General features: G+C 66.3%; 188 protein-coding genes, 17 tRNA genes, 3 rRNA genes, 6 pseudogenes, 1 riboswitch and 1 other annotated feature (2 of these 216 only partly in view). Of the genes and pseudogenes, 133 read left to right on the top strand and 81 right to left on the bottom strand.

Annotation, left to right across the window (positions count from 1 at the left end; genetic code table 11):
• A protein-coding gene (locus ACZ45O_RS13765; protein WP_464853761.1) for a PQQ-dependent sugar dehydrogenase crosses the window boundary here: on the top strand, window positions 1–1607 show its 3' portion. 175 nt of this gene lie to the left of the window's left edge; 1607 of the gene's 1782 nt are visible here — the last part of the coding sequence; its start codon lies beyond the left edge, outside the window; its stop codon occupies window positions 1605–1607.
• Between the two features lie 45 nt (window positions 1608–1652).
• Here ACZ45O_RS13765 and ACZ45O_RS13770 read toward each other — a convergent pair whose 3' ends face one another.
• Both ACZ45O_RS13770 and ACZ45O_RS13775 read right to left on the bottom strand, forming a co-directional pair.
• Window positions 1653–1922: a DUF3303 domain-containing protein gene (locus tag ACZ45O_RS13770; RefSeq protein ID WP_464853762.1), complete on the bottom strand. Its 270-nt coding sequence runs from the start codon at window positions 1920–1922 to the stop codon at window positions 1653–1655.
• 363 nt (window positions 1923–2285) lie between these two features.
• Complete coding sequence (locus ACZ45O_RS13775) at window positions 2286–3035, bottom strand: hypothetical protein (RefSeq protein ID WP_464853764.1); 750 nt, start codon at window positions 3033–3035, stop codon at window positions 2286–2288.
• Between the two features lie 77 nt (window positions 3036–3112).
• Here ACZ45O_RS13775 and ACZ45O_RS13780 point away from each other — a divergent pair, with 77 nt between their 5' ends.
• Window positions 3113–3808 (top strand): copper homeostasis protein CutC, encoded by a 696-nt coding sequence (locus ACZ45O_RS13780; RefSeq protein WP_464853766.1) that lies wholly within the window; start codon window positions 3113–3115, stop codon window positions 3806–3808.
• A gap of 63 nt (window positions 3809–3871) precedes the next feature.
• Here ACZ45O_RS13780 and ACZ45O_RS13785 read toward each other — a convergent pair.
• From ACZ45O_RS13785 to ACZ45O_RS13830, 10 genes and pseudogenes are all read right to left on the bottom strand, one after another.
• Window positions 3872–4940, bottom strand: a pseudogene (locus tag ACZ45O_RS13785) (group II intron reverse transcriptase/maturase); the annotation flags it as partial.
• A gap of 75 nt (window positions 4941–5015) precedes the next feature.
• Window positions 5016–5891, bottom strand: a complete 876-nt coding sequence (locus ACZ45O_RS13790) for a formate/nitrite transporter family protein (protein ID WP_464853768.1) — start codon at window positions 5889–5891, stop codon at window positions 5016–5018.
• 353 nt (window positions 5892–6244) lie between these two features.
• Window positions 6245–6844 (bottom strand): 4Fe-4S dicluster domain-containing protein, encoded by a 600-nt coding sequence (locus tag ACZ45O_RS13795; protein ID WP_464853770.1) that lies wholly within the window; start codon window positions 6842–6844, stop codon window positions 6245–6247.
• Window positions 6841–8211 (bottom strand): [FeFe] hydrogenase, group A, encoded by a 1371-nt coding sequence (locus ACZ45O_RS13800; RefSeq protein ID WP_464853772.1) that lies wholly within the window; start codon window positions 8209–8211, stop codon window positions 6841–6843. Before ACZ45O_RS13800 ends, ACZ45O_RS13795 begins: the two co-directional genes overlap by 4 nt.
• 11 nt (window positions 8212–8222) lie before the next feature.
• Window positions 8223–8807: a 4Fe-4S dicluster domain-containing protein gene (locus tag ACZ45O_RS13805; protein ID WP_464853773.1), complete on the bottom strand. Its 585-nt coding sequence runs from the start codon at window positions 8805–8807 to the stop codon at window positions 8223–8225.
• Between the two features lie 24 nt (window positions 8808–8831).
• Window positions 8832–10877, bottom strand: a complete 2046-nt coding sequence (fdhF, locus tag ACZ45O_RS13810; RefSeq protein ID WP_464857771.1) for a formate dehydrogenase subunit alpha — start codon at window positions 10875–10877, stop codon at window positions 8832–8834.
• Window positions 10878–10894: 17 nt separating this feature from the next.
• Window positions 10895–11761, bottom strand: coding sequence for a formate/nitrite transporter family protein (locus ACZ45O_RS13815; RefSeq protein WP_464853775.1), 867 nt, complete (start codon window positions 11759–11761; stop codon window positions 10895–10897).
• A 260-nt stretch (window positions 11762–12021) separates the two neighbouring features.
• Window positions 12022–13170 carry an aldehyde ferredoxin oxidoreductase N-terminal domain-containing protein gene (locus tag ACZ45O_RS13820; protein WP_464853777.1) on the bottom strand — a complete coding sequence of 383 codons (1149 nt, stop codon included), beginning with the start codon at window positions 13168–13170 and terminating at the stop codon, window positions 12022–12024.
• Window positions 13171–13308: 138 nt separating this feature from the next.
• Window positions 13309–14799, bottom strand: a complete 1491-nt coding sequence (locus ACZ45O_RS13825; protein ID WP_464853779.1) for a sigma-54-dependent transcriptional regulator — start codon at window positions 14797–14799, stop codon at window positions 13309–13311.
• 17 nt (window positions 14800–14816) lie between these two features.
• On the bottom strand, window positions 14817–17474 hold the full coding sequence (locus ACZ45O_RS13830) for a PAS domain-containing protein (protein WP_464853781.1): 2658 nt from the start codon (window positions 17472–17474) through the stop codon (window positions 14817–14819).
• Between the two features lie 277 nt (window positions 17475–17751).
• Between ACZ45O_RS13830 and ACZ45O_RS13835 the strand changes: the two genes are divergently transcribed.
• A complete protein-coding gene (locus ACZ45O_RS13835) occupies window positions 17752–18369 on the top strand; it encodes a histidine phosphatase family protein (protein ID WP_464853783.1) in 618 nt (205 codons plus the stop codon).
• Window positions 18370–18768: 399 nt separating this feature from the next.
• Entirely contained in the window at window positions 18769–18975 is a 207-nt protein-coding gene (gene argS / locus ACZ45O_RS13840; protein ID WP_464853785.1) for an arginine--tRNA ligase domain-containing protein, read from the top strand.
• A 483-nt stretch (window positions 18976–19458) separates the two neighbouring features.
• On the opposite strand, the gene ACZ45O_RS13845 is transcribed toward argS (ACZ45O_RS13840), so the two are convergent.
• The 29 genes from ACZ45O_RS13845 to ACZ45O_RS13985 all read right to left on the bottom strand — a co-directional run bounded on the left by ACZ45O_RS13845 (window position 19459) and on the right by ACZ45O_RS13985 (window position 44587).
• Window positions 19459–20286 (bottom strand): arsenite methyltransferase, encoded by an 828-nt coding sequence (locus ACZ45O_RS13845; protein ID WP_464857773.1) that lies wholly within the window; start codon window positions 20284–20286, stop codon window positions 19459–19461.
• A gap of 186 nt (window positions 20287–20472) precedes the next feature.
• Window positions 20473–21525, bottom strand: a complete 1053-nt coding sequence (gene arsB, locus ACZ45O_RS13850) for an ACR3 family arsenite efflux transporter (protein WP_464853787.1) — start codon at window positions 21523–21525, stop codon at window positions 20473–20475.
• Between the two features lie 28 nt (window positions 21526–21553).
• Window positions 21554–22006, bottom strand: coding sequence for an ArsA-related P-loop ATPase (locus tag ACZ45O_RS13855; RefSeq protein WP_464853789.1), 453 nt, complete (start codon window positions 22004–22006; stop codon window positions 21554–21556).
• Entirely contained in the window at window positions 21937–22359 is a 423-nt protein-coding gene (locus ACZ45O_RS13860) for an ArsA-related P-loop ATPase (protein WP_464857774.1), read from the bottom strand. The genes ACZ45O_RS13855 and ACZ45O_RS13860 overlap by 70 nt, the downstream gene beginning before the upstream one ends.
• A gap of 71 nt (window positions 22360–22430) precedes the next feature.
• Window positions 22431–23150 (bottom strand): metallophosphoesterase family protein, encoded by a 720-nt coding sequence (locus ACZ45O_RS13865; protein ID WP_464853790.1) that lies wholly within the window; start codon window positions 23148–23150, stop codon window positions 22431–22433.
• A 27-nt stretch (window positions 23151–23177) separates the two neighbouring features.
• On the bottom strand, window positions 23178–23495 hold the full coding sequence (locus tag ACZ45O_RS13870) for an ArsR/SmtB family transcription factor (RefSeq protein ID WP_464853792.1): 318 nt from the start codon (window positions 23493–23495) through the stop codon (window positions 23178–23180).
• Between the two features lie 267 nt (window positions 23496–23762).
• Window positions 23763–24248 carry a 23S rRNA (pseudouridine(1915)-N(3))-methyltransferase RlmH gene (rlmH, locus tag ACZ45O_RS13875; RefSeq protein WP_464853794.1) on the bottom strand — a complete coding sequence of 162 codons (486 nt, stop codon included), beginning with the start codon at window positions 24246–24248 and terminating at the stop codon, window positions 23763–23765.
• Between the two features lie 61 nt (window positions 24249–24309).
• Window positions 24310–25584 (bottom strand): UDP-N-acetylglucosamine 1-carboxyvinyltransferase, encoded by a 1275-nt coding sequence (murA, locus tag ACZ45O_RS13880; protein WP_464853796.1) that lies wholly within the window; start codon window positions 25582–25584, stop codon window positions 24310–24312.
• A 47-nt stretch (window positions 25585–25631) separates the two neighbouring features.
• Complete coding sequence (yycI, locus tag ACZ45O_RS13885; protein ID WP_464853797.1) at window positions 25632–26489, bottom strand: two-component system regulatory protein YycI; 858 nt, start codon at window positions 26487–26489, stop codon at window positions 25632–25634.
• Window positions 26490–26541: 52 nt separating this feature from the next.
• Window positions 26542–27906 carry a two-component system activity regulator YycH gene (gene yycH, locus ACZ45O_RS13890; RefSeq protein WP_464853799.1) on the bottom strand — a complete coding sequence of 455 codons (1365 nt, stop codon included), beginning with the start codon at window positions 27904–27906 and terminating at the stop codon, window positions 26542–26544.
• A complete protein-coding gene (gene pnpS / locus ACZ45O_RS13895) occupies window positions 27903–29681 on the bottom strand; it encodes a two-component system histidine kinase PnpS (protein WP_464853801.1) in 1779 nt (592 codons plus the stop codon). The genes yycH and pnpS overlap by 4 nt, the downstream gene beginning before the upstream one ends.
• Before the next feature lie 17 nt (window positions 29682–29698).
• Window positions 29699–30403 (bottom strand): response regulator, encoded by a 705-nt coding sequence (locus tag ACZ45O_RS13900; RefSeq protein WP_464853803.1) that lies wholly within the window; start codon window positions 30401–30403, stop codon window positions 29699–29701.
• 63 nt (window positions 30404–30466) lie between these two features.
• Window positions 30467–31327, bottom strand: coding sequence for a peptidase MA family metallohydrolase (locus ACZ45O_RS13905; protein WP_464853805.1), 861 nt, complete (start codon window positions 31325–31327; stop codon window positions 30467–30469).
• Between the two features lie 146 nt (window positions 31328–31473).
• Window positions 31474–31977 carry a YpiB family protein gene (locus ACZ45O_RS13910; protein WP_464853807.1) on the bottom strand — a complete coding sequence of 168 codons (504 nt, stop codon included), beginning with the start codon at window positions 31975–31977 and terminating at the stop codon, window positions 31474–31476.
• 215 nt (window positions 31978–32192) lie between these two features.
• Entirely contained in the window at window positions 32193–33503 is a 1311-nt protein-coding gene (locus ACZ45O_RS13915; RefSeq protein WP_464853808.1) for a peptidoglycan DD-metalloendopeptidase family protein, read from the bottom strand.
• A 132-nt stretch (window positions 33504–33635) separates the two neighbouring features.
• The gene (locus tag ACZ45O_RS13920) at window positions 33636–34355 is read right to left on the bottom strand and encodes a lytic transglycosylase domain-containing protein (RefSeq protein WP_464853809.1); all 720 of its coding nucleotides are present in this window, start codon (window positions 34353–34355) and stop codon (window positions 33636–33638) included.
• Window positions 34356–34462: 107 nt separating this feature from the next.
• Window positions 34463–34538, bottom strand: a tRNA-Thr gene (locus ACZ45O_RS13925).
• Between the two features lie 35 nt (window positions 34539–34573).
• Window positions 34574–34647 (bottom strand) — tRNA-Gly (locus tag ACZ45O_RS13930).
• Window positions 34648–34748: 101 nt separating this feature from the next.
• On the bottom strand, window positions 34749–36047 hold the full coding sequence (locus ACZ45O_RS13935; protein ID WP_464853811.1) for an adenylosuccinate synthase: 1299 nt from the start codon (window positions 36045–36047) through the stop codon (window positions 34749–34751).
• A gap of 221 nt (window positions 36048–36268) precedes the next feature.
• A complete protein-coding gene (gene dnaB, locus ACZ45O_RS13940) occupies window positions 36269–38302 on the bottom strand; it encodes a replicative DNA helicase (protein ID WP_464853812.1) in 2034 nt (677 codons plus the stop codon).
• Window positions 38299–40263 carry a Lon family ATP-dependent protease gene (gene lonC / locus ACZ45O_RS13945; protein ID WP_464853813.1) on the bottom strand — a complete coding sequence of 655 codons (1965 nt, stop codon included), beginning with the start codon at window positions 40261–40263 and terminating at the stop codon, window positions 38299–38301. Before lonC ends, dnaB begins: the two co-directional genes overlap by 4 nt.
• A 92-nt stretch (window positions 40264–40355) precedes the next feature.
• Window positions 40356–40802, bottom strand: coding sequence for a 50S ribosomal protein L9 (gene rplI / locus ACZ45O_RS13950; RefSeq protein WP_464853815.1), 447 nt, complete (start codon window positions 40800–40802; stop codon window positions 40356–40358).
• Window positions 40803–40816: 14 nt separating this feature from the next.
• Window positions 40817–41851 (bottom strand): DUF2232 domain-containing protein, encoded by a 1035-nt coding sequence (locus ACZ45O_RS13955; protein WP_464853816.1) that lies wholly within the window; start codon window positions 41849–41851, stop codon window positions 40817–40819.
• Between the two features lie 105 nt (window positions 41852–41956).
• Window positions 41957–42187, bottom strand: a complete 231-nt coding sequence (gene rpsR / locus ACZ45O_RS13960; protein ID WP_011197430.1) for a 30S ribosomal protein S18 — start codon at window positions 42185–42187, stop codon at window positions 41957–41959.
• Between the two features lie 21 nt (window positions 42188–42208).
• Window positions 42209–42628: a single-stranded DNA-binding protein gene (locus tag ACZ45O_RS13965; RefSeq protein ID WP_464853818.1), complete on the bottom strand. Its 420-nt coding sequence runs from the start codon at window positions 42626–42628 to the stop codon at window positions 42209–42211.
• A 22-nt stretch (window positions 42629–42650) separates the two neighbouring features.
• Complete coding sequence (gene rpsF / locus ACZ45O_RS13970) at window positions 42651–42938, bottom strand: 30S ribosomal protein S6 (RefSeq protein WP_464853820.1); 288 nt, start codon at window positions 42936–42938, stop codon at window positions 42651–42653.
• 158 nt (window positions 42939–43096) lie between these two features.
• A complete protein-coding gene (locus tag ACZ45O_RS13975; protein WP_464853822.1) occupies window positions 43097–43309 on the bottom strand; it encodes a DUF951 domain-containing protein in 213 nt (70 codons plus the stop codon).
• Window positions 43297–44001 carry a CvpA family protein gene (locus ACZ45O_RS13980; protein WP_464853823.1) on the bottom strand — a complete coding sequence of 235 codons (705 nt, stop codon included), beginning with the start codon at window positions 43999–44001 and terminating at the stop codon, window positions 43297–43299. The genes ACZ45O_RS13975 and ACZ45O_RS13980 overlap by 13 nt, the downstream gene beginning before the upstream one ends.
• 40 nt (window positions 44002–44041) lie before the next feature.
• A complete protein-coding gene (locus ACZ45O_RS13985) occupies window positions 44042–44587 on the bottom strand; it encodes a tetratricopeptide repeat protein (RefSeq protein ID WP_464853825.1) in 546 nt (181 codons plus the stop codon).
• 165 nt (window positions 44588–44752) lie between these two features.
• On the opposite strand from ACZ45O_RS13985, the gene yyaC reads away from it, so the two are divergent.
• Complete coding sequence (yyaC, locus tag ACZ45O_RS13990) at window positions 44753–45304, top strand: spore protease YyaC (protein ID WP_464853827.1); 552 nt, start codon at window positions 44753–44755, stop codon at window positions 45302–45304.
• A gap of 46 nt (window positions 45305–45350) precedes the next feature.
• Here yyaC and ACZ45O_RS13995 read toward each other — a convergent pair whose 3' ends face one another.
• The 13 genes and pseudogenes from ACZ45O_RS13995 to rpmH form a co-directional block, all read right to left on the bottom strand.
• Window positions 45351–45758, bottom strand: coding sequence for a bactofilin family protein (locus ACZ45O_RS13995; RefSeq protein WP_464853828.1), 408 nt, complete (start codon window positions 45756–45758; stop codon window positions 45351–45353).
• Between the two features lie 17 nt (window positions 45759–45775).
• A complete protein-coding gene (locus tag ACZ45O_RS14000; RefSeq protein WP_464853830.1) occupies window positions 45776–46795 on the bottom strand; it encodes a M23 family metallopeptidase in 1020 nt (339 codons plus the stop codon).
• A gap of 157 nt (window positions 46796–46952) precedes the next feature.
• Window positions 46953–47456, bottom strand: coding sequence for a DUF4446 family protein (locus ACZ45O_RS14005; protein WP_464853832.1), 504 nt, complete (start codon window positions 47454–47456; stop codon window positions 46953–46955).
• Window positions 47457–50572: 3116 nt separating this feature from the next.
• Window positions 50573–51472: a ParB/RepB/Spo0J family partition protein gene (locus ACZ45O_RS14010; RefSeq protein ID WP_464853834.1), complete on the bottom strand. Its 900-nt coding sequence runs from the start codon at window positions 51470–51472 to the stop codon at window positions 50573–50575.
• The gene (locus ACZ45O_RS14015; RefSeq protein ID WP_464853836.1) at window positions 51450–52226 is read right to left on the bottom strand and encodes a ParA family protein; all 777 of its coding nucleotides are present in this window, start codon (window positions 52224–52226) and stop codon (window positions 51450–51452) included. Before ACZ45O_RS14015 ends, ACZ45O_RS14010 begins: the two co-directional genes overlap by 23 nt.
• A 461-nt stretch (window positions 52227–52687) precedes the next feature.
• Window positions 52688–53428: a 16S rRNA (guanine(527)-N(7))-methyltransferase RsmG gene (rsmG, locus tag ACZ45O_RS14020; protein ID WP_464853838.1), complete on the bottom strand. Its 741-nt coding sequence runs from the start codon at window positions 53426–53428 to the stop codon at window positions 52688–52690.
• 7 nt (window positions 53429–53435) lie between these two features.
• A pseudogene (gene mnmG, locus ACZ45O_RS14025) lies at window positions 53436–55329 on the bottom strand (tRNA uridine-5-carboxymethylaminomethyl(34) synthesis enzyme MnmG).
• A gap of 5 nt (window positions 55330–55334) precedes the next feature.
• Entirely contained in the window at window positions 55335–56708 is a 1374-nt protein-coding gene (gene mnmE / locus ACZ45O_RS14030; RefSeq protein WP_464853840.1) for a tRNA uridine-5-carboxymethylaminomethyl(34) synthesis GTPase MnmE, read from the bottom strand.
• Window positions 56709–56771: 63 nt separating this feature from the next.
• A complete protein-coding gene (jag, locus tag ACZ45O_RS14035) occupies window positions 56772–57389 on the bottom strand; it encodes an RNA-binding cell elongation regulator Jag/EloR (protein ID WP_464857776.1) in 618 nt (205 codons plus the stop codon).
• A 5-nt stretch (window positions 57390–57394) separates the two neighbouring features.
• Entirely contained in the window at window positions 57395–58021 is a 627-nt protein-coding gene (locus ACZ45O_RS14040; protein WP_464853841.1) for a YidC/Oxa1 family membrane protein insertase, read from the bottom strand.
• Window positions 58022–58102: 81 nt separating this feature from the next.
• The gene (gene yidD / locus ACZ45O_RS14045) at window positions 58103–58315 is read right to left on the bottom strand and encodes a membrane protein insertion efficiency factor YidD (RefSeq protein WP_464853843.1); all 213 of its coding nucleotides are present in this window, start codon (window positions 58313–58315) and stop codon (window positions 58103–58105) included.
• Between the two features lie 6 nt (window positions 58316–58321).
• Entirely contained in the window at window positions 58322–58669 is a 348-nt protein-coding gene (gene rnpA / locus ACZ45O_RS14050; RefSeq protein ID WP_464853845.1) for a ribonuclease P protein component, read from the bottom strand.
• 93 nt (window positions 58670–58762) lie between these two features.
• The gene (rpmH, locus tag ACZ45O_RS14055) at window positions 58763–58897 is read right to left on the bottom strand and encodes a 50S ribosomal protein L34 (RefSeq protein WP_464853847.1); all 135 of its coding nucleotides are present in this window, start codon (window positions 58895–58897) and stop codon (window positions 58763–58765) included.
• 448 nt (window positions 58898–59345) lie between these two features.
• On the opposite strand from rpmH, the gene dnaA reads away from it, so the two are divergent.
• The 39 genes and pseudogenes from dnaA to argS (ACZ45O_RS14250) all read left to right on the top strand — a co-directional run bounded on the left by dnaA (window position 59346) and on the right by argS (ACZ45O_RS14250) (window position 94681).
• A complete protein-coding gene (gene dnaA / locus ACZ45O_RS14060) occupies window positions 59346–60722 on the top strand; it encodes a chromosomal replication initiator protein DnaA (protein ID WP_464853849.1) in 1377 nt (458 codons plus the stop codon).
• A gap of 213 nt (window positions 60723–60935) precedes the next feature.
• On the top strand, window positions 60936–62042 hold the full coding sequence (gene dnaN / locus ACZ45O_RS14065; RefSeq protein WP_464853851.1) for a DNA polymerase III subunit beta: 1107 nt from the start codon (window positions 60936–60938) through the stop codon (window positions 62040–62042).
• Between the two features lie 12 nt (window positions 62043–62054).
• Window positions 62055–62282 (top strand): S4 domain-containing protein YaaA, encoded by a 228-nt coding sequence (yaaA, locus tag ACZ45O_RS14070; RefSeq protein WP_464853853.1) that lies wholly within the window; start codon window positions 62055–62057, stop codon window positions 62280–62282.
• The gene (recF, locus tag ACZ45O_RS14075) at window positions 62279–63415 is read left to right on the top strand and encodes a DNA replication/repair protein RecF (protein ID WP_464853854.1); all 1137 of its coding nucleotides are present in this window, start codon (window positions 62279–62281) and stop codon (window positions 63413–63415) included. Before yaaA ends, recF begins: the two co-directional genes overlap by 4 nt.
• Entirely contained in the window at window positions 63415–63666 is a 252-nt protein-coding gene (remB, locus tag ACZ45O_RS14080; protein ID WP_464853856.1) for an extracellular matrix regulator RemB, read from the top strand. The genes recF and remB overlap by 1 nt, the downstream gene beginning before the upstream one ends.
• 130 nt (window positions 63667–63796) lie before the next feature.
• Complete coding sequence (gene gyrB, locus ACZ45O_RS14085) at window positions 63797–65722, top strand: DNA topoisomerase (ATP-hydrolyzing) subunit B (protein WP_464857778.1); 1926 nt, start codon at window positions 63797–63799, stop codon at window positions 65720–65722.
• A 36-nt stretch (window positions 65723–65758) separates the two neighbouring features.
• Entirely contained in the window at window positions 65759–68200 is a 2442-nt protein-coding gene (gyrA, locus tag ACZ45O_RS14090) for a DNA gyrase subunit A (protein ID WP_464853858.1), read from the top strand.
• Between the two features lie 481 nt (window positions 68201–68681).
• A complete protein-coding gene (locus ACZ45O_RS14095) occupies window positions 68682–69842 on the top strand; it encodes a pyridoxal-phosphate-dependent aminotransferase family protein (RefSeq protein ID WP_464853860.1) in 1161 nt (386 codons plus the stop codon).
• A gap of 25 nt (window positions 69843–69867) precedes the next feature.
• Entirely contained in the window at window positions 69868–71520 is a 1653-nt protein-coding gene (gene serA / locus ACZ45O_RS14100; protein ID WP_464853862.1) for a phosphoglycerate dehydrogenase, read from the top strand.
• A gap of 137 nt (window positions 71521–71657) precedes the next feature.
• On the top strand, window positions 71658–72923 hold the full coding sequence (gene serS, locus ACZ45O_RS14105) for a serine--tRNA ligase (protein ID WP_464853863.1): 1266 nt from the start codon (window positions 71658–71660) through the stop codon (window positions 72921–72923).
• A gap of 156 nt (window positions 72924–73079) precedes the next feature.
• Window positions 73080–73170: transfer RNA gene (locus ACZ45O_RS14110), tRNA-Ser, on the top strand.
• 80 nt (window positions 73171–73250) lie between these two features.
• Window positions 73251–73709: a tRNA adenosine(34) deaminase TadA gene (tadA, locus tag ACZ45O_RS14115; protein WP_464853864.1), complete on the top strand. Its 459-nt coding sequence runs from the start codon at window positions 73251–73253 to the stop codon at window positions 73707–73709.
• A gap of 78 nt (window positions 73710–73787) precedes the next feature.
• Window positions 73788–75518 (top strand): peptide ABC transporter substrate-binding protein, encoded by a 1731-nt coding sequence (locus tag ACZ45O_RS14120; RefSeq protein ID WP_464853866.1) that lies wholly within the window; start codon window positions 73788–73790, stop codon window positions 75516–75518.
• Window positions 75519–75590: 72 nt separating this feature from the next.
• On the top strand, window positions 75591–77303 hold the full coding sequence (dnaX, locus tag ACZ45O_RS14125; RefSeq protein ID WP_464853867.1) for a DNA polymerase III subunit gamma/tau: 1713 nt from the start codon (window positions 75591–75593) through the stop codon (window positions 77301–77303).
• Between the two features lie 20 nt (window positions 77304–77323).
• Window positions 77324–77632 carry a YbaB/EbfC family nucleoid-associated protein gene (locus tag ACZ45O_RS14130; RefSeq protein WP_464853869.1) on the top strand — a complete coding sequence of 103 codons (309 nt, stop codon included), beginning with the start codon at window positions 77324–77326 and terminating at the stop codon, window positions 77630–77632.
• 6 nt (window positions 77633–77638) lie between these two features.
• Window positions 77639–78235 (top strand): recombination mediator RecR, encoded by a 597-nt coding sequence (gene recR / locus ACZ45O_RS14135; RefSeq protein ID WP_464853871.1) that lies wholly within the window; start codon window positions 77639–77641, stop codon window positions 78233–78235.
• A 48-nt stretch (window positions 78236–78283) separates the two neighbouring features.
• Window positions 78284–78515, top strand: a binding site (T-box leader).
• Window positions 78516–78558: 43 nt separating this feature from the next.
• Window positions 78559–80007, top strand: a complete 1449-nt coding sequence (gltX, locus tag ACZ45O_RS14140) for a glutamate--tRNA ligase (protein ID WP_464853873.1) — start codon at window positions 78559–78561, stop codon at window positions 80005–80007.
• 538 nt (window positions 80008–80545) lie between these two features.
• Window positions 80546–81841, top strand: coding sequence for an IS110 family RNA-guided transposase (locus ACZ45O_RS14145; protein ID WP_464853875.1), 1296 nt, complete (start codon window positions 80546–80548; stop codon window positions 81839–81841).
• 585 nt (window positions 81842–82426) lie between these two features.
• Window positions 82427–83611, top strand: a pseudogene (locus ACZ45O_RS14150) (group II intron reverse transcriptase/maturase).
• Window positions 83612–84072: 461 nt separating this feature from the next.
• A 16S ribosomal RNA gene (locus ACZ45O_RS14155) occupies window positions 84073–85636 on the top strand.
• 183 nt (window positions 85637–85819) lie between these two features.
• Window positions 85820–89173 (top strand): 23S ribosomal RNA (locus ACZ45O_RS14160).
• A gap of 124 nt (window positions 89174–89297) precedes the next feature.
• A 5S ribosomal RNA gene (rrf, locus tag ACZ45O_RS14165) occupies window positions 89298–89405 on the top strand.
• Together the 16S, 23S and 5S rRNA genes with 14 tRNA genes alongside form the textbook arrangement of a ribosomal RNA operon.
• 59 nt (window positions 89406–89464) lie before the next feature.
• Window positions 89465–89538: transfer RNA gene (locus tag ACZ45O_RS14170), tRNA-Gln, on the top strand.
• Between the two features lie 18 nt (window positions 89539–89556).
• Window positions 89557–89631, top strand: a tRNA-Asn gene (locus ACZ45O_RS14175).
• A 4-nt stretch (window positions 89632–89635) separates the two neighbouring features.
• Window positions 89636–89711 (top strand) — tRNA-Gly (locus ACZ45O_RS14180).
• Between the two features lie 7 nt (window positions 89712–89718).
• A tRNA-Met gene (locus ACZ45O_RS14185) sits at window positions 89719–89795 on the top strand.
• Between the two features lie 182 nt (window positions 89796–89977).
• Window positions 89978–90053: transfer RNA gene (locus tag ACZ45O_RS14190), tRNA-Phe, on the top strand.
• A gap of 5 nt (window positions 90054–90058) precedes the next feature.
• Window positions 90059–90143: transfer RNA gene (locus ACZ45O_RS14195), tRNA-Tyr, on the top strand.
• Between the two features lie 6 nt (window positions 90144–90149).
• Window positions 90150–90225, top strand: a tRNA-Gly gene (locus tag ACZ45O_RS14200).
• 7 nt (window positions 90226–90232) lie between these two features.
• Window positions 90233–90308: transfer RNA gene (locus ACZ45O_RS14205), tRNA-Ala, on the top strand.
• Between the two features lie 32 nt (window positions 90309–90340).
• Window positions 90341–90416 (top strand) — tRNA-Val (locus ACZ45O_RS14210).
• A 65-nt stretch (window positions 90417–90481) separates the two neighbouring features.
• Window positions 90482–90558 (top strand) — tRNA-Asp (locus ACZ45O_RS14215).
• A gap of 5 nt (window positions 90559–90563) precedes the next feature.
• A tRNA-Leu gene (locus ACZ45O_RS14220) sits at window positions 90564–90654 on the top strand.
• A gap of 3 nt (window positions 90655–90657) precedes the next feature.
• Window positions 90658–90734: transfer RNA gene (locus ACZ45O_RS14225), tRNA-Ile, on the top strand.
• Window positions 90735–90744: 10 nt separating this feature from the next.
• Window positions 90745–90820: transfer RNA gene (locus ACZ45O_RS14230), tRNA-Thr, on the top strand.
• Between the two features lie 112 nt (window positions 90821–90932).
• Window positions 90933–91023: transfer RNA gene (locus ACZ45O_RS14235), tRNA-Ser, on the top strand.
• 122 nt (window positions 91024–91145) lie between these two features.
• A complete protein-coding gene (gene speE / locus ACZ45O_RS14240; protein ID WP_464853877.1) occupies window positions 91146–92039 on the top strand; it encodes a polyamine aminopropyltransferase in 894 nt (297 codons plus the stop codon).
• Window positions 92036–92917 carry an agmatinase gene (gene speB, locus ACZ45O_RS14245; RefSeq protein ID WP_464853879.1) on the top strand — a complete coding sequence of 294 codons (882 nt, stop codon included), beginning with the start codon at window positions 92036–92038 and terminating at the stop codon, window positions 92915–92917. The genes speE and speB overlap by 4 nt, the downstream gene beginning before the upstream one ends.
• An 87-nt stretch (window positions 92918–93004) precedes the next feature.
• Window positions 93005–94681 (top strand): arginine--tRNA ligase, encoded by a 1677-nt coding sequence (gene argS / locus ACZ45O_RS14250; protein ID WP_464853880.1) that lies wholly within the window; start codon window positions 93005–93007, stop codon window positions 94679–94681.
• Window positions 94682–94851: 170 nt separating this feature from the next.
• Here the strand turns inward: argS (ACZ45O_RS14250) and ACZ45O_RS14255 are convergent, their stop codons facing one another.
• A complete protein-coding gene (locus ACZ45O_RS14255; RefSeq protein WP_464853882.1) occupies window positions 94852–95280 on the bottom strand; it encodes an OsmC family protein in 429 nt (142 codons plus the stop codon).
• Between the two features lie 231 nt (window positions 95281–95511).
• Between ACZ45O_RS14255 and ACZ45O_RS14260 the strand changes: the two genes are divergently transcribed.
• The 4 genes from ACZ45O_RS14260 (at window position 95512) to ACZ45O_RS14275 (ending at window position 99319) form a co-directional block, all read left to right on the top strand.
• Window positions 95512–96027, top strand: coding sequence for an RNA polymerase sigma factor (locus ACZ45O_RS14260; RefSeq protein ID WP_464857780.1), 516 nt, complete (start codon window positions 95512–95514; stop codon window positions 96025–96027).
• The gene (locus ACZ45O_RS14265; protein WP_464857782.1) at window positions 96017–96808 is read left to right on the top strand and encodes an anti-sigma factor family protein; all 792 of its coding nucleotides are present in this window, start codon (window positions 96017–96019) and stop codon (window positions 96806–96808) included. The genes ACZ45O_RS14260 and ACZ45O_RS14265 overlap by 11 nt, the downstream gene beginning before the upstream one ends.
• 125 nt (window positions 96809–96933) lie before the next feature.
• Entirely contained in the window at window positions 96934–97815 is an 882-nt protein-coding gene (locus ACZ45O_RS14270; RefSeq protein ID WP_464853884.1) for a patatin-like phospholipase family protein, read from the top strand.
• 28 nt (window positions 97816–97843) lie between these two features.
• Window positions 97844–99319: a sigma-54 interaction domain-containing protein gene (locus ACZ45O_RS14275; RefSeq protein WP_464853886.1), complete on the top strand. Its 1476-nt coding sequence runs from the start codon at window positions 97844–97846 to the stop codon at window positions 99317–99319.
• A 35-nt stretch (window positions 99320–99354) separates the two neighbouring features.
• Here the strand turns inward: ACZ45O_RS14275 and ACZ45O_RS14280 are convergent, their stop codons facing one another.
• Window positions 99355–100473 (bottom strand): class I SAM-dependent methyltransferase, encoded by a 1119-nt coding sequence (locus tag ACZ45O_RS14280; protein ID WP_464853888.1) that lies wholly within the window; start codon window positions 100471–100473, stop codon window positions 99355–99357.
• Window positions 100474–100794: 321 nt separating this feature from the next.
• Between ACZ45O_RS14280 and kdd the strand changes: the two genes are divergently transcribed.
• The 12 genes and pseudogenes from kdd to ACZ45O_RS14340 form a co-directional block, all read left to right on the top strand.
• The gene (kdd, locus tag ACZ45O_RS14285) at window positions 100795–101805 is read left to right on the top strand and encodes an L-erythro-3,5-diaminohexanoate dehydrogenase (RefSeq protein WP_464853889.1); all 1011 of its coding nucleotides are present in this window, start codon (window positions 100795–100797) and stop codon (window positions 101803–101805) included.
• 111 nt (window positions 101806–101916) lie between these two features.
• Complete coding sequence (kamA, locus tag ACZ45O_RS14290) at window positions 101917–103257, top strand: lysine 2,3-aminomutase (RefSeq protein WP_464853891.1); 1341 nt, start codon at window positions 101917–101919, stop codon at window positions 103255–103257.
• Complete coding sequence (kamB, locus tag ACZ45O_RS14295) at window positions 103250–104497, top strand: lysine 5,6-aminomutase reactivase subunit KamB (protein ID WP_464853893.1); 1248 nt, start codon at window positions 103250–103252, stop codon at window positions 104495–104497. The genes kamA and kamB overlap by 8 nt, the downstream gene beginning before the upstream one ends.
• A 23-nt stretch (window positions 104498–104520) precedes the next feature.
• Window positions 104521–106083, top strand: a complete 1563-nt coding sequence (kamD, locus tag ACZ45O_RS14300; protein ID WP_464853895.1) for a lysine 5,6-aminomutase subunit alpha — start codon at window positions 104521–104523, stop codon at window positions 106081–106083.
• Window positions 106080–106817: a lysine 5,6-aminomutase subunit beta gene (gene kamE, locus ACZ45O_RS14305; protein ID WP_464853897.1), complete on the top strand. Its 738-nt coding sequence runs from the start codon at window positions 106080–106082 to the stop codon at window positions 106815–106817. The genes kamD and kamE overlap by 4 nt, the downstream gene beginning before the upstream one ends.
• A 220-nt stretch (window positions 106818–107037) precedes the next feature.
• Entirely contained in the window at window positions 107038–107466 is a 429-nt protein-coding gene (gene rpoE / locus ACZ45O_RS14310) for a DNA-directed RNA polymerase subunit delta (protein WP_464853899.1), read from the top strand.
• Between the two features lie 130 nt (window positions 107467–107596).
• Window positions 107597–109222, top strand: a complete 1626-nt coding sequence (locus ACZ45O_RS14315) for a CTP synthase (RefSeq protein WP_464853901.1) — start codon at window positions 107597–107599, stop codon at window positions 109220–109222.
• A gap of 179 nt (window positions 109223–109401) precedes the next feature.
• Entirely contained in the window at window positions 109402–110670 is a 1269-nt protein-coding gene (locus tag ACZ45O_RS14320; RefSeq protein WP_464853903.1) for an HD domain-containing protein, read from the top strand.
• A gap of 211 nt (window positions 110671–110881) precedes the next feature.
• On the top strand, window positions 110882–111676 hold the full coding sequence (locus ACZ45O_RS14325) for an NYN domain-containing protein (RefSeq protein ID WP_464853905.1): 795 nt from the start codon (window positions 110882–110884) through the stop codon (window positions 111674–111676).
• A 437-nt stretch (window positions 111677–112113) separates the two neighbouring features.
• Entirely contained in the window at window positions 112114–115623 is a 3510-nt protein-coding gene (locus tag ACZ45O_RS14330; protein ID WP_464853906.1) for a hypothetical protein, read from the top strand.
• 810 nt (window positions 115624–116433) lie between these two features.
• Complete coding sequence (locus ACZ45O_RS14335; RefSeq protein WP_464853907.1) at window positions 116434–119784, top strand: S-layer homology domain-containing protein; 3351 nt, start codon at window positions 116434–116436, stop codon at window positions 119782–119784.
• Between the two features lie 554 nt (window positions 119785–120338).
• Window positions 120339–120650 (top strand): annotated as a pseudogene (locus ACZ45O_RS14340) (helix-turn-helix domain-containing protein); the annotation flags it as partial.
• Window positions 120651–121452: 802 nt separating this feature from the next.
• On the opposite strand, the gene ACZ45O_RS14345 reads toward ACZ45O_RS14340, so the two are convergent.
• The gene (locus ACZ45O_RS14345; RefSeq protein ID WP_464853909.1) at window positions 121453–121752 is read right to left on the bottom strand and encodes an ATP-binding protein; all 300 of its coding nucleotides are present in this window, start codon (window positions 121750–121752) and stop codon (window positions 121453–121455) included.
• A gap of 337 nt (window positions 121753–122089) precedes the next feature.
• On the opposite strand from ACZ45O_RS14345, the gene istA (ACZ45O_RS14350) reads away from it, so the two are divergent.
• Window positions 122090–123616, top strand: a complete 1527-nt coding sequence (gene istA / locus ACZ45O_RS14350) for an IS21 family transposase (protein WP_464853911.1) — start codon at window positions 122090–122092, stop codon at window positions 123614–123616.
• Window positions 123617–123619: 3 nt separating this feature from the next.
• On the top strand, window positions 123620–124375 hold the full coding sequence (istB, locus tag ACZ45O_RS14355; protein ID WP_464853912.1) for an IS21-like element helper ATPase IstB: 756 nt from the start codon (window positions 123620–123622) through the stop codon (window positions 124373–124375).
• A 114-nt stretch (window positions 124376–124489) separates the two neighbouring features.
• On the opposite strand, the gene ACZ45O_RS14360 is transcribed toward istB, so the two are convergent.
• From ACZ45O_RS14360 to ACZ45O_RS14390, 7 genes are all read right to left on the bottom strand, one after another.
• The gene (locus ACZ45O_RS14360; protein WP_464853914.1) at window positions 124490–124900 is read right to left on the bottom strand and encodes an ATP-binding protein; all 411 of its coding nucleotides are present in this window, start codon (window positions 124898–124900) and stop codon (window positions 124490–124492) included.
• Window positions 124897–126390, bottom strand: a complete 1494-nt coding sequence (gene istA, locus ACZ45O_RS14365) for an IS21 family transposase (protein WP_464857784.1) — start codon at window positions 126388–126390, stop codon at window positions 124897–124899. The genes ACZ45O_RS14360 and istA (ACZ45O_RS14365) overlap by 4 nt, the downstream gene beginning before the upstream one ends.
• A gap of 127 nt (window positions 126391–126517) precedes the next feature.
• On the bottom strand, window positions 126518–127288 hold the full coding sequence (locus tag ACZ45O_RS14370; RefSeq protein ID WP_464853916.1) for an ExeA family protein: 771 nt from the start codon (window positions 127286–127288) through the stop codon (window positions 126518–126520).
• Window positions 127289–128677 carry a transposase gene (locus tag ACZ45O_RS14375; protein WP_464853918.1) on the bottom strand — a complete coding sequence of 463 codons (1389 nt, stop codon included), beginning with the start codon at window positions 128675–128677 and terminating at the stop codon, window positions 127289–127291.
• Between the two features lie 80 nt (window positions 128678–128757).
• The gene (locus ACZ45O_RS14380) at window positions 128758–129372 is read right to left on the bottom strand and encodes a DUF6431 domain-containing protein (RefSeq protein ID WP_083765873.1); all 615 of its coding nucleotides are present in this window, start codon (window positions 129370–129372) and stop codon (window positions 128758–128760) included.
• A 491-nt stretch (window positions 129373–129863) separates the two neighbouring features.
• The gene (locus tag ACZ45O_RS14385; protein WP_464853920.1) at window positions 129864–133694 is read right to left on the bottom strand and encodes an S-layer homology domain-containing protein; all 3831 of its coding nucleotides are present in this window, start codon (window positions 133692–133694) and stop codon (window positions 129864–129866) included.
• Between the two features lie 182 nt (window positions 133695–133876).
• Window positions 133877–137761: an S-layer homology domain-containing protein gene (locus ACZ45O_RS14390; RefSeq protein WP_464853922.1), complete on the bottom strand. Its 3885-nt coding sequence runs from the start codon at window positions 137759–137761 to the stop codon at window positions 133877–133879.
• Between the two features lie 273 nt (window positions 137762–138034).
• On the opposite strand from ACZ45O_RS14390, the gene ACZ45O_RS14395 reads away from it, so the two are divergent.
• From ACZ45O_RS14395 to ACZ45O_RS14440, 10 genes are all read left to right on the top strand, one after another.
• Window positions 138035–138565: a hypothetical protein gene (locus tag ACZ45O_RS14395; RefSeq protein ID WP_464853924.1), complete on the top strand. Its 531-nt coding sequence runs from the start codon at window positions 138035–138037 to the stop codon at window positions 138563–138565.
• A 20-nt stretch (window positions 138566–138585) separates the two neighbouring features.
• Window positions 138586–139983, top strand: coding sequence for a S41 family peptidase (locus tag ACZ45O_RS14400; protein WP_464853926.1), 1398 nt, complete (start codon window positions 138586–138588; stop codon window positions 139981–139983).
• A 170-nt stretch (window positions 139984–140153) separates the two neighbouring features.
• Window positions 140154–141428, top strand: coding sequence for an S-layer homology domain-containing protein (locus ACZ45O_RS14405; RefSeq protein WP_464853928.1), 1275 nt, complete (start codon window positions 140154–140156; stop codon window positions 141426–141428).
• Between the two features lie 4 nt (window positions 141429–141432).
• On the top strand, window positions 141433–144756 hold the full coding sequence (locus ACZ45O_RS14410) for a S8 family serine peptidase (protein ID WP_464853929.1): 3324 nt from the start codon (window positions 141433–141435) through the stop codon (window positions 144754–144756).
• An 18-nt stretch (window positions 144757–144774) separates the two neighbouring features.
• Complete coding sequence (kal, locus tag ACZ45O_RS14415) at window positions 144775–145158, top strand: 3-aminobutyryl-CoA ammonia lyase (protein ID WP_464853930.1); 384 nt, start codon at window positions 144775–144777, stop codon at window positions 145156–145158.
• 4 nt (window positions 145159–145162) lie between these two features.
• Window positions 145163–145990, top strand: a complete 828-nt coding sequence (kce, locus tag ACZ45O_RS14420) for a 3-keto-5-aminohexanoate cleavage enzyme (RefSeq protein ID WP_464853931.1) — start codon at window positions 145163–145165, stop codon at window positions 145988–145990.
• Window positions 145991–146055: 65 nt separating this feature from the next.
• The gene (locus tag ACZ45O_RS14425) at window positions 146056–146694 is read left to right on the top strand and encodes a hypothetical protein (RefSeq protein ID WP_464853933.1); all 639 of its coding nucleotides are present in this window, start codon (window positions 146056–146058) and stop codon (window positions 146692–146694) included.
• Window positions 146695–146807: 113 nt separating this feature from the next.
• Window positions 146808–147458 (top strand): fructose-6-phosphate aldolase, encoded by a 651-nt coding sequence (fsa, locus tag ACZ45O_RS14430; RefSeq protein WP_464853935.1) that lies wholly within the window; start codon window positions 146808–146810, stop codon window positions 147456–147458.
• Window positions 147459–147669: 211 nt separating this feature from the next.
• The gene (gene glpX, locus ACZ45O_RS14435; RefSeq protein WP_464853937.1) at window positions 147670–148650 is read left to right on the top strand and encodes a class II fructose-bisphosphatase; all 981 of its coding nucleotides are present in this window, start codon (window positions 147670–147672) and stop codon (window positions 148648–148650) included.
• A 61-nt stretch (window positions 148651–148711) separates the two neighbouring features.
• Window positions 148712–149518: a M23 family metallopeptidase gene (locus tag ACZ45O_RS14440; protein WP_464853939.1), complete on the top strand. Its 807-nt coding sequence runs from the start codon at window positions 148712–148714 to the stop codon at window positions 149516–149518.
• A 268-nt stretch (window positions 149519–149786) separates the two neighbouring features.
• On the opposite strand, the gene ACZ45O_RS14445 is transcribed toward ACZ45O_RS14440, so the two are convergent.
• From ACZ45O_RS14445 to ACZ45O_RS14455, 3 genes are all read right to left on the bottom strand, one after another.
• A complete protein-coding gene (locus tag ACZ45O_RS14445) occupies window positions 149787–152288 on the bottom strand; it encodes a penicillin acylase family protein (protein WP_464853941.1) in 2502 nt (833 codons plus the stop codon).
• Between the two features lie 449 nt (window positions 152289–152737).
• Entirely contained in the window at window positions 152738–154111 is a 1374-nt protein-coding gene (locus ACZ45O_RS14450) for an IS1/IS1595 family N-terminal zinc-binding domain-containing protein (RefSeq protein WP_464853943.1), read from the bottom strand.
• 574 nt (window positions 154112–154685) lie between these two features.
• Window positions 154686–156938 carry a penicillin acylase family protein gene (locus ACZ45O_RS14455; protein WP_464853945.1) on the bottom strand — a complete coding sequence of 751 codons (2253 nt, stop codon included), beginning with the start codon at window positions 156936–156938 and terminating at the stop codon, window positions 154686–154688.
• Between the two features lie 217 nt (window positions 156939–157155).
• On the opposite strand from ACZ45O_RS14455, the gene rpmE reads away from it, so the two are divergent.
• From rpmE to ACZ45O_RS14570, 23 genes and pseudogenes are all read left to right on the top strand, one after another.
• Window positions 157156–157359, top strand: a complete 204-nt coding sequence (gene rpmE, locus ACZ45O_RS14460) for a 50S ribosomal protein L31 (protein WP_464853947.1) — start codon at window positions 157156–157158, stop codon at window positions 157357–157359.
• Window positions 157360–157449: 90 nt separating this feature from the next.
• Window positions 157450–158322 carry a DUF1385 domain-containing protein gene (locus ACZ45O_RS14465; protein ID WP_464853949.1) on the top strand — a complete coding sequence of 291 codons (873 nt, stop codon included), beginning with the start codon at window positions 157450–157452 and terminating at the stop codon, window positions 158320–158322.
• A 90-nt stretch (window positions 158323–158412) separates the two neighbouring features.
• Window positions 158413–159483, top strand: a complete 1071-nt coding sequence (gene prfA / locus ACZ45O_RS14470) for a peptide chain release factor 1 (protein WP_464857786.1) — start codon at window positions 158413–158415, stop codon at window positions 159481–159483.
• A 5-nt stretch (window positions 159484–159488) separates the two neighbouring features.
• Window positions 159489–160523: a peptide chain release factor N(5)-glutamine methyltransferase gene (gene prmC, locus ACZ45O_RS14475; RefSeq protein ID WP_464853950.1), complete on the top strand. Its 1035-nt coding sequence runs from the start codon at window positions 159489–159491 to the stop codon at window positions 160521–160523.
• A gap of 250 nt (window positions 160524–160773) precedes the next feature.
• Complete coding sequence (locus ACZ45O_RS14480; protein WP_464853951.1) at window positions 160774–161829, top strand: L-threonylcarbamoyladenylate synthase; 1056 nt, start codon at window positions 160774–160776, stop codon at window positions 161827–161829.
• On the top strand, window positions 161826–162296 hold the full coding sequence (locus ACZ45O_RS14485) for a low molecular weight protein arginine phosphatase (RefSeq protein ID WP_464853953.1): 471 nt from the start codon (window positions 161826–161828) through the stop codon (window positions 162294–162296). Before ACZ45O_RS14480 ends, ACZ45O_RS14485 begins: the two co-directional genes overlap by 4 nt.
• A complete protein-coding gene (gene rpiB / locus ACZ45O_RS14490) occupies window positions 162293–162733 on the top strand; it encodes a ribose 5-phosphate isomerase B (RefSeq protein ID WP_464853955.1) in 441 nt (146 codons plus the stop codon). Before ACZ45O_RS14485 ends, rpiB begins: the two co-directional genes overlap by 4 nt.
• Window positions 162734–162948: 215 nt before the next feature.
• Entirely contained in the window at window positions 162949–163482 is a 534-nt protein-coding gene (locus ACZ45O_RS14495; protein ID WP_464857788.1) for a TIGR01440 family protein, read from the top strand.
• Between the two features lie 14 nt (window positions 163483–163496).
• A complete protein-coding gene (gene upp, locus ACZ45O_RS14500) occupies window positions 163497–164126 on the top strand; it encodes a uracil phosphoribosyltransferase (RefSeq protein WP_464853956.1) in 630 nt (209 codons plus the stop codon).
• Between the two features lie 36 nt (window positions 164127–164162).
• Window positions 164163–164597 (top strand): deoxycytidylate deaminase, encoded by a 435-nt coding sequence (locus ACZ45O_RS14505; protein ID WP_464853957.1) that lies wholly within the window; start codon window positions 164163–164165, stop codon window positions 164595–164597.
• 103 nt (window positions 164598–164700) lie between these two features.
• Window positions 164701–165756, top strand: a complete 1056-nt coding sequence (locus tag ACZ45O_RS14510; RefSeq protein WP_464853958.1) for an MraY family glycosyltransferase — start codon at window positions 164701–164703, stop codon at window positions 165754–165756.
• A gap of 116 nt (window positions 165757–165872) precedes the next feature.
• A complete protein-coding gene (gene wecB / locus ACZ45O_RS14515; RefSeq protein WP_464853960.1) occupies window positions 165873–167036 on the top strand; it encodes a non-hydrolyzing UDP-N-acetylglucosamine 2-epimerase in 1164 nt (387 codons plus the stop codon).
• Window positions 167037–167385: 349 nt separating this feature from the next.
• Window positions 167386–168783 (top strand): ISLre2-like element ISSyth3 family transposase, encoded by a 1398-nt coding sequence (locus ACZ45O_RS14520; protein WP_464852581.1) that lies wholly within the window; start codon window positions 167386–167388, stop codon window positions 168781–168783.
• Between the two features lie 185 nt (window positions 168784–168968).
• A complete protein-coding gene (locus tag ACZ45O_RS14525; RefSeq protein WP_464853962.1) occupies window positions 168969–169238 on the top strand; it encodes an AtpZ/AtpI family protein in 270 nt (89 codons plus the stop codon).
• A 25-nt stretch (window positions 169239–169263) separates the two neighbouring features.
• Window positions 169264–169551, top strand: a complete 288-nt coding sequence (locus tag ACZ45O_RS14530; RefSeq protein ID WP_464853963.1) for a hypothetical protein — start codon at window positions 169264–169266, stop codon at window positions 169549–169551.
• Window positions 169548–170321, top strand: coding sequence for a F0F1 ATP synthase subunit A (locus ACZ45O_RS14535; RefSeq protein WP_464853964.1), 774 nt, complete (start codon window positions 169548–169550; stop codon window positions 170319–170321). The genes ACZ45O_RS14530 and ACZ45O_RS14535 overlap by 4 nt, the downstream gene beginning before the upstream one ends.
• A 149-nt stretch (window positions 170322–170470) precedes the next feature.
• A complete protein-coding gene (gene atpE, locus ACZ45O_RS14540; RefSeq protein WP_464853966.1) occupies window positions 170471–170713 on the top strand; it encodes an ATP synthase F0 subunit C in 243 nt (80 codons plus the stop codon).
• 67 nt (window positions 170714–170780) lie between these two features.
• Window positions 170781–171302 carry a F0F1 ATP synthase subunit B gene (gene atpF / locus ACZ45O_RS14545; RefSeq protein ID WP_464853968.1) on the top strand — a complete coding sequence of 174 codons (522 nt, stop codon included), beginning with the start codon at window positions 170781–170783 and terminating at the stop codon, window positions 171300–171302.
• Window positions 171302–171862: a F0F1 ATP synthase subunit delta gene (locus ACZ45O_RS14550; protein ID WP_464853970.1), complete on the top strand. Its 561-nt coding sequence runs from the start codon at window positions 171302–171304 to the stop codon at window positions 171860–171862. Before atpF ends, ACZ45O_RS14550 begins: the two co-directional genes overlap by 1 nt.
• Before the next feature lie 7 nt (window positions 171863–171869).
• A complete protein-coding gene (gene atpA / locus ACZ45O_RS14555) occupies window positions 171870–173390 on the top strand; it encodes a F0F1 ATP synthase subunit alpha (RefSeq protein WP_464853972.1) in 1521 nt (506 codons plus the stop codon).
• 15 nt (window positions 173391–173405) lie between these two features.
• Complete coding sequence (atpG, locus tag ACZ45O_RS14560; protein WP_464853974.1) at window positions 173406–174272, top strand: ATP synthase F1 subunit gamma; 867 nt, start codon at window positions 173406–173408, stop codon at window positions 174270–174272.
• Window positions 174273–174338: 66 nt separating this feature from the next.
• Window positions 174339–175725: pseudogene (gene atpD / locus ACZ45O_RS14565) on the top strand (F0F1 ATP synthase subunit beta).
• 1 nt (window position 175726) lies between these two features.
• A complete protein-coding gene (locus tag ACZ45O_RS14570; RefSeq protein WP_464853976.1) occupies window positions 175727–176149 on the top strand; it encodes a F0F1 ATP synthase subunit epsilon in 423 nt (140 codons plus the stop codon).
• Window positions 176150–176285: 136 nt separating this feature from the next.
• Here ACZ45O_RS14570 and ACZ45O_RS14575 read toward each other — a convergent pair whose 3' ends face one another.
• From ACZ45O_RS14575 to ACZ45O_RS14605, 7 genes are all read right to left on the bottom strand, one after another.
• Window positions 176286–177071, bottom strand: coding sequence for a LutC/YkgG family protein (locus ACZ45O_RS14575; protein ID WP_464853977.1), 786 nt, complete (start codon window positions 177069–177071; stop codon window positions 176286–176288).
• Complete coding sequence (locus tag ACZ45O_RS14580) at window positions 177072–178532, bottom strand: LutB/LldF family L-lactate oxidation iron-sulfur protein (RefSeq protein ID WP_464853979.1); 1461 nt, start codon at window positions 178530–178532, stop codon at window positions 177072–177074.
• The gene (locus tag ACZ45O_RS14585; protein ID WP_464853980.1) at window positions 178522–179259 is read right to left on the bottom strand and encodes a (Fe-S)-binding protein; all 738 of its coding nucleotides are present in this window, start codon (window positions 179257–179259) and stop codon (window positions 178522–178524) included. The genes ACZ45O_RS14580 and ACZ45O_RS14585 overlap by 11 nt, the downstream gene beginning before the upstream one ends.
• Window positions 179260–179273: 14 nt before the next feature.
• Window positions 179274–181034, bottom strand: coding sequence for an L-lactate permease (locus ACZ45O_RS14590; RefSeq protein WP_464853981.1), 1761 nt, complete (start codon window positions 181032–181034; stop codon window positions 179274–179276).
• A 233-nt stretch (window positions 181035–181267) separates the two neighbouring features.
• The gene (locus tag ACZ45O_RS14595) at window positions 181268–181975 is read right to left on the bottom strand and encodes a FadR/GntR family transcriptional regulator (protein WP_464853982.1); all 708 of its coding nucleotides are present in this window, start codon (window positions 181973–181975) and stop codon (window positions 181268–181270) included.
• A complete protein-coding gene (locus tag ACZ45O_RS14600) occupies window positions 181962–183248 on the bottom strand; it encodes a VWA domain-containing protein (protein WP_464853984.1) in 1287 nt (428 codons plus the stop codon). The genes ACZ45O_RS14595 and ACZ45O_RS14600 overlap by 14 nt, the downstream gene beginning before the upstream one ends.
• Window positions 183218–184273 (bottom strand): AAA family ATPase, encoded by a 1056-nt coding sequence (locus ACZ45O_RS14605; RefSeq protein WP_464853986.1) that lies wholly within the window; start codon window positions 184271–184273, stop codon window positions 183218–183220. Before ACZ45O_RS14605 ends, ACZ45O_RS14600 begins: the two co-directional genes overlap by 31 nt.
• A gap of 188 nt (window positions 184274–184461) precedes the next feature.
• On the opposite strand from ACZ45O_RS14605, the gene ACZ45O_RS14610 reads away from it, so the two are divergent.
• The 6 genes from ACZ45O_RS14610 (at window position 184462) to ACZ45O_RS14635 (ending at window position 188934) form a co-directional block, all read left to right on the top strand.
• Window positions 184462–185100: a hypothetical protein gene (locus ACZ45O_RS14610; RefSeq protein ID WP_464853987.1), complete on the top strand. Its 639-nt coding sequence runs from the start codon at window positions 184462–184464 to the stop codon at window positions 185098–185100.
• Between the two features lie 83 nt (window positions 185101–185183).
• Window positions 185184–186242, top strand: a complete 1059-nt coding sequence (spoIID, locus tag ACZ45O_RS14615; RefSeq protein WP_464853988.1) for a stage II sporulation protein D — start codon at window positions 185184–185186, stop codon at window positions 186240–186242.
• Between the two features lie 71 nt (window positions 186243–186313).
• Window positions 186314–187096 carry a peptidoglycan DD-metalloendopeptidase family protein gene (locus ACZ45O_RS14620; RefSeq protein WP_464853989.1) on the top strand — a complete coding sequence of 261 codons (783 nt, stop codon included), beginning with the start codon at window positions 186314–186316 and terminating at the stop codon, window positions 187094–187096.
• Between the two features lie 146 nt (window positions 187097–187242).
• The gene (spoIIID, locus tag ACZ45O_RS14625; protein ID WP_464853990.1) at window positions 187243–187491 is read left to right on the top strand and encodes a sporulation transcriptional regulator SpoIIID; all 249 of its coding nucleotides are present in this window, start codon (window positions 187243–187245) and stop codon (window positions 187489–187491) included.
• Window positions 187492–187582: 91 nt separating this feature from the next.
• A complete protein-coding gene (mreB, locus tag ACZ45O_RS14630) occupies window positions 187583–188605 on the top strand; it encodes a rod shape-determining protein MreB (RefSeq protein ID WP_464853991.1) in 1023 nt (340 codons plus the stop codon).
• Window positions 188606–188709: 104 nt separating this feature from the next.
• Window positions 188710–188934, top strand: coding sequence for a sulfurtransferase TusA family protein (locus ACZ45O_RS14635; protein WP_464853993.1), 225 nt, complete (start codon window positions 188710–188712; stop codon window positions 188932–188934).
• 4 nt (window positions 188935–188938) lie between these two features.
• Here ACZ45O_RS14635 and ACZ45O_RS14640 read toward each other — a convergent pair whose 3' ends face one another.
• Window positions 188939–189850, bottom strand: a complete 912-nt coding sequence (locus ACZ45O_RS14640) for a LysR family transcriptional regulator (protein WP_464853994.1) — start codon at window positions 189848–189850, stop codon at window positions 188939–188941.
• Between the two features lie 38 nt (window positions 189851–189888).
• Between ACZ45O_RS14640 and ACZ45O_RS14645 the strand changes: the two genes are divergently transcribed.
• The 7 genes from ACZ45O_RS14645 to rpsD all read left to right on the top strand — a co-directional run bounded on the left by ACZ45O_RS14645 (window position 189889) and on the right by rpsD (window position 196302).
• Window positions 189889–190836, top strand: coding sequence for a YeeE/YedE family protein (locus ACZ45O_RS14645; RefSeq protein ID WP_464853996.1), 948 nt, complete (start codon window positions 189889–189891; stop codon window positions 190834–190836).
• A gap of 322 nt (window positions 190837–191158) precedes the next feature.
• Window positions 191159–191692, top strand: coding sequence for a rhodanese-like domain-containing protein (locus ACZ45O_RS14650; RefSeq protein ID WP_464853998.1), 534 nt, complete (start codon window positions 191159–191161; stop codon window positions 191690–191692).
• Between the two features lie 69 nt (window positions 191693–191761).
• Entirely contained in the window at window positions 191762–192907 is a 1146-nt protein-coding gene (locus ACZ45O_RS14655; protein WP_464853999.1) for a molybdopterin-dependent oxidoreductase, read from the top strand.
• 126 nt (window positions 192908–193033) lie between these two features.
• The gene (locus ACZ45O_RS14660) at window positions 193034–193975 is read left to right on the top strand and encodes a molybdopterin dinucleotide binding domain-containing protein (RefSeq protein ID WP_464854001.1); all 942 of its coding nucleotides are present in this window, start codon (window positions 193034–193036) and stop codon (window positions 193973–193975) included.
• Complete coding sequence (locus ACZ45O_RS14665; protein ID WP_464854003.1) at window positions 193972–194685, top strand: 4Fe-4S dicluster domain-containing protein; 714 nt, start codon at window positions 193972–193974, stop codon at window positions 194683–194685. Before ACZ45O_RS14660 ends, ACZ45O_RS14665 begins: the two co-directional genes overlap by 4 nt.
• Complete coding sequence (locus ACZ45O_RS14670; protein WP_464854005.1) at window positions 194672–195367, top strand: formate dehydrogenase subunit gamma; 696 nt, start codon at window positions 194672–194674, stop codon at window positions 195365–195367. The genes ACZ45O_RS14665 and ACZ45O_RS14670 overlap by 14 nt, the downstream gene beginning before the upstream one ends.
• A 329-nt stretch (window positions 195368–195696) precedes the next feature.
• Entirely contained in the window at window positions 195697–196302 is a 606-nt protein-coding gene (rpsD, locus tag ACZ45O_RS14675; RefSeq protein ID WP_464854007.1) for a 30S ribosomal protein S4, read from the top strand.
• A 211-nt stretch (window positions 196303–196513) separates the two neighbouring features.
• On the opposite strand, the gene pflA is transcribed toward rpsD, so the two are convergent.
• Complete coding sequence (gene pflA / locus ACZ45O_RS14680; RefSeq protein ID WP_464854008.1) at window positions 196514–197218, bottom strand: pyruvate formate-lyase-activating protein; 705 nt, start codon at window positions 197216–197218, stop codon at window positions 196514–196516.
• Between the two features lie 80 nt (window positions 197219–197298).
• On the bottom strand, window positions 197299–199527 hold the full coding sequence (gene pflB / locus ACZ45O_RS14685) for a formate C-acetyltransferase (RefSeq protein ID WP_464854009.1): 2229 nt from the start codon (window positions 199525–199527) through the stop codon (window positions 197299–197301).
• A 949-nt stretch (window positions 199528–200476) separates the two neighbouring features.
• Between pflB and fabZ the strand changes: the two genes are divergently transcribed.
• The 4 genes and pseudogenes from fabZ (at window position 200477) to ACZ45O_RS14705 (ending at window position 203704) form a co-directional block, all read left to right on the top strand.
• A complete protein-coding gene (fabZ, locus tag ACZ45O_RS14690; protein WP_464857790.1) occupies window positions 200477–200923 on the top strand; it encodes a 3-hydroxyacyl-ACP dehydratase FabZ in 447 nt (148 codons plus the stop codon).
• A gap of 50 nt (window positions 200924–200973) precedes the next feature.
• Window positions 200974–201082: riboswitch (SAM riboswitch) on the top strand.
• Between the two features lie 99 nt (window positions 201083–201181).
• A pseudogene (gene metK / locus ACZ45O_RS14695) lies at window positions 201182–202379 on the top strand (methionine adenosyltransferase).
• Window positions 202380–202513: 134 nt separating this feature from the next.
• Entirely contained in the window at window positions 202514–202909 is a 396-nt protein-coding gene (locus tag ACZ45O_RS14700) for a glycosyltransferase (protein ID WP_464854011.1), read from the top strand.
• Between the two features lie 39 nt (window positions 202910–202948).
• Entirely contained in the window at window positions 202949–203704 is a 756-nt protein-coding gene (locus tag ACZ45O_RS14705) for a ComF family protein (RefSeq protein ID WP_464854013.1), read from the top strand.
• A gap of 4 nt (window positions 203705–203708) precedes the next feature.
• Here the strand turns inward: ACZ45O_RS14705 and csrA are convergent, their stop codons facing one another.
• Complete coding sequence (csrA, locus tag ACZ45O_RS14710) at window positions 203709–203960, bottom strand: carbon storage regulator CsrA (RefSeq protein WP_464854015.1); 252 nt, start codon at window positions 203958–203960, stop codon at window positions 203709–203711.
• Window positions 203960–204379: a flagellar assembly protein FliW gene (locus ACZ45O_RS14715; RefSeq protein WP_464854017.1), complete on the bottom strand. Its 420-nt coding sequence runs from the start codon at window positions 204377–204379 to the stop codon at window positions 203960–203962. The genes csrA and ACZ45O_RS14715 overlap by 1 nt, the downstream gene beginning before the upstream one ends.
• Before the next feature lie 350 nt (window positions 204380–204729).
• Between ACZ45O_RS14715 and hpf the strand changes: the two genes are divergently transcribed.
• From hpf to ftsH, 4 genes are all read left to right on the top strand, one after another.
• A complete protein-coding gene (hpf, locus tag ACZ45O_RS14720) occupies window positions 204730–205263 on the top strand; it encodes a ribosome hibernation-promoting factor, HPF/YfiA family (RefSeq protein ID WP_464854018.1) in 534 nt (177 codons plus the stop codon).
• Between the two features lie 64 nt (window positions 205264–205327).
• On the top strand, window positions 205328–206443 hold the full coding sequence (locus ACZ45O_RS14725) for a hypothetical protein (RefSeq protein ID WP_464854019.1): 1116 nt from the start codon (window positions 205328–205330) through the stop codon (window positions 206441–206443).
• A gap of 184 nt (window positions 206444–206627) precedes the next feature.
• Window positions 206628–209339 carry a preprotein translocase subunit SecA gene (secA, locus tag ACZ45O_RS14730; protein WP_464854021.1) on the top strand — a complete coding sequence of 904 codons (2712 nt, stop codon included), beginning with the start codon at window positions 206628–206630 and terminating at the stop codon, window positions 209337–209339.
• A gap of 285 nt (window positions 209340–209624) precedes the next feature.
• Window positions 209625–211388 (top strand): ATP-dependent zinc metalloprotease FtsH, encoded by a 1764-nt coding sequence (gene ftsH / locus ACZ45O_RS14735; RefSeq protein WP_464854023.1) that lies wholly within the window; start codon window positions 209625–209627, stop codon window positions 211386–211388.
• A 240-nt stretch (window positions 211389–211628) separates the two neighbouring features.
• Here ftsH and ACZ45O_RS14740 read toward each other — a convergent pair whose 3' ends face one another.
• Window positions 211629–212015 (bottom strand): IclR family transcriptional regulator, encoded by a 387-nt coding sequence (locus ACZ45O_RS14740; RefSeq protein WP_464854025.1) that lies wholly within the window; start codon window positions 212013–212015, stop codon window positions 211629–211631.
• 26 nt (window positions 212016–212041) lie between these two features.
• Here ACZ45O_RS14740 and ACZ45O_RS14745 point away from each other — a divergent pair, with 26 nt between their 5' ends.
• The 7 genes from ACZ45O_RS14745 to ACZ45O_RS14775 all read left to right on the top strand — a co-directional run bounded on the left by ACZ45O_RS14745 (window position 212042) and on the right by ACZ45O_RS14775 (window position 220018).
• Window positions 212042–212302 (top strand): FAD-binding oxidoreductase, encoded by a 261-nt coding sequence (locus ACZ45O_RS14745; protein WP_464854027.1) that lies wholly within the window; start codon window positions 212042–212044, stop codon window positions 212300–212302.
• A 238-nt stretch (window positions 212303–212540) separates the two neighbouring features.
• A complete protein-coding gene (locus ACZ45O_RS14750) occupies window positions 212541–214040 on the top strand; it encodes an SLC13 family permease (protein WP_464854029.1) in 1500 nt (499 codons plus the stop codon).
• Between the two features lie 198 nt (window positions 214041–214238).
• Window positions 214239–215921: an ABC transporter substrate-binding protein gene (locus ACZ45O_RS14755; RefSeq protein WP_464854031.1), complete on the top strand. Its 1683-nt coding sequence runs from the start codon at window positions 214239–214241 to the stop codon at window positions 215919–215921.
• 69 nt (window positions 215922–215990) lie between these two features.
• A complete protein-coding gene (locus ACZ45O_RS14760) occupies window positions 215991–216911 on the top strand; it encodes an ABC transporter permease (protein WP_464854032.1) in 921 nt (306 codons plus the stop codon).
• Between the two features lie 16 nt (window positions 216912–216927).
• Window positions 216928–217836 carry an ABC transporter permease gene (locus ACZ45O_RS14765; RefSeq protein WP_464854034.1) on the top strand — a complete coding sequence of 303 codons (909 nt, stop codon included), beginning with the start codon at window positions 216928–216930 and terminating at the stop codon, window positions 217834–217836.
• Window positions 217837–217849: 13 nt separating this feature from the next.
• Window positions 217850–218803, top strand: a complete 954-nt coding sequence (locus ACZ45O_RS14770; RefSeq protein ID WP_464854036.1) for a peptidase C39 family protein — start codon at window positions 217850–217852, stop codon at window positions 218801–218803.
• A gap of 63 nt (window positions 218804–218866) precedes the next feature.
• Window positions 218867–220018 (top strand): aminotransferase class V-fold PLP-dependent enzyme, encoded by a 1152-nt coding sequence (locus tag ACZ45O_RS14775; protein ID WP_464854037.1) that lies wholly within the window; start codon window positions 218867–218869, stop codon window positions 220016–220018.
• A 174-nt stretch (window positions 220019–220192) separates the two neighbouring features.
• Here ACZ45O_RS14775 and ACZ45O_RS14780 read toward each other — a convergent pair whose 3' ends face one another.
• Window positions 220193–221005 carry a pyrroline-5-carboxylate reductase dimerization domain-containing protein gene (locus ACZ45O_RS14780; protein ID WP_464854039.1) on the bottom strand — a complete coding sequence of 271 codons (813 nt, stop codon included), beginning with the start codon at window positions 221003–221005 and terminating at the stop codon, window positions 220193–220195.
• A gap of 141 nt (window positions 221006–221146) precedes the next feature.
• Here ACZ45O_RS14780 and prfB point away from each other — a divergent pair.
• From prfB to ACZ45O_RS14830, 10 genes are all read left to right on the top strand, one after another.
• A protein-coding gene (gene prfB / locus ACZ45O_RS14785) for a peptide chain release factor 2 (RefSeq protein WP_464854041.1) occupies window positions 221147–222266 on the top strand; the annotation gives its coding sequence in 2 pieces (ribosomal slippage) (window positions 221147–221215 and window positions 221217–222266; 1119 coding nt in all).
• A 98-nt stretch (window positions 222267–222364) separates the two neighbouring features.
• On the top strand, window positions 222365–222778 hold the full coding sequence (locus tag ACZ45O_RS14790; RefSeq protein WP_464854043.1) for a hypothetical protein: 414 nt from the start codon (window positions 222365–222367) through the stop codon (window positions 222776–222778).
• Window positions 222779–222820: 42 nt separating this feature from the next.
• Window positions 222821–223558, top strand: a complete 738-nt coding sequence (locus tag ACZ45O_RS14795; RefSeq protein ID WP_464854045.1) for a WecB/TagA/CpsF family glycosyltransferase — start codon at window positions 222821–222823, stop codon at window positions 223556–223558.
• A gap of 214 nt (window positions 223559–223772) precedes the next feature.
• Window positions 223773–224462 carry a cell division ATP-binding protein FtsE gene (ftsE, locus tag ACZ45O_RS14800; RefSeq protein WP_464854046.1) on the top strand — a complete coding sequence of 230 codons (690 nt, stop codon included), beginning with the start codon at window positions 223773–223775 and terminating at the stop codon, window positions 224460–224462.
• Entirely contained in the window at window positions 224452–225375 is a 924-nt protein-coding gene (ftsX, locus tag ACZ45O_RS14805) for a permease-like cell division protein FtsX (protein ID WP_464854048.1), read from the top strand. The genes ftsE and ftsX overlap by 11 nt, the downstream gene beginning before the upstream one ends.
• A 17-nt stretch (window positions 225376–225392) precedes the next feature.
• Entirely contained in the window at window positions 225393–226553 is a 1161-nt protein-coding gene (locus ACZ45O_RS14810; RefSeq protein WP_464854050.1) for a murein hydrolase activator EnvC family protein, read from the top strand.
• Between the two features lie 149 nt (window positions 226554–226702).
• Window positions 226703–227947 (top strand): S41 family peptidase, encoded by a 1245-nt coding sequence (locus ACZ45O_RS14815; protein ID WP_464854052.1) that lies wholly within the window; start codon window positions 226703–226705, stop codon window positions 227945–227947.
• A gap of 90 nt (window positions 227948–228037) precedes the next feature.
• On the top strand, window positions 228038–228721 hold the full coding sequence (locus ACZ45O_RS14820) for a hypothetical protein (RefSeq protein ID WP_464854053.1): 684 nt from the start codon (window positions 228038–228040) through the stop codon (window positions 228719–228721).
• Between the two features lie 120 nt (window positions 228722–228841).
• Window positions 228842–229396 carry a hypothetical protein gene (locus tag ACZ45O_RS14825; protein ID WP_464854055.1) on the top strand — a complete coding sequence of 185 codons (555 nt, stop codon included), beginning with the start codon at window positions 228842–228844 and terminating at the stop codon, window positions 229394–229396.
• A 259-nt stretch (window positions 229397–229655) separates the two neighbouring features.
• On the top strand, window positions 229656–230686 hold the 5' portion of the coding sequence (locus tag ACZ45O_RS14830; protein WP_464854056.1) for an ABC transporter substrate-binding protein. 670 nt of this gene lie beyond the right edge of the window; only the first 1031 of its 1701 coding nucleotides appear in the window; the start codon lies at window positions 229656–229658; its stop codon lies beyond the right edge, outside the window.

Raw genomic sequence — 230686 nt, forward strand, 5'->3', positions numbered from 1 at the left:
AGATCGACCTCCTGCGGCCGTCCGCGCAGGGCCCAGTGGCGGGCGGCCAGGTCTCGGATCGGGCGGCGGGTGGCCCGGAATCTTTCTCAGACCGGGCGGCGACAGGTGGCCCCGAAGCCATCGCCGATCCGGCGCTCCTGGCGGCAGAACTCGCCGAGCTGGCAGAGCAGGCCGCCCTCGAGTACTTGCTGAACGAGGGCGATGGCCAGGCGGCCCTTGCGCCGCTGTCAGAGATTGCGGCGGAAAAGGCCGCTGTGCTTCAGGCCGTCGCCGCGCAGATGGATGGCCCGTCCGGCCGGGACGACTATGCGCTCGAGCAGGGGTACGTACTGGAGCCGGTCGTCTCCGGCCTCACCTACCCCACCGGCGTGTTCTTCGATGACGAGGGCGGCGTCTACGTCGTAGAGGGCGGCTTCACCTACGGCCCGGCCAGGGGCCCCGCCCGGGTGCTGAAGGTCGACGGTCAGCGGCTTTCGGTGGTGGCGGAAGGGCTGCAGGGTCCGGTCACCGGGGCCCTCTGGCATCAGGGAGCGCTCTACACCGTGGAGGGAGGACCCTCCGGGCGGCTCGCGCGGACGGTGCCCGGTCAGGGCACGAGCGGCCTGGTGACCGGGCTGCGCACGTTCGGCGACCACTACGGCAGCGCGCTGGCACTGGGGCCCGACGGCTTCCTCTATTTCGGCGTCGGCGCCGCCACCAACAGCGGCGTGGTGGGCTGGGACAACTACGTCTTCGGCTGGCTTCCCCAGGTGCCCGACGGACACGACGTTCCGGCGCGGGACCTCCGACTGGTGGGCGAGAACTACTGGGACCTCAACTGGCTGGCCCCGGACCCACGCCGGGCCCAGGCATGGACCGGCGCCTTCAAGCCCTTTGGCACCCCTGCGCGCCCCGGCGAGCTCATCCGGGGTCGCCGGATGGCCAACGGCGTCCTCTACCGCGTGCGGCCCGACGGCTCGGGGCTGGAGGTCTTCGCCGACGGGCTGCGCAACGTCTTCGGACTCCGGTTCAGCCCCGACGGCCGGCTGCTCGCCCTGAACCAGGGCTTCGACGGCCGCGGCAACCGCCCCATTGACGCCGACTGGGACAGCCTCTGGGAGGTGCGCCGCGGCGGCTGGTACGGCTGGCCCGACTTTGCCAGCGGCCTGCCCGTCACCGCGCCCCGCTTCCGCCCACCGGGGCAGCCGCAGCCCCGCTTCGCGCTGCTCGAACACCCGCCGCTTGCGGGCCAGCCCCTGTTGCGGCTGCCGCCTCACAGCGCGAGCATGAAGTTCGACTTCGCCCCGCGGGAGTTCGGCTTCGCCGGGCAGGTCTTCATCGCCCAGTTCGGTGCCGGCGCGCCGCTCACGGCAGACCCGCGCGCGGTGCGTATGATCCCCGGCTTCCGGGTGGTCCGCGCCAACCTGGCCAGCGGACAGGTGCGCGACTTCTACGTGAACCTGCGGCCGGGGGCCGGCGGTCCGTGGCCGGAGCGGCCCATCGACGCCAAGTTCTGCCCCCGCGACCGCTGCCTCTATGTGGTGGATTTCGGCGTGCTGGAGGCCATCCCCGGCCACTTCATCCCCCACGCCGGCACCGGGGCGCTCTGGCGAATTCGCAGGGCATAATGGGAAAACCGCCCCGATCGGTCGGGGCGGTTTCGTCTGCAGGGCCTAATCCATGCTCATGACCGGCCGGATCTCCGCGGTGGTGTAGGCGAAGAGGCCGCTCTCCATCAGCGCCTCCTGAATCACGTGACCGTCGGGCGCCTCGAGCACGAGGTAGTTCACGTGGGCGGGAGGGTCCGCCCACCGCCCAATGGTCTTCACGCCCGCGTTGTCCAGGAACTCCTGCATGGCGTTGGCGCACGGATGGATCGCCTCGTTCCCGGGCCGGCCGGGGCACGACTCCGGGCTGTGCCGGAGGATCACCATGTGCAGCATGTGTGCTCCCCTTTCTGCAGCGGAGGTGCGCGTTGCTGCGCTTAGCTTTGCCCAAACGCTGCGGGGTGCCGTTACTGCGCCGGTCCTGATGCTACCCATCCTCCCGGCCTGGCCAAGTCACGTCGTCGTCGCACCGGGCCTCGGATCCGGCGTTCTTGGCGCCGGCCCATGCCGCCGCCCGACTCGGGCGATTTTCGACTTCGCACGCCCGGCAAGTGGAAATCCGCCGCAGTTCGCACCCTGCGCCCCGCAGAGTTGCGCACCGTGGCGGCGGATCGGACTTCTATACCGAACCCAGTGGCCGAGGCCCCTGAACTGTCGCCGTCTGCGGGAATGCCGTAACACGCACAGATCCGCCCCGGCCTATCTGGGCGGATCTGTCTGTATCCAGCGATCCATAACCTGCTGCAACCGCCGGATGAGAAGCCGGAAGATCGGCGTAAGGAGAACCGACCAGGCAAGGGCGAACAGGGCGTAGACCGCCAATGCGAAGGCGACGCCCTGCGAGCGCAGGTCCGGCCCCAGGGCGGCGAAGCCGACGCCCCAGGTGAGCAGCGCCAGCCCGCCGAACAGAGTGAGCGCCGGCAGCAGCGGCGCCTTCCAGCCTGTGTGCCCCCGGCGGAACGCCAGGCCGAGCGCCGCGCCGAAGGGGCCGTTGGCGAGCCCGAACACCCAGCCCTCCTCCGGTTGGAACAGCGCGCAGAGCAGGGCCGCGACGGGCAGGGTCAGGGCCGTGGCACGGGGGTGGATGGCTGTGACCAGGGCCATGGGGAGGAACGCGAGTATGGCCAGGGCAAAGCCCGCGGGCTGCCCCAGCCAGATGGGCGCGGTCTGGAGCACAACCGCCATGCCGGCCATCATGCCGGAGAGGAGCAGGGCGCGCAGGCGCATGGGGAGCCTCCTCGCCGTTTTTCCCATCGTATGCGGGGCTCCCTGCGCTGCGCCGAGTCCTTCACCCTGCGCACCGCTCCACAGCCCCACCACCGCCTGACGGTGCGCGCCGCTCCGCCTGTCCGCCACCAGCGCTCGCACCGCGGGCAACAGGTCGATCTCCCCCTCCGCCACCTGCCCTCGGCCCCGCTGGCCGCCGCCACGGTACGGCAGCCTAGCCATCTCACCGGACCTCCGGCAGGTGAACGCCGCCCCGTAACGGAAAGAGTAGAGCAACGACCAGGGAAGCAGGAGGAGCCATGCGAGCAACACTGGAGGTTGTCGTCGTCACCGTGGAGGACGCCATCGCCGCAGAGGCAGGTGGCGCTGACCGGCTCGAACTCGTCGCGAATCTCCTCGAAGGGGGCGTCACGCCCAGCTACGGTGTGATCGCCGCCGTCCGGCGCGCCACGCGCCTGCCCATCTACGTCATGATCCGGCCCCGGGGAGGCTCCTTCCACTTCACGCCGGCTGAGATCGACGCCATGGTGGAGGACGCCCGCATCGCCCGCGAGCTGGGGGCAGACGGTCTGGTTGTCGGCGCGCTGACCCCGGAGGGGACCGTGGACCACGAGGCGATGCTGCGCGTGCTGAACGAGGCGCGCCTGCCCGCCACCTTCCACCGGGCCTTCGAGGCGATCACCCCGAAGGAGGACGCCCTGAAGCAGGTGGCGGAACTGCCCTACGTCGAGCGCATTCTCACCGGCGGGCGCTCGCCCCGGCCGGAGACGGCGTCCGATGCGCTCAGGGAGATGATCGCTCAATCGCCGCTGGAGATCATGGTGGGCGGGGGCGTCACGCACGCCAACGCGGCCCAGATTCTGCGGGAGACGGGAACGACGGCCCTGCACACGGCCACGGCCGTGCGCGCCCCCGCCCAGCCCACCGCGGGCGTGTCGGCCGGGCTCGTGGCCCGGATGCGGCGCATGATCGACGGATGTGTGGCCGCCGAGTGACCGAAGGCGCTCCGGCTGACGGAGCGACGATCGAGTAGGAGGGGGCGGCTAGCCCCCGTCCTCTCACACCACCGGACATGCGGGTCCGCATCCGGCGGTTCGCCAAGATTGACGAGTAGCTTCATAGCATTCGGTCAGGCTTATCAGCCCCTGGGCACGCCAGTAGGCGTTGCCCAGGGCGTTGTGTAGTGGGCCACCTGCCATCCGCCACGGGCCTTTACGGCTGTTGGCGAGTTGGCAGACTACCCATTCGGGCAAACCGAGGGCGCGCAACTCCCGAAAGCGCGTGCGTACACGCTTCCACTGCTTCCATACGCATGCTCGCAGCCGACGCTTCAGCCATCCTTCGAGTCTTTCAAAGGCTGACCTGGCATCGGAGAGCGCATAGTACCCAACCCAGCCCCGCAAGTAAGCGTTCAGGCGTCGGATTCGGTCCTCCATACTCTCGCTGCGGTTGCGGTCCGTCAGCGTGCGAAGCTTGTCCTTCACGCGCTTCAGGCTCTTCGGTGCCAGCCGGATGCGCACTCCCCGGCGCTTGTAGAAGCTAAACCCGAGGAACTGCCGCTTCCATGGCCGGTCCACTGCGCTCTTCTCCTCGTTGACCTTCAGCCGTAACCGCTCCTGCAGGAAGTGGCGCACGCTCCTGTAGACCCGTTCTCCCGCCCGCTTGCTGCGGACGTAGATGTTGCAGTCATCGGCGTACCGGACGAAGTGGTGCCCGCGGCGCTCCAGCTCCTCGTCGAGGTCATCCAGCAGGATGTTCGCCAGCAGCGGGCTCAGCGGACCGCCCTGTGGCGTCCCTTCCTCCGTCGCCGCGACTACCCCGTTCAGCATGACCCCGGCCTGTAAGTACCGCCGGATCAGCCGCAGCACTCGCTTGTCCGTGACGTGCCTTCCTGACCGCGTCATGACCCCGCCGCCCCGGCCGAAAGCCGTAGCTGGATTCGGAGAATGTCGGGTCAAAGATTGGCGTCAGTACTTGCAGGAGTGCCTGCTGGATCAGGCGGTCCATCACGGTGGGAATACCCAACATCCGCTTGCCGCCGCCCGGTTTCGGGATTTCGACCCGGCGGACTGGCTGCGGTCTGTAGGTCCCCCGGAGCAGTTCCTCACGGATGCGGCTCCACACCGCCAAGTCAGCGCCCATGCCGGGCGCACATGAAGGGGCCTCTCCGTGCGTGCGGAGAGGCCCCTCAAACTGCGCGCCTCAGGCCTGGTCAGCGGTCGCCCCCAGTTTCCGGGTCTGCACCCTGCCCGCGGCGTCGCTCTTTCGCACGTAGGCGAACCAGTAAAAGGTGGCCACGAAGAGCGCCGAACCGAGCACGTTGCCCAGCACGACCGGGATCCAGTTCTTGGTGATGATGTTGGCCCAGGTGAGCGCATCCACCGCGGGGCCCAGGTTGGCAGCCGCCACGACGGCGGCGTTCTGCTTGGCGAACCAGCCGGCCGGCAGGTAGTAGAAGTTGGCCACGCTGTGCTCGAAACCGCTCATGACGAACATCATGACCGGAATGTAGCAGGACGCGAATTTGGAGATGATGTCCTTCGAAGCAAACGACAGCCAGACGGCGCACCCGACCAGCCAGTTGCAGAGGACGCCCCGCATGAAGGCCTCCGTCCAGGTAAGGTCGATCTTGCTGACCGCAATGGAGAGCGTTGCGAGCCCAAGCCGCCCGTCGTTGAAGCTGAAGAGGCCGGTCTGCGCCATCATCCAGGCGTAGCCCACCGCGCCGGCGAGGTTGGCGAGCAGCACCCACCCCCAGCTCCGCAGCAGGGCCCCGAGGGTGATGCGCTTCTCCAGGTAAGACATCCACATGAGCACGTTTCCGGTGAAAAGCTCCGCGCCGCAGTTGATGACCAGCATCAGCCCCACGGAGAAGACAGAGCCCTTCAGGAACTGTTGAAAGCCAACGCCGAGGGCGGTCACATCGTGGGAGGCCATGGTGGACCCCTGCGCGCCGATGGAGATGAACGCGCCGGCCAGCAGGCCCAGAACGATCATCTTGGAGACCGACATCCTGGACCGGATCACATTTGCCTCGACCACGCTCTGTGCGACCTCTTGCGGCGTTGCAAATGCCATGATTTCATCCTCCTGTCGACGCAGATTCGGGCTGCAGGCCAGAGCCTTCCCGGCCCTGGGGCGCCGGACAAAAGACGACGGATGAGCCGCGGACTCAGGCTCATCCGTTGGATTCCGTGGGGAGCGCTGCCCGACACCTCCTCCTCATTCACCTTTTAAATTGTACATCTCCTCCCGACGGCTGCCCAATAGGTAGACGGGCCTGCTTTTGCGTGGGCAGAAGGTAGGTCGCCGACATGAGCCCCGAGCCACGGCGCCGGTCCCGCAGCCTTCGGGCCGCCGCCCCAGGCCCTGGCTGCCCGCACCCGGCGGACAGAAATAGAGAAGGGCGCGTCACGCGCCCTTCGTCCACTTTATCGATTCGCTCCGGCCGGCTGCACGCCCGATCGGGCGATCTGCATCGCGCTGGCCGCCCGCCTGCTCTTCACGCTCCGGGCCATGGTCCCCCGCTTCACCAGCACCAGGGCCCGGGCCAGGCAGACCTCCACGCAGGCCGGTCCGCCCGGACGGCCGATGCAGAGGTCGCACTTGTGAGCCACGTACCGCTCCTTCGGGGCCGCGCCCTCGTCCGTCTGCACCTTCAGGCCCGGCTGCCGCACCCGCTGCCCCTTGTCCAGCGCCGGCACCACGTCCATGGCGCCGAAGGGGCAGGCCAGCACGCAGGTCTTGCAGCCGATGCACTTCTCCTCCTTCACCAGCACCACGCCGTCCTGCCGCACGATGGCCCCGACCGGGCAGGCGTTGGCGCACGGGGCGTCCTCACAGTGGCGGCACTGGATCGGCATCGTCACCTGCGAGGTGCGCACCACCCGCAGCCGGGGCTGAAACGGCGCCTCCATCTCGCCGGCCGTGGTGATCGACGTGCCCAGGTGCGCCACCGCGCAGGCGATCTCACAGGACTGGCAGCCGATGCACTTGGTCGGATCGGCCAGCACAAAGGTGCTTGCCGTCATGCGTCACGCCTCCTCGGCGTGTAGGTGGTGTGAAGCAGGTGGTGCGACTGCTCGCCCAGCGGCTTGCCCAGGAACTCCTTGTAAATCTTCTTGATGTCGGGGTTCTCGTGGGACTTCCGGTGGCGCAGCTCGCCGTCATGCTTGTAGGTGGACGCCGTGCGGGCCGTGCGGGCGCAGATCCGGTCCTTCGGCAGGAGCGCCTTGGGCTGGCCGCCGCCCGAGACGCAGCCCACCGGGCAGGTCATGACCTCCATGAAGTGGAAGTCGGCCGTGCCCGCCTTCACCTGCTCCAGCACGGGGGCGACGTGCTTCAGCCCCGAGACCACGCAGACCTTCAGCTCCAGGTCGCCCACCTGCACCGTGGCGTAGCGCACGCCCTCTCCGCCCCGCACGTACTCCAGGTCCAGTTCGGGGATGGGCTTCTTGGTGATGACCTCGTAGGCGGTGCGCAGGGCCGCCTCCATCACGCCGCCGGTCGCCCCGAAGATGGTGCCCGCGCCCGTGTAGAGCCCCAGCGGCCGATCGTACTCTTCCTCCGTCAGCGAGGCAAAGTCGATGCCCGCATCCTTGATCAGGTGCGCCAGCTCGCGGGTGGTAATGACCACGTCCACGTCCTGGTGGCCGCTGGCCTTCATCTCCGGCCGGTTGGCCTCGAAGTCCTTGCAGGTGCAGGGCATCACGGAGACGCTGTAGACCTTCGCCGGGTCGACCTTGTCCACCTTGGCCCCGTAGGTCTTGAACAGCGCGCCCGCCATCTGCTGCGGCGACTTGCAGGAGGAGAGGTGCGGCAGCAGCTCGGGGTAGGTCTGCTCCAGGTACTTCACCCAGGCGGGGCAGCAGCTGGTGAACATGGGCAGGGTGCCGCCCTTGGTCACCCGCTCGATCAGCTCATGCCCCTCCTCCATGATGGTCAGGTCGGCGGTGAAGTCGGTGGAGTAGATCCGGTCGAAGCCCAGCCTCCGCAGGGCCGCGGCCATCTGGCCAGGGGCCAGGCTGCCCAGCGGCATGCCGAACTCCTCGGCGATCGCCACGCGCACCGCCGGCGCGACCTGGACCATGACGTACTTATCGGGGTCCGCCAGGGCCTCCTTCACCTTCAGGGCCTTGCCCTGGTTGTAGGCGGCGAAGAGCGGCTCCTTCACCGAAGGCAGCATCGCGCGTTCGGCCAGCTTCTGCTCGCGGGGAGCGATCCCCTCGTCCAGGATCGAGGCGTACGAGCTGCAGACCTGGACGCACTGGCCGCACATCACGCAGAGCTCCTGGTCAACCGACTGGGGCTGACCGAACTCGCCGACGATGGCGTCAACCGGGCAGACGTCGGCACAGCTCCGGCAACCGGTACAGAGTTCCTGATCGATGTAAATCACGGTGGTCCCTCCTACCCGATGACGTTCTTAACCGATTCGAGCACGGCCAGCGCCGCTTCCAGGTTCCGGGTCCGGCGCAGCTCATCGGGCCGGACGACGCGCAGGGCCTCCTTCGGGCAGTTGGCCACGCAGGCCGGGCCGCCCTCGACCCCGATGCAGCGGTCGCACTTGCTGGCGACGAAGGCATCCTGCAGCACCGGGCCCTCACCGGTCTCCTCCGTCAGCCGCAGCTGCTTGACCCGCTCGCCATTCCTGTAGTACGGCACCATCTCCATGGCGCCGAAGGGGCAGGCCAACATGCAGGTCTTGCAGCCCACGCAGGCCTCCTGATCCACGTAGATGATGCCGTCCCGCTGCGTGATCGCCCCGACCGGGCAGGCGTTCGCGCAGGGGGCATCCTCGCAGTGCCGGCACTGGACCGGCATGGTCACCTCGGCGGTCTTCACCAGGTAGAGCCGGGGGATGATGGGGGTGGTCATCTGGCCAACGGTCTTCACCGGGACGTCGGAGTGGACCACGGCACAGGCAACCTCACAGACCTTGCAGCCGATACACTTATTGGGATCCGCCACCACAAAGGCGTTGAGCGCGCACATCGTCGCAGGCCTCCTCTCGCAAAGTTAGGCACTGACCTTTTCCACCCGCACGGCGCAGACCTTGTACTCCGGGGTCTTGGAGACCGGGTCCAGAGCGCTGTTGGTCAGCAGGTTGCCGGCGGATTCGGTGTAGTGGAAGGTGATGAAGGTGACGCCCTTCGGCACCCGGTCCGTCACCTCGGCTCTGGCCACGACCGAGCCGCGGCGGGTGGTCAACCGGACATGGTCGCCGTGGGCGATGCCCAGGTCGGCGGCGTCCTCTGGGCTGATCTCCACCCACTCCTCCGGCGCCACGCCGTCCAGCCCCCAGCAGTTGCGGGTCATGGTGCCGGTGTGGTAGTGCGCCGTCCGCCGGCCCGTGGTCAGCACCAGCGGGTATTCGTCGTCGGGCAGCTCCGCCGGCGGCCGCCAGTCAACGGCGGAGAACCTGCCGAGCCCCCGGCTGAACTTGCCCACGTGCAGGATCGGCGTGCCCGGGTGCTCCTCGGTGGGGCAGGGCCAGTGGATGCCGCCCAGCTTCTCCAGCCGCTCGTAGGTCATGCCCGCGTAGGAGGGCGCTACGGTGCGGATCTCGTTGAAGATCTCCTCGGGCGAGCTGTAGTCCGCCGGGTAGCCCATGGCCCGGATGAGGTCCCGCAGGATCTGCCAGTCGGGCCGGGCGTTGCCCCGGGGCTCCACGGCCTGGCGGACCCGCTGCACCCTGCGCTCCGTGTTGGAGAAGGTCCCGTCCTTTTCGGCCCACGTCGTGCCCGGGAGCACCACGTCGGCCATGGCGGCGGACTCGGTGAGGAAAATGTCCTGCACCACGAGGAATTCCACCTTCTCCAGGCAGTGGCGCACATGGTTGACGTCGGGGTCGGAGCGCATGGGGTTCTCGCCGAAGACGTAGAGGAACCTGACCTTGCCCTCTTCGATGCCGCGGAGCACGTCGGAGATGGCCATGCCCACCTTGTCGCTCAGCTTGCGGCCCCAGGCCTTCTCGAACTTCTCCCGCACCTTGGGATCGGTCACCGGCTGGTAGGCCGGGTAGACGTTGGGCAGGGCCCCCATGTCGCAGGCCCCCTGCACGTTGTTCTGTCCGCGCAGCGGGTTGACGCCCGCCCTGGGCTTGCCCAGGTTGCCCGTCAGCATCGCCAGGTTGGCGACCGAGAGCACGTTGTCCACGCCCGAGGTGTGCTGCGTGATGCCCATGGTGTAGTAGGTGGCGCCGTTCTCGGCCGTGGCGAAGAGCCGGGCGGCCTGGCGGACCTTCTCCGCCGGCACGCCGGTGATCCCCTCCACCCGCTCAGGGCTGTACTTCAGCACCGTTTCGCGGCAGGCCTCGAAGTTCTCCGTGCGGCTCTTGATAAACGCCTCGTCCGCCAGCCCCTCCGTGAGGATGACGTACATCATGGCGTTGAGCAGCGCCACGTCAGAGCCGGGGTTGTGGCGCAGGTAGACGTCGGCATGCTTGGCCAGCTCGGTCTCGCGGGGGTCGGCGACGATCAGCCGCGCCCCCCGCCGATGGGCCTCCAACATCCGGATGCCGATGATCGGATGGCACTCCGTGGTGTTGGTGCCGATGGCGAAGATGGCGTCGTTCGGACCCATCTGCTGCAGTTCGTTGATGGTATTGGTCATCGCGCCGGAGCCAAACGCAGTGCCCAGACCGGACACAGTCGGCGCGTGTCAGAGACGGGCGCAGTGGTCGATGTTGTTGGTGCCGACCACTGCGCGCATCAGCTTCTGCATCAGGTAGTTCTCTTCGTTGGTGCAGCGTGCAGAGCTGAATGCAGCCAGGGCATCGGGGCCGTGCTGCTCGATCGTCTCCTTCATCTTGGAGGCGACGAGGTCAATGGCCTCATCCCACGAGGCCTCCACCAGCTCGCCGTTCTTGCGGATGAGCGGGTTGGTGAGCCGCTTCTTGTTGTCCACGAAGTCGAAGCCGAAGTGGCCCTTCAGGCAGAGGATGCCCTGGTTGACAGAATTGGCGTCGTTGGGGGTGACGCTCACGATCCGATCGTCTTCAACGTTGAGGTAGAAGGTGCAGCCCGTACCGCAGTAGGGGCAGGTTGTCAGGACTTGTTTCACATGCTTTCCTCCTATGCCTAGTCACCCCCGGCGTGTGCCCAGGAGTTGGCGGGCACGACGGCCGGAGCCTTCCGGACGTAGACGAACCAGTAGAGGCTGGCAACGAAGGTGGCCGCGCCGACGAAGTTGCCGAGCGCCGAGGGAATCCAGTTGTGGGTGATAATGTTGGCCCAGGTGACGGTGTCAGCCATGGCCCCGGGGCCCGCAGCCTCAACGACGGCGGGAACCTGCTTGGCGAACCAGCCGGCGGGCAGGTAGTAGAAGTTGGCCACGCTGTTTTCAAAGCCGCTCATCACGAAGACCATAACCCCGATGTAGAGCGAGGCGATCTTCGAGATCACGTCCTTCGCGGCGAACGACATCCAGACGCCCGCGCAGATCATCCAATTGCAGAGGATGCCGCGGACGAAGACCTGGCTCCAGGGCAGGTTGACCTTCGTCACCGCAGTGGCCAGCGCTTCCGCGCCGAGTTTGGCATCGTTGAACAGGAAGAGCCCGCTCTGAGCCATCAGCCAGGCCACCAGCACGGCGCCGGCGACGTTGGAGAACAGAACCACCAGCAGGGTGCTCAGCATCTCCTGGAAGGAGATGCGCCTGTCGATGAAAGGCAGCCACATGAGCGCATTTCCGGTGAAGAGTTCTCCGCCGCAGATGATGGTGAAGATGACGCCCACCGAGAAGATGGAACCCTTCACGAACTGCTGCAGGCCGGCGCCCAGGGCGGTGAGGTCGTGCGACGCCATTGTCGCCGCCTCCGCGCCGAAGCCAGTGAAGGCGCCTCCCAGGAATCCCAGGATGATCAGGTTGGCCAGGGTGTTCCTCGTCCGGTTTGCATTTGCCTCAGTGACAGCCAGTGCGACTTCCTTCGGCGTTGCAAATGCCACGCTTGCTTCCTCCTCTTCACTGCCGAATAGTGGGGGCCCCGGGCGGAGAAGAGAAGCAAGAGTCGTGCCATCCTGTTCGTGCGTTCACTAACTTGCCGCCGCAGGGCAGCCTGAGGCCGGCGCCGGCAGGGCGAGCGAGTTCGGCGGTTCAATCCGTGCCGATTTTGCACGTGCATGCAATCGCTGCATCCGGCGACCGTGCATGCAAATTCTGCATGCACGGTGCGATCGTTCAAGGTTTGTCGTTTCTGCACACCCCGCTACCCGGTGGCCCGGATCAGGCGGTTGAAGGCCTGGATGGCGCTTTCCGTGCGCTCTCCCGCCCGGACCAGCTCCTGCTGGGTCAGGCGCCACCCGGTGGCCGTGCGGACCACATCCAGGATGTTCTGCAGGGACAGGGGCCCACTGGGCGCCCCCAGCCACTTGCAGACGCCCAGGACCTCCACGGCCGGCTGCGCTGGTGCGCTGCCCGGTCCGCCCCGGGCTGCCGGTCGCACGGGAGCGGCCGCGGGCGGACAGGACAGCCTGCCCTCTCCGAGAAGCACAATCTGGCGAAGCACCTCCCGGGCCGCGCCCCGGCCCCCGTTCAGACGCCCCTGAAGCAGAGCCGCAACGGCCAGGGCATCAAGGCCGTACTCGTTGCAGAGCCGGTTGGCTTCTTCCACCGCACCGTCGTCCGCCAGCCCCAGCCCGGCGAAGGCCGACCGGGTCTTGCGCCCGGGCACGGCGCGCCTGCAATGCAGCGGGCAGCCATCGCACCCCCGCGGCCCCGCAGGCTCCCCCGCCGTCTCCGGGTCCCGCACGACCACGGCCTTCAGCCGCTTGCCGCCCATCACGGCCCCCAGCCCGGCGCTGCCGGCAGTGTTCCATTCGCCGTGCAGGATGCAGGCGAAGGGCGCCCGGTTCTCGCCCCCCTGACCGATGGAAACGACCTGCACGCGCTGAGTCGACAGTGACCTGCGAAGCGCCCGCTCCGTCTCGGAGGTGGTGAGCCCCCACAGGCAGGCCGCGTCCCGCAGCTTCGCCGTGCCCTGCCCAATCTCCAGGTAAACCGGAGCGGGCGCGCTGCCCTCAATCAGGCAGAGGTCAAAGCCGCTGTGCTTCAGGGCGGCTCCCCACCCCCCGCCCACCCCGGCCTCCCCGTAAAGTCCCGTCAGCGGGGAGAGGCCCGCCACCACGACGCGGGAGAAGCCCGGCAGCGGCAGCCCTGCGCAAACGCCCGCGGCAAAGGCCAGCTTGTTGGCGGGACCCTGCGGATCCGCCTGCGGGTCCAGCTCAGGCAGCAGGTACGCCGCCGCCAATCCCCTGGGGCCGATGGCCCGACGCGCGGTGAACGGATCCAGCGGCTCCGTCCGCACCCGGCCCGTCGTCAGGTCCACGCGCAGCAGCCGCCCACAGAATCCTCCCATGCCGATCCTCCCCTTTGCAGGCATCCCGGACCACCGCCAGGTGGCCGCCTGGCTTATTAAGCAAGAAGCATACCAGCCGGAGACGCCCGCCCTGAAGAGGAACAGATGAGCCAGCGCTGCGGCTCATCCGCGGAACGGCTATGATGGGTTTTCCATGCGCTCCAGGCGGTTGTACAGCGTCCGGAGCGAGATGCCCAGGGCCCTGGCCGCCTGGGTCTTGTTTCCCCCGTACTCCTGAAGTGCAGCCCTGATGAGCTGCTCCGTGTGGTACTCCAGATTGAAGCGCTCCGGCCCGGACGCGGGATCGGCCTCCTCTTCCCCAGCGGGTGGCGATGCGGCCTGCGCCTGATCGGGAGCCGGCTCCGGCGCCCGGGGCGCCGCCCCGCTCTCCTGGGCGATGTGCCGCAGGTGCTCGGGTTTCAGCTCCTCGTCGTCGAACATGAAGGAGACCCACTCCATCAGGTTGCGGAGCTCCCGGCAGTTCCCCGGCCAGTGGTAGGTGAGGAGCAGGTGCGCCGCCCCCTCGCTGATCCGGGCGAACCGGCGCCCCCGGGAGCGGGAGAAGTCCTGCAGGTACATCATCGCCATGGGCAGGATGTCCTCCGGCCGCTCCCGGAGCGGGGGAATCACAATGCGGCCGACGTTGAGCCGGAAGTACAGGTCCTTGCGGAAAAGGCCCTCCTCCACGCGCTGTTCAAGGTCGACGTTGGTGGCCGCGATAATGCGCACGTCGGTCTGGACCTTCTTCAGCCCGCCCACCCGGTAGAAGCTCTTCTCCTCCAGCACCCGCAGCAGTTTGGCCTGCAGTTCGACGGGGATCTCGCCGATCTCGTCCAGAAAAAGCGTGCCGCCTTTGGCCGCATCCAGCTTCCCCTTCTGCCCCCTGGTCGTCGCGCCGGTGAAGGCGCCCGCCTCGTAGCCGAACAGCTCGCTCTCGAACAGCGTGGGCGTGAGGGCCGCGCAGTTGATGTCCACGAAGGGACCGGCGTTCTCCAGGTCGCCGTAGTGAATGATGTTGGCGATCACCTCCTTGCCCACGCCGGTCTCGCCCTGGATCAGCACGGGCAGCGAGCGGTCCGTGTGGTACCGCCGGGCCTGCTCCACCACGCGGCGCGAGGCGGGCGAGTACGCGCAGAATTTCGTGATGCCGGCCTGCTCCGCGACCAGCTCCCGCAGGTGTTTGAGCTGGTACCGCACGTCGGCTGTGGCTTCCTGAACCCGCTCATTGAAGTGCTCCGTCAGCATCCGGTTCTCCCGCAGGAGCGCCTGGTGCTCCTCCACACGCTGAAGCACCGCGTGCAGTTCCTGAATGTTGATCGGCTTCGTCAGATAGTCGAACGCGCCGGCCCGTAGCGCGGCGATGGCCAGGGCCACGTCCACATCGCCCGTGTAGAGCACCACGTCGGCCGCGGGCTCCAGGTCCAGTTCCCGGACGGCGCTGACCAGGTCGATTCCCGTCATGCCGCCCATGCGTATGTCTGAGAGGACCAGCTCGAACTGGCCCTCCTGATAGCGCTGCAGCGCCTCCTCACCGGAACCGCATTCGATGACGGTATGGCCATGCAGCTCCAGGAAGCGCGCGAGGTAGGACCGGCCCTCGCCGTCGTCATCCACAAGCAAGATGCGCATGCCCTCACGCTCCCTCCTCAGGACGGTTTGGCAATCGGGAAAGACACCCTCACGACCGCTCCGCCCTCGGGGCCGTCGTCCAGTTCCAGGCGGCCGTTGCTCGCGGTCACAATCGACTCCACAATGGCCAGCCCCATCCCCATCGAGTTCCCGGACTTGGTCGTGAAGAACGGCTCAAAGATGCGCGCCCGCACGCCGGGGTCAAAGCCCGGGCCATTGTCCGCGACCTCCAGGTAGACCCGGCGGTCCGCCCAGGTGCGCACCACGATCTGCTTGTCGGGGCTCCTCGCGTCGTCCAGCGCCTGCATGGCGTTGTTCAGGAGGTTGATCAGCACCTCTTCGAGCGAGACGAAGGAGCCGTAGACCGGGGGAAGCTCCTCAGCCAGCGCCTTGCGCAGACGAATCCGGTGCGCCTGAATCCGCCGTTCCATCAGGATCAGCGAGGCCTCAACCACCTGGTTCAGGTCGCAGTACTCGTACTGCCGGTGCTGGTTGTTCTTCAGCACCGAGCGCAGCTGGTTGACGATCGCGTCGATGCGGTCGACCTGGCGCGAGATGTTGGTGAGGCATTCCGTCATCCCCTCAAGCGGCGGGGTTCCCTTCCGTTCGCAGAGGCAGAGCCCGGTCTCGGCCAGAATCCGGATGGCATTGAGGGGCTGGTTGATTTCGTGGGCGATGCCCCCGCCGATGATGGCCAGAGTCGTCAAGCGGGAGGCCCGGTTGGTCGCCTCGCGCGCCTCAGCAACGCGAATCTCGGCCTCCTTCTGCGCCGTGATATCGCGCCCCACCGACTGGACCTCCACCAGGTTCCCCGCCTCGTCAAAGATCCCCCGGTTGACATACTGAATCCACCCGATCTCGCCGCCCGGGCGCAGGATGCGGGGCTCCGTGATCACGCTGGGGTTGTCGGGGCAGATCGTCGCCATGCGCTGCAGGACCATCTCCCGGTCCTCCGGGTAGACCAGGTCGATGTAGTTCTGGCCCAGGAGCTCGGCCTCAGACTTGCCGTAGAAGCGGCAGAACGCCGGGTTGACGAACGTGAGCCTGCCGTCGGGCGTAAAGCGGCGGATCAGGTCGGTCTGGTCCTCGACCACGGCACGGTAGCGCGCCTCGCTCGCCCGCAGCTGCTGCTCCATCCGCCGCTGCTCCGTGATGTCGCGCCCCACGGACTGAAACTCCACCAGGTTCCCCGCCTCGTCGAAGATCGCCCGGTTGATCCAGTGCTGCCACCGCTCCTCGCCGTCAGGCCCGATGCAGCGGCGTTCCGCCACGCCCACGGGCTCGTCCGGGGTGAGCGAGAAGAGCGAACGCCGGATCTCCTCGTGGTCCTCCGGCGGGAAAAGCGTCAGGAAGTTCCGGCCGATCAGTTCTTCCTCCGAACGGCCGAAGTACCGGCAGAAGGCCGGGTTCACGAAGGTGAGCGCACCGTCCGGCCGGAAGCGGCGGATCAGGTCGATCTGATCCTCCACAATGGCCCGGTAGCGCGCCTCGCTCGCCCGCAGCTGCTGCTCGACCCGCCGCTGCTCCGTGATATCGCGCCCCACCGACTGGAACTCCACCAGGTTGCCCGCCTCGTCGAAGATCGCCCGGTTGATCCAGTGCTGCCACCGCTCCTCGCCGTCGGGCCCAATATAGCGGCGCTCCGCCACCCCCACCGGTTCGTCAGGGGTGAGCGAGAAGAGCGAGCGTCGGATCTCTTCGTGGTCCGCCAGCGGAAAGAGTGTGAGGAAGCTCTGGCCGAGCAGTTCTTCTTGTGTGCTGCCGAAATAGCGGCAGAAGGCCGGGTTGACGAACGTGAGCCTGCCATCAGGCGTGAAGCGGCGGATGAGCTCCATCTGGTCCTCCACCACGGCGCGATAGCGCGCCTCGCTCGCCCGCAGCTGCTGCTCGACCCGCCGCTGCTCCGTGATATCGCGCCCCACCGACTGGAACTCCACCAGGTTGCCCGCCTCGTCGAAGATCGCCCGGTTGATCCAGTGCTGCCACCGCTCCTCGCCGTCGGGCCCAATATAGCGGCGCTCTGCCACGCTCACGGGCTCGTCGGGGGTGAGCGAGAAGAGCGAACGCCGCACCGCGTCGTGATCCTCCGGCGGGACAAGCTCGAGGAAGCTCCTGCCCAGGAGCTCGTCCGGCGAACGGCCGAAGTACCGGCAGAAGGCCGGGTTGACGAACGTGAGCCTGCCATCAGGCGTGAAGCGGCGGATGAGCTCCATCTGGTCCTCCACGACGGCGCGGTAGCAGGCTTCCTGGTCGCAGTGCGGGCGCGCACGCTCCCGGACGATCAGCTGGATCAGCCCGTCCCTGCAGCGGTGCATGGTGACGAGGACGCACAGCGGAGCGCCATCCTTTCGGATGGCGCTCGTGTGCACGGCCCGCCGCTCTCCCCCGGCCAGCAGGGCCCGGCCGGCTTCCAGGAGGTCATCGACTGCGCGCCCGACCAGGGCCTCCACGGTATACCCGAAGAGCCTGCCTGCGCTGGGGTTGCAGTAGCGTATCACACCGTTCTCGTGAGTAAGCAACATCGCATCCGAAACGTGGTCCAGCAAGTCCTCAAACCAAAAAATGGCGGGCCTTTCGCCGCCTCGTTTCATGCTCAACTTACTCACCCTTTCATTACAATGATATCTTACCGTCCCTCCCCGCCGATTCCCATAGCCAGTGAGTCGTGCCTCCATCCCAGCCTTTGGTGACCACCGGCCGTACCCGTAGAACCAGCCGCCCCCTTCCGCATGCTCCGCATCCGGTAGGGCGGCGACCCGATCCGTGAGCTAGACCCTATCCTCCCAACGGGCAACTCGCCCGCCCGGGTTTTCGGGCCGGCAACCCAGCAGTGCCACAGTCCCTGGCGGGATGGAATGGGGATGAACCGCCCCCTGCGCGACAGGCAGGACCGGATGTTCACTCTCCCGTATTCTCCAGATGGGAACACCAGGGAAAGGGAGAGCGGGAGACATGGAGTTGCTCGTCATACGCCACGGACAATCGGAGGCCGACCTGACCGGCCGGCACGAAGGGCGTGCCGACTTCCCCCTGACGGACCTCGGCCGGGCGCAGGCGGGCCGGGTGGCCGACTGGGTGGCGCGGCACGCCGTACCCGACGTCATCTGGTCAAGCCCCCTGCTGCGGGCGGCCGAGACGGCCCGGACCATCGCCGCGCGAACCGGCGCGCCGCTCGTCTTCAAAGACGGCCTGATGGAGATGGACAACGGCGTGCTGGCCGGACTGCCCCGGGATGAGGCCAGGAAGAAGTACCCGCCACCCCCGGGCGGGCGGCGGTACCACGAGCGGATTCCCGGCGGGGAGTCGGAGTTGGAGTTCCGCGCCCGGGTGGAAGCGGTCTTCGCTGAACTGGTGCACACGGTGGATCCGGATCAGCGGGTGGCGATCGTGGCTCACGGCGGCACCATCACCATGCTCTTCCGCGCTTTCCTCGGGCTGCCCCTGCAGAGCAACGTCTGGCTGAGCACCGGCGATACGGGAGTGCACCTCTGGCGCATCACGCCTCAGCAGCGCGTGGTGCTGTTGGCCAACTCCACCGCGCACCTGGAGGAGAGGGCGGACAATTCTTGACAGGCCCCTGGGACGCGATGGGTCCGTCCAGTACAGCGGGCAGAGTGGCTCCCTTTCTCGGGGGCGCAATGAGAGTGGTACCGCGGGATCGGCCCGTCTCTCCGGGCATGACGGAGAGACGGGCGTTTCTGTTCTGGAGGGATGGTAAATGCAGGTGTTCCACCTGCAGGTGGCGGCAGCCTTGGCTGGGCCACCTATCCTGCGATACGGAATGGGTCGTCGCGCACCTGGCGTAGGCTCCGGCTTCGAAGATGGGCGACATCGCCTTCCCTTGCTACCCCGTGCCGAGGAGCATGCGCCGGTCGCCGGCCGCCATCGCGGCAGACCTGGCCGTGTCGCCCCGCACAGCTGGGCTGCGCCGGCTCATCGCCGACGGGCAGTGGCCGGGGGGGGGGGACGGTGGTCATCGACTTCTCATCACCGAATATCGCCAAACCCATGCACCTGGGCCTCCTGCGCTCCACAGTCATCGGAAACAGCCTGATCAGGATCTACCAGCACCAGGGCTGGCGCGCCGTGGGCATCAACCATCTTAGCGACTGGGGAACGCAGTTCGGTAAGCTGATGGTGGCCTGCTTTCGTTGGGGCGATCACCGCGCGGGGTAAAGCGGGATTTCTCGCTGGAGGCAGTTCTCGGCAGCCTCCTGGCCGAAACCGGGAGACCCACGCAACGGCAATCTCCCCCACATGCCGCCGTGCCGTGGATGAACTGCGGCGAATTTCGACTTCGCCTGCGCGCTAAGTGGAAATCCGCCGCACTTCTTGCCCTCCCGAAGCCTAACGTGTCAGTGTCCCGTCCCAGGGCTGCGTCGCCGGGGCATGGGGCCCGATGGGTTGCCGGCTCCACGCAACGACTACTTATGGTACTTCTCACCGTATCACTCGGGAAGGTAACAGCCGGCATATCCGATTCATCCTCTGACCAACAGCTCATCACTACATGCTAGGAACAGGGAAACAAGCAGTTTGCGACCGTGCGGGTCTCGGGATCAGGACCGGCAAGTCACGTCGGGCGATGCCAACACCCGATAGAGACACGAAACGGCAGGGATGCACACTACCGCGTGCGCCCTGCCGCTGCATGTTGTCCTACCCCAACGGCTTCCTGGCCTCGATCGAGGCAGAGAACACCTGATTCTCCAGGCCTTCAGATGCGCCCCAGGCCTGAAGCAACTGCTGGCTGTCCTGCGGTCGGATAACGATATCGACGAAACCTGCGTCGGCGAGCATCGCTTCCAGTTCATCAATCGTCGCCGCCCCGGCCACGCACCCTGCGTAGAGCGCCATGTCAGCTCTCACCTCAGGCGGAAGCGGCGCGCGACTCACCATGTCAGAAACGGCGATCCGCCCCCCGGGGCGCAGAACCCGGAATGCCTCCTTGAACACCTGCTCCTTCTCGGGCGATAGGTTGATCACGCAGTTCGAGATGATGACATCGACACTCTGGTCTGCCACAGGGAGGTGCTCAATCTCGCCGAGGCGGAACTCCACATTCGTGTACCCACCCGCCCGGGCGTTCTCACGGGCTCGCCTCAGCATCTCAGGGGTCATGTCGACACCAATCACCTTCCCGCCTTCCCCGACCTGGCGGGCGGCGAGGAAGCAATCGAACCCCGCCCCTGATCCCAGGTCGAGAACAGTCTCACCTGGCTTCAGGTTCGCGATGGCCTGCGGGTTTCCGCATCCCAGACCGAGGTTCGCTCCGGCAGGTACCGCAGAGAGTTCGTCGTCCGAGTACCCAATGACCCTCCCCAGGTCATTCACTCCGGCCGCGGAGCCACAGCATCCACCTGCGATCGGGAGTTCTTCGGTCTGCGGTTGAGAACCACAGCATCCTCCCATCTCGCCGTTGGCCGTATTTCGAGCACGTTCAGCATAGCGTTCCCTCACCGCATCACGCAGCGTGTGTGCGTCCATCTCCCCCATGCACCTCCATTTCGTCTCGGGCAACCCTTCAACCCCCGCGCTCGGCTTCACAGTGCAAAGCCTCCCCTAGACATGCCCCCACTCACAGGGGTCACCCATGACAGCAAGTGCTCGGCGGCAGCCGCTGTCACTGCCTGACACGTTGCGCGGCCACCGTCTGATGGCAGACGATCAGGCTTACGCCACCATCTCCGGCCAGTACCGGTGCTTGAGGGCGTACGCCACCTTCACCAGGCCGATCATCACCGGCACCTCAATCAGCGGACCCACCACGGCGGCGAAGGCCGCGCCGGAGTCGATGCCGAAAACAGCGACCGCCACGGCGATGGCCAACTCAAAGTTGTTGCCGGAAGCAGTAAAGGCGAGCGTGGTCGTCTTCGCATAGTTGGTGCCCATCCTCTGGCTCAACCAGAAGCTGATCAGAAACATCACCACGAAGTAGATGATCAACGGAATGGCAATACGGAGTACGTCCATGGGGATCTGAACGATCAGGTTCCCCTTCTGGCTGAACATGACCACGATGGTGAACAGCAAAGCGGTGAGGGTGACTGGGCTGATCTTCGGGATGAACTGCGTCTCATACCACCGCTTGCCCTTGACCCGCACGAGCCCGAGCCGGGTGAGGAAGCCGGCCGCGAAGGGAATGCCCAGGTAGATGGCCACGCTCTCCGCAATCTGGCCGATGGAGATGTTCACCGTCGAGCCAGCCAACCCGAAGAGCGGCGGGAGAACGGTGATGAAGATCCAGGCATACAAACTGTAAAATATCACCTGGAAGATACTGTTGAAGGCGACCAGCCCGGCGGCGTACTGTGCATCGCCCCTGGCCAGGTCGTTCCAGACGATGACCATAGCGATGCAGCGAGCGAGACCGATCATGACCACGCCGGCCATGTACTCCGGGTAGTTGTGCAGAAAGATGATGGCCAGCAGGAACATCAGGCTCGGACCCACGATCCAGTTCTGGAAGAGTGAGAGGCCAAGCACTTTCCAGTCCCGGAATACGTCGGGGAGCTCCTCGTACCGCACCTTCGCGAGCGGCGGGTACATCATGAGAATCAGACCAATGGCGAGCGGGATGTTTGTTGTGCCCACCTGAAAGCGGTTGATGAACCCCTCCACGCCGGGCACGAAGTAGCCAAGGCCCACCCCGAACGCCATGGCCAGGAATATCCAGAGGGTCAGAAAGCGGTCCAGGACTGAGAGGCGCGGGCTTGGTGCCGACATGTTCTGTCCCTCCTCGGTCTCACGCAAATCAGGCACGGAGCAGCGCAGCCAACCGCTCAGGGCCGACCGGCACCTCCGTGAGCCATGGGATCAGTGCCGTCCGTTCCGATAGGTCCTCCGCCACGCGGCGGACGAAGGGCAGCTGCGCCGCGGCACGATGCTGCAACTGCGCATCCCGGGTGCCGCTGGCCAGGAGGCTCTGATTGACCACCCACCCGAACGGCTCAATGCCAGCCCTGCGCAGGTCGGCCTGAAGCCGTTCAGCCTCGGCCACCGGTGTCGCCTCCGCGTGCGTGACCAACAGAATCTTGGTGAAGTTCGGGTCTCGTAGACGGGGCAGCAGGCGGCGCACAGGCTCCGGCGTATGCCCGGCGCTGCGCCGGATCTCCCGGTCATAGGACTCGGCCGCCTCTAGCAGGAGGACCGTGTGCCCGGTGGGGGCGGTGTCCAGAATGACGAACTGCTCGTCCCCGCCGTCCACGCTCTCCGCAAACGCACGGAAGCCTCCGAGAGTGCGGCTCGCTCCGGTCGGCTCACGAGCGCCAGCGTGGACTTCACTGGGTCGGCCAAAGACTGTGCGGTGGCAGCGTAAATCTCCCGCTCCGCCTCCAGCCCGGCCAGCGGCCCCAGGCAGGATGCCCCGTGGGTACTGGTGGCGATGAAGCCAGACCAGGCCTGGGGGAGCGAGAGCAAGCGCAGGGTGTGACCCGTGGGGGCCGTGTCGAAGATCACGTGGTCATAACCCTCGGTCGCACTCGGATCGCCGATGAGCTTGGCAAACTCGTCGAAGGCGGCGATCTCGGTGGTGCACGCCCCAGAGAGTTGCTCCTCCATAGAGGCAACCGCCACTTCGGGCAGGACCCCCCGGTAGGGGCCAACCACACGCCTTTTGTGTGGGACGCTTTCTAGCCCCGGCCCGTCCGGAGCATCGCCGCGAACTCATGCGGTAGGTCGGTCGCCTCAATGGCCCGGACTGCGGCCTCGTAGTCGTACGGGACCTCGACGATCTCGCTGGTGACGTCATTCGCACTGATGTCAAGGATCACGTACGTGGCGTTGGGATTCCCATGCTTCGGCTTGCCGGCACTCCCCGCGTTGATGACGTGGCTGGCTCCCACGCGCCGGTGGTACGGCTTGTGCGTATGGCAGCAAATCAGCACATGGGCGCCAGTCGCTGCCAGATGGCCGGCGAGAACCTGCTCAGGCACGTCTTCAAACAGATACTCGGTCAACGAAGCCGGGCTGCCGTGGACGAGTACCACCTCGCGTCCCTCGATCGTACGGTGCAACCGGTAGGGAAGGTTGCGCAGAAACGCCTTGTGCGCTTCGCTGGTGTGCTCCTTCGTCCAGGCGACGGACCGTAGTCCCCGGTTCATGGCGTCTTCGTCCGCGTAGTCGCAGCCGCAGGCCATGCGAAAGTAACCGATCGCGTTATCGTAATTGCCCATGATGGTGGGAATCCCCCGCTGCCGAATGGCCTCGATCACATCCCCAGGGTTCGCTCCGTAACCGACCAGGTCTCCCCCACACCAGACCAGATCGACCCCATGCGCTTCGATATCTGCGAGCACAGCTGTCAGGCCCTGGATGTTTCCGTGAACATCCGAAAACACCGCCAGCCTCACAGGCGATCTCCTCCCCCTTGCCGATCGTCAGCAGCAACCTTCGGACTTGATCCCGGCCAGTTCTGGAATGGTGTCAAGGTCCGCATCCAGAAACGCCTTGAACGCCTCCAACCCTTCCAGGAGTCGAGAGCGATTGGCCTGGTAGTGAACCCACATCCCTGCTCGGCGTTCCTTGACCAGCCCGGCCGCCTTCAGCTTGGCGATGTGCTGCGAGACCGCCGGTTGGCTGATTCCGAGAATCGGCTGCAGCTCACATACGCATCGCTCCTGGTCCCAGATCAGCTTCAGGAGTTTGAGGCGTGTCGTATCTGCGAGCGCCTTCATGAGGATCACGTGTTCTTCCATAGGACCCCCTCCCTACGCTATAAGCATATGGTTATGAGCTTGGCCGCGTCAATACGCGTCTTGCACAAGAGCGCCTCCGATCCCAGTAGGCAATCGGCGCCGTATCCTGTGGCCGTGTACACGGCGCCGATCTTGGAGAGGGGCGTGGTTCGGCGGCAATCGTTCCTATCGTCGTAACGAACGAGCGGGGCGTCGCCCAGGTTTTCCCCGGCCTTCGACCCGCTCAACGATGATCAAGCCACCTATGTTGTTTGCGAGATTCAGCAACTACTTGTGGTACTTCTCCCCCCGATTAATCTTGAACCCCCGATAAATCTGCTCCAGCAGGATCAGCGGCACCATCTGATGCAGAAACGTCATGCGCCCCAGCGAAAGCGTCGTATCCGCCCGGGCGAGCACCGCCTGGTCCAGCCCCAGCGAACCGCCGATGACGAAGGCCAGGTTGGAGTCCCCGCGCAGGGCCCGCTCCGCCAGGAAGGCCGCCAGCTCCTCAGACGACATGTTCCGGCCGCGGCCGTCCAGCACCACCACGTGCTCCTGGCCGCCCTGGTCGAGGGCGCGCAGGATCCGCTCGCCCTCCCGCTGCATCACCTGCGCCTCCTGCGCCGGCGATGCGCCGTCCGGAATCGGCTCGTCCGGCAGGGTCACCATCTCCACCCGGGCATAGGGGCGCAGCCGCTTCAGATACTCCTGCACCCCGTCCTGCAGGTACCGCTCCTTCACCTTGCCCACCGTCACCAGCCGAATCCGCAACGCGATACCCCCTCACACATACGTAAAGGCGGTGCCCCGGGGCACCGCCTTTAGTCTTCCGCTAAACTACCGCCGCCCCCTGCCGCTGCACCTTCGCATCGGCGCCCAGGGCCAGCAGCTTCTGCTCCAGCTTCTCATACCCGCGCTGCACGTGCTCCATCCCGTAGATCGTCGTCTCGCCCTCGGCGGCCAGCCCGGCGATCACCAGGGCCGCGCCGGCCCGGATGTCGGTCGCCTCCACCGGCGCACCGTAGAGCCGTTCCACGCCCTTCACGATGGCCGTGCGCCCCTCCACCCGGATCTCGGCGCCCATGCGCACCAGCTCCGGCACGAAGCGGAACCGGTCCTCGTACAGCGTCTCCGTGACATAGCTCGTCCCCTCGGCCAGCGAAAGCATCGCCGTCATCTGGCTCTGGGCGTCCGTCGGGAAGCCGGGGTACGGCAGGGTCTTCACATTGATCGCCTTCGGCCGGCCCCTGCCGATCACCCGCACGGCATCGCCGAGCTCGTGGATCTCCACCCCCGCCTCCCGGAGCTTGGCGATGATCGGCGTGATGTGGGTGGGAATCACATTCTGCAGCGTCACGTCCCCCTGCGTCATCGCCGCGGCCATCATCCAGGTGCCCGCCTCGATGTCGTCAGGGATGACCGTGTGGGTCGCGCCCACCAGCCGCTCCACGCCCCTGACCCGGATCGTGTCCGTCCCCGCGCCGGTCACCTTGCCGCCGCAGGCGTTGATGAAGTTCGCCACCGCCACCACGTGCGGTTCCCGGGCGCAGTTCTGGATGACGGTGGTGCCCTCCGCGAGCGAGGCCGCCAGCATCACCTGGATGGTCGCGCCGACGCTGATGATGTCCAGGTAGACGCTGGTCCCGCGCAGCCGCCTGGCCCGCGCCCGGATGATCCCCCGGTCCACCCAGACCTCCGCGCCCAGGGCCGTAAGCCCCTTGATGTGCTGGTCCACCGGGCGGTGGCCGATGTTGTCCCCGCCGGGCATGGGCACGCTGGCCTCGCCGTAGCGGGCGAGCATGACCCCGAGCAGGTAGTAGGATGCGCGAATCGACGACGCCAGGTGGTAGTCCGGCTCGCCGGGCCTGACCCCGTCGGTGTGTACAGTAAGATTGCCGTTCACAGGGTCCCAGTCCACCCGGGCGCCCAGCCCCGTGAGCAGATTCCGGTACACCTTCACGTCGTGAATCTGCGGCACGTTCTCCAGCCGGCTCGTCCCGTCGGCGAGCAGTGTTGCGGCAATCAACGGCAGCGTGGCGTTCTTCCGCCCACCAACCCGAATCGTCCCTTGAAGGGGGCGGCCGCCGCGAATCGTCAATGTCGTCAAAGCCTTTCCTCCTTGCCGGTCTGGCCATACTTCCCGGGGCACCCGAGTTATGACTCTAGTTCACCATTGAATGCATTTACATAATAGACCTGACCATTGTCCAGCGTGATGCGCCACACCGGAACCGTATCCCAGGCGCTGATCTCCTCTGCTTCCGGCACCGTCACCGAGGGGCCCGAGTAGTAGCCCAGCCTCACGTCCACGATGGTGCGGACGTGCTCGCCGCCCGCCTGCAGATGGCCGGCCAGCCGCAGCAGGGCCTCCGCCGCGGGGCGGACCGCTTTCGCGGCGCCATCCTTGAACCCCACCGGCTCCACCCAGTGCTGCACCACCCGCTCTATCCCCTGCGCCGAGAGGTAGACGCGCAGGTAGCCCGAGAAGACCGGCAGCCCCTCGAAGGCGGGCACGAACTCCACCATCGCCCCGTCTTCCCGCAGGAAGATGCCCGAGAGCTGCACCTCGGCGGGGAGAAGGCCGTGCTCCCGCAGGAAGTCCTCGGCCGCCTCGCGGAGCGCGACGCGGTCAGACAGGTCCACCGGCGTCTGCTCATCCCGGTTAACCGGCACCAGCACCGTTTCGCGCGTTCCCGCATCGTACCGGGCGCGCAGTCCGGCGCCGTCAGCCGCTCCCTCAGAGACTTCGCCGGACGACCCCGATTTGGTGGGGTCTTGCCGAAATTCCACACGTAAGAAACGCATGGGGGCTGGCGTGGTGGGCACGGTGACGCCGCTGGGCAGGAGGAGCCCCCGCTCATCCAGGCGTGCCCGCAGCTGGACCAGCTGAGACCGGGCGGTGGGCTCGCTGGGATCCATCTCGCCTTTCGGACCCCAGAGCGAGTACGCCAGGATCAGGTTGACCACGGCGAAAGCCGCCAGCAGGATGGCGCGCGCCCGCGTCCAGTCCAATGCCCCACCTCCTAAACGAAACAGGCGCAGAAAAGGTTACGGCTAGTCCGCGTTATTGAACGACCTTCGGCGGCAGCGGGTACTCCCTGGCCACGGCGTTCACGTACACTTCGGTCTGGCCCGCCTGAATGACCCATGTCGGTTCGGCCGTCCACGGCTCTCCGGCGTCGGCCGGCGGCTTCAGAAGGTACGTCAGGTACATCGCCCGGATGGGCTCCGTCCTCAGGGCCGGCGCCGCCGGGAGCGCATGGGCCAGCGCGGCCTCGGGCGGCATGAGGGGAAGCGGGTCGCCATCGAACGTGACATTCGCCACCGTGGGCGTGCGTTCGAAGTAGATGACCCGGTCTGTCGCAGAGACGTGCACCTGCATCACGCCGGGCAACGACTGAACCGGATACCTGGCTCCGGTATGAACTTCGAAGGCAAGCTGCCCAAAGCCTGCATCCCGTACGTAGCGATGCAGTACCACATCCTGGGGCCAGCCGCCCCGCGAGCCGACCCAGTTGCCCGCCGCCTCCAGGGCCCGCTCCAGGGTCGGCGCCGCGGTCTCGGCGGATGCCTCCGCCGTCCGGTACTGCAGCAGGCCCGATCCGGTGAGCCGGAGCAGCCGCCTGCCATCGGTCAGGCTTCGGGCGTCGTGCTCGTCGATCTGCCGGACGACGGAGAGGTCCGGGAAGTAGCGGACCTCCTCCTCCCTGAGGTCGGGCATCGAGGTGACGACCGCGGCTGCGGGCAGCTCAGCGACGTCCGGCACCACCAGCCCGGGCGAGACCGTCACGCCCAGCCCGTCCAGGACCAGCTCCCGGTACTGCCCGAAGAGGGCCGGATCCAAATGCTCGATATGGCCGGCCAGCGCCGACCGCTGCGCCTCCGGCAGGTCGGCCAGGAAGAGGTGGAAGCCGGGCGGCCCGGAGAGGTAGACGGCGGCGTGCTCGCCCAGCGTCACGATCACCCGGTCCACCAGAATCGACCCGTTGCGCAGAAACGGGGTCTCCCATTGCAGCAGATCGGCCCACTGGCTGACGAGCAGCGCGGTGGGCAGGTGCAGCTCCAGCGCGGGGGCCGCCTCCTCCCCCCAGGGCACCTGGTCGATGAGCGCCGCACCGCCCCGGACGTCCAGGCCGGTGAGGGCCTTGCGAATCCGCTGCCACGAGGTGCTGTAGGTGGATGAGCCCGCGTGCAGTTCCGCCCGGCTTCCCTCCGCATTCAGCACCACCACCCGCTCGGGCCGGAAGATCTCCGGCATCTCGCGCATGATGGGGACGGGCTGAAGCTGCAGGCTGGGCTCGGTGGTGTCCGGGCCGCTGAAGAGCGGTTCCGGATACCATATGCGCACCGAGAGCAGCAGGCTGGTGAGCACCAGAAGCACGAGCAGCAGGTCCAGAAGCGCCTCGCGCGCCCGGAACGTGAGCTTCATGCGCCGCTCACCTCCCGGGCTCCGGCAGCGGGCAGCGTGAAGGTGACCGTCGTGCCCCGGTCCACCTCTGATTCGATGGAAATGCTGCCGCCCGAGAGCTCGACGATCTGCTTGGCGATGGAGAGGCCGAGCCCGGTGCCGCCCATCGAGCGGGACCGGGCCTTGTCGACCCGGTAGAAGCGCTCGAAGATGCGGGGCAGGTCCTCAGCTGGAATGCCGATGCCCGTGTCCTGAATGGCCACCTGCACCTCGTCGCCGGCGGGCGCCACGGAGATCTGGATGCGCCCGCCATTCGGCGTGAACTCGATCGCGTTGGCCAGCAGGTTGATCACCACCTGCTGAATCTTGTCGTAGTCGCACAGGGCGGCGGGCGTTTCGGGATCCACCTCGCAGGCGACGGCGAGCCGCTTCCGCTCCGCCTGCACGCGGAGCCGGCCCGCGGCCTCGGCCACCAGTTCGCCCACATCCTGGGGCGCGATGGTCCAGCGGCTGGTCCCCTCGTCCATGTGGGTCAGGCGCAGGAGGTCGCGCACCAGCCGGGTCATCCGTTCTGTCTCGCCGTCCACCACCCGCAGGAAGCGGTCCCGCACCTCCGGGTCCTCCGCCGCGCCGTCCAGCAGGGTCTCAACGTAGCTCTTCACCGTCGTCAGCGGCGTCTTCAGCTCGTGCGAAACGTTCGCCACGAACTCCCGGCGCAGGCTCTCCAGCTTCTCCAGCTCCGTGATGTCGTGGAACACGATGACCGTGCCGGCGGGCTGGCGGCCGTCGCTCTTCAGCGGCGTGATGTACGCCTGCAGCACCCGGTCCTTCAGGCGGATCTGCCGAGTGAGCGCGCTGCTCTGATCCCAGGCCTCCGACAGGGCCTCCTCCAGCCCCGAGTCCTCCGCCAGCTCCCCGGGGCGGCGGCCGATGGCCTGCAGTTCCGCCACCTGAAACATCCGCTGCGCCGCCGGGTTGAGCCGGATGATGCGCCCGCTGGCATTCAGGGCCATGAGGCCGTCGGCCATGTGGGTCAGGATGGCCTCGGCCTGGCTCTTCTCGTCCTGAATCTCGCTCATGGTCTCCTTCAGCTGCCGGCTCATCCGGTTGAACATCTCGGCCAGCTGGCCGATCTCGTCGCTCGACCTCACCTGAATCTGCTGGTCGAAGTTGCCGCCGGCGATCTGCGCGGCGGTGCGGGTGAGCTCCCGAATCGGCCCGGTGATGGTGCGGGCCAGGGCAAAGCCCAGCACCACGGTCGAGGCCATGGCCACCAGCGTCGCGACCAGCAGGATGTCCCGCAGGTCCCGGAGCCGGGCGTAGGCCTCCTCAAGGGAGTCCTTCAGGTAGATCACCCCGATGACGTTGTCCGCCACGGTGATCGGCACCGCCTCGTAGGCCATCCGCTGCGCGCCTTCCATGCCCGTTCTCCGGTTGATGTTGCCGAAGAACGCGGGCGAGACGTCGTCGTGGTTGAACTTCAGGCCCAGCAGCTCGTCCCGGTTGGGCAGGCGCGCCGTCGCGCCGATGACGACGCCGTTGGCGTCCAGCACCAGCACCTCGCCCGGCCAGCGTTCCATATACTGGTCAACCGCCTCAGGGTCGAGGCGGTCGTTGCGGATGAAGTTGGAGAGCTGTCCGGCCAGAAGCTGCGCGCTCTGGTGCAGGTCGTCCTGGACCTTGCCGATGTAGCTGCGCTCCAGCTCCCGCAGAAGGTAGAGGCTCGCCAACTCCATCGCGACCACGATCAGGAGCAGGTAGACGACCACCAGCTTCCCCTGAATGCTGCGGAACACGCTCTGCACCCTTTCCGTTAATCAAACCGCTGGAAGTAGTAGCCCACCCCGCGCCGCGTCTTGATGTACTCGGGCCGCGCCGTGTTCTCCTCCAGCTTCTCCCGGAGCCGCCGCACCGTCACGTCCACGGTGCGCACGTCGCCGTAATAGTCGTAGCCCCAGACCTCCTCCAGCAGCGACTCGCGCGAGAAGACCTGGCCGGCGTGGGCCATCAGAAAGCGGAGGAGTTCGAACTCGCGGGGGGTCAGCTCCAGCGGCTGGTCGCCCTTGCGCACCTCGTAGCTCGTCAGGTTGATGGTGATGTCGCCCTCGCGCAGAATCTCGTCGTTCACGGCCCGGGGCCGGCCGGCCTCGGCCACCCGGGCGCGCCGCAGGATCGCCCGCACGCGGGCGATCAGCTCACGGGGGCTGAAGGGCTTCGTCACGTAATCATCGGCCCCGAGTTCCAGCCCGAGGACCTTGTCCACCTCGTCCTCCTTCGCCGTCAGCATCAGGATCGGCACCGTGGAGAAGCGGCGGATCTCCTTGCATACCGAGAAGCCGTCCAGCTTCGGCAGCATGATGTCGAGAATGACGAGGTCAAAGTGGGAAGCGCGGGCCTTGGCGACGGCCTCCTCGCCATCGAAGGCCATCTCCACCTCGAAGCCCTCGCGCTCAAAGCTGAACTTCAGAATCTCGGCGATCGGGCGCTCGTCGTCCACGACCAGGATGCGATCGGCCATAACGTCCTCTCCTTATCTCTCTTCCAGCAGGCCTTTTCGATCCGTGAGCCGCCCGTTCCTTCCCTAAGCCGCATGCCGCCGGGCCCAGTCCGCCCAATCCGCGTAGATCGCCTGCATGGAGCGCCCCAGGGCCGTTTCAACCGCCCGGTCAAACGGCGCCCCTTCGCCCAGGCGCGCGATGACCTCGGTCACCCCGTCCTCGCCGTACGTTTCAGCCATGTAGGCTACCAGAGAGTAGCTCTGTCGGTAGGCCAGGGGCTGGTTGGGCAGGGCGTCGAAGCGCTCCGTCAGCTCAGACAGGGCGTAGAGCGGCTGATCCAGCGATGCGCCCGCCTCCAGCCACAGATAGCCCGTCGCCATCTCCTCGACGTACTGGGCCAGCCCCTCGGTGAACCAGCGGGGGTAGTTGCCGTCGGTCCACTCGTCCAGCACGTAGTGGGTCAGCTCGTGGGCAATAGGGTTGCTGCGCCGGAACCGATCGGCCAGCTCATCGGCGTCGCGGGCCGCGATCCACACCTTCGGCGAGAGCAGCCCCACCGTCCCCCGCCAATAGACCCCGACTGCGCTCTGACCGCTCTCCCAGCCGTAGGCCGCACGCAGCTCGGTGCGGTCAGGGTACAGGATCAGGGGCACGCGGCCCACGGGCCGGTACCCCACGTGGCTGACCACCAGGTCGTAAACCGACTCCGCATGCGCGAGAATGAGCGGCGCCAGGTCGCCGTCGCCCGGTCGGTGGTACAGGACGAACCGCGCCGACCCCGCCTCCTGGTAGCCGGAGAGGCCAGCCAGGATGCGCACCCGCCCCTGCTGGCGGTAATAGCGATAGGCGGCTGCCCGCGCCTCGGGCCAGCCCAGCAGCGAGCAGAGGAGGAAGGCCCCGGCCGCCAGGGCGGTGAGCAGCCGCTGCGCGCGCTTTCTGTTCATCGCTATAAACTCCTAAAACGATAAGATAGTACATTAACATAGTCTAGTATAATTCACGGCCGGGCCTGCAGCCATCCGCAGACTTTGGCAGACAAGCAAACCGGGGCCGGTCCAGGCGGACGGCCCCGCGATGTCGGTATATGACTTCAGTTCAACCGGCGCAGCTCAGCTGAGAGCTGCTCAAACAGGCGCCGGTCTCCCCGGTCAAGGGCGTCGTCGATCTGCCGGAGCAGCTCCTGCCGCCGCGTCACCCGCTCCAGGTCTTCATTGAACACCTCGTCGTGCCAGCGGGCCAGCAGGTCGAGGAACTCCTGCCGCTCCTCGCTCCACTGCGGCGGAGCGGTGGAAAGGCAGAGGGCGATGCGCTCCGGCAGGGACTTCATCAGCTCCACCACCGCCTGCGAGGTCTTGGTGTAGACCTTGTCCCCCCGGCGGAACAGAAACGGCCACGTTCCCGAGCCCTTGGCCGAAACCAGGATGGCGCACTCGGCGCCCGTCAGGTCAGACACCAGGTCAGTGCGACGGAGGATCTCCTCCTTCGACAGCATGAACTGCAGAAATCCGCGAGCCTCCGAGAGCTTCGGCTGGTACTGCTCGAGGAAAGCCTTGATCTGATCAGCCTTACTCTTCGTCCCCCTGGGCCTTTCCATACCGCACCCTCCCTGGAGATGGACTCGAGACGGGGCTGCCTGTGGTCAATGACTTTCCTGAATGATTCGACCAACCCCACCCCGTCTCCTTCTGGCGGGATGCGCCTGGCTGCGCGAGATTTCCCTTTCCTGCTCTATCCTCTCCCCACGGCTGGCAGCACATGCAAGGCGACCGCCGGCAGACTCGCCGGCGGCCGGAAGGCGGCCTGTCCTCCTTACGGATAGTAGTTCAGCGGGTTGACCGGGCTGCCGTCGATGCGGATCTCGAAATGCAGGTGCGGCCCGGTGGAATACCCGGTGTTCCCCACGTAGCCGATCACGTCGCCCTTGCCCACCGTCTGACCGACCGACACGTTGTAGTCGGACAGGTGGGCGTACCACGTCACCATCTTCCCGCCGCCGTGGTCGATCTCCACCATCTTGCCGTAGTTGCCGTTCCAGCCCACGTAGGTGACCATCCCGCTGTCGGCCGCAACCACCGGCGCGCCCGTGGGCGCGGCGATGTCGATGCCGTTATGCCACGAGCCCCAGCGCGGGCCGTAATACGAGGTGATCTCGCCGACCAGCGGCAGGACCAGCGAGCCGCTGCCCAGGTCGGGCACCTGCTTGATGCCCACCCTGCGCACCTGCTTCTTCGGCTCCTCGGTGACCCGGCTGGCCAGCACCTCGGTGCTGACCACCACGCCCTCCTGCCGGCGCTCGCGGACGGTCTTCTCACGGGTCCCCCAGCTCCCGGGCGTTACCACGAACGACTCCCAGGGCCAGAGGCTGTCGTCCTCGATCCGCTCCTCCACAAACGGAATGCCCTCGTACACCACCCGCTGCGAAACCGACTGGGGGTGTACGTAGGGCTCCTTGTACGTGATGGTCAGCTCCTGGCCGATCTGCAGCCACTCGATGTCCACGCCCGGATTGGCCCTGGCCAGCTGGTCCGTGGTCAGGCCGTACTCCAGGGCAATATCCCAGGCGGTGTCGCCCGATTCGACCGTATACGTGGCCACCTTGTCGGTGCCCAGGAGCAGGACGTTGACGGCCTCCTCCACCGTCTTGATGCTCTCCGCCTCCACCTCGCCCGCCTCCCAGGTGACGACCTCGGCGAAGGAGAGGTCCTCTATGACGGTGGCGTCGCTCAGGTACGATTCCCGGTAAGACGCGAGGATGGTGTCGACGACCTCCTGGGCCGCCGCGGCGTCCGCGACAGCCACCACCGGCTCGCCGTCAACGGCGATCACGGTGGCCTCCTTCATGACCGGGGTCATCTGCCCCGCAGTGGGTTCCCCCTGGGGCTCACGGAGCGTCCGAGGCCCCTGCGCCTGGCGCGAGGCAATGTCCGTCCGCTCCCGGTCGGCGCCGTCCGCACTGACCAGCGGGCTGAGCGCATCAGTGGCCGAATCTGTTCCCGACTCCTGCTCATCCGCCGCCACTTCCGGCCGTGAGCTTTGCAGGTTTCGCCAGCCGAGGTCGGCTGCAAGTCCGAGACTGATTACCGCTGCGAGCACCACCAGCAACAGAGGGCGGCGTGGCAAGGCGGGTCCACCTCCTTAGTGTCACAGGGTATATAGTTTCGCCTAGTATACTCTGTTTCCTGCCAGGAGTCTGGAGATTGCGGAACCACTGCCTGACTCTCTTTCTATGATCTGTAAGGCCGTCCCATTCCCTCATTCGGCCCCGTACACCCGCATCACCCTGCCCACGTACGGGTGCGCCGCGCCCAGGTGCGCGTGGCGGGGCCCGCCGTTGTAGGCGGCCAGGGCCTTCTCCCACGAGCCGTACTCCTGGTGGAGCACGTGCAGGTACCAGATGCCCATGTGCAGGTTGGTCCACGGGTCGAACAGGTCGTACTCCGACCAGCCCAGGCGCCCGGCGATCCACTGCGCGGTGCCGGGCAGGATCTGCATCAGCCCGGTGTCGTTGTGGCTTCCCACCGTACGCGGGTTCCACCGGCTCTCCACGTGGCCCACCGCGGCCACCAGCCGCGGATCGACGCCGTACTGGGCGGAGAGGTCGAGCACCATCTGCCGGAACTCGGGCGGCACCAGGTCTGCGATGCGCGCGAGCTCCCGCCGCCGCTCGGCGTCCGCCTGCCGGACCAGCAGTTGCTGGGCCGCCGTCAGCTCGGCTGCAGCCTCCGCGGAATCACGGGCGAGCACGGATGCGCTGCGCCTGGCCGCCTGCGCCCGCCGCTCCGCGACCACCAGGTCGTGCTCCGGTATCGTGGGCTCAACGGGCGCCAGGTGGCGCACCTGCGGCACGTCTGCAGCTTCCAGCCGGCCCTGCAGCCCGTGCAGCGTGAAGACGAGCAGAAACACGAGAAGCGCCATCAGGTCTCGGCGCAGGCTGCGCGCCCGGAGCCTCCTGCGAGCCCGTTCGTTTTTCACGAATTACCACCTCAGGAATACTTTACCAGCCCTGCCGTGCGAAAGTTGTCGAAGCCTGTCGCCGGGCGCGAAAAAGCCCGAGGCCTCTGGGACCTCGGGGGGCCGTCTGGAGCCGATGAGGGGACTCGAACCCCTGACCTGCTGATTACGAATCAGCTGCTCTACCGGCTGAGCTACATCGGCATCGAAAACGGAGACGGCTGCCGTCTCCGCCTGCCTGGAGCGGGTGATGGGAATCGAACCCACGCTTTCAGCTTGGGAAGCTGACGTTCTACCATTGAACTACACCCGCGGCTGCTCGACAACGTCTATTATAGCGGCGGCAAACCCGCAATGCAAGGTAGGTGCGGCTTGAAAATCGCGGGACGGCTGCCAGCCGTCCCGCGCACATGTCTAGAAGATCTCGGAGCGGTAGATCGCCTGGGTCCGTTCGCTGCCCACGCCCAGAATGGAGACCGGAACGCCGGTCGCCTCCTCGATCAGCTTCACGTACCGCCGGGCCCCTTCCGGCAGATCCTCGAACCGCCGGGCGTTGCTGATCGCCTCCGACCACTCCCAGTTGGGGAGCTCCTCGTATACGGGCTCGACCTCGCTGAGGGCCTTCAGCCCCAGGGGAAACTCCCGGGTAACCGTGCCGTCGGGCAGGCGGTAGCCCACGCACACCTTCAGCGTGGACAGGCCGGTCTTGGCCAGGGTGTCCAGGTGCGGCACGGCCAGGTCGGTGATGCCGCTGACCCGGCAGGCGTAGCGAACCATCACCAGATCCAGCCAGCCGATGCGGCGCGGGCGGCCGGTGGTCGTGCCGTATTCGTGGCCCTCCTCGCGGATGCGGTCGCCCTCCTCGCCGTGCAGCTCGGTCGGGAAGGGCCCCTCGCCCACGCGCGAGGTGTAGGCCTTCACCACGCCCACCACCCGCGTGACCTTCGTCGGCCCCACGCCGGCCCCGATAATCGCCCCGGCGGCGATGGGATGCGAGGCGGTCACGTACGGGTAGGTCCCGAAATCGATGTCGAGCAGGTGGCCCTGCGCGCCCTCGAACAGCACGTTCTTGCCGGCGTCCACCGCGTCGTTGATCAGCTCCACGGTGTTGGCCACGTACGGGCGCAGCCGCTCGGCACACTCCAGGTAGGGCTCCGCGATCTCCTCGACGGTGAAGCCCGGAAGGCCGTACACCCGCTCCAGGAGATGGTTCTTCTCCTTCACCAGGGCCGTCAGCTTCGGCAGGAACTCTTCTCGGTCGAGCATGTCGATCAGCCTGATCCCGACCCGGGCGAACTTGTCCATGTACGCCGGGCCGATTCCCCGCCGGGTGGTGCCGATCTTGCGGTCGCCCTTCCGGTCCTCCTCGGCGTTGTCCAGCCGGATGTGGTAGGGGAACACGATGTGCGCGCCCCCGCTGATGCGCAGGTGGGAGAGATCAACGCCCTGGCCCGCCAGCCGGTCCATCTCCTCCAGCAGCTTGGGCGGATCCAGCACCACACCGTGCCCGATGACACAGAGCGTCCCGGGGTAGAGGATGCCCGAAGGAACCTGATGGAGTTTATACTGCTTACCGCCGGCCCACACGGTGTGGCCGGCGTTGGACCCGCCGGTTGACCGCACCACCACGTGCGCCTTCTCCGCAAGCAGGTCGACGAACTTGCCCTTGCCCTCGTCGCCCCACTGCGCGCCCATGACCACGACTACTGGCATGTCGGCACCTCCCGTACGAAACACGCCGGGGCCCCGCAGCGGGGGCCCCCGGTCCGCGCTTGCCGATTTCCCAGGCACAGTGTATCATCCGCCCACTCGCGGTGTCAATGCGAAAGCCGAACGTTGTCCACAGCTGTGGATACTAATGTTCGTAACTCGCGACGTCAAAGATTCGTGCGTCGTCGCGGAAACCTTCACCATCGCGCATCACTTTCGCGCCCCTACTGCCGCTTTTGCTCGCGGCCGTACATCCGCTGGATCTCCTTCGCGAAGTAGAGTTCCACCGTCCCGATCGGGCCGTTGCGGTGCTTGGCCAGGATGACTTCCACCATATCCTTCTTATCGGTGTTCTGGTCATAGTAGTCTTCCCGGTAGAGGAAGGCCACCATGTCGGCGTCCTGCTCGAGCGCGCCGGAGTTGTGCACGACGATTCCGTTGGCGACGAAGTTGTTCGTCCCCGGCACAGACATATCATACACATCCGCTTCGCCGTCTGGCTCGATGCTGACGACTTCGTCCCAGGACACGTCGGCCGCGGCCACTTCTTCCAGTACAGGGTCTTCCAACACTGCTGCATAGGAGGCGAGGACGGGGTGGTGTTTGTTAGCCCCTGCTGACAGAAGCAGGACGGCGCTGCCGGGTACCCGGCTCGGTTTCGCCCGGATGCCAAAACACTTTTCTGTGGCCTCAGCTACAGCCTTCAGATTCTCCTCTGAACTGCTGTAGTAGCGCAGGGGCTGGCGTGGAATGTAGCTTCCATCACCAATCAGGTGTGCCAGCAGAATCAGGTGCTCATCGTCCCAGTCAACCCCTGCTGTGTCCGGATAAGAACGAGGGATCGCGATTCTGTCTCCCGCTTTCAAGTCGCGCAGCGCCGTCCAGCCGTGCAACTGCCGGAAGGGGTGGTTCGCGGTGGCACGGATGACACGCCCGGTCCGGGTGGTCAGCCGGTAGACAGGCCGCGTGCCCACCTTCCACACGCGTGTTGCCCTCGCGACCGTCATGCGCCAGCCGTCGAGCGTCACGACGTCCGGCTGCTCACCGACCAGGTCGGCGATCGGCCGCACATCGCCCGAGGCCAGACTCACCAGGGTATCTCCGGTCAGGCATTCCCGCAGGTCCGAAAGCATCGGCCGCTTGTCCTGCCGCTGCTCCACCGAGCGGGAGAGCTGCGACAGGGCGATGACCGGCACCTTCAGCTCGCGGGCCAGCGCCTTCAGGGAGCGGGAGATCTCCGAGATCTCCTGCTGCCGGTTGGTCTGCTGGCCCGGCCGCTGCGGCAGCGACATCAGCTGCAGGTAGTCCACGATGATCAGGTCGAGCCCGTGCTCCTGCGCGATGCGGCGAGACTTGGCGCGCATCTCCTGCAGGGGGATGTTGGGCGTATCGTCGATGAAGATGTCGCTCTCCCCCAGCACCGAGAGCGCCGTGCCGAGCTTGTGCCAGTCCTGGTCCTGAAGCTGGCCGGTGCGCAGCTTGTGGCCGTCCACGGTCGCCTCAGACGCCAGCAGGCGCAGGGCGAGCTGCTCCGCCGACATCTCCAGCGAAAAGAAGATCACCTTTGCCTTGGCCTGCACCGCGGCGTTGCGCGCGATGTTCAGGGTGAAGGCGGTCTTGCCCACCGACGGGCGGGCAGCGACGATGATCAGGTCCGAGGGCTGAAATCCCGAGGTCATCGCGTCCAGGTCGCGGTAGCCCGACGGCACGCCGGTCGTCCGGCCCTTGGAGGTGTACAGGTGCTCCAGGTGGCCGTACGCCGTCACCAGCGCGTCGCGGATGTGCTGGTACCCCCGGGCCGACCGGCGCTGGGTGACGGCGAAGATGGACTTCTCCGCCTCCTGCAGCGTGGTCTCCACATCCTCGGAGGTGTAGCACTCATCCACGATGCGCCGCGCCGCCGTCTGCAGCCGGCGCAGGGTCGCCTTCGCCTCCACGATCTCGGCGTACTGCAGGACGTTGGCGGTGGTGGGCACAAGGTTGATCAGGCTGGTGAGGTAGGTGAGGCCCCCCACCTCCTCCAGCTTGCCCATCCGGTTCAGCTCGTCCTGCACGGTGATGGGATCCACCGGCTCGCCGCGGTTGTAGATCGCCATCATGGCGGCGTAGAGGTGCTGGTGCCGGTCCGAGTAGAAGTCCTCCGGCACCAGCTTGTTCGCGACCGCGATGACCGCCTCCCGGTCGATCAGCATCGCGCCGAGCACCGACTGCTCGGCCTCCAGGTTCTGCGGCGGAACCCGTTCACTGAAGACGTTCACGGCTGGCTTGCCCCCTCAACGCCGGGCTCGGCCATGACGAGACGCATCGCCTCCTCGATGGTGGCGGCGAAGCAGATCTCGATGCCCGGCACGCGCTGCGGTACGTCCTTGCGGTTCTCCTCGGGCAGGACCACGCGGACCATGCCCGCCTGCTTGGCGCCGTAGATCTTCTCGTACACCCCGCCCACGGCCCTCACCTGGCCGCGGATGGAGACCTCGCCGGTGATGGCGACGTCCTGCCGGATGGGCCGGCCCTGCATGGCCGAGATCATCGCCAGGTAGATGGCCGTGCCGGCGCTGGGCCCGTCGATCCGGCCGCCGCCCACCACGTTCACATGCACATCCCAGTTCGACAGGTCCTCGCCGGTAACCCTGCGTACCACCGCGGCCGCGTTGAACAGCGAGTCCTTGGTCATGGAGCCGGCCGTATCGTTGATGCGCAGCACGCCCTTCCCCTTCTCGCGGGCAGGGAACGCGACCGCCTCGATCTCCAGGACCGAGCCGACGAAGCCCAGCACGCCGAGCCCGAAGATGCGCCCCACCTCCGCGGTGGGCGACGCCTTCAGGGTCACGTTGGGCGCCAGGCGGCCGGCCTGAATCACCTCGTAGACCAAATCCTCGGTGATGGTCACCGGTTCCGCCGGCTCGCCGGCCTCCGCCGCCCGGTACAGGGCGAGGCCGTACGCGTCGGCCAGGATGCCCACCGCCTTGCGCCCCTCGATGGTGTAGTCCGCCAGAATCGCCTCCACGCCCGGGGCCAGACGCACGCCGATCCGCTCGGCGGCCTGCCGCACAATGCGGGCGATGTCCTCCGGCGTGAGCGGCTCGAAGAAGACCTCCGCGCAGCGGGAGCGCAGGGCCGGGTTGATCTCGCTGGGGTCGCGGGTGGTCGCGGCGATCAGCACGAAGTCGGCCGGCGCCCCCTCCTCGAACAGCTTCTTCACGTACTTTGGCACGTTGGGGTCGTTCGCGTCGTAGTACGAGGACTCGAAGAAGACCCGCCGGTCCTCCAGCACCTTCAGGAGCTTGTTCTGGAGCATGGGGTCCATCTCGCCGATCTCGTCGATGAACAGCACCCCGCCGTGCGCATCGGTCACCAGGCCCGTCCGCGGCTCGGGCACGCCGCTCTCCGCCAGGTCGCGCCGGGCCCCCTGGTAAATGGGGTCATGGACCGAGCCCAGGAGCGGGTTCGTCACCTCCCGGGGGTCCCAGCGTAGGGTGGTGCCGTCGACCTCGACGAAGGGCGCGTCCTGCGCGAACGGGGTCTGCGGCATCTGCTTGGCCTTCTCCAGCACCAGGCGGGCCACCGTGGTCTTTCCGACCCCGGGGGGGCCGTACAGAATGACGTGCTGCGGGAAGGGAGACGCCACCTTGGCCAGCAGAGCCTGGATCGCCCGGTCCTGCCCCACCACCTCTGCCAAAGAACGCGGGCGCAGCAGCTCCACCGCGGTGCGGTGCAGCGACTTCTGCTCCAGCGTCTGCAGCCACTCCAGGCGCTTCAGGGTTGAGCTGGTTTCGGGCCCTGCCTCCTCCTTCAGCACCTGCTGCTTGATCTCGCGGTAGTAGTCCTCCTGCCGCTCCTGCATGCGGGTCTGGATCTTCCGCTCAATCCGGTCTTCGACCGTGCGCCGGGCCGCGAGGTCGGCCACCGCGTCCTCCAGCTGCTCCAGGATCTCGGGCAGCTCCCGGGGCTCCGGCACGGTGTCGAGCGTCGGGTCCTCATAGACGAGCCGCTGCAGGGCCAGCACCTGCTCCTCCACCCGGTCCGACTTCATCAGCCCGAGGGCGTCCAGCTTGCCGGCCTTGACCACCAGCCGCTCCGGGCCCCAGATGGCCATGAGGAGGTTGAAGAGCGCGCCGACCTGCCGGCCGTGCCGCTCCTCCGGAGTGAGCCTCTGGTTGAGGGACTCCGTATCAGCCGGCTGGGCGCCGCGCATCAGCTTGTCCAGGATCTCCTTCATCATAGGCGGCCGAAGCCCACACCTCCTTCCAAGCGAGGACGGCCAAGTTGACGACGGCCCAGACCGGAAACCGCCGGCCGGGCCGCTGGCTGTCACTCGGGCACAATCTCAACGTTGACTTTGCCGGTAATGTTGTGGCCGAACCGCAGCGTGACCGAGTGGACGCCCAGGGTCTTGATCGGCGTGCTCAGGTCGACCATCTTGCGGTCAAAGGGCTTGCCGATGTGGCGGGAAATCGCCTCGGCCACGTCCTTGTTGGTGATCGATCCAAAGAGGCGGCCCGCCTCGCCGGACTTGGCCGGTAGCTGTATCGTCTGGCCCTCGAGCTGGTCCCGCAGGGCCGTGAGTTCGGCGATCTGCCGCTCCTTCTTCGCCTTCTGCGCTCTCCGCTCCGCTTCGATGGAGCGCAGGGCGCCTTCGGAGGCGGCCACGGCCAGGCCCCGGGGAATCAGGTAGTTCCGCGCGTAGCCGTCCGCGACCTCGACGGTCTCTCCCTTCTTCCCCGTACCCTTCACGTCGGCCTTCAGAATGACCTTCATTCTTATCCCTCCAGTTAACGGATCTCCTCCGATCGCTTCCACAAACCGTGCCCGAGGCCGCGCACATCGAACACCGTGTCCCACATGGCCAGCAGCACCAGGATGTGCATGCCGATCTGCCCAAGGAGCAGGACGCCGGCCGCCACGATCAGCACGGCCACGCCCTTCTCCAGCCCGCGCCTCCGCAGGTAGCCGTAGGCCACGGCCAGCCCCGCAAGCACCAGGATGAGCATGAGCGGCGTGAACACGTTGAGCAGGAGCTTGCCCCACCAGGGCAGCGCCGTCATGTCGCCGCCGGCGAACAACGGCGCCAGCAGGGCGATGATCGCATACGCCCAGATGAGCCACACCGGCAGCCGGAATTCGGCGAAGGGCGTCGACGGCGGCAACTGGTGGCCGAACCGAGGCAGGATGAGCTTGCACAGCATGTAGTTGAGCCAGCTGCTGAACGCTCCCATCAGGAACAGTGAGGAAGGCAGCATGGTCCAGAAGATGCCCACGGCGTCGCGGCGCAGAAGATCGGCCATCTCCCGGTATAGCTGCGCGCCCTGGGGCGGGGCGGTTCCGCGCTGCGCGGCCAGGGCCTCCGCGCTGTCGGCCACCTGTTCCATCATGACGGCGAAGGTTTCCACCTGGCTCTGGAACGCCGGGGTCTCCATCATGGCCACGAAGGGATCGCGCCCGTCGAACATAGCCACCCGGGTGACCACGTAGGTCAGCGCGAAGCCGAAAAAGAAGGTGAGCACGGCGGCGAGACCGATGGAGAGTGGCTTCCACTTCCGGCGGAAGCCCATTCCGAAGATCAGGCCGGGCAGGATGCCGGCCGGAATGGCCAGGATGCCGGAGACCACGCCGGTGAACGCCATGGTGAAGAGGGTGGCGGCGGTCGCCGTCATCACGGCGATGCGCCCGCCATACCGGACGTAGGCCAGCACCAGCGGGATCGGCATCAGGACGGAGAGCACCGGCACCAGGCTGAAAACCACGGTCATGGCCGCCATCAGCCCGCCAAAGACAAGTCCCTGCAAGCGGGTCGATCGGCTTTCCATGCGGTATGCTCCTTCGGGTGAGCGTTGATGGATGAGCGTTGATGGCTGAGCGAACAGGGGGGCCCGCCGAATGCGGTGCCCCCCTCTTTCCGTTGCGTTAGCCGCTTACTCGACGGTAAACGGCAGCAGGGCCATGATGCGGGCCCGCTTGATGGCTACGGTCAACTGCCGCTGATGGCGGGCGCAGTTGCCCGAGATGCGCCGGGGCAGAATCTTGCCCCGCTCGGTGATGTACCGCTTCAGGCGAGCGGCATCCTTATAATCTACGTGCTCGATCTTGTCGACGCAGAAGCTGCACACACGGCGCCTCGCGCGACGGCCACGTTCACGGCGCATGATGTCTGTCCTCCTTTGGTCCTAGAAGGGGACATCCTCGTCATCGTTGAAGGTCAGCTCGCTGCCCATGCCCTCATCGCGCCGGGGTGCGGGCGCAGTGCCCTCACCGCCTGCGTGGTCACGGGCGCTGTCCAGGAACCGGACCGTACTGGCGACGACCTCCGCCCGCTCCCGCCTCTGACCTTCCTGGTTGGTGTACTGCCGGATCTGCAGGCGGCCCTGCACGGCCACCAGCCGGCCCTTCCGAAGGTAGTTGGCGACGGTCTCGGCCTGGCGCTCCCACACGACGATGTCGATGAAGTCCGTCTCCCTCTCGCCCTGTTGATTGACGGCGCCGCGGTCCACGGCCAGCCGGAGGTTGGCGACAGCCTTGCCGGACGGCGTGTACCGCAGTTCAGGATCCTTGGTAAGGCGGCCAATCAAAACGACGGAATTGAGCACATCCTTACCTCCTCTTATCGGCTTACTCCTCAGGCCGGACGATCAGGAAGCGGACGACCTCGTCGGTGATCTTCAGGACGCGGTTCAGTTCATCCGCGGTCCGGGGCTCACCGGTGAAGTTGACGACCGAGTAGAAGCCCTCGCGCATGTCCTTGATCTCGTACGCGAGGCGCTGCTTCTTCCAGGCATCCTGGCTTTCGATCGCCCCGCCATTGCCGGTGATGAGCTCGGTGATCTTCTCGGACAGGGCCTGAAGACCCGCCTCATCCAGTTCCGGACGAGCGATCACCATCATCTCGTACTTCCGCATAACGGTAGCACCTCCTCCCTCTGGACTGATGGCTCCACTTCCGGTGGAGCAGGGAGGCAGCAGCCCGGGCGGGCTGCGCCCTGTGACGGCACGACCTGCGTGCACATCCAATTCAATATAACACGCGCGGACAGGCCGCGCAAGCCTTTCACCGCGCGTTACTCCGGCTGTTCCCCCAGCTGATCCTTCGGGTAGCGCTCCCGCACGCTCTTCTCAAACTTGGGCCGGGGAATCATCACCCGGTGTCCGCAGCCGAGACACTTCAGCCCGAAGTCGACGCCCGTCCGGTAGATCTCCCACCGGTATGATCCGCAGGGGTGCGGCTTCTTCAACCGCACATGGTCGCCGACCTCGTACCTCACTCGTTCCACAGCCGCATCCCTCCTCCGATGACCACCCGGCGAATCCACTCGAAGGCCTGAATCAGGTAGGGCGGCGTAACCGACTGGTTCGCCATCTCCCCCAGACCCTGAATGCCGAAAACAGACAGGGTCGGTATCACCCAGATCACCAGCAGCGTCAGGGCGAGCACCGCCGCCGTGCCCAGGGCCGCGGCCCCGAGCAGCCGGTCGGCGAGTCCGACGATGGGCAGGCTCTGCAGCACGTCGGCGAAGAGGCCTCCCAGCCACCGCAACGCCGTGGTGAGCAGGAGGACGAGTACGATGAAGCAAATTGCGGTGGTCGCGCCCAGGGCGATCTGCTGGGCGGCCAACTCCACCGCCGGCAGTTCGCCCATCTCGGTGGACACGCGGGCGACGTCCTGCAGCAGCGACTCCTTGTAGCGCAGCGGGATGGCCACCTGGTCCAGCGACGCCGCCAGCGTCTCGCCGGAGCGGGCCGAGCGCTGGATGATGCCGTCGGCCACCCGCGCCGGTATGTTCCACATCCGGTCCAGCCAGGCCACCAGGGGCCCGGTCAGCCGCCCGGCGATCATGACCGCGAGCAGGAAGGAAAGAAAGCCCAGCAGTACGCGCACGATGCCCCGTACCCAGCCCGCGGCCACCGCCACGAGCAGCACGCCGACGATGGCCCAGTCCAGTGCGGTGAAAGCACTCAGGTCCATATTATCCCTGCCTTTACAGCGCTGTTACATCCCGGCGCCCTCAGAGAAGAAGCGCACCCCCCACCGCGACCAGCGCGAGGAAAAGCCCGACCGGCAGGCAGCCGGCGCGCCGCTTCAGGCTGCCGCGCATGGCCGCCATGTCCTGCCTGGCCTCCTCCTGAAACTGAGTGCGCTTCAGGCGCTGGGCCTTCTTGATGGCCTCCACGGCCTCGTGCAGCCGCCCGAGTCGCTTATATGCCGCGTGGAGGTTTTCATAAAAAGTGGGGTTGTTGGGGTCCAGCGCAACGGCAGTCTTGTATTTCTCGAGAGCGGCCTCGTAGGCCCCGCGGGAGTAATCCAGGTTCCCGAGGTTGCTGTGCGCCTGGGGAAGGTTCGGATCAAGCTCGATGGCTCGCCGCAGGTGGGCCTCGGCCGCCTCCAAGTCGCCCAACTGGGCCAGGATGGCCCCGGTCCGGCTGTGGGCCCAGGCGATGGTCTCGTCCTCCGCCAGGACCTCGCGGTAGAGCTGAAGCGCCTCCTCCAGCCGGCCCCGGGCATACAGGTCATCCGCCTGCTTCAGTACCGGTGACCGCTCCTCCTGTTCCATAAGCGCCTCCTATGGCACTGGCTGCACATAGGCTGCCAGGGATTGCAGTATACTTCCCTGTACCACGGTCCCCGGGGACCGGAGTCGGAGGGAAGGGCCTTGGGTGATGGTGGCAACTTGTCCGCTCGGCGCACAGCCTCCCCGCGCGAGGAGACGCGCATTCATATGGACGACGCGGCGGCCCCCGCGGTGATTGCCGCTGCGCTGGAAAGCTGCGCAGCCGGGCTGATCCACCGGTGCGACGGGATGGTCGCCCTGTGCATCGGATCCGACCGCTCCATCGGCGACGCCCTGGGGCCGCTGGTGGGCAGCCGGCTGCAGGGAGCCCTGCCGGAGGGTATCACGGTGCTCGGCACCCTGGACAAGCCCGTTCACGCAGGCAACCTGACCGATGCGCTGGCCTGGGTGGAGCGGAGGTTTCGGCGCCCCCTGGTGCTGGCCGTCGACGCCTGCCTGGGCAGGGCCGAGTCGGTCGGCTACCTTTCCGTCGGAACGGGGAGCCTGCGCCCGGGCGCAGGCGTGGCCAAGTCGCTGCCGCCGGCGGGCGACGTCTACCTGACCGGCGTGGTCAACGTGGGGGGCTTCATGGAGTATTTTGTGCTCCAGAATACCCGGTTGAGCCTGGTCATGCGGATGGCCCAGGTGGCTGCCGCCGGCCTCGAGCAGGGCCTGCGCGCGCTACTGCTCAGGCAGAGCCAGGGCCACACGGGAAAGTGACGTGATCGCCCGTCCTGTTTGCACAGGGCGGGCGATGCGGCGGTGCTCATTCCTCCTGGGAGCGGACAGGCTGTTGGGGCGTGGACAAGTCAGCCTCAGACATCAGGCTCCTGCCGTGGAAGCGTGCCCCCTCGTGAATGACCAGGTGGCCGCAGCGCACATCCCCTTTCAGGTGTGCGCCGGGCAGAAGCTCAAGCTTTTCGGCCACCTCCACGTCGCCCTGGATTTCACCGGCCATGGCCAGGCTCCTGGCCTTGACAGTGGCCTGGATGCGGCCGGTGGGCCCGATGATCAGGTCGCCGTCATGCTCGATGGTACCCTCCAGGAATCCGTCCACCCGAACGACGCCGGACGACTGAAACGACCCCTTGATCTGCGTTCCTTCGCCGATCAGGGTCTCCACCTTGCCGTAGGACAGGCTGTCTGTTGTGGCTTTCTTGCGACTGCGGAACACGGTCATTCCTCCGGTCATTAATCTAGGTAGGGCTCGGGGTCGACGGCGACGCCGTTCAACAGCACCTCATAGTGCAGGTGCGGTCCCGTGCTCAGGCCGGTGCTGCCGACCCAGCCGATCACATCGCCGCGCGATACCTCCTGGCCCGCTGACACGTTCCAGTCCTGCAGATGGGCGTACAGCGTGCGAAAACCGTAGCCGTGATCGATGATCACGCACTTTCCGTATCCACCGGCCAGCCAGTCGGCGTAAACCACCGTTCCGGCGCCGGTGGCGTAGACCGGCTCGCCGTAATCCTGGCCCATGTCAATGCCGTCGTGAAACTGCCAGCCCCAGCCGAAGGGGCTCAGGCGGGGCCCGAAACCGTCGGTGATCTCGGCGCCGTGCACCGGCCAGCCGGACGGCTTGTGGGCCAGGTAGTGCAGCCTGGCCGCCAGTTGATCCCGCCCGTCCGCGAGAGACCTGGCCGAATCCCGCAGGCGGGCGAGCTGTCCCGCCAGCCTGGCCCGCAGATCCCGCGCGCTCTCCAGGGTGCTGTCCATCGGAGTGGTGAGCCGCCCCAGCTTCAGGTCCATCGCCAGGGTGTTGCGCTTGCCCAGCACATAGGGGCTCACGTCGTCCGGCAGGATGTTGGCCAGACTGAGGGCGGGAACCAGTTGCGCGCTCGTCTCCGGCCCGCCGCGCGCCGCGTCGGCCGCAGGCGCGCTCCTTGCGAAGGAGGAACGAGAGGGCAGCTGGACCTCCTCCCCCTCTGTCATGGTCTCGAGATCCTGTTCCAGCCGCCGGATCTGACTCAACTCCTGGTCAACCTGCTTCGCCGTTTCCTTCATCAGCTCCAGCTCTTCCTGCTGCAGCCTCGCCTGCTGCTTCAGCGCCTCCATCTCCGCCAGCTCGGCCCTGAGCCGAGCGGTCTCCGCCTGGTAGAACCTGAGGCCAAACACAAGCGCCGCGACGACCAAAACCACGAGCCCGAAGCCGGCTGCCAGGAGGGCCGGGTAGAAGTAGAAGCTGTAACTCTGTCGGTTGGTCGATGGCACGACGATGAGCTGTACTCGTCTGGGCCCACGCGGCACCGGGTCTCGCTCCCTTCAGGCTCTCTTTCAGGGCTCTGGCCTGCGGCTGGAAAGACGAAACAGGCAATGTGGGGATTCAACCCAACGTTGCCTGTTTCCTTCCTACTTGTGACTATTGTAGCTACACTTTTTCGTTGCCTATGCCGCGCGCCTGCATCAGCGCCTGCTTTTCCTCATCGGTGAGCACGTAACTGGAGGCGCCGGCCCGGATGGGTTTTGCGTAGGTGCGGCACTCCGTGCGGCCGTAAAGGGAGGTGACCACCACGCCGTTGTCCTGCCCGTCCAGGAGCGCACAGGAGAAGCTGAGGTCTGCGCCCACGTCGGGAAAGGCGTTAAACCTGACGATGCCGATGCGCTGCACGTACTTCTGCGAGGCGGCCTCCAGTTCTGTCAGGCGCCGGCGGAGCGCCTCCTGGGCGGCACGCAGTTCGGCCGTGGCTTCTTGCTGCTGGATGAGCAACTCTTCAATGTTGGCCTGCGTGTTGCCGCTGAGCAGGGTCTTGTACCGCCTGAGGAGGACCGACTGACGCACGAGAACGATGAGCAGGATGATGATCGCCAGAATGCAAAACGCAAGCGCGGTGAATGCCATGGCCAGGGGGTCTTCATAAAAGGGAACTGCCACCGGGTGGGCCTCCTTCTGTGCTGCCTCATTTCTTCATAAGCCGGGGGCTGACCAGCCCCCGGTTCGCTTGTATTCGTGACCGTGTTATTTAGAAGCCTGACAGGGCCCCGGTGTTCCACGTGGAACACTGGTGCTTCTTATTCCAGATGAACTACGCCGGGCTGCGCCGTGGATCCTCTTGCCGGTGTTTGGATGTTAAACTACGGGGGTCCCGCCGTCAACAGTTCTTCGAGCGGCGCACCCTGCCCTCCGGCGGGGTGCGGTGTGAACGGCGTTTCCCTTCGCGGCTGCCCAACCCAGTCCCACGACTTGGTGTGACGTATCTCAACAACTAGCTTCCCTACCTGATTCTGGTTCCCTAGCGGTGCCGTGTGCGGAACATCAGTTTGGTTTTCTTGATGAATGGTGTCACAGATGCCACCAGCCTCAAGGTCCTCAGCAGAGCCACATCTCTCACGGTGGGATGACTCGTGGCCCCAAACGCATTCGCCCGTGCGGTTGTGATGTTCCACGTGGAACACCTGATAGACGCCCCGACAGGGGCGCCGGTTGCTGCTCAGGCGGGTGTTCACTCACGAAAGGGCGTCGGCCTGGCGTCCGTATGGCTCGTCTGCTGCAACAAGCCCGCGTGATCGACAGGGGCCTGGACCTGGCGGGCGCGCCCGAGATTGGTCGGACGCACCCTCCAACACTGTTCCGCGTGGAACATCGACCTGGGATCTTACAGGGGGCAGCCCGGGGTGCCGGGCACGGCTTCAGCCCAGCTGGCGCCGACGCCTCCAGGAAATAGCAACCTCGGTTCAGGGCTGGATGACCAGGGGCGTCCTCTCAGTTCGCAGGCGACCGGGGTCCCTTCTCCCCGCCAGAGTGTTCCACGTGGAACATTAAGGCCCCGGTTCGAGGGCGCTCAACTTCGCTGGCACCACCCGCTCGCAGCCGCTATGTGCCACCGTCTTCCATTACCGGTGAAGCGTCAGTGTTCCACGTGGAACATCCTGCCCTGCGGCTGTCGGGGCTTCAGGGACATTGCCTTCGGCTTACGCTGGAAGCTTGTGTGTTCCAGCCGCTGGTAGCCAGGAGCTTCTCAACGAATTCCCGCCTGTTGCCGCCTCCGGTCAGAATCGTGGTCCGCTATGGCATTCGACTGTTCCACGTGGAACATCATCCCTCTCGCCTGCCTCCGTACGATCAGTTAAGTTCCGTCGGGTAGATCCTCTCATTAACACAGTGTTCCTCATGCAACAGCGGGCCCTCGCATAACCAGGCAGGGCCAACGGATTCCTTCTCCGGTACCGGGCAACTGGAGCCGCTGTTCCCCGTGGAACATCTTGTTGCTTTCGTATCAGGTCACGGCCGTGTGCCCCGGAGGCACTGATCCCCATCCGTGTCGGCTGTTCCTGGCCACATGTTCTCCTTGGCCCGACCGTGGCCTCAGCGGCGCTGAATCCTGCCATCTGCCCTTGCCTGAGCTGTGATCACTGTTCCACGTGGAACATCGCGGTTCGCCACCCTGCTTTCAGTACCTGAGTGGAAACCAGCCGCACCTGAGTCCATCCATCTCTCAGTGTTCCACGTGGAACATTCCTCCCGCAACACAGCCGAAGAATGCGGGACGCGGGTTTGGCGTCGCCCACCATACTCTTCACCAACCGAGCGAGAACCTGCGTTTCTGCCGTAACAGAGTAGTCCTGCAATCCTCCGCCCGGGTTGCAGTCGCTGTTCCACGTGGAACAATGCCGTCGTCAGTCCAAGCACTGGGCCTGAAATGGCCAGCGAGCAGTGAGATAGTCCGGACATCATGTCACCCATCGACCTAGACACTCGGCTCCCAGGTGGCATTCGTACCTGATGACGTTCCCTCGCGAGGAATCCAACACCTGTTGGCCAGCCACTGTTCCACGTGGAACATCATCCACCCGCCCGATTGTGCTGTGTAACCCTCAACTCGCCGCCACCACTTCAACAGACGACCCTCTGCCATATGCGATGCTCGATCGCCCTGGCAACGAGCCGACAACTCCACTGGTATCGGTCCACTGTTCCACGTGGAACATCACCACATCTGGTGCTACCTACCCCCCGTGGCTCCTTCACGAAGGCCGGCACACTGTCACAGTGTTCCACGTGGAACAACACGCCACTGCGCGCACTGGGAGAGGACGGCCAGACCGCCAAGGCCGAGAGCGCGTCTGCGCCACTGTTCCACGTGGAACACAACACAAACCACACGACCAAATTCCTGCTGCTAAGGGTACACGACCGCGGCCAGCTCCCTAGAAACTTCGGCATACATCCAGCCAGGCCCAAGAGAACACGTCGGCCACGACTCACGCAGCCGGCCGACAGGAGGACCGTTCTCCCTGTGTTCCACGTGGAACATCGCTCCACCTGGCCCCCACTGGCATGGCCTGCCGGACACCTAAGCACGAGGGCGTTATCGTTCCACGTAGAGCGCCAGACCTTCCTCCACCCTTGCGACAGGGACAACGCCCAGGGGCCAAGGCCGCGGTGAACCGCCACTTCCATCGCCCGGAGGTACACCCATGGCGACCATGAACCGGCCACCGTGTCGCCGCTCCGGGCCGGACCAGCACCACAAGTGTTCCACGTGGAACATCATCGCCTCCTGAGCGCCGCGACGCCCGCGTAAGGAGACTTCTGCCAGCTGAGGAGTGCAGACATCCCGCCAGCCCTACGTGAGTCGTGATAGCCAATTCCCGTACCCGGCCAACCGGACCGCGTCCTCGTGCCGCTACCCCATGAATGAGCACAGCCTGCCGCGTTGTTCCACGTGGAACATCGACCGCCATAGTGTCCACAACGAAGACCGGACCCGCAACTAAGCGGGCGTCCGTCACTGTTCCACGTGGAACACTGCACCTACATCGAGTGGTGGCCGCCCTTGCAGTCACCACCTGGCCTCGCCCCGCTCAACCCCGCAAGAAACGTTGCACCGTAATCACCCCGTTCCCCGGGGACTGCACGTAAAGCAACCCGCGAACGAAGGGAGCGCCAGCCACCCACGGCTCTGGGAAACCACACCCCCAAAAACACAAGTGTTCCACGTGGAACAGCGCAGACGGCATAGCAGCCACCTCAGTTCCACGTGGAACACACTACACACGGAACGGCTCACGCGGCGGCCTCGGGCCCGCGTCGCCCTGGCTCATGCCGAGCACGTCGAGCAGTCGGTTCAGCCCTTCCTCCCCGAAGAACGTGATCTCCACACGGCCCCGCTCCCCGGTCCAGTGCAGCTTCACCGGCGTTCCCAGCTGCTCCCGCAGGCGCTGCTCCACAGCCGCCAGGTCGGGCGGCAGCTTCGCCCTGGACTTCCCCCGGGGGGCCTTCTCGCGCTTCTCCCGGGGCCGAAGCTGCTCCTCCAACTCCCTTACCGAAAGCCCCTCTGCCACCACCTTGTGCGCCAGGGCGACCTGCCTCGCAGGATCCTCAACGCCCCCGAGCACCTTCGCGTGGCCCATCGACAGACGGCCGGCCCGCACCTCTTCCTGCACCGGGTCCGGCAGCTGCAACAGCCGCAGCGTGTTGGCCACCTGCGACCGGCTGCGGCCCAGTCGCTTCGCCAGGACCTCCTGCGTGAGACCGAAGCTCTCCATGAGCGTGCGATACGCCTCGGCCTCTTCGATCGGATTCAGGTCCTCCCGCTGCAGGTTCTCGATGAGCGCGATCTCCATGCGCTCGGCCTCGGTGAACTCCCGCACCAGGACCGGCACCTTGGTGAGGCCCGCCAGCTGCGCGGCCCGCCACCGCCGCTCACCAGCCACGATCTCGTAGCCCTTGCCCGCCTTCCGCACGAGAATCGGCTGCACGATCCCGTGCTCCTTGATCGAGAGCGCCAGCTCCTCCAGCCGGACCTCGTCAAACTCCTTGCGGGGCTGATTCGGATTCGGCTTGATCTGCCCGATCTCCAACTCCACCACGCCTTGCCGTTCCCGCTCGGCGGGGTCGATCTCCGGAATCAGGGCGCCCAGGCCCCTACCCAGCCCTTTCCTCGACACGCTCGATCACCTCTCTGGCCAGTTCCAAGTACGCTTCTGCACCCTTCGAACGGGGATCGTACAGCGTGATCGGCAGACCGTGGCTGGGTGCCTCGCTCAGCCGCACATTCCGGGGGATAATCGAGCGATAGACCTGCCCCGGGAAGTACCGCTTCACTTCCTCCACGACCTGGATGCTCAGGTTGGTCCGCCCATCAAACATCGTCAGGGCCACACCCTCCACCTCCAGTGAAGGATTGAGGGCCTCCCTGACAAGCCGGAAGGTATCCATGAGCTGTGTAAGCCCTTCCAGCGCATAGTACTCGCACTGAATGGGGATCAGAATCGAATCGGCTGCCGTCAGGGCATTGATCGTCAGCAAACCCAGCGACGGCGGACAGTCCATCAGCACGAAGTCAAACTGATCACGCACCGGATCCAGCGCCTGCTTCAACCGACTCTCCCGTGCGATCCGCGGCACCAGCTCGATCTCCGCACCGGCCAGGTCAATCGTCGCAGGCACCACCTGCACGCCCTTGACCTTGGTCTCCACCACGGCATCCAGCAGGGGAACTTCGTCCAGCAGCACGTCATACACCGAGGCCTTCAGGCGCCTCCGGTCAAGACCCAGACCCGACGTGGCATTCCCCTGGGGGTCAATGTCGATCAGGAGGACCCGCTTGCCCAGGTCTGCCAGGCAGGCGCTCAGATTCACGGCCGTGGTCGTCTTCCCGACCCCACCCTTCTGATTGGCGATAGCGATGACACGACTCACTGCTGACACTCCTTCCGTGACGGCACCGGTACGGCCGCGCTGGAGCACAGTGCCCTTCAACTCGTAATTGATTCGTCATCATACTACCCGTTCCTGCCCCCTCCATCCGATCCCACCTGGACCGGCGCCGTTCCGAGTTCCTTGTAGCCAAATGGAGGTGAGAGCACGGAGATTAACTCAACGGCGCGCGAAGAAACGGCCGGGGGCGACCAACAGAAGGCACGAACAGCGCGAATACCCCATCACGGACTCCTCGCCGCGGTCGGCCCACAGCGAATGCAAACAGCAAACAGCACGCGCGAAAATGGCGCCGCTCCCGGCGGCGCCAGCCAAACATATGTTTGTTTAGAACGAACCGCTCAGAGCCCCGCTGAGGCCCTTTCTTCACCCCCGGAATACCCTCGCATGCCTCTTTCGCCATTTCCCCGTTAAGGCCCCTGACGGCCTCCCAGTGCCGTTTTTCACAACGGGCTCTTCGCGGGCACGCCGGCCCTGCGGGGATAGCCCTTGGGCGTCGGCTTCACCTTGCGGATGAGCACCAGCGACCGGCGCCCACCCCCGCCGGGCAGTTCCAGCTGGCGCACTTCCTCCACCTTTCCGCCCAGCATCGCGACCGCCCTCTCCGCGGCGAGAATCTCCTCCCCCACCGACGGGCCCTTCATGGCGAGGAAGCGACCACCGACCTGCGCAAACGGCAGGCAGTACTCCGCCAGGACCCGCAGCTCCGCCACCGCGCGGGCGGTCACCACATCGTACCGCTCCCGGTGCTCGGTCTTCCGCCCCATGTCCTCCGCTCGCCCCGACACCACCTGGTAGCCCTCGCCGCCGGTCAGCGGCCGCACCACCGACTCGCCGACCTCCTCCAGGAAGCGGCACCGCTTCTGCAGGCTCTCCAGCAAGGTCAGCTCAATGCCGGGCACAAGGCACTTCCACACCACCCCGGGGAAGCCGGCCCCGGTGCCCACATCCAGCACCCGCTGCCCTGGCGCCAGGCCGAGGACGGCCAGGCCGGCCGCCGAATCCAGGGCGTGCTTGATCACCATCTCCCGGGGTTCGGTGATGGCCGTCAGATTCATGCGCTCGTTCCAGACCCGCACCAGATCCAGATGGCGCAGCACCGCTTCCAGCCCGGCCGGCTCCGCCGCAACACCCAGGGCGGACAGCCCCTCCTCCAGCAAACCCCGGTACTCTGCCGCTTCCATCGCTCCGTCACGCCTCCTCCGCGCCTTGCCGCGACCGCGCCATCCGATCCAGATAGACCATCAGCACCGCCACGTCCGCCGGGGAGACGCCCGAGATCCGGCTCGCCTGGCCCAGCGTCTCGGGGCGGATCTGCGACAGCTTCTCCCTGGCCTCCATGGAGAGCCCCTTCAGCGAAGCGTAGTCCAGCGAAGGCGGAATCCGCCGGGCCTCCATCCGGCGCATCCGCTCCACTTGCTGCTGCTCCTTCGCGATATAACCCTCGTACTTCACCTGGGTCTCCACTTCCCGCCGGACGGATTCATCCAACTCCGGCCGGCCCAGGCCCATCTCCACCAGGTGCTCGTACCGCACCTCCGGCCGGCGCAGGAGCTGCTCCAGCGTCACGCCGCTCTTCAGCGGCGCCGACCCCAGCCGCTCCAGCGCCCGCTGCACCTCCGGCGTCGGTCCGGCCACCGTCCGAACCAGCCGCTCCCGCTCGGCGGCGATGCCGTCCCGCAGCGCGACGAAGGCCTCCCACCGGGCGTCGTCCACCAGCCCATACGCCCGCCCCTTCTCGGTCAGCCTGAGGTGGGCGTTGTCCTGCCTCAGCATCATGCGGAACTCGGCCCGTGAGGTCATCATCCGGTACGGCTCCGGCGAACCCTTGGTCACAAGGTCGTCGATCAGCACGCCGATGTACCCCTCGGACCGGTCGATCACCAGCGGTTCCCTTCCTTCTACGAAGCAGGCGGCGTTGATGCCGGCGATCAGCCCCTGCGCGGCCGCCTCCTCGTAGCCCGACGTGCCGTTGATCTGCCCGCCGCAGAAGAGGCCGCGCACCAGCTTGGTCTCCAGCGAGGGCTTCAGCTGCGTGCTGATGATGTAGTCGTACTCAATCGCATAGCCCGCCCGCATCAACTCGGCCTCTTCCATCCCCGGCACCGTGCGGACCAGCTCAATCTGCACTTCCTCCGGCAGGCTGGTGGATAGGCCCAGCACGTACATCTCGTGCGACTCCCGCGACTCGGGCTCAAGGAAGACCTGGTGGCTGTCCTTGTCGGCAAAGCGCACCACCTTGTCCTCCACCGACGGGCAGTAGCGCGGCCCGCGCCCCTGAATGATGCCCGTGAACATGGGCGCCCGGTGAAGGTTCTGCCGAATCAGCTCGTGGCTGCGCGGCGTGGTCGCCGTCTGCCAGCAGGGCAAGCTGCTCCCGCTCATCCCGGGGGGACATGAAGCTGAACCGCAAGGGTTCCGGGTCGCCGTCCTGCCGCACCATGCGGCTGAAGTCCACGGTCCGCCCGTCCACCCGGGGAGGCGTGCCCGTCTTGAACCGCCCGACCTCGAAACCCAGGGCCTTCAGGCTGGCGGTGAGCCCCACCGCCGGCGCCAGCCCGCCCGGTCCCGACACGCGCTGCACCTCGCCGATGATCGTCTTGCCGTGCAGGTAGGTGCCGGTGCTCAGCACCACGGCCCTCGCGGCGAAGAACAGGCCCGTCGAGGTGATCACCCCGCGCACCCGCCCGTCCTCCACCACGATCTCCTGAATCATGCCCTGCTTCAGGTCCAGGTTCGGCGTCCGCTCCAGCACCAGCCGCATGGCCCACGCGTAGGCCCGCTTGTCGATCTGCGCCCGCAGGGCCTGCACGGCCGGCCCCTTCCCCCTGTTCAGCATGCGCATCTGCAGGAAGGCGGCGTCCGCGGTGAGCGCCATCTGCCCGCCCAACGCGTCGATCTCCCGCACCAGGTGGCCCTTGGCCGGCCCGCCGATGGACGGGTTGCAGTTCATCGCCCCGACGTTGTCCAGGTTGGTGGTGAAGCAGGCTGTGCGCATGCCCAGGCGGGCCGCCGCCAGCGCCGCCTCGATGCCCGCGTGCCCAGCGCCGACCACGATCACGTCATATTCCTTCGTGATGCCCATCCCACTCACTTCCCAATGCAGAACCGGCTGAAGATCTGGTCCAGCAGCTCCTCGCCGGCGGTTTCCCCGGTCACCTCTCCCAGAGCCATCCAGGCCGCCCGCAGGTCAATGGCCACAAGCTCCACACCGAGCCCCTGAGCCAGCGTCTCCTGCGCGTCGCGCAGGTGGTCCGCCGCGCGCCGGATCGCCTCCGCCTGCCGCGCGTTCACCAGCATCTCCTCGCTGGCGTCGAAGGCCCCGGCCACGCGGGCGATCTCCGCCTCCAGGGCCTGGAGCCCCGTGCCCCGCTCGGCCGAGACGCCCACCACCGGCGCGCCGCCCAGACCCTCTTGCAGCTCCGCCACGTCGAACGCCGGGTTCAGGTCGATCTTGTTGACCACCCCGATGCGGGCCGCTCCCTCGGGCAGTTCGGCGATCCACTCCCGGTCCTCCGGCCCCAGGCCCTCGGCGGCATCGATCACCACCAGCACCAGGTGCGCCTGCGACAGGGCCTCCCGGGTGCGCGCCACCCCGATTCTCTCCACCGGGTCGTCGGTCGCCCGCAGGCCTGCGGTGTCGTGGAGCTGCACCGGCACACCCCCGAGCTCGATCCACTCCGCGATCACATCGCGGGTCGTGCCGGGAATCTCCGTCACGATCGCGCGGTTCTCCCGCACCAGCCGGTTAAGCAGGCTCGACTTGCCGACGTTGGGCCGCCCGGCCAGCACCGCCCGCAGCCCCTCCCGCAGGATGCGGCCCGCGCGCGCCCCGCCCAGGAGCCGCTCCACCTCCGCCAGGCACTGGGCGCAGCCGGCAGCCACCTCCTCCCGGGTCTGCACCTCCAGCTCCAGCTCGGGGAAATCGATGTCGGCCTCCAAGTGGGCCATCATCTCCATGAGCCGCTCCCGCAGCGCGCCGATCGTCTGCCGCAGGCTGCCCCCCAGGTGGGAGACCGCCGCGGCCATCGCCCGGTCGGTCTTCGCCCGGATCAGATCGATGACTGCCTCCGCCTGCGAGAGATCCAGCCGCCCGTTGAGGAAGGCCCGCCGCGTGAACTCGCCCGGCTCCGCCAACCGGGCCCCGGCCTGCAGCGCCTGCTCCAGCACCCGCTGCACCGCCAGCTGCCCGCCGTGGCACTGCAGTTCCACCACGTCCTCGCCGGTGTATGAGCGCGGGCCCCGCATCACGACGGCCAGGGCCTCGTCGACCCGCTCGCCGCCCGGCGTCACCACCCAGCCGTAGGTCACCGTGTGGGAACGCCGCCCTCCAAGCGGCCGGCCCCGCTGCGGCCGGAAGATCCGTTCGGCGACCTTCAGGGCGTCGGCCCCGCTCATCCGCACGATGCCGATGCCGCCCTCCCCGGCGCCGGTCGCGATGGCGGCGATGGTCTCCTCCGCCACGGCTTGCCCTCCTTTCAAGAAAAGTGGCCGGGTAGCAATGCTACCTGGCCACCGGCACCCAGTCTAGTCTTTCTTATATATGACCACCCTGCGAAACGGGTCCTGCCCCTCGCTGGTCGTTGTCACGCCCGGGTGATCACTCAGGGCCAGGTGAATCACCCTGCGCTCCTGGGCGCTCATCGGTTCGAGCACCGCCCGCTCGCCCGTGCGCACGACCCGGTCCGCCAGCCGCCTGGCCAGGTTGGTCAGGGTCTCGGTGCGGCGTTTCCGGTACCCCTCAACGTCCAGCAGGATGCGCGGCCCCTGGCGTCCGCTGCGGGCGGCCACCAGGTTGGTCAGGTACTGCAGCGCATCCAGCGTCTGCCCGTGATGGCCGATGAGGATGCCGGCCTCCTGGCCGGTGATGTCAACATGAATATACTCCCCGTCCTCGCGGATCTCCATCCGTACGCCGACGCCCATCGCTTCAAAGACGTCGCCCAGGAAGGCCTCCACCCGCTCGGACCGGCTCTCCTTCAAAGTCACGCGAACGGTAGCCGGCCGCGCTCCGATGCCGAGGAAGCCCCCCTTCCCCTCGTCCAGCACCTCAACGGTAACCCGGTCTGACGGCACACCGAGGGCCTCCAGCGCCAGCGCCACCGCCTCGTCTACCGTGCGGCCGCTCCGTTCCACGCTCTTCATTTTGGTCACGCTTCCCCTTTCGAGCCGAGGCTGCCCTTAAACCGGGGGAACCCCGGGTAGATTGCTTGCTGGATCAACCCGAAGAAGGTGCTGACCACCCAGTAAAGCACAATCGCCGACGTCGGCATGGTGAAGGCGATCCAGCCGAACATGATGGGCATGATCCACATCATCGTCCGCTGGTTGGGATCGGTCGTCCCCATGCCGGTCAGGTACTGCTGCAGAATCATCGACACGACGGTCAGAATGGCCAGCGGGATATCCCGCTGACTCAGATCGGCCCACAGGAACTGATAGGTATAGTTGAACTTCGTCGGATCGAACGCGTTGAAGACCGCGAACAGCGCGTAGAGGATGGGCAGCTGGACGAGTAGCGGCAGGCAGCCCGAGAACGGGTTGACCTTCTCCCGCTGGTACAGCGCCATCAGTTCCTGATTCATCTTCTCAGGATTGTCCTTGTACTTCTCCTGGATCTCCTTCATGAGCGGCTGCACTTCCTGCATCCGCTTCATCGAGCGCATCTGATAGACCGTCAGCGGCAGGATGACCACGCGCACGACCACGGTCAGCAGGATGATCGCTAGGCCGTAGTTGCCCGTGAACTTCAAGAACACTTCCAGCAGTTTCGTCATGGGCTGAACCAGCCACTCGGGAACCAAGAACGAGGTGATCAATATACGGAAACCCCCCAAGTAAAATCGGGATGTAGCCTGCTAGGGAACGGGATCGTACCCTCCCGGATGGAAGGGATGGCATCGCAGCACGCGGCGCACGGCGAGCCACGTCCCTTTCAGGGCCCCGTGCTTGCCGAGCGCTTCGTACGCGTATTGGGAACAGGAAGGGTAAAAGCGGCACGTCGGTGCGCCCTTCAGCGGTGAGATGTACCGCTGATACGCGCGTATCAACGCCATCAGAATCCGCGCCATGGCCGTCTATCCTTCCCGCAAGAGCAGACCCGCTCGTTCAAACAGTTCCTCGACCTTCTGCCGGAGTTCGGGAAACGGCATGTCCACCGCGGCCTGGCGCGCGATGACCACGATGTAGTATCCCTGCCGGACCCGTGGCCACATCAGGCGCACGGCCTCGCGCAGGCGCCGCTTCACCCGGTTTCGCACCACGGCCTTGCCGAGCCGCCGTCCCGCCGCGAAGCCCACCCGGGTGGGCGTTCCCGCTTTCTGCTTCAAGACGTGAACCACCGCAGCCCGGTTCGCGACCGACCGACCATGTGCGTAGACCGACTGGAAAGCCAGCCGTGACTTGAGCCGATAAGCCTTCTTCATGGGTATTAGCAGAGAGTTCGCCTTGAGACCGGCGCTTCCCTCTCCACCCTCTCCTTTTATGGAAAAAGAGCCACGACGGGAGGCCGTCGCGGCTTATACGGTAAGGCGCTTCCGACCCTTCAGGCGCCGGGCCTTCAAGACCCTGCGGCCGGCCCGAGTGCTCATGCGGCTCAGGAAGCCATGAACCCGCTTACGCGAGCGATTATGCGGCTGGAACGTGCGCTTCAACCGGAACACCCCCTAACCGGTACCGCAAAAAGACACACGCGGATTATACCGAAGTCAGGTACTGCCCGTCAAGCCAGATCGTACCGGTGGAAAAACGGGGCCCGGTTCGCAGCGGTTCTTCCCCAGTTTCCACACACAGTCCATCCCCAGAAACCGGCGGCTGTGGATTCCAGTTCACAGCTTATCCACGCGCGGGCAGGAGGTTATCCGGAGTATGCCGTACCCTTTCCCCAGACAATGAAACGAGTGGGGATACCCCGGGCAGAGTTTGTTGATAACTTTCCCGCGCTCTGGTATGATCAAGTCAAGCCCGTCCACCTCCGCGAAGCGGGGGTCGGAACAGGCTCACATCTTTTTATGCACAAGTTGTGGACAAGGCTGTGTATAAGATGTTGATACGCCGCGGTCGTGCTGGCGATATTTTCCGTACCGAGGGGGCCACTGCACTATGAAGACGGAGTTGTCTGAAGTATGGCAGCAGTGCATCGACCACCTGGAACGACATACCTCGAAGACTGCTGTTGAAAACTGGGTGCGGGCCACGCGTCCCGTGGCAGTGGTGGAAGACACGATCATCGTCGGCGTACAGGGGGAATTTGCGAAACACCGCATGGAGTCGCGCTACGCTCCCCTGCTGCGCCAGGCCCTGCGCGATCTCACCAAACGCAACATGCAGCTCAAGTTCGTCGCCAATCCCAACGTCATTGAAGAGCCGGCCACAGATCCCGTGGAGGGCCCCAACATCGCGGAGCTGCAGGCCGGCGCCACCGCCCCAGCCGCCGAACAGCCCGTGCGCCTGTTCGGCTACATTAACCCAAAATACACCTTCGAAACCTTCGTCGTCGGCAACAGCAACCGGTTCGCCCACGCGGCCGCGCTCGCCGTCGCCGAGGCGCCCGCGCGCACGTACAACCCCCTCTTCATCTATGGCGGCGTCGGACTGGGCAAGACCCACCTCATGCATGCGATCGGCCACTACGTGCTGCAGCACAACCCCACGGCCAAGGTCGCGTACGTCTCCACCGAGACGTTCACCAACGAGTTCATCATGGCCATTCAGAAAGGCTCCACCAGCGCCTTTCAAAACCGGTACCGGAAGGTCGATGTGCTGCTGATCGACGACATCCAGTTCCTGGCGGGCAAGGAGGCCACCCAGGAGGAGTTCTACCATACCTTTAATGCCATCCGCGAGGCCAACAAGCAGATCGTCATCTCCTCCGACCGGCCGCCGAAGGAGATTCCCACGCTGGAAGACCGCCTGCGCTCCCGGTTCGAGTGGGGCCTGATCTGCGACATCCAGCCCCCCGACCTGGAGACGCGCACGGCGATCCTGCGGAAGAAGGCCCAGAATGAAGAACTGCACGTGCCCGACGAGGTGACCAACTACATCGCGACCAACATCGAGACGAACATCCGCGAGCTCGAGGGGGCGCTCACGCGGGTGGTCGCCTATGCCAACATGCTCAAGTGTCCCCTCACCTACGACCTGGCCGTGGAGGCCTTGAAGGACATCCTGCCGCCGCACCGGCCGAAACAGATCACCATCGACGCAATCAAGCAGGTGGTGGCCGAACACTATAACATCCGGATGCAAGACTTCGAGGTGCGCAACCGCTCCCGCGCCGTCGCGTACCCCCGCCAGATCGCCATGTACCTCTCCCGGGAGCTCACCGACAACTCACTGCCCAAGATCGGCGAGGAGTTCGGCGGCCGCGATCACACCACGGTCATTCACGCCTGCGAAAAGATCGCGAAGGAGATCGAGAAGGATCCCGCCTTCGCGCACACCATCGAGCAGCTGATCGCGCGCATCCGCGCCGAATAGCGGCGCGTCCCCAGCGAATTGGGCCGGTGTGGACAGATCGCGCGGCAATACCCACAAGTTATCGCGCCCCGCGATTCCCGCCGCTCTAGTTATCCACGGGCTTTTCCACATATCCACAGCCTCTACAATGATCATTGCTACAATGACCATTGTTACTAACAGGTAAGGTATGCGCCGTTTTACCCGAAAGGTGCCACAGAGGGAGGGCTTCGAGTGAAGATCCTGATCAGCCAGGAGAGCCTGAATGCGACGCTCGCCACAGTTGCCAGGGCCGTCTCCACCAAGAACACGATCCCGGTCCTGTCCGGCGTCTATCTCTCCGCCCGGAATGGAAACCTCACCATCCGCGCGACCGACATGGAGCTGGCCATCGAGGCCGTCACGTCCTGTGAGGTAATCAGCGAGGGCGAGATCGTCCTTCCGGCCCGCTACTTCGCGGATCTGATCCGCCGCATTCCTTATGGAAACATCGAGCTCTCCGTGGACTACCACAACCACGTGGCGACCCTGCGGTGGGGCCGCTCGCAGTACGTGATTCACGGCTTCGCGGCCGACCAGTTTCCCGCCCTCCCCGACGTTGACGGGGCCTCGTCGTTCACCGTCAGTCAGAGTCTATTGCGGGATCTCCTCCGTCAGACCACCTTTGCCGCCGGCCACGACGAGTCCAAGCCCTGGCTCACCGGCGTGCTGTTCAAGCTGCGCGACAGCACGCTGACCGGCACCGCCACAGACGGTGTACGCATCGCCTACGCCGAGACGGCCGCAGAGAATGCACAGGGCCACAGCTTCTCGGTGATTATCCCCAGCCGGTCGCTGAACGAGCTGACCCGGCTCCTCACCGGCGACGAGGAGAGCCAGGTCCACGTGGCCGTCACCGCGAATCAGGTGTTCTTCGACCTGGGGAACGTGCGGGTGATCTCCCGCCTCCTGGAGGGCCAGTATCCCGATGTGATGCGGCTGGTGCCCCAAACCTACCCCACCGAGGCCGTGCTGCCCGGCGACGAGTTCATGGAGGCCCTGGAGCGCGCTACCCTGATCACGAAGGACGGCGCCGTCAAGATCAGCTTCCAGGCCGACAAGGTCACCATCACCTCCAACACCCCGGAGGTCGGCCAGGTCTATGAGGAGCTGGCCGTCAGCAGCATGACCGGCGATCCGCTGGACATCGGGTTCAACGCGCGCTATCTGCTGGACTTCCTCAAAGTATTGGAAGAGAAGCAGTTCCGCTTCCAGTGCTCGGGCAGCCGCAACCCCGCCCGGCTCCAGCCGGCCGACAGCAGCCAGTTCCTCTACGTCGTGCTGCCCCTGATCACGCTCTAGGGAAATCCCGCCATGGCCGAAGAGATCGTCACAATCCACACCGAATACATCACCCTGGACGCCTTTCTGAAGTGGACGGGCGTGGCCGCGACCGGCGGCCACGCCAAGGCCCTGATTGCCTCCGGCCTGGTCGCCGTCAACGGCGAGCCCGAGCGCCGGCGCGGCCGCAAGCTGCGCCCGGGCGACCGCGTGCGCGTGGAGGGCGCCGGCCTCTGGCTGCTCCGCCGCGAGGGGGAATGAGGTTGTATCTGGCCACGCTGCAACTGGGCTCCTTCCGCAACTACGATTCGGCGACCGTCCACTTCTCTTCGGGACTGAATGTTCTGTACGGTGACAACGCGCAGGGGAAGACCAATCTGCTCGAGGCGATCCACTATCTGGCCACCGGCAGGAGCCACCGCACCTCCCGCGATCAGGACATGATCCAGGAGGGCAGGGATGAGCTCCTGGCCCGCGCCGAGGTGGTGCGCAAGACCGGCACCATCGACCTGGAGCTGCGCTACGGCCTGAAGACCCGCAAGCAGCTGAAGATCAACGGCATCGCGGAACGTAAGATCGCACGCCTGGTCGGGAGCCTGGCGGCCGTGCTGTTCTCGCCCGACGATCTGCAGCTGTTGAAGGGGCCGCCCTCCGGCCGCCGCCGCTTCCTGGACATGGAGCTGTCGCAAATCTCCCAGACCTACCTTCATCACCTCATGGCCTACAACCGGCTGGTGGCGCAGCGCAACACGCTGCTGAAGGAGTCCGTGGTGGATGAGGGGCTGCTGGCGATCTACAATGAGCAGCTGGTCGAGACCGGGGCCCGGCTGGTGGTCCGCAGGGCCGAGGCGATTCGCCGGCTCTCGCCCATCGCCGCACGCTACCACGAGATGCTGGCCGAGGGCCGCGAGGATCTGCGGCTCGCCTACCACAGCCAGGGCGTCGGCGATGAAGACGAGGCGGCCGACCTGGAGAGCGTCCGCCGGCGGCTGGAGAGGGCCCTGGCGCGCGTTCGCCACGAGGAGCGGCGGCGCCAGGTGACGCTGGTGGGTCCGCACCGGGATGACGTCGGGTTCTGGATCGCGGGGCGCGACGCGCGCCTTTACGCCTCGCAGGGCCAGCAGCGCACGGCCGTCCTGGCCCTGAAGCTGGCGGAGCTGGACTTCATGACCCAGGAGATCGGCGAGTCCCCTCTGCTGCTCCTGGATGATGTCGCATCGGAGCTCGACCCGCATCGCCGGCACTACCTCCTGTCGGCCGTGCGGGAGGGGGTCCAGAGCTTCATCACCTGTACCGACCTGGAAGACCTGATGGTGCGCGAGTGGCCGGAAAGCCACCGCCTGTTTCGCGTGCGCGCGGGCACGGTAGTCCTGGATGACAGGGGGTTGGGCTGATGTACCTCCACGTGGGAGCTGACGTGGTGGTGGGACTGCGTCAGGTGATCGCGATCCTGAACCTGCGCAGCGCCAGAAGGGGTGGCGCGACGCTGGAGCTGCTGGAAAAACTGAAACAGGAGAACCGCCTGATCCAGGTGGAGGGCGGCGAACCCCGCAGCCTCGTGCTCACGGACCGCGGCGGCATCCTGTCGCCCATTTCCGCGACGACGCTGAAGCGGCGCAGCGTGTCCGCGGCGCACTTCGGCTAGCGTTCCGGGGTCCGAGTCTGTCACTTGTGATAACTCTTGCGATGTGATAGCATTGCTCTGATATTGAAAGCGCTACCTAAATGAGGGAGGAACCTCTGTGGCTGACGAAAGGAACAGTACCCAGCCCGCGATGCACCATCTGAACACCCACGGTACGGAAGAGTACACCGGGGAGCAGATTCAGGTGCTCGAAGGCCTCGAGGCGGTGCGCCGCCGGCCGGGCATGTACATCGGCGGCACCTCGCAGCGCGGCCTGCACCACCTGATCTGGGAGATCATCGACAACGCGGTCGACGAGCGGCTGGCCGGGTTCTGCGACACGATCGTGGTCACCCTGCACAGCGACGGCTCGCTGTCGGTCCTGGACAACGGCCGCGGCATCCCCGTGGACATACATCCCAGCACGGGCATCTCCACCGTCGAGACCGTCTATACCGTCCTGCACGCCGGCGGCAAGTTCGGCGGGGGCGCCTACAAGGTCTCCGGCGGCCTGCACGGCGTGGGCGCGGCGGTGGTCAACGCGCTCTCCGAAAAGCTCTACGTACAGGTCAGGCAGAACGGCGGCGTCTACGAAGTCGAGTTCGAGAACGGCGGCAAGGCCCGCTACCCTCTGCGTCGCACGGGCGACACCAAGGAAACGGGCACCTACGTGCGCTTCTGGCCGGACCCCGCCATCTTCGAGTCGGTGGAGTTCGATCCGGAGGCCATTGTGGCGCGCCTCAGGGACACCGCCTTCCTCAACCAGGGGCTGTTCATTCGCTTCATCGATGAAAAGGAGAATGCGGAGTACCGCTTCAAGTACAACGAGGGCCTCCAGACCTTCGTGCAGTACCTGAACCGGTCCCGGGAGCCCCTGCACGCCAAGCCGATCTATATCTTCAAGGCCACCGACACCCACGAGATGGAGCTGGCCATCCAGTACACCGACGCGTACAGCGAGAATATTTTAAGCTTCGCCAATAACATTCGTACGATAGAGGGCGGCACGCACGAGACGGGCCTGAAGAGCGCCCTGACGCGGGTCATCAACAACTACGCCCGGAAGCAGAAGCTGCTGAAGGAGAACGAGGACAACCTGGCGGGCGAGGACATCCGCGAGGGCATGACCGCCATCCTCTCTGTGAAGATGCAGGATCCCCAGTTCGAGGGGCAGACCAAGACCAAGCTGGGCTCCTCCGAGATGGAGACCTTCGTCGCCAGCGCGGTGAGCGAGGGGCTTTCCGAGTTCCTGGAGGAGAACCCCACCATCGCCAAGCGCATCGTGGAGAAGGCGATCAGCGCGTCGCGGGCCCGCGAGGCGGCCCGCAAGGCCCGGGAGCTTGTGCGGCGCAAGAGCGCCCTTGAGATCACTGCGCTGCCGGGCAAGCTGACCGACTGCTCCTCCCGGGATCCGTCCGAGTCGGAGCTCTTCCTGGTGGAGGGCGACTCCGCAGGGGGCTCCGCCAAGATGGGCCGCGACCGGCGCACGCAGGCGATTCTGCCCCTCAGGGGCAAGATCCTCAACGTCGAGAAGGCCCGGATCGACAAGATCCTCTCCAACGAGGAGATCCGCACGCTCATCACAGCCGTGGGCGCGGGGATCGGCGATGACTTCGACGTCTCCAAGTGCCGGTATCACAAAGTGATCATCATGACCGACGCCGATGTGGACGGCAGCCACATCCGCACCCTGTTGCTCACGTTCTTCTTCCGCTTCATGCGGCCCCTCATCGAGGCGGGATATCTCTACATCGCCAACCCGCCGCTGTACATGATCCGGAAGGGCAAACAGGTTTACTACGCCTACTCCGAGCAGGAGAAGGACCAGATCATTTCCCGCATCGGCGGCGTGACCGACAAGCCGCAGCGGTACAAGGGTCTCGGCGAGATGAACCCGGAGCAGCTCTGGGAGACCACGATGGATCCCTCAAAGCGGACGCTCTTCCGGGTGACGATGGAGGACGCCGCCGAGGCGAACAGGATTTTCGAAACCCTCATGGGAGAGAAGGTCGAGCCCCGCAGGGAGTTCATCCAGCGGAACGCCCATCGCGTCCAGAACCTCGACACCATCGGTTAGGCGCTGGACCGACTCCCCGTTTAGGAGGACAAGCTTGTGGCCGGAGACTTCGCACAGCGGATTCTGGAGAAAGAGATCCAGCAGGAGATGGAGACGTCGTACCTCACGTACTCCATGTCCGTCATCGTCGGCAGGGCCCTGCCCGACGTCCGGGACGGCCTGAAGCCGGTGCAGCGCCGGATCCTCTATTCCATGTACGAAAGCGGCAACACCGCGGACAAGCCGTACCGCAAGTCGGCCAAGACGGTCGGTGACGTGCTCGGTAAGTACCACCCCCACGGCGACTCGGCCGTGTACGATACCATGGTGCGCATGGCGCAGGACTTCGTGCTGCGCTACCCGCTGGTGGACGGCCAGGGCAACTACGGCTCCATCGACGGCGACCCGCCCGCGGCCATGCGTTACACCGAGGCGCGCCTCTCAAAGCTGGCCCATGAGATGCTGGCCGATATCGAGAAGAACACCGTCGACTTCGAGGACAACTTCGACAACAGCGAGAAGGAGCCGACGGTGCTGCCGTCGCGCTTCCCCAACCTGCTGGTCAACGGCTCCACGGGCATCGCGGTGGGCATGGCCACCAACATCCCGCCCCACAACCTGGGCGAGGTGATCGACGGCATCGTCCGGCTGATCGACCAGCCCGACGTCAGCATCGAGGAGCTCAACAGCATCATCAAGGGCCCGGACTTCCCCACCGGGGCCCTCATCCTCGGCCGCGACGGCATCAAGAAGGCCTATCAGACCGGCAAGGGCTCCATCACCATGCGGGCCCGGACGCAGATCGAGACGCTGCAGAACGGCCGCAACCGCATCGTGGTGACGGAGCTGCCCTACGGCGTCAACAAGGCCAGGCTGATCGAGCGCATCGCCGAGCTGCACCGCGACCGGAAGATCGACGGCATCACGGACCTCAGGGACGAGTCCGACCGCACCGGCCTGCGGATCGCCATCGAGCTCCGGCGGGACGCCAACCCGCACGTGATTCTGAACCAGCTGTTCAAGTTCACCCAGCTTCAGCAGAACTTCGGCATCATCATGCTGGCCCTCGTGGAGAACCGGCCGCGGCTGCTCAACCTGAAGCAGATGCTGCACCACTACGTGCAGCACCAGGTCGAGGTCATCGTACGCCGCACCCAGTTCGACCTCGAGAAGGCCCTGCACCGGGCCCACATCCTCGAAGGCCTGCTGAAGGCCCTGGACATCATCGACGAGGTAATCAACACCATCCGTTCCTCGCCCACGACGGACGAGGCGCGCACCCGCCTGATGAGCAACTTCGGGTTCACCGAAGTGCAGGCGCAGCACATCCTGGACATGCAGCTCCGCCGGCTGACCGCCCTGGAGCGGGAGAAGCTGCAGGACGAGTACGACGAGCTGCAGGACCGCATCGCCTACTACCGGGCGGTGCTGGGGTCCCAGAAGATGCAGTTTGACATCATCAAGCAGGAGCTCGGCGAGATCAAGAAGAAGTACGCCGACCCCCGGCGCACCCGCATCACCGCGGACGACGGCGAGATCGACATCGAGGACCTCATCGCCGAGGAAGACGTCGTGGTGACCATCTCGCACACCGGCTACATCAAGCGGGTGCCGCTCAGCACCTACCGCTCGCAGCGGCGGGGCGGCCGCGGCGTGCAGGGCGCGGGCACCAAGGAAGAGGACTTCATCGAGCACCTCTTCATCACGACCACGCACCACCACATGATGTTCTTCACCGACCAGGGCCGCGTCTACCGCGTGAAGTGCTACGAGATCCCCGAGGCCTCTCGCCAGGCCCGCGGCACGGCGATCGTCAACCTGATCCCGCTCCTGCCGGGCGAGAAGGTGAACGCGGTCATCCCTGTGAAGGAGGTCGAAGAAGAGGTCGCGTACATCTTCTTCGCCACCCGCAGCGGCTGGGTGAAGAAGACCGCGGTCACCGAGTTCGAGAATGTCCGGTCGACCGGCATCATCGCCATCAAGCTGGAGGAGGGGGACACCCTGGTGGGCGCCCGCCTCACCCGGGGCAACGACGAGATCATCCTGGTCTCCAGCGCCGGCTACGCCCTGCGCTTCCACGAGGACGACGTGCGGCCCATGGGGCGCGACACCCGCGGCGTGAAGGGCATCGCGCTCGGCCCCGACGAGTACGTCGTGGGCATGGACGGCGTGCTGCCCAACGCGGACCTGCTGGTGGTGACCGAGACCGGCGTCGGCAAGCGCACCCTGCTCAGCGAGTACCCGACGTACCGGCGCGGCGCCAAGGGCGTCATCACCATCCAGCTGGTGGAGGAGCGGCATGGCCGCCTGGTGGGCATCAAGGTGGTCACGGAGGGCAACGACCTCATCCTCGTCTCCGAGCAGGGGGTCCTGATCCGCATCCCCGTCGAGGAGGTGCGGCGCATCGGGCGCAACACCCAGGGCGTGCAGCTCATGAACCTGGACGCCAACGACAGGGTTTCGGCCGTCGCCCAGGTGGTCACGCGCGACGACGACTAGCGACCATCAGCCGGGTGCGGGACTCCTCCAAAAGTAGGATCTTTTTCAGAGACGGTTGCATCTTGTGAAATCGGGTGCTATACTGCACCCTAACATCGCCCCATGACGGGGGAAAAGGGTTCCGTTGCGGTCTGCAGAGAGCCGGCGGCGGGTGCAAGCCGGTGGCCGTGGAATCTGTTCCGCCCCCCGAGGGTCCGGGGATGACCCGGTCGGGTTCGGCCCGTTATCGCCGAGACGAGTGGGCTGCCGGCTAGGCCGGCGCCAATGTCCGGGTGGCACCGCGGGAGTCTAGCTCCCGTCCCTGACGCTGGGGGCGGGAGTCTTCTGTTTCCGCCGGTGGGGCATGGCGCTGTCCTGCTGCAGCCAAGCAGGGTGGCACCGCGGGGAAAGGGCCCCGTCCCTGGCAGAGCCGGTCAACGCGCACGCGACCGGACTGCCGGGGGCGGGGCCTGAGTTTTTTCGAAGGGGAGGCAGATTGATCATGCTGAGAGAGAAGTCCCTGCTGATGATTCCCGGACCCACGCCGATTCCGCCGCAGGTGGCGGCGGCCATGACTCAGCCGATGATCAACCACCGGGGTGAGGCCTTCAGCGCCCTCTTCGAAGAGGTGACGGAGGGGCTGAAGAAGGTCTTCCGCACCGGGCAGCCGGTCTACGTCTTCCCCGGCGCCGGATCGGGCGGCTGGGAGGCCGCGCTGGTCAACACCCTGAACCCGGGCGACACCGTGCTGAGCGTCTCGGTGGGCGACTTCGGCGAGCGGTGGTTCAGAGTCGCCACAAAGCTGGGCTTTGCGGTGGAGCGGCTGCAGTTCGAGCCCGGCGAGGCCGCGGACCCTGAACGCATCGCCGAGAAGCTGGCCGAGGACCGCGAGAAGAAGATCAAGGCGGTGCTCGTTCAGCACAACGAGACCTCGACCGGGGTGACCAACGACGTCCGGACCATCGCCCGGGTTGTGCGGGAGCACGGGGCGCTGATCATGGTCGACTCCGTATCCGGCCTCGGCGCCCTGCCGCTGGAGATGGACGAGTGGGGCCTGGACGTGGTGCTCACCGGGGCGCAGAAGGCGCTCATGTGTCCGCCCGGCCTGTCGATGATCGCCTTCTCCGAGCGGGCGCGGGCGGCCGCAGAGACCAACACCATGCCCCGCTTCTACTGGGACCTGAAGGCGGCGCAGAACAGCCTGCTGAAGTGGCAGACCCCGTACACCCCGGCCATCTCCCTCCTGTACGCCATGAGGGCGGCGCTGGGGTTGCTGGAGACCGAGACGCTGGAGGGTTCGTGGGCCCGCCACCGGCTCATGGGTGAGATGTGCCGGGCCGGCGTGAAGGCGATGGGCCTCACGCTCCTCGCCCGGAACGAGGCCACGGCGTCCAACTCGGTCACGGCGGTGGTCTCTCCCGTCGACCCGAAGCGGCTGCGCAAAGTGGCCCGGGAGCAGTTCGGCGTGCAGCTGGCCGGCGGGCAGGCGGACCTGGCGGACAAGATCTTCCGCATCGGCCACCTGGGCTACGTGGTGCCCGGCGATGTGCTCCAGGCCCTGGCGGCCACCGAGATGGCGCTGGCGCAGTGCGGCTACGAGGTGCAGGTGGGCCGGGCCGTGGCGGCGGCCCAGCAGGTCTGGCTGGACGCCCAGCAGAGCTGAGAATTCGTGAAGGAGGCGATACCCGATGAAGATCCTGGTGACGGAAGCGATTTCAGAGACGGGCATCAGCCTCCTGAAGGCTGAGCATGAGGTGGATGTCCGGAAGGTGACGCCGGCGGAGCTGCTGGAGATCATCCCCGAGTACGACGCCATCATCACCCGGTCGGAGACGAAGGTCACGGCGGAGGTGCTGGCGCGGGGCACCCGGCTGAAGGTCGTCGGCCGGGCCGGCGTGGGCGTGGACAACATTGACGTGAATGCGGCCACCGAGCGGGGCGTCGTCGTGGTCAACGTGCCCGGCGCCAATACCTACTCCACCGCCGAGCACGCCTTCGGCCTGCTCATCGCCGTGGCCCGCAACATCCCCCAGGCGCACCACGCCCTCACCCGCGAGGGCCGGTGGGACCGGAAGACCTACGTCGGCACCGAACTGCACGGCAAGACGCTGGGCATCATCGGCCTGGGCCGCATCGGGTCCGAGGTGGCCGTGCGGGCGAGGGCCTTCGGCATGCGGGTGCTCGCCTACGACCCCTACGTGCCGTCCAGCCGGGCGGAGCACCTGGGCGTGACCCTGGTGCCCACCATTCCCGAGCTCCTGCCCCGGGTGGACTTCCTCTCCATCCACGCCGCCAAGACCCCTGAGTCCGCCCGGCTCATCGGGGCGGCCGAACTGGCGCTCATGAAGCCCACCGCCCGCATCGTCAACTGCGCCCGGGGCGGCATGGTGGACGAGGAGGCGCTCTACACGGCGCTGAAGGAGGGCCGGCTGGCCGGCGCCGCGCTGGACGTCTTCGCGGCGGAGCCCTGCACCGACAGCCCGCTCTTCAGCCTGCCCAACGTGGTGGTCACGCCGCACCTGTCCGCCTCCACCGCCGAGGCGCAGGACGCCAACGGCCGGTACATCGCCCAGTACGTGCTGCGGGTGCTCAGGGGCGAGCTGGTGCCCGAGGCGGTGAACCTGCCGCAGATCCCGCGTGACGGCGCGCAGATCGTCACCGACCACCTGCCCCTGGCCGAGACGCTGGGCTCCTTCCTGGCCCAGGCCTTCCCGGGGCAGGCGGATGCGATCACCGTCACCTACAGCGGCGAGCTGGCCAAGCACCCCACGGCTCTGCTTACCAACACGGTGCTGAAGGGCTACCTGGCCACCCAGCTCGGCGACCACGTGAACTATATCAACTCGCCCGCCCTGGCCCGCCGGCGGGGGCTCACGGTCAACGAGTCCAAGTCGCTGACCCACGCCCCGCTGGGCGAGAACGGGGGCGCCGACCGGCTGGCGGCCGCCGCCGGCACCCTGTCGCCGTCCGCCAGCCTGATCACGGTCCGGTCTGAGGGGTCCCAGGGCGTGCACCAGGTGACCGGCATGCTCCGCCGGGACGGCGGGATGCGCTTCGTGGCCGTGGACGGCCTGCACATCGACATGGCCCCCACCCGCCACATGCTCGTCAGCCGGCACCGGGACCAGCCGGGCATGGTGGGCCGGTTCGGCATGGCCCTGGCCGCGCGGGACATCAACATCGCCGGGCTGCACCTGGGGCGGCACGAGCCGCGGGGCGAGGCCCTGATGCTGCTGCAGATCGATGAGCCCGCTCCCCCCGACCTGGTGGCAGAACTGCGGGAGGCGATGGCGGTCACCACCGTTCAGGCGGTCACTCTGCCGCTGGGCGGCCAAGCCTGACCGTCCCCAGGGAGGGATTGCCACCTGCTGCGCCGAAGCCTGACACCTGGCCTCGCGGAACTGGATCATCTTTCCGGCCGCTGGAAAGGCTAGGCGGAGACGCCTCCCCTGACTCTTGATGAGGAGGGTAATCACCCATGTTGGACCTGAGGTTCGTTCGCACCCATCCCGACGTCGTTCGCAAGGCGCTGATCAACAAGGGTGTTTCCGTTGACCTCGACCGCATCCTGGCCCTGGATGTGGAGCGGCGCCAGATTCTGACCGAGGTCGAGCAGTTGAAAGCGCGCCGCAACCAGGTGTCGAAGCAGATCGGCGTGCTGAAGAAGCAGGGGCAGGATGCCAGCGAAATCATCGCCGAGATGGGCGCCATCGGCGACCGCATCAAGGAGCTGGACAACCGGGAGCGGGAGGTGGAGGAGGAGCTGCAGGACCTGCTCTACCAGCTGCCCAACATTCCCGCGCCGGACGTGCCGGTGGGCGAGGATGAGAACGACAACGTGGAGGTCAAGCGCTGGGGCGAGCCCCGCCAGTTCGACTTCCCCGTGAAGCCCCACTGGGACCTGGGCGTGGCCCTTGACGGGCTGGACTTCGAGCGGGCTGCGAAGGTGGCGGGCAGCCGCTTCACCATGATCAAGGGCGGGCTGGCCCGGCTGAACCGGGCGCTCATCAGCTTCTTCATCGACTACCTGACTGAGCGTGGCTACCGCGAGGTGCTGCCGCCGGTGATCGTGAACACGGCCAGCTACTACGGCAGCGGCCAGTTCCCGAAGTTCAAGGAGGACGTCTTCAGCCTGGCCGGCACCGACTACCACCTGGCCTCCACCGCCGAGGTACCGCTGGTCAACATGCATCGCGACGAGATCCTCGATGAGTCCGTGCTGCCCCTGAAGTATGTGGGCTTCAGCGGCTGCTTCCGCAGCGAGGCCGGCGCGGCCGGGCGCGACACCCGCGGGCTCATCCGGCAGCACTACTTCGAGAAGGTGGAGATGGTCCATTTCACCCGGCCTGAAGAGAGCGAGCAGGCCCTGATGGAGATCGTGGAAAACGCGGAGGGCATGCTGGAGGCGCTGAACCTGCCGTACCGGCGCGTCTTCATGTGCACCGGCGACATGGGCTTCGGCCAGTACAAGAAGTACGACATCGAGGTCTGGATGCCCAGCTACGAGCGGTACGTGGAGATCTCGTCCTGCTCGAACATGAGCGACTTCCAGGCACGCCGGGCGAACATCCGCTACCGGCCTGGCGGCGGCAAGCCGGAGTTCGTCCACACGCTGAACGGCTCGGGCCTCGCGGTGGGGCGCACGCTGGCGGCGGTCATGGAGAACTACCAGAACGCGGACGGCTCCATCACCGTGCCCGAGGCGCTGCGGCCATACACCCGCTGCGACCGCATCGCCGATTAAGCCGATTAAGCTCAAAGGCGGCTGTCGCCTGTCTGCCGCGGCAGTTGGCTTCACGTGGCGGCCCCGCGCAAATGGCGGCGCGGGGCCGCTGCCTTCTCCTGGAACGCGCTTGCAAGGCCTGCGGCCGTTGTGTAAACTATTATCCTGACACGATCCGGAGAGGTGGCCGAGTGGTTGAAGGCTCTCGTCTTGAAAACGAGCGTGGCCTAACAAGCCACCGTGGGTTCGAATCCCACCCTCTCCGCCAAAGCCAATAGCGGCGAGCAAGAGCAGGCCACCCGACCGTGGCCTGCTCTTTCGCCGCTGCTTCACAGGAGGGCGATCGCCATGCGTGATGAAGCCTTCATGCGCGAGGCCCTGCTCGAGGCCGAGAAGGCGTCTCGTATCGGCGAGGTGCCCATCGGCGCCGTGGTCGTTCGCGACGGCCAGATCATCGTCCGCTCCCACAACCTGCGCGAGACCACGCACGACGCCACGGCCCACGCCGAGGTGCTGGCCATCAGGGAGGCCGGCCGCCTGCTGGGCGGCTGGCGGCTGACGGGCTGCACGATGTACGTCACCATCGAGCCCTGCCCCATGTGCGCCGGCGCGCTCCTGCAGAGCCGGATCGACCGGGTGGTGTTCGGCGCGCCTGACCCCAAGGCGTGGGCCGACCGTTCGATCCTGGAGATCCTGCAGAATCCCGGCCTGAACCACCAGGTCGAGGTGCGCGACGGGGTGCTGGCGGAAGAGTGCGGCGCCATCATGAAGCGGTTCTTCCGCGAGCGGCGGCGCACCCCTCAATGAAAATGGGTATCCCAGGAAGAAGGACTATTTCCTGGAAATGGAGAATCTCCCCTCAATCGCACGATTGGGGGGAGTTCCATGTTACGACGGGGGGTGCTGAGCCTCCTGCCGGCGCTGGCCCTGCTGCTCGGCGGCTGCGTGGCCGCCGCCCAGACCGATTCCGGCGCCGCGGCACAGCCGGCCGGGGAGCCGTCTGCCCACGCCGAGGTGCGGCTGCACCTGGCGGTGGAGCCGGCGACGCTGGATCCGGCCCTGACGGCCGACCCCGCGCTCCTCGACGTGTTGGGCAATCTCATGGAAGGACTGGTTGCGCCCGGCGGCACGCCCGATGCGGCCGGGGGCGCTGCGGAGCGGTGGGAGTCGGCCGACGGCCGTGAGTTCACCTTCTACCTGCGGCCTGATGCGCGGTGGAGCGACGGCAGGCCGGTGACGGCCCACGACTTTGTCCGCGCGTGGCTGCACCTGCTGGACCCGGAGGTGGGGGCGGTGAACGCCCACCTGCTCTACGAGATCGCCGGCGCCGAGGCCTACAGCGGGCTGGACCCGGCCGTGCCGGACTTCGCGGAGCAGGCCGCCGGCTTGCGGGAAGGGGTGGCGGTGGCGGCGCTGGACGACCGCCGCCTTCAGGTGACCCTGAAGGCCCCGAACCCCGCCTGGCCCGGCTACACGGCCCACCCGGCCCTGGCCCCGCGCCGGGCCGACCTGCCCTTCGGCCTCGTGAGCAACGGGCCTTTCGTCCTCAAGGACGGCGGACTCGCGGTTCACGGCCACCACGACGCCGAACTCACGGGCCCGGGGCCCTTCGCGCTGAAGCTGGAGCCCAATCCCCACTACTGGAACCGGTCCGCCATCCGGCTCGACGCCGTCACCTACCACGTGGAGCCGGACCCGCGCGAGGCCCTGCGCCTCTTCCAGATGGGCTACCTGCACCTGGCGATGCTGCCGGCCGACCTGGCCGAGCAGGCGCCCGGCGCGCAGGCCATGGCCCAGCCGGCCACGATGGGCCTCGTCTTCAACACCAGCCAGCCCCGGTTGGCGAATGCGGATCTGCGCAGGGCCATCGCCCTGGCGCTGGATGCGGCGCGGGTGACGGCTGAGGCGGTGGGGGAGGCGGGGCTGCCCGCCCGCAGCCTGGTGCCGCCCTCGCTGGCCGGCGGCTGGCCGCCGGCGGAGGAGGGCCCGGTGAGCGACGCCGTGCTGGACGGACTCTGGTCGGAGGGCTCGCTGGTGGGCGAGCTGCTGGCCGGCGCGCTGCCCGGGGAAGAGCTGCTGGAGGCCCGCCGGCTCTGGGCGGATGCCCGGGCCGCGCTGGGGGTCGACCGCATCACGCTGAGCCTGCTCCACGCCGAGGAGGCCGCGGGCCTCGCGCAGGCTGTGAAGCGCACGCTGGAGGAGCGGCTGGAGGGGCTGACGGTGGAGCTGCACACGGTGCCCTTCGCGCAGCGGCTGGAGCGGGTGCGCTTCGGCCAGTTCGACCTGGCGCTGCAGGGCTGGGTTGCCGAACACGATGATCCGCTGGCGCTGCTGGCCCCGTTCACCACGGCCCACCCGGGCAACAGCGCCCGCTGGGTCAAGCCGGCGTACGACGCCCTTCTGGCCAGGGCCGGGGTGGCCGCCGGCGCGGCGCGGACGGCGGCGCTTCGGGAGGGCGAGCAGATGCTGCTGGCGGAGGCGCCGGTGGCGCCGATCTACCACCCGCTGCGCTACTTTGCGGTGAGCCCCGAACTGCAGGGGCTGCGTGTGCGGCCGCTGGGCGCGCGGTACGACCTGAGGCACGCGTGGCTGGCGCCACCGGGCTCGCTGGATTAGGTAGCGAAAGGGAATCGGGGGCGCCGGGTAGAATTGGGTAAGGCCAGTCCGATTCCGGCAGGAGCGATCAGCTTGGCTCATCTTGCACTGTATCGGGAGTATCGTCCCCAGCGATTCAGCGACGTCGTCGGACAGGAGCATATCACCCGCACCCTGCGGAACGCGCTCGTGCAGGGCAGGCTTCATCATGCCTACCTGCTCTCGGGACCGCGCGGCACGGGCAAGACCACGGTCGCCCGCATCCTGGCCAAGGCGGTCAACTGCCTGGCCCCGCAGGACGGCGAACCCTGCAACGAGTGCGAGGCCTGCCGGCGGATCACGTCGGGCGAGGCGCTCGACCTGATCGAGATCGACGCCGCCTCCAACCGCGGCATCGATGAGATCCGCGATCTGCGCGACAAGGTCAACTTCGCCCCCGTGGAGCTGAAGTACAAGGTCTACATCATCGACGAGGTGCACATGCTGACCGAGCCGGCTTTCAACGCGCTGCTGAAGACGCTGGAGGAGCCGCCGTCGCATGTGCTCTTCGTGCTGGCGACCACCGAAAAGCAGAAGCTGCCCATCACCATCCTCTCCCGCTGCCAGGCCTTCGACTATCGCCGGCTCTCCGTCGACGAGATCGTGGGGCGGCTCAGGGAGGTCTGCGCCGCGCAGGGGCTGAGGGCGAGCCCGGAGGCGCTCACGGCCATCGCCCGCCAGGCCGACGGCGGGATGCGCGACGCCCTGTCGCTGCTGGATCAGGTGATGGCCTACGCGGCGGAGGGCGAGATCACCCTTGACATGACTTTGGCCGTGCTGGGGTCGGCCCCGCTGGATCAGTTCCTGGCCCTGGACGGCCACCTGATCGAGGGCGACGTCGGGGCCGCCTTGCTCTGGCTGGACGAGATGGTGCGTGCGGGCAAGGACCTGCGCCAGCTGGTGCGGGACTACCTGGCCCACTTGCGCGACCTGCTCCTGGTGAAGCTGGAGGCCGGCGCAGCGGTGCTCGGCCTGCCGCCGGAGGCCCTGGAGCAGATGCGGGCGCGGGCGGAGCCGTTTACGGAGCGGCAGCTCATCGGCGCCATCCGGCTGCTGGGGCAGGCGGAGACCGAGTTGCGCCTTTCCCCTTCGCCCCGGCTGCTGGTGGAAGTGGCGCTCATTCGGCTGACCGGGCTGTTCACAGGCGGAGCCGAGGAGGATCGGGCCGAGGAGCGCGCGCCTGCACGGGCCGCTGCGCAGGCCTCCGCGCCGGCCCCCGCGCCGGCGCGCCGGCGCCGCCAGGATGAGGCTGGTGCCGCGCGGGCAGAAGAGCCGTCCGGCGGGGGTGGACCGGCGACCCCGACGCCGCCTGCCGCCGGCGCTTCCGACGCGGCGCCCGTCGGCTCCGGGGTGGAGCGGGTGGTGGAGGCCTGGGGGCAGGTGCTGGAGTTCGTCCGCACCTCCCGGACCAGCACCTACCGGCTGCTTTCGACCTCGGCCCGCATCGGCGGCCTGCGGGGCAAGATGCTCTACCTGGTGGCCAGCTCGCAGGTCTTTGCCCAGCTGCTCCGGCGGCGCGAGGACAAGGCGACGATCGAGAAGGCGCTGGAGCAGGCCGGGCTGGGCGAGCTGCAGGTGGAGATTCTCTCGCCGGAGGAAGCAGAGACCAAACTGGCCGGGCTAAACCCGGCGTCCGACCCGGGTGAGCAGTCCGCCCGGGAGGCGGAGCCGGAGCCGGCCGCGGAGGGGGACTCCCCGCTCATGGAGCGGCTGCGCAGCATCTTTCCCCCAGATCTGATCCATGAACACGACGAGGAGGGCTCCTGATGATTCCGGGTGGCGGTAACATGCAGCAGATCATGCGCCAGGTCCAGAAGATGCAGAAGAACATGGCCAAGGCGCAGGAAGAGATCGCGAAGATGACGGTTGAGGGCACCGCGGGCGGCGGGACTGTGCGGGTGACCGTGACCGGCGACCGCCGGGTGACGGAGGTCAAGCTTGCGCCCGAGGTCGTGGATCCGGATGATATCGAGATGCTCCAGGATCTGATCGTGGCGGCGATCAGCGACGGGATGAAGAAGGCCGAGGAACTGGCCGAGGCCGAGATGAAGAAGGTCATGCCGGGCGGCCTGCCCAGCTTCCCCGGCCTGTTCTAGCCGTTCATGTACTACGCTGAGCCCATCGCCCGCCTGATCGAGGAGCTGACGAAACTGCCGGGCATTGGCCCGAAGACCGCGCAGCGGCTGGCCTTTCACATCCTCCACATGGACCGTAGCGTGGTCGAGGGCATCGCCCGCACCTTGGTAGAGGCCCGCGCAAAGGTGAAGTACTGCTCGGTCTGCTGCAACCTGACCGATCAGGATCCCTGCCACATCTGCGCCGACGAGGATCGCGACCGGAGTACAATCTGCGTCGTGCAGGAGCCGCGCGACGTGGTGGCCATGGAGAAGACCCGGGAGTACCGGGGCCTGTACCACGTCCTCCACGGGGCCCTGAACCCGATGGAAGGCATCGGCATCGACGACATCCGGGTGAAGGAGCTGGTGGCCCGCCTGGGCGACGGGCAGGTGCAGGAGGTCATCCTCTGTACCAACCCCAACACCGAGGGCGAGACCACGGCCATGTACATCGCCCGGTACATCAAGCCGCTGGGCGTGAAGGTGACGCGCATCGCCCGGGGCCTGCCCATGGGCGGCGATCTGGAGTACGCCGATGAGGTCACGCTGGCCAAGGCCCTGGAAGGCCGGCGCGAGATCTAGCAAAACTTGATTTCGCCGGCGCGGCGCGGTAGAATACTGCAGAGAAATCGCACGGCGATGAGAGGGCAGAGTACGCGGGTGCGTGGAGCTGCAGCGAGCCGGGCCTGGTGAAAACCGGCGCCCACGTCCGCCGAAGAGGCCCTGGAGCTTTCGCGCTGAACGCTGCACAGGTATCGAGCCGGTGCAGTCAGTAAGCCGAACGGCCACCCACCGTTATCGGGAACCGAGTGAGGCTGAGGCCTAACTAGGGTGGTACCGCGGGCAGAGCCCCGTCCCTAAGCGGACGGGGCTTATTCATTTTCAGAAAGAGGGGACGGCACAACATGACCATTCGCGTACGCATTGCACCGAGCCCCACCGGTCCCATCCACGTGGGAAACGTGCACACGGCTCTGTTCAACTGGCTCTATGCCCGGAGGCACGGCGGGAAGTTCATCCTGCGGTTTGAGGACACCGACCGGGAGCGGTCGCGCCCCGAGTGGGAGCAGGTGATCTTCGAGGACCTGGACTGGCTGGGGATCGATTGGGACGAGGGCCCCGACAAGGGCGGCCCGTATGGTCCATACCGGCAGACCGAGCGGCTGGAGCTGTACCGGCAGTACGCCCAGCAGCTGCTGGAGAGCGGCCATGTCTACAAGTGTTACTGTACGAAGGAAGAGGAGGACGCCGACCGCCGGGAGGCGCAGGCTGCAGGCCGGCCCTACCAGTACAAGGGGCGCTGCCGCGACCTCACGCCGGAGCAACAGGCGGCCTTCGAGGCGGAGGGGCGCAAGCCGGTGCTCCGCTTCCGGGTGCCCAAGGGCGAGGTCATCGGCTACAACGACCTGATCCGGGGGCCCATCGAGTTCCCCACCGACTCCATCGGCGACTTCATCATCATGCGCGCCAACGGCATGCCGCTCTATAACTTCGCGGTGGTGATCGACGACGTCACGATGAAGATCACCCACATCCTGCGGGGCGAGGGGCACATCTCCAACACGCCGGTGCAACTGCTCATCTACCGGGCGCTGGGCTTCCCGGTTCCGGAGATCGGCCACCTGGGCCACATGACCAACCCGGAAGGCGGCAAGCTCTCCAAGCGCAAGGGCGATGCGGCGATTCGGGACTACCGGGAGCAGGGCTACCTGCCCGAGGCCATGCTGAACTTCATGAGCCTTCTGGGCTGGACGCCGCCCGGCGCGGAGTCGGGCCGGGAGTTCCTCACGAAGGACGAGCTGATCCGCGACTTCGACCTCGGCCGGGTCACCAAGGCCTCCTCGGTCTTTGACCGGAACAAGCTCAACTGGATGAATGGCGTCTACATCCGCAAGAAGAGTCTGGATGAGTTTGCGGAGCTGGCGCTGCCGTTCGTCGTGAAGTCGGGCCTCTACACCGAGGAGAAGGCCCGGGCCAACTGGGACTGGTTCAAGGAGGTCATGGCTCAGGTGCACGAGCGGGTCGAGACCCTGGCCGAAGTGCCCGAGCACGTGGACATCTTCCTTAAGGACGAGATCGAGGTGGACGAGAAGGCGGCGAAGAAGTTCCTCACCGACGCGGTGAAGCCGTTCTTCCAGCGGGTCAGCGAAGGGCTGCGCACGGTGGAGTGGACCATTCCGGCCATCGAGAAGCTTGTGCGCTCCACCCAGGAGGAAATGGGCCTGAAGCCGAAGGAGAGCTTCCAGCCGATCCGGGTCGCCATTACCGGCCGCACCGCGAGCCCGGGCCTGTTCGAGACCATCTATCTCATCGGCCGGGAGCGGGTGCTGGAGCGCATGGCGCCGTATTGCTAGCGACGGGCCCATGCGTGGCCTGCGGCGACGCCGTGCATGATGCGGGCGGCAGCTGCATATATAGCGGGCGGAGGACAGCCTCCGCCCGCTTCATGTGCGCCCGGCATGGGCGCTGACTTGGCGGTGAAAGTCCGCTACGGGCGAGGCAGCATCAGCCCGTTAGCCAAAGGCAAGGGCGTCCGTCGCGAGGCGGAATCTGGAGGAAGCCGGAGGCAAAGCCACGACCCGAGGAACACGAACCTCATACGAGGCTGTGCCGCTAGGGTGAGCTGGCATGACACAGCAAAACCCGAGGCTGCCAAAAGGCGGTGCAGTAGATGGGGCGGGTGCGGGGCGAAGGTCAGCGTCCTTACCCGGGGAGGTCTGCCGGGAACGCCAGCAACGCTGGTAACCCGGGTCGGGAGGCCCGGCTGAACCGGCAGAAGTCAGCAAAGCAGTCCTGTAATGATGTAGGACGGCGTTGAGAAAAGTAAAGGCCTCCTGATACGGTAGGGTGTGAAAGGTAATCACCACTCGTAACAGGAGGTCACGGAACGCAATGCAATTGAAGCAGCGAGCCAGGAAATTGGCCCTGGTCCGAGGTGAACCCACGGTGGTGGTCGGTATCGACATCGCCAAGCGGAAGCACTGGGCCTGGGTGGTCGACGGACGGACCGAGGTGCCCGTGGGCAGCCCCTTCCATTTCCAGAATAGCAGGGAAGGGTTCGACCGTCTACTGGGAAAGATCGCACGAGCGAAGGAGAAGGCTGGCGCTACCCGCGTGGTGGTGGGGATGGAACCGACCGGGCACTACTGGAAGCCGCTGGCGTGGTATCTCCAGCAGGCGGGCTTCACGGTGGTCATCGTCAACCCGGCCCATGTCAAGGCGAGCAAGGAACTGGACGATAACTCGCCCACGAAGAACGACCGTAAAGACGCCTGGCTCAACGCCCAGTTGGTCCTGCAAGGCCGGTTCTCCGTGCCGTATCTGCCAGACGGGGTCTATGCAGAACTGCGGATCCTAACCCAGGCCCGGCAGCAACACCGGCGGAAGCTGAACGCCGCCCTGAACCAGCTGCAGGCGCTCCTGGACGAGTACTTCCCGGAGTACACGGAGGTGTTTGCCGACCCGCTCGGTCAGGCGTCGCTGTATGTGCTGCAGTACCGGCCGTTTCCACAGGACGTGCTGGCGGTGCCAGTGACTCAGCTGGCGGCGGAACTCCGGGCTGCCAGCAACCGGCGGGTTGGGCTCCGGCGGGCCCAGGACCTGCAGGAAGCGGCTCGGCGGTCTATAGGGGTGCCGTACGGGCTGGACGCCGCCCGGCTCCAGCTGCGGCAGATCCTCCAAGAAGTGATCTTCTGGAAGGAACGGTTGGCGGAGACGGAGGCGGCAATGGCCGAGGCGTTGGAGAAGACGGGCCTCGCCCGGTACCTGCTGAGCGTGCCTGGGGTCGGTGTGGTGACCGCTGCTGCCTTCCTAGGCGAGGTAGGCGACCTGCGCCGGTATGCGGACTGGCGGCAACTCCGCAAGCTGGCAGGCTACAACCTGACAGAGAACACGTCGGGGCAGCGGGACCGCAGCCGGACGCCCATCAGCAAGCGCGGCCGGCCTGGACTGCGCCACGTGCTGTACCAGATGGCGATGACGGCGGCCGCCAAGAACCGGGAGTTTCGAGCGCTGTACGAGCACTTCAGGACTCGCCAGCAGAACCCGCTCAAGGGCAAGCAGGCCCTGGTGGCGCTGGCGTGCAAGCTGTTGCGGGTGCTGTTCACCCTGGTCAGGAAGCAGTGTAGCTATGATCCGGCCAGGGCCTTGGGGGCCTGGCGGGCGGAGCAGTTAGGTCTCGCCGCCTGAGAGGGCGGTGTGCCGATAGATGTGCCGCTTTGGGTGGGGGAAGCCGACTATGGCTGGAAGGGCATGACCCTGCAGCAAAGTACTAGCGCCCCACCCGCCCCCATTTAGGCAGGACGAAGGACTTTGAGGGCAAGGACCCCGGGAGACATGATAGGGTGGCCGGGGGCGGAGTACGTGGGACCCGTCCAGGCGGCAGCATACAGGGCATGTCTGAAGAGTCGCACGGGGCTCTTCTCTGCCACCCCACGTTTGTCTCGTACCAGAAGTCAGAGTCTTTCGTCCAATGGGTGTGTCTGAGCCAAGTGGCAGGACGCGAAATGGTGCGAACCAGCGAAATTGAGAGAGTTTGAGTGCATAACATCGAGATAGGCCATAGTACCGGCAGGGGGACGCCCCGACCGGGAAGGGCCGAACGTCAGGAGAGGGGTGAACCCGTTGCGTTCGAGCAGCCCGCGACAAACGCAGAAAACCCCGCACGGGGCCTGCTCACCGGAGGTAGCGGTGAAGCCGCAAGGGACGGCGAGAGGGCGGAGTGGGCAGCCGGCACAAGGCGGAGCGTCACCCCGCGGGGAGCAAGGCAAGCTGATGGAGCAGGTGGTGGCCAGGCAGAACATGCTGGCCGCCCTGAAACGGGTGGAGCGGAACGGAGGCGCCCCAGGCGTGGACGGTGTCCCCACCGAACGGCTGCGGGACCAGATCCGCGCAGAGTGGAGCCGCATCCGTGAGGAACTGCTCCGGGGGACCTACAGACCGCAGCCAGTCCGCCGGGTCGAAATCCCGAAACCGGGCGGCGGCAAGCGGATGTTGGGTATTCCCACCGTGATGGACCGCCTGATCCAGCAGGCACTCCTGCAAGTACTGACGCCAATCTTTGACCCGACATTCTCCGAATCCAGCTACGGCTTTCGGCCGGGGCGGCGGGGTCATGACGCGGTCAGGAAGGCACGTCACGGACAAGCGAGTGCTGCGGCTGATCCGGCGGTACTTACAGGCCGGGGTCATGCTGAACGGGGTAGTCGCGGCGACGGAGGAAGGGACGCCACAGGGCGGTCCGCTGAGCCCGCTGCTGGCGAACATCCTGCTGGATGACCTCGACAAGGAGCTGGAGCGCCGCGGGCACCACTTCGTCCGGTACGCCGACGACTGCAACATCTACGTCCGCAGCAAACGGGCGGGAGAACGGGTCTACAGGAGCGTGCGCCACTTCCTGCAGGAGCGGTTACGGCTGAAGGTCAACGAGGAGAAGAGCGCAGTGGACCGGCCATGGAAGCGGCAGTTCCTCGGGTTTAGCTTCTACAAGCGCCGGGGAGTGCGCATCCGGCTGGCACCGAAGAGCCTGAAGCGCGTGAAGGACAAGCTTCGCACGCTGACGGACCGCAACCGCAGCGAGAGTATGGAGGACCGAATCCGACGCCTGACGCTTACTTGCGGGGCTGGGTTGGGTACTACGCGCTCTCCGATGCCAGGTCAGCCTTTGAAAGACTCGAAGGATGGCTGAAGCGTCGGCTGCGAGCATGCGTATGGAAGCAGTGGAAGCGTGTACGCACGCGCTTTCGGGAGTTGCGCGCCCTCGGTTTGCCCGAATGGGTAGTCTGCCAACTCGCCAACAGCCGTAAAGGCCCGTGGCGGATGGCAGGTGGCCCACTACACAACGCCCTGGGCAACGCCTACTGGCGTGCCCAGGGGCTGATAAGCCTGACCGAATGCTATGAAGCTACTCGTCAATCTTGGCGAACCGCCGGATGCGGACCCGCATGTCCGGTGGTGTGAGAGGACGGGGGCTAGCCGCCCCCTCCTACTCGATTAGTGTTGGCCGGTGCGATGGCGGGGGCGGGCGGTATAGCTCTCGACCAACTATCGGTTCTGTTCGCCTCTGGTGTTGGAAGGCCCGAACGCGCTTGTCAGGCCGGTCCGGGCCGTGCTAAAATACGAATGCCCGCCCGGGGCGCAAGCCCCCAGGGCAGCGAATCTGGTTGCTGGACCAGGTTTTGCATACTTGCGCAGCTCGTCCGGGTGTGGTAAAGTAGTCGTCGCTGTCGGTTGCGGAGTGAACGAAACGGCCTCACTGGCAGGAGTTCACAGGTTGACAGCCGAGCAGCGGGTCTGCTAAAATATATCCCTGCCAGCCACCGGTAATCGGCGGCGCGGCGGTCTCGAACCTTGAAAACTAGACAGTGCAGAAGAGGAAAGGCCAAGCGAGCCGAGTACTTCAATCGAGCCAATCGAACTTTTCCACGGAGAGTTTGATCCTGGCTCAGGACGAACGCTGGCGGCGTGCCTAAGACATGCAAGTCGAGCGGGGCTTTGAGGCTTCGGCTTCAAAGCCTAGCGGCGGACGGGTGAGTAACACGTGGATAACCTGCCCTTTGCTCTGGGATAACAGGCCGAAAGGCCTGCTAATACCGGATAAGCTCACGGCCTCGCATGGGGCTGGGAGAAAAGGCGCTAGAGCGATTGGCGCTGGCAGAGGAGGGGTCCGCGGCCCATTAGCTAGTTGGTGAGGTAACGGCTCACCAAGGCGACGATGGGTAGCCGGCCTGAGAGGGCGACCGGCCACACTGGGACTGAGACACGGCCCAGACTCCTACGGGAGGCAGCAGTCGGGAATTTTGCACAATGGCCGAAAGGCTGATGCAGCAACGCCGCGTGAGCGAGGAAGGCCTTCGGGTTGTAAAGCTCTGTTGCCTGCGAAGAAGGGCCCTGTCAGGAAATGGGCAGGGTTTGACGGTAGCAGGCGAGGAAGCCCCGGCTAACTACGTGCCAGCAGCCGCGGTAATACGTAGGGGGCGAGCGTTGTCCGGAATTACTGGGCGTAAAGGGCGTGTAGGCGGCCTGTTAAGTCAGGGGTGAAACTCCGGGGCTCAACCCCGGGCGTGCCTCTGAAACTGATGGGCTTGAGTGCTCTAGAGGGCAGTGGAATTCCCGGTGTAGCAGTGAAATGCGTAGAGATCGGGAGGAACACCAGTGGCGAAGGCGGCTGCCTGGGGAGTAACTGACGCTGAGGCGCGAAAGCTAGGGGAGCAAACAGGATTAGATACCCTGGTAGTCCTAGCCGTAAACGATGAGTGCTATGTGTGAGGGGTATCGACCCCCCTCGTGCAGTAGTTAACGCAATAAGCACTCCGCCTGGGGAGTACGGCCGCAAGGCTGAAACTCAAAGGAATTGACGGGGGCCCGCACAAGCAGCGGAGCATGTGGTTTAATTCGAAGCAACGCGTAGAACCTTACCAGGGCTTGACATCCGCCGAATCCTGCAGAAATGCGGGAGTGCTCCTTCGGGAGAACGGCGAGACAGGTGGTGCATGGTTGTCGTCAGCTCGTGTCGTGAGATGTTGGGTTAAGTCCCGCAACGAGCGCAACCCCTGTCGCATGTTGCCAGCACGTAAAGGTGGGGACTCATGCGAGACTGCCGGTGACAAACCGGAGGAAGGTGGGGATGACGTCAAATCATCATGCCCCTTATGTCCTGGGCTACACACGTGCTACAATGGCCGTCACAGAGCGCCCCGAACCCGCGAGGGGGAGGCAATCGCTGAAAGGCGGTCTCAGTTCGGATCGCAGGCTGCAACTCGCCTGCGTGAAGTCGGAGTTGCTAGTAATCGCGGATCAGCATGCCGCGGTGAATGCGTTCCCGGGCCTTGTACACACCGCCCGTCACACCATGGGAGCTGGCAACACCCGAAGTCGGTGAGCTAACCCCGCAAGGGGAGGCAGCCGCCGAAGGTGGGGCTGGTGACTGGGGTGAAGTCGTAACAAGGTAGCCGTATCGGAAGGTGCGGCTGGATCACCTCCTTTCTAAGGAGCTTTCCCCCTGAGCAAGGGGGAGACTCCCAGGTCGATACTCAGCCCACCAAAACGGGCTGGGGGGAATTGACGGCCGTTTGGCGGACCGATTCTGCACTGTTTAGTTTTGAGGGTTCGAGAAGAACCCCAGGTCGTACCTTGAAAACTGCACAGTGAACATGCGATTCTTAGCGAAATCAAGCTAGGAAGGGCACACGGTGGATGCCTTGGCGCCAGGTGCCGATGAAGGACGTGGAAAGCTGCGATAAGCCTCGGGGAGCCGCAAGCAGGCGTAGATCCGGGGATCTCCGAATGGGGCAACCCGGCTGGCGTAATGGCCAGTCACCCACAGCTGAATCCATAGGCTGTGCGGAGGGCACCGTCCGAACTGAAACATCTCAGTAGGACGAGGAAAAGAAATCAACCGAGATTCCCTCAGTAGCGGCGAGCGAACGGGGAGGAGCCTAAACCAGCGCCGAGCAATCGGCGCTGGGGTTGCGGGACGCCGAGAATGCGATGCCCGGAGTCTAGCCGAACCGGTCTGGAAAGGCCGGCCACAGAAGGTAAAAGCCCTGTAGGCGAAAGGCGAGGGGCCGCAAGGCGGATCCCAAGTACCACGGGACACGAGGAATCCCGTGGGAATCCGGGGGGACCACCCTCCAAGGCTAAATACGCCTGGCGACCGATAGTGAACCAGTACCGTGAGGGAAAGGTGAAAAGCACCGCGGGAGCGGAGTGAAAGAGACCCTGAAACCGTGTGCCTACAAGCAGTACGAGCGCCGTACGAGCGTGAGTGCGTGCCTTTTGCAGAATGAACCGGCGAGTTACGGTCACTGGCATGGTTAAGGGCCTCAGGCCCGGAGCCGAAGCGAAAGCGAGTCTGAAGAGGGCGTAGTCAGTGGCTGTAGACCCGAAACCCGGTGATCTATCCATGGCCAGGGTGAAGCGGGGGTAAGACCCCGTGGAGGCCCGAACCGATTAGCGTTGAAAAGCTACCGGATGAGCTGTGGATAGGGGTGAAAAGCCAAACGAACCGGGAGATAGCTGGTTCTCCCCGAAATAGCTTTAGGGCTAGCGTCGGCATGTGAGCTTGCTGGAGGTAGAGCACTGATTGGGCTAGGGGCCTACACCGGTTACCGAACTCAGTCAAACTCCGAATGCCAGCAAGTATGGCCGGCAGTCAGACGGCGAGCGCTAAGGTCCGTCGTCGAGAGGGAAAGAGCCCAGACCGCCAGCTAAGGTCCCGAAGTTCCTGCTAAGTGGTCAAGGATGTGGCGTTGTAGAGACAACCAGGATGTTGGCTTAGAAGCAGCCATCATTGAAAGAGTGCGTAATAGCTCACTGGTCGAATGACGCTGCGCCATAAATACTCGGGGCTAAGCAGGACACCGAAGCTGCGGGTGTGAGCGGTGAGAGGTGAGTGGTGAGCAGTGAGTGGGGTCCGGAGTTTTCAGGATCTGCGGGTGTACCAGCAGGGCTACGAACTGGCGCTGACGGTGCACCGGCTGACCCGTAGATTTCCGGCCCACGAACAGTTTGAGTTGGGACAGCAGTTGCGTCGAGCGGCCGTGTCCATCCCGGCGAACATCGCCGAGGGATTCGGTCGGCGCGATTCAGCCGCTGACTTCCGACACTTTTTGCGGATTGCGTTGGGGTCTGCCAACGAGATGTACGTCCTTCTGAGTCTGGCCAGGGATCTCGGTTACGAGATCGCTGCGATGGACAAAGTCATATCCGGGTACGAACAGCTCGGGAAGCAGATCTACACGTTGATGCAAAGACTGCAGTGACCCACTACTCACTACTCACATCTCACTGCTCACGCGGTAGGGGAGCGTTCCATGCGGGCAGAAGCATGACCGGAAGGACATGTGGACTGCATGGAAGTGAGAATGCCGGTATGAGTAGCGAAAAGACAGGTGAGAATCCTGTCCACCGAAAGCCTAAGGATTCCTGAGCAAGGCTCGTCCGCTCAGGGTCAGTCGGGACCTAAGCCGAGGCCGAATGGCGTAGGCGATGGGAAACAGGTCGACATTCCTGTACCACCTACGGGTCGCTTGACCGATGCGGGGACGCAGGAGGCTAGGGGGACCCGGCCGTTGGTCGTGCCGGGGTAAGCGGGAAGCGTGGTCCGGCAGGGAAGTCCGTCGGACTAAACGTGAGCCGTGACGCCGACCGAATTGAAGTAGGGAAGCCCCTGACGCCACACTGCCGAGAAAAGCCGCTAGGGAGACCCGGGGTGCCCGTACCGCAAACCGACACAGGTAGGCGGGGAGAGAATCCTCAGGTGCGCGGGAGAACCCTCGCTAAGGAACTCGGCAAAATGCATCCGTAACTTCGGGAGAAGGATGGCCTTCCCTGGTGAGAGGAGAGACGCCTCAAAGCTGGGGGAGGTTGCAGAGGAGAGGCCCAAGCGACTGTTTACCACAAACACAGGTCAGTGCTAAGCCGGAAGGCGACGTATACTGGCTGACGCCTGCCCGGTGCTGGAAGGTTAAGGGGAGAGGTCAGGCCGCAAGGCCGAAGCTTTGAACCGAAGCCCCAGTAAACGGCGGCCGTAACTATAACGGTCCTAAGGTAGCGAAATTCCTTGTCGGGTAAGTTCCGACCCGCACGAATGGCGTAACGACTTGGGCACTGTCTCAGCGAGGGACCCGGTGAAATTGAAATACCTGTGAAGATGCAGGTTACCTGCGATTGGACAGAAAGACCCCATGGAGCTTTACTGTAGCTTGGCATTGGACTTTGGTGGTGCGTGTACAGGATAGGTGGGAGCCTTGGAAGCTGGGTCGCCAGATTCAGTGGAGGCGCCGTTGGGATACCACCCTCGCAGCATCGGAGTTCTAACACGGACCCCTGGATCGGGGTAGTGGACCGTGCCAGGTGGGCAGTTTGACTGGGGCGGTCGCCTCCCAAAAGGTAACGGAGGCGCCCAAAGGTCCGCTCAGGATGGTTGGAAATCATCCGGGGAGTGTAAAGGCAGAAGCGGGCTTGACTGCGAGACAGACAGGTCGAGCAGGGTCGAAAGACGGGCTTAGTGATCCGGCGGTACCGAGTGGAAGGGCCGTCGCTCAACGGATAAAAGCTACCCTGGGGATAACAGGCTGATCTCCCCCAAGAGTCCACATCGACGGGGAGGTTTGGCACCTCGATGTCGGCTCATCGCATCCTCGGGCTGAAGTCGGTCCGAAGGGTTCGGCTGTTCGCCGATTAAAGCGGTACGCGAGCTGGGTTCAGAACGTCGTGAGACAGTTCGGTCCCTATCCATCGCAGGCGCAGGAGATTTGACGGGATCTGCCCCTAGTACGAGAGGACCGGGGTGGACGGCCCGCTGGTGTACCAGTTGTCCCGCCAGGGGCACCGCTGGGTAGCCAAGGCCGGAACGGATAAGCGCTGAAAGCATCTAAGTGCGAAGCCGACCCGAAGATGAGATCTCCCATCCCGTGAAGGGAGTAAGGCCCCTGGAAGATGACCAGGTAGATAGGCCGGGAGTGGAAGCGGCGTAAGTCGTGGAGCAGACCGGTACTAATCGGCCGAGGGCTTGATTTCGCAAAGCATGTCGGCGTATACAGGGGTGCTGCTGCGCAGCACCTGCTGGCGCCGGGCGTCTTCGGGGGCTGCGCCCCCTGCAGACGCCTCACTGTACAGTTTTGAGGGTAAGACCTCAGCGTTTTTGGGTGGCGATACCGGAGGGGATCACCCGTTCCCATACCGAACACGGAAGTTAAGCCCTCCAGGGCCGAAGGTACTCCGCAAGGGGGAGAATAGGTCGCTGCCCAAACTAGTTTAACGACAAGCGGCCCCGGTGATTCTGCTGCCGGGGTCGCGCGTCGAACTTGCTGGGGATTGGGGTAACGGTAGCCCGCCTGACTCTGGATCAGGTAGTCCTGGTTCGAATCCAGGATCCCCAACCAGACGTGCCGGCACCTCATTCCGGCATAGCTCAACGGTAGAGCATCCGGCTGTTAACCGGAGGGTTGTAGGTTCGAATCCTACTGCCGGAGCCATCCTGCGGGTTTAGCTCAGTTGGTAGAGCGCCACCTTGCCAAGGTGGAGGTCGCGAGTTCGAGTCTCGTAACCCGCTCCAGTCTCATGGCGGTGTAGCTCAGCTGGTTAGAGCATGCGGTTCATACCCGCAGTGTCGCTGGTTCGAATCCAGCCACCGCTACCAGAGCGTCTGAGGTGCCGGGCGACCCGTGCACGCGCCGCCCGGCACTCATCTATCCAACCCAGAACTGCCGACAGCGCAAAATCGCCCATCACCAGCAGCCAACCAACCACCTACCAGCCACGACACACCACTCACTACTCTCAACCGCCCACCGCTCATGGCCCACAACTCACAGCTCATACGGCCCGGTAGCTCAGTTGGTAGAGCACGCGACTGAAAATCGCGGTGTCGCCGGTTCGATTCCGGCCTGGGCCACCACTGGCGGGGAGATACCCAAGTGGTCAAAGGGGGCTGACTGTAAATCAGTTGCGTAACGCTTCGGTGGTTCGAATCCACCTCTCCCCACCAGATTCTGCGGGTTTAGCTCAGTTGGTAGAGCGCCACCTTGCCAAGGTGGAGGTCGCGAGTTCGAGTCTCGTAACCCGCTCCAGTGTTTTGGGGCTATAGCTCAGTTGGGAGAGCGCTTGAATGGCATTCAAGAGGTCAGGGGTTCGACTCCCCTTAGCTCCACCAGGCGGCGGTTCCACAGGCCGCCGCAGCAAGATGCGCGGTTAGCTCAGTTGGGAGAGCGCATGATTGACGTTCATGAGGTCAGAGGTTCGAATCCTCTACCGCGCACCAAGGCGTCATATTGGCGCCTGCAGGTCGGCATTCCCGTTGCCGCCTGAGGCGCCCTGAATTTATGCGGAGGCGTGGTGTAGAGGCCTAACATGCGGCCCTGTCACGGCCGAGATCGCGGGTTCGAATCCCGTCGCCTCCGCCAGACCCGCAGATGTGGCGGAATTGGCAGACGCGCACGGCTCAGGACCGTGTCGGGTAACCACTCCCGGTGGGAGTTCGAGTCTCCCCATCTGCACCAAATGCGAGGGTAGCTCAGTTGGCCAGAGCACACGGCTGATAACCGTGAGGTCCCGGGTTCGAATCCCGGCCCTCGCACCACTTTTTGCTCGCTGGTGTAGCTCAGCCGGTAGAGCAGCTGATTCGTAATCAGCAGGTCGCCGGTTCGAGTCCGGCCACCAGCTCCAACCTCTTGCCTGCCGGCCTTCGTGCGCCGCGCGTCGCCGGTGGGCGAAACTGTTTTCCGATTCACCATTTCCCACAGCCCACGACACACAGCTCACAACCCCTGCGCCATACGGAGAGGTGGCCGAGCGGTTGAAGGCGACGGTCTCGAAAACCGTAGTAGGCCTTGTGTCTACCGTGGGTTCGAATCCCACCCTCTCCGCCAGCATCATCAGGACCCAGCCTCTGCGGCTGGGTCTTGTTTTGCTTTTGCTGCCCACAGGGGCTTGTGCTATAATTTGACGGTACTTTACCTCGTTCTGTGCGCTGGAAAGGAGCCATGGTCCCGTGGAACTCTTCCTGACTGAGAATCAGACGGAGGATATGCGGCTCTCCGTCCGCGCCACCAGGGTCCTGCACCACGAGAAGACCCCGTACCAGGAACTGATCATCGTGGAGACCCCGCAGTGGGGGCGCCTCATGGCCCTGGACGGTTTCTTTCAGACCTGCGATCGTGACGAGTTCGTCTACCACGAGATGGGCGCGCACGTGCCGATGCTCACCCATCCCGATCCGAAGCGGGTGCTCATCATCGGCGGCGGCGACGGCGGCATGGCCCGCGAGGTGGTGCGCCACCCGGGGGTCGAACACGTCGACCTGGTCGAGATCGACGGGCGCGTCATCGAGTGCTGCAAGGAGTACTTCCCGCAGATCTCGGTGGCGCTCTCGGGGAACCCGAAGGTGCACGTACACGTGGCCGACGGCATTCAGTGGGTGCAGCAGCACGAGGCGGAGTACGACGTGGTCATCATCGACTCTTCCGAGCCGATCGGGCCCGGCGAGGGCCTATTCACGGCCAACTTCTACGCCAGCGTCTACCGCTGCCTCACCGGCGACGGCATCTTGGTCGCCCAGACTGAGTCGCCCTGGGTGAACGCATCGGTGATCCAGCGGGCCTACCGGGGCATCCGGAAGTCCTTCCCCATCACACGGCTGTACCTCTGCGCGGTGCCCACGTACCCGACCGGGCTCTGGTCGTTCACGGTGGGGTCGAAGAAGTACGATCCGCTGCTGGCCGAGCCCGAGGAGCGCATCGCCGAGCTGGGCGACCTGAAGTACTACACCCCTGAGGTGCACCACGCCGCGTTCCAGCTTCCGGCCTTCGTGGCCAGGCTGCTGGAGGAGGCCGAGGAGCAGGAGGCCGAACAGGAGGCCAGGCAGGAAGGGGAGGCGCAGCCGTGAGCGGGCGCAACTTGCCCGGCTTTCCGCACATCGAGCGGCTTGCCGACTTCATGGCCTCGTCAGACGACTACGCATCGGCCCGGACGGTGCTCTGGGGCATCGGTCAGGACTTCACCACGTCGTACCGCCCCGGGACCCGGTTCGGCCCGGGGCGCATCCGGGAGGCGTCATACGGGCTGGAGGAGTTCAGCTATCACTCCCGCATGAGCCTCACCGAGAAGAGTTTCTTCGACCTGGGCGATGTGGCCGTGGTCTTCGGCGATGTGCAGGAGACGCTGCGCCGCGCCGAGGAGGTGGCCCGCCGGCTCTTCGCCGACGACAAACTCTCCCTGATGATGGGCGGCGAGCACCTGGTCACGCTGCCGGTGGTGAGGGCCGCCCACGAGAAGTACGGCGATGACCTGGTGCTGCTGCAGTTCGATGCCCATGCCGACCTGCGCGAGGATTACCTGGGCAACCCCCTCAGCCACGCGACGGTCATGCGGCGCTGCCTCGACTTCTTGCCGGCGCGCAACCTCTACCAGTTCGGCATCCGCAGCGGCACGCAGGAGGAGTACGAGTTCGGCATGAGCCGGTGCCACCTGTTTCCCCACGAGGTGCTGGAGCCGCTGCGGCAGGTCATCCCGACGCTGGGAGACCGGCCGGTCTACGTCACCATCGACATCGACGTGATGGACCCGGCCTTCGCGCCCGGCACCGGCACGCCCGAGCCCGGCGGCATCACCAGCCGCGAGATGATCGACGCCGTGCTCGCCATGCGCGGCCTCAACGTGGTGGGGCTCGACGTGGTGGAGGTGGCGCCCGGGCTGGACCAGACCGACCGGACGCCGGTGCTGGCGGCCAAGCTGATTCGCGAGGCGATTCTGGCCTTCGGATAGCGCAGGCGCGTCATCTGAGGCGGCGGCGGCGCCAGGCTCAAGGCCATAGCGCACTTCTTCGTTCAACTCATAGGAGGGCGGACGGACATGCGTATTGTAGAGCAGATCAAGAGCGAGATCCGCCAGGCCCTGGCGGATGCGGTCGCACGGGCGGTGGCGGCGGGCGTGCTGGTCGGTCCGGCCCCAGACATCATGCTGGAGAGCCCGAAGGACAAGGCTCACGGTGACTTTGCCACCAACCTCGCCATGGTGATGGCCCGGCAGGAGAAGAAGGCCCCGCGGGTCATCGCCCAGGCGATCGTGGATCACCTGCAGACGGACGGCACGTGGATCGAAGCGGTGGAGATCGCCGGCCCCGGCTTCATCAACCTGCGCCTGCGCCACGGCTGGGTGCACCAGGTGCTGCCGGCGATTCAGGCCGAGGGGGCCGACTACGGCAAGAGCGACCACGGCCAGAAGCAGCGGATCCTGCTGGAGTACGTCAGCGCCAACCCCACCGGCCCCATGGTGCTGGTGCAGGCCCGGGCCGGCGCTTTCGGCTCGGCCCTCGGCCGGCTGCTCAACTGGGCCGGCTACGAGTGCCACACCGAGTTCTACGTGAACGACGCCGGCAACCAGGTGAAGATCCTGGCCCGCACCGTCGACCTGCGGGCGCAGGAGTTGCGCGGCGCGACCATCGAGATTCCCGAGGGCTACTACCCCGGCGAGGACGTGATCGAGTGCGCCCGCGCCCTGCTGGAAGAGCACCCCGACTTCCTGGAGAAGCCTGAGGAGGAGCGGCTCGCCTTCCTGGAGGTCTGGGCGCCTGAGTACTTCCGCAAGGGCCAGGAGGAGGTGCTGCGCAGCTACGGCGTTGAGTTCGACCGCTGGTTCAGCGAGCGCTCCCTCCGGGAGGCCGGCGCCCCGGCCAGGCTGGTGCAGTGGCTGCTGGAGAAGGGCGAGGCCTACGAGAAGGACGGCGCCGTCTGGATGCGCACCACCAAGTACGGCGACGACAAGGACCGGGTGCTGGTCAAGTCCGATGGCGAATACACCTACTTCGCCGCCGACGCCTGCTACCACAAGGATAAGTACGACCGGGGCTACACCACCCTCATCGACATCCTCGGCCAGGACCACCACGGCTATCAGGGCCGCATGAAGGCGATGGTGGAGTGTCTGGGCCATCCCCGGGATTCGCTGGAGATCCTGTTCACCCAGATCGTCCGGCTCTTCAAGGACGGCCAGGAGTTCCGCATGTCGAAGCGCAAGGGCAACTACGTCACCATGGAGGACCTGCTGGAGCAGGTCTCGGTGGACGCCGCCCGCTACTTCTTCCTGATGCGCAGCCTGGATACGCACATGGACTTCGACCTCGACCTGGCCAACCTGAAGTCCAGCGACAACCCGGTGTTTTACATTCAGTACGCCCATGCCCGCATCTGCTCCATCCTGCGCCAGGCGCAGGAGCAGGGGCTGGAGGTGCCGGCTGCGGCCGACGTCGATATGGCGCTGCTGGCCGACGAGTCCGAGGTCGAGCTCATGCGCAAGCTGGCCGAGTTTCCCGAGGAGATCATCGGCGCGGCGGACGCCCGCGAGGTGCACCGCATCACCCGGTACCTGAACGAACTGGCCACCCTCTTCCACCAGTTCTACACCCGCTGCCGGGTGGTGAGCGACGACCTGCCGCTCACCCGGGCCCGGCTGCTGCTGGTGGACTGCACCCGCACCGTGCTCGCCAACGCCCTGGGGATTCTGGGGGTCTCGGCGCCCGAGCGGATGTAGACGCCCCGGGAGTTCTGGGGGGGACGGCTGGGCCGCCCACACTGAAGCCGAACAGAGAGCATGGCTGCGCCGCCCAATCCGGGCGCACCCGTGCACTTGTGCACGCGGCGACCTGTCACTATGTTACAATAAAAGGAGCCCGCAGCAGGTGTCCGGGCTCCTTTCTCATGTTACTCCACGGGTTCTCCGTTGATCTCGATGCGGTAGGTGATCTCCGCACCGTGGCGGAAGAGGCCGGCCACGGAGCAGTAGCGCGTCTCCGAAAGCTCCACCGCCCGCTTCACCTTGTCGGCGGGTACATCCGCGCCGAAGACCCGGTAGACCATCTCGAACCGCTCGAAGTAGCGCGGATGCTCCTCCCGCTCGTGGGCCTCCACGGCGACCTCCACCCGGTCGAAGTCCACCCGCATCTTGTTCAGGATCGAGACCACATCGATGCCGGTGCAGCCCCCCAGCGCGGCCAGCAGGAGCTCGGTGGGCCGGGGGCCCTTGTCCTCGCCGCCGACCTCGCGCCGCGCGTCCATGAGTACCGTGTGACCGGAGCCCGTCTGGGCCTCGAAAGCCATTCCACCTGTCCAGCGTACCAGTGCTTCCTTCATACCGAATCACCTCGTCTGTCTGATTCGTCGCCTGGGGTAGCGCCTGAGTCCTCGGATTCGCAGCCCGGTGCGTCGAGTCTCTGGATTCGCCGCCCGGTGCGGCGCCCAGTTGACCTGATTCGCTATGTAGTGTGCATCGCCTGCCGAACCTTTTTCCCGTGTAACGCGCTCTTCATTTTGAGAGGCGTTCGGCGGAAGGGGGCGCCGAGAAGGAGGGATACCACTGTGACCATGGAGGAGCGCTTCTTTGCACTGTACCGGCCCGAGCAGGGAAGACTCTACCGCACCGCCTGGGCGATTCTCGGCAACGAAGCCGATGCCGCCGACGCCCTGCAGGAAGCCACCATCCGCGCTTACCGCGCCTTTGGCCAGCTCCGGGGCGGCGACGTGGCGTTTCCGTCCTGGATGCGGCGCATTCTCGTGAACACCTGTACACAGATCCTGCGCAAGCGCATGCGGGTCATTCCTGTGGAGAAGCCAGAGGACCTGGCCTCGCACCCCGTCACCGAGATCGACCTGCCGCTGGACGGCGACGTGTGGGACGCGGTGCGCAGCCTGGACGAGCGCTACCGGGCCGTGGTCGTGCTGCGCTTCCTCAACGACATGCAGCTGGACGAGATCGCCTCGGCGCTCGACATTCCGCTGGGCACGGTGAAGTCCCGGCTGCACACGGCCATGAAACTGCTGCGCAGCCGCCTGAACGCTCTCGAGGAACGAAAGGAGGGGCGCGGTGTCGATGCAGTGTGAGCAGATCCAAACGGAGCTGATCGCGTATCTTCACGGTACGCTCTCACCGCAGGAGCGCGCCGCCATCGAGGCACATCTGATGCAGTGCGAGGCCTGCTCAGAGGAGGCCGACGCGATGAAGGATATCAGCGACAAGCTTTCACAGGGGCTGAAGGAGTGGGTGAACCAGGGGGTATGCCCGCCTGAGGTCGCGGAGCGAATCCAGCTGAGCCTCAGGGGCGAGGGCCGCCGCTCCGCCTGGCGCCGCCTGGGGATCGCGGCCGCATCTGTGGCCGCAGTGGCTGCCGTGCTCCTGTTCGCCCTGTCCACCCAGCCGCAGTATGCGCAGCAGCTCGCTTCGGTGCCCGTCCTCGGGGCGCTGGCGGCCCAGCTGCTCGAGCCCGACCTCGAGATTCACCTGAACCCGCAGCAGCATATGACCGCCGCCCTTTTCCGGCCCAGCCGCTCCGTGAAGCTGCAGGTGACCGAATCGGAGGGCGGCCTGAGCCTTACCATCACGTCTGTGGCGACCGGCGAATCTGCCACCCGGATCGGCTACACGCTGCAGGGGGAGGGGCTCGTCCTGCCCGAGGAGCAGGAGGCCCTGGTGCCTGCGGTCAGCACGCAGGCCGGGCCGCTCACCTGCCAGTCGCTCACGGCCGATCAGCGGCGGGGTGAGATTCGCTTCGAGCTGTACTGCGAGCCGGTGCCGGCCGGCGAGGAGATCAGCCTGACCCTGCCGGAGCTTCCGCGGGAAGATGGAGGCACCTTCCCGTCCCTCATGGCGACCTTCACCAACTGAAAGCGGCATTCCAGGCGGCAGGGAGGATCCGGCTCCCTGCCGCCTGCATAGTCTGAAAGGTGAACCTGATTGCCGCCGAACCGTAGGAGTTCGGCGGTTTGCCGACGAAGTGAGGTGATAGACGGATGCCATCTGCACCGAAAGTGGGGCTGGCCCTGGGGGGCGGATTCGCCCGGGGCATGGCGCACATCGGTGTGCTCCAGGCCCTGGTGGCGCACCAGATCCCCATCGACCTGGTGGCGGGCACCTCCGCGGGCAGCCTGGTCGGGGCCCTCTACGCGGCGGGCTGCGACCCCTGGGACCTGGAGCGGCTGGCGGCGGAGATGAACTGGCGCTCCCTGGTCCGGCTGCGCCTCAGAAGGGACGGTCTCCTGGACACCAGCGGGCTGGAGCGCTTCTTCGTGGAGCGGATGGGCGACCTGGACTTCTCTGACCTGCGCCTGCCCTTCGCCGCGCTGGCCACCGACCTGCTGGACGGGCGGCCGGTGCTGATCCGGGAAGGGCGCGTCACCACCGCCGTGCGGGCGAGCTGCGCCTATCCGGGCATCTTCCTGCCGGTGCGCATGGGCGACCACACCCTGGTGGACGGCGGGCTGACCCAGCCGGTTCCGGCCCCGGCCGTGCGGCGCATGGGGGCCGATCTGGTCATTGGCGTGGAGCTGTCCCAGGAGCCGGTCGCCGCCCAGCGGCCCCGCAACCTGTTACATATCATGATGAGCAGCCTGGCCCTGGTGCAGCGGCCCCTGATCCGCCAGGCGGCGGCCGCGGCCGATATCCTCATTCGCCCCGACCTGCAGGAGTTCAACCCGATCGAGCTGGACCACGTGGGCGAGATCGTCGCGCGGGGGCGCGAGGCCGCCGAGCAGATGATCCCGGCCATCCGGCAGCGGCTGGCCGCGCTGCGGCAGGCGGTGTGCGGGCCGGCGGCGACTGAATCGGCCGCCACGGTGGAAGCGGCGGATCCTGAGGCGGAGTCCGGAGAGGCCGAGGAGGCGGCCGATCTGTAGGCCAGGCGCTTGCGCAGGAGGGAGTGGCGTGATCGATCAGAAGCGGCTGCTGAAGGCCCTCATGTCGGTGATCGACGAGGGCATTCACGTCGTGGACAGCGAAGGGGTGACGGTGCTGTACAACCGGCAGGCCGGGCAGAACGACGGCCTCTCCCCCGAGGAGGTCATCGGCCGGCACCTGCTGGAGGTCTTCCCTTCGCTGACGCCGACCACTTCCACCCTGCTGAAGGTGCTGGCCACCGGAAAGCCCATTCCCGCCCACGAGCAGACCTTCACCAACTACAAGGGGCAGCGGGTGACAACGGTCAACTCGACCCTGCCCATCTTCCACGAGGGCAAGCTGGTGGGGGCCATCGAGGTCTCGAAGGACGTCACCCAGGTGCGCGAGCTCTCCGAGCGGGTGGCGGGCCTGCAGGCGGCGCTGCTGCGCCCCCGGCCGCGCAGGGGCGCCCCGGTGGGGGGCGCGCGGTACACCGTCGACGACCTGGTGGGCGAGCACCCCGCGATGCAGCGGATCAAGGAGCAGGCCCTGCGGGCGGCCGCCACCGACTCGCCGGTGCTGGTGTATGGCGAGACCGGCACGGGGAAGGAGCTGCTGGTGCACGCCATCCACGCGGCCAGCCCCCGCCGGAACCGGCCGCTGGTGGCGCAGAACTGCGCCGCCCTGCCCGAGGGGCTGCTGGAATCGCTGCTGTTCGGCACGGCCAGGGGATCCTTCACCGGCGCCGAGGACCGGCCGGGGCTGTTCGAGCTGGCCGACGGCGGCACGCTCTACCTGGACGAGATCAACTCCATGCAGCCGGAGCTCCAGGCCAAACTGCTCAGGGTGCTGCAGGACGGGCGAATCCGCCGGGTGGGCGAGCCCACCGAGCGGCAGGTGGACGTGCGAATCATCGCCTCCACCAACGAGGAGCCGGCGGCTGCCGTGGCGAGCGGGCAGCTCAGGCGCGACCTGTACTACCGCATCGCCGTCGTCGCCCTGGAGCTGCCGCCGCTGCGCCGGCGGGCCTCCGACATCCCGATCCTCACCCGCCACTTCCTGGCGAAGCACAGCGAGCGGCTGGGGCTGCCGGAGCGGCCCCTCAGCCCTGAGGTGGAGGCGTTCTTCCAGTGGCACAGCTGGCCGGGCAACGTACGGGAGCTGGAGCACGCCATCGAGGCGGCTCTGCAGATGGCCAGCGGGCCTGAGATCCTGCTGAGCGACCTGCCGGCCCCGCTGCAGCGGGCGGCGGCCCAGGCGGAAGCGGCTGTGGAGGCGGATGCGGATGCGGCCGGAGCCGTGACCTCTGCGGCCGCGGCCTTGCAAAGGGCCGCGAGACCCGGGCCGCGGCAGCTCCGCCGGAGCCTGGCCCACCTGGAGCGGGCGGCGGTCCAGCAGGCCCTGGAGGAGGCGGGCTGGAACCTGAGCCGGGCGGCCCGCATGCTGGGGATGCCCCGGCAGACGCTGCAATACCGCATGAAGGTGCTGGGCCTGAAGCGGCCCGAAGAAGCGAAACACCCCTGAGCCTGCGCAGCGGGCCCGGGGGTGTTTCATCTCGTCTACCTGCGCTTTCGACGGGCGCTGGCGGCCACCCGCCGGGCGTGCTTGCGCGTGGTGGGCCGCGCGGGTCTTGCGGGGGCACGCCGATCGGCCCGCTTCTCGGCGGCGATCAGCACATAGCCCTCCTGTTCGGCCACCCGGCAGCCGCCGAACACTGCCCGGGTCTTCGCCACGTACCAGTCGGCGCGCCGCACCACCAGGTAGAGCCACCCGCCCGGCGCCAGGTGGCGGTGGGCGTCCTCGATGAAGCGCCTGGCGACGGCGAAGTCGGTGTGGTACGGCGGGTTGGAAGCGACAAGGTCGAAGGTGCGGCCCTGCAGCGCCGAGAAGCCGTCGCTGGCCAGCACCTCCGCGGACGGCGCGTTCTGCCGGGTCAGCCTGAGGGCCCGTGCGCTTACGTCCACGGCGGTCACCTGGCACCCCCATACCGCCGACGCGACGAGGCTGACCACGCCCGCACCGCAGCCCAGGTCCAGGAAGTGCAGGACGGCCCCGCGCTCGTCCAACCCGGCCCTCCGCTCCGCCATGTGTTTTGCCAGTGCCAGAAGGAGCTGGGCTGTTCCCGGATCCAGACCGCGCGGCGAGAAGACGCCGGGTTCCGACTGCAGCGTCAGGGTCTGCCCGCCCATGGTCACGTCGTAGGTGTACCGCTGCGGCGCCCAACCGCCGGCGCGGGGCTGGCAGGCCAGCAGCACGCCGCTCTGCATGGAGAGCTGGCCGAACCAGGGGGCCACGTCGATGTGGCGGGCTGAGGTGAACAGCATCCCGCCAGGTTCCAACCGCTCGGCCGCCTGGGCGGCGAACTCCCGGGTGAGCGCCGGGTCGAGCCCGGCGGCGTCCAGGAAGATGAACCGGAAGGGCCCGGGAGGCAGCCGGTCGGCATGGTGGACGTCCATCACCCCGGCCGCAGCCGCAGCGCGGCAGGCCGTCAGGTGGTCATGCAGATAGCTGCACCCCAGTGCCAGGGCGACGGCGCCGCCTGCGCCGGCCACATCGAGGCAGGCGCCTGCGCTGCCTGGGTCCGCAGCATCGTGGCAGATACCTGCACCGTGGCGGGCAGGAGAAACGAGGTCCAGGGCGGCCTGCAGCAGGGCCCGGGTGGTGCGGGGCATGTCCATCTTGATCTTCCTCTCCGGCAGCGTTTTGTGCCTCTCTACCAGACTATTCCTCAAACGGCCGGGTGGCAAGGGCGGCCGGGTTGGTCGGGACAGACCCGGGGCAGACCCGGGGCAGAACGGGCGCAAACGCGGGCAGACGCGGGCGCACGCAGGCAGACGCAGGTAGACGCGGGCACACGCGGCAAGACCGCCAGGTTTTCGGCACCTCCATCTGGGCAGGGGCCCTTGTTGCTGAATTTTTGGCACCAAAGGGCCCCGTTTTGCCCGCCGAATGGGTGGCACGATTCTTGCAACTCCCTCGCGGCGGGAGTGATGTCAATCATGGCCTTGGGCTGTCCATACGGCACGCACCGGGTGCTGGAGCCCGCCGGAAGCCTGCCCCAGCCGGCCTGGCGGGTGAACAACGATCCGGCCATCTACGACAACGAGATCCTCATCGACGTGGAGCGGCTCAACATCGACTCGGCCTCGTTCCGGCAGATCAGCGAGGAGGCGGGGGGCGACCCCGACCGCATTGCCGCGGCGATCCGAAAGATCGTCGACGAGCGGGGGAAGATGCACAACCCCGTCACCGGCTCGGGCGGGATGCTCATCGGCACCGTGCGGGAGGTGGGCCCGGCCCTGCAGGCGGACGCCAGGCCCGGCGACCGCATCGCCACGCTGGTGAGCCTGAGCCTCACGCCGTTGCGCATCGAGGCCATCCACCGGGTCCTGCCCGAGGCGGACCAGGTGGAGGTGACCGGCACGGCGATTCTCTTCGAGAGCGGCATCTACGCCAAGCTGCCGGAGGACATCCCCGACAACCTGGCCCTCGCGGCGCTGGATGTGTGCGGTGCGCCGGCCCAGACCGCCCGGCTGGTGAAGCCCGGCTCCCGGGTGCTGATCCTGGGCGGGGGCGGCAAGAGCGGCCTGCTCTGCTCCTACGCCGCCCGGCGGGCCGGCGCCGCCGAGGTGATCTGCTTCGACTACAGCGACGAGAGCCTGGCCCGGGCGCGGCGGCTGGGGGCCGCGCACCGGTACATCCAGGGCGACGCCCGCGACGCCCTCGGCGTGATGCGGGCCGTGGGGGAGAAGGTGGACCTCACGCTCTCGCTGGTCAACCTGCCCGGCGCCGAGCTGGGGGCCATCCTGGCCACCAAGCCCACGGGCATGATCTACTTCTTCAGCATGGCCACCTCGTTCACCGCCGCCGCCCTGGGGGCGGAGGGGGTGGGCAGCCAGGTGGAGATGCTCATCGGCAACGGCTACTACCCCGGCCACGCCGAGCTCACGCTCGACCTGCTCCGGGAGAGCCCCGAGCTTCGGGCCTTATTCGAGGAAGTGTACGCCTGAACGGGGCTCGCGTGAACGGGCACGCCCGAGCGGAGAACCACGCCGCCCGCGGTGGGGGGCCGCGGGCCGGCGGCAGCGACCGAGAGCGACCGAGAATGGGAGGGACAGCGCATGCTGAGCAAGCCGCGCGACTGGCGGGAGATCCCGCTCTGGAAAGATGCGACCGAGGAGCAGTGGAACGACTGGCGCTGGCAGGTAAGTCACCGCATCACCAACCTGGAGCAGCTGAAGCAGGTGGTGAACCTGACGGAGGAGGAGGAGGCCGCGATCCGCGACTCCGAGCACCTCTTCCGGCTGGGCATCACGCCCCACTACGCCACCCTCATCGACCCGGACGATCCCAACTGCCCCATGCGGCTACAGGCGGTGCCCAAGTACGCCGAGCTCGCCTGGGCCGATTACGAGATGGGCGATCCGCTGCATGAGGATGTCGACTCGCCGGTGCCGGGGCTCACGCACCGGTACCCCGACCGGGTGCTGTTCCTCATCACCCATGAGTGCTCGCTCTACTGCCGGCACTGCACCCGGCGGCGCATCGTGGGGGACCAGGAGGCCATGTCCACGGCCATGCTCGACCGGGCGATCGCCTACATCCGGGAGCGCCCGGAGGTCCGGGACGTGCTGATCTCGGGCGGCGATCCGCTGGCGGTGCCCGACCGGCGGCTGGAGTACGTCATCAAGAACCTGCGGGCGATCCCGCACGTGGAGATCATCCGCATCGGCACCCGCATGCCGGTGGTGCTGCCGCAGCGCATCACCCCCGAACTGGTGAACATGCTCCGGAAGTACCATCCCATCTGGCTCAACACCCACTTCAACCACCCCTTCGAGATCCTGCACCCCAAGGCGCGGGAGGCAATGGAGCGGCTGGCCGACGCCGGCATCCCCACGGGGAACCAGTCGGTGCTCCTGAAGGGCATCAACGATTGCGCGGTCATCATGCGCCGCCTGGTGCACGAGCTCGTGAAGGTGCGCTGCCGGCCCTACTATATCTACAACTGCGACCTCTCCGAGGGGCTGAGCCACTTCCGCACCAGCGTCTCGAAGGGGCTGGCCATCATCGAGGCCCTGCGGGGCCACACCTCGGGCTACGCCGTGCCCACGTTCGTGGTGGACGCCCCGGGCGGCGGCGGCAAGATCCCGGTGATGCCGCAGTACCTGATCTCCCAGTCCGACGGCCGGGTGATCCTGCGCAACTTCGAGGGGAAGATCAGCATCTACCACGAGGGAACGCCCGAGGACCACGTGGTGGACGACAAGTGCACCCTCTGCGGCACCGACCACAGCGAGATCAAGATCGGCCCGGCTGCCGAACTTTGGGCAGTCAAGCGGCGGGCCGGCGAGGTGGAACTGCCCGCCGGCGTCACCCGGCTGGGCCGGCAGGCGCCGCTGATCACACCGGAGCAGTTGGCGCAGCTGGAGACGGCGGGGCGTGAGGCCGGCGATGACTGATGGCCGGGCCGTGTCGGATGAGCGGACGCTGACAGATGAGCGGACGCTGACAGATGAGCGGACCCTGACCGATGAGCGGGCCATGGCCGATGAGCTCGCTCTGCGCCTGCTGCGGGCCGTGCTCCGCGGCCGGGACCAGGGCCGCGTCAGCCTGCTGGGGCTCTCGAAGAACGCCGGCAAGACGGTCGCCTTGAACCGGCTGATCCGGGCCGCCGCGGCAGAGGGGGCGCCCCTCGGGCTGCTCTCCACCGGCCGGGACGGCGAGGCGATCGACGCGGTGACCGAGCTGCCCAAGCCGCGCATCTGGGTCCCGGAAGGGGCCCTGGTGGCCACGGCTGCCGCGGCGCTGGAGCCGGGGGGAGAAGAGCACCTGGCCAGCGGCGGCGAGGCGGGCGGAGACCGCAGCGAGGACCGGGCCCGGGTGGCGGTGCTGCGGGAGACGGGCGTGAGTACGCCTCTGGGCCCGGTGGTGATCGGCCGGGTGGAGCGGCCCGGGCAGGCGCTGCTGGTGGGCCCGGGCTCGGCGGCCCGGATCGCGGCGCTCCTTGACGAACTGGAGGGCGCGGGGGCCGCGCTCTGCCTGGTGGATGGCTCGTTTGACCGGCGGGCGGCGGCCGCCCCGGCGGTGACGGGACTGGCGGTGCTGGCCGCCGGCGCGGCGTACTCGGCCTCCATGGAGGCCACCGTCGCGCAGGTACGCCACCTGCTGGAGATCTTCGATCTGCCTGCAGCCCCGCCGGACTGGCTGGAGCGGATCGACCGGCTGGGGGCGCCCCCGGAGTGGCCGGCGCGGCGCGAGCGGGCCGGCGGGGACCGCCCGCCGGTCTGCCTGCTGCCGCCTGACGGGCCGCCGGTCGCCGTGCCGGTGGCCAGCGGCCTGGCCGATCCGGACCGGGTGGCGGAGGCTGCCGCGGGCGCGCCCCCGGGCACCGTGCTCTGCCTCACCGGGGCGCTTACCGACGGGCTGCTGAAGGCGCTGCTGGCCCGGCGGCTGGGGCGGGTGCCCGTCCTGGTACCGGACCCGACGCACGTGCTGGCGGAGCGCAACACCTGGCGCCGGTGGCGGCGGCAGGGCGGGCAGGTCTGGGTGGAGCGGCGGGTGGAGGTGGCCGCAGTGACCACCAACGCCTACTCCCCGGTGGGGCCCGGCTACGATGCCGCGGCCTTCTGCGCCCGGGTGGCGGAGGTGGCCGCGCGGCCCGTGGCGGACCTGGTGGCCGGCATCGCACACAATTTTTGAACTGAAAGCGGAGGGATACGCCCTTGTCACTGACGCTGAACATCGACCCGGCACGGGTGGCGCGGGCGCGGGAGCTCGCGGGCCGCATTGTGGACCAGGTGCAGCCCTTCATCGAACGGCACACCACCACGGCCATCGAGCGGGCGGTGGTGCGGCTGTTCGGCGTGGAGGGGAAGGGGCCGGATGAGGTGCCCCTGGCCAACCTGGTGGTGGAGGCCCTGCAGGACGGCGGCGGCCTCGCCCGCGGCGCGGCCTTCTGGATGGCCAACGCCTGTGCGCAGACCGGCCGGACGCCGCAGCAGGTGGCCGAGGCGGTGGCCGCCGGCGACCTGGACCTGATGCGGCTGCCGCTTCTGCCGGAGGCGGAGATTCGGGCCGGGGCAGAGCGGCTCGCCCGCGGGGCGGTGGACCGCATCCGGGAGAACCGGCGGGCCCGGGATGCGCTGATCAACCGGTACGGCGAGCGGCCCGCGCCCTGGCTCTACCTGATCGTGGCGACGGGCAACATCTACGAGGACGTGGTGCAGGCCCAGAACGCCGCCCGGCAGGGGGCGGACGTCATCGCCGTCATCCGCTCCACGGCCCAGTCGCTCCTGGACTATGTACCCGAGGGCGCGACCACCGAGGGCTTCGCCGGCACCTACGCCACCCAGGAGAACTTCCGCATCATGCGCCGGGCTCTGGACGAGGTGAGCGAGGAGCTGGGCCGCTACGTGCGGCTCACCAACTACGCCAGCGGCCTCTGCATGCCCGAAATCGCCGCGCTGGGGGCCCTGGAGCGGCTGGACATGATGCTCTCAGACTCGATGTACGGCATCCTGTTCCGGGACATCAACCCGCAGCGCACGCTCATCGACCAGCACTTCGCCCGGATGATCCAGGCCGAGGCCGGCATCATCATCAACACGGGCGAGGACAACTACCTGACCACCGCCGACGCCTATGAGGCGGCACACACGGTGCTGGCCTCGCAGTTCATCAATGAGCAGTTCGCGCACCGCTCGGGCATGCCCGACGGCCAGATCGGCCTGGGTCACGCCTTCGAGATGGACCCGAGCCTGGAGGACGGCCTGCTCTACGAGATGGCCGACGCCCTGCTCAGCCGGGTCTGCTTCCCCAACGCCCCGCTGAAGTACATGCCGCCCACCCGGCACATGACCGGCGACATCTTCTTCGGCCACGTGATGAACGCCCTCTTCAACCTGACCAGCGTGGCCACGGGGCAGCAGATCCACCTGGTGGGCATCCTCACCGAGGCGATCCACACCCCCTACCTGCACGACCGGTTCCTGGCCATCGAGAACGCCCGCTACCTCTTCAACAACGCCCGCCACTTCCGGGAGGAGTTCCAGATCGTGCCCGGCGGGCGCATCGAGCGGCGCGCGAACGAGGTGCTGGCGCGCACCCTGGGCCTCCTGGAGGAGATCGCAGCGCGCGGCCTCTTCCAGGCGATCGCCGACGGGGTCTTCGCCGGAATCCGGCGGCCGGCCGACGGCGGCAAGGGGCTGGACGGCGTCCTGGAGAAGGATGCGGGCTACCTGAACCCCTTCTACGACCTGTGCCTGAAAGGGGGCGGCGGGCGGTGAGCCGCGTGGTCCTGCCCTACGGCGACACCACCGGAGACGGCGCCGTACAGCTTTCCTTCACCCTGCCGGTGCCCATCGGCGGCGTGGCGCGGGAGGCCGCCCGGCAGCTCTGCCTGAAGATGAACCTGGAGAACCCCCAGGTGGTGGCCATGCGCGATCTCGGCGGCGGCTACACCTTCTTCATCGTCTACGCCCGGGCGACCCGGGGGGTCGACCTGGATGCGATCCACGTGCCCGAGGTTTCCGCCCCGGCCTGGTCGATGCAGGAGATCGACCGGATGGTGGCGGAGAAGATCGGCCGGCCGGTGCGGGTGGTGGGGGCCTGCACAGGCACCGACGCCCACACGGTGGGGCTGGATGCCATCCTGAACATGAAGGGCTACCGGGGCGACTACGGCCTGGAGCGCTACCAGGGGTTCCGGGTCTGGAACCTGGGCAGCCAGGTGCCCAACGAGGCGCTGGTGGCGAAGGCGCAGGAGGTGGAGGCCGATGCGGTCCTGGTGAGCCAGGTGGTGACGCAGAAGAACGTCCACCTGAGCAACATGACCGGCCTGGTGGACCTGCTGGAGGCGGAGGGGATGCGGGACCGGGTGCTTTTGATCGCCGGCGGGCCGCGCATCACGCACGAGCTGGCGGTGGAGCTGGGCTTCGACGCCGGCTTCGGCCCCGGCACCCTGCCCAGCCAGGTGGCGGCCTTCATCGTGCAGTCGCTGCTGGAGCGCCAGGAGCGGTGAGATATGGGCCCCGACCGCACGCGCCGTGCGGTTCGGGGCGTTCTCCTTTCGGTGTGTCGCCGGGCGGGCGCGGCGCATAGGTTGGCAGGGTCTTGACGAAATGACGCGCGGCGGGTAAATTTCGGCTCGTACCATGTGTAGGGCAGCAGGAATACGCGCGCGTCAGTCGAATGTCCTCCTCGGCTTTCGCACAGGGAGTGTAGATAGGATGGGAGCGCCTATGAACTTGAAGCCTGACATGTCGGTGACCGATCTGGCCTTCACCATTTTGAAGAAGCACGGCAAGCCGATGCATTTCAAGGAACTGATCAGTGAAGTCATGCAGGTGAAGGCCATCAGCCAGGAGAACCCGGGCCGCCTGATTGCGCAGATGCACACCGAAATCAACCTCGATTCCCGCTTCATCCACCAGGGGGGCGGCGAGTGGGGGCTCAGGGAGTGGCGGCCCAAGACGGCCCGGGTCGTCCATATCAAGCCGGACGGCACCGCCGGCCGGGTCAGCCGGGCGCCCCTCCGGCTGGAGCATGAGCTGGACGATATTGGGGAAGAAGAAGAAGAGGATCTCGGGGAGGAACTGGACGACGAGTTCTCCCTGGACGAGGATCTGGAAGACGGGCTGGAGGACGAGGAAGACGAGGACGACCTCTAGCGCCGGGCGGCAGGAGGGGGATACGGCGTATCCCCTTTTCGCTTGACACCCATCGCGTCGCTGGCTAGAATAGACCAGTATTTACACACAGCAGCAGGAGCGGCCGAGTTTCCAGGGAGGGGCACGGAAAATGGCCAAGTACATCTTCATAACCGGAGGCGTGGTCTCAGGTCTCGGAAAAGGCATCACGGCGGCGTCCCTTGGCCGGCTCATCAAGAGCCGGGGCTATGGGGTCACCGCCCTTAAATTTGATCCTTACTTGAATGTGGACCCGGGCACGATGAGCCCCATCCAGCACGGCGAGGTCTTCGTCACCGAGGACGGCGGCGAGTGCGACCTGGACCTGGGCCACTACGAGCGGTTCATGGACGTGAACCTGGGCAAGGGAAACAACGTTACCACCGGCAAGATCTACTCCTCGGTGATCGCCAAGGAGCGCCGGGGCGACTACCTGGGCGGCACCGTGCAGGTGATCCCCCACATCACCAACGAGATCAAGGCCCACATCCGCCGGGTGGCGGAGGACAGCGAGGCCGAAGTGGTCCTGGTGGAGATCGGCGGCACGGTGGGCGACATCGAGGGACAGCCCTTCCTGGAGGCCATCCGTCAGTTCAAGAACGAGGTGCCCAGAAAGGACGACGTGGTCTTCATCCACGTGACCCTGGTGCCGTACATCGGCGCCTCGGGCGAGCTGAAGACCAAGCCGACGCAGCACTCGGTGCGGGAGCTGCGCTCGATCGGTATCCAGCCCGATGTCATCGTCTGTCGCTCCGACCGCGAGCTCTCCAAGGAGCTGCGGGAGAAGATCGCCCTCTTCTGCGACGTGCCGCCCGAGGCGGTCATCCCCAACATGGACCTGGGCTCGCTCTACGAGGTGCCCCTGGCCATGGAGGCGGAGGGGCTGGCGGAGATCGTCTGCCAGCGGCTGGGGCTCGACCCCCGCACCCCGGACCTCGCCGAGTGGAAGGCCCTGGTGCAGCGGGCCCGGAACCCCGAGCACGAGGTGGAGATCGCCCTGGTGGGCAAGTACGTGGCGCTGGAAGACGCCTACCTCTCGGTGGTGGAGTCGCTGAACCACGCCGGCATCCACAACAACGCCCGGGTGCGCATCCACTGGGTGGACTCGGAGCGGCTGGAGAACGGCGTCACGCCGGAGACGCTGGAGGCCTACCTGGGCCATGCCGACGGCATCCTGGTGCCGGGCGGCTTCGGCTACCGGGGGATTGAGGGGAAGATCAACGCCGTCCGGTACGCCCGGGAGAAGGGGATCCCCTTCTTCGGGATCTGCATGGGCATGCAGACGGTGGTGATCGAGGTGGCCCGGAACCTGCTGGGGCTCTCGAAGGCCAACTCCACGGAGTTCGTGATGGACTGCAAGGAGCCGGTGATCGACCTGATGGCGCATCAGAAGCAGGTATCGGACATCGGCGGCACCATGCGGCTCGGGGCGTACCCCTGCCGGCTGAAGCCCGGCTCCAAGGCCCACGCCGCCTACGGCACGGAGCTCATCCGTGAGCGGCACCGGCACCGCTTCGAGGTGAACAACGCCTACCTGGAGCGGCTGGAGGCCGTCGGCCTGAAGGCCGTGGGCATCTGGCCGGAGGGGAACCTGGTGGAGGTCATGGAGATGGAGGGTCACCCCTGGTTCGTCGGGGTGCAGTACCATCCGGAGTTCAAGAGCCGCCCGAACCGGCCGCACCCGCTGTTCCGGGATTTCATCAAGGCGGCGCTGGAGCATAGGGCTGGGAAGAAGTAGGGACTCATTCCATACGGGCCTGTGCAGCGGTGCTGCACAGGCCCGATCTTCATTCTCCCTGGTTTCGAGTGCGAAGAGGCCGCGTTCGCGGGGGTTCTGAGTTGTGGCGCAGGCGACACAACGGTTATATTGACATTGTAGATTCACGCCGGTCCGGTACGGTCAGGGGGTGGAGACCCGTGAAGGAGTACATCTTCCGCGATCCCATCCACGGCAACATTGCGGTGAACGACGAGACCATCTTCCGGCTCATCCAGAGCCCGGAGTTCCAGCGGCTCAGGCGCATCCGGCAGCTGGGCACCTCCTTCATCTCCTACCCCGGGGCGGAGCACACCCGGTTCGCCCACTCCCTGGGCGTCTACTATCTGATGGACCGCGTGCTGCGCCACCTGGTGGAGCACGGGGTGGAGATCGATGAAGATGAGCGGGCGATGGCCTGCGCGGCCGCCCTGCTGCACGACATCGGCCACGGCCCGTTCTCCCACCTGTTCGAGAAGGTGACCGGCGTGAGGCATGAGGAGTGGGTGGCCCGCATCATCACCAGCCCCGATTCCAGCGTTTCCCACATCCTGGCGGACAGGAATCGGGCATGGCCGGCGCGAATTGCCTCTTTCATAAGCGGATCCTGGGAAGGGCGGCCGTTCCTGAAGGAGCTGATCGCCAGCCAGTTGGACGTGGACCGCATGGACTACCTGCTGCGGGACAGCCGCATGTGCGGCGTCACCTACGGCCAGTTCGACCTGGAGCGGCTGATTCAGACCATCACCGTGGTGGAGGGCCACATCGCCCTCACCGACAAGGGCATCACCTCCGCCGAGGAGTTCCTGCTGGCCCGCTATTTTATGTACTGGAACGTGTACTTCCACAAGGCGACCCGGTCCAGCGAGGTGCTGCTGGAACTGGCCCTGCGCCGGGCGATCGCCCTGCTGCGCGGGGGCGGGCGGGAGGCCCTGGGCTTCCTGCCGCCCGCCCTGGAGCCGGTCCTGGCCGGGCGGGAGCTCACCCTGGCCCAGTACGTGGCCCTCGACGAGACCGATGTGCTCTACGCCATCAAGCGCTGGACGGCGGCCCCCGATCCGGTGCTGGCCGATCTGAGCGGCCGCTTCCTGCACCGGCGGATCTTCGCCGGCATCCGGCTGGAAGGCGGCCTCACGGCCGGGCAGGAAGAGGCGGTGCGGCGCGCCCTGCGGGCCGCCGGCTTCGACCCCGACTACTACTACCAGATCGACCGGGCGGCCAGCGCCACCTACCAGTACTACGTGACCCGCGACGCGGGTCCCACGCCCATCAAGATCCTGCTTTCGTGGACCGACCCGCCCCAGTTGCGGGAGGTGACCGTGGTCTCCAGGGTCCTGCGGGGCATCGCCACCGAGCCGGTCAGCCGCAGCTTCCTGTTCGTGCCGCGCGAGGCGGCCGAGGCGGTGCGCGAGGCTCTGGCCAAAAGTTGAATACTACCAGTTCTCCGATCCGGAGGCGAGTGAGCGGTGATCGCCTGAAGAGAGATTCATGCGGGTTGGAGGCTATGCCGGGGAAACCGGGCGGACGTGCCTTTGTGGCACCCACCGCCCGGTTTTCGTATGCTGGCCAGTAACCCGAGGTATGGAAGGGGCGTTGGCGGCCAAAGCTAGGATGTAGGGTGAGTAATGAGGAGGGACCCAGTTGAGATCGGTCATCTTTATGGATTACGAGAATATCTACTGGAGCATGAAGCAGCAGTACGGCGTGGCACCCGACCTGGACCGCCTGATCAACGGCCTGCGGGAGATGGGGGAGCGCGGCAGCGGGCAGGTCTGCCTGATGCACGCCTACGCGGACTTCGACCACGAGGAGTTCCGGGGGCTGATGAGCGACCTGCAGCGGCGCAGCGTGGAGCCCCGGCACGTGTTCTCCAAGAACTACGAGGACGGCACCCGGAAGAACGCCGCGGACATCGAGATGAGCCTGGACGCCCTGGAGATGATGTACACACGGTCCGACATCGACACGTTCGTGCTGGTCTGCGGCGACCGTGACATGATTCAGGTGATACGCAAGCTCAGGGCCCGGGGCAAGCAGGTGCACGTGGTGGCCGTGGAAAAGACGATGAGCAAGGACGTGATGTCCTTCGTCAACCAGTTCACCACCATCGAGACCTTGCTGGGCATGCTGCCCCCGGCGATGTACGACATGGAGATGATGATCCGCAAACTCGACAGCGCCGAGTGCGGCAAGCCGTTCGTGGGGCTGAAGTACTTCCTGCGCATCCTGGCCGGGTCGGACATCGTGGACCGCAAGACGTACGAGCTGGTGAACCAGGCGATCTCCGAGGGCATCATCGACACGTACAAGGTGCCGAACCCGAAGGACGAGCTGTTCCCCACCACGGCCTGCAAGCTGAACCGGGAGCACGAGGTGGTCAAGCGGGTGCTGGGGGGCCAGTCGCAGAAGGGCCAGCCCGGCACGGTCACGGCATAGGATACGGAAAGGCGAACACCGCCCGCAGCGGGCGGTGTTTTCGCGCGCCAGCGATTGACAGCGCGCTTTCGCGCGATTTCGGGGAACAAATCGGCCCGTCCAGCGTCTATCTGTGTGCGACCGCAAAACGGGGGGAGAAAACCCCGCGAGTTCCCGGGAACATTCCCACGGGTCGCGTCGTCTGTAAACCTGTGTGACCCGGTCCTGGGAGCAGCCCCAACAGGTGGCAGCGAGACGCCCAAACTCTCCTAACCGGCGCGCGAGAAGGAATTGCGCCCGCCGGAACGAAGTAGTTTAGACGGCGGCAGACAGATTTCGCTGCCAGGGCTCCGAAGGGTATAGGGCACGACCGAACAAGTTTACAAAGCTTCCTCATGTTCACCGCTCATGAGGAAGGTAGCTTTAGGACCTAAAGATACGAAGGAGGCTACCGAAGAATGGGCTTGATGAAGAAGCTGACGTCCGCAGTCGTGGCGTCCAGCCTCGTTCTCGGCCTGGTGGGCACTTCGTTTGCCGCTGAAGCCACGGCAGACGATGTCCAGGCTGCGTTCGCAAGGCTGAACCACTACGGCGTCGCGGAGGGCATCCTGCGCGAGGATGGCACCAAGGATCCCGCGCTGGATGAGAACCTGACTCGTGCCCAGATCGTGGCCATGATCGTCAAGGCCTTCGGTCAGAAGGAGAACGCCGAGATGCTCGCCGGCGCTGAGACCTTCGCCGATGTGCCGACCGGCCACTGGGCGTCGGGCTACATCGCGATCGCTAAGAACATCGCTGCCCGGCACGGCAACACCATCGGCTATCCCGATGGCACCTTCGGCCCGGAGAACGAGGTTACCGCCATTGAGGCCCTGGGCTTCGTCCTGAAGTTCCTCGGCGTTCAGGTCAGCGGCGGTGACGACTGGGTCGCCAACATGATCGCTGCGGCCAAGGACGCCGGCGTGATCACCGACGCCGACGAGGAGAAGTACCTGGCCAACCCGAACGAGCCCGCCACCCGTGGTCTGGCCTTCGCTCTGGCTGACTCCATCTTCTACAACTACAACGGCCTGGATGGCAAGTCCGTCTACACCAAGTACCTCGACACCGAGGCCCCGGCCGTTGAGCTCGATGCCGCCCCCGCCACCACCGAGAAGGCGAACATCGAGATCACCGGTAAGGTCAGCGGCGACTACCGCGAGGTGTACGTTGGTTCCGACGCCATCACCGTTGCTGAGGATGGCACCTTCTCCGCCCAGGTTGCCCTGGAGGTTGGCACCAACGTCATCGAGGTCAGCGCTAAGGACTGGGCTGGCAACGTCGGCACCGACTCGGTCACCGTCGAGCGTGTCCCCGGCGATGCTGCCAAGGTCCAGATCGTCGCTCCTGAGGGCCCCGTGGTTGCTGGTTCCACCATCGACCTGCCCGTCCTGGTTGTTGACGCCGAGGGCGCCGACACCGGTCTGACCGACGTCACGGTCGACGCTGGCGAGGCCGGCACCTGGGCCGAGGGCAAGCTGACCGCCGCCACCAAGGCTGGCAAGTACACCATCACCGCTTCCTACGAGGGCCTCGAGCCTGCCACCCTCGACATCGAGATCGTGGCTGGTCCGCTGGCCGGCGTTCAGGCTGAGACCAAGTCTGTCGCTCCTGGCACCGCGGTCAAGCTGATCGCTGTTGACCAGTACGGCAACCCCGTCGGCGAGGCCACCTTCGCTAAGGCTGAGGACTACGCCAACGTCTTTGTCGAGGGCGACCAGTTCATCGCCACCAAGCCTGGCACTTACAAGGTTGTTGCCACCAAGGGCGAGGGCGAGGAAGCCGAGACCGCTGAGGGCGAAATCTCCGTGTTCGGCGAGCATGCCAGCTTCGACATCGTCATCGAGGATGAGCTGGTTGCTAACGGCGCTACGGAGTATGAGGTCAAGGTTGTCGCCGTTGACAAGGACGGCAACGCTGTCACTGACTTTGCGGGCACCGTGACCCTCGAGACCAATTTCGTTGAGGCCCAGTCCAAGGACGCTGAGGATGGCGTCGCCGTCTTCAAGGTGAAGGTTGACGAGGGCATGGCGGGTCTCGAGGCGGAGTTCACGGCCCGGTACCAGCCGGAGGACGACGACGCTGAGGCTATCGAGGCTACTGAGAGCTTCGAGGTGAAGGCTCAGGTTGGCACGTCCCTGAAGCTGGAAGGGCATGAGTTCCTGGCCATCAACGACCCCGCATTCAGTGGCACTGTCACCATTCTCGACCAGGTCGGCGAGGAGCTTGTGTTTGGTGAAGATCATGAGATCACCCTTACCATCACTGGTCCTGCCTACTTCGCCGAGAATGACGAGAAGGAGCTGACCATCGAGCTTTCTGGTGGGTCTGCGTCCTTCGAACTGAAGCCGGTGGATCGCTACACCGATGGCCTGGTGACCATTACGGCTACTTCTGAGGGCCTGACCAGCGGCACCCTGGAGGTTAAGGCCGTCTACGCCCTCGATCCGAAGGACATCGAGATCGAGCCCGTCAGCAAGGACGCGGTGAAGGCTGCGCAGACGGAGAAGCCGTTCGAGTTCAAGATCATCCTGACTGATAAGAACGGTGTCCCCGTTACCGCTGACGACGACTACCCGATGACCATCGAGTTCGACAGCGATTCTGCCGATAAGCAGCTCACTGTCAACGCGGTGGACAGCGATAACGGCTCCGTCCTGCAAGACGCGAAGCCCAGCGATGGCAAGGTCACGTTGACCTTCCCGAAGGACAAGGCACACGTCCTGGTTAAGGTGACCGCTGAGAAGCTGACTGGTGATGTGAAGTTCACCGTTACCGAGAACCATAATTCCCTCGATCTCGGTAAGGCCAGCGGCACCGTCTCCTTCAAGGCCGGCGACCCGGTTCAGCTCGCCTTCGAGAAGGATGAGCTGAACGTGCTCTCCAACACCGAGAACACGCTGACCATCTCCCTGCAGGACAACGCGGGTAACAAGGTTGCCAAGTCTGGCGTCGAGGTTACCATTGAGGCCGCCGATGAGGCCACCTACGCCAAGCCTGGCTATGTGAAGCTCGGCGACAAGAAGCCTGGCGAGGGCCTGAAGGTCAAGACTGACGACGAGGGCAAGGTGACCGTCCCGATCACCCTCCTGCCGTACGTCAATAACAACGAGACGGCTAAGATCGTTGCCAAGGCTGACGGTTACGCTTCTGATGAAGCCTTCGTGACTGTGCGGGCGTCGGTGTCCAAGACCATCAGCGTCACGACGTACGTCTACACCGACAAGTGGGAGCGGGCGTCTAGCTTCAACGCTGGTGACGTCGTGTTCGTCCGGGCCGTTGTCACTGACAACAACGGGATTACGGTCACCGATCCGGACTTTGCTGGTCGCCTCAGCCTCAGCGGCGTTAAGCTGACAGAGGTCGGCGACGGCGAGGCTAGGAGCGGTGAAACCCTGGCCGACTTCCAGTGGGGCGGCAATCTCTCCAGCTTCGATGTTGAGGATCTTGATGGCACCACCAAGACCGTCGACATCGCTCCGGTTGATGAGTTCGTAACTGCGTTCGTTGCCCGCAAGGCCGGCAGCTTCAGCATCAAGGTTGCCGACGACACTGCCGCCACCAAGGTGGAGCGGAGCCGTGGCATCAGCGTGAAGGCTGGCGCCCCCGTTGGGCTGGCTTACGTTGGTGACAAGGTGACGTTCAAGGAGAACGAGCCCGTCAAGGTCGTCCTGAACGTCGTTGACGTCGCCGGCAACAAGGTCAGCACCTCGGCGGTCAAGGACACGACCGGTGTCGAGATCGAGGGTGTCAAGTTCGAGGTCGAGCTGAAGGACGGCAAGGGCATGCTGCGTGAGAGCGCTACCGGCCTCGACAACGCGAAGCTGCAGATTACGATCGAGAAGTCGGTTGCCAGCTACACCATCTACGTCGTTGCTGGTGACGAAGACGTGACCACTGAGGACCTGGTCATCACCAAGGTTAACTAACCCGTAATCCAGGTCTGGGATCGTAGCTACAGGGAGGGCGAAGCATGGTGCTTCGCCCTCCCTGTCTGTATAGGTAGGCGACTTGTGGGTACAGGCACGTTCTTGTGGGGTACTTGTGATATACAGACGGATTTCTTGCAGTCGGGGACCCGAGTGCGTGGGCCAGCATGCACGGGTCACTTTTCGCGGATGACAGTCTCTATTTCCTGGCTTGCTGGAATTGGTGTCAACCGTTGAGGAGAGTCAGATTGAGTTGCGGACTCTTGCGACGCCTTACGACGGTGGATCTGACGGAAGGCAACGGAAAGGTCATGATGCGGGGCAATAAAGGAGATTCGTCAGGGAGTAAGCGTGTCCGCAAGACAACATGAGCAAATAGACGACCTGTACGCGTATCGTCGGTGGCGCTAACAATGGTCAGTACAGCAGAGATTGTGGGATGCATAAATGACTGCCAAGTGAAGTTGTAGTTAGTTGGATCAGGACGTGGGAGGGATTCGCTGGGGAAACCTCGAAGACGGCTATACATCTGTAGTGCAGACGAGTGATTGCAACTTTAGGTACGGAAAACCCGTGTGGTTGGAAAGACACACAAATATGGCGGCACTTTGGTCTGAGGGCTGCTGATCTGTGGTGTATGTATCTGTAACTTCTTATCAGAACGCTATCTGCTAACTAAGAGTTGTGACGGTGATGATGCTCTGGAACCCATGAAAGGGTCTCCTCGTCTAACTAAAAGAGGGCCTAGGGTTATTCTCGCCCACGCTTTCGGATGCGGCCAAAACATGTCATGAGGGAGGCTATCGGTTAATGGGTTGGACAAAGAGGTTGACCTCGGTCACCGTGGCTTTGTGCCTTGTCCTTACGATGATAGGTACGAGCCTTGCGGCACCAACACCGGTCGAGGCGAATGCCGCTTACGACCGCCTAGAGCACTTTGGGATCGTTCAGGGCGTTCTCATGCCCGATGGAACGACGAGCCGCGCACTAGACATGACCCTGACCCGTGCTCAGTTGGTCACCATTATTGTTCGTGCCTTCGGCGAAGAGGAGACCGCTCGGATCTTGCAGGGAGCGACTACCTTTCCTGATGTTCCGGGATCTCACTGGTCATCCGGCTATGTGGCTGTCGCACAGAACATTGCCGCTCAGCACGGCTTTCCGCTGGGGTATCCTGACGGTTCTTTTCAGCCTGAACGAACCGTCACTGTGATTGAGGCGCTGACCTTCGTGATGAAGTTCCTCGGCGTGCAGGTGGGTACCGGCGACGACTGGGTCAATCAGACGATTAACTCCGCAGTCACCAACGGGGTTATCACCGCCGACCAAGCTTCTGAGTATCGCAGTGAAGCCAACGTCCAGGCTACCCGAGGCATGGCTTTCGCCATGGCCGATAGCATCTTCTATAACTACGCGGGCTTTGACGGAAAATCGGTTTATCAGCAGTATCATGACAATGTGGCCCCGGTCGTCACGCTCGACCCGCTCCCCGCGAACACCAGCGAAGCGAGCATTACGGTCACCGGTACGGTGAGCTCCGATGCTGACAAGTTGTTTGTCGGTCCTGACCAGGCTGCCGTTGGGAGTGACGGCAGGTTCAGCGTCCAGGTGAGCTTGGAGCCTGGTGTCAACGAGATTGAGGTGACAGTAACTGACAAGGCCGGCAACGTAGGCACTGCCAAGGCCACCGTGTCCCGCGGTTCTGGCGTGGCCTCTAAGATTGTCGCTTCCTTGCCGGATCGTAATGTGAAGGCCGGCGAAACAGTTCCTCTGGAAGTCAAGATCGTCGACGACGCTGGTATTGACACCGGCCTCACTGGGTGGGAGGTCACAGTTGGCGGGGACATCGGCACGTATGAGGACGGCAAGTTCACTGCAGGTGGTAAGCTCGGTCGTGGGACCATTACCGTCACGTACGGCGAACTGAGGGACACGATCAACGTTACGATCGTGGCCGGCGATGTTGCAAAGGTTGAGGCAGAAACCTCGTCCGTGGCGCCAGGAACATCCGTAAGACTCTATGCTACCGATGCCTTTGGCAACCGCATCTCGGGTGCCGTCTTCAGCAAGGATCATCCTGACGTGTTTATCGATGGCGACCGCTTCATTGCAACCAAGCCGGGTCAGTATACGGTTACCGCGACCAAGGACGGTAAGACCGGGACCGGAGTGATCTCGGTCTATGGTGAGCACAAGACGTTTACCATTGAAGCCCCGGAACAGCTCGTAGCAAATGAGTCTGCAGAGTACACCATCAACGTTTATGCCGCTGACGAGGATGGCAATTGGGTCCGTGAGTTTGAAGGGCTCGTAACACTGGAGACCAACGTTGATATTGTCGGCGCCTCAACTGTGGAGGCAAAGAATGGTGTGGCCACGTTCAGGGTCCGCATCCCGTACGGCATGGACGGTCTGGATGCCGAGTTTACGGCCTACTACGAGGACGGCGATGAAGTCATCGAGGGTCACGCAGCAATTGAGATTGCTAGCCAGGTGGCAGCGGCCCTCGAGTTCGACACCCCGAAGTACCTGGCCATCAACCAGCCGGCCTTTGAGGGTAATCTCCGCATCCTGGATCAGGGCGGCAGCCCTATCGAGTGGGGCGACGTTTACGAGGTCACGCTGACGATCAGTGGTCCGGCCTATTTTGCTGAGAACGGTGCCAAGGAACTGAGGGTGGACATCTCTGGCAGTATGCCCTTCGAGTTGATCCCGGTAGACAGGTATACCGAGGGAACGATTACCCTGCGGGCGACTGCACCGGGCCTGAAGAGTGCCAGCGCTACCGTTGAAGCTGTTTATGCGATGGCACCGCGCACCTTGAAGTGGCAAGCCGTTTCGGAGGAGTCGGCTCTCGTGGGAGAAGATGAAGACGGGTACGAGTTCCGCCTGGGACTTGAAGACAGGAATGGCGTGCCCGTGCAGGCAGATCAGGATCTTACGGTAACCCTCACGTTTGACATCGCTGACCCTGCTGATAAGCTGATCGTCTCCTACCAGGACAAGGACGGCCTCTGGACTGAAGTCGGCTACTATTCATGGGATGGCAAGCGGGTGCAGGTTCCGTTCGAAGACGGCCAGCGCTACCTTCCCATTCGGGTCCAGTCAAAGGTGACCGGAAACATTAAGGTAACCGCGGCAGCCAGCGGCCTGACAAGTGCGTCTGGGACAGTAGCTTTCGCTGCGGGTGATCCTGTAAAGATCACGTTTGACAAGCCTGCCTTTGACCTGCTGGCCAATACCGAGTACGTCATTACGGCACAGCTGCGTGATAACAATGATAACCCCGTGGCCAAGTCTGGAATTAAGGTGACGTTCTCTTCCGACAAGCCCGAGTACACCCGCCTGAACGGGACCTACAACAAGGACTACACGACTACGACCGACGCTCAGGGGCGTGCCAGCGTTCGCGTGTATCTCCTGAACTACTCGAACGAGTTCACGTTGACGGCAACTGCTGACCTGGGTGACGACGATTGGAGCGAAGAAGTCGATCTGAATATCGTACCTTCCGTTGCACGCACCATCACAGTCGAAACTTGGGTCGACGGTAAGAATCGTGTCACCTTTGAAGCTGGGCAGCCGGTAGAGGTGCGTGTTAAGGTTACCGACAACCATGGCGTGAAGTGGGCTGACAACCAGTTTGCTGACCGGTTGGTACTCAGTGGCATCGATGGTGATGAACCGGAGAATGTGACATTCTCGTGGGATCCAGATGGCTACTTCGTGACCACCATCAGCATCGACGAAGTCGGTAGCTACACGCTGGTCGTCTCCGATGGTAACGTAATTAATGGCGCTCAGGGACGGCGCAACGTTACGGTGGTTGGCGGCGAGCCCGTTGGAGTCTCTTATGTTGGCAGTGATCTGAGCTACAAGAAGGGCGATCCGACCGAGATCACGCTTGTCCCCGTGGATGCAGCGGGCAACAGAGCAGGCAGTACGTTTGACAACCCAGTGGACTTTACGGTTCGTGTTGTCGACGGCGATGGGCAGATTCGGGCAACGCGAGATGGGGTTGGATATGAGTCCCGGGATTTCACCTTCCGTGCGAAGACCTCGTCGATGCGGATCTGGTTCATCTCGGATTCGGACAGCATCACCCTTGAGTTTTCATCACCGGGGCGCGACTTCACAGTGACGTTTACAGCAAAGGACTAACTGCAACTAAACGCAGCTGGGGGCGAAGCATAGCTTCGTCCCCAGCCTCGCTGTTGGGGGCAACGGTGTAGCGCTGGGAAAGACCGACGAGGCTCTCTATCGACCCACTTCCGACCAGGTCTAGCATGGCGGAAAGATTGCTTGTGAGATCATCCGCAAGCTTGGGGTTATGTCGCCCGGACTTGGCAGGGAGCCTCTGCGGGCGTGGTTGGGGGCCTGTTATCGGCCAGTCCCCCGAAATGGGGGCGGCTCTGGCGGGTGAGCCTACCACGCCTGCTTCTCCCGGTAAAGTCCGGGAGTTCGCTCCTAAACTGGTAACAGCCGGAGCTCAGCTGCATGTGTTTAATAACGTAAAGCTGAGCCATTCAGGCCGGTTTTGATCACATAAAGGTGAGCAGCCTCAAACGTCCAAACCTGCAAACTGGGATGTGCAGGCATTTTTGTAAGTGCCGGGCTTATGACCCAGTAGAGCCGGAAAAGAATTGACCCACCCCTGAGCGAATAGAGCACTTCATTCGACGTCCTGCAAGATGACGAAGGAGTGCTCAAGAAAGATGCTCAGAGGTGGATCTGTCTTGAAGTTACATGAGCTCAGAGCCCAAGGCAAGAGTATACGCGAGATTGCCCGGATCACCGGCCATTCCCGGAACACGGTGAGGAAGTATCTCCGAAACCGCGAGTTGCCGGCTCCGAAGCCCCGGCCACGTAGACCCTCCAAGCTAGATCCCTACTTGGACGAGCTCCACTACTGGATGGACGAGGGCATCTTCAACTGCGAAGTGCTTCTGGAAAAGCTTCAAGCCAAGGGCTACACCGGCAGTCGCACCATTCTCAAGGACTACGTCAAGCGTTTCCGCCCGCCCCGCTGTTACTGGCCACTTTAAAATCAGCATAAGTGGCCAACAAAATCCCGCACCGATCTGGAAATAAGAATGCCCATCCACATCGCACGTCGAATTCTGGAAGTGCCAACTACCCAGAACGACAGCGAGGGATGGGACACTTGAAAACGGTGGGGATTTTGGTGGAGATCAAACGCTTGGCTGCTGAGGTGTTGTTGCCCGCGCTATTTGGCAGTGACTTGACGGGCGACAGTGTCGTTCGTCAACTGACGCGTTGGTTTGTCGCCAGGATCGGGGGCGACCGGCAAGCCGGTCGCCCCTGCTGAGCCTAGAACAGTGTAGCTTGTACAGTTCCGGATGCGACTCGTTTTCTTGGGCTGCGGTGAATCCGTGCCGTCCTGCGGCACTCCGTGAGTGCCTGGCGGCTCCTGGTGAGGAATGCACGAAGATCTCGGGCGCTGGCGAACTCCAGCTCGACAGCACCAGCCGTTCCATCCGGAGCACGAGTACGTAACGTGGGTGCGTCCGGCAGTCCGGCTCACAATCGAAGTAGACCTCAACCGTAAACTGAGGCAGCACGGTCACTCGCAGTGAGGCCAGCACGAGTCATCCCCCCATTACCACGGGCTGCTGCCCTTGGCGGTCTGCAGATCCTGCAGCTCAAAGAGAACCCGGTCGACATTGGCCTCATCCACAAATGTGTTTGATCAAGAGATTGGGAGCCACTTTGATCATCCAAAAGTGAGCCACCTGACAGCCCTACAGGGCTGTTTTTGCTTCCATTGCGGTTTCCAGTTGGCGGGTTGCCAGTTTATACCTGCGGGGCTTACGGTGTTTCCGGGTGGTGCTTCAAAGCTTCCTGCCGTCGAAGGGTCTCACGGAACCGGTACGACTCCCCATTCATCTCGATGATGTGGGCCTTGTGAGTCACACGGTCTGCCAACGCTGCTGTCATCTTCTCGTCCCCGAACACCTGCGGCCATTCCGAGAATTCCAGGTTCGTCGTGATGATCAGGCTGCCCCGCTCGTACCGTGCGGCGACAAAGTGGAAGAGCAGTTCACTGGCCGGGCGGCTGAGGGACACATAGCCAAGCTCGTCCAGCACGACGAGGTCGAACCGTAGCACTGCTTTTCGAGGCGGCTGAGGCGGTGCTCGTTCTGCGCCTCCTGCAGTTCGGCAACGAACTGGCCCACGCGCCAGAAGCGAACGCGGTAGCCCTGCTGCGTATTCCGGACGGATTCGACCACTCATTCCGGTCGAATCCGTCCACCTATTACGGATGAAATCGACCACCGTTTGCGGGGATAGTCGACCGCCCATTCCGGCCCAAATCGACCGGCTCGAATCCTAGAGCGAAGCGGCATGGTCGACCATTACAGGGTTTTGCCGGCTCCTCCCGAATTGTGGATAACATCTCCACACGAGAGGACGTGGGCAAGCCTTGGCAAATCGGAGGTTGTCGATGCGCAAGATCAGAGAGATCCTTCGCTTGAAGTGGGAGGTCGGGCTCTCCGCCCGGCAGATTGCCCGGAGCCTCTCGATCTCGCACAGCACCGTGCTGGACATGCTTCAGCGGTTTGAATGCTCCGGCCTTTCCTGGCCGCTGCCGAACATCGACGACGCAGAACTTGAGGCCAAGCTTTACCCAGGAAACCCCCAAGGGCTAGTAGAGCGGCCCTTGCCAGACATGGCCTACATCCACCGGGAACTGGCCCGAAAAGGGGTTACCCTGCAGCTCCTGTGGTGGGAATATAAGCAGAATCATCCAGATGGGCTGCAGTACAGCCAGTTCTGCCAGCGATACCGGCAGTGGCGTTCCAAGCTCGATGTCGTTCTCCGGCAACCGCATCGGGCAGGTGAGCAGATGCAGGTGGATTTCGCCGGCGATACCGTGCCCATTCATGACCGCGAGACGGGAGAGGTTTGGCAGGCTCCGATCTTTGTTGCCGTTCTGCCGGCCAGCAATTACACCTTTGCCAAGGCCTATCCGGCTCAGGACCTGCGTTCCTGGATCAAAGCCCACTGCGACGCCCTGGAGTTCTTCGGTGGCGTTCCAGAGATCATCGTGCCGGACAATCCGAAGGCCGGCGTCACCCGCGCTTGCCGCTACGAACCGGATCTCAACCCGGCTTATCAGGAAATGGCGGCCCATTACGGCGCTGCGGTCATTCCGGCAAGACCCCGCAGCCCCAGGGATAAGGCGAAAGTCGAAAACGCGGTCCTGGTGGTGGAGCGCTGGATTCTTGCCGCCCTGCGGAACCACACCTTTTTCAGTCTTCACGACGCGAACCGGGCAATTCGAGAGGCCGTGGCCAGACTCAACGACCGACCGTTCCAAAAACTCGAAGGAACGCGCCGGAGCCTGTACGAAACGCTGGACAAGCCGGCGTTGCGCCCTTTACCGCCGCAGCGTTATGAGTTTGCTGAGTGGCGGAAAGCCAAGGTCAATCTCGACTACCATGTCGAGGTCGACCGCAACTACTACAGTGTCCCGTACCCGTTGGTTGGGGAGACGGTGGATATCCGCCTCACGGACGGCCTGGTGGAAATCTTGCACCGGGGAAAACGAGTAGCCTGCCATCCACGGGCGACCGGCCGTGGACGGTCCGTCACCCAGATTCAGCACATGCCAGCCTCCCACCGCCGGCATCGGGAATGGACCCCGTCCAAGTTGCGGCGTTGGGCGGAATCGGTCGGACCCCACACGGCGCAGTTGGTGGTGACGATCCTGGAGGAGAAGCCGCATCCGGAGCAGGGCTTCCGGTCGTGCCTTGGCATCATCCACCTGGCCAGGAAGTATGGCTCCGACCGTCTCGAAGCGGCCGCCGCCCGGGCATGTGCGGCCCGGACGTTCAGCTACAGCAGTGTGAAGTCCATCCTGGCCCATAACCTGGATCAAGCGCCGCTGCCTGGCCCGCCGGACAACCAAGCCACTCCGGTGCATCCCAATCTGCGGGGCCCCGACTATTACGCAGGGGGAGGGCCGTAACGAATGCCCTTGCAGACGACGATTGAAAGGCTTCGGGAAATGCGGCTTCGCGGCATGGCTGACGCCCTGGTGCGCCAACAGCAGCAACCTGAACTCCAGTCCCTGTCGTTCGAGGAACGTCTGGAACTCCTCGTGGATCAGGAATGGCTCGACCGGCAAAACCGGCGCCTGGCTCGGCTTCTCAAAGAGGCGAAATTCCGCGTGGCCGCATGCATGGAAGATGTTGACTACCAGCATCCGCGCGGCCTGGACCGAACCGTCATGCGGAGCCTCGCCGCATGCCAGTGGGTCGAGTACGGCCAGCACATCCTGATTGCTGGACCCACCGGTGTGGGGAAAACGTTTCTCGCGTGCGCTCTGGGCAACGCCGCCTGCCGGCACGGCTACACCGTTCGCTACTACCGGGTGCCGCGACTCCTTGCCGAGCTGGCTACCGCGCGGGTTGACGGCTCCCTTCGCCGCATCCTCAACACCCTGGCCCGGACCGATGTACTGATCCTGGACGACTGGGGTCTCGCTCCCATCTCTGTGGCGGAATCCCGAGACCTTCTTGAAGTCATCGATGATCGTACACAGGCACGGTCGACAGTGATTGCCTCGCAGTTGCCGGTCGAAACGTGGCACAGTGTGATCGGCGACGCTACCGTAGCCGATGCGATCCTGGACCGCCTGGTACATGGTGCGCACAAACTGAACCTGAAGGGGGAATCCATGCGGAAGATAGCGAACCTCCAGACATCCGAGTTAACCATGGGCTAGCGCTGCCCAGCCATCGCCACTTCGCTCCATCCCCTCAGTGCCACCGCGCTGGCCGGATGAAATCGGAAACGGCGGTCGACTTGGATCAGAACCGGTGGTCGGCTTGAACCGGAATCACTGGTCGATTTGACCGGAATACGCACCCTGCCGGCACGCTGCGATGCCGAGTGCTGTAGCTAGGTGAGTCTTACCTGTCCCGCTGTTTCCAACAAGGAGGATGTTTTCCCGATCCCGGATGTATTCACTCTTGCTCAGCGCCAGGATCTTGGCCTTGTTCACGGACGGCATGACCGTGAAGTCGAAGGACTCCAGTGTTTTGGGAACAGGGAAGCCGGCGGCCTTGAGACGGCGCTGGAGTTGGTTGTCTTCCCGATGGATCACCTCCTGTTCCATGAGCGCTTGTAGGTACTCCTCAAATGTCTTGTTGTGCTCTGCTGCATCCCGCGCCAGCTCCTTGTACAGCCGCCGGACTGTGGGGAGTTTCAGGCGCTTCAGGTAGTAGTCCAGCAGGAGTTCCTGGCTCAATGCACCACACCCCCTTTCAGGAGCCGGTTGTACTCGGCCAGTGAGGGTTGCTGGACCCGAATGCCGGCCAGTTCCCCGGCGGTGGAGGTCGATGCCTCGGCTCCAAGATCCGGCTGAACAGCAAGGAGTTGCTTGACAGCCGTGTAGCAAGCCGTTCGCTGGGCCAGGGCCAGCTCCAGAGCGGTACTTACCTCTGAAACCGAATAGGCGCGGTGCAGCATAAGGATCTCGATGAACTCCCGGTCACTGCGGCCCTGCGCCTGCATCTCGGCCCGGAACTGGTGGTAAACGGGCGGAAGCTGCGCCATCCGGTAGGGCTTCGCCTGCTCTAGCGCCCCTGGCTTTACGTGAAGGAGTTCCAGGTAGTGGTCCAGATCGAGGATCTCCCGGTTGCGCTCGTAGCAACGGAGATGACTGGCAATCTTCTCCTGCCCGGCGTAAATGTCGATCCGGTCCCAGTAGACCCGCACTTGCAGTGGCCGGTTCGCATACTGAACCGGTACGGAGTAGCGGCAGGTCTCGAACGTCACGCAGGACACCTTGTTGCTGGAAACCAGCGCCACCTTGCAGCAATCGAATGGCCGGGCAGGGAGAGGGCGCAGGTACTTCTTCTCCTCCTCCCAGCGCTCCAGGATGGACTGCGTCGAGCCCTGGGGGATACGCCTGGCATACTCCAGGCACCGCTGCCACAGAATGGCGTTAAGTTCGTCCCAGGTTCTGGCTTCCCGGTGTGGCCCGACGATGTAACGCTGGGCGAGACCGACCAGATTCTCTACCGAGCCTTTCTCGTTACCGGAAGCCGGATTGCAGAAGTTGCTGTCGATGAGGTAGTGGGTGCGGAAGCTCAGGAAGGCATCCTGCTCTTCCCGGTTGCGGCCTTCCAGGATTCGTTTCACCGCCTGCTTCAGGTTGTCCAGGGTCATACGGCGGGGAACTCCGCTCAAGCGCTCCAGCGCCCGCCGGAGGCCGTCGAACATGGCTTCCTGCCGCTGAGTCGGATACGCAATCACAACCGGCATGCCGCTCCAACGTAAGCGGACACACAGGATCTGGACTGTGACTTCTGCACCGTCGAGGACCACTACCGCCTCACCCCAATCCACCTCGATGCTCTCACCGGGGTCGTGGGCGAGGGGGATGAAGGCCGGCTGCACTCGCTTCAGCTTCCGGATCTTGGCGATGTAACGCCGGACGGTAGGTTCGCTGCCCTGGTAGCCCAGGGCAACCAGGTCCTCGTAGATAGTCCTTCCGGTCCACCGTTGTTTGCGGGGCAAAATCTCGTTTTCCGCGAGTCGCCGCTCGATCTCTGCCTGAAACTCCGGGGTCAGCACCACGGGCTGAGCCGGCTTCTGCCGCTGGTAGCGCGGCACTTTAGTCAGCTGTGCGTATTTAGCGACTGTTTTCCGAGAGATTCCGAGCGCCTTCGCCACCTGTCGCTGCGATTTCCCTTCCACATGAAGGAGCCATCTGATACGCTCAACATGAGCCATCTCGATCTTCAATCCTTTCACCCCTGCAAACTGGAAATGCGGTACATCCCAGTTTACAGGTTTGGAAGATTGAGGTGGCTCACTTTTACGTGATCAAATGGCCCCCAAATGGCTCCCTTTTAGGTTATCAAACACACACAAAGCGCTGTTCACGGGAGCAGGCGTCCAGCAGGCAATTGGTGCAGAGTGTGTTAATGACCCGGGGAAGCCCGCGGGACTCGGCGGCGATCTTCTGCAGCGCCTGTTCCGAGAAGATGTCGTGGTCGACGCCCGCCCTGCGCAGGTGGTGCCGAATGTAGGCGACGCTCTCTTCCTCGCTCAGCGGCCCCAGATGGTACCGCACCTGAACGCGCTGGGCGATGGCTTCGAAGGTGCGCAGGCGGAGTATGCCGCGCAGTTCGGACTGGCCCACCAGCAGAAAGGTCATGGGACAGGCCGAATCCAGGTGGAAGTTGAGCAGGAACCGCACTTCCTGCAGCATGGCGTGCGGCAGCAGATGGGCCTCGTCCAAGACGATGACGGGCTGCAGCCCGTGCAGCCGGTAGCCGTCCAGGATGGTCTGCTCAAACAGCCGGCGGGCCTCTCGGCTCAGGAAGTGGTAGGGTGCGGCGACACCGAGCTGGGTGAGCACGTCGCGGTAAAAGGCCGTGGGCGTGAGCTTGGAGTCGGCAATGTAGACAAACGGATTCCGGCTGCGATCCAGCAGGTCGTAGAGGGTACGGATCGCAGTGGTCTTGCCGGATCCCACCTCACCGGTGATGAGGCCGAACGCCCGGTGGCGCACGCAGTACTGGAGCCTGGCCAGCAGCTCCTGGTGCTGTGCACACGGAAACAGGTCGGTGGTCGGGATCTCCTTGCTGAAGGGCAGGACGCGAAAGCCAAAGAACGCGGCCAGCACTCAGTTCTGGCCCCCCTTCGGTTGCGTCAGCCGGGTGTAGGCGGTCTCACCCAGCCGCCTCCGCCTTTCGGTGTCATGCTGCTTCTTGGCCAGCGTGAGGAAGTTCAGGCCGGTCTTCGGTGCAGCTGCAGCTGGTTCGGCTGCGGGGGATACCGACCGGTGCCGGGTACGGTGCAGCTTTAGCGGGACGGCGTCGGCAAAGCGCTTCCCCTCGTGCCAGACCTGGATCTGGCTGAGGTCGTACGGGTCGTAGCGAAGCGTGACCTTCCGGCGGGCCAGGGCCGGGTCGACCTCGTATTGGTTGCGATAGAGCGAAAAGCAGCCCGTCTGGTCCACCACGCGCTCCTCCTCCCAGAGGAAGACCTCACGGAGTGCACTGGGGTCAATTCGCCGCAGCGGCTCCGTGTCGCCCTCAAACCGCTGCCGCGGCGTCTGCTTGGTCACGCCGTGCACCCGGTTGTGGTACGCCACCTCCAGCCAGGCCCAGAACAGCTCGTTGAGCTGCTCCAGGGTCGCAAGCTGGCCGGCGGCGATGAGTTGCTGTGCCTCCGGCAGAAAGCTCTTCTGTACGGTAAGGAAGAAACGCTCGATCTTCCCTCGCCCCTGCGGTCGATATGGCCGGGAATGGGTGAGGCGGATGCCCAGCCGGCCGCAGATGCGCGCCAGGTGCCGGGCGGAATAGATCGCCCCGTTGTCCACGTAGATACGCCGGGGGAGACCGTAGCGCAGGATGGTGCGTTTCAGGCAGTCCTCCAGGCGGGGCAGTTTCTCCTCCCAGTACATCTGCCCGTAGACGATGCGGCTGTAGTCGTCGATGAAGGCGATGAGGTAGACCTTACGGGTCTTGCCGGGCCTGTCCGGATGCGGCAGGTTCAGGAGATGACACACGTCGCCCTGCCAGCAGTCGTTGCGGTGGGCCGCTTCAAAGCGCCGGAAGGTCGCCCTGCGCTTGCGGCTAAGCATAGCCTTGCGGCTGTAGCCCGCCCGCACCAGATGCTGCGACAGGGTGGATCGCCGGAGCAGCCCCGGCGGAACTACGCCGGCTTTCTCCAGGGTGTCAATGATCTGCTGCACGCTGCGCTCCGGCACTTCCCGCCTGGCAGCGATGGCGTGCTCCAGAATCTCCGGTGTGATGACACGGCCCTTGCGGGCGTCGTCCCGCACCTTGGGTTTCAGCCCGTCGAAGCCGGCCTGCCGGTAGGCGGCGATCCAACGCTCCAAGGTGCGAACGCTGACCCGGGTCTTGTCGCTGTGCGGAATCTGGTGGTGCTGGCGGGCGATTTGCTGCAGAATCCGCCGCCGTTCGAGCCGGGTCACATCCTCCGCCACAACCGGTGCGATGAGCTGCCACCGAAAAGCGGCAATCTCGTCGCGCTGCTGTTCGTCCATGGTGAGTCCCTCCCTTGCCAGGTTGGCGCCATTGTGGCACGCCAGCCTGCGGGAAGGCGACGGACAGACTCTGTGGTGTGCTAGAGGGAAGCCGTGCCTTCACCCAGCCGGTTCAGCGCAGCAAACACTCCGCCGTGTTCCTCCGGCCGCCGCCCCATCTGACGGCGGTACCAGTCCCCCACATCCAGCAGGAAGTGGAGCGCGGCGTCCGGACCTTCCCGCCGGGGGGTGAGGGCATCGAGGTCTGTGTCCGGCCAGAAGCGCAGAACCCGTTCGGCAAGGTACTGGCTCCACTCTCCGGCCAGCGCTCTCGCCCTGACAAGCCAGCGTCTGAGCGTCTTTTCCGAGAGCCAGCTGACCGTCGGGCTGCTCAGTCGCCGGGCCAGGGTGCTCCAGGGCAGCCCCCGCCGCACCCGCCCGCGAACCACGGCTTCTCGCACCAGCGTGATGAATCGGGCGTACGGTTTCAGAAAGTCAGGCAAGATGGCGCACGTCTTACGGCACCCTGGACACCACCAGCGGTAAATCGGGATGTACGCCTTCTGGTGCGCAGTAAAGACCCAGCGCCAGTACCGCCCATGCCGCCGCATTCGACCACCGCAGCCTGGGCAGTGCAGGGGCAGGTCCGGCCCGCAAGTGCCATATTTGCGAAGATAGGTCTGGACGTTCTGGCCCAGGGGAAGTAAGATACACATACACAGGTGCACTCCGCCCTGTGGGGAGAGCCTGCCCAGGTGGATCGCCAAGTCACAGGCCTGGGCAGGCTCTCATATTTGTCCCCTGTCGTACCAAAACGGAGAGGACAGCCCCTCTCCTGATGATTATATCTTCAATATTCTCTGTCCTGCACAAGCGCACGATGTTCAGCACATGTTGACAAATAATCCGGGCAACAACAGATGGTCTGGCCAGTCCACCGCTGCTTTCGCGGGAGCGTCTCGTTTTCGGCCAGAAGTCCTTCAATCTCCCGTTGAAACTCCGGCGTGAGCACCCGAGCAGGGACTGGTTTCTGGCGTAGATAACGAGGTACGTCGGTCCGGTTGGCATACTTGGCCACCTCTTAGACAGGTGACAAAGTTGGCCCTCTGAGCGAGAGATTTCGGCGGTAACCGATCCAACAACAGAAGACCGCCTCCTAGAGATTAGACTCTAGGAGGCGGTTCTTCGTGTCCCGCAGGGATACGCCCTACAGGTAGAGCATCAAATCCTGAGGAAGTGCCGGAGCGGCAAGATCATCGATCTTGAACCAAGTACCAGATGACCGGAGGTAAACCGTGCCCTTTGCTGCCTCAAGCTCTTCAGCCAAGTCGCTGCACAGCTTGATCTGAATGGCCGTTGGTGCATAGGTGACCTCGGTCTCGTTAGTGGGATCCTGGCACTCCAGACTCGGGAGGACTACCTGACCCCCCTGGGATACAACAGAGAGATTCTCCAAGAACACCTGGCCACCTGCAAAACCAGAACCGTGGATCGTCAGTGTGTTCGTTACATCATCGTAGGAGATGGAACGCACATCGACCCGTGCTGAGATCGGAACGCCTTCGAAGATGGGGAGACTCTTCCCGTTGCTGTCAAGCCACCCTGCATCTGCCGCCAGGCGAGACCCAGAGGTCAACGTGATGGTGCCCATGGTATCCTTATCGACAGTAAAAGTGATCTGCGTTGAGTTGTTGTTCCTGAAGGAAGAGCCCTTCAGGGGCGTACCATCAATTGATAGCTTCTCAGGGTAGATGGTTGCCCCACTAAAGCCTGAGCCTTCGAGGTAGATCCGTGCAGATCCGTCTTCGTTCTTCACTACGGAAACGGTCTCAATCCAGGGCGTGGGCGTTACCCTGTTGTCCGACAGGGTCTCATCAGCCGGAGCAATCTGCCCTGTGGAGTCTCGGCGGTACCAACCATCGAGTGTCTTCAGTACAACATTTCCGTAGAACCGGTCGCCGGTGATGTTGAAGTACGACAGATCGCACGTAAAGGAACCGCTGGATGGCTTGCACTCAGCACCGCTCAAGCGGCGCTCGTAGCCGGTGTGTTCGTTTACCAGCAACAGCTTACTCGAGTCAATTTCGCCACTGCTATGCACACCGGAAGCAGTCGCGGTAATCGTAAGCTCATATTCGCTGGTTGCACTCAACCTAACGCGGGAGATGTTGACCTTCAGGGGGGCCTCCAACACCACTCTCTCGCTCGAATCAGTCGGGTAGACATCAGACCTTGGGCTGTCGCTGTGGCCGTTGTTCACCACAACAGAGTACCGGTCAGACGTCGGAAGCTTGTCACGAGGCACCTTGATGACCTTATAGTTGGTGGGTTCGTCCTTGGTAAGACCGCCGATGAAGATGGGCGTGGAACTACCGCTGCGATAGACCTTTGCATAGCCAGCGTCCGGGGCGTTGTCAAGTCTAATCAGCAGGTGGGTATCGTCAGGTTGCACACGGTTATCAGTATAAGAGGGATAGCCGGCCATGTCGACGATGGTAGGCCGATCGGGCTGGCTCGCCGCAGCATAGATCTTGATGGTTGCTACCTTACCGTCGAAACTGGCGGTCCACTCATCCCAACCCGCTTCGCCGGTGCCGTAAATGGTAAACTGGGCAACGCCGTCTACAAACCGAGCAGTGGTGTAGTTGTTCTGGCCAACCACACGCGTCGCAGGCTTGTTGGGGTTTTCTGAAGCGGTGCGCTCCAGCCTGATGGACTCACCGTTGAGCGGGAGATGGCCGCCCTCTTCGTCCAGGATTCGTGCGCTGATACGAATGCTGGACGACGGGCTCGCCCGAAGGACACCGGGCTTCAACCCAGACACCTTCGCCGTTGGAATCTCGGCAGTCAACTCAACCTCGTGAGGGTCACCGGACGTGAATACGGCCGTAACCTCACCCCGCAGGCCCGTGCCGGATGAGGCAGGACCCACTTCACCGTTGTCGCTGATGGCCTCCGAAGTGGACCGGACGCCCACGACCTTCACGGTTACCCAGCCGCTCTTGTTGTACTCCAAGGTCAGCGTGGCCGCACCGTTACGCGTACGGGCCACCACGCCGCCGCTGGCGTCTTCCACAGGCACGAAGCCGGTGTTGCCGAGATACACGTAAGCGCCGTCAGGGAGACCATCAATAACCTGCTCGTCGTTCGACGTAGTGATCTCAACCTGGAACGCATAGTTTCCAGTCTCGACCCGGTTACCCTGTGCGTCGACTACGACGACCCGCAGTTCCACCGGATAGCCAGGCCGCTTTACCGAACCGGCGCCCAGGATCTCAAACTTAGCCGGCCGACCCACCTGAATCTCCTGGAACCGCAGCGAAACCGGGATCACGCTGTAGGGCTGGCCGCTGGTCACGATGCCCCGCACCGTAACGGTCTCGCTGTCGACGCCCGGGATCACCGTCGCCTCAGCGGAGCGGCCGCCGGCGGCGATGGTCACCGTGCGGGTCACGGTCGCGTCGTCAGACGTGATGTCCAGCTCGATCTGGATGGCCTCGCCGGTGGTGTTGGTCACCGGGTTGCCGGCCTCGTTCTGCAGCTCGACCTTCAGCCGCACCGGGGTGGCGCCGTCGGCCTTGTAGGGGCCCTCGGTGGTGGGCACCAGCACGATGCGGGTGCTGCTGGCGAAGTTCACGTCGATGGAGTCGCTGTTCAGGCCGATGGCCGTGGCGGTCACCAGGTAGGAGCCGACCTCGCTGGCGGTCACGTTGAACGTGGCCACGCCGCCCACGGTCTGCGCCACCGAGTTGACCACGGTCAGATCCGAATCGCGGCTGGAGAGGATGACGTTCCGGCCGCCGTCGTAGGCCACCAGGTTGCCCTCGGCGTCCACGACCTCAACCTCGATCTTGCCGGTCTTGCCGACCGTGAAGGCGCCCGCGGGCACCGGCCGGATCCGCAGCCCGGCAGCCTCCGAAGCCTGACCCAGGATGGCCACCTGGTAGGTCTCGGTCACGCTGCCGCTGGCCAGGGTGATCGTGGCCATGCCCGCCTTGGTGCCGGCGGTGAACTTGCCGGTGGCCACGTCAAACGTGCCGAGGCCGCCGCTCACCGTGGCCGTCAGCAGGCTGTTGGGCATCGTGCGGCCCTGGGCGTCCTTCGCCACCACGTTGAGGGTGATCGACTCGCCCGCGTTCACGTGCGTCGGGCCGCTGATGGCGATGGAGGCGACCTCGCCGCCCTGGGTCACGGTAATGGTCTTGGAGGCGACGTTGCCCGCCAGGTCGTAGGCCTCAACGGTGATCTCGTTGGGACCGGGCTGCAGCGGCACCACGGCGCTGAACTGGCCGTTCTGGAAGACCGCCTGCAGGCCGTTCACCAGCACCGCCTTGGCGCCGGTCGCCGTGCCGGAGATGGTGACGGACTCGGCCACCGTGGCCTCGGGAATGGAGCCGGAGAGCGAGAGGACCGGCGGCTGGTCGTCAAAGTGCTTCTGCGCCAGGGTCTTGCCGTCGGCCAGCGGCAGGGTGGTCATCGCCCGGGCCAGCGACTCGAAGATGACCCCGCGCACCGCAGGCAGGTTGGCCAGGGCCTCGGCGCCCACAGAGGGGGCCAGCCCGAGCTCCGCCGCGGTCTGCATGATGGTCGCCGGGCTCCAGGGGCCCAGGGGCTCGCGGCCCACCATGCGCAGCAGGATGGTGTACACCTCGGCGTACGAGATGTTGGCGTCAGGATCGAAAGTGTTCGCGTCGCGCCCCTTCAGCAGGCCCATCCGGGCGCCCAGCTCGATGTAGCCGGCGCCCCAGTGGCCCCTCGCGTCCGCGAAGCGCACAGCGTTCGCCAGAATCGGCGCCAGCTCCGCCTGGCCGCTCGCGGCCACGGCGATCTTCGCCAACTCGGCACGGGTGATGTTGCTGTCTTCGTTGATCCTCCCGAATTCATCGCCCTGCACGATTCCGTGGAGCTTCAGGAACTCGATCGCCTCGTCCTGCGACGAGGGGCCCACCGGTGCGGCGAGCGCCGGCACCAGGGTCGAGATCAGGAGGGACAGGCACACGAGCGTGGCCAGCCATGATCTCTTGAGCACTCGTGACATCGTCTGCGATTCCTCCTCTGGCAGTAGTGAAAGCCTGAAGGAAGCGGAACCGGAAGCCAAGACCTGACCGGGTGGAGCCGCTAACCAAATCCGCCCACCAAACAGATTCCACAGGAGCCCGAAAATCCCTGTAATGCGCGGCGCGGTAAGCGTTCCACCCGGCCAGGGAAAGGTTGGAAGACCTACTTCGAAGGCACCGTGAACTGCACCGAGTAGTCGGGCAGCGCCAGCACCTTGCGCCCGGCGGCGTCAACCAGCCAGCCCTCCAGGGTGTTCATGTAGACCACCCGGCCGCTGAACCGCTTGACGAACTCCGCCGCATCCGTCGGGTCGAACTGGACCTCGATCACACCGGTGTCCGGATCGCCCACGACCTTCGCCGACAGCGTCGGCGACCACCCGCCGTCCTGGGTGTTCAGGACGAAGCGCAGCCTGGTCGGGTCGAGTTCGGCGCCGCCCAGGTTGGTGCCGGTGAGCCGCAGGATGCCGTCCGCCCGGTCGTACTCCGCCCGGACCACGGTCGCCCGGCTGTAGACCGGCGCCATGGCGCCCGTGATGGCGCCCACCCGGTTGCCGCTGCTGGCGACCCAGCCGGCATCGGCCACCACGTAGAGCCCGGAGCCGGAAAGGTTCGCCATCGCTGAGGCCGTGTTGCTGGAGAGGTTCACGACGATCTGCTGGTCGGTGGGCGTGACCGCCGTCTTGTCCTGGCTGGTCAGCTTCACCGTCTGCGCGCCGTCGGTGACGCCGATCAGGGTGAGGTTCAGGTTGCCCTGGCGGAAGCCCTCGCCGTAGAGGTAGAGCCGCCTGCCGTCCAGGTCGAGGGCGGCCTCATGGATGGTCGCCATCGGCCGCACCGGCGCCTTGGTGGCCGGCTGTGCGTACTGGGTGGCCTCCTTGTTCACGAACCAGCCGGCGTCGGCCTCCACGTAGACGTCGGAGCCGTGGAACCGGTCAGGCGTGAGCTCGGCGGCCTGATCGTGCAGCAGGATGACCACGGAGGAGGAGGAGATGGAGGTCACCTCCACCACGTCGGGGTCGAGCCAGAGCACCTCCGCGCCGTCCACGATGCGGATCTTGCCGGGATCCACGCGGCCCGAGCTCTGCAGCCGGCTCGTGGAGAGCGTCAGCCGCCCGGTCGCCGCGTCGTAGGTGGCGCTGTTCAGCTTGTAGTCGGAGTTGTAGTTCACCACGGTGGCCATGGTGTAGTCGTCGAGCGCCAGGGACCGCGGGCTGTCGCCCGCCCCGTTGTTCACCACGACCTCGTAGTAGTAGGTGCCGACCTTCAGGGCGCTGCGCGGGATGCGGATGGTGGGCACCCCATTGGCCAGGTCGATCGCCTCGCTGGTGTAGAACGGCCGGGATTCGCCCTTGCGGTAGACCTTCGCGGTGACGTAGTTGGTCGGCTCACCCGGGTTGAGCGAAGCCTGGGTGTTCAGGGTGATCTCCATGAAGTCGGCGTCGGGGCCCACGTAGCCGCCCACCGGCGAGAGGCCGCCCTGCTTCACGCCGTGGATGGCGATGACCTCAGGCGCAGGCGGCGCCGTGCGGTTCACCGAGATCGTGAGGGGCTCGCTCTTCAGGCTGCCGACGGTCACCTCGTACTGGTCCCAGCCGGCTTCCGCGCTCGCGTAGACCGTGAACTCGGCCACGCCGTCGACGGTCATGCGCTGCGTGGCCCCGGTGATGCGGGTGACGCCGTCGCCGTGGGGCAGCTGCCTCAGGGTGGCCTGCGCCCGGTAGTTGGGAATCGGGTTGTTGTAGGCGTCCACCACCTTGGCCCTGACCGTGAGCGCCCTGGCGGACTTCACCGCGCCGCCGGGCTGGTCCTTGCCCAGGTCGGAGTCGACCGTGAGGATGACCTTGGCGGGCGAACCGGCGAAGTCGACTTCCCGGGTCGGGGCGTAGAAGCCCAGCGTGGAGGCCGCCCCGCCGAAGCTGTCGCCGTTGAAGGCCTCGTACGTCGCCTTGACCGGCACCGGCGTGATCCGCACCGTGCCGCTGCGCTCGTAGATGAGCGTCAGCTTGGCGACGCCGTTCTCGGTGCGGCCGATCACCGCCATGGGATCCTTGTACGGGTCGGAGGCCGGGCGGCCGTCATCCACCGGCCTGTAGGACGAGCCCTGGAAGGTGAGGGTGACCCCCTCGGGGATGCCGTTGATCAGCCGGTCGTTGTTGCTGGTGGTCAGCTTCAGCTGGAAGGCGTAGGAGCCGGTGGTCACCAGCCGGTTGGAGCCGTCCCGCACCTCCACCGTGACCGTCACCGGGTCGCCGGGCTTCGGATTCTGCGGGCTGAACTTGATGTCGAACCGGGAGCCCGTCATGCCCTGGTCCACCGGGAGCGAGAGGGTCTGCACGGAGTATTTGTGGTCCGAGATGATCTCGCCCCGGATGGTGGCGGTGCCGGGCATCTCGCCGGCGATGAACACCGCGTCGCTGCCGCTGGAGTTGGAGCGGCCCTGGGGGATGACCGCCAGGTCGTTGGTGAAGTACCCGTCGGTGCCCGTGGCCGTGAGCGCCACCAGGATGTCGCGGTCAGACCGGTTGGTGATCGACCGGCCGTTTTCGTCCACCAGGGAGGCCCGGATCGTCGCCTTGGAGGAGCCGTCGGGCTTCAGCGACTTCGGCGACGGGGTGAGCACGATGCGGGTGGACTCCAAAAACTGCACGTCGCGCTCGACCGAGGGCAGCCCCGGGCTCGAGACCGTGAGCGTCGCCGTGCCCGTGCGGGAGGCCTTCAGGGTGAAGGTCGCGACGCCCTTTTCGGTCTGCACGGTGCTGTCGGCCACCGTGAGGCCGCTCAGGCCGGACGTGCGCAGGGTGATGGTGCGGAAGTAGTCGTCGGCCACCACCTTGCCGCTCTCGTCCAGCACCCGCACGGTCACCGTCGTCTCCTTGCCGACGGCCGGGGCGTGGCCCTTGTTGATCTCCAGGATCTCCAGCTCAGCCGCCTTCTCGGACGGGCCGTAGACCTGGAAGCTGTACGTGGCCCGTGCGCTGCCCGAGCGGAGCGTCAGGGTGCCGCGCCCGGTCTCCCCGGTGGTCCGCAGGGTCATGGTGCGGGTGTCGAAGGTGGCCGGGTTGCCGGAGACCGTGGCCTCCAGGTCCTCCAGCGGGAGCTCGTTGCCCCGGCTGTCGGTGGCCTTCACCTCCAGCCGCACGTTGCTGTTGGCGGGCACGATCTTCGGCCCGTCGATGCTGATGCGGCTGACCACGCCCTTGCGCTCGATGGTGAGCGTCCGCGAGGCCGTGTTTTCGGCCCGGTCCACCGCTTCCACGGTCACGTTATTCACGCCCAGCGCCAGCGAGACGCTGTGGGAGAAGGCCCCGGTCCTGCGGTCGAAGTCGGCCTGCTGGCCGTCCACCAGCACCTGGCTGGCACCCACCGCCTTGCCGGTGATGGTGACGCGCGTCTCCGAGGTGGGCGTGCGCACCGGGTCGACGGTGAGTTCAGGCGGAACCTGGTCGACGTGCTTGCGCAGCAGATTGGGCGCGTCCCGCAGGGGCACGTTGACCAGGGTCGAGGCCAGCGACCAGAAGACCTGGCCGCGCAGGGCGTTCTCGCGGGCGCCGACCCCGGAGGGGGCGATGCCCAGCGACCGGGCCCTGGCCAGGATCCCTTCGGGATCCCACGGGCCCGTGGGTTCCTGCTCCACCATGCGGAGCAGCACGGTCATGATTTCGGCATAAGTGATGCGGTCTGTGGGCCGGAACAGACCGGAGGGGTCGCCCTTCATCAGCCCGAGCTTGTGGGCCATGGCGATGTCTCCGGCGCTCCACCGGCCCCGGGCGTCAGGGAACGGCACCGCAGCGGCCAGCATCTGTGCCAGGTCGGACATTCCATACGAGCGGACGAAGATCGCTGCGGCCTCCTCCCGCGTCAGCGTGCTCTCCAGCCGCAGGTTGCCGTCCGGGTCGCCCAGCACGATGCCGTACTCCTGAAGGAGCTCCACCGCCTCGGTGTCGCTCAGCGCATCGGCTGCCGCCGCCGGCCGTGCCGGCACCAGGGCGAGCAGCAGGCTCAGCGTCAGGATCAGTGCGGCACACGTGCGGAGTCGTCGTAACATGAAAGCCTGTGACCTCCTTTCGGCCCGCCCGCTGCGAGCCAACTAATTAGACGGGTTAGAGGCCCCTGATGGTTGCATCAGGAAGCGCTGGAACACTGTATTTTTCCTGGAACGTGTACATCTTATGGTGCGGGATATGATATGCTCAGTATACAGCATAACGCTAGATAGTTTACTTTTCATCCATTTCTAGAGATAATGGGCGTGTCCTTTGTCGATCGCCATCACCGCGGCGGGACAGCCCGTCCTCTACGTAAAGGGGGATGAAACCTCGTGCGCCGTTCGCTCCGGAAGATCGACTCGCAGGAGGTCAGGCAGTACAACGAGTCGGAGCAGTTGTTCACGGTCGAGTCGCTGGAAGAGGCTCGGCAGCGCCTGATCAGCATGGGGGAGGACCCGGCCCGGTACTGTTTCTACACCTGGATGCGGCAGGGCGTGCGCTACTACCGCGTTTGGGAGGACAAGCGGCTGAAGGAGGGCATCGTGAAGCCGGCGCCCTTCGGCAGCACGGCGGCCCGCCTGAAGCGCGCGGATGCCGAGAAGCTCTACACCGTCGCCAAGCGCTACAGCGGCGGCCGGGTGGAGTTCGCGAGCCGCGACGGCGTGCTGTGGGTGCTTGACGGGGAGACGGGCAAGGAGAAAGTTGGCATCAGTGTGCCTGTGGTGGGAGGAGGATTGATCTTCTACCAGGGCGAATGGAATGAGCACCAGGCCGCCCACTTCGTTAACGCACTACTCGTCCGCGGGCAGCGGCCGGATGCCGCGTACGTTGAAGCCGAGACCCTGGCGGGCGTGCCGAATTGATCCGCGAGGAGGGCTTTTTTGTGGCGCGGATATGGCGCAGCCTCACGGCAACCTTCCTGGCCTTCTGCCTGACGGCGGCCCTGTGGGCAGGGCCGGCGCATGCGGCGTCTGACCCGGCCGACTGGTCCGAGGCCAACGCCCAGCTGTGGACGATCTTCCACGTGGTGGAGCGGTACCACGTGGAAGGCGCGGACCTGGAGGCCTTCATCCGGGGCGCCATCGAGGGCGGCCTCGATGCGCTGGGCGATCCCTACACCGAGTACTTCGATCCCGAGGATTTCAAGGCCTTTGTGGAGAGCGTTGACGGAAATCTGACCGGAATTGGCGTCTACCTGGACAAGGTGGGCGATTACATCACGATCGTGCGGCCCATCAGGGACACCCCCGCGGAGGCCGCGGGACTCCGGCCCGGCGACCGCATCGTGGCGGCTGACGGCGTCAGCCTGGTCGGCGAGCCCATTGAGAAGGCGCAGCAGCTGGTGCGGGGTGAGCCCGGAACCCAGGTGGTTCTGACCATCGAGCGCCCCGACGAGGGGCGCCGTTTCGACGTCACCATCACCCGCGCATTCATCCACGTGCCCCAGGTGGAGTACCGCATGCTGGAGGACGGCGTGGGCTACCTGGAGCTCGTGGGCTTCGGCCAGCAGGCGGCGGAGGAGTTCTTCGCAGCGGTGGAGGACCTGAAGGAGGAGGGGGCCACCAGCCTGGTCCTGGACCTGCGGTGGAACACCGGCGGCTGGGTGGCGCCGGCCCTGGAGATCGCGGGAGCGTTCGTGCCCGCGGGCGAGCCGATCATGTTCGAGGTCGGCCGGAACGACCGGTGGGTCTACCGGAGCACGGGACAGCCCATCGGCCTGCCCACGGCCGTGCTGGTGGGCGGGTTCACGGCTTCGGCGGCGGAGATCCTGGCCGGCGCGATTCAGGATTACGGGGCCGGCATCCTGGTGGGCACGCAGACGTTCGGCAAGGGGACCGTGCAGGAGCTGGTGGACCTGCCCGACGGCGGCGCCCTCAAGGTGACCACCGCCGAGTACCTGACCGGCAAGGAGCGGCATGTGCACGGCGTGGGCCTGACCCCCGACGTGGTGGTGGAGCCTTACGAGCCGCCTGCGCACCTTTACACCCCCCTCACCGCCGAGCGGGTGATGACCACCGGCCACGTGGGGCTGGACGTGCAGGGCCTGCAGGAGCGGCTGGCCCTGCTGGGCTACCGCACCGACCTGGACGGCTACTTCAAGGGACAGACCACCCTGGCCGTGCTGCGGTTTGCCCGGGACCACGGCCTGAACGAGGTGCCGATGGTCGACAAGACCTTCCTGGATGCGCTCAACGCGGCTGTCGCGGAGAAGCTGCAGGCCGCCGAGTGGCCCGACACCCAGCTGGAGGCTGCCATTCAGCTCCTGAAAGCAGCAGACTGACGCAGCACGAAGCGGCGCAGCGGATCGGGAACAGGCCTGGTCCGCTGCGCTGAAACTTTTTTGGCCCCTGCCCCTGTCCATATAGAGGAGCGATTTTTCACCTAGAGGAGCGACCTTTCACTGCCTCATAAACTGCGGGGCCGCTGGTCCTTAATTCCGGGGAGTGAATAATGCGCAGACCTGCATTCCGCCTTGCTGTACTGGTCCTGTTCATCCTGCTGATTCCGCGCGGCGCACTGGCTTATCTCTCTGACGTGGCCGGCCACTGGTCGGCCGCGCTGCTCGGCGCGCTCGAAGCCCGGGGCGTGATCGCCGGCGACCGAGCCGGGCGCTTCTACCCCGACGAACCCCTGACCCGGGCGGAGATGGCCCGCATCTTCGTCGCCGGCCTGGGCTACGAGGGCGACGCCGCCGCCGTGCAGCGGGCTCCCGGCCGCTTCACCGACGTGGCGCCGGGCGACCCCAACGCGGGTTACATCCAGCTCCTGTGGGAGCTGGGCCTGGCGGAGGGCGACCCCGACGGCCGCTTCCGCCCCGAGGCCCCCGTGACCCGGGCGGAGTTCGCGGTGCTGCTGGTGCGCGCCTCCGGCCTGGAGCAGCGGGCCGCGGTGTTGAGCGCCGCCCGCCTTTCCTACCGCGACGCCGGCGAGATCCCCGCATGGGCGGTAGGGGCGGTGGCCGCGGCCGCGGAAGCCGGTCTGATGGCGGGCGACAGCGGGGGATATTACCGCCCGTCCGCCGCGATCACCCGCGCCGAGGGTGCGGCGGCGATCGCGCGCGTGCTGGACCTGTACGGCCTGCTCTTCGACCTGGAGGGCACCCTGGTCGCCTTCGACCCGCGGGAGGGCGAGGGCCGGGTGCGCACCGCCATGGGGGAGGAGCACCCGTTCAGCCTGGCGGTGGACGCCGCGATCCTGCGCGGGGGCGAGCGGGTTCTGCCGCCGGAGCTGCAGGTGGCCGACCAGGTCTCGCTGATCCTGAACGATGCCGGCCAGGCCCGCTTTGTGGAGGCCTGGTATGAGGACCTGCTGGCCGAACGGCTGGAGCCCGCCGGCGACCACGAGGTCTGGGCGACGCTTGGCCGCGGGGAGCGCCGCCGGCTGGTGGTGCAGCCCGGCGCGCTGGTGTTCGTGAACGCCCGGTCGGCGGCCCTGGCGGACGCGCTGGGGGAGGGGCCCACCTACATGGCTCTGGATGCCAAGACCGGCGAGATCCGCTACGTGGACGCGGTGCGCACGGCCGTCAGCGGCCGGGTCGCGCTGGTGGAGGATGCGCGCATCTGGCTGGAAGACGAAGAGGTCTTCGTGCCTTACGACCTGGCAGAGGACGCGGTCGTGGTCCTCGAGGGACAGCGGGTGGAGCCCTACCGGATCGCCGAGGGCGACCGGGTGGCCTTCGCGCTGGACGCCGACGGGCGCATCACTTACTTGGAGATGGTGAGGTGAGCCGATGCAGCGACCGGTAAAGTGGGCGGCGCGGCTCGCCCTGGTGATTCTGCTGACCGGCCTGGTCGGCGAAGCCCTCCCGGCCGGCCCCTCGCTTTCCGGAGCCGGTGAGCCGGTCCCGGAGGCCGCACTGTCCGGCAACCCGCATCTGCATACCCCCGGTGCGGAGGAGGCCGGGGCGCTCGATGTTCTGCCGGAGAGCGATTCTGCGCAGGGCGCGGCTTCGGTGCCGGACACGGCGCCGGACGCAGATCCGGGCGTGGAGGCGGCGAGCGATCCCATCGCCACGCCCAAGCCGGTGCTGCCCGTGCCGGAGGGCAACGGGGTGGCGGACGAGCCCGGCGGTCAGATGGAGCTGAACCTCTCGGCGGTCGGCATCCCCGCCTTCCGCGCGGCCCGCGGGGTGGACGGCGCCGGCGTCACGATCGCGATCATCGACTCGGGCATCGACCCCAGCCATCCCGATCTGCAGACGACGCCCGACGGCCGGCGGAAGGTCGTCGACTGGAAGGACTTCACCGCCGAGGGCCGCGTGGTGACCGACCAGCCGGTGCCGTGGGGGCAGCGCTTCACGGCGCGGGACGGCCGCACCTTCATCCTGCCCGAGGCGCGCTCGGCCAGCGGCACGGCCCGCTTCGGGTACTGGGACGAATCGAAGGTGCCGGGGCTCATCAACCGAGACCTAGACCGGAACGGCTTCCAGACCGACCGCTTCGGCGTGATCCTGCTGGATCCGGCTGTTCCGGGGCAGTACACGCAGGTCTGGGTGGACACCGACAACGACGGCGACTTCCGGGATGAGGTGGCGCTGACCGTGTTCCGCGAGGGCGGCCAATCGGCGCGCCTCGGGCGGTACCGGAGCGGCGCGGCCGCGGAGCGGCAGCTGGCCTTCGTCGTCGCGGACGTGGATCCCGCGGGCGGCTGGGTCCAGTTCGGCTTCGACAGCCTGGGCCACGGCACGCAGGTGGCCGGCGTTGCCGCGGCCTACAGCGAGGGCGGGCTGGTGGGGGCGGCCCCCGGCGCGCAGCTCATGGCCCTGAAGGTGCTCACCTCCCAGGACAGCGGCGGCTGGTACGCCGTGCGGGAGGCCATCCAGTACGCCGCGGAGCGCGGCGCGCAGGTGATCAACGTGAGCCTGGGCGGCCTGGCCGTCTCCGCCAACTACGACTCGCAGGCCTCGGCCTGGCTCTCGGAGATCGCCCAGACCTACGGCGTGCTCATTCTGCTCGCGGCCGACAACGCCGGCCCGGGCCTCTCCAGCGGCACCACCATCGGCCGGTCCAACGAGCTGATGACCATCGGCGCGTACTACTCCCCGGCGATGTGGGAGCGGGACTACGGCTACCAGGTGACCGGCGAGACGGTCTGGTGGCGCTCAGGGATGGGGCCGCGCGCGGACGGCGCGTACATGCCCAGCCTGGTCGCGCCCGGCGGCAGCCCGGCGCCTTCGCCCCGGTGGCTGCACCCGGAGGGGTACATCACGGCGGTGGGAACGTCGGTCGCCGTGCCCCACGTGGCCGGCGCGGCCGCGCTCATCCTGGAGGCCGCCGGGCAGGACGGGCTTCCCCGGGACGGCAACAGCCTGAAGCGGGCCCTGGAGTCGGGGGCGCGCAGCCTGGCCGGGCTGCAGCCCTACGAGCAGGGCAGCGGCCTGCTGGACGTGGGCGCCGCTTATGCGGCGCTGGCCCGGCTGCAGCCGGTGCCGGAGCTGATCGCGGAGATGGCCGGCGGTGGGGAGGGGCTGCTCGCCCGCTCATACCAGCCGGGAAGCGATGCCTTCCTGCTGACCAACCCCACCGACCAGGCCGTGCACGTGGAGATTGAGAGCACCGCCCCCTGGGTGCAGCCGCGGCTGCGGGCGGCCGTCATCCCGCCCGGGCAGACCCGCCAGGTGGACCTGACCATCGAGCCGCCCACGAGCCCGGGGGTGCACAGCGCCTACATCATCATCAGCGACCCCAGGCAGGAGATCCCCAGCATGCGGATCCCGGTCACCTATGTGCGGCCGCTCCTGAAGTCCAGCGGCAGCACCTACCTGCACCGGGACGCGCTCGCCGCGGCCCGGTACCGGCGGTACTTCATCGAGGTGGCGCCGGGCACGGCCGACCTCTCGGTCGCCACCCGGGTGATGATGGGTCCGGGCGGCCGGCCGCAGGGCGCGGTGCAGATGCAGGTGTTCCGGCCCGACGGCCACCTGATTTACCGCTCGGAGGAGATCGGCTACCAGGGGCAGGGGCTTACCACCCTGTTCCAGACGCGCGATCCCGTGGAGGGGGTCTGGGAGGTCGTGGTGGTGGCCCTGCCGCGGCAGGGCGTGGCCGATGCGCAGGCCGAGTACAGCCTGCAGGTACAGTCGGGACCGGTGGTCGCCCCGGAGCCGCTGCAGTTCGCCCTGCAGCCGGGCGAGCAGGCGGCGGAGACCGTGACCGTGACCGTGAAGAACCCGGGCCTGGCCTTCACCGGAAAGGCCGCGGCCTTCGGGTTCAGCGCGCAGGACCTGAGCGTACCCTGGAAGGTGGTGCGCGAGACCGGCCGCATCGACGAGTTCACCTTGCCCTCCAGCGTGGCGAGGCTCAGGCTGGAGATCGACAACATGACGCCCGCGCGCGGCGGCGAGCGGCTCTGGCTCTACCGGTACGAGCGGGACCGGGGCTGGCAGCCTTACTGGACGGCCCAGAACAGCGGCGGCCGGATGGTGATCGAACTGGAGAAGGTTCCCTCCGGCTTCTACCAGGTGTTCGTGCAGTACGACGGCGCGGCGCCCCGCGACCTCCGTTACCAGTACCGTCGCCTCGTGGCGGTGGAGGCGTACGGCCTCAGCGCGCGGGATGAGACCGCCAGGCGGGAGCGCGGGGCCACGTGGGAGGTTCCGCTCGCGTTCTACCCGCCGCACAGCCCCGGCCGGTACCACGGGTACGTGATTCTGCTGGACGAGGAGGCGGGCACCTCGCTTGCGTGGCTGCCGGTGGAGGTTTCGGTCGGCCAGCCCGAGCTGGCGGTGACCCCTCTCGCCCCCCGGCTGCGGATCGGCGAGCCGAGCACGGTGGTGCTGGAAGTGAAGGACGCCGCCACCGGCGCCCCGGTCGACGGGGTGGTGTCGGTGGACGGACGGCTTTACCGCAGCAGGCAGGGAAGGGTGACGGTGACGGTGAAGCCTTATTCAACGGTGCATACGCTGCGCGTGGAGGCCGACCTGCCCGGCTACCGGTTCTATTCGGCTGAGATTCGGTTGCCGGCGCACCAGGTGTGGCTGGGTCACCCCGTCGGCAGCGATGCCCGGACAGAACACACAGAGTGGCGCAGGCGTGCCGACTGGCTGCTGCGCTGAGGGCAGGGAGGGTTCACGATGGAAGCGACGCTGCGTGTGCGCATGTCGGCGAAGGATGCCCACTACGGCGGCAACCTGGTGGACGGCGCCCGGGTGCTGGGCCTGTTCGGCGATGTGGCGACGGAGCTCCTGATCCGGCACGACGGCGACGAGGGGCTCTTTGTGGCCTACGACTCGGTGACCTTCAAGGCGCCGGTCTACGCCGGCGACTTCCTGGAGGTGCGGGGGCGCATCACCCGGGTGGGGAACACGTCCCGGGCGATGGCGTTTGAGGCCTACAAGGTGATCGCCGCCGACCCCACCCCGGAGCAGCCCTCGCGGGCCCGGGTGCTGGAGGAGCCGGTGCTGGTGGTGGAGGCCACGGGCACCTGCGTGGTGCCGAAGCAGTTTCAGCGGGGGTAGGGCCATGGAGAAGCTGATCATCACGGTGGCTCTGAACGGCGCCGAGGTGACCCGGGCGCAGAACCCGCACATCCCCTACACCCCGGAGGAGCTGGCGGAGGACGCGGCCCGCTGCAGGGAGGCCGGCGCGGCGATGGTGCACGTGCACGGCCGGCTGCCCGACGGCACGCCGACGCAGGACGCCGCGGTTTATAAGGAAATCATCGAGGCCATCCGCGCGCGCACGGACGTCATCGTGCAGGTCTCCACCGGGGGGGCGGTGGGCATGACCGCGGAGGAGCGGGTGGCGCCGGTGACCCTGCGGCCCGAGATGGCCACCCTGACCACCGGCACGGTGAACTTCGGAAACGACGTCTTCTACAACTCGCCGGACATCATCGAGACGTTTGCCCGCACCATGCGCCAGTACGGCGTGGTGCCCGAGATCGAGGCCTTCGACGTGGGCCACATCGACAACGCCCTGGCCCTGGTGAAGCGGGAGATCCTGAGCTTGCCGCTCCACTTCGACTTCGTGATGGGCGTGCCCGGCGGCATCGCCCCGACCATCCGGAACCTGGTGCACATGGCCGAGTCGCTGCCCCCCGGCTGCACCTGGTCGGTGGCCGGCATCGGCCGGGCGGAGCTGCCGCTCGCCACCGCCGCCATCGTGATGGGCGGCCACGTGCGGGTGGGGCTGGAGGACAACATCTACTACTCCCGGGGCGTGAAGGCCACCAACGAGATGCTGGTGGCCCGCATCGTCCGGCTGGCCAGGGAACTGGGCCGGGAAGTGGCGACACCTGAAGAAGCGAGAAGGATATTGCGCATAAACCACGAAGGTCATAGAGGCTAACCTTAGCTCGCACGTAGGGTTTATTCTTCCGGGTTCAGTCCTGGCACGGATGGGGGGTGGCGGCCGTGCTGATCGCGACCAGCGTAACCGTGGCGCTCCGGTGCCCGCGTTGCGGGCGGCTGGAGCTGAGCGAACTGTCGCGGTTCACGCTCGGCCGGAGGGGTTCGCAGCGCATGGAGTGCGCGTGCGGCCACCATCTGCTTACCGTGGGTACCCGTCCCGGGCAGGTCTGGATGCAGGTGCCCTGCTACCTCTGCGACGGCATTCACTTCCGCTACTACCCCGCCGAGCAGTTCTGGGATACCGGCCTGAAGCAGATTGCCTGCGCCGAGACCGACCTGCAGCTGGGGGTCCTGGGAGACGAGGACGCCGTGGTGGAGTACGTGCGCCCCGGCCTGAGCGAGCTGGAGCGGTTCATGGACGACGAGGCCTTCGACGACTTCTTCGACGCGCCGGCGATCATGTACCAGGTGCTCTGCCAGGTGCAGGAGCTGAGCGCGCACGGCCTGCTGCGCTGCCGCTGCGGCAGCCGGGAGATCGGCGCCGACCTGTTCCCCGACCGGCTGGAGCTGATCTGCGCCGCCTGCGGCCGGCAGCAGACGGTGCCGGCGTGCTCGGAGCGGGATCTGGACGCTCTGATGCGGGCCTCTTATCTGGAGATCGGCGGCGATGTGCCGCCCCGGCGCCGCGGCAGCAAGAAGTGAGCCGGGGACGGTTCTGAGGAGGGTGGGCCGGGGAAACCCCGGCCCTTTTCGTGTTGCTGCGGCTGTGGTAATCTGGGCTCGTAGCCATGCGGATCCAGAGAGGAGCGTTTCACATGAAGCTGTTCATCGACACCGCCAACGTGGAGGACATCCGCGAGGTGGCCTCGTGGGGTGTGCTCAGCGGTGTCACGACCAACCCCTCGCTGGTGGCGAAAGAGGGGCGCGACTTCATGCAGGTGCTGCGGGAGATCCTGGAGATCGTGGACGGCCCGATCAGCGCCGAGGTGCTCAGCCTGCAGGCCGACGACATGGTAGCCGAGGCGAAGCAGTACTACGAGCTGCACGAGAACATCGTGATCAAGCTGCCGATGACGGCCGAGGGGCTGAAGGCCTGCGCGCGGCTCAGCGACAAGGGCGTGCGCTGCAACATGACCCTGATCTTCAACCCGAACCAGGCCCTGCTCTGCGCCCGGGCCGGCGCGGCGTTCGTCTCGCCCTTCGTGGGCCGGCTGGACGACATCTCCACCGACGGCATCCAGCTCATCGCTGACGTGGCCGAGATCTTCGACCTGCACGGGATTGACACGGAGATCATCGCCGCATCGATCCGCACCCCCGGCCAGGTGGTGGAGGCGGCGAAGGCGGGGGCGCACATCGCCACGATCCCGCCGAAGGTGTTTCACCAGATGCTGAAGCACCCGCTGACCGACTCGGGAATTGAGCGCTTCCTGAAGGACTGGGAGGCCGCCCGGGGCCGGGTGTGAGGGCGTGCGCACGAGGTCCGGCTGGGTTGAGCCGGGCCTCTGCGTGTTGGCGATGAACCGGGGCGATTCCGGTGCGTTGCGCCGTCCGGTACGTTGCGCTATCCGGTACGTTGCGCTGTCCGGTACGTTGCGCTTTCCGGTGCTTGCGTTTTCATGCGCTTTCAAATGAGGTTGGGCGTTCGCTGCTGCCCAAGCAGAGGAGGTTGCGCAGGTGGAACGGGAACTGGGGTTGGAGCTGGTACGGGTGACCGAGGCGGCGGCCCTGGCCAGTGCGCGCTGGATGGGCCGCGGCGACAAGGAGCTGGCGGACCGCCTGGCGGTGGACGCCATGCGGGCCGGGTTCGACAAGGTGCATATCGACGGCGTGGTGGTCATCGGCGAGGGGGAAATGGATGAGGCGCCCATGCTCTACATCGGCGAGCGTGTGGGCGCCGGCGGCATTGCGGCCGATGTGGCGGTTGACCCCGTGGAGGGGACGAACCTGGTGGCGAAGGGGCTCAACGGGGCCATCGCCGTCGTGGCCGTGGCGCCGCAGGGGCAGCTCCTGCACGCGCCCGACATGTATATGGAGAAGATCGCCGTGGGCCCGCGCGCCAAGGGCTGCATCGACATCACCGCTCCGATCACGGCCAACCTGAAGTGGGTCGCCCAGGCCAAGGGCAAGGACGTGAGCGACCTGACGGTCGTGATTCTGGACCGGCCGCGCCACGAGCAGCTGATCCAGGAGTGCCGGGATGCCGGGGCGCGCATCAAGCTCATCTCGGACGGCGACGTTGCGCCGGCGGTGGCGGCGGCCATCGACGAGACCGGCGTCGACATCCTGATGGGCATCGGCGGCGCGCCGGAGGGCGTGCTGGCCGCGGCGGCCCTGAAGTGCCTGGGCGGCGACATCCAGGCCCGGCTGAAGCCCCAGAACGAGGAGCAGTACAAGCGCTGCCAGGAGATGGGCCTGAAGGACCCGAATCAGGTGCTGCTGCTCGACGACCTGGTGAAGAGCGAGGACGTGTACTTCGCCGCCACGGGCATCACCGACGGCGACCTGCTCCGGGGCGTGCGCTACTCGGGCCAGAACCGGGCCATCACCCACTCCATCGCCCTGCGGGGCCGCACAGGCACCATGCGGTTCATCGAGGCCACGCACATGCTCGACCGCAAGCCGCACTGGTACCGCGACGCCGGCGTGCGTCCGTGAGGCATCATCCCCCGGCGCTCTGAATAGACCTGTCCTGTAGTGGGATGGGGGTGAACCGGGGGTGCAGCCGAGAGGGAGCGGATGGCAGCGCATCAGCCGGGAGGAACTGGAACGCTTGCGGGCGGGCCGCTCACCTGCGCGCCGCGGGCCTGAGCGCCATCGCGCGTCGGGCCGCAGCGGTTGGGGCGACCGCGCTGCGGACCACTCCGGGCTCCCTCCGGTTATCGTCGGGCTGATCGTCATCTGTCTGGTGCTGGGCGCCGGCTACCTGGGCTGGCGCCAGGCCGTCGAACCCGCCGCGCCCGCGGGAGGGCTTCCGCCCGCGCGCGGCGGGTTTCTCGTCGCGGCGCCGCACGCGGCTGCTGCGTCGGTGGACAGGCCTGAGAGGCTTGCCCGCTGGCGGCGGGCGGCCGAGGCGGTGATGGCCGCCCGGGGCGGTGCCCGGCGGGCCGCCGGCGTTCAGCAGGGGACTAACCCGGTCGCAGGGCTCTCCGGAGCGTTTGCCTGGCCTGTCTCGGCCCCCATCAGCTCGCACTTCGGCCCCAGGTGGGGGCGCCATCACAACGGCATCGACTTGGCGGCGGACCACGGCGACGAGATTCGGGCCAGCCGTGCCGGCGACGTCTGGCTGGCGGGCGAGGTGGAGGGTTACGGGCTGACGGTGGTGATCGGCCACGATGACGGCAGCCGCACGCTCTACGCCCACGCCTCGGCGCTGCTGGTGGAGGCCGGGGACCGGGTGGAGCAGGGGCAGCCCATCGCGCGGGTGGGCGACACCGGGAACTCCACCGGGCCCCACCTGCACTTTGAGATCATCGTGAACGACCGGCCGGTCGACCCGCTCGACTACCTGCCGCCCCGGAAGTGACAACTATCCACGGAAATTTCCCCAGGCGAAACGAACTTATCCACATTACCCACAGACGCCTGTTGACAAATTTTCGTACAAAATTACACTTCAAGTTGTAGGCAGATCGCCCCAGACGACTTGATTGAAACCTATGAACCAGGATTCGGGCCGATACCTGAGCCGTGGGTGCTGGCGAATCATGTCGACAGGGGACCTCCTGAGTCATCCTCAGGGGGCCCCCTGTTGTCGATGCTCACTGCGCTTCCGCTGCCAAACGGACGCAGACTCAGGGTTGGGCGCCTGCCTCCGCTGCCGGTAAGAGCCGTAGGGTCCGGCCTTCCCTGTAGTTGGAGAAGTTGCGGCTGATCAGCCCGCCCTGGCTGTGCAGGCCGGACTGGTCGTCATAGTTGGGGCTCAGGAAGTGGCCGGACTGGCCGGGCGTCACGATGGAGCGGCTGTTCCCCGTGGGATCGGCCAGGTCGACCACCTGGCGCCACGGCGCGAAGGTGCTAACCATCCCGTCGCTGCCGTAGGACATGGCCCCTACGGTGACGCCACTGCCCCCGATGGGGTAGGTCTTCGGGTTTAGCAGCCAGCCCAGGGGCGCTGCCGCCGCACCCACGGGATGAGGCGGCTGGAGCCGGTGGAACTTGCCCCAGGACCAGCGGTTTGGATCCGACCCCTGCATGGCGACCGCCTTGTCGACCGCGGCCGCAAATGAGGCCGCCGCCAGCCGCTCCAGCCCGCCGGCCCGCTGAATCCAGCCGTTGGGCCGGCCTTCCGCGGCCTCCAGCAGGGCCATGTCGGTCACGTTCCCCTTGTCCGCCATGCGCTTGAAGAGCTCTTCGCCCATCAGCGGCTCGTAGAGCATCCGGGTCAGCTCGTTCCACCAGAGGTGGAAGATGAGCGGCTGGGGCTGGTCGGCGCTGTCGACCATGTCCCATGACTTCAGCAGGTCGACCGCGGCGGCAGCCGTCCCGGTGAACCCGGCCCGCTCCACCGCCGGCAGCAGCACCGGCAGCAGGGTGCGCGCGTGCAGGTTGGTGTAGTCAACCTGCATCGCCTGCATGTCGTCGGCGGTGAGGTCGCCGAACTGGGCCTCGATCATCTCGACGATGCGCATGGCCCGGTAGGGCTGAGCCCAGGAGTAGGTGAGGAAGTAGGGGTAGGCGTCGTCGATGACCTTGTTGTTCGCCGTGACGATGTACCCCTCAGGCGGGTTGACGGCCTCGGGCATCTGGTCGAAGGGGATGAAGCCGGTCCACTCGTACTCGTCGGTCCACCCCGGAACCGGCAACAGCCCGTCGCCCTGCCGGCGGATGGGCACCAGCCCGCCGGTGCGGTAGGCGATGGTGCCCTCCACGTCGGCGAAGACGAAGTTCTGGGTCGGCACCTGGAAGGAGCGCAGGGCCTCGCGGAACTCCGCCCAGTTCTGCGCCTTTGGAAACAGAAGCACGGCCTCCAGTTCAGGTGTGGCCATGTGGGCGGTCCACTTCAGGGCCAGGGCCTCCTCGGGCCGGTTGTCCGGATCGCCGACCACCTCCGAGATGATGGGGCCGTGACGGGTCACCACCACCTCAAAGGGGACGGGGTCCTGCCCCTTGACGGGGATGAACTCCCGGTACACCTGCGCGTCTTCCCACCGCCCCATGTACTCGAACTGGTAGGGGTTGTCGGGGTTGCGCCGCTCGATGTACAGGTCTTGCACGTCGGGGTTGGTGTTGGTGACGCCCCAGGCGATGCGGTCGTTCTGACCGATGACGATGCCCGGCGCGCCGGGGAACATGACGCCGTAAGCGTTGATGAGCCCCGGGACCACCAGGTGCTGCTCGTACCAGATAGACGGGGTGCGGGCGCCCAGGTGCGGGTCGTTGGCCAGCAGCGGCCGGCCAGAGCGGGTGCCCTCCCCGGCGATGACCCAGTTGTTGGAGCCGCGGGCCTCATCGGGCTCGGGCAGGAGGGCCAGGAGGCCGGTCAGGTCAAGGGTGGAGCCCGGGAGCTGCCCGGGGTCCGCTGCGTCGGGGTCCGCTGCGCCGGGCGCCTGGGCCGCCTGAGGCGCTTGCGCCGCCTGGGCCGCCTGATGGGAGCGGTAGCGGATCATGGTGACGCCGTCTTCGGGATACACGGGCATCAGCTCGTCGGCCAGTTCAGGCCCGACCTGGTTGCGCAGCTGGAGCCGGTAGACCTCTGCCTCGAAGTTGCCGCCCAGGTCATAGGCCATGATCTTGCCGATGAGGGCGGAGTCGACCGGCGACCAGGGCTCGGGCACGTAGCCCAGCAGCGTGAACTCGATCGGCAGCCGGTTCTGGGCCGTCGCTTCGGCGATGAAGGCGTTCACACCGGTGGCGTAGGCCTCCAACAACTCCTTCGCCCACGGTTGGTATGACTGAACGGAGGCCTCGGCCGCACGCCTCAGGTTCAGGGCCCGGAAGAACTTGTCCGTTTCAAGCTGGCTGGGGCCGATGACCTCGGCCAGGCGGCCCGCGGCGGCGCGCCGGGTCAGATCCATCTGGAACAGGCGGTCCTGGGCCACCACGTAGCCCTGGGCCATGTAGAGATCGTGCTCGTTTTCGGCCTCGATGTGCGGCACGCCCCACTCGTCCCGGTACACCGTCACCGGCGCCCTGAGACCGGGCAGGGCCAGTTCCCCGCTCACCTGCGGCAGACTGCGCCGGGCGAAGGCATACCCGCCGCCTATGGCCAGGAGCAGGAGAATCACCAGGGCAAGGGCGGTGTAGCCGATCCAGCGGGCTACCCTCCGCGTGCGCCGCTGCGTTACGACTGACATGATTCATCCCCCACGTTGATATGGTGGAGGATGTATTCTGCACTCTATTCGGATAAACCTGTTTAGTTCGACGTGAGCCAGAGCGCAGTCGCTGTTGTTAGGGCGGCTGCCTCTCATCTGCCCGACCTATGCGTTCTGTTTGCAGTTGCTGTTGCTCCCGGGTTGCTGTCGCTATCTCCTCGACCTATACCTCATCTGCCCGACCTATTCGCTCTGTTCGTTGTGAGTGTTGGTGGGGAGCCTCACGGCTTGTCAGAAGCGGGCGTTAAGGACCACGACGGAGGCGGATTGCCAGGGAACGGCTGCTGGACCGTGACGGCAGCGTGGGCCCGCTTGCGTGCCACGGCCGAAGGTTCGTATCGGTATGGCATGTCCCAGTAGGCGACGTCGTGTCGGCGCGGCAAAGCCTGCCCACGGGCAACGCTCGTGAGTCTGGGGGCTCTTGGAACTTACCACGCGGGACTCCGCAGCAACGCGCGACCATCCACCTTCGCGATGTTGGCGCCGTCCGGATACTGCACGATCCTCACGATGTCCCGGAACCAGGCCAGGTAATGGTCAAGGTATTTTGTGGCGACCCCACGGAACTGGCGGAGCCACCATGTCGGTAGGTTGGGGAACCGGATCGGGCTGGCGCTCACCTCGCCCCCGGCACCGGTCTCCCCGGCACCGGTCTCCCCGGCACCGGTCTCCCCGGCACCGGTCTCCCCGGCACCGATCGCCTCGGCATCGGTCGCTCCGGCATCGGTCCCTGCGGCACCGATCTCCCGGGCACCGGTCTCCCCGGCACCGATCGCCCCCTGCACTGGTCCGTGCGGCGCTTCCCCGGCCTGCGGTTCCACAGCCTGCGATGCCCCGGCGGCAGATCCGGGTCGCTTGCCAACAGCAGCGAACCCATCGCAGTGTACACATCCCAACGTCGCGCAGGCCTTCTCATATTCCTTCCCGCCGAAGGCATACACGCGGGAACCCGGCCGGATCATCCGGGAAAGGCCCGGTCCGATCAGTTCCGGGGTGCGCCGGCCCTGCCCCAGGATGCCCAGCTCGTATCCGCTGTCGGTCTCGGCCACCATGACGTTCACCGGCCGGCCGTCGATCAGCAGCTGGAACCGGTTGCGACCGGCGGGGGCAAGGCCGGGGCGGATGGGCCCTCCCGGTCCGATTCCCCGGCGCACGATGTTCCAGTACCCCCAGCTGCCGGGGCCGTTGGTGGTCCGGCTGCCCTTTTCGGAGTACTTCACATGGAAGGTTTCAACCCTAACGTCACCGCTCAGCTTTTCACGGGGCTGGGCGCTCAGCACCGCGAGGGCCCGGTGGCGCCAGTGGAAGGCCGTGGACAGGGCGATGCCCAGGCGGGATGCAACCTGGCGCAACGGTAGGTTGTCCGCAAGCAGTTCGACCATCTCGCGCCACTGCACCTGCTTGCGGATACGATACGCCGGGGTGCCGGTGTTGGGGCTGAAGGTGCGCCGGCAGGTCTTACAGAGATACCGCTGCACCCGCTGCCCGGAGCCCATGCGAAAACTGCCGTGCCTGATCACATGTGCTCCCCCGCACGCGGGGCAACGGCTTGGCTGCACTGGAACTACCTGCGGGACCGTGCGCGGTACCGCCCCATCGATCGCTTCCGGGACTGTCCGTGGGATAGCCCTATGGTCCACTCCCTGGACCGGCTGCGCCTGGGTGATGGGCTCCAGCTTGACGCGTCCCCTACAGGGCACTGTCGCACAGACGTGCGCTTCCGGTGTGTTGGTATCCTGTACAGTGGGAGGGCGCAGATCGACCGCAGCCGCGTCGGACAGGCAGACGGACTCCGCCGCCATAATGGCAACACCTCACACACCTGGATCCTATTGCCATTTTACCCAAACACCGGTTCGTTGTCGAGTCCCACAGGATCACCCGCGAGGGTGATTTTTCGCCTGACCCGGCCGGTGCCTCCGCCGCTTTTCACAGACCCACTGTCACTACGAACGGAACGGATGCGTGCGACGGTGGGGGTGTCCACGGTGCCACAACAGCCGACACGAACAGAACGGATACGTGAGATGGTGAGGGTGCCCACGGCCCCACAACAGCCGACACGAACAGAACGGATACGTGAGACGGTGGGGATGCCCACGGCCCCACAACAGCCGACACGAACAGACCGGATACGTGAGACGGCGGGGTGCCCGCGGCCCCACAACAGCCAACACGAACAAAACGCATACTGGCAACGGAAGGGGCACGGCGGCTCCGCCAACACCCGACTGCCCCCGCCAGATCCCTCGGCAAGCCAAGCCACGCCAACCGCGCTCAAACAACGCGAAACCAGGACGCCGTGTCACCGGCGTCCTGGTTTATCGCTTTCCGGGTCCGGGGGACGGCGTTAAGCCCCTCTGTTCGTGAGGCCACTCACCGGGCGGACGGTACCAGCCGCAGCACATCGCTCGTGCACGGGCGTGGCGGCAGCAGTTCGCCCCGCAGCCACGGCAGCAACTGTGCGGAGAACGACGGGTCGAGCGGGTGGCCGCCTGCCCCCGGGGCAAGGGTGGAAACCGCCTCGCCGGGCCGGGCGAGATCGACCAGCCGGCTGTAGGTGGTGGCGGTGGTGACGGTGCCGGCCAGCATGGGGTCCAGGCTGCTCCGGTTGAGCGTCGCCGGGCCGCCGCCCAGCGGGTGCGGGCCGAGGTCCGCCAGGCCGCCAAGGGCGGGCAGGACGTCGGCGAGGCCGTGGCGGAAGCGGATGCGGTGCTCCCGGCCCCACGACCAGCGCTCGGGGCGCCGGCCCTGCCGGGCGGTCAGATAGGCCACCGACCGGCGGAAGGCCGCCAGGGCCAGGCGGGGCAGGCCGAACTCGCCCTCAGGCGGCAGCCACGGGCTCTCCTCGCCGCGCAAGGCGCGCAGGATCAGCTGGTCGGCCGCCGCCAGACCTGCGCGGGTCATGATGAACTGGTTGAACAGCGTGAGGCCCAGGCGGGGCCGGAAGATCGCTTCCACCAGGTCGAAGTACCAGCGTTCCCACAGGCAGGCCCCGGCGGATCCGGCCGGTTCGTCCAGGCGCCAGTCCGACAGCATGAGCAGGGCCTGTTTCTCGATTTCCGAGAGGGTTTCCGGGCGCGTGCCCTGCCGCAGCCCTTCCTGCATGGTCTGCAGCAGGGGCTGGAGCAGGTTCCGGGCCTGCAGGTTCACGGTGTCGGCGGGCAGTCGTGCCAGCCGTTCCAGGGTCCAGTCGCTGCGAGACGTCACCACTTCGCGGATGCGCTCCGCCGCGTAGGCGGGCCGGCATCCCAGTGCGACGCCGTCGGCCGGGATGACCTCCTGCTGCAGTTCCGGGCCGGTCTCGAACCGGGCGACCGTGCCGTCGGCGCCGGCGTAAACCACGGTGAGGCCCGGAGCGGTCCAGTTCGACAGGGCCTCCCGGAACTCGGCGTGGGACCGCGCCTGGTTGATGCCCAGCAGGGCGGCCACCTCCCGGCCGGGCTGCAGGAGCGGCGAACGGAGCGCCACCGCGCAGTTCTGGTCCGCAGCCAGGATGGGCCCGGCGTCGCTCAGCCTCACGGTGTGGGTGACGGGCTCGGTCCGGCCCCGCACGCGGATGGTGGTCTGCTGGCTCTGCAGGGCTTCGGGCACCACGGGCACCAGCTCGGGCGCCCCGGCCTCAGAGGGGGCAATCCCCCACGCGAAGTGGCGCGACTGGCCCACCAGCAGACCGGGCAGTCCCGCCAGGGCGACCCCTTCCAGCCGGGCGCCGCCCGGTCCCTGCAGAGACAGCGGGTGGAGCGGTGACGGGGCCCTCGGGGCCGTCTCCAGGGTGCAGCCGGCGATGGGAGATCCAGATTCGGTGCGCGCGCCGCCCACAGCCCACGCGATTCCCCCCGACACGGTCTGCGGCGCCCAGGCAGCCAGGTCGCAGAGGTCGGAGAGATCGGGCGTTGGCGGGTTCTGCACAGCGGCTTGGCCGTGCAACTCGGGCCGGGCGGGGGCGCCAGCGGAGCCGAACAGGATCGACGCCCACTCAGGGCCGACTACCTGCGCGACCCGGGCCTGCACGACAGCGTCGGCCACGGGCGGAGCCACCTCGAAGGCCAGCAGTTTGGCCACGGCCAGGGAGTCGACGGCCCGCCAGGGATCCGGGACCAGCCGCGCCAGGACAAACTCCGGGGGCAGCCGCCCCGCGCTGATGAAGGCGTTGACGCCGTCGGCGTATGCCTCCAGGCAGGCCCGGACCTCATCCGGGCAGTCGGCGAAGGCGCGTTCCGCCAGCTGATACAGGCCGAGGGTGCGCATGAAGCGGTCCCGCTCCAGGAGGGGCTCGCCCAGGATCTCGGCCAGCCGGCCTGCCGCGGTGCGGCGTGCGAGTTCCATCTGCCAGAGCCGCTCCTGCGCGGCGACGAACCCCTGGGCCCGGTAGAGATCGTGCCAGTTTTCGGCAGTGATGTGCGGCGCGCCGTGTTCGTCGCGGCGGACGGCCGCGGGCGCCCGCAGTCCGGGCAGGCGTACGGTGCCCCGCTGCTGCGGGCGGCTGCGCTGCAGGCAGGCGAAGGCGGCGGCCGTCGCCAGCCCCGTCAGCACGGCCAGCGCGAGCAGCACTGCCGCGCCTGTGGCCAGCGCCGCAGCCAGGAGAACGACGATGAGCGCGCCGGCCAGGCCAAATAGGCGGAGCACAGGTTCACCCCCGCAGGTTGGGAATGCTGCACAAGTGTTTGATGACAGGTGGCGAATCTCCTGCCCGAAGTCGTTGCAACCGACAATTCGCGCGTGCTATAATGCGTTGGTACGACTCCGTCTTCGTAGACCGGCGCCCTGAAAGCAGCTGCAACTGCTCCACCGGGCGGACCGGTAACGGCGCCGGGTTCGAAGCGATAGAAAGGGAGTTTTGCGCATGAAGCCTGGTATTCATCCGAAGACGCAGAAGGCCACGATTACCTGCGGTTGCGGGGCTACTTACGAGGTCCTTTCCACCAAGGAGAACATCCGCGTCGAGATCTGCGCCAACTGCCATCCGTTCTACACGGGCAGCCGCACCTCTCGCGTGGAGGCCGGTTCCCGCATTGACCGGTTCCGCAGGAAGTACGGCCGCCGGTAGTTTCCTCAACCCTCGGAGAGAAGCAGAGCCTGCGCGCTCTGCTTTCTTCATCCGGGATGGCAGCGGTGAACGGAAGGGGGAGGGACCGGGATGAGCGTTCAGCGGGGAATCTTTGGCGGACAGGCCGTCATCGAAGGGGTTATGATGCGCGGCCCGAAGTGGATGGCCATCGCCGTGCGGCGGCCCGACGGCGACATCGCCGTGCACCGGGAAGAGGTCCGGTCGCTGATGCAGCGGTACCCGGTACTGCGCCTTCCGATTCTGCGCGGCATGGTGGCCATGGTGGAGGCCATCACCATGGGCATCGGCGCCCTGATGTTCTCGGCCAGCCAGGCCATGCCCGAGGAGGAGCAGCTCAGCAAGGGCGAGATGACCGTGACGACGGCCGTGGGCTTCGCCTTCGCCATCGCCCTGTTCGTCGTTGTGCCCACCCTGCTCACCAACTACGTGAAGGCGCTGTCTGTGACGCCGCTGGTGACCCACGTGGTGGAGGGCGCCCTCAGGCTGGGGCTCTTCATCGGCTACCTGGTGGCGATCTCGCTGATGAAGGACATCCAGCGGGTCTTCCAGTACCATGGGGCCGAGCATAAGGTGATCAATGCCTACGAAGCCGGCGATGAGCTGACGGTGGAGAACGTGCGGCGCCACTCCCGGGAGCACAAGCGCTGCGGCACGAGCTTTCTGCTCTACGTCGTGGTGATTTCCATCCTTATTTTCTCCATAGTTAATGTAGATAACGTCTGGCTGCGCGTCGTCGCCCGGCTGGGCATGCTGCCGCTGGTGGCGGGCGTGGCCTATGAGTGGATCCGCATCGCGGGCCGGTACGAGAACGCGCTGGTAAACGCCCTGAGCCGTCCGGGGATGTGGCTGCAGGGCCTGACCACGCGTGAGCCCGACGACAGCCAGCTGGAGGTGGCCATTGCCTCTTTCGAGACCGCCCGGGGCCACGGCCTGCCGGGTTAGCAACGCGTCACTCGGGGCACGGGTCCACCCGCGCCCCTTTACTGTGCCCAGAATTCGCGCAGGCGAGGTGAAACCAACATGGATGCCCGCATGAAGGAGAAGCTGGAAGGCGTCGTTCAGCGGTACGAGGACCTGACCTACAAGCTGGGCGATCCCTCTGTGATTAACAACCAGGCCGAGTTCCAGAAGGTGGCCCGCGAGCACAACCGGCTGGGACCGGTGGTGGAGAAGTTCCGGGCGTACCAGAAGGCCGAACAGGAGCTGGCCGATGTGCTGGAGATGCTGGAGGGGCCGTTGGACCCGGACGAGCGGGCCCTCTTCAACCAGGAACTGAAGGACCTGAAGGAGCAGCTGGAACAGCTCACGGATGAGCTGCGCATCCTGCTTCTGCCCCGTGATCCCAACGACGACAAGAACGTGATCATGGAGATTCGCGCCGGCGCCGGCGGCGATGAGGCCTCGCTCTTTGCGGCGGAGCTCTTCCGCATGTACACCCGCCTGGCGGAGCGCCACCGGTGGAAGACCGAGGTGCTGAGCATCAGCGAGAACGAGGCCGGGGGCATTAAGGAGGTGCTCTTCCAGATCAACGCCGAGGGCGCCTACTCCCGCCTGAAGTTTGAGGGCGGCGTGCACCGGGTGCAGCGGGTGCCGGTGACGGAGTCCCAGGGGCGCATCCACACCTCCACCGTGACGGTGGCGGTCATGCCCGAGGCGGAGGAGCTGGACGTAGAGATCAAGCCGGAGGATCTGAAGATCGAGGTCCAGCGGGCCGGCGGCGCCGGCGGGCAGCACGTGAACAAGACGGAGTCGGCGGTGCGCATGACGCACCTGCCCACCGGCATCGTGGTCTACTGCGCCGACGAGCGGTCGCAGATCCAGAACCGGGAGAAGGCCCTGCGGGTGCTGCGCTCCCGCGTGGCGGACTACTACGCCCAGCAGGCCAAGAGCGAGGAGGAGCAGCTGCGCCGGTCTCAGGTGGGCACCGGCGAGCGGTCGGAGAAGATTCGCACCTATAATTTCCCCCAGGACCGTGTGACCGACCATCGGATCGGCCTGACGGTGCACAACCTGGAGGCGATCATGGACGGCGAGATCGACCACATCATCGATGCCCTGGCCCAGCATGAGCAGGCGGCGCTGCTCCAGGGCGAGGAGGCCTGACCTGGGTGGTCCCCGCAAATAACCCCGCGGAGAGCGGTCCGATTAGGGTCGGCGAGGCGCTCGCCCGGGCCAGGACGCAACTCGCGGTAGCAGGCGTGGACGATGCGGCGCGGGAGGCCGCCTGGCTGCTGGCGCACCTGCTGGGCTGCAGCGCCGGCGCGCTGGCGGGCCGGCAGGCGGAACCGCTGGCCGCGGAGACGGCTGATGCCTATGCCAAGTTGACGGCGCGCCGCGCCGCCCGGGAGCCCCTGCAGTACATCCTCGGTACGGAGGAGTTCATGGGGCTCACGTTTCGCGTGACCCCGGCCGTGCTCATCCCCCGCCTGGACACGGCCGTGCTGGTGGAGCAGGCGGTCGCCCGACTGGAGGCGTGGGCGGCAGCCGGTCTGGCCGGGAGTGCGGCGGCGAAAGGGTCGGCTGGGAGTGCGACGGCGGAAGGGTCTGCTGCGCAGGCGGCGGGTGTGCTCCGGGTAGCGGATATCGGCACAGGCAGCGGGGCGATCGCCATCGCCGTGGCGCACCGGCTGCCGGAGGCGCACGTGGTGGCGGTGGACGTGAGCGGCGAGGCGCTGGCCGTTGCCGCGGAGAACGCCCGGCTGAACGGCGTCGCGGACCGGGTGCGCTTTCTGCAGGGCGACCTGCTGGCGCCGCTGGCGGCAGAGGAGCGACCGGTGGCCGCGCTGCCGCATGATGCGGTGGCAGCGGCGCTTCCGCCGGAGGCAGGCGGTGGGTTCGCGGCCATCCTCTCGAACCCGCCGTATATCAGCGAGGCCGAACTGACGGGGCTCATGCCCGAGGTGCGCGACTGGGAGCCGCGCCTTGCGCTTGCCGCGGGCGAGGACGGTCTGTCCTTCTTCCGCCGGCTGGCGCAGGAGGCGCCGGCGTTTCTGGTGCCCGGCGGGTTCCTGGGGGTGGAGGTGGGCATCGGTCAGGCGCAGGCCGTGGCCGGGCTGTTCCGGGAGGCCGGGCTGGTGGATGTTGCAGTCTACAAGGATACCGCCGGCGTCGACCGGGCGGTTTTTGGAAGCGTCGCATCGTAGAATGGTGCGGCGCTTTGCTTTGAAAGATGCTGTGCTTTGTTTTGGAATATGCGGCGCTTTGCTGTGCGTCCTGACGACGGCACAGCGGTGTTGTGACACGGACTTCGCCCACACTTTCCCATGATGATCTGGCAGGTTGACTCCGCATGCTATCTTCGGGCTGGTGTGTATAGATAGCGGGCAGGAAATGCCGCAGGATACCCCGAAAATTAACTGGATGCAACGGGACTCGGGAGAGGGAGGGTGGAACGTGGAACGCCTGGTGCAGGGTACGCGGGTGTTGCAGGTGGATCCGGTCAATCCGGAGCCGGAGGTGGTCGCAAAGGCGGCAGCGCTCCTGCGGGATGGCGATGTGGTGGCGTTTCCCACGGAGACCGTCTACGGCCTGGGTGCCAACGCCCTCGACGGCGAAGCCGTGGGGCGAATCTTCGCGGCGAAGGGCCGTCCGTCCGATAACCCGTTGATCGTGCACATCGCCGACACGGCGCAGTTGGAAGGGCTGGTGGCGTCGGTGCCGGCCAAGGCCGAGCGGCTGATGGACTGTTACTGGCCCGGGCCGCTCACCCTGGTCATGCACAAGGGACCGGCCGTGCCGCCGGAGGTCACCGGCGGTCTGGATACGGTGGGCATCCGCATGCCTGACCACCCGGTCGCCCTGGCCCTGATCCGCGCCGCGGGCGTTCCCGTGGCCGCGCCCAGCGCCAACGTATCCGGCAAGCCGAGCCCCACCGCGGCCGAGCACGTGCTGGAGGACCTGGCCGGCCGCATCCCCGCCGTGCTGGACGGCGGCGAGACCGGCGTCGGCGTGGAGTCCACGGTGCTGGACGTGACCACCGACCCGCCGGTGATCCTGCGTCCCGGCGGCGTGACCCGTGAGGAGCTGGAGGCGGCCATCGGGCCGGTGGAGCTGGCCTCGATGAGCGGCGAGTGCGAGAAGCCGCGTTCGCCGGGCATGAAGTACCGGCACTACGCGCCCCGGGCGCCGCTGATTCTGGTGGACGGCCCGGTGCTGGAGATGCAGGAGAAGATCCGCGACCTCGCCATGGAGTACGCCGAGGAGGGGAAGCGGGTGGGCATCCTGTGCAGCGCCGAGAGCCGGGGCGTCTACGTGGCCTCGGTGGTCCTGGAATACGGGGCCAGGGGGGACCTGGCCGGGATCGCCAGCGACCTGTTCGCCACCCTGCGCGCCTTCGACCGGCACCAGGTCGATGTGATCATCGCCGAAGGGGTGCCCGAGGAGGGGCTGGGGCTGGCCATCATGAACCGCCTGCGCCGGGCGGCCGGCGGGCGGGTGATTAAGATATGAAGGTGCAGAAGGTCCTGCTGGTCTGCTCGGGCAATACCTGCCGGAGCCCCATGGCGGCGGCGCTGCTGCGTGAGATCTGGCGGCGCGCCGACCCCGGGTGGGAGCTGCAGGTCGACTCGGCCGGCACGGGCGCTTTTCCGGGCCTGCCCGCAGCCGGCAACGCCGTGGCGGCGATGCAGGCGCGGGGCATCGACCTGAGCGGCCACCGGTCGCAGACGGTCGCCGGCCTGGAGGGCTATGACCTGGTGCTGGGCATGACGCGGGCCCACCGCGACGCCCTGCGCACCCGGTTTCCTGCGCACGCTGACCGCATCTTCACCCTGGCGGAGTACGCCGGGACCGGGGGCGACCTGTCGGACCCCTTCGGCGGGTCCCTGGAGGTTTACGAGGAGACCGCGCGGGCGCTGGAGCATCTGCTGAAAGCTGTAGTTGAGCGAATTCGCCGGGAAGGAAGTGGAACGCAGTGAAGGTGGCCGTGGCGAGCGATCATGGCGGCTTCGACCTGAAAGCGACGGTGATCGCGGTCCTGGAGTCGCTGGGCCACGAGGTGGCGGACCTGGGCACCCACGACCGGAACTCCTGTGACTACCCTGATTATGCGCAGAAGGTGGCGGAAGGCGTCGCGGCCGGCGAGTACGAGCGCGGCGTCCTGATCTGCGGCACCGGCCTGGGCATGTCCATCGCGGCCAACAAGGTGGCCGGCGTGCGGGCGGCCCTGTGCAACGAGGTCTACTCGGCTCGCATGGCCCGCGCGCACAACGATGCGAACGTGCTCTGCATCGGGGCGCGGGTGGTGGGGTCCGGCGTGGCTGAGGAGATCGTGCGGACCTTCTTCACCGCCGAGCATGAGGGCGGGCGCCACGCCCGCCGGGTGGAGAAGATCCGCCTGTTGGAGAGGGGTTAGGAGGGGTCGCAGTGGCAGCGGAGCGGCCGGTAGCTGACGGGCAGCCGGCGGCGGAGGAGCAGCGGTTACGCGGCGGGCAGCCGGCGGCGGAGGAGCAGCGGTTACGCGGCGGGCAGCCGGCGGCGGAGGAGCAGCGGTTACGCGACGGGCAGCCGGCGGCGGAGGAGCAGCAGTTACGCGACGGGCAGCCGGTTGAGGAGGACCTGCTGGCGGCGGTGCGGGCACAGACCCGGGCGGCGGTGGAGGAGCTGCTGACCGTGGCCGGCCTGACGCCGGGGCAGGTGCTCGTGGTGGGCTGCTCGACCAGCGAGGTGATCGGACGGCGCATCGGCACCGCCGGGAGCGACGCCGTGGCAGAGGCGATCCTGGAGCCGCTGCTGGAGGCGACGCAGGCGGCCGGGGTCCACCTGGCCGTTCAGTGCTGCGAACACCTGAACCGGGCGCTGGTGGTCGAGCGGGCCGCGGCCGAGCGGTACGGCTGGGAGCGGGTGACCGTGGTGCCGGTGCCGCAGGCCGGGGGCGCGCTCGCGGCCCGGGCCATGCGGCGGATGCCGAACGCGGTGGTGGTGGAGGAGATCAGGGCCGATGCGGGACTGGACATTGGGCTGACCCTGATCGGCATGCACCTCCGGCGGGTGGCCGTGCCGGTCAGGCTGAAGACGGCCGCCATCGGGCACGCCCGGGTGGTGGCGGCCCGGACGCGGCCGAAGCTGATCGGCGGGGCCCGTGCGGTCTATGAACTGCAGTAGGGGGAGCGAGCGCGATGTCACGGGTTGTTGTCATTGACCATCCACTGATTCAGCACAAGCTCAGCATCATCCGGGACAAGGAGACGGGTCCCAAGGAGTTCCGGGAGCTGGTCAACGAGGTGGCCATGCTGATGGCCTACGAGGTGACCCGGGACCTGCCGACGGAGGAGGTGGAGGTGGAGACGCCGGTCGCCCGTGCGAAATGCCGCCGGCTGGCCGGGGAGAAGATCGGCCTGGTGCCGATCCTGCGGGCCGGGCTCGGCATGGTGCAGGGCATCCTGAACCTCTACCCCACGGCCCGGGTGGGCCACATCGGCCTCTACCGGGACCCCGAGACGCTCCAGCCCGTGGAGTATTACTGCAAGCTCCCGACGGACCTGGGGGAGCGGGAACTCTTCGTGCTCGACCCGATGCTGGCCACGGGCGGCTCGGTGGTCGCCTCGCTGGACCTGATCAAGCGGCGGGGCGGCAAGAAGATCAAGCTGCTCTGCCTGCTCGCCGCCCCGGAGGGCGTGAAGGTGGTGCAGGAGGCGCACCCGGATGTGGATATTTACCTGGCCGCTCTGGATGAGCGCCTGAACGAGCACGCGTACATCGTGCCCGGCCTGGGCGACGCCGGAGACCGGCTGTTCGGGACCAAATAGGCAGTCCGGTAGGGAGCTTGACTTCGGAGGGATTCCATGGCAAGGCCCAGTTGGGACGAGTATTTTATGGAACTGGCGCAGGTGGTTGCCAAGCGGTCGACGTGCAACCGGCGGTCGGTTGGCACCGTCTTAGTTAGGGACAAGCGTATTCTGACCACCGGCTACAACGGGTCGCCATCGGGGCTGCCGCACTGCACCGACGTGGGCTGCCTGATTGTGGACGGCCACTGTGTGCGGGCGATCCATGCGGAACAGAACGCGATCATTCAGGCTGCGCTGCACGGCATCAACCTGCGCGGGGCGACCTGCTACGTCACCAGCAGCCCGTGCGTCCACTGCGCCAAGATGCTGATTGCGGCGGGAATTGAGCGCATTGTGTACATGGACAGCTACACGGAAGAGATTGGCTTCGAAATGGCCCGGCAGGCGGGCGTTAAGATGGAACGGTTTGCTCCTTCCAGCCATTCCTAATCTTTACAAGCTCACGCTTCGCGCTTAGAATAACGAGGGTCGGAGTCAGGCATTATGTTGCCTGGGTCCATGTCGACGGACCCTGTGTAGGAGTTGAGTCAACATGCTGCAGCACGCAGGCATCGCCTTCGCGGTGGCGCTGGTGGCGTCGCTCATCCTCACGCCCCTGGCGCGCCGACTCGCCCTGCGCACGGGTACAGTGGCCCCGGTGGTCAATCGGAGCGTCCACACCGAACCCAAGCCCTTCCTGGGCGGTCTCGCGATGTACCTGGCCTTCGCCGTGGCGATGATACTGACGGGCGGCCTGCGCGATCCGCAGGTGGTGGGCATTCTGGTCTGCGGCGGCCTGCTGGTGCTGCTGGGGATCCGTGACGACCGGGTGCCCATGCGGCCGAAGGTGAAGTTCCTGGGCCAGCTGGCCATCGCCGCGCTGCTCGTCTACGTTCCGGCGTGGCAGCTGCAGGTGACCGCGATCTACAGCCCGCTGGGCGACAAGTGGGTCTCGTTCGGCCCGCTGGCGGGGCCGCTGACGATCCTCTGGATCGTGTCGTTCATCAACGTGATGAACTTCATCGACGGCCTCGACGGCCTGGCGGCCGGCATCTCCACCATCGCGGCGCTCACGCTGCTGGTGGTTTCGCTGCAGCAGGGCATGCCGTCGGCCATCCTGCTTTCGGCAGCGCTGGCGGGTTCGGCGGTCGGCTTCCTGCGGTACAACTTTAATCCCGCCAAGATCTTCATGGGCGACGCCGGCTCGATGTTCCTGGGCTTCACGCTGGCGGCGGTTTCGGTGGAGGGCGTGATGAAGAGCGCCCTGGCGGTCTCGGTGCTGGTGCCGGTGCTGGCCCTGGCGGTGCCCATCTTTGACACGGCCTTCGCCATCGTGCGGAGGCTCGCCGGCGGGCGGTCCATCGGCCAGGCCGACAAGGACCATCTGCACCACCGGCTCCTGAGGCTCGGGCTCTCCCACCGGAAGACCGTGCTGGTCATGTGGGGGGTGTCGGCAGCTCTGGGGCTTTCCGCGGTGGCCCTGACCGAGGTGAACTTCGCCGAGGCGATGGTTATCGTGGGCATCGTTCTGGCCGTGGTGCTGGCGGCAGCCCGCCGTCTGGGGCTGCTGGCGGTCACGGAGCCCCGGGAGAAGCATCCGGGCCATTGATTGTGGGAACATAGGGGAGAAGGGGGTAGGAGGGAGACCTCTTACCCCTTTTCCAGGATAGCAGCAGGCAGCCCCCGGCCCGCCGCACGGCCGGGGAGAGACGAGGAGGAGAAGGTTTGGCAAAGCGCCGGAAGGTGATGACGATATTCGGCTCCCGCCCGGAGGGCATCAAGATGGCGCCGGTGGTGCAGGCCCTGCGCCGCCACCCGGAATGGTTCGAGACGGTGGTGGTCTCCACGGGGCAGCACCGGGAGCAGCTGGACCAGGTCTTCGCGGCCTTCGGGCTCGCGGCCGACCACGACCTGGCCATCATGCAGCCCCGGCAGACGCTGACGGACATCATGGTGCGCGCCCTTTCCGGCCTGGATCAGCTCCTGGACCGGGAGCGGCCGGACCTGGTGCTGGTGCACGGCGACACGAGCACCACCGCGGCCGGGGCGCTGGCGGCCTTCTACCACAAGATCCCCGTGGGGCACGTGGAGGCCGGGCTGCGCACCTTCGACAAGTACAACCCCTACCCTGAGGAGATCAACCGGCGGATGGCGGGCATCATCGCCGACATCCAGTTCGCGCCGACCCCCCGTGCGAGGGAGCACCTGGTCTCGGAACGGGTCGACCCCGCGACGATCTTCGTGACCGGGCAGACCGGCGTCGACGCCGCCCTCACGGTGCTGGGCCAGCCGCACACCTTCACCGTGGAGGCGCTCCGGCAGGTGGACTTCAGCCGCCACCGGGTGGTGCTGATGACGGCCCACCGCCGGGAGAACCTGGGGGAGCCCATGCGGAACATGTTCCGGGCGGTCCGCGATCTGGTGGATCGCTTCCCCGACGTGCTCCTCATCTATGCCGTCCACCTGAACCCGGCGGTGCGGGAGCTGGCCTGGCCGATTCTGGACGGCCACCCGCGCATTCTGCTGCTGGATCCGCTGCCGTACCCCGATATGATTCACCTGGCTGCCAAATCCTATATGGCAATGACGGACTCGGGGGGCATTCAGGAGGAGACGCCGTCGATGGGCGTTCCCCACGTGCTGATGCGTGAGACCACCGAGCGGCCGGAGGCCCTGGAGGCAGGGGTGATCCTGCTCTCGGGCACCAGCTACGAGGGGGTCTACGCCGCCGGCGAGCGGCTGCTGACCGACCAGGCGCTCCACCAGCGGATGGCCCGGGCGCAGAACCCCTTCGGCGACGGGCAGGCGAGCCGGCGGATCGCCGAGTACCTGGCCTGGCACTTCGGGTTCCTCCCGGAGAAGCCCGGCGAGTTCGTACCCGGAAAGTGACGCGCGGCGCCGAGGCCGACGTGCAGGGCAGGGGGGAGACGCAGGGCCGGGTGGGAGACGCAGGGCCGGGGGCTAGGTCTCAGGCTGACCTGGTCAGCAGGCCGAGGCCATTGGGCCGAGGTGGGTCTTATGGCTTAGTACCCGGCTGCAAGAAGCTGCCCTTATATGCCCACTCGTTATCACCTGGTTAACCACATGGAATACTTCAATCAGATTAACGTGACCGGTGTGTGAGTAAAGTTTTCGTGGGTACAACACATTTTTTCTCCTGAAATAGCAGGACGAGAGATGTGCCCTTCCAAAGTGTTGAGATTGGCCAACAACAACACGAGGAGGGTCATCTCTCGTCATGGAACAAATTCGTGCTGCGGTGGATTTCTCCTTTCAGGAGATTGAACGTTTGGCTTGGCAACAGACACTCGACTGCTTCCGCGAGGCTTTGGTCGAGGCGCTCTCTGCGATTGACACGGCGCTGTACGAGAGCCGAGACCCGAGTCGGTATGTGTACAAGGAAATGCGGTCCCGAAACGTCGTCACCAAGTTCGGGCCGATCACGTTCCAGCGCCGCTACTACTGGGACCGCGAGGAAGAGCGTTTCGTGTTCCTGCTGGATGAGGTGTTGGGAATAGCGAAACGGCAGCGGGTGAGTGACTCGGTAAGGGCAGATGCGGTTGAAGCGTCTGTGACAGCTGGATCGTACCGGGGTGCTGCGGCAGAGCTGGAGCGGCGGGATTGCCAGGTGTTTGTCAGCCATGAAGCGATTCGGCAGTGGAACCTGCAGACCGGAAGGGCGCTTGCAGCGGCGGAAAAACAGCAGCAGATGACGTTGGCCGGTACCCGACGTGTGCGGGTCTTGTTCATCGAGGCAGACGGGTTCTGGCCAGCTCGTCAGCGTGGCAAGAAGGCAGAAGTCCGGCTGTTTGTGATTCATGAGGGTTGGATCCAGCGAGGCCCAGGTAGTAAGGAGTACAGCCTGGTGAACCGGCGCGATTTCGTGCCCGAACCGGGCAGGGATAGCTGGGAGCAGTTGAGCGAGCTTCTGGAGAGCGAGTACGACCTAAGCGAGACCTGGGTGATCATCAACGGGGACCGGGCGTTGTGGATCCGGGAGGGCGTGACGTGGTTTCCCAAGGCGCTGTACCAGATCGATCGGTTCCACCTGAAGCGGGAGTTAAACCATGTGCTGCGCCACCGGCCCCAGCGCTTAGAGCAGGCACACGCTGCACTTGAAGCAAACGATGCTGGACGGTTGCTGGCGGTGCTGGATGAAGCGCATAAAGCCGAGACCGACACGGATCGTCGTGGGAAGATGCGCCGGCTGCTGGCCGACCTCAGGACGATGCCGGAGTCAATTCGAGATTACCGTATTCGGCTGCAAGAGCGGGGCGTCAACGTTGAGGGGTTACGCGGCGTGGGCGCCGCGGAAGGGGCGGTGGAGCGGTATTCGGCACGGCTGCGGAAGGTGGGGCGGAGCTGGTCGGAAAGTGGCCTGATGGCAATGCTGCAGGTGATGGCAGCATATTATCGCGGCGCTTTACGGGGGGCCGTACAGTACGTTGAGCGTGCGTTGGGGCTTGAATCTGTGAACGCGGCTGCGGAGAAAGTGCGCCATCGGGTTCGTGAGACCGTAGGCCGGGGAGTCGATGCTGCCCGGCATGCACGCATGCCGATCCTGAACGCCGGTCGCAACAACAGCGGAGGATACTCCAAGACGTTCAGGGGGTTTGCGGGTCTGGTGACCAGGTAAAAAACGAGAACGGTAGTCAGCGTCCGTTCAAGAACCAGCTTTATACAGAACACTTTTGGAAGTGAGACGTACCCACTTTGGCTTGACAGGCCCGTGACCGGTTTCCGCCTTGTCTTTTACCAGTCACCTTAGTATAATCGGCACTAGGGATTTCAGCGGATTCTGGCGGAGGAGGTAGCGCCAGAGTGTATCGCCGATCCCCCCGGCGTTCACCCTACCTATTTGCGGCGATCGATTTCGGCTACACGCTGCTGGCCTCCCTGGGGATCTTCGGGGGACTGGGGTGGTGGCTGGACGGCCGGCTGAATACCGCACCCCTGTTTCTGATCGCCGGCATCCTTCTCGGGCTCGCGGTGGCGTTCAACGGCCTTCTGCGCCGGCTGAAGGCCATCGACCGGGCGGCGAAGGCGGCGAAAGAAGAGGCCAGGCAGAAGAGGTCGAATGGAGAGCCCTGACCCCGGTCAGGGGGAGAGGGTCATCGTGGCAGCAGTGCTGGCAGGGGTCTTGTTCGGATGCGTTTGGGGCTTTGCATGCAACCTCCTGCTCTTTCGGAAGATGGCCAATAACCGGGCCGCGGGTGTGGACTCACTGCGCGGTATTGGCGCTGTTTTTTTTGTGCGGTACGTGCTCGACGCCGCTGCGCTGATCCTGTTCTACCTGATCGTGCGCAACGTGCACTCCCTGGTGGCAGCGGCGCTGTCGATCACGGCGGCCGTCAAAGCCTCTCTTTTCCACGTCTACGCCCGGAAGGGGGGGAAATTTGAGTGACAACATTCTTGTTCAGCCTCGCCGAAGCGGGGGGCGCGCGGGAGTTCCATATTCACACACCCTTCCCGGTGCTGTTCGAAGGTACCCTCTTCGAGATCAACAACATGATCATCACGCAGTGGCTGATCGTGGCCGGCCTGCTTGCAGTGGCGTTTGTCATCAACCGGGCCGTGCTGAGCGGCCGCCAGACCAAGCTGCGTGGCTCCCTGGAGCTGCTGACCGACTTCCTGGAGGGCTGGTTCGCCTCCTTCATCGGCAGCCGCCAGTACGCTCGGCAGTACATGCCCCTGCTTGGCACGCTGTTCATCTTCATTCTTGTATCCAACTACCTGGGTGTGGTGCCCACGGTCGGCTACGGGCTCTTTGCGCCGACGGGCCGCTGGGGAACCACGCTGGGGCTCGGCATCGTGGTGGCCATCGCCGTCCAGGTGATCGCCATCCGCACGCTGGGCACCGGCGGCTGGATCAAGCACCTGCTGCACCTGGGTCCCCTCTCGCTTCTGGAAGAGTTTGTGCACCCGTTCTCGCTGTCGCTCCGTCTCTTCGGCAACATCTTCGGCGAAGAGACGCTGTTGGCGGTGATCATCTTCCTTGCTCCGATGATCGCGCCGATTCCCATCATGGTGCTGAGCCTGGTGTTCGGCGCCCTGCAGGCGGTGGTGTTCACCACCCTGACCGCCATCTACATCGGCGCCGTGCTGGAATCGCACCAGGCCCACATGCCTGACCCGGAAGGGGAGGCGCAACACGAGCCGGTTCCCGCCCAGTAGGGCACTGACAAGCCAAGGTTTAGCTTTCCTCCCCCTCTAGGGAAGGCGTTCCCTTCCTTTACCCAAAGGGAGGATTGACTAAGAGGGCCTTCGCGCCCGAACACTTTACGAAATGACTCTCTGGCTAGAGAAGGAGGGGAATCCGCACCATGACCAATCTTGCCTGGGTCGCTATTGCTGCCGCCCTCAGCATCTCGGTCGCCGCGATCGGCGCTACCGTGGCGCAGGGTAAGGCGACCGCCTCTGCGATGGACGCCATCTGGCGCCAGCCCGAGGCCGCCAACGACGTCCGTGGCGCGCTGATCGTTGCGCTCGCGCTGATGGAGGCCATCGCGATTTACGGCCTGCTGATCGGTCTGTTGATCATCTTCATGCTCGGCGGTAGGGTTTAGGCTCGAAGGGGGCGACCCGGGGCTAGTCACCTCCGGTCGCCCCCTACTAGAGAGGGGGGAACTCTTTTTGGACATCTTTCTGTTCACGCTCGCTGAGGACATCAATATTTTCCCCGAGCCCAACGAGCTGATCTGGACGATTATCAACTTCGCCATCCTGCTCTGGGGCATGCACCGGTTCCTCTACAAGCCCCTCCTCGGCGCCATTCAGGCCCGCGAAGATGAGATCAACAACAACCTGAAGAAGGCGGCCGAGGACCGGGCAGAGGCCGAGCGGCTGCGCCGGGAGTTTGAGGCGCAGATCGCCAACGCCCAGCGCGAGGCGCAGGAGATCATCAATACGGCCGTGAAGAACGCGACGGCCACGAAGGAGCAGATCGAGGCCGACGCTCGGGCCAGGGCGTCGGAGCTCCTGGAGAACGCCACCAAGACCATCGAGCGGGAGAAGGCGAAGGCTCTGGCCGAACTGCGGCTTGAGGTCGCCAACCTGGCGGTGGCGGTGGCCGGAAAGGTGATCGAGAAGAACCTCGACACCGAAGAGCAGCGGCGGCTCGCTGACAGCTTCGTGGCAGAGGTGGCGAAGCACTGATGTTGAACCACGCCATCTCCCGGCGCTATGCCAGGGCCCTCTTCGAACTGGCCCAGGAGAAAGGGCTGCTGGACCAAACCAACCGCGAGCTCGAGCTCGTGGTCAATATGTACGAGGCAGACGGCTACCTGCGGGCCTTCATGAACGACGTGATGGTCTCGCCCTCCAAGAAGCGCGAAGTGCTGAGCGGCGTGCTTGAGGGCAAGGTCTCCCCGCTGGTGCTGAACTTCCTCTTCGTGGTGGTGCAGAAGCGGCGGGAGCCGTACCTGCCCTCCATCTATCGCGCGTTTCAGGACCTGGCCAACGAAGCCCTCGGGTTCGTGGAGGTCGAGGTCCGTTCTGCCGTTCCTTTGCAGGAGGAGACGGCGCGGAACCTGGAGGCCAGGCTTGGCGCCAAACTGGGCAAACGTGTGAAGCTGAGGACCCAGGTCGCCCCCGAAATGATCGGCGGCCTGGCCGTGCGGGTGGGCGATACGCTGATGGACGGCTCGGTGCGTACCCGCCTGCGCCGCATGCATGAGCGGCTGATCAGTACGCAATCCAACGTCATTGAGGGGTGACACGGGGATGAGCATTCGGCCAGAGGAGATCTCCTCAATTCTGAAGCAGGAGATTGAGCGTTTCTCCACCGAGATTGAAATCTCGAACGTCGGCCGGGTCATCCAGGTTGGCGACGGCATCGCCCGTGTGTACGGCCTGCAGTCCTGCATGGCCTCCGAGCTGTTGGAGTTCCCCAACGGCATCATGGGAATGGCTTTCAACCTGGAAGAGGACAACATCGGCGTCGTGATTCTGGGTCCCGACGCGGACATCAAGGAAGGCATGGAGGTCAAGCGGACCGGGCGCGTTGTGGAGGTGCCGGTGGGCAAGGCCCTGATCGGCCGCGTCGTCAACGCGCTGGGCCAGCCGCTGGACGGCAAGGGGCCCATCGAGACCGACACCTACCTGCCCGTCGAGCGGAAGGCGCCGGGCGTCATCACGCGTAAGTCGGTGCACGAGCCGCTGCAGACCGGCCTGAAGGCCATCGACTCGATGACGCCGATCGGCCGCGGTCAGCGCGAACTGATCATCGGCGACCGCGGCACCGGCAAGACCGCCATCGCGGTGGACACGATCATCAACCAGAAGGGGCAGAACTGCATCTGCATCTACGTCGGCATCGGCCAGAAGGCCTCCACCATCGCCGGCGTGGTGAAGAAGCTGGAAGAGACGGGCGCCATGGAGTACTCCATTGTCGTCGCGGCGACGGCCTCCGATCCTGCTCCCCTTCAGTTCCTCGCCCCGTACGCAGGCTGCGCGATGGGCGAGTACTTCCGCGACAACGGCATGCACGCCCTCATCGTCTACGATGATCTCTCCAAGCACGCCGTCGCCTACCGCGAGATGTCGCTGCTGATGCGGCGTCCGCCCGGCCGTGAGGCCTATCCCGGCGACGTGTTCTACCTGCACTCCCGCCTGCTGGAGCGGGCTGCCAAGATGAGCGACGAGTACGGCGCGGGGTCGCTCACCGCCCTGCCGATCATCGAGACCCAGGCGGGCGACGTGTCCGCGTACATTCCGACCAACGTCATCTCCATCACCGACGGGCAGATCTTCCTGGACACCGACATGTTCTACGCCGGTATTCGTCCGGCCATCAACGTCGGTATCTCCGTCTCCCGTGTGGGCGGCGCGGCGCAGATCGACTCGATGAAGCGCGTCTCCGGTACGCTGAAGCTCGACCTGGCGCAGTACCGCGAGCTGGCCGCCTTCGCCCAGTTCGGCTCTGACCTGGACAAGGCGACGCAGGCCCGCATCATCCGCGGCCAGCGCACCACGGAGATCCTGAAGCAGCCGCAGTACCAGCCGCTGCCGGTGGAACTGCAGGTGCTCTCCATCTTCGCGGCCTCCAACGGCTACCTGGACGACCTGGAGCTGAGCGAGGTGGCGGCGTTCGAGCAGGAGCTGCACACCTACTTCAAGGCCAATCACGCCGATCTGCTGAAGCGGCTCCCGGTGGAGAAGTGGAAGGATCTCGAGGCGGAGGTCCGGGCCGCGGTCGAAGCCTTCAAGAAGGGTTACGGTCAGCGCGCTGCCGCCAACCAGTAAGGGTGGTGAGAGACGTTGGCTGAGAACAAGAAGGCAGTACAGCGGCGGATTCGGGCCGTAAAGTCGACGCAGCAGATCACCAAGGCGATGAAGATGGTGGCCGCCGCCAAGCTGCGCCGGGCCCAGGAGGGGGCGCAGAACGCCCGCCCGTACGCCCGGGAGCTCTCGAAGACCTTGGGCCGCCTGGTCAAGGCGGGGGCCGGCGCCGACCACCCCCTGCTGCACCGGCGCACGGAGGGCACGCCGACGGTGGCCTACGTGGTCATCACCGCCGACCGGGGCCTGGCCGGCTCGTTCAACATCAACGTGATCCGGAAGGCGCACCATGCGCTGGAGGCGGAGAGCCGGCCGGCGAAGGTGATCACCATCGGTCGCAAGGGCCGCGACTACTTCGTCAAGCGCCGGATCCAGCCCGTCCTGGAGTTCGTGCCGCTGGGCGACAACATCACCTTCGCCATGTCGCGGTCCATTCTGTCGAAGATTGTCGACCTGTACATGTCGGGTGAGGTCGATGAGGTGCGGCTGGTCTTCACCGAGTTCGTCAACGCCGTGACGCAGCGGCCGGTGGAGGTGCAGCTGCTTCCGATCCAGCCGGAGGAGTCTGAGGACGACCACGGGCTGGTGGAGTACATCTACGAACCTTCCGCCGAGCAGGTGCTGAATACGCTGGTGCCCCGGTATGCCGAGACGATCTTCTACCAGGCTCTGCTGGAGTCCAAGGCGTCTGAGCACGGCGCCCGCATGACGGCGATGGGCAACGCCACGGACAACGCGGAAGAGATGATCGCCCAGCTCACGCTGGCGTACAACCGGGCCCGCCAGGCCGCGATCACCAACGAGATTTCCGAGATTGTGGGCGGCGCCAACGCCCTTCAGGGCTAAGCCTGCTTCCTGAATAGAGGAGGGAGACCCGCAGTGAGCAACCCGACTGGCAAGATTCTGGCCATTATGGGCGCCGTCGTCGACGTGGAGTTCCCGGATGGCCATCTGCCTAAGCTGAACCACGCCCTCGTGATCCGGAACGGCGGGGAGCGGGGCGACATCAACCTGACCCTGGAGGTGGCGCAGCACCTGGGCAACAACCAGGTCCGCTGCATCGCCATGGACTCCACCGACGGCCTGCGGCGGGGCGAGACCGTTGTCGACACCCTGGGGCCGATCACGGTGCCCGTGGGCGAGCCGGTCCTGGGCCGCATGTTCAACGTGCTGGGCGAGGTCATCGACGGCAAGGAGCCGGTTGTGAGCCCGGTCTCGCTGCCGATTCACCGTGAGCCCCCCGGCGTGGCCGACGTGGACCCGGCTACCGAGATGCTGCCCACCGGCATCAAGGTCATCGACCTGCTGTGCCCCTACGCCCGCGGCGGTAAGATCGGCCTGTTCGGCGGCGCCGGCGTGGGCAAGACGGTTCTGATTCAGGAGCTGCATCCACAACATCGCCTACAAGTTCGGCGGCTACTCGATCTTCGCCGGCGTGGGCGAGCGCACCCGTGAGGGTAACGACCTCTACCACGAGATGATCGAGGCCGGCGTCATCGACAAGGTGACGATGGTCTTCGGCCAGATGAACGAGCCGCCCGGCGCCCGTATGCGCGTCGCGCTGACCGGCCTGACGATGGCCGAGTACTTCCGCGACGAGATGGGCCTGGACGTGCTGCTCTTCATCGACAACATCTTCCGCTTCACGCAGGCCGGTTCCGAGGTCTCGGCGCTGCTGGGCCGCATGCCCTCCGCCGTGGGCTACCAGCCGACGCTGGCGACCGAGATGGGCTACCTGCAGGAGCGCATCACGACCACGAAGAAGGGCTCGATCACCTCGGTGCAGGCCATCTACGTGCCGGCCGACGACCTGACCGACCCGGCGCCGGCCACGACCTTCGCCCACCTGGACGCGACCACGGTTCTCTCCCGCGCTGTGTTCGAGAAGGCGATCTTCCCGGCCGTGGACCCGCTCGACTCCAGCTCCCGCATCCTCGACCCGAACATCGTGGGCCGGGAGCACTACGAGGTGGCGCGCGGCGTGCAGCAGGTGCTGCAGCGGTACAAGGAGCTGCAGGACATCATCGCCATTCTGGGCATGGATGAGCTCTCCGACGAAGACAAGCTCCTCGTCGCCCGGGCGCGTAAGATCGAGCGCTTCCTCTCGCAGCCGATGTTCGTGGCCGAGAAGTTCACCAACCTCCCCGGCCAGTTCGTCGACATCAAGGACACCGTCAAGGGCTTCAAGGAGATCCTGGAGGGCAAGCACGACGACCTGCCCGAGCAGGCGTTCTACATGGTCGGCACCATCGAGCAGGCGGTGGAGAAGGGCAAGAAGCTGCTGGCCGAGGTGAGCTAGCATGGCCGACATGTCGATCACCATCATCACGCCTGAGCGCACGGTGCTGAAGGACGCCCCCACGGACGCCGTCGTCATCCCAGTGGTGGACGGCTCGATGGGTATCCTGAAGAACCATGCGCCCATGGTCGCCAACCTGCGGATCGGCGTGCTCCGCTACAAGCAGGACGGCGTCTACAAGCGTGCGGCCGTGACCGGCGGCTTTGCGGAGGTCTCGGACAACCGGATCACCGTCCTGGCCGACGCCGCCGAGCTGGCGGAGTCCATCGATGTGATGCGGGCCATGGAGGCGCGCAGGCGGGCAGAGGCCCGGCTGCGGCAGCGGGCCGAGAACATCGATTACGCCCGTGCGGAGGCGGCCCTGCGCCGTGCGGTGGCCCGCCTGCGGGCCGCCGGCGCCCTGGATGAGGAGAAGAAGGACTAAACGCATAGGCACAAGCCCCAGCCTGGGCACAGGCTGGGGCTTGATTTCTTGAGGATGGAAGCTTCACGGTGGTGTCTGAACTCAGGCGGGCGTCAGGCTCGGGGGCCGCCTTGTGCGGCGTCTGGGTCCGGTTCCGCTACAGCAGGATGACGTGCAGCGCGCCGGGGCCGTGGACGCCGATGGTCAGGTCGTTCTCGATGTCAGAGCTGCGGCTGGGCCCCGACTTGAAGATCACCTGCGACGGCATGGGGGCCCGGGCCAGGCGCCGGAAGAGCTGGGCGCTGTCGAAGACGATCTGCTCCTTCCGCAGCAGGGCGATCAGCACCGGAGGCAGCAGGCTCACTGTGCGGCCCCGGCCGCCGGCGCTGCCGTTACCGCGGGCATCGCCGCTGCCCCGGCCGTTCCCTTCCGCGCCGCCCAGGGGCGAGCTGCCGAGCACGATGGTGCCCGTCTCAGCGATCGCCGCGTCGCAGCCGACGATTCCGGCGTGGGCCTGTTCGACGCGGGCCACGAAGGCCCGGCCGTCGTCGCCCTGGCGGAACGCGACCGGCTGCCAGCCGGCCTGCTCCAGGGCCCGGTCGATGTCAAATTCATCGAGCAGAGGATCGGCCCAGCGGACCACCGTCCGCCCGGCGGTCCTGGCACCCTCCTGGTCGCCTGTCCGGGACTTGCCCGGGTCAGCCGCCGGCGCTTCATTCAGGATCCTCACGATGGTCGGGGCCACTTCGGAGGCGTCGTTCACCCGGTGCACGACGCCGTTGATCTTCTCCAGCTCCATCTGGAACCGGTCCGCGAGCGCGTCTTTCCCCCTGGGGCCGATGTCCGGCAGCGGCTCTGACGGCCGGAACGGCGGCGGAGCGCTTTCGGGGCTGCGGCCGAGCTTTTCGGCCACCCTGGCCAGGAAGTCCTGCTCAGTGGTCATCTACTTCGCACCTTCCTCTCGTTGAAGCTCGGCCCAGCGCTGGTGGAAGGGCTTGCGGGCCGGGGCGGGCATGGTGCGGCTGTTGGTCCAGCCTGCGGCGATGGAGGGCAGGTTGTCGAGGTATTCGCTGCCGTCTTCCCGCCTGCGGGTGAAGGGCTTCACGCCCAGGTGCGCAGACCGGGCGACGAACTTGTAAACCCCCGGGCGGGTCCAGGCGAAGTGGACCGCCTTGAGTGCCGTGCGCATGAGCGGGTGCTCGCGGCCCTGTGCCACCGCCTCCCCGCGCAGGCGGATGATGTGCTTGTGCAGCTGAATGCCCAGCGGACAGTTCTCGGCGCAGGCGCCGCACAGGCTGCAGGCCTGCAGCAGTTCATCCCACTGGTCGAAGCCCTGCAGGAGCGGCGTCAGCACGGTGCCGATGGGCCCGGGGTAGATGGACCCGTAGGCGTGGCCCCCGAGCTGCCGGTAGACCGGGCAGGAGTTCAGGCAGGCGCCGCAGCGGATGCAGGAGAGCACCTCCTGGTACTGGGTCGCCAGGATGTTGGAGCGGCCGTTGTCCAGGAAGATGACGTGCAGCTCCTCCGGCCCGTCGGGCTCGCCGGGGCGGCGGGGGCCGGTGATCATGTTGAAGTAGGTGGTGATCTTCTGACCTGTGGCGCTGCGGGGCAGGAGGTTCAGCATGACGGCCAGGTCCTCCAGGCGGGGCACCAGCTTCTCCATGCCCACCACGCTGATCTGGCAGGGGGGCACGGAGGAGGTGAGCCGGCCATTGCCCTCGTTGGTGACCAGGCAGAGGGTGCCCGTCTCGGCGACGACGAAGTTGGCGCCCGTCACACCCACGTCTGCGGTCATGAACTTCTGGCGCAGGGTCGCGCGGGCGAACCCTGCGAGCGTCTTGGTGTCGGTGGCCAGCTCCCGCCCGGCCACGACGCCGAAGAGGTCGGCGATCTGCCGGCGGGTCTTGTGGATGGCCGGGATGACGATGTGCGCCGGGGTCTCCCTGGCGAGCTGGATGATGTACTCGCCCAGGTCGGACTCCACGATCTCCATCCCCTCGGCCTCGAGGGCCTGGTTCAGGTGGATCTCCTCGGTGACCATGGACTTGGACTTGATGAGCTTCTTCGCGCCGCGTTTCTTGCAGATCTCCAGCACGATCTGGTTGGCCTCGCGGGCATCCTTCGCCCAGTGGACCACGCCGCCGTTCTTCCGGATCTGCTCCGCAGCCTGCTTCAGGTAGGCGTCGAGGTGGGCGAGGGTGTGCCGCTTGATCTCCTGCGCCCGGGCCCGTAGCTCTTCGAAGTTGCCGAGGGCCTCGCCCTTCTCGGCCAGGACGTCGAGGTCGGCCATGACGGCCTTCCGCTTCAGGTACAGGTTCTCGGCGGTGTAGCGGACCGCCCCGCGCAGGTGGTCGTCCGCCAGGGCCTTCTCGACCCGCTCGAGGAAAGGTGTCTTAGCCGACATTCTGCTGAACCCCCTCCCACAAGAGTTCGGCGATGTGCAGGGTGCGGATGGGCAGGCCCCGCTTCTCGATGCGGCCGCCCTGGTGCATGAGGCAGCCCAGGTCAGAGCTGACGATCAGGTTCGCGCCGGTGGCCGCGATGGCGTCCACCTTGTCGTCGGCCATGGCGGTGGAGATCTCGGGCTGCTTGATGGAGAAGGCGCCGCCGAAGCCGCAGCAGAGGTCGGGGCGGGGCAGCTCCAGGATCTCGAGGTCGCGCACGCAGCGCAGCATCTCCAGGGGCTCCTCCTGAACCTTCAGCTCACGCTGCATGTGGCAGTTGTTGTGGAAGACTGCCTTGCCCGGGAAGCGGGCGCCGACGTCCTTCACGCCGAGCACGCGCACCATGAACTCGGTGAACTCGTAAGTGCGCCGGCCGATCGCGATGGCCTCCTGCCGCTCGCGGGATCCCTCGGGGAACATTTCGGGGTAGAAGTAGCGCACGTGGCCGGCGCAGGAGCCGGAGGGCTGGATGATGTACTCGCTCTTCGCGAAGGCCTTCATGTAGAGCCGGGCGAAATCGCGGGCGTCGTCCAGGTGGCCGGTGTTCCAGGAAGGCTGGCCGCAGCAGGTCTGGCCCTCCGGGAAGTCGACCTCGACCCCGTGGCGCCGGAGCAGCCGGTAGACCGCCTCGCCGACCTGGGGGGCGAAGTGGTCGGCCAGGCAGGTGATGAAGAGAGAGACTTTCATGGGGGCACCTCCCATCAGTTGATGAGACCGGGAACGAGGTAGGCCATGCCCATCACGATCAGACCGCTGATGACGGCCATCGCCAGGCTGTAGCCGGCCACGGCCCGCAGGATGGAGCCGACGGCGCCGGCAGCCTCCTGCCGATCCTCATACGTGGCGGCGGTGGCGACCACGATGGACTGGGCGCTGAGCAGCTTGCCGGTGCAGCCGCCCACGCTGTTGGCGGATACGATGAGGTACTCGTCGAGCCCGAGCTGGCGGGCTGTGATCTGCTGCAGGCTGCCGAACATGGCGTTGGCCGAGGTGTCGGAGCCCGTGATGAAGACGCCGATCCAGCCCAGCAGCGGGGCGAAGAAGGGGTAGAGCCAGCCGGTGCGGGTGAACGCCAGGCCCAGGATGCCGTCCGTGCCCGTGTAGCGGGTGAGGTAGCTGAAGCCCAGCACCATGGCCACGGTGGCCAGGGGGCCCTTCATCCGCTCGGCGGTGCGCACGACGGTCTCCTTCCACTGCGCCCCCGTCATGCGCAGGCAGAGGCCGGCCACCAGCGCGGCCAGGAAGATGGAGGTGCCCGGCGACGAGAGCCAGTTGAGGGTGTACACGGCGGATTCGGCGGTCGCCTCGGCGACCACGGGCGGCATGCGGTAGACGAGGCCGTCGAGGAAGGGCACCGACCACCGCAGCACGGTGGGGATGCCTGCCAGCGGCCGCTCCAGGGCCGCCTTCACGCCGGGCTGGCCCCAGAGGAACACGAAGAGCGTCAGCAGCACCCAGGGCAGCCAGGCCCGGGCCACTTCCCCCGGCGTCCGGCCCGGCACGGCCGTGGCGCCGGTCGCGGCCACCGCACCGCCGGCCATCGGGGCAAGGCGGCGGGAAGCCTTGGGCGCCGTCGGGGTCTCGGCGTCGTCATAGGGGCTGGCCGGCTTCCAGACGGCGCAGAGCGCGAGCAGCGCCACGAGGGTGACCAGACCGCCCAGGATGCCCACCAGACCCGGACCCAGGTAGGCCGCCGTGAGGTACTGGCTGAAGGCGAAGGTGACGCCGGAGACCAGCAGGGCGGGCCAGACCTCCAGCGCCTTGCGGAAGGGCTTGCCGTCCATCTTCACCATCACGGCGATCACCAGCAGCGGCGTGACCAGGCCGAAGGGCAGGAGCTGCAGGGCAGACAGGGCGCCGAGCCGGCTGGGGTCGAGGTCGGTCACCGCGCCCAGGGTGATGATCGGCGTGCCGATGGCGCCGAAGGCGACGGGCACCGAGTTGGCCAGCAGGTTGAGCACCGCGGCCTGCAGGGGCTTGAAGCCCAGGCCGACCATCATGGCGCCGGCGATGGCCACGGGGATGCCGAACCCGGCGGCCCCCTCCAGGAAGGAGCCCAGAGCAAAGGCGATGATCAGCACCTGGATGCGCCGGTCGGCCGAGATGGCGACGATGCTCTCCTTCACGACGTCGAACTGGCCGGTGACGACGGTGAGTGTGTACAGGAACATGGCGGCAAGCAGGACCCAGCCGATGGGGAAGAGGCCGGAGAGCGCGCCGTAAACGAAGGACGCGCCCGCCGCCGTCACGGGCATGCCCAGGGCCAGAACGGCAACCGCCAGCGAGACCAGCGAGGCGATGAGGGCGGCCTTGGGCGCCGCGATGCCCCGGTGCCGGCGTCCCTCCCGGTCGCGCCAGGGGTGCACCGCCAGGAGGTAGAGGAGCAGGAGCAGGGGAAGTGCAGCGACCAATGTGGACAGAAGCGGGCTTCCGAAAGGATCGTAGGTCTGCCAGAACGACATGAAAGATCCTCCCATGCGACGAGTGTGTGACCAGCCCGGTACCGGCAGGTTGGTCGGATGGACTGATGGTCAGACCAATCTTTCGTAGGAGGTGGCCCCCTCCCCTGCTCCGCAATCGTACAATGGTCGCTCAAATAAGCCGAGAGGACTACGCGGACACGTTATCGTTCTCACAAATAGACCTTTCCGCTTCGGGCATCCTCTGCCCGCCCGATCCGCCTCAGCGCGGCGGACTAGCCGTAGAGCTCGTCCTGCACGCGCAGGATGTGCGCCCGCATGCGGTCGCGCGCCGCCCCGGGATCCTGGTTGCGGATGGCCTCCAGCACTTCAAGGTGGTCCTGCAGGAGCGTGTGGCCCATGCCGGGAATGCGCAGCAGCCGCTCGCGGTAGAGTCCCAGGGCTTCCTTCATCGTGTCGCTGAGCGAGCGCATGGTTTTCAGCAGCAGCGCGTTGCCGGTCGCGCCGGCCACGGCGTCGTGGAAGCGCCAATCGGCCTCGGCGCCCAGCCGGCCCGCCTTCAGGTCGGCCTCCATCGCCTTCAGGGCGTCGTCCATCGCCGCCAGGTCGTCGGCCTCCCGGCGCATGGCGGCCAGGGCGGCGCCCTCCGCCTCCAGGGCAGCGCGCAGTTCCAGCAGCTCCCGGCCCATGGCCTCGCTCTGTTCAATGGTGAGCACCAGGGCCAGCGGCGAGATGAAGCGCTCGTCCGGCGGCTGGGTCACGAAGGTGCCCTCGCCGACGCGGGCCTCGACCATGCCGAGCATGCGCAGGGCCGAGAGCGCCTCCCGCACGGCCGACCGGCTGACGCCGAACTCCTCGGCGAGCTGCCGCTCCGGCGGCAGGCGGTCGCCGGGGCGCAGGGTGCCGTCCTGCACCATGCGGGTGATCTGGTCCACGATCTGCTGGTAGATGCGCTGGCTGGTGATGCGCTCAAAACGTCCCATCGCAGTTCCTCCGTTCGTTCTCGCCGCTGCTGATGAGGAGGTTCTCCACCATATCGATGAGGTCCTGCACGGTGCGAATCAGGTAGAGTCTGTCGGCATAGCGGGCCAGTGTGCCGTACCAGTGCGGCGAGCCCATCAGCCAGACGGGCACCTCATGGTGACCGTAGTAGAAGGTGCCGAGCCTGCGCTGCCGCTGCCGGCCGCTGCCGTGGAGCGCCCCGGAGAAATCGGCCGAGGGGGTGAGGAAGATGACCTGCCGGGCCCGGCGGCGCAGCTCCGCCATGTTCACCCTGATCTTCTCCTGCTCCTCTGGGGTGAGCGTCACCTTGCCGTCTGTGGCGATGAACACGTAGGTCTGGTCGTCGACCCGGGCGTGCTGGGCGATCTCGGCCAGGGCGGAGCCGAAGCGGGTGCCGGCGTTCCACGAGCGGGCGCCCTTCATGAGCCGCTCTGCCTTGGCCTCGAAGCTTCCCGGCCCGTTGAGGTAGGGGGTCGCGTAGGTGGCCGCCTCGCTGAAGACGTAGCTCTCCACGACGAACCGGAAGTTCAGGTTGTGGAAGAAGAAGAGCAGAACGCTGACGTAGTGGGCCATGGAGCGCGAGACGTCGCCGATGACCAGGATGCGGGCCGGTGTCTGGGGCTTGGGGATCGGCACGACCTTGACGGGCCACTTGAACTCGAGCACGGCGCCGCCGAACCGGGGGAGGTTGTGCCGCAGGGTGCGGCCGACGTCCAGCCGGCCCCTGCGGGGCCACTCGCGGAAGGTTTCATCGTGCGCGAGCCACTTGCGGGCGAGCCGCTCCAGCAGCTCCTCCAGCTCGCGGATCTGCCGGGGCGAGAGCTTCCGGATGGGCGAGTTCAGGAGGTCGATGTAGGCGTAGCGGCGGTTGGCCGCCTCGGCCCCCTTCAGGGCTTCCTCCAGGCCGGACGGCGCGAGCCCCCGCCACAGCGAGGCGCTGGCGGCCACCGGCCCGGGCGGATCCTGCCCGGCCGGGCAGGCCCAGAGCAGCGACGTGGCCCGCTCGCCAGCCGCCACCTCGCTGAGGGCGGCCGCCCCCTCCTCGCGGTGGTCGGCCGCCTCGACGAGCGCGACGTACAGGTTGTTGGGGTCGCGGCTGAACAGGAAGAGGCGCGCCACCTGGCCCGCCGCACGCAGCTTACGCCGCCACGGGCGGAACAGGCGGAGCGCCTGGAGCAGCAGCCAGCGGATGAATCGGCCGATGCGGCGGGCGGCCGCATGGATCAGGCAGATCGGCCAAAGCCGTCGTACCACTGCCGGAGCGCCTCCTTGACGATGGCCTCGTCCTCCGGGTACTTGGCGAGGAAGCCGATGGTCACCTCCACGGTTTCGGGGGTGATGCGTCCGTCGCCCACGTCGACGAGGGCCCGGGCCCACTCGATCGCCTCGGCGATGGCGGGCTTCTTCTCCATGTTGAGCTGCCGGAGCTGGACAACGATGCGTGCGACGCGGGCCGCGAAATCGGCAGGCGCCTCTACCGACCGCTGGATGATGCGCGCGAGCGTGGCCTCCGTGGGGAACTGGAGGTCCAGCCACACGGTGCGGCGCATGAACGCGGTATCGAGCCGCTTGTACTCATTGGAGGTCAGGAAGATGAAGAGGGGCGCCCGGGCCTTCAGCACCCGGGACTGGCCGGGCTGGTCCAGGTTGTGGACGACCAGCTCCTGCCGGTCCAGGTACCGCAGGAAGAAGTTGGTCGTATGCTCGTTGAGCTTGTCGACCTCGTCCACCCGCACCACGGTGGGCTGCTCCGCGAGCACGCTCTCGAGCAGCGGGGTGCGGTTCAGATACTCCAGGGTGTACAGGTTGGGCGGCTCCCCGCCTTCCTGCCGCTGGTAGGCCTGGGCGTCGACGATCTGTTTGAAGCCGTTCCAGGAGATGCCGATCTCCTCGGCCTCCAGGTGGCTATGGCACTCCATGTCCACCAGGGGATAGCCAAAGGCGCGGGCAAAGGACTCGGCCAGCTGCGACTTGCCGATGCCCGGCTCGCCTCTCAACCCCACGGGCTTCCCCTGCCGCAGGTACGACCACAGCTTCCTGGTGGTCAGAGAATCCAGGAAGTAGCCCTGTTCCTGCAGTCTTTGCTGCAACTCGGTTGGCGTGTACGGAAACAGACGGCTCGCCTCCTCTCCCACTCGCGCCTTTGCCACGGCCAGGGCTTCCTGGTTGGCCGCCTCCCGCTGCCACAGCCGCCACCACACCGGGCCCCAGCGCGTCACCGCCACCGCGGCGGCCACTCCGGCCACCGCCGCGGAGCCCACAGTCACGTACGCGAGCACCGGCGACCACCATCCTTGTAAGGAATGTGACAGGCTTGCGGCAGAGACAACGAAGGGGCACACTGTGCCCACCGCGTGAAGAGTTTCATCCATAATTCGGGGGAATTGCCCGGATTCCTGCCAAGCATGCCAAGTAAGTTTATTCTGCTGCCGGCCGGGGCAAGACTCGCGTAGGAGGTGTTATCGCCATGCGCCGATCTGTAGCTCTGGCGGCGCTCGCGCTGCCCCTGAGCATGCTCCTGGCGGTGCAGCGGCCAGGAGGGGAGTCTGCCGCGCCGGCGGTAGCCGAGATGCAGACCCTGGGCCTGGCCTGGGAGGCTGCAGGGGACCGTCTGGAGCAGGCGGTGCTCTTCCTGCAGGAGCCGGTGGAGGACCGGACGGCGGCGGAGCGGCTTGCGGCCCGCCTGGGCTGGGGCGGTCCCGCCCCTGCGGGCGAGGCACGGTCGCTGCGCCTGGTGGAGGGGGTCGGCGGTCCGTATGTGGAGGTGACCTGGCGGCTGAGCGGCCAGGCCGCCCTGGGGTGGGCCGAGCGGTACCGGGAGTTGCGGCGGGCCCTCGCGGCCGAGGGGCTGTGGCCGCAGGTGCAGGTGGAGCTGGCCGGCAGCGGGAAGGATGCGGACCCGCTGGCGCTGGCGGAGGCGGCCCTGGACGCCGTGGGGGCACGGCAGCGCGAGCCCTGGAGCGACGGCCGGTCGGCCTCCGTGGCCGGGTACACGCCCCTCTTGCCGCCCGGACCCTACGCCGTGAATGTGCAGGCGGCCGCGCGCAGGAGCGGGGGCGGCAGCCGGCTCTGGGTCGCCTGGCCGACGGTGCGCAGTGATTACTGATGGCCTTATGTAATACTGCGGACGGGTCCCCCATACAGATAGGGGTGAGACAACCCCCCATGCAGGGGCTCGGAGGACAAGTCATGCTGCGTCTGCTCCTCGCCGCCGTGCTGGTGACGGCGGTCCTGACTCTGGCGCTCCCGGCGGGAATCGGCGCGGGCGTGCGCCTGCCCGAGCAACCGGATCCGCTGACCGTCCCGGTGCTCGCCCAGTTTGTGCCGGAGCCGGAGGGCCCTGTGCACGAACCCGCCGGCGCCGACTCGCTGGATGTAAAGGTGTACTTTCCGGACCGGGACGCCGTCGTCGCGATGCCGCTGGGCGAGTACCTGAAGGGGGTCGTGGCCGCCGAGATGCCCGCCGACTTCGAGATGGAGGCCCTGAAGGCGCAGTTCGTCGTCGCCCGGACCTACACGGTGCGCCGCATGCCCCAGTTCGGCGGGAAGGGGGGGTGCCCCCTGAATCCGGAGGCCGACGTGTGCGCCGATTACCGGACCAGTCAGGCGTACATGAGCCGGGAGGAGCTGGAAGCGAAGTACGGCCCGCTGGTCGCGGCCAGCTTCTGGCGAAGGCTCAGCGAGGCGCAGGCCGAGACCGAGGGCGAGGTGCTCACCTACGAGGGCGAGCTGATCGACGCCCTGTATCACGCCGTATCGGGCAGGATGACCGAGAGCGCCGGCGATTACTTTGCCACCGACCTGCCCTACCTGGTTCCGGTGGACGACACCTGGGGCGCCGCCGCCCCCCGTCTGTTGGAGGAGCGGCGCTTCAGCCCGGAGGCGTTCGCCCTGGCGCTGGGACTGGGCAGCGAGGGGCCGGCGCTGGCGGTGGAGGCCGCCGCCCGGGCCGGCCTGCCGCCGGTGCAGGTGACCGGCCGCACGGCCGGGGGCAGGGTGAAGGCGGTGACGATCGGCGACACGACCCTGAGCGGCAGGCAGGTGCGGGAGCGGCTGGGCCTGCGCTCGACGGACTTCCGGATCTTCTGGGAGGACGGCCAGGTGGTGGTGGAGACCTTCGGCGACGGCCACGGCGTGGGCATGAGCCAGTACGGCGCCCAGGGCATGGCCCGGGCAGGGAAGACCTATGAAGAGATTCTCACTCATTACTATACGGGCGTAGAGCTCAGTCGATTATTCGAAATATAGGCGGGCAAACTGGTATTACTTGGTCTGAAGCGGCGGGGAAGTGGGCAGGCTAAGTCACGAGGTGATCTGTGATGAAACCTGTGCGTGGCCTGCCCGCCCTGTGGCGGAGCGGTCTTCAGCCCGAGCGCCGGATGGCCCTGGCGGCCAGCGCAGCGCTGTTTCTCCTGATCGGCGGCATGGCCCTGTATCAGACCCGCCTGGCGCCGGAGCCTCGTGCCGATTCCTCTGACCGCCCTGCGGCCCAGGACGTGCCAGACGCCGTGGATGCCACTGACGCAGCCGCCGGACTCCTGGCCGGAGACGCTCCCGCCGCCTCTGTGGCCCGTGACGCAACCGGCGCCCCAGGCGCCGCCAACATTCCCGACGTGGCAGGCGCCGCCGATGCCGCAGCCCCTGGCCCTTCACCGGGATCAGCGCCCTCCGATGGGGAGCCGCCGCTGACCGCCGAAGCGGAACCGGCGTTCTCCTGGCCGCTGTCGGGGCGGCCCCGGGTGGTGATGCCCTTCGGCGCCGTGGACGCCAGCCTGGGCGACTACCGGCTGTACGACGGCCTGGTGCTGGAGGCGACGCCGGGGCAGCCGGTGGTGGCCGCAGCGGGCGGCACCGTGGCGGCCGTGGAGGAGCATCCGGTGGACGGGATCACGGTGCTGCTGGACCACGGCGGCGGCCGGCAGAGCCGCTACGCCGGCCTGGCCGAGGCGGCGGTGACCGAGGGCGAGGCGGTGGAGGCCGGGGCGCGCATCGGGCGGATCGGACTGCCCGCCCCCCTGCGCAGCGAGCTGGGTCCGCACCTGCTCTTCGCGCTGCTCGTCGACGACGAGCCCGTAGACCCCCTCGCTTACCTGGACGAATAACGCTGCATCCGCACACGCCCCCGCCGGGTGCCGCGGGCGGGGGCTGGGCGCGCGCATTTCCAGCGCTCCCCAGCCCCCGGTTCGTCATGTTTGCCCCTTCGCCCCAATAGACTCTACCAACCATCCAGGGCGAAGGGGGCCCAGCGGTGAAAGATCACATCTGGAAGCGTGTGCTGGAGATAGGCCATCACATCTGCCGGACGAAGGACACCGTGCGGGAAACCGCCTCTGTGTTCGGCGTCTCCAAGAGCACCGTCCACAAGGACGTGACGGAACGCCTGCCCCGCATCAACCCCGAGCTGGCCGCAAAGGTCAAGCGTGTCCTGGATCAGAACAAGGCCGAGCGCCACATCCGCGGGGGCGCGGCGACCCGCCAAAAGTATCTGGAACGGTAGCCGCGCGGCAGAGGAGTTTGCTCCCTGGCGTCGAAAGCTGGAAACGGGAAAAGATAAACTTTCCAGCCTTTGAACAGGGGGCAAGCGAGGCGTGTTTGGTTGGGCAACAGATGTGGGCGTCGATCTCGGCACGGCGACGGTGCTGGTGTACGTCAAGGGGAAGGGGGTCGTCCTGCGGGAGCCCTCAGTGGTGGCGATGCACCGCGACACGAAGCAGGTACTGGCTATTGGTGAGGAAGCCCGCCGCATGCTGGGTCGAACGCCGGGCAACATCGTTGCGATTCGCCCCCTGCGCGAAGGGGTCATCGCGGACTACGACGTCACCGAGGCGATGCTGAAAGCCTTTCTGAGGCGGGTGTCGGGGCCCCGCCTTTTGGCGCGCCCGCGCATGGTGATCTGCATCCCCGCCAACGTGACCACCGTGGAGAAGCGGGCGGTGGTGGAGGCGGCCATGGAGGCCGGCGCCAAGACGGCGACCGTGGTGGAGGAGCCGCTGGCGGCGGCGCTGGGGGCCGGGCTGGACATCACGCAGCCTGCCGGCCACATGGTCATCGACATCGGCGGCGGCACCACCGACGTGGCCGTGCTCTCGCTGGGCGGCATCGTGCGGACGGAGTCGATCCGCATCGGTGGCGACAAGTTCGACGAGGCCATCGCCCGGTACATGAAGATGAAGTACAACCTCCTGATCGGCGAGCGGACGGCCGAGGAGATCAAGATGACCGTCGGCAGCGCCGGCTGCAACAGCCGGAACGAGTCGATGGACGTGCGGGGCCGCGACCTGATGTCCGGCCTGCCCAAGACCGTGACGGTGACCTCGGCGGAGGTGCGCGAGGCGGTCAGCGAGCTGGTGGTCTCCCTGTGCGACACCATCAAGGCGGTGCTGGAGGCCACGCCCCCCGAGCTTTCGGCCGACATCGTGGAGCGGGGCATCGTGATGACCGGCGGCGGGTCGCTGCTGCACGGCCTCGATCAGGTGATCGCCGCAGAGACAGGCGTGCCGGCCCACCTCGCCGAGGACCCGGTCTCGTGCGTGGCCAGGGGGACGGGCCGGGTGCTGGAGGAGTTCGATGTGGAGGACAACCACCTGGTGGTCCTGCGAAAGATCATGTAGGGTCGAAAAGTTCAGGGGTCGCGGCACGCTGCCGCGACCCCTGTAACGTTATCGCAAGGATTATTTGCATATGGCACCGAACAGTTCCGGCGGAGGTAGGCGGTATGGCGACTTACACGCTGAACGTATACGGGGAAATGTGCCCGGCCCCCCTGCTGAAGGCGGAGGCGAAGCTGCGCAGTATGAAGCCGGGCGACCGGCTGATCATGGAGTCTGACCACTCCTGCACGGTCAGGCTGCTCCGGGAGCACCTGCGCAAGCTGCCCTGCCGCTTCCGGGTGGAGGAGGTGGCCGACGGCATCTGGCAGTTCCAGATCGAGCGGCTGTGAGGGCTCAGCAGAAGCCCCGCTCGGCGGGCGAGCGCAGGGTGCGCAGCAGGGCCCGCTCGATGGCGCTCCTCATGCCGCCCTTGGGAACGAGCAGGGTCCAGCGGCTGGTGAAGGCGATGTCCTCCAGCTGCGCCATGCGCAGGTGGCCCATGCGGGCCTCGGCCCGCACGCACCAGCGGCTGAGCAGGGCGACGCCGTGGCCCGAGGCCACGGAGGTCTTGATCGCGTCCACGCTGGTGAGTTCCATGGCGATGTTGAGTTCGCTCACGCTGCGGCCGGCGGCCTTCCAGCCCTCCTCGACGGCCATCCGGGTGCCCGAGCCCTGCTCGCGGATGATGACCGGCAGCCGGGTGAGGTCGTCGGCGGTGTAGGTCTCCTGCCCGGCGAACGGCCCGCCCGGCGGGGTGATGAGCACCAGCTCCTCCTCGCTGATCGCGCTCACCTGCCAGTCCTGGGTCGGGGGCGCGACCGCAGGGCCCTCCACCAGGGCGAGGTCCACCAGGCCGTCCTCCAGCCGCTGGATGACGTCGGCGCGCTTGCCGATCTGCAGCTGGATGCGGGCGTCGGGGTACTTCTGCTGGAAGAGGTAGACCGTGCAGGGCAGGGCGTAGCCCCCGATCGCCGACGTGGCACCGATGACGATCTGCTTCGGCTCGGCCGCGCGCAGGGCCGCCATCTCCGCCTCCAGAGACCGCTCCAGTTGCAGGATGCGCTGCGCATAGCGCGACAGGGTTTCGCCGGCCGGGGTCAGCTCGACCCCGCGGTTGGTCCGGCGGAAGAGCTGCAGGCCGTAGTGCTCTTCCAGCGCCCGGAGCCGCTGGCTGATCGCCGGCTGGGAGAGGTGGAGCTCTGCCGCCGCCCGCGACATCGAGCCGTGCTTGGCCACTGTGCAGAAGATGTCAAGTCCATTGCTCATCAACGATCCCCTCCTACGGGCCTCTGGGAGGTAGCGGAATGACGACGACGCATATCCTCGGCGGGCTGTTGGCCGCCGGGGCGCTTTCCGGCTTTGTGTTTCAGCGCTCGCGCCTCTGCTTCGTGAGCGCCCTGCGCGACCTGTTTCTCTTCCGGGCCCTGCGCATGACCCGGGCCATGCTGCTGCTCTTCCTGCTGACGGTGACCGGCGGCGCCATCCTCCAGGCGCAGCGGGGGGTGGCGGTGGAGGCCGTCGCCGGGCCGACGCCGCTGGGCGCCCTGGCCGGCGGGGCGATCTTCGCCGTGGGGATGGTGCTGGCGGGAAGCTGCATCGCCGGGGCCTTCTGGCGGCTGGGCGAGGGGCAGCTGTCGCAGCTCTCGATCCTGCTGGGCGTGCTGGCCGGCACCTGGCTGCACGTGAAGCTGCCGTTCCTGACGGCGCAGGCGGCGCAGCAGACCTTCAACGCCTGGGTCGCCGTCGGCCTGCTGCTTCTGGGCCTGGTGGCGGTGGTGGCGTGGGAGCGGCGGCTGCCCCACGCCGGCGAGGAGCTGCCCGCCGCGCCCCGCCTGGGCCGGCTGCGGTCGCCCTGGGCGCCGGAGGTGGGCGCCGTGGTCATGGCGGTGCTGCTGGTGGCCTTCATGGCGCTCACCGGCACGGGCTGGGGCGTGAGCCGGGTGTTCCTGCTGACCGACCTCTCGGCGGCTTCCTACGCGGGCGGGCTGCTGATCGGCGGCTTTTTCGGGGCCCGGTTCGGCCGCGAGTTCCGGGTGCGGGGCCCCGGCGGGCGGGCGCCCACGCTGATCCGGCTGGCCGGCGGCGTGCTCATGGGCTACGGCGCCCGGGTGGGCTGGGGCTGCACCATCGGCGCGGTGATGACCGGCATGGTCAACCTCTCGCTGCACCCCTGGTACTGGGTGCTCGGCGCGCTGTTCGGCGCCTGGATCGGGGCCGCGCTGCTGCGGCGATTTATGTATCGCTATTTGTAATTGTACGGAGGTCACACTGCCGGGGGTATCCTCCGGCTTCATCATTTCCGGGCCGCTTTTCCCCTCCCTTTGGGAGGGGGGCGGCTCGTCCTTTTCACCCAGGTATAAGGTTTTGCTTATGGCGATTAAACCTTCAAATGGCCGTGGCTCTAGGCGTTGCGGGCTTTCCGTGCTATGTTGTGAGTGAAAGCACAAGGTGGCTCCGCTCGGGGGGAGCGGGGGAACCGGGGTGAGCGAAAGCGGCAGAGCGGTGGCTGGAGACGTGCTTTTCGACATCGTCAGCTGCGCATGAGTCCTGAGTGAGCGAAGGAGGTCATCCCACATGACGAACCTGAAGCGTCGCATGGCCCTTTCCCTGGCCCTGATCGTCTCCCTGGCGGCCCTGACCGCCTGCGGCGGCAGCACCCAGGCGCCGGCCGCATCGGCCCAGGCTCCCGTGGCCCAGACCCAGGAGTGCCCGCCCTGTCCGGAAGCCGAGCCCGTAGATGAAGCGGCGATCCTGATGGAGGCGGCCCAGGACTACTTCAACAACATGGCCAGCCACCGGAACATGATCGACGCGGCCGAAGTGAAGGAGAAGCTGGATGCCGGCGACGACTCCATCTTCCTCCTGGACATCCGCGCTGACGCCGACTTCGCTGCCGGCCACGTGGAGGGCTCCGTCAACATCCCGTTCGCGGCCCTGGGCATGAACTTCGACAAGCTGCCCACCGACAAGATGATCATCGTCAACTGCTACTCCGGCCAGCAGTCCGGTCAGGCGGCCGCGGTGCTTCGGATGGCGGGCTACAACGCCCTGTCGCTGAAGGGCGGCTTCCCGAACTACGAGAAGGCCGAACTGCCGATCGTACAGTAACGACCAGAGCTGGGGGGGCTCTGCCGAAAGGCGGGCCCTCCCTTTGTCTACAGCATGGGAGGTGAGGGTATGGCGGAGGTGAGCCGCAGGGACTTCCTGAAGCTTGGCGGCGTGGCGGCCGGCGCGCTGGCGGTGGACCTGGGTCTGCCCCGGCGCAGGGCGCACGCGGCCCGGGCGGACGTCCGGCGGGTGCCGACTCTGTGCGAGATGTGCACGAGCCGCTGCGGCGTGTTTGCCGTGGTGGAGAACGGGCGGGTGACCCGCATTGAGGGGAACCCGGCGCATCCGACCAACCTGGGGCGGCCCTGTGCGCGCGGCAACGCGGGGGCGTCGGCCCTGTACGACCCCGACCGGCTGAAGGAGCCCCTGAAGCGGGGGGAGGACGGCAAGCTTCACCCCATCACGTGGGAGCAGGCCTTTGAGGAGATCGGCGCCAAGCTGAACGAGATTCGCAAGAAGCACGGGCCGGAGGCGCTGGTCTTCGCCGAGTACAACAACCTGAACTCGGCGCTCACCAAGCGCTGGACCGAGGCGTTCGGGTCGCCCAACCACGTGGGCCACGCGGCCAACTGTTTCGCGAACCGCAACGTGGGCTACTCGGCGGTGTTCGGCGCCCTGCCGACGGTGGACTACGCGAACGTGAAGTTCTACCTGAGCCCCGGCCGGAATCTCCTGGGCGGCATCAAGGTCTCGGAGGTGGCCGCTCTGGCGAGGGCCAAGGCCAACGGCGCCCGTATCGTGGTGCTGGATCCCCGGCATTCGGAGCTGGCGGGCTGGGGCGAGTGGATCCCCATCAAGTCGGCCGGCGACCTGGCCTTCCTGCTCGCCGTGGCCAACGTGCTCATCACTGAAGAGATTTACAACAAGGAATGGGTGGAGGCCCACTGCAACGGCTTTGAGAAGCTGCGGGAAGGCATCCTGGAGTACACTCCGGAGTGGCAGGAGCAGCACACCGACATCCCGGCCGAGAAGGTGCGCCAGCTGGCGCGGGAGATGGCGGCGGCTGCGCCGGCGGCGGTGGTGGATCCGGGCTGGCACGGCGGCAACGGCATGTACTGGAACGGCTACGAGGCCGCCCGGGCCGGGGCCATCGTGAACGCGCTGCTGGGCAACCTGGGCGCGAAGGGCGGGCTCAAGCTCTCGCCGAAGGTCGCGACGGGCACGATCGACGACGTGCCGGAGGGCGCGGTGGTGGACGCCGCGGGTGGCGGCTGAGCGGCCACGGGTTCCTCTGCAGGTGCAGAGGTTTGGACGCCGTACCCGGCGCCGACGGCGCCCCGGTTTGACGGCAAGGGAACCAAGTATCCGCTGAGCCTGGGCTCGATTCAGGCGATCCCGCTGGTGGTCGAGTCCGGGAAGCCCTATCCGCTGAAGGCCGGCATCTTCTTCCGGGTCAACCCGGTGAAGTCGTCGGGCGACCAGCGCCGCTGGATCGAGGCCCTGAAGCAGATGGAGCTGGTGGTCGCCATCGACACGCAGATGTCGGAGACGGCCATGTTCGCGCACTACGTGCTGCCCGAGCACCACTACCTGGAGCGGATGGACGCCATCTCGATCGTGGGCGACACGGTGTCGATCCGGCAGCCGGTGGTGGAGCCGATGTACAACACCCGGTCCTGCCTGGAGATCCTGCAGGGGCTGGCGAAGGTGGTGGGCATCGACCAGTACTTCAACTTCACGATGGAGCAGTGGAACAACGCCCTGTTGGAGCCCACCGGCTGGACGGTGAAGCACCTGAAGGAGAAGGGCGTCATCAAGGTCTCGGCGACGCCGCCGGACTACAGCAAGCTGCCGACCGCCTCCGGCAAGGCGGAGCTGGTCCACAAGGGCTTCGCCCTCTCGGGCGGCCACGAGGTGGTGACCTGGGTGCCGCCCAAGACGCAGCCTGAGGGCGACCGGCTGCGGCTGCTGCACGGCCACATGGCGGTGCACACCAACGGCTACACGCAGAACGTGCCGGCGCTGTACGCCCGCATGCCGGAGAACGACCTGTGGATTCACCCGACCGCCGCCGCGGCCCGGGGCATTCACGACGGCGACCTGGTGGAGGTGGCCAACGAGTACGGGGTGCAGCGCATCCGGGCCCGGGTGACGGAGGGGATCCGCCCGGACTGCGTCTGGATGTGCCACGGCTTCGGCACGATGGCCCCGGAGCAGCGGCTCGCCTACGGCAAGGGCGCGGCCGACGGGTGGTTCTACCCGATCATGGTGACGCCGGTCTCCGGTGCCCTGGGGCAGGGCGACGCCACGGTGACGGTGCGGAAGGTGGGTGAGAAGGCATGACGCGCTACGCCTACTTCGTGGACCTCTCCCTCTGCGCCGGCTGCGAGGCCTGCACGGTGGCCTGCCAGGCCCTGAACGGGCTGGACTGGAGCATCCGCTACACCAAGGTGGACCGGATGCTGGTGGGCACGTACCCGAACGTGATGTCCAGCTTCGTCACCACGCAGTGCCTGCACTGCGACGATCCGCCCTGCGCGGCGGTCTGCCCCACCGGCGCCACGTACAAGACGGCGGACGGGCCGGTGAAGATCGAATACGAGAACTGCATCGGCTGCGAGTACTGCATCACGGCCTGCCCGTACGAGGCCCGCACCTACGACGCGGCGGCCGGCGTGGTGCGGAAGTGCTCGTTCTGCTACGACCGGTTGCAGGAAGGCGAGCGCCCTGCCTGCGAGCAGACCTGCCTGACCGGCGCCCGGCTGATGGGCGACCTGGATGATCCGGACGACCCGATCCACGAGAAGATCTCGGCACCGGATGTGATCCACATCGAGGGCACCAGCTTCTACTACCGGCTGCCGGAGCACATCGACCGGGCGGCGCTGCCGGCCGACTTCAAGCCCTCGGCCGCCACCTTCGCCTGGCAGTCGATCATCCAGCCGGTGGGCCAGATCATGATGGGCTCGACGCTCGCGGCGGTGCTGCTCAGCCTGGCGGTCAACGCCTTCAAGAGCCGGGGGAAGGAGGGGGCACAGGATGGCAACAGCTAGGATAGGTGCACGGGTTCCGGCCCGGGAGGAGGCGGCGGTTCAGCAGGACAAGGTGTACCGGTTCAGCTTGGCTTCCCGCCTGGCGCACTGGAACCACGCCCTGACGTTTCTCTTGCTGCTCTTCACGGGCATGGGCCTGGTGGCCCGGGGGATTTCGGGCCTTGTGGGCCCGGAGGGGCTGCGCTTCTTCGGACAGCTGCACCGCTGGGCGGCGGTTCCCTTCACGGTGCTGACCATCCCGATTCTGTTCTTCGGCGCCCGCAAGGCGGCGCTGCGGTGGATCAACGAGGTGTTCCGGTTCGACCGGGACGACCTGCGGTTCTTCCCGGCGTTCGTGCGGGAGTTCTTCGGCATGAAGGCGGAGTCGCCGCCGCAGGGGAAGTTTAACGCGGGTGAGAAGATCAACTCGATCCTGCAGATCATCGGCTGGCCGACCATGGTGATCACGGGCTGGATGATGGTCTACAAGACGTCGTTCCCGCCGGCGGTCATGCAGTGGGTGATCATGGTTCACTCGGGCATGGCGATGCTGCTGGGGTGCGCGGTTCTCGGGCACATCTACCTGGCCACGCTGATGCCGGGCTTCCGTGAGGGGCTGTCGGGCATGATCTCGGGCTGGGTGCCGGCGAAGTGGGCGAAGGATCATTATCGGAAGTGGTATAAGGAGATCACCGGGGAGTAGGTTTGGTGGCGTAGATCAGCCCGGGCGGGGTTCCGCCCGGGCTGATCTGTGCTGGGCGCGCTTTGCGTTGTGCCGCAGGCGTTTCGGGGATTTTTGCGCCTTGTGCCGCCTGGAGTTGAGGAAAGTGCACATTGTTACCAGAGACCCACTGGCGGGGTGCGAGAACAGAGTGTGGCGCCAGAATGTCGGTGGAGTACACTCCAGGGTTGACAACCCCTCGGCCGGCGAGCATAATTGAGAGCGATAATCATTATCATCAACCCCGAAAGATGCAATTGACCACGTGTAGACCAAGCGACTACAAGTGAAAGGAGGGTGGATAGAAGCGAATGGCGCGTTACATCGGTCCCAAGCACAGGCTCTGCCGCAGAGTTGGTCGGCCGCTGTGTGGGTCTGCGAAGTGCCCTGCACTGAAGCGCCCATACCGGCCCGGGCAGCATGGCGCAGGCCGTGCACGGAAGCAGAGTGAGTACGGCACGCAGCTCCTGGAGAAGCAGAAGCTGCGGTTCACATATGGCGTGATGGAGCGGCAGTTCCGGCGCTACTTCGAGCGGGCCCGCCGCAGTCAGGGTGTGACCGGCGAGGTGCTGCTCCAGCTGCTGGAGCAGCGGCTGGACACGGTGGTCTACCGGCTGGGCTTCGCCCGCACGATGGCGGCGGCCAGGCAGCTGGTGAGCCACGGGCACGTGACCCTGAACGGCCGGCGAGTCGACATCGCCTCCTGCCAGGTGAAGCCCGGGGACACCGTCGGCCTCACCGAGAAGGGGAGTAGACTGGCGGTGGTCCAGGAGAGCCTTCTCGTCCGGAATCCGGCTCCCGCGTACCTCTCCTTCGATGAGGCCACAATGACCGGCCGGCTGGAGCGGCTCCCGCTCCGGGAGGAGATTCCTGTCGACGTGGACGAGAGCCTGGTCGTGGAGCTGTACGCCCGTTAGATGAGTGCCTCGTCGTGGAGCTGCATGCTCGATCGACGAGAGCCTGGTCGGGGGGCTGTCCACCCGATAGCCGAGAGCCTGATCGAAGAACTCCACGCCTGATAGGCGATGGCCCCGCCGTGGATCTGTCTGCGAAATGTTCCTCGCAACACAATAACGTAACGGCCTGGACCGCAACACCTGCGGTCCAGGCCGTTTCACATCTATACACTCAACCCACGCGAATCCCCCGGTCCGTGAGCTGCTGCCGAATCCGCGCCATGGTTTCCTCAGAAGGCGGCTCGACGTCCTCCAGCGCATACGGCATGCCCAGGGCCTCCCACTTGTGCTTGCCCAGCAGGTGGTAGGGGAGCAGTTCCACCTTCTCAACCGTGGGCAGCGTCTGGACCAGATCGGCCAGGGCCTCCACGTCTGCCGGGTCTTCGGTCCAGCCGGGGACCACCACGTGGCGGATCCACATGGGGATGCCCATGGCGGCGGCCAGGCGGGCCGTCGTGCGGGGGCGGCGCCCGTCGACGCCGGTCAGCGCCTTGTGGCGCAGCAGGTTCGGGTGCTTGATGTCCAGCAGCACCAGATCGGTCTGCTCCAGCACCCGCCGGGCCCGCTCGGGGGGCGCGAAGCCGCTGGTGTCCAGGGCGGTGTGGATGCCCAGGCGGCGGCATTCGGCGAACAGGTCGGCCACGAAGTCGGGCTGCAGCAGAGGCTCGCCGCCGCTGACGGTGACGCCGCCGCCGGAGAACTTCATGTACGGGACGTACGACTGAATCTCCTCGATCAGGCTGCCCACCGTGACCTCCGTGCCCTGCCGGGGGTCCCAGGTGTCGGGGTTGTGGCAGTAGCGGCAGCGGAGCGGGCACCCCTGAACGAAGACCACGTACCGGAGTCCGGGGCCGTCGACGGCCCCGCAGCTTTCCACGGAGTGAATGCGACCGGTTCGGTGCGCGCGGTCCGGTGTCGGCTGGAGGTGGACCCGCCCCACCCCGCCTGCCGTGTTCATCACAGACTCTGGTGGAACGTGCGGCTGATCACGTCGAGCTGCTGCTCACGCGTCAGCTTCACGAAGTTCACGGCGTAGCCCGAGACCCGGACGGTGAGCTGCGGGTGACGCTCAGGATGCTCCATGGCATCCAGCAGGGTCTCGCGGTTCAGGCAGTTGACGTTCAGGTGGTGCGCGCCCTTGCTGGTGTAGCCGTCGAGGATGGCCACCAGGTTGCTCCGCTGCTCCTCCGGCGTCTTGCCCAGGGCGCCGGGCACGATGGAGAACGTGTTGGAGATGCCGTCCAGCGCGGCCTCGTAGGGGATCTTGGCGACGGAGTTCAGCGAGGCGATGGCGCCCTTCTTGTCGCGCCCGTGCATCGGGTTGGCGCCGGGGGCGAAGGGTTCGCCGGCCTTGCGGCCGTCGGGGGTCGTGCCGGTGTGCTTGCCGTAGACCACGTTGGAGGTGATGGTCAGCACCGAGAGCGTGATGTCGGCGTCGCGGTAGGCCTTGTTCTTACGCAGCAGCGTGTGGAACTCCTCCACCACCTCGCGGGCGATGCTGTCCGCCCGGTCGTCGTTGTTGCCGTAGGCCGGATACTCGCCCTCGATCTCGAAGTCGACGGCGATGCCCTGCTCGTTGCGGATGGGCCTGACCTTGGCGTACTTGATCGCCGAGAGGGAGTCGGCCACCACCGAAAGGCCGGCGATGCCGCAGGCCATCGTGCGGTAGATGTCCCGGTCGTGCAGGGCGAATTCCAGCCGTTCGTAGTTGTACTTGTCGTGCATGTAGTGGATGATGTTGAGGGCGTTCACGTAGGTGCGGGCGAGCCAGTCCATCATCTCGCTGAACCGGGACCGCACCTCGTCGTAGTCGAGCACCTCGCTGGTGATGGGCTGCAGCCGGGGGCCCACCTGCTGGCCCGACTTCTCGTCCACGCCGCCGTTGATGGCGTAGAGCAGGCACTTGGCCAGGTTGGCCCGGGCGCCGAAGAACTGCATCTGCTTGCCGATGCGCATGGCCGAGACGCAGCAGGCGATGCCGTAGTCGTCGCCCCACAGCGGCCGCATGATGTCGTCGTTCTCGTACTGAATCGCCGACGTGTCGATGGAGACCTGCGCGCAGAACTTCTTGAAGCCCTCAGGCAGCCGGCTGGACCAGAGCACCGTCAGGTTCGGCTCCGGCGCGGGGCCCAGGTTGTAGAGGGTCTGGAGGAAGCGGAAGGAGGTCCGGGTGACCAGGGTGCGGCCATCCAGCCCCATGCCGCCGATGGACTCGGTGACCCAGGTGGGGTCGCCGCTGAACAGCTCGTTGTACTCGGGGGTGCGCAGGAAGGCGACCTGCCGCAGCTTGATGATGAGCTGATCGACCAGCTCCTGGGCCTCGGCCTCGGTGAGGAGGCCCCGCTCCAGGTCACGCTCGATGTAGATGTCGAGGAAGGTGGAGATGCGGCCGATGGACATGGCGGCGCCGTTCTGTTCGCGGATCGCGCCCAGGTAGCCCATGTACAGCCACTGGATGGCCTCGCGGGCGTTCTCGGCCGGGCGGCCGAGGTCAAGGCCGTACCAACTGCCCAGCTCCTTCAGCTCCTGCAGCGCGTTGATCTGCTCGGTCAGCTCCTCGCGCAGGCGGATGGTGGCCTCGTCCATGGTCCAGGGTTCGGTCGCCGCCTTCTCCCGCTGCTTTTCCTCGATCAGCCGGTCGATGCCGTAGAGCGCCACCCGGCGGTAGTCGCCGATGATGCGGCCGCGGCCGTAAGCGTCAGGCAGGCCGGTGATGATGTGGTTGGAGCGGGCGGCGCGCATCTCGGGGGTGTACGCGTCGAACACGCCCTGGTTGTGGGTCTTGCGGTACTGGGTGTAGATGGTCTTCCAGTTGGGGTCGGCCTCATAGCCATACGCCTTCATGGAGGACTCCACCATGCGCCAGCCGCCGGCGGGGTAGAACGTCCGCTTGCCGGGCTCGTCGGTCTGCAGGCCGACGATCAGCTCCAGATCCTTGTCCACGTACCCCGGCTTGTGGGACAGGATGCCGGCGGGGATTTGGGTATCCACCTTCAGCGGAGCCCGCTTGGCCTGCTCCTCTTTGAAGATGGCGAAGACCTTCTCCCACAGTGTCCTTGTCCGGTCGGTCGGGCCGGTGAGGAAGGATGCGTCGCCCTCGTAGGGACGGTAGTTCTGCTGGATGAAATCGCGGGTGTCGATATGCCGCTGCCAGCGGCCGGGCTTGAAGCCAGTCCAGGCTGTCATCTTGGGCCTCCTCCCTGGTGAAAACAGCTACAATTCACACGTGGTCCGGCGAAATGTCGTTTTTCGCCGGTGAAATGTCGTTTTTCGGCGGTGAGTTGCAGCTGGACTGTACACTACCTATGTTAGGACCCGGGTAGGAGGCTGGCTATTGTTCTCGGGAATGATTTCACATGGAGTGCGAAAGTCTATATCCCTACGCATTAAAGTACCATTGGGCCGGGTGGGTGTACGGGTATGGCCAGCCGAAATGCGGGTGCGACCAGTCAAATGCAGGTGAGACTAGCTGAAATGCAGGTGTGATTAAGCCGAAATGTAGGTGCGACCAGTCGAAATGCATTAAGAACGGGGAGCGGACAGCCGCTCCCCGCAATTGGTTCTAGCAACTCCCGAGGTTGGGGTGGTTGAACGTGAAACCCCCGCCCCAGGGATCCTGCTCAAAACCCAGTTCCGCGCCCTGGAACCAGTGGGCAACCCGCTGCTCCAGGTAGACGCGCACGTCACCTTCGACGATGGTTACGTCGGTGTCTCTCGGCTCTTCCAGAGCCAGGCCCAGGCTGGGGCCGCCTCATCCAAAACCCTGAACGTAGATGCGGAAGCCGACGTTTTCCGGCTTGCCTTCCAGGCGCCGGGCGATTTCGGCGGCGGCCTCCGGGGTAACCGTGATCACTCTGCAACACCTCCGCGGTATATCCCATACCCCGTAGGGTTATGGTAGCGTTCAACGCGGCTTGCGTCAAGCCCCGGTTGCGGGCCAACAGCCGGGTGCAGGACAGGCCGGGACCGGGAAGGAGCCGGTGCAGAACGAGCCAGGATGCGGCAGCAGAAGGGTACAGGACAAGCCGGGAACAGGCAGCAGAAGGGTGCAGCATGCGCCGGGGGTCGAGAGGAGAAGGGGGCCGTTTGGGGAATACTCAACATAAGAATTCCCGGAGATTAGGGGGCGTATCCACTGGACATCAGGCAGATCATGGAGATCATCCCGCACCGGTACCCGATGCTGATGATCGACCGGGTGCTGGAGCTCGAGCCCGGCAAGCGGGTGGTCGCGGTCAAGAACCTGTCCATGAACGAGCCGGTCTTTCAGGGGCACTACCCGGGCAACCCCATCTTTCCCGGCGTGCTGATTCTGGAGGCCATGGCGCAGGCGGGCGCGGTGGCGGTGCTCTCGCAGCCCGAAAATGCCGGGAAGGTGCCGCTGTTCGCCGGCATCGACGAGGCCCGGTTCCGCCGGCCGGTGCTGCCCGGCGACCAACTCCGCCTGGAAGTGGAGATGGTGGCCATGCGCCGCGGCCTGGGCATCGGGAAGGGGAAGGCCTTTGTGGGCGACGAGCTGAAGGCGGAGGCCACGCTGAAGTTCGCGCTGGCTGACGCGCCCGGGGAAACGCACGCCCAGTAGTCGTCCTTGACACCCATTGGGAGCGGTGGTATCCTATTCGCAACTGAATACTCTTATCAAGAGAAGCGGAGGGAACTGGCCCAATGAAGCTTCGGCAACCAGCCTGCGTGAGCAGGTAAGGTGCCAAGTCCAGCCGGGCACACTACCGGAAGATAAGAGGGAAGAGCAGTGTCATCCACCCTCTTCGCGTGTGAAGAGGGTGTTTTGATGTGTAATCGCCTGGCCGGTTTCAAGCCGTCAGAGGAGGTAGATAATCAGATGTTTGAGCAGAAGGGGCGGTACCTCTTCACCTCTGAATCCGTCACCGAAGGGCATCCGGACAAGATGGCGGATCAGATCTCGGACGCGGTGCTCGACGCGATCCTGGCGCTCGACCCGAGGGCCCGCGTCGCGTGCGAGACCATGCTGACCACCGGGTTGGTCATCGTCACCGGTGAGATCACCACCACCGCGTACGTGGACATCCCCAACCTCGTGCGCGACGTGGTGCGCGACATCGGCTACACCCGCGCCAAGTACGGTTTTGACGGTTCGACGTGCGGGGTGATGACGGCCATCGACCCGCAGTCTCCGGACATTGCGCAGGGCGTGGATGTGGCGATCGAGGTGCGGGGCGAGGTGACCGAGAAGGAGCTGCGAGCTCGGCGCCGGCGACCAGGGCATGATGTTCGGCTTCGCCTGCGACGAGACCCCCGAGCTGATGCCGATGCCCATCAGCCTGGCTCACCGCCTGGCAAGGCGGCTGGCCCAGGTGCGCAAGAACGGAACGCTGCCCTATCTGCGGCCTGACGGCAAGACGCAGGTGACGGTGGAGTACGTGGACGGCCGGCCGGCGCGCATCGACACCATCGTCATCTCCACGCAGCATGACCCGGATACCACGCAGGAGCAGATCCGCAAGGAGGTCATCGACTACGTCATCCTCGACGTGGTGGACCGCAACCTGATCGATGACCGCACGCGCTATTTCATCAACCCGACCGGCCGCTTCGTGGTGGGCGGCCCGCAGGGCGACGCGGGGCTGACGGGCCGGAAGATCATCGTGGACACGTACGGCGGCTACGCCCGCCACGGCGGAGGGGCCTTCTCGGGCAAGGATCCGACGAAGGTCGACCGGTCCGGCGCCTACGCGGCGCGCTGGGTCGCCAAGAACATCGTGGCGGCTGGGCTGGCCTCCAAGTGCGAGGTGCAGCTGGCCTACGCCATCGGCGTGGCGCAGCCGGTCTCGATCCTGGTGACCACCTTCGGCACGGGCAAGCTGCCCGACGAGCGGCTGGCCGAGCTGGTGCGGGAGACCTTCGACCTGCGCCCGGCCGCGATCATCCGCGATCTCGACCTGCGCCGTCCCATCTACCGGCAGACGGCCGCTTACGGCCACTTCGGCCGTACCGACCTCGACCTGCCGTGGGAGCGCACCGACCGGGCGGCGGTGCTGCGGGAGAAGGCGGGCCTCTGATTCGGGATGTTTCAGGGCCGGAACCGAGGCGATTCCTCGGTTCCGGCCCCTTTTTGCGCCCGGGACTCCGGGGAAGGCCATGTGTGCCCCGTGCTCCTGCGCCGTCATATTCTGGCTCGCAGGAGGGGGTGGCGGTGCGGGAGGGAGCGTTCTTCTGGGGGTTGCTGGCCCTGGCGGCGTACGGCCTGGTGAGCGCCGTGACCCACGTGGCGGAGCTGATCGGGCGGATGCGGACGGAGGATGAGTCTGTGGCCTACGTCGTGCTGGTGCGGGACCAGGCGGACCGGATCGAGGACGTGCTGGGCCGGATCGCCCGGGAGGCGGACGGCGAGCTGGTGCTGGTGGATCTCGGCTCCCGGGACGAGTCGGCCGCCATCCTGACCCGGCTCGCCCAGCGGTACGGATGTGCCCTGGTCCTGCAATCCGGTCGCCTCACGCGCCAGGAGGCCGTGGCCCGGGCCGTGGCCGCCGCGCAGGCGTCGAAGGTCGTGGTCGTGGATCTGGACGCCTGCCTGGAAAAAGAAGGATAACATTACCCCCGCGGCGAACTCCGCCCGGGGGTGATGGCGTTGCTGCGCACGATCGTCGAGGGGCTGGTGACCATCCTGTGGCCGCAGCGGACCACCTGCATCACCTGCGATGGCCCGCTTCCTGCAGTCTTGCCGCCGCTGGCCTCGGTGGCGGAGACCGTTCCCGTCTGTGACAGCTGCTGGGCGGCCATGCCCTTCACCCTGGACATGCGGCTCTGCATTAACTGCAGCCGCCCGATCCGGGGTGGCTGGGGGCTGTGCGCCGAGTGCGTCTTCACCCCGTCGTACGGCCGGGTCTGGGCCCTGGGGCTGCACAGGGGTGTGCTGCGCGAGGCGATTCACCACGTGAAGTTCAGCGGGCGGCAGGCGCTGGGCGTCGCCCTGGGGCGGTACCTGGCGGAGATGGTGGAGGAGACGCCCGATGTAATCGTGCCGATCCCGCTGCATCCCATCCGCCAGCGGGAGCGGGGGTACAACCAGGCTGCGTGCATCGCCCGGGGGCTGGCCGAGGCGCTGGGCGCGCCGGTCGCAGAAGACGACCTGGTGCGGCTGCGCGCGACCGGGCACCAGACCCGCCGCCACCGGGACGCCCGCTGGCGGAACCTGGCCGGCGCCTTCGGCGTGCGCCGGGGGAGCGAGCCGGCCTGGACGGGGCGGCACGCGCTGCTGGTGGACGACGTGCTCACGACCGGCGCCACGGCGGCAGCCGCGGCGGAGGTGCTCTGGGCGACTGGCGCCCGCGCGGTGAACCTGGCGGTGCTGGCCGTGTCGGACAAACCGGTTCCCGCGGCGTAACGCCCTACTCCGACTCCGGCACGCGCAGCGCCCGGAGCAGTTCGGCCGGCAGCGACGCAGCCGGCTGGGCGGCCTGCCGGTTGGCGGCCACCACCTCGTCGTAGATCTCCTTGCGGAGGATCGTGACGGACTTGGGCGCGACGATGCCCAGGCGCACCACGGCCTGGGGGCCGGTTCCGCGCACCTGAAGGACCTTGATCTCGATGTCGTCGCCGATCAGGATCGACTCCTCGAGTCGTCTGGTGAGCACGAGCATCATGGGGCCTCCTCTGCCGGGTTTCGCTTTGCCTCTCCGAAAAGGGGCTCGCGGATGCGGTACTGCTCGTCGGCCAGGATCACCTGGCGGCCCTTGCGGGTGAAGGGGTTGAAGAGCAGCGGGGCCCGCAGGTTGGCCGTCGCGGCCCGGAAGTCCTGCGGGGGGACGTTGGCGATGGCGTAGAGCAGCACCTGGTCGGGGCTCTCTGCGCCCACGGCGGCCAGGTCCTCGGCCGGGATGTCCGGATTGTACTGCGGGAAGAGCGCGAAGGGGAACACCAACGTGAAGCCAACGTTGGGATCATCGGCGGCCACCAACTGCTTGAACACGTCGCCCGCGCCGGGAATGTCCACAACCATGAAGCGCTTGAGGCCGGGGAAACCGTAAATCCCTGCGGGAAACTCAAAGATCTTGTCCATTTCTAGAGCCCTCCGTCGCTCAGTTCCAGTCTGTGCCCGATTTTCTTCCTTTAGTAGATACTGTTCGGCGCGACCCGGGGTCACGCCTGCACGCGTCCACATGGTTATCCCCACGCGCGAAGCTTATGACAGGCGTTATCAACAGACTTATCCCCATTACCCACATACAGGATAGGCACAGACTGTGCATAAATCGGCCTCGCCGGGGGCGAGGATGAGACCAGAAGTGGTGTACAATATTAGTAGCAGAGGCCGCGCAGGTGGCAGGGAAACGGCATGCTCGGAGGGAAGAGAGTCATAACCCTGAGAAGGGCCCGGCAGGGCCCGACGAACTGGGAGGAGTTGGGGCCATGCAGGTTGCGGTACGCGGTAAGAACATCGAGATCACCAAAGCGCTCCGCGAGTATGTCGAGAAGAAGCTTGGCAAGATCGAGAAGTTCGTCGACCATCCGATCAAGGCACAGGCGAATCTCTACGTGGAGCGCGGGCGGCACATCATCGAGGTCACCGCAGAGTTGAACGGGTGGATCCTGCGGGGGGAGGAGGCCACCAACGACATGTACGCCTCCATCGACCTGGTGGCCGATAAGCTGGAAAAGCAGGTGCAGCGGTATCGCGCCCGGCTCCGCCGGCGCACGGGGGCGGGTCCGGCCCAGGCCGCCGTGGCCTCAGCCGGGGAGGAGGACCTGGACGCCGAACTGGACGGCAAGGTGGTCAAGACCAAGCGGTTCCCCGTGAAGCCGGTGACGGTGGACGAGGCGATCCTCCAGATGGACCTGCTCTCGCACGACTTCTTCGTATTCGTGAACAGCGACACCGGCAAGGTGAATGTGCTCTACCGTCGCCACGACGGCGACTACGGTCTCCTGGAGCCGGAATACTAAAAGTGGGTGTTCCAGCCCCGCCGCCGATCCGGCGACGGGGCTGTCCTGTGTGGGAGGCATTCGGGTGCGCACGGCAGCGATCATCTTCGAAGGCGGCCCTCCGGCGGAGAACCCGCTGCAGGAGAGCCTGGTTGGGCTGCGCCACGCGGTGACCCTGGACACGGTGGCCAAGTTCTGCGCGGCGGGGCTCGATCAGGTGGTGCTGGCCACCAACCACGGCGCGCTGGCGGAGGCGGCCGCCCGGCTGGGGGCCCGCATTTTCGACACGCGGGGGTCCTCGTTTCACTTCGGGCGCAGCCTCCGGCAGGCGGTGCGGGAGAGCGGCGCAGACGCGGTCATCTACCTGAGCGGCGCGGCGCTGCCGCTGATCGGCCAGGAGGAGATCGCCTGGATTCGCGCGGCCCTGAGCCGGAATGAACCGACGGTGGTGGTCAACAACGTCCAATCCGTCGATCTTGTGGCCTGGCAGCCGGCCGCACACCTGGAGCGGGTCGACCCGCCGGAGAACGACAATTTCCTGGGCTGGCTGCTGCGGGAGACCGGCATGGAGCGGGTGCTGCTCCCCAACAGCGCGGCGGTCAACTTCGACCTGGACACGCCGACCGACTACCTGATCCTGGCGCTCAGCGGCCGGGGCGGCCCCAGGGCGCGGGCGGCCCTGCGGGCGGCGGCCTGGCCGGACGCGCGCCTGCGGGCTGCGGCCGACGTGCTGGCAACGGAGCTTCCCGAGGTGGCCCTCATCGGCCGGGTGGGCTCTGCCATCATGGAACACTTCAACCGCAACCTGCCCGTGCGGCTGCGGGTGTTCTCGGAGGAGCGGGGCATGAAGGCCCTGGGGCGGGAGGCTGCGGGGCTGGTGCGCTCGGTGGTGGCCGACCTGGTGGAGGACCTGGGGCCGGAGCGGTTCTTCGCCCGGCTGAGCGAGACGTGCGACGCGGCCTTCTTCGACACGCGGGTGCTCTTTGCCAACCGGGGACGGCGGGTGAGCGAGTGGGACCGGTTCCAGTCTGATCTGGGCGCGGTGGAGCGCATTGAGGATCCCTTCGTGCGGGCGTTTACCCGGGCGGCTGTACAATGCCCGATTCCCGTGGTGCTCGGCGGCCACTCGGTGGTGGCCGGCGGGCTGTGGGTGCTGGCCGACCGGGCGATCGCCCTGCGTGGGGGCCCTGCACGTTACTGATTATCGTCGCTTTCTTCTGAACTTGCCAATTGATGCTCGTTGCTTGTCCGTGCTTGGCATGCTAAAATATCGCGGATGCCTGCGTGGGCGCGAACGTGACGCGGGTTTCGGCGCATCTATATGAGGAGTGTATGAACGATTTTTGCGCCAGCCCGCTGGCAGATTAGCGAAGAAGGTGTAAGCTTTGGCTTTGAAGATCCTGGAACGCATCTTTGGCGACTACAGCGCGAAGGTCGTCAAGCGCCACCAGAAGACGGTGGCCCTGATCAACAGCCTGGAGCCGCAGATGCAGAAGCTCTCGGATGCCGAACTCGCCCACAAGACGGTGGAGTTCAAGGAGCGGATCGCCCGCGGGGAGACGCTGGAGCAGCTTCTGCCCGAGGCGTTTGCGGTGGTGCGGGAAGCGTCGGTCCGCGCGACGGGAAGGCGGCCCTTCGACGTTCAGCTGATCGGCGGCATCGTGCTGCACGAGGGCAACATCGCCGAGATGAAGACCGGTGAAGGTAAGACCCTGGTGGCAGCCATGCCGCTGTACCTCAACGCGCTTCTCGGCCGGGGCTGCCACCTGGTGACGGTGAACGACTACCTGGCCAAGGTCGGCCGCGACGACATCGGCCGGATCTACAAGTTCCTGGGCATGACCACCGGGCTGATCGTGCACGGGCTGACCTCGGCGCAGCGGCGCGAGGCCTACGCCTGCGACATCACCTACGGTACCAACAACGAGTTCGGCTTCGACTACCTGCGGGACAATATGGCCATGCACCCGCAGGACATGGTGCACCGCGAGTTCTTCTATGCCATCGTCGACGAGGCCGACTCGATCCTGATCGACGAGGCACGGACCCCGCTGATCATCTCCGGCCCCTCCGGCAAGCCGACGGAGCTTTACTACACCTTCGCGAAGATCGCGGAGCGGCTGAAGCGCGACGAGGACTACATCGTCGAGGAGAAGGAGAAGCGGGTGGCCCCCACCGAGGAGGGCGTCGCCAAGGTCGAGAAGTGGCTGAACATCGACCACCTCTACGAGGGCGAGAACCAGCAGCTGGTCCACTACCTCAACAACGCCATCAAGGCGAAGGAGCTCTTCCACCGCGACAAGGACTACGTGGTGAAGGACGATCAGGTGATCATCGTCGACGAGTTCACCGGCCGCCTCATGTTCGGCCGGCGCTGGTCCGACGGACTGCACCAGGCGGTGGAGGCGAAGGAAGGCTGCAAGATCGAGGAGGAGACGCAGACCCTCGCCACCGTAACCTTCCAGAACTACTTCCGCATGTATAAGAAGCTGGCCGGCATGACCGGTACGGCCCTTACGGAGGAGGAGGAGTTCCGGAAGATTTACGGCCTCGACGTCATCGCCATTCCCACCAACAAGCCGGTGATCCGCATTGACCACCCCGACATCGTGTACAAGACGGAGCGGGCAAAGTTCAAGGCGGTGGCCGACGACGTGGAGGAGCGGCACAAGCGGGGCCAGCCCGTGCTGATCGGCACGGTCTCCATCGAGAAGTCGGAGTACCTCTCGCAGATTCTGACCCGCAGGGGCATCAAGCACCAGGTGCTGAACGCCAAGTACCACGAGCGCGAGGCCGAGATCGTGGCGCAGGCGGGCCGGTTCGGCGCGGTGACCATCGCGACCAACATGGCCGGCCGCGGTACCGACATCCTGCTGGGCGGCAACCCCGACTTCGCGGCGCGCCAGCGCATGCGGGCGGACGGCATCGATCCGGAACTGATCGTCGCCGCGACGGACATCATTCCGTCCCAGGACCCCGAGGTGCAGCAGGCCCGGGAGATCTACCTGAAGTACCTGAAGGAAGAGGAGGCCAAGTGCGCCGAGGAGGCCGAGAAGGTGCGCGCGGTGGGCGGCCTGTGCGTCATCGGCACCGAGCGGCACGAAGCCCGGCGCATTGACAACCAGCTGCGCGGCCGTTCCGGCCGTCAGGGCGACCCCGGCGAGTCACGGTTCTACGTTTCGCTGGAGGACGACCTGATGCGTCTCTTCGGTGGCGAGATGGTCTCGAACCTGATGAACCGGCTGGGCATTGAAGAGGACGTGCCCATCGACAGCCCGATGGTCTCGCGGGCGATTGAGAACGCCCAGAAGAAGGTCGAGGCCCGCAACTTCGACATCCGTAAGCACGTGCTGCAGTACGACGACGTGATGAACACGCAGCGCGAGCTGATCTACAAGCAGCGCCGGCAGATCCTCGAAGGGCACGACACCCGCGAGGTCGCGATGGATGCCATCGCCGCCGTGGCCGAGTGGGTGGTGGAAGAGGGCGTGCCGGAGGGGGTCTACTTCGAGGAGTGGGACCCCGAGATTCTGGTGGGGCTGGCGGAGGACTTCGGCATCCCCAAGGGCTACGTGAAGGTGGAAGACCTGCGGGCGGCCATCGAAGGGGTGCGCCGGGAGCAGGAGGGCCGGCAGAAGCTGGCGAAGGCCATCGAGGAAGCGGCCGTCCGGGCGTACGAGGAGAAGGAACAGCGGCTCGGGGCCGAGACGATGCGGCAGCTCGAGCGGTTCCTGCTGCTCCGCACCGTGGACGAGAAGTGGATGGACCACCTGGACGCCATGGACGACCTGCGGGACGGCGTTGGCCTCCGCGCGTACGGTCAGCGTGACCCGCTGATCGAGTACAAGATGGAAGCCATGGAGATGTTCAATTACATGATCCGCTCGATTCAGCGGGACATGGTGCGCAACCTCTTCATTATTGAGGTGGCGCGTGAGCCGCAGCGGCCGCGGATCATGATCACTTCGGGCAGCCAGGGTCCCGAGCAGCGGCAGCCCGTCCGCAAGGAAGGCAAGAAGGTCGGGCGCAACGACCCGTGCCCGTGCGGCTCGGGCAAGAAGTACAAGTTCTGCTGCGGGCGGGCGGCGAAGGCGTAGCGTGCATGGCGTGTTCTTCACGAGCTCGGAGGTCAGACGCCAGTCAGGCCTCCGAGCTTCTCTCGTGGGCGTCGCGGCATCGGCGACGCCCTTCTGCATGAACGCGAACCAATTCGCGCCAAGGAGCGCTCTCAAAGGCGGACTCGCGAGGGAACTTCGGTCGTCTAAATGTTTAAGGACAGGAAAGTACCACCACATGTCCAGCATCTCAGGTGGATCTAAGGAACGTTCGATATGCTGGGGATAGCCGCGTAGATGTGGTGTTCCAGAAGGAGGCTCCTCTATTTGAGTAGTGATCGAACGCGTGAAGTGACAAAGCGCATCCTGCTGGTGCTGTTCGCCCTCTGGCTCCTTCAGTTCGCCTTCTTCCCTCCCCTGGCCAGCCGGCCGGTGGAGTTGTCGTACTCTGCCTTTCTCGACGCCCTGGCTGACCGGCGGGTCGCCGAGGTGGTGATCACCGACCGGGTGCTGGAAGGCGAGTTCGTCAGCGGCGAGGCCTTCACGGTGACCCTGCCGGCGGAGACGACCGGCCTGGCGGAGCGGCTGGAGGAGGCGGGGGTGGAGCAGCAGTACAAGGTCGCCAGACAGCCGTGGTGGCTGGCGCTCCTGCCCACGGTGATCTGGCTGGGCGCGATGATCGGCCTGTTCGCGTGGGCCCAGAAACGGCAGGCCGGGGCGATGGGCCTCGCCCGGGGGGCCGTGAAGCCCCTGGCGCCGGGGGAGTCCACCGTCACCTTCGCCGATGTGGCCGGGGTGGATGAGGTGAAGGCCGATCTGGAGGAGATCGTCGACTACCTGCGCAACCCGGACAAGTACCGCCAGATCGGCGCGCGCATCCCCCGGGGCGTGCTGCTGTATGGTCCGCCCGGAACGGGCAAGACGCTGCTGGCCCGTGCCGTGGCCGGCGAGGCGGGGGTGCCTTTCTTCGCCCTGAGCGGCTCCAGCTTCGTCGAGCTGTTCGTGGGCATGGGCGCCTCGCGGGTGCGCGACCTCTTCGCGCAGGCCCGCAAGAACGCCCCGTGCATCATCTTCATCGACGAGATCGACGCCGTCGGCCGCCAGCGCGGCGCCGGCCCCGTGGCCGGCGGCCACGATGAGCGGGAGCAGACCCTCAATCAGCTGCTCACCGAGATGGACGGGTTCGGCGCCTACGAGGGCGTGATCGTCCTGGCGGCCACCAACCGGCCCGACGTGCTGGACCGGGCCCTGCTCCGCCCGGGGCGGTTCGACCGGCAGATTCCCGTCGGTCCCCCGGATGCGAAGGGACGAGAGGAGATCCTGCGGGTTCACGCCGCGGGAAAGCAGCTGGACCCCTCCCTGGACCTGGCCGCCATCGCGAGGCGCACTCCGGGCTTCACGGGGGCGGACCTGGCCAACCTGCTGAACGAGGCGGCCATTCTCGCCGTGCGCCGGGGGCGCAAGCAGATCACCATGAACGAGATCGACGAGGCCATCGACCGGGTGGTGGCCGGCGGCCCGGCCCGGAAGGGGCGGATGATCCGGCCCGAGGAGAAGCGGCGGATCGCGGTGCACGAGGCGGGCCACGCCCTGGTGGCCACCCTGACCCCGGGCGCCGACCCGGTGCAGAAGGTGACCGTCATCCCGCGCGGCCGGGCGGGCGGTTTCACCCTCACCGCTCCCGAGGAGGACCAGATGCTCTACACCCGCTCCGAGCTGGAGGCCCGGCTGAAGATGATGCTGGGCGGCCTGGCCGCCGAGGAGGTGCTGATGGGCGAGCGGTCCACCGGCGCCCAGGATGACCTGAAGCGGGCGACCCAGATCGCCCGGGAGATGATCAGCCGCTACGGCATGGGCGAGTCGGTGGGCCTGATGTCCGTGCCCGAGGCCGACTGGCCAGGCGTCCAGACCGTTTCCCAGGAGTCCGCCGCGGCCATCGAGCGCGAGGTGCAGTCGGTGCTGGACCGGCTGTACCGGGAGGTCCGGCGCCTGATCGAGGCCAACCGCGACCGCCTGGTGGCCCTGGTGGTTGAGCTGTCGGACCGCGAGACCCTGGACGGCGATGAGGTGCGCCAGATTCTGGGCGCCTGATCCGAAGCCTGCCGCAACAGGCCGACATTGGCGAAGTCCCCCGAACCTGTCTCCTGCGGACGGGTTCGGGGGACTTGCGCGAGACGGGGCCGCGTGCGGCTGCAGCGGGGATCGTGGCGGATACAAAGCGCTATGGCGGGCAAACCGCACGATCAATAAGTGGTGACACAAAAGGCTCATACCTAGACTTTATGAGGATACCTCGGGTTTGTGACAACAGAGGATGGTGAACCGATGGCGTCAGGGGTTGCGGGCCCCCAGCGCCATCGAAACCTCCTGCGCGCTGGCGACGATCTTCCGGGCCATGTCCGGCACCCGGCTGAGGGGCAGCCGCTCGGCCGGCCCCGAAGCGGACAGCGCAGCCACCACGCGTCCGGTGTAGTCGTAGATGGGCGCGCTGACGCAGCGCACCCCCAGATTCGTCTCCTCATCGTCCACGGCATAGCCGGGCGTCCGCACTTCCTCCAGCACCCGGCGCAGCAGTTCCGGCTGTGTGATGGTGCAGGGGGTCTTGCGCTCGAGCGTCATTCGCCCGATGAGGTTCTCCCGGTCCGCCTGGATATCGGCGTGCCCATCAGCAAGGTGCCCAAGGCGCTGATCCGCCTGCAGGAGATCAGCCGCGAACACGACATCCCCATCATCACTTCGGCCACGTGGGCGACGGAAATCTGCACGCGGGCGTCGTGGTGGACTTCCGCGACCAGGAACGGCTGAAGAAGGCGGCCGAGGTGGCCGACATCGTGCAGCGCATGACGATTGAGATGGGCGGAACGACGACGGCTGAACACGGCGTGGGCTCGGCCAGGGCGCAGTATATGGAAGCAGAGCACGGCCCCGCCCTGGAAGTGATGCGGGCGATCAAGCGGGCCCTGGACCCGAAGAACATCATGAACCCCGGCAAGATGGCGCTGTGAGCGCCGGTTCTGTGCGCAGGGCTGCCCTCTCGGGCGGCCCTGCCTTGCTGAGGGCCGATCCAGGCATGACCGGGCCAGGTTTTTTTGTACTGTTGACGAGAATGGACCAGAGACCGTACACTATGCCTATAGAAATTTACCATATCCTCACAAGTAATCTGTGTTTTGAACGAAGCGCTTAAATCCCGAATGCGCACCTGCAGGGTCTGGCACAGTACAGTAGGGGAGGCGAATAACCGTGCCTGCGGAGCACACGAAGCCGGCGGCTGAGGGTGAGCAGCAGCCGCCCTGGAATCTGGGCCAGAAGATCGGGCTGGTACTGGGCCCTGCGCTGTGCCTGCTCATCTACCTGTTGTTCCGGCCCGCCGGCCTGGAGCGCGAAGGCGTGGCCGCGCTGGCCGGCACCGCCTGGATCTCGGTCTGGTGGGTGACCGAGGCCGTCCCCATTCCCATCACCAGCTTGCTGCCCGTCGTCCTCTTTCCGGTGCTGGGCCTGGGGTCGGTCGGGGATGTGGTGGCATCGTACGCCGACCCGACCATCTTCCTGTTCCTCGGGGGGTTCATCATCGCGGTGGCCATCGAGCGCTGGCGGCTGCACCGGCGCATCGCCCTCGCCGTCATCAGCCGGATCGGCACCAACCCGCCCCGGCTGGTTCTGGGCTTCATGCTGGCCACCGGCGTCATCTCCATCTTCATCTCCAACAGCGCGACGGCGATGATGATGCTGCCCATCGGCCTTGCCGTCATCAACCAGATCACCGAGCTGCGCCGCAGCGGCGGCGCGGAGGTGGACACCGAGAAGAGCAACTTCCCGGCGCTGATCATGCTGGCCATTGCCTACGCGGCCTCCATCGGCGGCGTTGGCAGCATCATCGGGTCGCCTCCCAACGCGATCATGGTGGGCGTGGCGGCCTCTGCCCTCGGCATCGAGATCAGCTTCTTCGACTTCATGCTGGTGGGAATACCAATTTTCCTGGTCTATACGTTCATCGCGTGGCGGATCATGCTGCGGGTCATGCCGCCCGGCTTCAACGACGTTCCCGGCAGCCGGGAGTTCGTGCGCCAGCAGCTTGCCGAACTGGGACCGATGAGCAACGAGGAGTGGAAGGTGCTCGGCGTCTTCGGCACCGCCGCGCTGCTGTGGATCATCTACCCGTTCTTCCTGAAGGGCGTGGTTCCTGGCATCAGCGACGCGATGGTGGCGATCTTCGGCGCCCTGCTGCTCTTCGTCATTCCCAGCAGCCGCGGCAGGGGCGAGTTCCTGCTGGATGGATCGGCCATGAAGCGGATCCCCTGGGGCGTGCTCCTGCTCTTCGGCGCCGGCTTCAGCGTCGCGGACGCCTTCCAGACGACGGGTGTGGCCGAGTGGCTGTCCGGCTTCCTGGCGGGCCTGGAGGGGGCGCCGTACATCCTGATTGTCCTGGCCGTCGCCGCCATGCTGGTCTTCCTGACCGAGATCACCTCCAACACCGCGATCGCCGCCATCTTCATGCCCATCATGGCGAGCCTGGCGGCTGCGCTGAACGTCGCGCCGACCGGCCTGATGATGGTGGCCGCCCTGGGCGCCACGCTGGCGTTCATGATGCCCGTGGGCACGCCGCCCAACGCCATCGCCTTCAGCACGGGCTACGTGACCATCCGGCAGATGATCAAGGTAGGCTTTTTCCTCAACCTGGCCTCCATCGCGACGATCACGCTTTTCGGCTACTTCTGGATCCCGCTGGTCTGGGGTCCGTAATCGAGCGCAAAAAACCGCCCCGGCGCTGGCCGGGGCGGTTTTTCGCGCCGCAAACCGAGCTTGTGACGATCGTATTTTGTATATTCTCGCTAGAGGGAAGAGGATTACAACGGTTGATGAGGAAATCTCATGTCACTACAGACCGGGGAACGCACAGAGGGGGAAGCTCCCGGTCATCACATGGGGAGGGGTTGCAGAATGAAACGTCCCTTGCGTCTGACCGCGCTGCTCCTGGCCGTGGCCATGCTGGCCCTGGCCGCCTGCTCGAAGCCGGCGGAGACCGACGGCGGCGGGGCCGACGGCGCGGCCACGTCGCAGAACGGATCGAGCCAGGGAGGAACGAGCACGCCCGAGCCGGCAGACAGCGGGCCCAGACGGGGACCCAACGGAGAGGTTTACGGCGGCACCTACCGGATGGCCATCGGCTCCGAGCCGGCGGTGATGGATCCGCAGCTCGACACCACTCTGCAGGTGTACCGGCTGGCCCGGAACGTGTTCAACACCCTGGTCCGGTACAAGGGTGAAACCCTGGAGCTGGAGCCCGAGCTGCTGGCCGAGATGCCCACCGTTTCTGAGGACGGGCGCACGTACTACTTCCGGCTCCGCGAGGGCGTGAAGTTTCACAACGGGGACGAGCTGACCACGAAGGACGTGAAGTTCACGATCGAGCGCATGCTCAACCCCGCGACGATGGCCAAGAACACGTGGGTGTTCCACGACATCGTCGGCGCCGACGAGATGCTGGACGGCACGGCCACCGAGCTCGCCGGACTGACGATTACGGGCGACTACACCTTCGAGCTGACCTTGAAGGAGCCCTTCGGCCCCTTCCTGACCAACCTGGCGACCGCGCCGGCCTCGATTCTGCCAGCCGACTACGTCACCGAGAAGGGCGAGGCCTTCGCCCGCGAACCCGTCGGCACCGGCCCCTTCCGTCTGAAGGAGTGGCGGCCCAACGAGCTGATCGTGCTGGAGCGCAACCCTGACTACTTCGAGGACGGCTACCCGTTCCTGGATGCCATCGAGTACCGGGTCATCGCCGACGAGTCGACCCGCTGGATGGAGTTCGAGGCGGGCAACCTCGACAGCAACGACATCCCGTCGGTGGAATGGCAGAACGTCATCTCTTCCGACAGGTGGAAGCTGTGGGAGACCACGACCCTGAACACCTACTACGTCGCCCTCAACCACAAGTTCTTCCCCGACAAGCGGGTGCGTGAGGCGGTCTCGCTGGCCATCGACCGGCAGAAGATCATCGACACCATTCACAACGGCACCGGCGCCGCCGCCATCGGCCTCACCCCGCCCGGGATCGTCGGCGCCCTGACGGATGCCCCCGGGTTCCCCTACGATCCTGACCGGGCGCGGCAGCTCATCCGGGAGGCCGGCGCCGAGGGGCTGACCATTACCGCGTGGCAGCGGGGCGGCGAAAAGGTGACGGACACGAACCTGGCGATCCAGCAGATGCTGAGCGAGGTCGGCCTCAACTACGAGGTGGAGATCTACGACTCGGCCACGTACGCAGCCGCCCGCTCCCGCGGCGAGATTCCGGCGAACCAGGGCAACTGGTACGCCGACTACCCGGACCCGGACAACTTCCTCTGGACCTTCTTCCACTCCTCGAGCTCCACGGCGATGTCGGTCTCGGTGAGCGATCCTGAGGTCGACGCCATCCTGGAGCGGGCCCGCGTGGACACCGATCAGGCGCGGCGCTCCCGTGACTACCAAGAGCTGGAGAAGCGGATGCTGTACGAGGAGTATGCCATCATTCCGCTGTGGCACCTGAAGTCGTACTTCGTCAGCCAGCCGAACGTGCACGGCTTCCAGCTGAACCCTGTCTTCGTGTACGACTACAAGACGGTCTGGAAGGACGTCAACTAACACTGCAGCCATCGGGCGGTGGGGGCCTGGCCGGGTCCCCACCCCGATTGGCAATCGGGGAGGATCGCCTTGCTCGCATACATCGTGCGCCGCCTCTGGGCGGGCATTCCCGTCCTTCTGGGGGTCAGTGTCATCACCTTCATCCTGATGCACGTGGTTCCGGGCGACCCGGTGAGCGTCGCCTTCGAGAAGAAGGCGGACCCGGCCACCATCGAGCGCATCCGCCGGGAGATGGGGCTTGACCGCCCGCTGCCGGTGCAGTACGCCGATTTCGTCGTAAAGGCCCTGCAGGGCGATCTGGGCAGGTCGTTTCAGACGCAGCAGCCTGTGATGAACATGATCCGCAGCGCGATGCCCGCCACCCTGAAGCTGACCGCGTCGGCCGTTCTGGTCTCCGTCGTCATCGGCGTTCCCATCGGCATCCTGTCGGCCCTGAACCGCGGGACGGCCGTCGATTACATGGCGACGGTTACGGCCCTGTCCTTCATCTCTGCCCCGGTGTTCTGGGTGGCCATGGTGGCGCAGCTGTTCTTCGGCTACCGCTGGGGCGTGCTGCCGATCTCGGGCTTTGACACGCTGAAGCACCTGATTCTGCCGGCCCTGGTGCTGGGCACGCGCTATGCGGCCTCAATCGCCCGGTACACGCGCTCCTCCATGCTGGACGTGATCAGCCAGGACTACATCCGCACCGCCCGCGCCAAGGGGCTCAGCGGGCGTGTGGTGGTCTTCAAGCACGCGCTGAAGAACGCCCTCATTCCGGTGACGACGGTGGTGGGCCTGGAGATTGGCGGGTTGCTCACGGGCTCCATCCTCACCGAGTCGGTGTTCGGCATTCCCGGCCTGGGGCTCGTCACCATCCGGGGGCTGAATGCGCTGGACTTCCCGGTCATTCAGGCCACGGTGCTGCTCACCGCCGTGATCTTCGTGGTGATGAACATCATCGTGGACATCAGCTACTCGCTGATCGATCCCCGCATCCGCATGACCTGAGAAAGGAGCAGAAGCCATGGCTGCATCCGCGCAGGTCCACGCACCTGCCTCCGCAAAGGCCGAGCCCCGGAGCCGAACGGCCTGGGACCGCCTGCGGCAGCACAAGCTGGCGATGGCGGGCCTGGGCTTCATCATCCTGCTCATCATCATGGCCGTGCTGGCTCCCGTGCTGGCCCCGGCAGACCCGAACCAGCAAGATCTTTTCATGAAGCTGGCCAAACCCGGCACCCCGTTTGATGAGCTGGGGGAGGGCACCTACTGGCTGGGCGCGGATCAGCTGGGCCGCGACGTGCTCTCGCGGGTGATCTACGGCGCGCGCGTCTCCCTGCTGGTGGGCTTCGTCGCCGAGGCCATCGTGCTGGTGATCGGCGTGACGATGGGCGCCCTGGCGGGCTACTACGGCGGCCGGGTGGACCGGATCATCATGCGCACGGTGGACGTGCTGTTCGCCTTCCCCGACCTGCTCTTTGCCATCGCGATCATGTTCGCTCTGGGCCGGGGCCTGCTCAACCTCTTCATCGCCCTCTCCGTGGTGGGCTGGGCCGGCATGGCTCGCCTGACGCGCAGCCAGGTGCTGGCCCTGAAGGAGCGCGAGTTCGTGGAAGGGGCCCGGGCTGCGGGGGCGCGGGACGCGCACATCATCTTCCGGCACATCCTGCCCAACGCGCTGGGGCCGATCATCGTGGCGGTCACCCTGGGCATTCCCGGCGCCATCATGAGCGAGGCGTCGCTCAGCTACCTGGGGCTCGGGGTGCAGCCCCCCACGGCGACCTGGGGCTCCATGATCTACGAGGGCAAGTCGTACCTGAAACATGCGCCCTGGATGTCGCTGGCCCCGGGCGCGATGATCATGCTCACCGTGCTGGCGTTCAACCTGCTGGGCGACGGTCTGCGCGACGCCCTGGACCCCCGCACCAAGAAGTGAGGAGGCACGGCTTGTGGCGCTCTATTCCTGTGATTCCTTCGCGGCCGGCGACCACGCGGGCACCCGGCCGGCCCCGGACGGGCTGGCGGGAGACGGCGTCTGGACCGGCCCCGTGGCGGAGGCGGCGCCCTTCGACTGGGCGGTGGCCTCCTGGAACGGCCGGGGCGATCTGATCGAGGTCTTGCTGCGGGTCCGTGTGAGCGGCGCCTGGTCCCCGTGGTTCAGCTTCGGCCGCTGGTCCTCGACCGGCCCGCGGGCCTCTGTCGCCGGCCAGGCGCATGAGCCCTTCGGGCGTGTCGACACCGACACGCTGCTGCTTGCCCGCCCGGCCGACGCGTACCAGTTCCGTGCACAGCTGCGGGGGGCCGCTCTGCAGCGGCTCTGGCTCGCCACCGCCATGAAGGACGAGCGTTCGGACGAACCGCCCCACAAAGCGGCCTGGGGGGTGGACCTGGATGTGCCCCTGCGCTCGCAGATGGTCTACCCCGACGGCGGCAACGTCTGGTGCAGCCCGACCTCGCTCGCGATGGTGATGGCCTACTACGGCCACGTCGAGTCGATTCCCGACGAGACGGTGCCGGGGGTGTACGATTCGGTCTACGACGGCCACGGCAACTGGCCGTTCAACACTGCCTACGCCGCCACCCGCGGCTTCCGGGCGTACGTGGACCGGTTCGGGGGGTTCGCCGATCTGGAGCGGTGGATCGCCCGGAGCCGGCCGATCATCGCCACCGTAGCGTATGATCGGTCGTGGCTGCCGAACGCGCCCATCGCGCGGACCGCGGGCCACATCCTGGTGGTGCGGGGCTTCACCGCCGAGGGCGACGTGATCGTGAACGACCCCGCCGCGCCCACGGATGCCGAGGTGAGACGGGTCTACCGCCGGGACCTGTTCCGGCGGGCCTGGCTGGACCGGAGCGGCGTGGTCTACGTGCTGGAGCCCCAGTCCTCCGCCGCGGGAGTATAATAGGATCTGGCGTAACCAGCGGGAAGCCTGCTGTGTTCCCAGGAATGCCCGGGAGGTGCTTGCATGGACAAGTTGACCCACATACGTTCCCAGTTGCCCGCCCTCAGCGCCCAGGTTTACCTGAACACCGGGACGGCCGGACCGCTGCCGGAGCCGGTGCGCGCGGCCATGGTGGAGTCGCTCGCGGCCCAGGCCGCCGAGGGGCGCATCGCCACCGACTACTATGTGAAGCTGAGCAAGCTGAAGGCCGATGTCCGGGCGCAGCACGCGGCCATGCTCGGCTGCGAGCCCGACGAGATCGCCCTCACGCAGAACACGACCGACGGCATGAACCTGGTCACGCTGGGCGTGAACTGGCAGCCCGGCGACGAGGCCATCACCACCAACCTGGAGCACCCCGGGGCGCTCTTCCCGCTCTTTGCGGCGCGGGAGCGGTACGGCATCACCATCAAGATCGCGGACGTGCTGGACCGGCCCGCGGATGCGGCGGCGGTGATCGAGCGGCTGATCACCCCGCGGACGAAGCTGATCTCCCTCTCCCACGTCTCCTTCATCACCGGGGCCGTGCTGCCCATCCGGGAGATCGCCGAGGCGGCCCACCGTCACGGTGTGCCGGTGCTGGTGGACGGGGCGCAGTCCTTCGGCGCCATGCCGGTGAACGTGAAGGAACTGGGGGTCGACTTTTACGCGGTGACCGCGCAGAAGTGGCTCTGCGGCCCGGAGGGGGCCGGCGCGCTGTACGGCTCCCGGGCGGCGGCCGCACAGCTGCGCATCACCTTCGCCGGGTACGGCACCGCGCAGGCCTACGATATGTACAGCGGGCTGCTGCCCAAGGGCGGTGTGCAGAAGCTGGAGCAGGGCACGGTGCAGCCCGCGAACCTGGCGGGCCAGCTGGCCGCGTGCCGCTGGCTGTCCCAGGAGGTGGGAATGGACTGGGCGTACGAGCGGATTCGCCGCCTGGCCGCCACGGCCAGAGAGCTTCTGGCCGCGGTGCCCGGGGTGACCGTGCTCACCCCCGCCGAGACGGCCGGCCTGGTCTCGTTCCAGGTGGAGTCCGACGCCGACCGGGCAGTGAAGGCGCTGGCCGAGCAGGGCATCATCATCCGCACCGTGCCCCACCCGCGCAGCCTGCGGCTCTCGGCCGGCTTCTACAACACGGAGGAGGAACTGGAGCGGCTGGCCGCGGCGCTGAAGCCGCTGGCCGGCGGGCGATAGGTGGCCGGGTTCGTGCGTGCTGTGGATGGGGGACCGTACCCGGGTAATGCGCTTTGTTCGTACTTGCTGTGGGCGGGGGACCTGTAGTAAGGCGGCGTCACCCACAGCCAGGCAGAACAGAGCGGAAGGCCGGGCAGAAGGGGGGCCGTGCAGGCGCCTGGCGACCGGCGAAGACTAGAGCAGCAGTCCCCTCCGCTTGGCGGCCTCGTGTTCGGCCGTGGCGGCGAGCACCTCATCCCAGAGGCCGTCCAGCCGTGTTCGCATCGCCGCAATCCCGGCAGCGGTCACGCCGCCGGGGGTGGAGACCCGGTCGATGATGTCCGCGAAAGTGTAGCCGGTCTGTTCCATCAGCTCGCAGGTGGCCCGGGCCGTCTCCCGCACCATTGCCGCCACGTCCTCGCGGGAGAGGGCCGGGGCCTTTGCGCGCGCCGCGTCGGCCAGCGCCTGGAACACGAAGCTGAGGAAGGCAGGGCCGCAGGAGGTCAGGTCGGAGGCGGTGCGCACCGCCTCCTCCGGGATCACGTACGGGCGGCTGATGGTCTCCATCATCCGCACGAGCAGGGCGCGGTCCCGGTGGGTGCAGCGCTCGCCGAAGACCAGCAGGGAGGCCCCGCGGCCGACGGTCTGGACGACGGAGGGGATCACCTTCGCCACACGGGCAGGGGTCCGCGCCTCCAGCATCGCGAGCGTGAGCGTGTTGTTGATGATCACCAGCAGGTGGTCCCCGGTTATGTACGGCTCGATCTCGTCCAGCACGGCTGCCGTCTCTCCGGGCTTCACGCAGAGAAAGAGCACGTCGGCCCGGCGGGCGAGGTCGCCGCCCCCGAACGCCGCCTGCACCCCGGGCAGCGCCTCCGTCACCCGCTTCCGCTTCTCCGCCGTGCGGGACCAGATCAGGACCTCCCCGGGTTCCAGTGCGCCCGCCCGCACGAGGGCGGTCACCAGCAGCCGCCCCATGTTGCCCATGCCGATGAAGCCGACTTTCACAGGCAGACCCTCCCGAGCGCAGTTCACTGCTAGCCAGGGTATTCGGCCGGGTGCAGACCGGTCACCCACGAACGAATTGCCTGCGCGGGATCGCCGGTGGTACAATGCAGAGCGCGACAACGTACGAGGAGGCGGTTTGCCATGTATGACGAGCTGACCCGCCGCGCGCAGCGTATGCGCGACAGACTCGCAGAACTCAGGAGGTCTCTTTGACCTCGACAGAAGGCTTGAGGAGATCGCGGCGCTGGAGCACCAGATCTCGGCGCCTGACTTCTGGAACGACCAGGAGGCCGCCCGGCGGGTGACCCGCAAGGTCGCCCACCTGAAGGCGCCGGTCGAGCAGCTGCAAGCCTACGAACGCCGGCTGGAGGATCTGGAGGTCATGATCGACCTCGCCGAGGAAGGGGCCGACGCCGAGATGGCGGCGGAGGCGCAGGCCGAGGCAGACGCCCTGGAGCAGCAGGTGCGGCAGTTCGAGCTGCAGGTGCTGCTGAACGGGAAGTACGATGCCTACAACGCCATTCTCACCATTCACGCCGGAGCCGGCGGCACCGAGGCGCAGGACTGGGCGGAGATGCTCCACCGCATGTACGTGCGCTGGGCCGAAGATCGCGGCTACAAGGTGGAGGAACTGGACCGGCTGGCGGGCGACGAGGCCGGCATCAAGTCGGTCACCATCGCGGTGCGGGGGCCGTATGCCTACGGCTTCCTCAGGCCGGAGATGGGGGTGCACCGCCTGGTGCGCATCTCGCCGTTTGACGCTTCCGGCCGGCGGCACACCTCGTTCGCCGCGGTGGAGGTCATGCCGGAGATCGAGGAGGACGTGGAGGACATCCAGATCCGCCCCGAGGACCTCCGCATCGACACGTACCGGGCCAGCGGCGCGGGCGGCCAGCATGTGAACAAGACCGAGTCCGCGGTGCGGATCACCCACCTGCCCACCGGCATCGTCGTCTCCTGCCAGCAGGAGCGCTCGCAGATGCAGAACCGGGCGGTGGCGATGACGATGCTCCGCTCCAAGCTGGTGGAGCTGAAGCTCGAGGAGCAGAACAAGGAGATGGCCCAGATTCGGGGCCCGCAGATGGAGATCGCCTGGGGCAGTCAGATCCGCAGCTATGTCTTCCAGCCCTACACCATGGTGAAAGACCACCGCAGCGGGGTGGAGGTGGGCAACGTCCAGGCGGTGATCGACGGCGATCTCGACCCCTTCATCTACGGGTACCTGGAGAAGCGGGCGCACGGCGAGCTTTCCCGGCCCTGACCGGGGCGCTCGCCTGAAACCCGCGCCCCCGCGGGGTCGTCAAACGCACAGCGGAGCGTTTCACAGCGGAGCTATTTAAGGAAGGGAGCGAACTCCGGATGCCGCACCGATGGAGGACCCTGTCGCTGCTGGTGGCTGCGGCGCTGGTCGGTGGCCTGCTGGTGGGCCGCGCGACGGCGCAGAGCGCAGAGCCGGGTACCGGCGGCGACCCGCTGGTGAGCAAGTCTTATGTGGACCTGTTGGCGCTCTACCGGGTCGAGGAGGTTCCCGCGGGCAGCAGGGTGCTGGGCGAGGCCGGCACCGAGCTGGTGCTGCGCGGCGGCCGGGCGACGGCCATCACCTCGGAACTGGGCGGGCTGCTGGATGTGACCGCCGGGGCCGACATCCGGGAAGGCGCCCGGATTTCGCCCAACCACCTGATCGTGGTCCCGCGCGATGACGGGCGGGGCTTTTACGCCGAGACCGACCTGATCCTGATGGTGAAGGGCCGGATTACCATTGTGGAGCCGTAGGCCGCACGGGCCGGGGCGCTCCAGAGACCGGTGGCGGATGACATGAAGCGCGTGCAGATTCTCAGCATTGCCGTGGATGCGGTGACGATGGCCGAGGCCGTGGAGCGGTGCCTCGGCTTCATTGACGCGGGCGGCCCGCACCTGGTGGTGACGCCGAACGCGGAGATCGCCGACAGGGCCGGCCGGGACCCGGAGCTGGCCGCCATCATCAACGGGGCCGACCTGGTCGTGCCGGACGGCATCGGCATCGTGCTGGCGGCGCGGCTGCTGGGCGACCCGATCCCCGAGAAGGTGGGAGGGGCCGACCTGGCCACCAACCTGCTGAAGGCCCTGAACAGCCGGGGCAGGGGGCGGGTCTTCCTGCTGGGCACCCGGCCCGAGGTGGTGGAGGAGGCCGCCCGCCGGGTGCAGGCGGCGTATCCCCGCATTGAGGTGGTGGGCTGGCGCGACGGCTTCTTCCGGCCCGAGGAGGAGGGTGAGGTCGTCGCGCAGATTCGGGCCGCGCGCCCGGACGTGCTCTTCGTCGCCCTGGGCTCGCCCAAGCAGGAGCGCTGGCTGCACTTGCACCTGCCCAAGCTGGGGGTGCCGCTGGGGATGGGAGTCGGCGGCACCATCGACGTGTGGGCCGGCGCCGTTCCGCGCGCGCCGGAGTGGATGCTCAGGGCCAACCTGGAGTGGCTCTACCGCATCGTCCGGCTGCGGAGGCTGAGGCGCAGCCTTCCCCCCCTGGTGCGCTTTGCCCTGGCGGTGCTGCGGGCCCGCATGGGGCGGCGCGATTGACTGCTGCAGCACAGGACCCACCCGGCCTCACCGGGTGGGTCTGACGTGTTCTGGAAGGCTATCCAGAAATGGCATGCCCTAGAATTTCACCACTAGGAAGGGAAGGTCTGCTTCCCCGTCGAAGTTCCTGGTAAAGTTTCACGTTACACATTCGGATTATGAAGGATCGAAGGTCTCCGCAGCGTATAGGAAGTAAGCGGTGGGGTGATCCCGCGTGATCCAGCTAATCAACGTCACCAAAGTTTATCCTCATATGAAAGCTCCTTCCCTCGATGGCGTCAACCTGCGGGTTGAGCGGGGGGAGTTTGTCTTTTTGGTCGGGCCGTCCGGCGCCGGCAAGTCGACGCTCATGAAGCTGCTCTACCGGGAGGAGCTGCCGACATCGGGCCAGGTGATTCTGGACGGCAAGGACGTGGCGCGCCTGCCCAGGCGGGCGGTGCCCTACCTGCGCCGCAGCATCGGGGTCATCTTCCAGGACTTCAAGCTGCTGCCGGAACGCACGGTCTTTCAGAACGTCGCCTTCGCCCTGGAGTGCACGGACGTGCCCCGGCGGGAGATCGCGCGCCGGGTGCCGGCCGCGCTCGAGCTGGTGGGCCTGCGCCACAAGAGCCGCGCCCTGGCGGCAGAGCTCTCCGGGGGGGAGCAACAGCGGGTGGCCGTGGCGCGCGCCATCGTGCGGAACCCGGTGCTGGTGATCGCCGACGAGCCCACCGGAAACCTGGACCCAGAGAACACCTGGACCATCATGAACCTCCTGAACCAGATCAACCAGATGGGGGCCACGGTGGTGGTGGCCACCCATGCGGCCGAGATCGTGGACAGCATGAAGAAGCGCGTCATTGCCCTGGAGCGGGGTCGCGTGGTGCGCGACGAGAACAGGGGGACCTACGGCTATGAGTCTTAGGGGATGGGTCACCGCGCTGCGCGACGCCCTGCGCAACACCGCACGCGGCAATGTGATGTCGCTGGCTTCCATGCTCTCGGTCGCGGTCACCCTGCTCGTGCTGGCCGTGGTGGTGCTGCTGGCCGTCAACCTGGAGGAGATGGCCGCCACGGCCGAGAGCCAGGTGGAGATCAAGGGCTACCTGTGCACGGCCCGGCGCGAAGAGGTGAAATGCGGCCAGCGGGATCTGACCGAACAGGAGATTGAAGCCATTCTGGCGGGCATTCGCGGCCTGCCCGACGTGGAGACGGTCACCTTCCTCAGCCGCCACGAGGCCTTGGAGGAGATGAAGCGGGCCGACCCCGCCCAGGCCGAGATCCTCAGCGGCTACGAGGGCGATGAGAATCCCCTCTCCGACGAGGTGTATGTGAAGGTCTCGGATGTCGAGCGGGTGGCCGAGGTGGCGGAACAGATCCAGGCCATGCGCGGGGTAGCGAAGGTGGACTACGGCAAGGAGATCGTCGCCGACCTGCTGGCGTTTACCCGCGCGGTGCGCATCGGCGGCCTGGGGCTGGTCCTGCTCCTGCTGTTCGCGACGGTGCTCACGCTCTCCAACACGATTCGCCTCTCTGTCTACGCCCGGCGGCGTGAGATTTCCATTATGAAGCTGGTGGGCGCCACCGACTGGTACATCCGGCGGCCGTTCGTGCTGGAGGGCATGCTCCTCGGCGCCCTGGGCGCCGCCGTGGCCAGCGGCGTCGTGGCCTGGGGCTACATCAGGCTGGCGCCGGCGATTCAGGAGTCGGTTCCGTTTCTGCCGGTGGTGAGGCCTGAGCTGATCCTGACCGATCTGACGCTGGCCCTGCTGGGCCTGGGCGCCGTGCTGGGCGCTGTGGCCAGCTTCTTCTCGCTCCGCCGTTTCCTGAACGTGTGATGGGGGTGTCGGTCGCGATGCATAGACGGTTTCGCTGGGCCCTGGTCGTCCTCGCCGCACTGCTCCTGAACATGGCCCTGCCGCTCCAGCCCTTCTCCGCGCAGGCGAACGACATCCGGGCGCAGCTGGAGCAGGCGCAGCGCGATCTGGAGGCCGTGCGGCAGAAACAGGCGGAGCTGCAGAACGCCCTGGCCGACGTCGCCTTCCAGGCCGAGGAGGCGGAGGCGCAGCTCAGGCTCGTGGAAGCGGAACTGGTGGCCGCCAACGCCAACCTGGCGGTCATCACCGCCGAATATGAGGAGGTCTCGGCCGAGCTGGAACAGGTGGAGGCCGAGGTGGCCGATGCGCAGGCCCGCTACGACGAGAAGCGGGAGATCCTCGGCAACCGCATCCGCGCCATTCGGGAGAACGGCCCGGTGGACAGGCTCTCCGTGCTCTTCGGCGCCGCGAGCTTCCGCGAGTTCATCAGCCGCGCGGAGATTCTCAAGATGATCGCGCAGAAGGACCGCGAGCTGGTGGAGGAAGTGAAGGCGGAGAAACTGGCCCTCGAGGAGAAGCAGCGGCAGGTCGAGGGCCGCAAGATCCGGCTCGCCGCCCTGAAGGCGGAGGCGGAGGAGTACCAGGCCACGGTGGTGGCGAAGCGGGTCGAGCGGGAACAGGTGTCGCGGTCGCTGGAGGACCGGCGGGCGGCCCTGGCTGCGCAGCTGGACGAGATGGAGTGGTACAGCCAGCAACTCGCCGAGCAGGTGGCCGCCCTGGTGCGCGAGCTGAACCGGCAGGCCGGCGTCTTCGCCCCCATTCCGCCGGTGACCCCGGTCATCATCACGGACCACTTCGGCATGCGCTGGCACCCGATTCTCGGCGTGCAGCGCATGCACTACGGCACCGACTTCGCCGCCAACTGGGGGCAGACCGTCTACGCCATCGAGGCGGGCGTGGTGCTGCAGACCAGCTACGACGACGTCTTCGGCAACCTGGTGATCATCGACCACGGCGGCGGCATCACTTCCTGGTACGCGCACAACAGCTCGATCATCGTCTCGGAGGGCCAGGCGGTCAGCCAGGGCGACCCCATTGCCTACGCCGGCTCAACCGGCTGGTCGACGGGGCCCCATGTGCACCTGGAGATCCACGTGAACGGCGAGCGGAAGGACCCGCTGGACTATATCAAGTGGTAGACAGGCGGTGAGAAGGGGCTCGGACCGCTGCTGCGGCCCGGCCCCTTTTGGCATTGTGCAATGTCGTTTGACCACGAAGGAATGTGCAGAGTATACTCCTAGTCAGGCCCTGATACACATGGGGGAGAGGCTTGTTTCCAAGAGAGAGGATGACGCTGCACATGGACGAGCGCCGCATGGGATTCGGGCTGTCGCTGCTCCTGGTCGCGGTGACGGGCGTGGTCAGCTACGTCGCCGGGGCGTTCGGCTGGCCGCCGGCCGTCCATCAACAGGTATCGCACCTGAAAGACCGGCTGCCTGTGGTCGGTCAGACGTCGTCGGCGCTCCAGGTGGAACGGCTGGAGGAGGTCATGCGGGCCATCCAGGGGCAGTACGTGGAGCCGGTCGACGCGGAAACCCTGAACGTCGGCGCGCTCCGGGGCATGGTCGAGGCGCTGGGTGACCGGTACTCGAGCTACTTCACGCCCGAAGAGTACCGGTCGTTCGTCCAGGGCTTTGAGCCCACCTTCAGCGGCATCGGTGTGACGGTGGAGATCTCCCAGAAGACCGGCCTGCTCACCGTGGTCTCGCCCATCAAGGGGAGTCCGGGCGCGCAGGCGGGGCTGCGCACCGGCGATGCGATCATCGAGGTGGACGGCCGGGACATCACCGGCATGAGCCTGAACGAGGCCGTCGCGCTGATCAAGGGACCGAAGGGCACCCAGGTCCGGCTGCTGGTCAAGCGGGAGGGCGAGCCCGAGCCGCTGGAGTTCGTCATCACCCGCGACACCATCACCGTGCCGGTGCTCGATTACCGCATGCTCGACCAGGCAGCGGGCATCGGGTACATCCAGCTGTACGAGTTCAGCAAGAAGGGCGCCGCCGATCAGGTGAGGGAGGCCATCGCCGACCTGCGGAGTCAGGGCATGACCCGGCTCATCTTCGACGTGCGGCAGAACCCGGGCGGCCTGCTGGATGAGGTGGTGGAGATCGCCTCTCTCTTCCTGCCCACCGGCGACCCGGTGGTCCACATCGTGGAGCGGGGCAAGGAGCAACGGGCGCTGACGGCCCGGGAGGCGGAGCCGTGGGATCTGCCCCTGGTGGTGCTCATCGACGGCGGCAGCGCCAGCGCGTCGGAGATCCTGGCCGGCGCGGTGAAGGACGCCGGCGTCGGCACCCTGATCGGCGAGAAGACCTTTGGGAAGGGCTCCGTGCAGACGTTCTGGAGGCTGCAGGACGGCTCAGGGATCAAGCTGACCACGGCCAGGTACCTGACCGCCGGCGGCCACTCCATCGACGGCCAGGGCGTGGCGCCGGACATTGAGGTCGGCAACCCCGACCGCATCTTCCCCGGCGAGCCCGGCGACCCGCAGCTGGAGGCCGCGATCCGGCACATCCGGCAGATGAAGCGGTGACGAACGACCGCCCCGGACCAGATCCGGGGCGGTTTTTCTGCGTTCACCTTTGGGCGCGTCTGCACATACCCTGCAGACAGGGGTGAACCTATGGCGAGCAACACAGATGCGACCGCCGGGACGGAGATGACCGTGATACCGGGTCCGATTCGGGGCGGCCACTGCCCGGCCCCGCGGGAGATCGTCGTGGTGGACGCCCGGAAGGTATTTGACTTCTGTACGCAGGAAGACCTGCTGGAGCGCTGCTTCACCATTCCGGAACTGGGCGCTCATGGGTCCGTACTTAGCTGCCGCATCACGGACATCCGCTGCGAGGAGGTCGCCGACCGGCAGCCGGTGCACCAGGGGGACGACGGCCGGGCCGTGGTCTCCATTCAGACCACCCTGACGCTCAGGCTGAGGGTGCTGCCGGATTCGGGCGAACGGCCGATCGTGGTGGAGCGGACCATCACCTTCCCCAAGCGGGTGGTGCTGTGCGCGCCCGACGGCACAGACGTGACCTGCGACGTGGAAGGGACCTGCATCTGCACGGTGCAGCCGGACGCGGCCGAGGGCGAGCCCAACGTCTGCTGCACGATTCAGCTCTGCACCGTGCTGACCGTCACCGCCGATGTGAAGCTGCTGGTGCCCGCATTTGGCTCCGTACGCCCCCGCAGGTGCCCTTCCGGGGCCTCGCCCCAGGGCTGCCCGCCCGAGGTGGAGGACTGCGACCCGCCCGTGGTGCGGCTGCCGATCCGCCGGCGGGACCGGGAGTGCGGCTGTGGAAGGGACTGAACGCACCGGCGCCGGGAACCCGGCGCCGTTTGCGCGCGCCTGCGCCCAGGGACCAAAGCGTCACCGCGCAACATAACATGGAATGGGTCTGACCTGGGTTGGGCCAGAGGAGGTTCGTGTGTGGACGACAGGCGCGATGTAGTCTGCATCGAGGCGAAGAAGATCCTGGATTTCTGTGTGCAGCGGCACCAGGTGGAGCGCAGCTTCCCGGTGAGCGGCATTGCCGATGGCACCGACGTGGAGGTCGACTGCCACATCGATACTCACGACATCTCCTGCAGGGAGGTGGCGGACCGCAAGCCAGCGGACCACCACGGGAAGAAGGAACTGGTCTGCCTGGCCATTGAGGTGCCGGTGACTTTGCGGCTGATCAACCGCAGGAGCGGGAAGACTATCCGCAGGCTGAACCGACGGGTGATGGTGCTGAAGCAGGTGGCGCTTTTCATGCCGCACGGCTCCGAGGTTCAGTGCGACGTCACCGCTGACTGCTGCTGCGTCTTCGATGCGGAGAACGATGAGGTTCGGTGCGTGTTCGACTTCTGTGTCGCCATCAAGTCCAAGGCCACGGTGGAGGTGCTGGTGCCGGTGCTGGGCGACTGCCCTCCCAGGGAGTGCCGCCACGACGAGGGGATCTGCCGGCCGGCGCACGGGCGGTTCCGGTCTGGCTGGGATTGATGGCGAACCGAGCCGGGGCGAGCCGACTCGCCCTCGGTACACAGTCATGGAGATGGCCGCGCGGCGCCCTGACACATACGTTTCCCCCATCCGAGCCGAATCAGGCAAGTTTCGCATGTCAATTTCGGAGCATCACGAGTAGGGGTAATATAAGAACTTCAACAGACATGCAATTTAGCTGAACCAGAACCACACATCTTACCGTCTCATTAACGCCTATACAAAACAAAGGCACAACGACGAAGGGGGATAACACACGATGCGCATCAGCCGCAGGGCTGCATCGCTGCTGAGCCTGCTGGTCGTGGCCGGCCTGGCTCTGTCCGCATGCGGTCCCAAGCAGGATCCGACTCCGCCCGGAAACAACGGGGGCGCCCAGAACGAGCAGCCGGCCCCGTCGACCGGCCAGCCGGCCGTAGGCGGGAATTTGAATCTGGTGCTGGAGAAGGAGCCCGACAGCTTCAACTCCATCCTCTACACCACCGCGTACGGCGCCGAGATCGTCACGCAGCTGTATGCGACGCTGTTCGAGTTCAACGAGAAGTACGAGCCCACGCCGTACGTCGCGGAGTCCTGGGAGATGTCTGAAGACCAGCTGACGCTCTCCATCAAGATCCGGGAGGGCATCAAGTTCACCGACGGCACCGACCTCGACGCGGAGGACGTGGCCTTCACCCTGGAGGCCATCATGCACCCCGACTACACCGGCGCCCGCGCTTCTTCCCTGCGGGACGTGGAGTCCATCGAGGTCGTGGACAAGCACAACCTGAAGATCCACCTGAAGAAGCCTTCGGCCCCGCTGCTGACCAACATCAACTACGGCATCCTCTCCAAGGAGGCCTTTGAGGGCTACTCCATCGCGGAAATGGAGAAGGCCCCGGCCAGCATGGACGCGCCGGTCGGCGCCGGCCCGTACAAGCTGAAGGAGTACGTCCGCGGCCAGTACGTCGTGATGGAGCGGAACCCCGACTGGTTCATGTCTGAGCAGTACGGCGGCGCCCCCTTCATCGAGACGCTCACCTTCAAGATCATCCCCGACTCCCAGACCGCCCTGGCCGCCCTGCAGAACGGCGAGATCGACCGGCTGACCCCCGAGGCGTCTGACGTGGCGATGCTGGAGACCCAGTTCGCGGACAAGCTGACCGCCTACAACTGGGACCGCAACGGCTTCGGCTACATGACCCTGAACAACAGCAAGGCGCCGCTGGATGACAAGCGGGTCCGGCAGGCCCTGACCCTGGGCCTGGACCGTGAGGCGATCATCACCGGTGTGCTGGAGGACCGTGCGAC

It is taken from the genome of Symbiobacterium turbinis (assembly GCF_055383075.1).

Coding starts and splice junctions, on each gene's coding strand:
- ACZ45O_RS14590 (WP_464853981.1), bottom strand. CDS start 181,034: ATGTCGTTCTGGCAGACCTACGATCCTTTCGGAAGCCCGCTTCTGTCC.
- ACZ45O_RS14120 (WP_464853866.1), top strand. CDS start 73,788: ATGTTACGACGGGGGGTGCTGAGCCTCCTGCCGGCGCTGGCCCTGCTG.
- ACZ45O_RS13825 (WP_464853779.1), bottom strand. CDS start 14,799: ATGCGCATCTTGCTTGTGGATGACGACGGCGAGGGCCGGTCCTACCTC.
- ACZ45O_RS14580 (WP_464853979.1), bottom strand. CDS start 178,532: ATGTCGGCTAAGACACCTTTCCTCGAGCGGGTCGAGAAGGCCCTGGCG.
- ACZ45O_RS13790 (WP_464853768.1), bottom strand. CDS start 5,891: ATGGCATTTGCAACGCCGCAAGAGGTCGCACAGAGCGTGGTCGAGGCA.
- ACZ45O_RS14650 (WP_464853998.1), top strand. CDS start 191,159: ATGACGAACCTGAAGCGTCGCATGGCCCTTTCCCTGGCCCTGATCGTC.
- ACZ45O_RS14790 (WP_464854043.1), top strand. CDS start 222,365: ATGCCGCACCGATGGAGGACCCTGTCGCTGCTGGTGGCTGCGGCGCTG.
- ACZ45O_RS14505 (WP_464853957.1), top strand. CDS start 164,163: ATGGCAAGGCCCAGTTGGGACGAGTATTTTATGGAACTGGCGCAGGTG.
- ACZ45O_RS14815 (WP_464854052.1), top strand. CDS start 226,703: ATGACGCTGCACATGGACGAGCGCCGCATGGGATTCGGGCTGTCGCTG.
- atpE (WP_464853966.1), top strand. CDS start 170,471: ATGACCAATCTTGCCTGGGTCGCTATTGCTGCCGCCCTCAGCATCTCG.
- kamB (WP_464853893.1), top strand. CDS start 103,250: ATGACTGATGGCCGGGCCGTGTCGGATGAGCGGACGCTGACAGATGAG.
- atpA (WP_464853972.1), top strand. CDS start 171,870: ATGAGCATTCGGCCAGAGGAGATCTCCTCAATTCTGAAGCAGGAGATT.
- kamA (WP_464853891.1), top strand. CDS start 101,917: ATGCTGAGCAAGCCGCGCGACTGGCGGGAGATCCCGCTCTGGAAAGAT.
- istA (WP_464853911.1), top strand. CDS start 122,090: ATGCGCAAGATCAGAGAGATCCTTCGCTTGAAGTGGGAGGTCGGGCTC.
- ACZ45O_RS14510 (WP_464853958.1), top strand. CDS start 164,701: ATGCTGCAGCACGCAGGCATCGCCTTCGCGGTGGCGCTGGTGGCGTCG.
- ACZ45O_RS14715 (WP_464854017.1), bottom strand. CDS start 204,379: ATGGACAAGATCTTTGAGTTTCCCGCAGGGATTTACGGTTTCCCCGGC.
- yidD (WP_464853843.1), bottom strand. CDS start 58,315: ATGGCGCGGATTCTGATGGCGTTGATACGCGCGTATCAGCGGTACATC.
- ACZ45O_RS13900 (WP_464853803.1), bottom strand. CDS start 30,403: ATGGCCGATCGCATCCTGGTCGTGGACGACGAGCGCCCGATCGCCGAG.
- ACZ45O_RS14640 (WP_464853994.1), bottom strand. CDS start 189,850: ATGAGCAATGGACTTGACATCTTCTGCACAGTGGCCAAGCACGGCTCG.
- dnaA (WP_464853849.1), top strand. CDS start 59,346: ATGAAGACGGAGTTGTCTGAAGTATGGCAGCAGTGCATCGACCACCTG.
- ACZ45O_RS14145 (WP_464853875.1), top strand. CDS start 80,546: ATGCAATTGAAGCAGCGAGCCAGGAAATTGGCCCTGGTCCGAGGTGAA.
- jag (WP_464857776.1), bottom strand. CDS start 57,389: ATGAAGAGCGTGGAACGGAGCGGCCGCACGGTAGACGAGGCGGTGGCG.
- kal (WP_464853930.1), top strand. CDS start 144,775: ATGGAAGCGACGCTGCGTGTGCGCATGTCGGCGAAGGATGCCCACTAC.
- ACZ45O_RS13905 (WP_464853805.1), bottom strand. CDS start 31,327: ATGAACAGAAAGCGCGCGCAGCGGCTGCTCACCGCCCTGGCGGCCGGG.
- rsmG (WP_464853838.1), bottom strand. CDS start 53,428: ATGGAAGCGGCAGAGTACCGGGGTTTGCTGGAGGAGGGGCTGTCCGCC.
- lonC (WP_464853813.1), bottom strand. CDS start 40,263: ATGAAGGAGATCCTGGACAAGCTGATGCGCGGCGCCCAGCCGGCTGAT.
- kce (WP_464853931.1), top strand. CDS start 145,163: ATGGAGAAGCTGATCATCACGGTGGCTCTGAACGGCGCCGAGGTGACC.
- ACZ45O_RS13870 (WP_464853792.1), bottom strand. CDS start 23,495: ATGGAAGAACACGTGATCCTCATGAAGGCGCTCGCAGATACGACACGC.
- ACZ45O_RS14410 (WP_464853929.1), top strand. CDS start 141,433: ATGCAGCGACCGGTAAAGTGGGCGGCGCGGCTCGCCCTGGTGATTCTG.
- rpsF (WP_464853820.1), bottom strand. CDS start 42,938: ATGCGGAAGTACGAGATGATGGTGATCGCTCGTCCGGAACTGGATGAG.
- ACZ45O_RS14040 (WP_464853841.1), bottom strand. CDS start 58,021: ATGACGAAACTGCTGGAAGTGTTCTTGAAGTTCACGGGCAACTACGGC.
- ACZ45O_RS14795 (WP_464854045.1), top strand. CDS start 222,821: ATGAAGCGCGTGCAGATTCTCAGCATTGCCGTGGATGCGGTGACGATG.
- ACZ45O_RS14550 (WP_464853970.1), top strand. CDS start 171,302: ATGTTGAACCACGCCATCTCCCGGCGCTATGCCAGGGCCCTCTTCGAA.
- ACZ45O_RS14645 (WP_464853996.1), top strand. CDS start 189,889: ATGACGACGACGCATATCCTCGGCGGGCTGTTGGCCGCCGGGGCGCTT.
- rpsR (WP_011197430.1), bottom strand. CDS start 42,187: ATGCGCCGTGAACGTGGCCGTCGCGCGAGGCGCCGTGTGTGCAGCTTC.
- prfA (WP_464857786.1), top strand. CDS start 158,413: ATGAAGGAGAAGCTGGAAGGCGTCGTTCAGCGGTACGAGGACCTGACC.
- ACZ45O_RS14775 (WP_464854037.1), top strand. CDS start 218,867: ATGGACAAGTTGACCCACATACGTTCCCAGTTGCCCGCCCTCAGCGCC.
- ACZ45O_RS14270 (WP_464853884.1), top strand. CDS start 96,934: ATGCCATCTGCACCGAAAGTGGGGCTGGCCCTGGGGGGCGGATTCGCC.
- ACZ45O_RS14820 (WP_464854053.1), top strand. CDS start 228,038: ATGGCGAGCAACACAGATGCGACCGCCGGGACGGAGATGACCGTGATA.
- ACZ45O_RS13985 (WP_464853825.1), bottom strand. CDS start 44,587: ATGGAACAGGAGGAGCGGTCACCGGTACTGAAGCAGGCGGATGACCTG.
- spoIID (WP_464853988.1), top strand. CDS start 185,184: ATGCTGCGTCTGCTCCTCGCCGCCGTGCTGGTGACGGCGGTCCTGACT.
- gltX (WP_464853873.1), top strand. CDS start 78,559: ATGACCATTCGCGTACGCATTGCACCGAGCCCCACCGGTCCCATCCAC.
- ACZ45O_RS14810 (WP_464854050.1), top strand. CDS start 225,393: ATGCATAGACGGTTTCGCTGGGCCCTGGTCGTCCTCGCCGCACTGCTC.
- yaaA (WP_464853853.1), top strand. CDS start 62,055: ATGGCCGAAGAGATCGTCACAATCCACACCGAATACATCACCCTGGAC.
- ACZ45O_RS14520 (WP_464852581.1), top strand. CDS start 167,386: ATGGAACAAATTCGTGCTGCGGTGGATTTCTCCTTTCAGGAGATTGAA.
- ACZ45O_RS14655 (WP_464853999.1), top strand. CDS start 191,762: ATGGCGGAGGTGAGCCGCAGGGACTTCCTGAAGCTTGGCGGCGTGGCG.
- rpsD (WP_464854007.1), top strand. CDS start 195,697: ATGGCGCGTTACATCGGTCCCAAGCACAGGCTCTGCCGCAGAGTTGGT.
- ACZ45O_RS14330 (WP_464853906.1), top strand. CDS start 112,114: ATGGGCTTGATGAAGAAGCTGACGTCCGCAGTCGTGGCGTCCAGCCTC.
- ACZ45O_RS14405 (WP_464853928.1), top strand. CDS start 140,154: ATGCGCAGACCTGCATTCCGCCTTGCTGTACTGGTCCTGTTCATCCTG.
- ACZ45O_RS13820 (WP_464853777.1), bottom strand. CDS start 13,170: ATGGGAGGATTCTGTGGGCGGCTGCTGCGCGTGGACCTGACGACGGGC.
- ACZ45O_RS14255 (WP_464853882.1), bottom strand. CDS start 95,280: ATGAAGGAAGCACTGGTACGCTGGACAGGTGGAATGGCTTTCGAGGCC.
- recF (WP_464853854.1), top strand. CDS start 62,279: ATGAGGTTGTATCTGGCCACGCTGCAACTGGGCTCCTTCCGCAACTAC.
- ACZ45O_RS14385 (WP_464853920.1), bottom strand. CDS start 133,694: ATGTCACGAGTGCTCAAGAGATCATGGCTGGCCACGCTCGTGTGCCTG.
- ACZ45O_RS14260 (WP_464857780.1), top strand. CDS start 95,512: ATGGAGGAGCGCTTCTTTGCACTGTACCGGCCCGAGCAGGGAAGACTC.
- ACZ45O_RS14335 (WP_464853907.1), top strand. CDS start 116,434: ATGGGTTGGACAAAGAGGTTGACCTCGGTCACCGTGGCTTTGTGCCTT.
- ACZ45O_RS13770 (WP_464853762.1), bottom strand. CDS start 1,922: ATGCTGCACATGGTGATCCTCCGGCACAGCCCGGAGTCGTGCCCCGGC.
- arsB (WP_464853787.1), bottom strand. CDS start 21,525: ATGTCGGCACCAAGCCCGCGCCTCTCAGTCCTGGACCGCTTTCTGACC.
- ACZ45O_RS14485 (WP_464853953.1), top strand. CDS start 161,826: ATGAAGGTGCAGAAGGTCCTGCTGGTCTGCTCGGGCAATACCTGCCGG.
- ACZ45O_RS14465 (WP_464853949.1), top strand. CDS start 157,450: ATGAGCGTTCAGCGGGGAATCTTTGGCGGACAGGCCGTCATCGAAGGG.
- istB (WP_464853912.1), top strand. CDS start 123,620: ATGCCCTTGCAGACGACGATTGAAAGGCTTCGGGAAATGCGGCTTCGC.
- ftsX (WP_464854048.1), top strand. CDS start 224,452: ATGAGTCTTAGGGGATGGGTCACCGCGCTGCGCGACGCCCTGCGCAAC.
- ACZ45O_RS14595 (WP_464853982.1), bottom strand. CDS start 181,975: ATGGGACGTTTTGAGCGCATCACCAGCCAGCGCATCTACCAGCAGATC.
- hpf (WP_464854018.1), top strand. CDS start 204,730: ATGCAGGTTGCGGTACGCGGTAAGAACATCGAGATCACCAAAGCGCTC.
- rnpA (WP_464853845.1), bottom strand. CDS start 58,669: ATGAAGAAGGCTTATCGGCTCAAGTCACGGCTGGCTTTCCAGTCGGTC.
- ACZ45O_RS14450 (WP_464853943.1), bottom strand. CDS start 154,111: ATGGCGGCGGAGTCCGTCTGCCTGTCCGACGCGGCTGCGGTCGATCTG.
- ACZ45O_RS13780 (WP_464853766.1), top strand. CDS start 3,113: ATGCGAGCAACACTGGAGGTTGTCGTCGTCACCGTGGAGGACGCCATC.
- ACZ45O_RS13910 (WP_464853807.1), bottom strand. CDS start 31,977: ATGGAAAGGCCCAGGGGGACGAAGAGTAAGGCTGATCAGATCAAGGCT.
- ACZ45O_RS14570 (WP_464853976.1), top strand. CDS start 175,727: ATGGCCGACATGTCGATCACCATCATCACGCCTGAGCGCACGGTGCTG.
- yycH (WP_464853799.1), bottom strand. CDS start 27,906: ATGAAGCTCACGTTCCGGGCGCGCGAGGCGCTTCTGGACCTGCTGCTC.
- ACZ45O_RS14585 (WP_464853980.1), bottom strand. CDS start 179,259: ATGAAAGTCTCTCTCTTCATCACCTGCCTGGCCGACCACTTCGCCCCC.
- ACZ45O_RS13860 (WP_464857774.1), bottom strand. CDS start 22,359: ATGGAGGAGCAACTCTCTGGGGCGTGCACCACCGAGATCGCCGCCTTC.
- ACZ45O_RS14665 (WP_464854003.1), top strand. CDS start 193,972: ATGACGCGCTACGCCTACTTCGTGGACCTCTCCCTCTGCGCCGGCTGC.
- ACZ45O_RS14445 (WP_464853941.1), bottom strand. CDS start 152,288: ATGTCAGTCGTAACGCAGCGGCGCACGCGGAGGGTAGCCCGCTGGATC.
- ACZ45O_RS14620 (WP_464853989.1), top strand. CDS start 186,314: ATGAAACCTGTGCGTGGCCTGCCCGCCCTGTGGCGGAGCGGTCTTCAG.
- serS (WP_464853863.1), top strand. CDS start 71,658: ATGTTGGACCTGAGGTTCGTTCGCACCCATCCCGACGTCGTTCGCAAG.
- ACZ45O_RS14765 (WP_464854034.1), top strand. CDS start 216,928: ATGGCTGCATCCGCGCAGGTCCACGCACCTGCCTCCGCAAAGGCCGAG.
- ACZ45O_RS14265 (WP_464857782.1), top strand. CDS start 96,017: ATGCAGTGTGAGCAGATCCAAACGGAGCTGATCGCGTATCTTCACGGT.
- ACZ45O_RS14380 (WP_083765873.1), bottom strand. CDS start 129,372: ATGTGTATCTTACTTCCCCTGGGCCAGAACGTCCAGACCTATCTTCGC.
- ACZ45O_RS13835 (WP_464853783.1), top strand. CDS start 17,752: ATGGAGTTGCTCGTCATACGCCACGGACAATCGGAGGCCGACCTGACC.
- tadA (WP_464853864.1), top strand. CDS start 73,251: ATGCGTGATGAAGCCTTCATGCGCGAGGCCCTGCTCGAGGCCGAGAAG.
- ACZ45O_RS13775 (WP_464853764.1), bottom strand. CDS start 3,035: ATGGCTAGGCTGCCGTACCGTGGCGGCGGCCAGCGGGGCCGAGGGCAG.
- ACZ45O_RS13935 (WP_464853811.1), bottom strand. CDS start 36,047: ATGCCAGTAGTCGTGGTCATGGGCGCGCAGTGGGGCGACGAGGGCAAG.
- ACZ45O_RS14375 (WP_464853918.1), bottom strand. CDS start 128,677: ATGGACGAACAGCAGCGCGACGAGATTGCCGCTTTTCGGTGGCAGCTC.
- recR (WP_464853871.1), top strand. CDS start 77,639: ATGTACTACGCTGAGCCCATCGCCCGCCTGATCGAGGAGCTGACGAAA.
- rpmE (WP_464853947.1), top strand. CDS start 157,156: ATGAAGCCTGGTATTCATCCGAAGACGCAGAAGGCCACGATTACCTGC.
- yyaC (WP_464853827.1), top strand. CDS start 44,753: ATGGACGACGCGGCGGCCCCCGCGGTGATTGCCGCTGCGCTGGAAAGC.
- upp (WP_464853956.1), top strand. CDS start 163,497: ATGTCACGGGTTGTTGTCATTGACCATCCACTGATTCAGCACAAGCTC.
- ACZ45O_RS14280 (WP_464853888.1), bottom strand. CDS start 100,473: ATGGACATGCCCCGCACCACCCGGGCCCTGCTGCAGGCCGCCCTGGAC.
- ACZ45O_RS14130 (WP_464853869.1), top strand. CDS start 77,324: ATGCAGCAGATCATGCGCCAGGTCCAGAAGATGCAGAAGAACATGGCC.
- ACZ45O_RS13805 (WP_464853773.1), bottom strand. CDS start 8,807: ATGTGCGCGCTCAACGCCTTTGTGGTGGCGGATCCCAATAAGTGTATC.
- ACZ45O_RS14635 (WP_464853993.1), top strand. CDS start 188,710: ATGGCGACTTACACGCTGAACGTATACGGGGAAATGTGCCCGGCCCCC.
- fsa (WP_464853935.1), top strand. CDS start 146,808: ATGAAGCTGTTCATCGACACCGCCAACGTGGAGGACATCCGCGAGGTG.
- remB (WP_464853856.1), top strand. CDS start 63,415: ATGTACCTCCACGTGGGAGCTGACGTGGTGGTGGGACTGCGTCAGGTG.
- ACZ45O_RS14095 (WP_464853860.1), top strand. CDS start 68,682: ATGCTGAGAGAGAAGTCCCTGCTGATGATTCCCGGACCCACGCCGATT.
- ACZ45O_RS14610 (WP_464853987.1), top strand. CDS start 184,462: ATGCGCCGATCTGTAGCTCTGGCGGCGCTCGCGCTGCCCCTGAGCATG.
- ACZ45O_RS14575 (WP_464853977.1), bottom strand. CDS start 177,071: ATGACCACTGAGCAGGACTTCCTGGCCAGGGTGGCCGAAAAGCTCGGC.
- kdd (WP_464853889.1), top strand. CDS start 100,795: ATGGCCTTGGGCTGTCCATACGGCACGCACCGGGTGCTGGAGCCCGCC.
- argS (WP_464853880.1), top strand. CDS start 93,005: ATGCGTATTGTAGAGCAGATCAAGAGCGAGATCCGCCAGGCCCTGGCG.
- ACZ45O_RS14390 (WP_464853922.1), bottom strand. CDS start 137,761: ATGTTACGACGACTCCGCACGTGTGCCGCACTGATCCTGACGCTGAGC.
- ACZ45O_RS13980 (WP_464853823.1), bottom strand. CDS start 44,001: ATGGACCTGAGTGCTTTCACCGCACTGGACTGGGCCATCGTCGGCGTG.
- csrA (WP_464854015.1), bottom strand. CDS start 203,960: ATGCTCGTGCTCACCAGACGACTCGAGGAGTCGATCCTGATCGGCGAC.
- serA (WP_464853862.1), top strand. CDS start 69,868: ATGAAGATCCTGGTGACGGAAGCGATTTCAGAGACGGGCATCAGCCTC.
- gyrB (WP_464857778.1), top strand. CDS start 63,797: ATGCACCATCTGAACACCCACGGTACGGAAGAGTACACCGGGGAGCAG.
- ACZ45O_RS14670 (WP_464854005.1), top strand. CDS start 194,672: ATGGCAACAGCTAGGATAGGTGCACGGGTTCCGGCCCGGGAGGAGGCG.
- ACZ45O_RS14315 (WP_464853901.1), top strand. CDS start 107,597: ATGGCCAAGTACATCTTCATAACCGGAGGCGTGGTCTCAGGTCTCGGA.
- istA (WP_464857784.1), bottom strand. CDS start 126,390: ATGGCTCATGTTGAGCGTATCAGATGGCTCCTTCATGTGGAAGGGAAA.
- ACZ45O_RS13955 (WP_464853816.1), bottom strand. CDS start 41,851: ATGGAAAGCCGATCGACCCGCTTGCAGGGACTTGTCTTTGGCGGGCTG.
- rpoE (WP_464853899.1), top strand. CDS start 107,038: ATGAACTTGAAGCCTGACATGTCGGTGACCGATCTGGCCTTCACCATT.
- ACZ45O_RS13795 (WP_464853770.1), bottom strand. CDS start 6,844: ATGACGGCAAGCACCTTTGTGCTGGCCGATCCGACCAAGTGCATCGGC.
- rplI (WP_464853815.1), bottom strand. CDS start 40,802: ATGAAGGTCATTCTGAAGGCCGACGTGAAGGGTACGGGGAAGAAGGGA.
- ACZ45O_RS14755 (WP_464854031.1), top strand. CDS start 214,239: ATGAAACGTCCCTTGCGTCTGACCGCGCTGCTCCTGGCCGTGGCCATG.
- ACZ45O_RS13845 (WP_464857773.1), bottom strand. CDS start 20,286: ATGGACGCACACACGCTGCGTGATGCGGTGAGGGAACGCTATGCTGAA.
- pflB (WP_464854009.1), bottom strand. CDS start 199,527: ATGACAGCCTGGACTGGCTTCAAGCCCGGCCGCTGGCAGCGGCATATC.
- ACZ45O_RS13830 (WP_464853781.1), bottom strand. CDS start 17,474: ATGGAGGCACGACTCACTGGCTATGGGAATCGGCGGGGAGGGACGGTA.